At 70.8% G+C, this 225,482-nt stretch carries 216 protein-coding genes, 5 tRNA genes and 1 pseudogene (1 of these 222 cut by a window edge); 101 read left to right on the top strand and 121 right to left on the bottom strand.

Annotation, left to right across the window (positions count from 1 at the left end; all coding sequences use genetic code 11):
• On the top strand, positions 1–1,461 hold the 3' portion of the coding sequence (gene lnt / locus ITJ59_RS05730; RefSeq protein ID WP_323749413.1) for an apolipoprotein N-acyltransferase. Its footprint begins 132 nt before the window's first position; only the last 1,461 of its 1,593 coding nucleotides appear in the window; its start codon lies beyond the left edge, outside the window; the stop codon is at positions 1,459–1,461.
• A 120-nt stretch (positions 1,462–1,581) separates the two neighbouring features.
• The gene (locus ITJ59_RS05725) at positions 1,582–1,932 is read left to right on the top strand and encodes an RNA polymerase-binding protein RbpA (RefSeq protein ID WP_111084006.1); all 351 of its coding nucleotides are present in this window, start codon (positions 1,582–1,584) and stop codon (positions 1,930–1,932) included.
• A gap of 72 nt (positions 1,933–2,004) precedes the next feature.
• Here ITJ59_RS05725 and ITJ59_RS05720 read toward each other — a convergent pair whose 3' ends face one another.
• Both ITJ59_RS05720 and ITJ59_RS05715 read right to left on the bottom strand, forming a co-directional pair.
• Positions 2,005–3,234, bottom strand: a complete 1,230-nt coding sequence (locus ITJ59_RS05720; RefSeq protein ID WP_194650153.1) for an SPFH domain-containing protein — start codon at positions 3,232–3,234, stop codon at positions 2,005–2,007.
• Positions 3,231–3,704, bottom strand: a complete 474-nt coding sequence (locus ITJ59_RS05715) for an NfeD family protein (protein ID WP_323749412.1) — start codon at positions 3,702–3,704, stop codon at positions 3,231–3,233. Before ITJ59_RS05715 ends, ITJ59_RS05720 begins: the two co-directional genes overlap by 4 nt.
• Positions 3,705–3,858: 154 nt before the next feature.
• Here ITJ59_RS05715 and ITJ59_RS05710 point away from each other — a divergent pair, with 154 nt between their 5' ends.
• The 5 genes from ITJ59_RS05710 (at position 3,859) to ITJ59_RS05690 (ending at position 8,376) form a co-directional block, all read left to right on the top strand.
• Entirely contained in the window at positions 3,859–4,620 is a 762-nt protein-coding gene (locus ITJ59_RS05710; RefSeq protein ID WP_194650152.1) for an SDR family oxidoreductase, read from the top strand.
• A 10-nt stretch (positions 4,621–4,630) separates the two neighbouring features.
• Positions 4,631–5,086: an NUDIX hydrolase gene (locus ITJ59_RS05705; protein ID WP_194650151.1), complete on the top strand. Its 456-nt coding sequence runs from the start codon at positions 4,631–4,633 to the stop codon at positions 5,084–5,086.
• 257 nt (positions 5,087–5,343) lie between these two features.
• Positions 5,344–7,737, top strand: coding sequence for an ATP-binding cassette domain-containing protein (locus tag ITJ59_RS05700; protein ID WP_194650150.1), 2,394 nt, complete (start codon positions 5,344–5,346; stop codon positions 7,735–7,737).
• A gap of 120 nt (positions 7,738–7,857) precedes the next feature.
• Positions 7,858–8,124, top strand: coding sequence for a hypothetical protein (locus ITJ59_RS05695; RefSeq protein WP_194650149.1), 267 nt, complete (start codon positions 7,858–7,860; stop codon positions 8,122–8,124).
• A gap of 96 nt (positions 8,125–8,220) precedes the next feature.
• Positions 8,221–8,376 (top strand): hypothetical protein, encoded by a 156-nt coding sequence (locus tag ITJ59_RS05690; protein ID WP_185003001.1) that lies wholly within the window; start codon positions 8,221–8,223, stop codon positions 8,374–8,376.
• Positions 8,377–8,737: 361 nt separating this feature from the next.
• On the opposite strand, the gene ITJ59_RS05685 is transcribed toward ITJ59_RS05690, so the two are convergent.
• Positions 8,738–9,769 (bottom strand): alcohol dehydrogenase catalytic domain-containing protein, encoded by a 1,032-nt coding sequence (locus ITJ59_RS05685; RefSeq protein WP_194650148.1) that lies wholly within the window; start codon positions 9,767–9,769, stop codon positions 8,738–8,740.
• 120 nt (positions 9,770–9,889) lie between these two features.
• Between ITJ59_RS05685 and ITJ59_RS05680 the strand changes: the two genes are divergently transcribed.
• Positions 9,890–10,339 carry a GNAT family N-acetyltransferase gene (locus ITJ59_RS05680; protein WP_194650147.1) on the top strand — a complete coding sequence of 150 codons (450 nt, stop codon included), beginning with the start codon at positions 9,890–9,892 and terminating at the stop codon, positions 10,337–10,339.
• A gap of 144 nt (positions 10,340–10,483) precedes the next feature.
• On the opposite strand, the gene ITJ59_RS05675 is transcribed toward ITJ59_RS05680, so the two are convergent.
• The gene (locus tag ITJ59_RS05675; protein ID WP_194650146.1) at positions 10,484–11,164 is read right to left on the bottom strand and encodes an SDR family NAD(P)-dependent oxidoreductase; all 681 of its coding nucleotides are present in this window, start codon (positions 11,162–11,164) and stop codon (positions 10,484–10,486) included.
• Positions 11,165–11,266: 102 nt separating this feature from the next.
• Here ITJ59_RS05675 and ITJ59_RS05670 point away from each other — a divergent pair, with 102 nt between their 5' ends.
• Together ITJ59_RS05670 and ITJ59_RS05665 are read left to right on the top strand one after the other, a co-directional pair.
• Entirely contained in the window at positions 11,267–12,118 is an 852-nt protein-coding gene (locus ITJ59_RS05670) for a helix-turn-helix transcriptional regulator (RefSeq protein WP_194650145.1), read from the top strand.
• Between the two features lie 102 nt (positions 12,119–12,220).
• A complete protein-coding gene (locus ITJ59_RS05665) occupies positions 12,221–12,667 on the top strand; it encodes a hypothetical protein (protein ID WP_194650144.1) in 447 nt (148 codons plus the stop codon).
• A gap of 23 nt (positions 12,668–12,690) precedes the next feature.
• Here ITJ59_RS05665 and ITJ59_RS05660 read toward each other — a convergent pair whose 3' ends face one another.
• Positions 12,691–13,917: a beta-ketoacyl-[acyl-carrier-protein] synthase family protein gene (locus ITJ59_RS05660; protein WP_194650143.1), complete on the bottom strand. Its 1,227-nt coding sequence runs from the start codon at positions 13,915–13,917 to the stop codon at positions 12,691–12,693.
• Positions 13,918–13,972: 55 nt separating this feature from the next.
• Here ITJ59_RS05660 and ITJ59_RS05655 point away from each other — a divergent pair, with 55 nt between their 5' ends.
• Positions 13,973–14,581, top strand: coding sequence for a TetR/AcrR family transcriptional regulator C-terminal domain-containing protein (locus ITJ59_RS05655; RefSeq protein ID WP_194650142.1), 609 nt, complete (start codon positions 13,973–13,975; stop codon positions 14,579–14,581).
• Between the two features lie 24 nt (positions 14,582–14,605).
• Here ITJ59_RS05655 and dhaM read toward each other — a convergent pair whose 3' ends face one another.
• Genes dhaM through dhaK form a run of 3 tightly spaced genes read right to left on the bottom strand, consistent with a single transcriptional unit; the run spans position 14,606 to position 17,000 of the window.
• Positions 14,606–15,328, bottom strand: a complete 723-nt coding sequence (gene dhaM, locus ITJ59_RS05650) for a dihydroxyacetone kinase phosphoryl donor subunit DhaM (RefSeq protein ID WP_194650141.1) — start codon at positions 15,326–15,328, stop codon at positions 14,606–14,608.
• Entirely contained in the window at positions 15,325–15,966 is a 642-nt protein-coding gene (dhaL, locus tag ITJ59_RS05645; protein ID WP_194650140.1) for a dihydroxyacetone kinase subunit DhaL, read from the bottom strand. The genes dhaM and dhaL overlap by 4 nt, the downstream gene beginning before the upstream one ends.
• A gap of 32 nt (positions 15,967–15,998) precedes the next feature.
• Positions 15,999–17,000 carry a dihydroxyacetone kinase subunit DhaK gene (gene dhaK, locus ITJ59_RS05640; RefSeq protein WP_194650139.1) on the bottom strand — a complete coding sequence of 334 codons (1,002 nt, stop codon included), beginning with the start codon at positions 16,998–17,000 and terminating at the stop codon, positions 15,999–16,001.
• A 318-nt stretch (positions 17,001–17,318) separates the two neighbouring features.
• Here dhaK and ITJ59_RS05635 point away from each other — a divergent pair, with 318 nt between their 5' ends.
• Both ITJ59_RS05635 and glpK read left to right on the top strand, forming a co-directional pair.
• Positions 17,319–18,044 (top strand): MIP/aquaporin family protein, encoded by a 726-nt coding sequence (locus tag ITJ59_RS05635; protein WP_194650138.1) that lies wholly within the window; start codon positions 17,319–17,321, stop codon positions 18,042–18,044.
• A 74-nt stretch (positions 18,045–18,118) separates the two neighbouring features.
• Positions 18,119–19,630 carry a glycerol kinase GlpK gene (gene glpK, locus ITJ59_RS05630; protein ID WP_111084025.1) on the top strand — a complete coding sequence of 504 codons (1,512 nt, stop codon included), beginning with the start codon at positions 18,119–18,121 and terminating at the stop codon, positions 19,628–19,630.
• Positions 19,631–19,844: 214 nt separating this feature from the next.
• Here glpK and trpD read toward each other — a convergent pair whose 3' ends face one another.
• Positions 19,845–20,897, bottom strand: a complete 1,053-nt coding sequence (gene trpD, locus ITJ59_RS05625) for an anthranilate phosphoribosyltransferase (RefSeq protein WP_194650137.1) — start codon at positions 20,895–20,897, stop codon at positions 19,845–19,847.
• A gap of 70 nt (positions 20,898–20,967) precedes the next feature.
• Here trpD and ITJ59_RS05620 point away from each other — a divergent pair, with 70 nt between their 5' ends.
• The 5 genes from ITJ59_RS05620 to ITJ59_RS05600 all read left to right on the top strand — a co-directional run bounded on the left by ITJ59_RS05620 (position 20,968) and on the right by ITJ59_RS05600 (position 26,340).
• Complete coding sequence (locus ITJ59_RS05620; RefSeq protein WP_123312617.1) at positions 20,968–21,606, top strand: cytochrome c oxidase subunit 3; 639 nt, start codon at positions 20,968–20,970, stop codon at positions 21,604–21,606.
• A 21-nt stretch (positions 21,607–21,627) separates the two neighbouring features.
• Positions 21,628–22,437 (top strand): cytochrome c, encoded by an 810-nt coding sequence (locus ITJ59_RS05615; RefSeq protein ID WP_194650136.1) that lies wholly within the window; start codon positions 21,628–21,630, stop codon positions 22,435–22,437.
• Between the two features lie 33 nt (positions 22,438–22,470).
• The gene (locus ITJ59_RS05610) at positions 22,471–23,535 is read left to right on the top strand and encodes a ubiquinol-cytochrome c reductase iron-sulfur subunit (protein ID WP_194650135.1); all 1,065 of its coding nucleotides are present in this window, start codon (positions 22,471–22,473) and stop codon (positions 23,533–23,535) included.
• Positions 23,535–25,223: a cytochrome b gene (locus ITJ59_RS05605; RefSeq protein ID WP_194650134.1), complete on the top strand. Its 1,689-nt coding sequence runs from the start codon at positions 23,535–23,537 to the stop codon at positions 25,221–25,223. Before ITJ59_RS05610 ends, ITJ59_RS05605 begins: the two co-directional genes overlap by 1 nt.
• A gap of 157 nt (positions 25,224–25,380) precedes the next feature.
• On the top strand, positions 25,381–26,340 hold the full coding sequence (locus ITJ59_RS05600; protein WP_194650133.1) for a phosphodiesterase: 960 nt from the start codon (positions 25,381–25,383) through the stop codon (positions 26,338–26,340).
• Positions 26,341–26,612: 272 nt separating this feature from the next.
• Here the strand turns inward: ITJ59_RS05600 and ITJ59_RS05595 are convergent, their stop codons facing one another.
• From ITJ59_RS05595 to ITJ59_RS05580, 4 genes are all read right to left on the bottom strand, one after another.
• Positions 26,613–28,166 (bottom strand): stealth conserved region 3 domain-containing protein, encoded by a 1,554-nt coding sequence (locus ITJ59_RS05595; protein WP_194650132.1) that lies wholly within the window; start codon positions 28,164–28,166, stop codon positions 26,613–26,615.
• 97 nt (positions 28,167–28,263) lie between these two features.
• On the bottom strand, positions 28,264–28,710 hold the full coding sequence (locus ITJ59_RS05590) for a DUF6804 family protein (protein WP_194650131.1): 447 nt from the start codon (positions 28,708–28,710) through the stop codon (positions 28,264–28,266).
• Positions 28,710–29,294, bottom strand: a complete 585-nt coding sequence (locus ITJ59_RS05585; protein WP_194650130.1) for a GDSL-type esterase/lipase family protein — start codon at positions 29,292–29,294, stop codon at positions 28,710–28,712. Before ITJ59_RS05585 ends, ITJ59_RS05590 begins: the two co-directional genes overlap by 1 nt.
• Positions 29,291–30,823, bottom strand: coding sequence for an SDR family oxidoreductase (locus ITJ59_RS05580; RefSeq protein ID WP_194650129.1), 1,533 nt, complete (start codon positions 30,821–30,823; stop codon positions 29,291–29,293). Before ITJ59_RS05580 ends, ITJ59_RS05585 begins: the two co-directional genes overlap by 4 nt.
• Positions 30,824–30,866: 43 nt before the next feature.
• Between ITJ59_RS05580 and deoC the strand changes: the two genes are divergently transcribed.
• The 3 genes from deoC to ITJ59_RS05565 all read left to right on the top strand — a co-directional run bounded on the left by deoC (position 30,867) and on the right by ITJ59_RS05565 (position 33,374).
• A complete protein-coding gene (deoC, locus tag ITJ59_RS05575; RefSeq protein WP_194650128.1) occupies positions 30,867–31,598 on the top strand; it encodes a deoxyribose-phosphate aldolase in 732 nt (243 codons plus the stop codon).
• Positions 31,599–31,715: 117 nt separating this feature from the next.
• On the top strand, positions 31,716–32,684 hold the full coding sequence (locus ITJ59_RS05570; protein ID WP_194650127.1) for an ROK family protein: 969 nt from the start codon (positions 31,716–31,718) through the stop codon (positions 32,682–32,684).
• Positions 32,685–32,822: 138 nt separating this feature from the next.
• Positions 32,823–33,374 (top strand): hypothetical protein, encoded by a 552-nt coding sequence (locus ITJ59_RS05565; RefSeq protein ID WP_194650126.1) that lies wholly within the window; start codon positions 32,823–32,825, stop codon positions 33,372–33,374.
• A gap of 24 nt (positions 33,375–33,398) precedes the next feature.
• Here ITJ59_RS05565 and ITJ59_RS05560 read toward each other — a convergent pair whose 3' ends face one another.
• The 17 genes from ITJ59_RS05560 to ybaK all read right to left on the bottom strand — a co-directional run bounded on the left by ITJ59_RS05560 (position 33,399) and on the right by ybaK (position 51,767).
• Positions 33,399–35,723, bottom strand: coding sequence for a RelA/SpoT family protein (locus ITJ59_RS05560; RefSeq protein WP_228511075.1), 2,325 nt, complete (start codon positions 35,721–35,723; stop codon positions 33,399–33,401).
• A gap of 69 nt (positions 35,724–35,792) precedes the next feature.
• A complete protein-coding gene (locus ITJ59_RS05555) occupies positions 35,793–36,140 on the bottom strand; it encodes a rhodanese-like domain-containing protein (RefSeq protein ID WP_194650125.1) in 348 nt (115 codons plus the stop codon).
• Positions 36,140–37,147 (bottom strand): protein translocase subunit SecF, encoded by a 1,008-nt coding sequence (secF, locus tag ITJ59_RS05550; protein WP_194650124.1) that lies wholly within the window; start codon positions 37,145–37,147, stop codon positions 36,140–36,142. The genes ITJ59_RS05555 and secF overlap by 1 nt, the downstream gene beginning before the upstream one ends.
• On the bottom strand, positions 37,147–38,898 hold the full coding sequence (secD, locus tag ITJ59_RS05545; RefSeq protein WP_194650123.1) for a protein translocase subunit SecD: 1,752 nt from the start codon (positions 38,896–38,898) through the stop codon (positions 37,147–37,149). The genes secF and secD overlap by 1 nt, the downstream gene beginning before the upstream one ends.
• Positions 38,899–38,990: 92 nt before the next feature.
• Positions 38,991–39,377 (bottom strand): preprotein translocase subunit YajC, encoded by a 387-nt coding sequence (locus ITJ59_RS05540; protein WP_194650122.1) that lies wholly within the window; start codon positions 39,375–39,377, stop codon positions 38,991–38,993.
• Between the two features lie 91 nt (positions 39,378–39,468).
• Entirely contained in the window at positions 39,469–40,512 is a 1,044-nt protein-coding gene (gene ruvB / locus ITJ59_RS05535; protein ID WP_194650121.1) for a Holliday junction branch migration DNA helicase RuvB, read from the bottom strand.
• Positions 40,509–41,129 (bottom strand): Holliday junction branch migration protein RuvA, encoded by a 621-nt coding sequence (gene ruvA, locus ITJ59_RS05530; protein ID WP_194650120.1) that lies wholly within the window; start codon positions 41,127–41,129, stop codon positions 40,509–40,511. Before ruvA ends, ruvB begins: the two co-directional genes overlap by 4 nt.
• Positions 41,126–41,770: a crossover junction endodeoxyribonuclease RuvC gene (gene ruvC / locus ITJ59_RS05525; RefSeq protein ID WP_194650119.1), complete on the bottom strand. Its 645-nt coding sequence runs from the start codon at positions 41,768–41,770 to the stop codon at positions 41,126–41,128. Before ruvC ends, ruvA begins: the two co-directional genes overlap by 4 nt.
• Positions 41,771–41,772: 2 nt before the next feature.
• Positions 41,773–42,540, bottom strand: a complete 768-nt coding sequence (locus ITJ59_RS05520) for a YebC/PmpR family DNA-binding transcriptional regulator (RefSeq protein WP_111084044.1) — start codon at positions 42,538–42,540, stop codon at positions 41,773–41,775.
• A gap of 101 nt (positions 42,541–42,641) precedes the next feature.
• Positions 42,642–43,253, bottom strand: coding sequence for a pyridoxal 5'-phosphate synthase glutaminase subunit PdxT (gene pdxT, locus ITJ59_RS05515; protein WP_194650118.1), 612 nt, complete (start codon positions 43,251–43,253; stop codon positions 42,642–42,644).
• Positions 43,243–44,163 carry a pyridoxal 5'-phosphate synthase lyase subunit PdxS gene (pdxS, locus tag ITJ59_RS05510; RefSeq protein WP_194650117.1) on the bottom strand — a complete coding sequence of 307 codons (921 nt, stop codon included), beginning with the start codon at positions 44,161–44,163 and terminating at the stop codon, positions 43,243–43,245. The genes pdxT and pdxS overlap by 11 nt, the downstream gene beginning before the upstream one ends.
• A gap of 13 nt (positions 44,164–44,176) precedes the next feature.
• Positions 44,177–44,746 (bottom strand): HIT family protein, encoded by a 570-nt coding sequence (locus ITJ59_RS05505; RefSeq protein ID WP_194650116.1) that lies wholly within the window; start codon positions 44,744–44,746, stop codon positions 44,177–44,179.
• The gene (thrS, locus tag ITJ59_RS05500; protein ID WP_194650115.1) at positions 44,746–46,767 is read right to left on the bottom strand and encodes a threonine--tRNA ligase; all 2,022 of its coding nucleotides are present in this window, start codon (positions 46,765–46,767) and stop codon (positions 44,746–44,748) included. The genes ITJ59_RS05505 and thrS overlap by 1 nt, the downstream gene beginning before the upstream one ends.
• Before the next feature lie 55 nt (positions 46,768–46,822).
• Positions 46,823–47,365: an adenine phosphoribosyltransferase gene (locus ITJ59_RS05495; protein WP_123292807.1), complete on the bottom strand. Its 543-nt coding sequence runs from the start codon at positions 47,363–47,365 to the stop codon at positions 46,823–46,825.
• Between the two features lie 209 nt (positions 47,366–47,574).
• Positions 47,575–47,808 (bottom strand): hypothetical protein, encoded by a 234-nt coding sequence (locus ITJ59_RS05490; RefSeq protein WP_194650114.1) that lies wholly within the window; start codon positions 47,806–47,808, stop codon positions 47,575–47,577.
• A 770-nt stretch (positions 47,809–48,578) separates the two neighbouring features.
• Complete coding sequence (locus ITJ59_RS05485; RefSeq protein ID WP_194650113.1) at positions 48,579–51,185, bottom strand: ATP-dependent Clp protease ATP-binding subunit; 2,607 nt, start codon at positions 51,183–51,185, stop codon at positions 48,579–48,581.
• Positions 51,186–51,281: 96 nt separating this feature from the next.
• The gene (ybaK, locus tag ITJ59_RS05480; RefSeq protein ID WP_194650112.1) at positions 51,282–51,767 is read right to left on the bottom strand and encodes a Cys-tRNA(Pro) deacylase; all 486 of its coding nucleotides are present in this window, start codon (positions 51,765–51,767) and stop codon (positions 51,282–51,284) included.
• A 66-nt stretch (positions 51,768–51,833) separates the two neighbouring features.
• Between ybaK and ITJ59_RS05475 the strand changes: the two genes are divergently transcribed.
• Positions 51,834–52,139, top strand: a complete 306-nt coding sequence (locus tag ITJ59_RS05475) for a DUF6412 domain-containing protein (protein WP_194650111.1) — start codon at positions 51,834–51,836, stop codon at positions 52,137–52,139.
• Between the two features lie 63 nt (positions 52,140–52,202).
• Positions 52,203–52,946, top strand: coding sequence for a YidC/Oxa1 family membrane protein insertase (locus ITJ59_RS05470; RefSeq protein ID WP_194650110.1), 744 nt, complete (start codon positions 52,203–52,205; stop codon positions 52,944–52,946).
• 27 nt (positions 52,947–52,973) lie between these two features.
• Here ITJ59_RS05470 and ITJ59_RS05465 read toward each other — a convergent pair whose 3' ends face one another.
• Positions 52,974–53,189 carry a hypothetical protein gene (locus ITJ59_RS05465; RefSeq protein WP_194650109.1) on the bottom strand — a complete coding sequence of 72 codons (216 nt, stop codon included), beginning with the start codon at positions 53,187–53,189 and terminating at the stop codon, positions 52,974–52,976.
• 526 nt (positions 53,190–53,715) lie between these two features.
• Between ITJ59_RS05465 and ITJ59_RS05460 the strand changes: the two genes are divergently transcribed.
• Both ITJ59_RS05460 and ITJ59_RS05455 read left to right on the top strand, forming a co-directional pair.
• The gene (locus ITJ59_RS05460; RefSeq protein WP_194650108.1) at positions 53,716–54,312 is read left to right on the top strand and encodes a hypothetical protein; all 597 of its coding nucleotides are present in this window, start codon (positions 53,716–53,718) and stop codon (positions 54,310–54,312) included.
• Positions 54,313–54,564: 252 nt separating this feature from the next.
• A complete protein-coding gene (locus ITJ59_RS05455) occupies positions 54,565–55,926 on the top strand; it encodes an MFS transporter (protein WP_194650107.1) in 1,362 nt (453 codons plus the stop codon).
• 410 nt (positions 55,927–56,336) lie between these two features.
• On the opposite strand, the gene ITJ59_RS05450 is transcribed toward ITJ59_RS05455, so the two are convergent.
• Complete coding sequence (locus tag ITJ59_RS05450; RefSeq protein ID WP_194650106.1) at positions 56,337–58,409, bottom strand: carboxypeptidase regulatory-like domain-containing protein; 2,073 nt, start codon at positions 58,407–58,409, stop codon at positions 56,337–56,339.
• A 95-nt stretch (positions 58,410–58,504) separates the two neighbouring features.
• The gene (locus ITJ59_RS05445; RefSeq protein WP_194650105.1) at positions 58,505–58,969 is read right to left on the bottom strand and encodes an NUDIX domain-containing protein; all 465 of its coding nucleotides are present in this window, start codon (positions 58,967–58,969) and stop codon (positions 58,505–58,507) included.
• A gap of 161 nt (positions 58,970–59,130) precedes the next feature.
• Here ITJ59_RS05445 and ITJ59_RS05440 point away from each other — a divergent pair, with 161 nt between their 5' ends.
• Entirely contained in the window at positions 59,131–60,027 is an 897-nt protein-coding gene (locus ITJ59_RS05440) for a universal stress protein (RefSeq protein WP_194650104.1), read from the top strand.
• On the opposite strand, the gene ITJ59_RS05435 is transcribed toward ITJ59_RS05440, so the two are convergent.
• Genes ITJ59_RS05435 through ITJ59_RS05425 form a run of 3 tightly spaced genes read right to left on the bottom strand, consistent with a single transcriptional unit; the run spans position 59,975 to position 62,453 of the window.
• Positions 59,975–61,021: an SGNH/GDSL hydrolase family protein gene (locus tag ITJ59_RS05435; protein ID WP_194650103.1), complete on the bottom strand. Its 1,047-nt coding sequence runs from the start codon at positions 61,019–61,021 to the stop codon at positions 59,975–59,977. The two genes, ITJ59_RS05440 and ITJ59_RS05435, sit on opposite strands and share 53 nt — an antisense overlap.
• Before the next feature lie 32 nt (positions 61,022–61,053).
• Complete coding sequence (locus ITJ59_RS05430; protein ID WP_194650102.1) at positions 61,054–61,410, bottom strand: PRC-barrel domain-containing protein; 357 nt, start codon at positions 61,408–61,410, stop codon at positions 61,054–61,056.
• Between the two features lie 50 nt (positions 61,411–61,460).
• Positions 61,461–62,453: a glycosyltransferase family 9 protein gene (locus tag ITJ59_RS05425; RefSeq protein WP_323749411.1), complete on the bottom strand. Its 993-nt coding sequence runs from the start codon at positions 62,451–62,453 to the stop codon at positions 61,461–61,463.
• Between the two features lie 100 nt (positions 62,454–62,553).
• Between ITJ59_RS05425 and ITJ59_RS05420 the strand changes: the two genes are divergently transcribed.
• The 7 genes from ITJ59_RS05420 to ITJ59_RS05390 are packed head-to-tail and all read left to right on the top strand — an operon-like array spanning position 62,554 to position 69,323.
• Complete coding sequence (locus ITJ59_RS05420; protein ID WP_194650100.1) at positions 62,554–63,111, top strand: D-glycero-alpha-D-manno-heptose-1,7-bisphosphate 7-phosphatase; 558 nt, start codon at positions 62,554–62,556, stop codon at positions 63,109–63,111.
• Positions 63,108–64,184: a glycosyltransferase family 9 protein gene (locus ITJ59_RS05415; protein WP_194650099.1), complete on the top strand. Its 1,077-nt coding sequence runs from the start codon at positions 63,108–63,110 to the stop codon at positions 64,182–64,184. The genes ITJ59_RS05420 and ITJ59_RS05415 overlap by 4 nt, the downstream gene beginning before the upstream one ends.
• A 52-nt stretch (positions 64,185–64,236) precedes the next feature.
• Positions 64,237–65,235: a glycosyltransferase gene (locus ITJ59_RS05410; RefSeq protein WP_194650098.1), complete on the top strand. Its 999-nt coding sequence runs from the start codon at positions 64,237–64,239 to the stop codon at positions 65,233–65,235.
• Positions 65,232–66,515 (top strand): glycosyltransferase, encoded by a 1,284-nt coding sequence (locus ITJ59_RS05405; protein ID WP_194650097.1) that lies wholly within the window; start codon positions 65,232–65,234, stop codon positions 66,513–66,515. Before ITJ59_RS05410 ends, ITJ59_RS05405 begins: the two co-directional genes overlap by 4 nt.
• Positions 66,512–67,132: a D-sedoheptulose-7-phosphate isomerase gene (locus ITJ59_RS05400; RefSeq protein ID WP_194650096.1), complete on the top strand. Its 621-nt coding sequence runs from the start codon at positions 66,512–66,514 to the stop codon at positions 67,130–67,132. The genes ITJ59_RS05405 and ITJ59_RS05400 overlap by 4 nt, the downstream gene beginning before the upstream one ends.
• Positions 67,133–67,155: 23 nt before the next feature.
• Positions 67,156–68,565: a PfkB family carbohydrate kinase gene (locus ITJ59_RS05395; protein ID WP_323749410.1), complete on the top strand. Its 1,410-nt coding sequence runs from the start codon at positions 67,156–67,158 to the stop codon at positions 68,563–68,565.
• 53 nt (positions 68,566–68,618) lie between these two features.
• Positions 68,619–69,323, top strand: a complete 705-nt coding sequence (locus ITJ59_RS05390; RefSeq protein WP_194650094.1) for an SDR family oxidoreductase — start codon at positions 68,619–68,621, stop codon at positions 69,321–69,323.
• Between the two features lie 107 nt (positions 69,324–69,430).
• Here ITJ59_RS05390 and ITJ59_RS05385 read toward each other — a convergent pair whose 3' ends face one another.
• Positions 69,431–70,519 (bottom strand): glycosyltransferase family 9 protein, encoded by a 1,089-nt coding sequence (locus tag ITJ59_RS05385; protein ID WP_194650093.1) that lies wholly within the window; start codon positions 70,517–70,519, stop codon positions 69,431–69,433.
• Between the two features lie 124 nt (positions 70,520–70,643).
• Here ITJ59_RS05385 and ITJ59_RS05380 point away from each other — a divergent pair, with 124 nt between their 5' ends.
• The 5 genes from ITJ59_RS05380 to ITJ59_RS05360 all read left to right on the top strand — a co-directional run bounded on the left by ITJ59_RS05380 (position 70,644) and on the right by ITJ59_RS05360 (position 76,329).
• On the top strand, positions 70,644–72,059 hold the full coding sequence (locus ITJ59_RS05380) for an aldehyde dehydrogenase family protein (RefSeq protein ID WP_194650092.1): 1,416 nt from the start codon (positions 70,644–70,646) through the stop codon (positions 72,057–72,059).
• Positions 72,056–73,633 carry a D-glycero-beta-D-manno-heptose 1-phosphate adenylyltransferase gene (gene rfaE2, locus ITJ59_RS05375; RefSeq protein WP_194650091.1) on the top strand — a complete coding sequence of 526 codons (1,578 nt, stop codon included), beginning with the start codon at positions 72,056–72,058 and terminating at the stop codon, positions 73,631–73,633. Before ITJ59_RS05380 ends, rfaE2 begins: the two co-directional genes overlap by 4 nt.
• A 94-nt stretch (positions 73,634–73,727) precedes the next feature.
• A complete protein-coding gene (locus tag ITJ59_RS05370; protein ID WP_194650090.1) occupies positions 73,728–74,456 on the top strand; it encodes a DedA family protein in 729 nt (242 codons plus the stop codon).
• A complete protein-coding gene (locus tag ITJ59_RS05365) occupies positions 74,453–75,670 on the top strand; it encodes a sensor histidine kinase (protein WP_194650089.1) in 1,218 nt (405 codons plus the stop codon). Before ITJ59_RS05370 ends, ITJ59_RS05365 begins: the two co-directional genes overlap by 4 nt.
• Positions 75,667–76,329, top strand: coding sequence for a response regulator (locus ITJ59_RS05360; RefSeq protein WP_194650088.1), 663 nt, complete (start codon positions 75,667–75,669; stop codon positions 76,327–76,329). Before ITJ59_RS05365 ends, ITJ59_RS05360 begins: the two co-directional genes overlap by 4 nt.
• A 262-nt stretch (positions 76,330–76,591) precedes the next feature.
• Here the strand turns inward: ITJ59_RS05360 and ITJ59_RS05355 are convergent, their stop codons facing one another.
• The 8 genes from ITJ59_RS05355 to ITJ59_RS05320 all read right to left on the bottom strand — a co-directional run bounded on the left by ITJ59_RS05355 (position 76,592) and on the right by ITJ59_RS05320 (position 85,789).
• Complete coding sequence (locus tag ITJ59_RS05355; protein ID WP_194650087.1) at positions 76,592–77,092, bottom strand: Dps family protein; 501 nt, start codon at positions 77,090–77,092, stop codon at positions 76,592–76,594.
• 135 nt (positions 77,093–77,227) lie between these two features.
• Entirely contained in the window at positions 77,228–77,641 is a 414-nt protein-coding gene (locus ITJ59_RS05350) for an SIP domain-containing protein (protein ID WP_194650086.1), read from the bottom strand.
• 29 nt (positions 77,642–77,670) lie between these two features.
• On the bottom strand, positions 77,671–78,366 hold the full coding sequence (locus ITJ59_RS05345; RefSeq protein ID WP_323749409.1) for a TetR/AcrR family transcriptional regulator: 696 nt from the start codon (positions 78,364–78,366) through the stop codon (positions 77,671–77,673).
• Complete coding sequence (locus tag ITJ59_RS05340) at positions 78,363–80,420, bottom strand: CocE/NonD family hydrolase (RefSeq protein WP_194650085.1); 2,058 nt, start codon at positions 80,418–80,420, stop codon at positions 78,363–78,365. The genes ITJ59_RS05345 and ITJ59_RS05340 overlap by 4 nt, the downstream gene beginning before the upstream one ends.
• Complete coding sequence (locus ITJ59_RS05335) at positions 80,417–82,264, bottom strand: dipeptide ABC transporter ATP-binding protein (protein WP_194650084.1); 1,848 nt, start codon at positions 82,262–82,264, stop codon at positions 80,417–80,419. Before ITJ59_RS05335 ends, ITJ59_RS05340 begins: the two co-directional genes overlap by 4 nt.
• On the bottom strand, positions 82,261–83,145 hold the full coding sequence (locus ITJ59_RS05330; protein ID WP_194650083.1) for an ABC transporter permease: 885 nt from the start codon (positions 83,143–83,145) through the stop codon (positions 82,261–82,263). The genes ITJ59_RS05335 and ITJ59_RS05330 overlap by 4 nt, the downstream gene beginning before the upstream one ends.
• The gene (locus tag ITJ59_RS05325) at positions 83,142–84,191 is read right to left on the bottom strand and encodes an ABC transporter permease (protein ID WP_194650082.1); all 1,050 of its coding nucleotides are present in this window, start codon (positions 84,189–84,191) and stop codon (positions 83,142–83,144) included. Before ITJ59_RS05325 ends, ITJ59_RS05330 begins: the two co-directional genes overlap by 4 nt.
• Positions 84,188–85,789, bottom strand: coding sequence for an ABC transporter substrate-binding protein (locus tag ITJ59_RS05320; RefSeq protein ID WP_194650081.1), 1,602 nt, complete (start codon positions 85,787–85,789; stop codon positions 84,188–84,190). Before ITJ59_RS05320 ends, ITJ59_RS05325 begins: the two co-directional genes overlap by 4 nt.
• 154 nt (positions 85,790–85,943) lie before the next feature.
• Here ITJ59_RS05320 and ITJ59_RS05315 point away from each other — a divergent pair, with 154 nt between their 5' ends.
• Both ITJ59_RS05315 and ITJ59_RS05310 read left to right on the top strand, forming a co-directional pair.
• Entirely contained in the window at positions 85,944–86,537 is a 594-nt protein-coding gene (locus tag ITJ59_RS05315) for a molybdopterin-dependent oxidoreductase (protein WP_194650080.1), read from the top strand.
• Positions 86,534–87,397, top strand: coding sequence for an FAD-binding oxidoreductase (locus ITJ59_RS05310; protein WP_323749408.1), 864 nt, complete (start codon positions 86,534–86,536; stop codon positions 87,395–87,397). The genes ITJ59_RS05315 and ITJ59_RS05310 overlap by 4 nt, the downstream gene beginning before the upstream one ends.
• 331 nt (positions 87,398–87,728) lie before the next feature.
• On the opposite strand, the gene ITJ59_RS05305 is transcribed toward ITJ59_RS05310, so the two are convergent.
• Positions 87,729–87,800, bottom strand: a tRNA-Gly gene (locus ITJ59_RS05305).
• Between the two features lie 155 nt (positions 87,801–87,955).
• Between ITJ59_RS05305 and ITJ59_RS05300 the strand changes: the two genes are divergently transcribed.
• On the top strand, positions 87,956–88,162 hold the full coding sequence (locus tag ITJ59_RS05300; RefSeq protein WP_194650079.1) for a hypothetical protein: 207 nt from the start codon (positions 87,956–87,958) through the stop codon (positions 88,160–88,162).
• On the opposite strand, the gene ITJ59_RS05295 is transcribed toward ITJ59_RS05300, so the two are convergent.
• The gene (locus tag ITJ59_RS05295) at positions 88,147–89,904 is read right to left on the bottom strand and encodes a 2-isopropylmalate synthase (RefSeq protein WP_228511069.1); all 1,758 of its coding nucleotides are present in this window, start codon (positions 89,902–89,904) and stop codon (positions 88,147–88,149) included. The genes ITJ59_RS05300 and ITJ59_RS05295 overlap by 16 nt on opposite strands.
• An 87-nt stretch (positions 89,905–89,991) precedes the next feature.
• Here ITJ59_RS05295 and ITJ59_RS05290 point away from each other — a divergent pair, with 87 nt between their 5' ends.
• The gene (locus tag ITJ59_RS05290) at positions 89,992–90,660 is read left to right on the top strand and encodes a FadR/GntR family transcriptional regulator (protein WP_194650078.1); all 669 of its coding nucleotides are present in this window, start codon (positions 89,992–89,994) and stop codon (positions 90,658–90,660) included.
• Between the two features lie 34 nt (positions 90,661–90,694).
• On the opposite strand, the gene ITJ59_RS05285 is transcribed toward ITJ59_RS05290, so the two are convergent.
• From ITJ59_RS05285 to ITJ59_RS05275, 3 genes are all read right to left on the bottom strand, one after another.
• Positions 90,695–92,074, bottom strand: a complete 1,380-nt coding sequence (locus ITJ59_RS05285; RefSeq protein ID WP_194650077.1) for a hypothetical protein — start codon at positions 92,072–92,074, stop codon at positions 90,695–90,697.
• 36 nt (positions 92,075–92,110) lie between these two features.
• Positions 92,111–94,168: a GMC oxidoreductase gene (locus ITJ59_RS05280; protein ID WP_194650076.1), complete on the bottom strand. Its 2,058-nt coding sequence runs from the start codon at positions 94,166–94,168 to the stop codon at positions 92,111–92,113.
• Between the two features lie 77 nt (positions 94,169–94,245).
• Complete coding sequence (locus ITJ59_RS05275) at positions 94,246–95,118, bottom strand: oxidoreductase (RefSeq protein ID WP_323749407.1); 873 nt, start codon at positions 95,116–95,118, stop codon at positions 94,246–94,248.
• Positions 95,119–95,351: 233 nt separating this feature from the next.
• On the opposite strand from ITJ59_RS05275, the gene ITJ59_RS05270 reads away from it, so the two are divergent.
• The gene (locus ITJ59_RS05270; protein ID WP_194650075.1) at positions 95,352–96,803 is read left to right on the top strand and encodes an MFS transporter; all 1,452 of its coding nucleotides are present in this window, start codon (positions 95,352–95,354) and stop codon (positions 96,801–96,803) included.
• Here ITJ59_RS05270 and ITJ59_RS05265 read toward each other — a convergent pair.
• Together ITJ59_RS05265 and ITJ59_RS05260 are read right to left on the bottom strand one after the other, a co-directional pair.
• Positions 96,788–97,549, bottom strand: a complete 762-nt coding sequence (locus tag ITJ59_RS05265) for an SDR family NAD(P)-dependent oxidoreductase (RefSeq protein ID WP_194650074.1) — start codon at positions 97,547–97,549, stop codon at positions 96,788–96,790. The two genes, ITJ59_RS05270 and ITJ59_RS05265, sit on opposite strands and share 16 nt — an antisense overlap.
• Before the next feature lie 147 nt (positions 97,550–97,696).
• The gene (locus tag ITJ59_RS05260; RefSeq protein ID WP_194650073.1) at positions 97,697–98,161 is read right to left on the bottom strand and encodes a hypothetical protein; all 465 of its coding nucleotides are present in this window, start codon (positions 98,159–98,161) and stop codon (positions 97,697–97,699) included.
• A 487-nt stretch (positions 98,162–98,648) separates the two neighbouring features.
• Here ITJ59_RS05260 and ITJ59_RS05255 point away from each other — a divergent pair, with 487 nt between their 5' ends.
• Positions 98,649–99,272, top strand: a complete 624-nt coding sequence (locus ITJ59_RS05255) for a hypothetical protein (protein WP_194650072.1) — start codon at positions 98,649–98,651, stop codon at positions 99,270–99,272.
• Positions 99,273–99,705: 433 nt separating this feature from the next.
• On the opposite strand, the gene ITJ59_RS05250 is transcribed toward ITJ59_RS05255, so the two are convergent.
• Positions 99,706–99,921 (bottom strand): hypothetical protein, encoded by a 216-nt coding sequence (locus ITJ59_RS05250; RefSeq protein WP_194650071.1) that lies wholly within the window; start codon positions 99,919–99,921, stop codon positions 99,706–99,708.
• Between the two features lie 89 nt (positions 99,922–100,010).
• Positions 100,011–100,223 (bottom strand): hypothetical protein, encoded by a 213-nt coding sequence (locus ITJ59_RS05245; protein WP_194650070.1) that lies wholly within the window; start codon positions 100,221–100,223, stop codon positions 100,011–100,013.
• A gap of 213 nt (positions 100,224–100,436) precedes the next feature.
• On the opposite strand from ITJ59_RS05245, the gene ITJ59_RS19355 reads away from it, so the two are divergent.
• Positions 100,437–100,565, top strand: coding sequence for a hypothetical protein (locus ITJ59_RS19355; RefSeq protein ID WP_267238352.1), 129 nt, complete (start codon positions 100,437–100,439; stop codon positions 100,563–100,565).
• Positions 100,566–101,421: 856 nt separating this feature from the next.
• Here the strand turns inward: ITJ59_RS19355 and ITJ59_RS05240 are convergent.
• Positions 101,422–102,000: an NADPH-dependent FMN reductase gene (locus ITJ59_RS05240; protein WP_228511067.1), complete on the bottom strand. Its 579-nt coding sequence runs from the start codon at positions 101,998–102,000 to the stop codon at positions 101,422–101,424.
• A gap of 54 nt (positions 102,001–102,054) precedes the next feature.
• On the opposite strand from ITJ59_RS05240, the gene ITJ59_RS05235 reads away from it, so the two are divergent.
• Together ITJ59_RS05235 and ITJ59_RS05230 are read left to right on the top strand one after the other, a co-directional pair.
• Entirely contained in the window at positions 102,055–103,332 is a 1,278-nt protein-coding gene (locus ITJ59_RS05235; protein ID WP_323749406.1) for an MFS transporter, read from the top strand.
• 10 nt (positions 103,333–103,342) lie between these two features.
• A complete protein-coding gene (locus ITJ59_RS05230; protein ID WP_323749405.1) occupies positions 103,343–104,293 on the top strand; it encodes a GlxA family transcriptional regulator in 951 nt (316 codons plus the stop codon).
• Positions 104,294–104,638: 345 nt separating this feature from the next.
• On the opposite strand, the gene ITJ59_RS05225 is transcribed toward ITJ59_RS05230, so the two are convergent.
• Complete coding sequence (locus tag ITJ59_RS05225; RefSeq protein ID WP_194650067.1) at positions 104,639–104,797, bottom strand: hypothetical protein; 159 nt, start codon at positions 104,795–104,797, stop codon at positions 104,639–104,641.
• 353 nt (positions 104,798–105,150) lie between these two features.
• Between ITJ59_RS05225 and ITJ59_RS05220 the strand changes: the two genes are divergently transcribed.
• From ITJ59_RS05220 to ITJ59_RS05200, 5 genes are all read left to right on the top strand, one after another.
• Positions 105,151–106,275, top strand: coding sequence for a tyrosine-type recombinase/integrase (locus tag ITJ59_RS05220; protein WP_194650066.1), 1,125 nt, complete (start codon positions 105,151–105,153; stop codon positions 106,273–106,275).
• 556 nt (positions 106,276–106,831) lie between these two features.
• Positions 106,832–107,071 carry a helix-turn-helix domain-containing protein gene (locus ITJ59_RS19770; protein ID WP_416354854.1) on the top strand — a complete coding sequence of 80 codons (240 nt, stop codon included), beginning with the start codon at positions 106,832–106,834 and terminating at the stop codon, positions 107,069–107,071.
• Positions 107,072–107,261: 190 nt separating this feature from the next.
• On the top strand, positions 107,262–107,639 hold the full coding sequence (locus tag ITJ59_RS05210) for a hypothetical protein (protein WP_194650065.1): 378 nt from the start codon (positions 107,262–107,264) through the stop codon (positions 107,637–107,639).
• A gap of 489 nt (positions 107,640–108,128) precedes the next feature.
• Positions 108,129–108,416, top strand: coding sequence for a hypothetical protein (locus ITJ59_RS05205; protein ID WP_194650064.1), 288 nt, complete (start codon positions 108,129–108,131; stop codon positions 108,414–108,416).
• Positions 108,417–108,483: 67 nt separating this feature from the next.
• Entirely contained in the window at positions 108,484–109,188 is a 705-nt protein-coding gene (locus ITJ59_RS05200) for a hypothetical protein (protein WP_194650063.1), read from the top strand.
• A 102-nt stretch (positions 109,189–109,290) separates the two neighbouring features.
• Here the strand turns inward: ITJ59_RS05200 and ITJ59_RS05195 are convergent, their stop codons facing one another.
• From ITJ59_RS05195 to ITJ59_RS05175, 5 genes are all read right to left on the bottom strand, one after another.
• A complete protein-coding gene (locus ITJ59_RS05195) occupies positions 109,291–110,352 on the bottom strand; it encodes a TIR domain-containing protein (protein ID WP_194650062.1) in 1,062 nt (353 codons plus the stop codon).
• Positions 110,353–110,554: 202 nt separating this feature from the next.
• The gene (locus ITJ59_RS05190) at positions 110,555–111,367 is read right to left on the bottom strand and encodes a TIGR02391 family protein (RefSeq protein WP_194650061.1); all 813 of its coding nucleotides are present in this window, start codon (positions 111,365–111,367) and stop codon (positions 110,555–110,557) included.
• A gap of 203 nt (positions 111,368–111,570) precedes the next feature.
• Positions 111,571–111,642, bottom strand: a tRNA-Val gene (locus ITJ59_RS05185).
• A 48-nt stretch (positions 111,643–111,690) separates the two neighbouring features.
• A tRNA-Cys gene (locus ITJ59_RS05180) sits at positions 111,691–111,764 on the bottom strand.
• Between the two features lie 82 nt (positions 111,765–111,846).
• A tRNA-Gly gene (locus ITJ59_RS05175) sits at positions 111,847–111,918 on the bottom strand.
• 364 nt (positions 111,919–112,282) lie between these two features.
• Here ITJ59_RS05175 and ITJ59_RS05170 point away from each other — a divergent pair.
• The 5 genes from ITJ59_RS05170 to ITJ59_RS05150 all read left to right on the top strand — a co-directional run bounded on the left by ITJ59_RS05170 (position 112,283) and on the right by ITJ59_RS05150 (position 118,814).
• Positions 112,283–112,355, top strand: a tRNA-Val gene (locus tag ITJ59_RS05170).
• A gap of 100 nt (positions 112,356–112,455) precedes the next feature.
• Entirely contained in the window at positions 112,456–114,003 is a 1,548-nt protein-coding gene (locus tag ITJ59_RS05165) for a DUF3375 family protein (protein ID WP_194650060.1), read from the top strand.
• On the top strand, positions 114,000–114,788 hold the full coding sequence (locus ITJ59_RS05160) for a DUF4194 domain-containing protein (protein ID WP_194650059.1): 789 nt from the start codon (positions 114,000–114,002) through the stop codon (positions 114,786–114,788). Before ITJ59_RS05165 ends, ITJ59_RS05160 begins: the two co-directional genes overlap by 4 nt.
• A complete protein-coding gene (locus ITJ59_RS05155; protein ID WP_194650058.1) occupies positions 114,785–118,150 on the top strand; it encodes an ATP-binding protein in 3,366 nt (1,121 codons plus the stop codon). Before ITJ59_RS05160 ends, ITJ59_RS05155 begins: the two co-directional genes overlap by 4 nt.
• Before the next feature lie 364 nt (positions 118,151–118,514).
• Complete coding sequence (locus tag ITJ59_RS05150) at positions 118,515–118,814, top strand: hypothetical protein (RefSeq protein ID WP_194650057.1); 300 nt, start codon at positions 118,515–118,517, stop codon at positions 118,812–118,814.
• A 195-nt stretch (positions 118,815–119,009) separates the two neighbouring features.
• Here ITJ59_RS05150 and ITJ59_RS05145 read toward each other — a convergent pair whose 3' ends face one another.
• Entirely contained in the window at positions 119,010–120,473 is a 1,464-nt protein-coding gene (locus tag ITJ59_RS05145; protein ID WP_194650056.1) for a peptide MFS transporter, read from the bottom strand.
• Between the two features lie 215 nt (positions 120,474–120,688).
• Between ITJ59_RS05145 and ITJ59_RS05140 the strand changes: the two genes are divergently transcribed.
• Positions 120,689–122,824: an acyl-CoA dehydrogenase gene (locus tag ITJ59_RS05140; RefSeq protein WP_194650055.1), complete on the top strand. Its 2,136-nt coding sequence runs from the start codon at positions 120,689–120,691 to the stop codon at positions 122,822–122,824.
• A 3-nt stretch (positions 122,825–122,827) separates the two neighbouring features.
• Here the strand turns inward: ITJ59_RS05140 and csrA are convergent, their stop codons facing one another.
• From csrA to ITJ59_RS05075, 13 genes are all read right to left on the bottom strand, one after another.
• Positions 122,828–123,121 (bottom strand): carbon storage regulator CsrA, encoded by a 294-nt coding sequence (gene csrA / locus ITJ59_RS05135; protein ID WP_194650054.1) that lies wholly within the window; start codon positions 123,119–123,121, stop codon positions 122,828–122,830.
• Between the two features lie 4 nt (positions 123,122–123,125).
• Complete coding sequence (locus ITJ59_RS05130; protein WP_194650053.1) at positions 123,126–124,079, bottom strand: hypothetical protein; 954 nt, start codon at positions 124,077–124,079, stop codon at positions 123,126–123,128.
• Positions 124,054–126,108 carry a flagellar biosynthesis protein FlhA gene (locus ITJ59_RS05125; protein ID WP_194650052.1) on the bottom strand — a complete coding sequence of 685 codons (2,055 nt, stop codon included), beginning with the start codon at positions 126,106–126,108 and terminating at the stop codon, positions 124,054–124,056. Before ITJ59_RS05125 ends, ITJ59_RS05130 begins: the two co-directional genes overlap by 26 nt.
• Positions 126,105–127,298 (bottom strand): EscU/YscU/HrcU family type III secretion system export apparatus switch protein, encoded by a 1,194-nt coding sequence (locus tag ITJ59_RS05120; protein ID WP_194650051.1) that lies wholly within the window; start codon positions 127,296–127,298, stop codon positions 126,105–126,107. The genes ITJ59_RS05125 and ITJ59_RS05120 overlap by 4 nt, the downstream gene beginning before the upstream one ends.
• Before the next feature lie 6 nt (positions 127,299–127,304).
• On the bottom strand, positions 127,305–128,063 hold the full coding sequence (locus tag ITJ59_RS05115) for a flagellar biosynthetic protein FliR (protein ID WP_194650050.1): 759 nt from the start codon (positions 128,061–128,063) through the stop codon (positions 127,305–127,307).
• On the bottom strand, positions 128,063–128,338 hold the full coding sequence (gene fliQ / locus ITJ59_RS05110; protein ID WP_111084131.1) for a flagellar biosynthesis protein FliQ: 276 nt from the start codon (positions 128,336–128,338) through the stop codon (positions 128,063–128,065). The genes ITJ59_RS05115 and fliQ overlap by 1 nt, the downstream gene beginning before the upstream one ends.
• 9 nt (positions 128,339–128,347) lie before the next feature.
• A complete protein-coding gene (gene fliP, locus ITJ59_RS05105; RefSeq protein ID WP_194650049.1) occupies positions 128,348–129,166 on the bottom strand; it encodes a flagellar type III secretion system pore protein FliP in 819 nt (272 codons plus the stop codon).
• Positions 129,163–129,690: a FliO/MopB family protein gene (locus tag ITJ59_RS05100; RefSeq protein WP_194650048.1), complete on the bottom strand. Its 528-nt coding sequence runs from the start codon at positions 129,688–129,690 to the stop codon at positions 129,163–129,165. The genes fliP and ITJ59_RS05100 overlap by 4 nt, the downstream gene beginning before the upstream one ends.
• 7 nt (positions 129,691–129,697) lie before the next feature.
• Positions 129,698–130,402, bottom strand: coding sequence for a flagellar motor switch protein FliN (fliN, locus tag ITJ59_RS05095; RefSeq protein WP_194650047.1), 705 nt, complete (start codon positions 130,400–130,402; stop codon positions 129,698–129,700).
• Positions 130,399–131,292: a flagellar motor switch protein FliM gene (locus ITJ59_RS05090; RefSeq protein ID WP_194650046.1), complete on the bottom strand. Its 894-nt coding sequence runs from the start codon at positions 131,290–131,292 to the stop codon at positions 130,399–130,401. Before ITJ59_RS05090 ends, fliN begins: the two co-directional genes overlap by 4 nt.
• 89 nt (positions 131,293–131,381) lie before the next feature.
• A complete protein-coding gene (locus tag ITJ59_RS05085) occupies positions 131,382–132,311 on the bottom strand; it encodes an OmpA/MotB family protein (protein WP_194650045.1) in 930 nt (309 codons plus the stop codon).
• Between the two features lie 2 nt (positions 132,312–132,313).
• Entirely contained in the window at positions 132,314–133,138 is an 825-nt protein-coding gene (locus ITJ59_RS05080; protein WP_194650044.1) for a motility protein A, read from the bottom strand.
• 1 nt (position 133,139) lies between these two features.
• Positions 133,140–133,421, bottom strand: a complete 282-nt coding sequence (locus ITJ59_RS05075) for a flagellar FlbD family protein (RefSeq protein WP_194650043.1) — start codon at positions 133,419–133,421, stop codon at positions 133,140–133,142.
• Between the two features lie 127 nt (positions 133,422–133,548).
• On the opposite strand from ITJ59_RS05075, the gene ITJ59_RS05070 reads away from it, so the two are divergent.
• The 4 genes from ITJ59_RS05070 to ITJ59_RS05055 all read left to right on the top strand — a co-directional run bounded on the left by ITJ59_RS05070 (position 133,549) and on the right by ITJ59_RS05055 (position 139,343).
• On the top strand, positions 133,549–134,673 hold the full coding sequence (locus ITJ59_RS05070; protein WP_194650042.1) for a hypothetical protein: 1,125 nt from the start codon (positions 133,549–133,551) through the stop codon (positions 134,671–134,673).
• 184 nt (positions 134,674–134,857) lie between these two features.
• Positions 134,858–136,426, top strand: a complete 1,569-nt coding sequence (locus ITJ59_RS05065; protein WP_194650041.1) for a helix-turn-helix domain-containing protein — start codon at positions 134,858–134,860, stop codon at positions 136,424–136,426.
• A 147-nt stretch (positions 136,427–136,573) separates the two neighbouring features.
• Positions 136,574–137,695: a DUF475 domain-containing protein gene (locus tag ITJ59_RS05060; RefSeq protein WP_194650040.1), complete on the top strand. Its 1,122-nt coding sequence runs from the start codon at positions 136,574–136,576 to the stop codon at positions 137,693–137,695.
• A gap of 67 nt (positions 137,696–137,762) precedes the next feature.
• Complete coding sequence (locus tag ITJ59_RS05055; protein WP_323749404.1) at positions 137,763–139,343, top strand: Na+/H+ antiporter; 1,581 nt, start codon at positions 137,763–137,765, stop codon at positions 139,341–139,343.
• A 98-nt stretch (positions 139,344–139,441) separates the two neighbouring features.
• On the opposite strand, the gene ITJ59_RS05050 is transcribed toward ITJ59_RS05055, so the two are convergent.
• From ITJ59_RS05050 to ITJ59_RS05035, 4 genes are all read right to left on the bottom strand, one after another.
• A complete protein-coding gene (locus ITJ59_RS05050) occupies positions 139,442–139,984 on the bottom strand; it encodes a DoxX family protein (RefSeq protein WP_194650038.1) in 543 nt (180 codons plus the stop codon).
• A 90-nt stretch (positions 139,985–140,074) separates the two neighbouring features.
• Positions 140,075–141,064, bottom strand: coding sequence for a cation diffusion facilitator family transporter (locus ITJ59_RS05045; protein ID WP_194650037.1), 990 nt, complete (start codon positions 141,062–141,064; stop codon positions 140,075–140,077).
• Positions 141,061–141,423: an ArsR/SmtB family transcription factor gene (locus ITJ59_RS05040; RefSeq protein WP_194650036.1), complete on the bottom strand. Its 363-nt coding sequence runs from the start codon at positions 141,421–141,423 to the stop codon at positions 141,061–141,063. Before ITJ59_RS05040 ends, ITJ59_RS05045 begins: the two co-directional genes overlap by 4 nt.
• Positions 141,424–141,494: 71 nt before the next feature.
• Positions 141,495–141,932 (bottom strand): pyridoxamine 5'-phosphate oxidase family protein, encoded by a 438-nt coding sequence (locus tag ITJ59_RS05035; protein WP_194650035.1) that lies wholly within the window; start codon positions 141,930–141,932, stop codon positions 141,495–141,497.
• Between the two features lie 185 nt (positions 141,933–142,117).
• On the opposite strand from ITJ59_RS05035, the gene ITJ59_RS05030 reads away from it, so the two are divergent.
• A complete protein-coding gene (locus ITJ59_RS05030) occupies positions 142,118–142,630 on the top strand; it encodes a DUF1003 domain-containing protein (protein ID WP_323749403.1) in 513 nt (170 codons plus the stop codon).
• Positions 142,631–142,649: 19 nt separating this feature from the next.
• Here ITJ59_RS05030 and ITJ59_RS19000 read toward each other — a convergent pair.
• The 3 genes and pseudogenes from ITJ59_RS19000 to ITJ59_RS05020 form a co-directional block, all read right to left on the bottom strand.
• Positions 142,650–143,633: pseudogene (locus tag ITJ59_RS19000) on the bottom strand (lysylphosphatidylglycerol synthase transmembrane domain-containing protein); the annotation flags it as partial.
• Positions 143,630–144,055 carry a BON domain-containing protein gene (locus ITJ59_RS05025; protein WP_194650034.1) on the bottom strand — a complete coding sequence of 142 codons (426 nt, stop codon included), beginning with the start codon at positions 144,053–144,055 and terminating at the stop codon, positions 143,630–143,632. The gene ITJ59_RS05025 and the pseudogene ITJ59_RS19000, both read right to left, overlap by 4 nt.
• Before the next feature lie 44 nt (positions 144,056–144,099).
• Positions 144,100–144,924, bottom strand: coding sequence for a universal stress protein (locus ITJ59_RS05020; protein ID WP_194650033.1), 825 nt, complete (start codon positions 144,922–144,924; stop codon positions 144,100–144,102).
• A gap of 185 nt (positions 144,925–145,109) precedes the next feature.
• Between ITJ59_RS05020 and ITJ59_RS05015 the strand changes: the two genes are divergently transcribed.
• From ITJ59_RS05015 to ITJ59_RS04965, 11 genes are all read left to right on the top strand, one after another.
• Entirely contained in the window at positions 145,110–146,294 is a 1,185-nt protein-coding gene (locus ITJ59_RS05015) for an NAD(P) transhydrogenase subunit alpha (RefSeq protein WP_194650032.1), read from the top strand.
• Positions 146,291–146,596: an NAD(P) transhydrogenase subunit alpha gene (locus ITJ59_RS05010; RefSeq protein WP_194650031.1), complete on the top strand. Its 306-nt coding sequence runs from the start codon at positions 146,291–146,293 to the stop codon at positions 146,594–146,596. Before ITJ59_RS05015 ends, ITJ59_RS05010 begins: the two co-directional genes overlap by 4 nt.
• Complete coding sequence (locus tag ITJ59_RS05005) at positions 146,593–148,020, top strand: NAD(P)(+) transhydrogenase (Re/Si-specific) subunit beta (RefSeq protein WP_194650030.1); 1,428 nt, start codon at positions 146,593–146,595, stop codon at positions 148,018–148,020. Before ITJ59_RS05010 ends, ITJ59_RS05005 begins: the two co-directional genes overlap by 4 nt.
• 28 nt (positions 148,021–148,048) lie before the next feature.
• Positions 148,049–148,303 carry a hypothetical protein gene (locus tag ITJ59_RS05000; protein ID WP_194650029.1) on the top strand — a complete coding sequence of 85 codons (255 nt, stop codon included), beginning with the start codon at positions 148,049–148,051 and terminating at the stop codon, positions 148,301–148,303.
• On the top strand, positions 148,300–149,370 hold the full coding sequence (locus ITJ59_RS04995; RefSeq protein ID WP_194650028.1) for a 2,3-butanediol dehydrogenase: 1,071 nt from the start codon (positions 148,300–148,302) through the stop codon (positions 149,368–149,370). Before ITJ59_RS05000 ends, ITJ59_RS04995 begins: the two co-directional genes overlap by 4 nt.
• Before the next feature lie 82 nt (positions 149,371–149,452).
• Positions 149,453–150,133, top strand: coding sequence for a hypothetical protein (locus tag ITJ59_RS04990; protein WP_194650027.1), 681 nt, complete (start codon positions 149,453–149,455; stop codon positions 150,131–150,133).
• 76 nt (positions 150,134–150,209) lie between these two features.
• Complete coding sequence (locus tag ITJ59_RS04985) at positions 150,210–151,118, top strand: universal stress protein (RefSeq protein ID WP_194650026.1); 909 nt, start codon at positions 150,210–150,212, stop codon at positions 151,116–151,118.
• Complete coding sequence (locus ITJ59_RS04980; protein ID WP_194650025.1) at positions 151,115–152,002, top strand: universal stress protein; 888 nt, start codon at positions 151,115–151,117, stop codon at positions 152,000–152,002. Before ITJ59_RS04985 ends, ITJ59_RS04980 begins: the two co-directional genes overlap by 4 nt.
• Positions 151,999–152,844: a universal stress protein gene (locus ITJ59_RS04975; protein ID WP_194650024.1), complete on the top strand. Its 846-nt coding sequence runs from the start codon at positions 151,999–152,001 to the stop codon at positions 152,842–152,844. Before ITJ59_RS04980 ends, ITJ59_RS04975 begins: the two co-directional genes overlap by 4 nt.
• Positions 152,845–152,924: 80 nt before the next feature.
• Positions 152,925–154,526 (top strand): GAF domain-containing protein, encoded by a 1,602-nt coding sequence (locus ITJ59_RS04970; RefSeq protein WP_228511063.1) that lies wholly within the window; start codon positions 152,925–152,927, stop codon positions 154,524–154,526.
• Entirely contained in the window at positions 154,523–155,164 is a 642-nt protein-coding gene (locus ITJ59_RS04965; RefSeq protein ID WP_194650022.1) for a response regulator, read from the top strand. The genes ITJ59_RS04970 and ITJ59_RS04965 overlap by 4 nt, the downstream gene beginning before the upstream one ends.
• Positions 155,165–155,179: 15 nt before the next feature.
• Here the strand turns inward: ITJ59_RS04965 and ITJ59_RS04960 are convergent, their stop codons facing one another.
• From ITJ59_RS04960 to ITJ59_RS04880, 17 genes are all read right to left on the bottom strand, one after another.
• On the bottom strand, positions 155,180–156,355 hold the full coding sequence (locus ITJ59_RS04960; RefSeq protein ID WP_194650021.1) for a flagellar hook protein FlgE: 1,176 nt from the start codon (positions 156,353–156,355) through the stop codon (positions 155,180–155,182).
• A gap of 59 nt (positions 156,356–156,414) precedes the next feature.
• Positions 156,415–156,858: a flagellar hook assembly protein FlgD gene (locus ITJ59_RS04955; RefSeq protein ID WP_194650020.1), complete on the bottom strand. Its 444-nt coding sequence runs from the start codon at positions 156,856–156,858 to the stop codon at positions 156,415–156,417.
• A gap of 25 nt (positions 156,859–156,883) precedes the next feature.
• Positions 156,884–158,350 carry a flagellar hook-length control protein FliK gene (locus ITJ59_RS04950; protein ID WP_194650019.1) on the bottom strand — a complete coding sequence of 489 codons (1,467 nt, stop codon included), beginning with the start codon at positions 158,348–158,350 and terminating at the stop codon, positions 156,884–156,886.
• Positions 158,347–159,075 (bottom strand): C40 family peptidase, encoded by a 729-nt coding sequence (locus ITJ59_RS04945; protein ID WP_194650018.1) that lies wholly within the window; start codon positions 159,073–159,075, stop codon positions 158,347–158,349. The genes ITJ59_RS04950 and ITJ59_RS04945 overlap by 4 nt, the downstream gene beginning before the upstream one ends.
• Positions 159,072–159,503 (bottom strand): flagellar FliJ family protein, encoded by a 432-nt coding sequence (locus ITJ59_RS04940; protein ID WP_194650017.1) that lies wholly within the window; start codon positions 159,501–159,503, stop codon positions 159,072–159,074. Before ITJ59_RS04940 ends, ITJ59_RS04945 begins: the two co-directional genes overlap by 4 nt.
• Positions 159,503–160,846 (bottom strand): FliI/YscN family ATPase, encoded by a 1,344-nt coding sequence (locus tag ITJ59_RS04935; protein WP_194650016.1) that lies wholly within the window; start codon positions 160,844–160,846, stop codon positions 159,503–159,505. The genes ITJ59_RS04940 and ITJ59_RS04935 overlap by 1 nt, the downstream gene beginning before the upstream one ends.
• A complete protein-coding gene (locus tag ITJ59_RS04930) occupies positions 160,843–161,508 on the bottom strand; it encodes a hypothetical protein (protein ID WP_194650015.1) in 666 nt (221 codons plus the stop codon). Before ITJ59_RS04930 ends, ITJ59_RS04935 begins: the two co-directional genes overlap by 4 nt.
• On the bottom strand, positions 161,501–162,550 hold the full coding sequence (fliG, locus tag ITJ59_RS04925) for a flagellar motor switch protein FliG (RefSeq protein WP_194650381.1): 1,050 nt from the start codon (positions 162,548–162,550) through the stop codon (positions 161,501–161,503). Before fliG ends, ITJ59_RS04930 begins: the two co-directional genes overlap by 8 nt.
• 14 nt (positions 162,551–162,564) lie before the next feature.
• Positions 162,565–164,235, bottom strand: a complete 1,671-nt coding sequence (gene fliF, locus ITJ59_RS04920; protein ID WP_194650014.1) for a flagellar basal-body MS-ring/collar protein FliF — start codon at positions 164,233–164,235, stop codon at positions 162,565–162,567.
• On the bottom strand, positions 164,235–164,576 hold the full coding sequence (gene fliE / locus ITJ59_RS04915) for a flagellar hook-basal body complex protein FliE (RefSeq protein WP_194650013.1): 342 nt from the start codon (positions 164,574–164,576) through the stop codon (positions 164,235–164,237). The genes fliF and fliE overlap by 1 nt, the downstream gene beginning before the upstream one ends.
• Positions 164,576–164,971: a flagellar basal body rod protein FlgC gene (locus ITJ59_RS04910; protein WP_323749401.1), complete on the bottom strand. Its 396-nt coding sequence runs from the start codon at positions 164,969–164,971 to the stop codon at positions 164,576–164,578. Before ITJ59_RS04910 ends, fliE begins: the two co-directional genes overlap by 1 nt.
• Positions 164,968–165,312 (bottom strand): flagellar basal body rod protein FlgB, encoded by a 345-nt coding sequence (locus ITJ59_RS04905; protein ID WP_194650012.1) that lies wholly within the window; start codon positions 165,310–165,312, stop codon positions 164,968–164,970. Before ITJ59_RS04905 ends, ITJ59_RS04910 begins: the two co-directional genes overlap by 4 nt.
• A 538-nt stretch (positions 165,313–165,850) precedes the next feature.
• Positions 165,851–166,120 (bottom strand): hypothetical protein, encoded by a 270-nt coding sequence (locus ITJ59_RS04900; protein ID WP_194650011.1) that lies wholly within the window; start codon positions 166,118–166,120, stop codon positions 165,851–165,853.
• Positions 166,110–166,583, bottom strand: a complete 474-nt coding sequence (gene fliS / locus ITJ59_RS04895; protein WP_194650010.1) for a flagellar export chaperone FliS — start codon at positions 166,581–166,583, stop codon at positions 166,110–166,112. The genes ITJ59_RS04900 and fliS overlap by 11 nt, the downstream gene beginning before the upstream one ends.
• Positions 166,584–166,593: 10 nt before the next feature.
• Positions 166,594–167,991 carry a flagellar filament capping protein FliD gene (gene fliD, locus ITJ59_RS04890; protein ID WP_194650009.1) on the bottom strand — a complete coding sequence of 466 codons (1,398 nt, stop codon included), beginning with the start codon at positions 167,989–167,991 and terminating at the stop codon, positions 166,594–166,596.
• A 107-nt stretch (positions 167,992–168,098) separates the two neighbouring features.
• Entirely contained in the window at positions 168,099–168,938 is an 840-nt protein-coding gene (locus tag ITJ59_RS04885) for a flagellin (RefSeq protein ID WP_181437623.1), read from the bottom strand.
• Positions 168,939–169,057: 119 nt separating this feature from the next.
• Positions 169,058–169,876 (bottom strand): sigma-70 family RNA polymerase sigma factor, encoded by an 819-nt coding sequence (locus ITJ59_RS04880; RefSeq protein ID WP_194650008.1) that lies wholly within the window; start codon positions 169,874–169,876, stop codon positions 169,058–169,060.
• Between the two features lie 468 nt (positions 169,877–170,344).
• Here ITJ59_RS04880 and ITJ59_RS04875 point away from each other — a divergent pair, with 468 nt between their 5' ends.
• The 5 genes from ITJ59_RS04875 (at position 170,345) to ITJ59_RS19350 (ending at position 174,691) form a co-directional block, all read left to right on the top strand.
• Positions 170,345–170,830 carry a flagellar protein FlgN gene (locus ITJ59_RS04875; RefSeq protein ID WP_194650007.1) on the top strand — a complete coding sequence of 162 codons (486 nt, stop codon included), beginning with the start codon at positions 170,345–170,347 and terminating at the stop codon, positions 170,828–170,830.
• Between the two features lie 4 nt (positions 170,831–170,834).
• Positions 170,835–172,256 (top strand): flagellar hook-associated protein FlgK, encoded by a 1,422-nt coding sequence (gene flgK, locus ITJ59_RS04870; protein WP_194650006.1) that lies wholly within the window; start codon positions 170,835–170,837, stop codon positions 172,254–172,256.
• Positions 172,257–172,258: 2 nt separating this feature from the next.
• The gene (flgL, locus tag ITJ59_RS04865) at positions 172,259–173,140 is read left to right on the top strand and encodes a flagellar hook-associated protein FlgL (RefSeq protein ID WP_194650005.1); all 882 of its coding nucleotides are present in this window, start codon (positions 172,259–172,261) and stop codon (positions 173,138–173,140) included.
• On the top strand, positions 173,137–173,505 hold the full coding sequence (locus tag ITJ59_RS04860) for a flagellar assembly protein FliW (RefSeq protein ID WP_194650004.1): 369 nt from the start codon (positions 173,137–173,139) through the stop codon (positions 173,503–173,505). Before flgL ends, ITJ59_RS04860 begins: the two co-directional genes overlap by 4 nt.
• A 262-nt stretch (positions 173,506–173,767) precedes the next feature.
• On the top strand, positions 173,768–174,691 hold the full coding sequence (locus tag ITJ59_RS19350; protein ID WP_194650003.1) for a hypothetical protein: 924 nt from the start codon (positions 173,768–173,770) through the stop codon (positions 174,689–174,691).
• Positions 174,692–174,726: 35 nt separating this feature from the next.
• Here ITJ59_RS19350 and ITJ59_RS04850 read toward each other — a convergent pair whose 3' ends face one another.
• The gene (locus ITJ59_RS04850) at positions 174,727–175,371 is read right to left on the bottom strand and encodes a hypothetical protein (RefSeq protein WP_194650002.1); all 645 of its coding nucleotides are present in this window, start codon (positions 175,369–175,371) and stop codon (positions 174,727–174,729) included.
• A 38-nt stretch (positions 175,372–175,409) separates the two neighbouring features.
• Between ITJ59_RS04850 and ITJ59_RS04845 the strand changes: the two genes are divergently transcribed.
• Positions 175,410–176,351, top strand: a complete 942-nt coding sequence (locus ITJ59_RS04845) for a hypothetical protein (protein WP_194650001.1) — start codon at positions 175,410–175,412, stop codon at positions 176,349–176,351.
• Positions 176,352–176,369: 18 nt separating this feature from the next.
• On the opposite strand, the gene ITJ59_RS04840 is transcribed toward ITJ59_RS04845, so the two are convergent.
• Positions 176,370–177,338, bottom strand: coding sequence for a beta-ketoacyl-ACP synthase 3 (locus ITJ59_RS04840; protein ID WP_323749400.1), 969 nt, complete (start codon positions 177,336–177,338; stop codon positions 176,370–176,372).
• A gap of 154 nt (positions 177,339–177,492) precedes the next feature.
• Here ITJ59_RS04840 and ITJ59_RS04835 point away from each other — a divergent pair, with 154 nt between their 5' ends.
• Positions 177,493–178,464 carry an aldo/keto reductase gene (locus tag ITJ59_RS04835; RefSeq protein ID WP_194649999.1) on the top strand — a complete coding sequence of 324 codons (972 nt, stop codon included), beginning with the start codon at positions 177,493–177,495 and terminating at the stop codon, positions 178,462–178,464.
• A 190-nt stretch (positions 178,465–178,654) separates the two neighbouring features.
• Here ITJ59_RS04835 and ITJ59_RS04830 read toward each other — a convergent pair whose 3' ends face one another.
• From ITJ59_RS04830 to zapE, 3 genes are all read right to left on the bottom strand, one after another.
• Complete coding sequence (locus tag ITJ59_RS04830) at positions 178,655–179,305, bottom strand: tyrosine-protein phosphatase (protein ID WP_194649998.1); 651 nt, start codon at positions 179,303–179,305, stop codon at positions 178,655–178,657.
• A 149-nt stretch (positions 179,306–179,454) separates the two neighbouring features.
• A complete protein-coding gene (locus ITJ59_RS04825; RefSeq protein WP_194649997.1) occupies positions 179,455–180,729 on the bottom strand; it encodes an ammonium transporter in 1,275 nt (424 codons plus the stop codon).
• A gap of 292 nt (positions 180,730–181,021) precedes the next feature.
• On the bottom strand, positions 181,022–182,041 hold the full coding sequence (zapE, locus tag ITJ59_RS04820; RefSeq protein WP_323749399.1) for a cell division protein ZapE: 1,020 nt from the start codon (positions 182,039–182,041) through the stop codon (positions 181,022–181,024).
• 132 nt (positions 182,042–182,173) lie between these two features.
• On the opposite strand from zapE, the gene ITJ59_RS04815 reads away from it, so the two are divergent.
• From ITJ59_RS04815 to ITJ59_RS04770, 10 genes are all read left to right on the top strand, one after another.
• Positions 182,174–183,079, top strand: coding sequence for a sulfurtransferase (locus ITJ59_RS04815; RefSeq protein WP_194649996.1), 906 nt, complete (start codon positions 182,174–182,176; stop codon positions 183,077–183,079).
• Positions 183,076–183,546: a SufE family protein gene (locus tag ITJ59_RS04810; protein WP_194649995.1), complete on the top strand. Its 471-nt coding sequence runs from the start codon at positions 183,076–183,078 to the stop codon at positions 183,544–183,546. The genes ITJ59_RS04815 and ITJ59_RS04810 overlap by 4 nt, the downstream gene beginning before the upstream one ends.
• 133 nt (positions 183,547–183,679) lie before the next feature.
• Positions 183,680–189,079, top strand: a complete 5,400-nt coding sequence (locus tag ITJ59_RS04805) for a DUF6531 domain-containing protein (protein WP_194649994.1) — start codon at positions 183,680–183,682, stop codon at positions 189,077–189,079.
• A gap of 14 nt (positions 189,080–189,093) precedes the next feature.
• Positions 189,094–189,774, top strand: a complete 681-nt coding sequence (locus ITJ59_RS04800; protein ID WP_194649993.1) for a hypothetical protein — start codon at positions 189,094–189,096, stop codon at positions 189,772–189,774.
• A gap of 22 nt (positions 189,775–189,796) precedes the next feature.
• On the top strand, positions 189,797–190,162 hold the full coding sequence (locus ITJ59_RS04795; protein WP_194649992.1) for a DUF6188 family protein: 366 nt from the start codon (positions 189,797–189,799) through the stop codon (positions 190,160–190,162).
• Positions 190,159–190,680: an Imm26 family immunity protein gene (locus tag ITJ59_RS04790; RefSeq protein WP_194649991.1), complete on the top strand. Its 522-nt coding sequence runs from the start codon at positions 190,159–190,161 to the stop codon at positions 190,678–190,680. The genes ITJ59_RS04795 and ITJ59_RS04790 overlap by 4 nt, the downstream gene beginning before the upstream one ends.
• 323 nt (positions 190,681–191,003) lie before the next feature.
• The gene (locus ITJ59_RS04785; RefSeq protein WP_194649990.1) at positions 191,004–191,555 is read left to right on the top strand and encodes a DUF6188 family protein; all 552 of its coding nucleotides are present in this window, start codon (positions 191,004–191,006) and stop codon (positions 191,553–191,555) included.
• Positions 191,552–191,968 (top strand): DUF6188 family protein, encoded by a 417-nt coding sequence (locus ITJ59_RS04780; RefSeq protein ID WP_194649989.1) that lies wholly within the window; start codon positions 191,552–191,554, stop codon positions 191,966–191,968. Before ITJ59_RS04785 ends, ITJ59_RS04780 begins: the two co-directional genes overlap by 4 nt.
• Entirely contained in the window at positions 191,965–192,690 is a 726-nt protein-coding gene (locus tag ITJ59_RS04775; RefSeq protein WP_194649988.1) for a hypothetical protein, read from the top strand. Before ITJ59_RS04780 ends, ITJ59_RS04775 begins: the two co-directional genes overlap by 4 nt.
• On the top strand, positions 192,687–193,208 hold the full coding sequence (locus tag ITJ59_RS04770) for a hypothetical protein (protein ID WP_194649987.1): 522 nt from the start codon (positions 192,687–192,689) through the stop codon (positions 193,206–193,208). Before ITJ59_RS04775 ends, ITJ59_RS04770 begins: the two co-directional genes overlap by 4 nt.
• Here the strand turns inward: ITJ59_RS04770 and ITJ59_RS04765 are convergent.
• Together ITJ59_RS04765 and ITJ59_RS04760 are read right to left on the bottom strand one after the other, a co-directional pair.
• Positions 193,205–193,546 (bottom strand): ribonuclease E inhibitor RraB, encoded by a 342-nt coding sequence (locus ITJ59_RS04765; RefSeq protein ID WP_194649986.1) that lies wholly within the window; start codon positions 193,544–193,546, stop codon positions 193,205–193,207. The genes ITJ59_RS04770 and ITJ59_RS04765 overlap by 4 nt on opposite strands.
• Positions 193,547–193,633: 87 nt before the next feature.
• Complete coding sequence (locus ITJ59_RS04760; RefSeq protein ID WP_194649985.1) at positions 193,634–194,857, bottom strand: alpha/beta fold hydrolase; 1,224 nt, start codon at positions 194,855–194,857, stop codon at positions 193,634–193,636.
• Positions 194,858–194,880: 23 nt separating this feature from the next.
• Between ITJ59_RS04760 and ITJ59_RS04755 the strand changes: the two genes are divergently transcribed.
• The 5 genes from ITJ59_RS04755 to ITJ59_RS04735 all read left to right on the top strand — a co-directional run bounded on the left by ITJ59_RS04755 (position 194,881) and on the right by ITJ59_RS04735 (position 200,697).
• The gene (locus ITJ59_RS04755; RefSeq protein WP_194649984.1) at positions 194,881–195,462 is read left to right on the top strand and encodes a DUF3000 domain-containing protein; all 582 of its coding nucleotides are present in this window, start codon (positions 194,881–194,883) and stop codon (positions 195,460–195,462) included.
• Positions 195,459–196,715 (top strand): HRDC domain-containing protein, encoded by a 1,257-nt coding sequence (locus tag ITJ59_RS04750; protein WP_416354853.1) that lies wholly within the window; start codon positions 195,459–195,461, stop codon positions 196,713–196,715. The genes ITJ59_RS04755 and ITJ59_RS04750 overlap by 4 nt, the downstream gene beginning before the upstream one ends.
• A gap of 127 nt (positions 196,716–196,842) precedes the next feature.
• On the top strand, positions 196,843–198,063 hold the full coding sequence (locus ITJ59_RS04745; RefSeq protein WP_194649983.1) for a thiolase family protein: 1,221 nt from the start codon (positions 196,843–196,845) through the stop codon (positions 198,061–198,063).
• Positions 198,060–200,204 (top strand): 3-hydroxyacyl-CoA dehydrogenase NAD-binding domain-containing protein, encoded by a 2,145-nt coding sequence (locus tag ITJ59_RS04740; protein WP_194649982.1) that lies wholly within the window; start codon positions 198,060–198,062, stop codon positions 200,202–200,204. The genes ITJ59_RS04745 and ITJ59_RS04740 overlap by 4 nt, the downstream gene beginning before the upstream one ends.
• Before the next feature lie 130 nt (positions 200,205–200,334).
• Positions 200,335–200,697 carry a hypothetical protein gene (locus ITJ59_RS04735; RefSeq protein WP_194649981.1) on the top strand — a complete coding sequence of 121 codons (363 nt, stop codon included), beginning with the start codon at positions 200,335–200,337 and terminating at the stop codon, positions 200,695–200,697.
• Positions 200,698–200,704: 7 nt separating this feature from the next.
• On the opposite strand, the gene ITJ59_RS04730 is transcribed toward ITJ59_RS04735, so the two are convergent.
• The 6 genes from ITJ59_RS04730 to dut all read right to left on the bottom strand — a co-directional run bounded on the left by ITJ59_RS04730 (position 200,705) and on the right by dut (position 208,640).
• Entirely contained in the window at positions 200,705–201,412 is a 708-nt protein-coding gene (locus ITJ59_RS04730) for a hypothetical protein (protein WP_194649980.1), read from the bottom strand.
• Positions 201,413–201,574: 162 nt separating this feature from the next.
• Positions 201,575–203,506, bottom strand: a complete 1,932-nt coding sequence (gene dxs, locus ITJ59_RS04725) for a 1-deoxy-D-xylulose-5-phosphate synthase (protein WP_194649979.1) — start codon at positions 203,504–203,506, stop codon at positions 201,575–201,577.
• Positions 203,507–203,615: 109 nt separating this feature from the next.
• Complete coding sequence (locus ITJ59_RS04720; protein ID WP_194649978.1) at positions 203,616–206,432, bottom strand: aconitate hydratase; 2,817 nt, start codon at positions 206,430–206,432, stop codon at positions 203,616–203,618.
• Between the two features lie 129 nt (positions 206,433–206,561).
• On the bottom strand, positions 206,562–207,353 hold the full coding sequence (locus ITJ59_RS04715; protein ID WP_194649977.1) for a DUF3159 domain-containing protein: 792 nt from the start codon (positions 207,351–207,353) through the stop codon (positions 206,562–206,564).
• Between the two features lie 46 nt (positions 207,354–207,399).
• Positions 207,400–208,137 (bottom strand): DUF3710 domain-containing protein, encoded by a 738-nt coding sequence (locus tag ITJ59_RS04710; protein ID WP_228511060.1) that lies wholly within the window; start codon positions 208,135–208,137, stop codon positions 207,400–207,402.
• Entirely contained in the window at positions 208,134–208,640 is a 507-nt protein-coding gene (gene dut, locus ITJ59_RS04705; protein WP_194649976.1) for a dUTP diphosphatase, read from the bottom strand. Before dut ends, ITJ59_RS04710 begins: the two co-directional genes overlap by 4 nt.
• Positions 208,641–208,706: 66 nt before the next feature.
• On the opposite strand from dut, the gene ITJ59_RS04700 reads away from it, so the two are divergent.
• On the top strand, positions 208,707–209,138 hold the full coding sequence (locus ITJ59_RS04700; protein ID WP_111086383.1) for a DUF3093 domain-containing protein: 432 nt from the start codon (positions 208,707–208,709) through the stop codon (positions 209,136–209,138).
• Between the two features lie 121 nt (positions 209,139–209,259).
• On the opposite strand, the gene ITJ59_RS04695 is transcribed toward ITJ59_RS04700, so the two are convergent.
• Entirely contained in the window at positions 209,260–209,559 is a 300-nt protein-coding gene (locus ITJ59_RS04695) for a DUF4193 domain-containing protein (RefSeq protein ID WP_194649975.1), read from the bottom strand.
• A gap of 266 nt (positions 209,560–209,825) precedes the next feature.
• On the opposite strand from ITJ59_RS04695, the gene sepH reads away from it, so the two are divergent.
• Positions 209,826–210,857 carry a septation protein SepH gene (sepH, locus tag ITJ59_RS04690; protein ID WP_228511058.1) on the top strand — a complete coding sequence of 344 codons (1,032 nt, stop codon included), beginning with the start codon at positions 209,826–209,828 and terminating at the stop codon, positions 210,855–210,857.
• A 21-nt stretch (positions 210,858–210,878) separates the two neighbouring features.
• On the opposite strand, the gene ITJ59_RS04685 is transcribed toward sepH, so the two are convergent.
• Complete coding sequence (locus tag ITJ59_RS04685; protein WP_194649973.1) at positions 210,879–212,045, bottom strand: alkaline phosphatase family protein; 1,167 nt, start codon at positions 212,043–212,045, stop codon at positions 210,879–210,881.
• Between the two features lie 62 nt (positions 212,046–212,107).
• On the opposite strand from ITJ59_RS04685, the gene ITJ59_RS04680 reads away from it, so the two are divergent.
• The gene (locus ITJ59_RS04680) at positions 212,108–214,594 is read left to right on the top strand and encodes a DNA gyrase/topoisomerase IV subunit A (protein ID WP_194649972.1); all 2,487 of its coding nucleotides are present in this window, start codon (positions 212,108–212,110) and stop codon (positions 214,592–214,594) included.
• A gap of 216 nt (positions 214,595–214,810) precedes the next feature.
• Here the strand turns inward: ITJ59_RS04680 and ITJ59_RS04675 are convergent, their stop codons facing one another.
• The gene (locus ITJ59_RS04675; RefSeq protein WP_194649971.1) at positions 214,811–216,937 is read right to left on the bottom strand and encodes a DNA gyrase/topoisomerase IV subunit B; all 2,127 of its coding nucleotides are present in this window, start codon (positions 216,935–216,937) and stop codon (positions 214,811–214,813) included.
• Positions 216,938–217,105: 168 nt separating this feature from the next.
• Here ITJ59_RS04675 and ITJ59_RS04670 point away from each other — a divergent pair, with 168 nt between their 5' ends.
• Positions 217,106–217,330 (top strand): hypothetical protein, encoded by a 225-nt coding sequence (locus ITJ59_RS04670; protein ID WP_071255055.1) that lies wholly within the window; start codon positions 217,106–217,108, stop codon positions 217,328–217,330.
• Positions 217,331–217,398: 68 nt separating this feature from the next.
• On the opposite strand, the gene ITJ59_RS04665 is transcribed toward ITJ59_RS04670, so the two are convergent.
• From ITJ59_RS04665 to ITJ59_RS04640, 6 genes are all read right to left on the bottom strand, one after another.
• Positions 217,399–217,848 (bottom strand): peptidoglycan-binding domain-containing protein, encoded by a 450-nt coding sequence (locus ITJ59_RS04665; RefSeq protein WP_194649970.1) that lies wholly within the window; start codon positions 217,846–217,848, stop codon positions 217,399–217,401.
• Between the two features lie 123 nt (positions 217,849–217,971).
• Positions 217,972–218,745, bottom strand: a complete 774-nt coding sequence (locus tag ITJ59_RS04660) for a hypothetical protein (protein ID WP_194649969.1) — start codon at positions 218,743–218,745, stop codon at positions 217,972–217,974.
• Positions 218,742–220,001 carry a MurT ligase domain-containing protein gene (locus ITJ59_RS04655; protein ID WP_194649968.1) on the bottom strand — a complete coding sequence of 420 codons (1,260 nt, stop codon included), beginning with the start codon at positions 219,999–220,001 and terminating at the stop codon, positions 218,742–218,744. The genes ITJ59_RS04660 and ITJ59_RS04655 overlap by 4 nt, the downstream gene beginning before the upstream one ends.
• A 4-nt stretch (positions 220,002–220,005) precedes the next feature.
• Positions 220,006–221,256, bottom strand: a complete 1,251-nt coding sequence (locus ITJ59_RS04650; RefSeq protein ID WP_194649967.1) for an RNA polymerase sigma factor — start codon at positions 221,254–221,256, stop codon at positions 220,006–220,008.
• A 192-nt stretch (positions 221,257–221,448) separates the two neighbouring features.
• Complete coding sequence (locus ITJ59_RS04645; protein WP_194649966.1) at positions 221,449–222,768, bottom strand: MFS transporter; 1,320 nt, start codon at positions 222,766–222,768, stop codon at positions 221,449–221,451.
• A 156-nt stretch (positions 222,769–222,924) separates the two neighbouring features.
• Complete coding sequence (locus ITJ59_RS04640; RefSeq protein ID WP_194650378.1) at positions 222,925–223,854, bottom strand: proteasome assembly chaperone family protein; 930 nt, start codon at positions 223,852–223,854, stop codon at positions 222,925–222,927.
• A 75-nt stretch (positions 223,855–223,929) separates the two neighbouring features.
• Between ITJ59_RS04640 and ITJ59_RS04635 the strand changes: the two genes are divergently transcribed.
• Positions 223,930–225,408, top strand: coding sequence for a leucyl aminopeptidase (locus tag ITJ59_RS04635; protein ID WP_194649965.1), 1,479 nt, complete (start codon positions 223,930–223,932; stop codon positions 225,406–225,408).
• Positions 225,409–225,482 lie beyond the last annotated feature (74 nt).

Here is a 225,482-nt window from a genome sequence, read left to right as displayed (position 1 = left end):
GCGCTCGCGTTCCCCGCGCCGGGCTGGTGGTTCCTGGCCTACCCCGCGCTCGCCTGCATGCTGCTCGCGGCGATGGGTCAGCGCGCCCGCCGGGCCGCGTGGTTGGGCTACCTGGCCGGCGCCGCGTTCTGGATCCCGGCCATCTCGTGGGCCGGGCGCTACCTGGGCCCGGTCCCGTGGTTCGCACTCGCGTTGTTGGAGGCCGCGTTCTTCGCCCTGGGCAGCGTGGCCATCGCCCTCGCGTACCGGTGGGTGGCGCGCGTGGTGCCCTCGACCGCCGGGCGCGTGTGGGGCCTCCCGGCCGTGGTCGCCGCACTGTGGACCGGACGCGAGTGGTTCTCGGGGAGCTGGCCGTACGGCGGCTTCGCCTGGGGGCGGGTCGGCCTGTCGCAGTCGCAGGGGCCGTTCACCCACCTGGCCGCGTACGTCGGGGTGCTCGGCGTGACGTTCGTCGTTGTGTACTGCGTCGCGGTCGTCGTGTCACTCGCCCTCGTGTCACCCCGGACACCGGGCGCGACCATGCGGCTGCCGATGCGGGTGGCGACCGCCGGCCTGCTCGTCGCCGCCGTGCTGGCGGTCCCGGCGTGGCCGACCGCGACGTCGGGCACGATCCGCGTCGAGTCGGTGCAGGGCAACGGACCGGCCGGGTACTTCGACCGGGCCGCTCCGGGTGACGTCCTGGCGTCGCAGGTCGCCGCCACCGACGTCGAGGCGAAGGACGTCGACCTGGTGGTCTGGCCCGAGGCCTCGGCGGAGTTCGACCCGCGGCAGCAGCCGGTGATCGCGTCGTCACTCGACGCCGTCGTCGACTCGGTCGACGCACCACTCGTCGCCGGGGCGATCACGCAGACCCCGTCCGGGGTGCTGCACAACACCTCGTTCGTGTGGACCGCCGACGGGTGGCAGTCGTCCTACGACAAGAAGCGACCGGTGCCCTTCGGCGAGTACGTGCCGGACCGGTGGTTCTTCTCGAAGCTCGCTCCGTCGCTGATCGGCCTGCTGCAGCGCGACTACACCCCGGGGACGAAGCCGAACGTGCTGCCGGTGGCGGGGATCAAGGCCGGCATCGCGATCTGCTTCGACATCGTCGACGACGGGCTGACCCGCGACATGGTCCGCGGGGGAGCGCAGGTCATCCTCGCGCAGACGAACAACGCGGACTTCTCCGGCACCGACGAGAACCTGCAGCAGCTCGAGATCGCACGGATGCGAGCGGTCGAGACCGGTCGGTCGCTCGTGAACATCTCGACCGTCGGGGCATCGCAGGTCATCGATCCGTCAGGGCGCACGATCGACCGGGTGCCCGAGTACACGGCGACCTCGATGGTGACCGATGTCCCGCTCGGCACCTCGACGACCCCGGCGTCGCTCGCCTCGGGGTCGATCGTCCTGTTCCTGTCACTCGGTGGGCTGCTCGTGCTGCTCGCGTGCGCCCCGTGGGGGCGTCGCCGCCGCTCGTGAGCGCCACCGTTCCTGTGCGCCGGGGTCGTGCACTGGGAACGGACTGTGAATGCGCCCAACCGGGAACGGTGGCACGTGGGACAGTGTTGTGGAGGGCAGACGAGCGAGAGGAGCACACACATGGCTGATCGGAGTCTCCGCGGCATGCGGCTCGGGAGTCAGAGCCTCCAGAGCGAAGAGGGCGTCGAGCTCTCGGACCGCAAGCGTGCGGTCTACCAGACCGATTCGGGGGAGACCTTCGACATCGTCTTCTCCGCAGACGCAGACGTGCCCCAGACCTGGTCGGAGCCACGCTCGGGCCGCGAAGGCCGACTGCTCGGCGACGACGGCATCCCCGTCGAGGTCGCCGCAGAGGACGTCAAGGCTCCTCGCACCCACTGGGACATGCTGCTCGAGCGCCGTTCGCGCGAAGAGCTCGAGGAACTCCTCGAGGAGCGCCTGCAGGTCCTGCGCGCGCGGCGCGGCGCCTGACACCACCTGACACGAACGACGATGCCCGCCCCGGTTCCCCGGGGCGGGCATCGTCGTTCGTGGTGATGCGGGTCAGCGTCGTCCGGAGCCGTCGCTCGTGCGGTGCCCCGACGCTTCGTCGTTCGGGTGCTGCGCGGCGTCGCCCTGCGGGGCCGGTGCGTCGTCGACCTTCTCGGCGGTCGCGTCGTCGGCGGCTGCGAGGTGCGCGTCGACGCTCCGGTTCGACTCGGCCAGTCGTGCGTCGAGGTCGGACTCGGGGACGATGTCCGCGGCGGTGGCATCCGCACGCGGCATCGTCGTTTCGGCCGACCCGGCGGCCGCGGTGTTCGCAAGGCTCTCGTTCGCGAGCTTGGAGATGCGGGAGAGGAAGTCGCCGCCCGAGCCGGCGCCGGCGACCGGGCCGCTGCCGCTCCGTCCGCCGGAGAAGCCCTTCGCGATGCCGGACAGCGCCTCGGTGAACTCGCTCGGGATCATCCAGAGCTTGTTCGCCGTGCCCTCGGCGATCTTCGGGAGCATCTGCAGGTACTGGTACGAGAGGAGCTTGTCGTCCGGATCACCGGTGTGGATGGCCTCGAAGACCGTGGCGATCGCGGACGCTTCACCCTCGGCACGGAGCACCTGGGCCTTGGCGTCACCCTCGGCCGCGAGGATGGCGGCCTGCCGCTGCCCCTCGGCCTCGAGGATCTGGGACTGCTTGGTGCCCTCGGCCTGCAGGATCGCGGCACGACGGCTCCGCTCGGCACGCAGCTGCTGCTCCATGGCGTCCTGGATGGACACGGGCGGCTCGATGGCCTTGAGCTCGACACGGCCGACGCGGATGCCCCACTTGCCGGTCGCTTCGTCGAGCACGACGCGGAGCTGACCGTTGATGTTGTCGCGGCTGGTCAGCGCCTCTTCGAGGTTGAGGCCACCGACCACGTTGCGGAGCGTGGTGGTCGTGAGCTGCTCGACCGCACCGAGGTAGTTCGCGATCTCGTAGGTCGCCGCACGGGCGTCGGTGACCTGGAAGTAGACCACCGTGTCGATGGAGACCACGAGGTTGTCCTCGGTGATCACGGGCTGGGGCGGGAACGACACGACCTGTTCACGCATGTCGAGCAGCGGCCGCAGGCGGTCGATGAACGGCACGAGCAGGTTCAGGCCGGGCGCGAGTGTCTTGTGGTACTTGCCGAGGCGCTCCACGACGCCCGCGGTGGCCTGCGGCACGATGCGGATCGCCTTGGCCAGGACGACGATCACGAAGATGACGACGACGAGGATGAGCACGAGCAGCGCGATCGTCCCCGGGGAGATGCTGGTCACGAGGTGGCCCTTTCTGCGAGGCGCACGACCGCGGTCGACCCCTCGATCGACTCGACGACCACGGGGGTGCCGAGTGGCGGTGTGCGGTCGATGGCGCCCACGGCGAACCGTGCGCTCCAGGTCTCGCCGTTTGCCAGGCGGACCTGGCCGGGAGCAGAGGTCGTGAACGCGACCGCGACCGTGCCGGGGAGCCCGATGAGCCCGTCGACGTTGGTGCGGTGCGGGTCGGCACCCCGGCCGAGCATGAGCAGGAGGCGCGGTCGGACGAGCGACAGCAGCACCAGGGCGAACACCGCGGAGACGATGGCGGACAGCCACCACGGTGCGCCGAGCAGGGCCGCGACCAGGCCGCCGGCGGCGCCGGCCGCGAGCATGATGAAGATGAAGTCGAGGGTGAAGATCTCGACCACACCCAGCAAGAGCACGAGTCCGATCCAGACGATGCTCTGGATCCAATCGATTCCGTTCACGCGATCTCCCTCCCTTGGTCGCGAGCGGCGGATCGCTGCGTCGCGACGGCCGGTACAACTCCGTTCAACATATCAGGAGGGTCCGACGGCCACCCAGCCGATTGGTAGGCTCGGTGCGCCCGACCGGCCGGAACCAGACCTGGAGAACACGACTGTGAGCAACCCCCTCGCCCCCGGATCCCTCACCGACACGCGCGCCGTCGTCACCGGCTCGTCGCGCGGCATCGGCGCCGACACCGTCGGGTACCTGGCCGAGGCCGGGGCCAAGGTCGTCGTGAACTACCGCAACAAGGCCAAGCGCGCCGAGCAGATCGCCGAGAAGGTCGTCGCGGCCGGTGGATCCGCTCTGGCGATCGGCGCCGACCTGACCGACCACGGGTCCGTGCAGGCGCTCGTCGACACCGTCGTGGGGGAGTGGGGCGGCATCGACCTGCTCGTGCTGAACGCCTCGGGTGGCATGGAGTCGGGCCTGGGCGAGGACTACGCGCTCCGCCTGAACCGCGACGCCCAGATCGACATGCTCCAGACCGCCGTGCCGCACATGCCCGCGGGCTCCCGTGTCGTGTTCGTCACGAGCCACCAGGCGCACTTCGTCGAGACCGCCGAGACGATGGACGAGTACGTCCCCGTCGCCAAGAGCAAGCGTGCTGGTGAACTCGCCCTGCGTGAGCTGATCCCGCAGCTCGAGGCCGCCGGCATCGAGTTCGTCGTCGTCTCCGGCGACATGATCGAGGGCACGATCACCGCCACCCTGCTGAACCGCCTGAACCCCGGCGCGATCGAGGGTCGTCGGCAAGAGGTCGGCAAGCTCTACAGCGTGTCGGAGTTCGCCGCCGAGATCGCCCTGGCCGCGATCGAGCCGATCCCCGCCGACCACACCAAGCTCGTCGGCGACGTCAGCGGCTTCGTCGGCTAGCGTCGGGCGGGTGACTGCCAAGCCCGGCCTGCGCCGTACCTCCCGGATCATCCTGCTCGACCCCGAGGGTCGCGTGTTCCTGATGGACACGAACTCGCCGTCGTCGGACGGGGCCCACCGCTGGATCACGCCGGGCGGTGGGGTCGACCCGGGCGAGGACCACCGTGACGCCGCGATCCGCGAGCTGCGCGAGGAGACCGGCATCGTCATCGACGACCCGGGCGAGCCGGTGTGGTCCTGGGACTTCACCGTCGACTGGGACCTCGCCGACCACGACCGTGGCCACAGCGAGTTCTACGTCGTGCGCACGCCCGGGTTCGAACTGTCGGACGCCGAGTGGACCGACGACGAGCGGGTCGACATCCTCGCGTCGCGCTGGTGGACCGCCGACGAGCTCGACGCCACCGACGAGGACTTCGAGCCGGCCGAGCTGCCGGACCTGGTCCGCCGCTTCGCCGAGGTCTGACCGAGGGGCGCGGGTCGGGGCGCTGCGCCCCGCGCACGGTGCCGGGTCCGTCGGTCGGTGCCGGGTTGGTGGCCTGGTGCGCGCTCGTGCCGCTGCACGGTGCGCGGAAGCGCGCACGGGGTGAGAAGGCGCGCACGGTGCGGACGGGAGGCGCGGTGCGGGCTCGACCCGTGCCTCCCGTCCGGTGGTGGGTCGCGTCCACCGCACGGTGCCGGGGCGCCTTGTCGGTGTCGGTAGGCGCCGGTACGCTGATCGACATGCACACCGGTTCCGGTGACGATGACGCACCGAGCTCGAGCGTGCACGCCGCCGACGGCCACGACCGCATCCGTGTGCGCGGAGCCCGCGCCAACAACTTGCAGGGCATCGACGTCGACCTGCCGAAGCGACGATTGACGGTGTTCACCGGTGTCTCCGGTTCCGGCAAGAGCTCGCTCGTGTTCGGCACCGTCGCCGCCGAGTCGCAGCGGATGATCAACGAGACCTACAGCGCCTTCGTGCAGGGGTTCATGCCGTCGCTCGCGCGACCCGACGTCGACCTGCTCGACGGCCTGACCACCGCGATCGTCGTCGATCAGGAACGCATCGGTGCCGACCCGCGCTCGACGGTCGGCACGGCCACCGACGCGAACGCGATGCTGCGGGTGCTGTTCAGTCGTCTCGGCCAGCCGCACGTCGGCGGCCCGAACGCGTTCTCGTTCAACCTGGCGACGGTGACCGCCGGGGGAGCGATCACCGTGCAGAAGGGGAAGGACGCCAAGGCCGAGAAGGTCTCGTTCACGCGGCTCGGGGGCATGTGCGCCGACTGCGAGGGACGCGGGCTCGTCAACGACATCGACCTGACGCAGTTGTTCGACGACTCGAAGGCGCTCGGCGACGGTGCGATCACGATCCCCGGGTACGGAACGGACGGGTGGAACGTCCGCATGTACGCCGAGTCGGGGTACTTCGACAAAGACACCCCGATCCGCGACTTCACCGAGCGGCAGCGTGCGGACTTCCTCTATCGCGAGCCCACCAAGCAGAAGATCGCCGGCATCAACATGACGTACGAGGGGCTCGTCCCCCGGGTCCGCCGTTCGCTGCTGCAGAAGGACCGCGAGGCGATGCAGCCGCACATCCGTGCGTTCGTCGACCGTGCGGTGACCTTCACGACGTGCTCGGCGTGCGGTGGCACCCGGTTGAACGAGACCGCTCGGTCATCGAAGATCGACGGGAAGAGCATCGCCGACGTCTGCGCGATGCAGATCACCGACGTCGTCCCGTGGCTGCGGGCCATCGACGACCCCGGCGTCGCGCCGCTGCTCGACGGACTCCGCGACCTGCTCGAGTCGTTCGTCGAGATCGGCCTCGGCTACCTGTCGCTCGACCGCCCGACCGGCACGCTGTCCGGGGGAGAGGGGCAGCGCGTCAAGATGGTGAAGCACCTCGGCTCATCGCTGAGCGACGTCACCTACGTCTTCGACGAACCGAGCACCGGGCTGCACCCGCACGACATCGAGCGGATGAACGGGTTGCTCCTGCGGCTCCGCGACAAGGGCAACACCGTGCTGGTGGTCGAGCACAAGCCCGAGGTGATCGCGATCGCCGACCACGTCGTCGACCTCGGTCCCGGTGCCGGGACCGGTGGTGGGACGCTCTGCTACCAGGGCCCGGTCGACGGACTGCGGGGGAGCGGGACCATCACCGGCCGGCACCTGGACGACCGTGTCTCGGTGAAGCCCACCGTGCGGACGTCCGACGGGGTGATCTCGATCCGCGGCGCCTCGGCGCACAACCTGCAGGACGTCGACGTGGACGTCCCCACCGGGGTGCTCACCGTCGTCACGGGGGTCGCCGGGTCGGGCAAGAGCACGCTGATCCACGGGTCGCTCGCGCCGCGCGAGGACGTGGTGGCCATCGACCAGAGCGGGATCCGTGGTTCCCGGCGCAGCAACCCGGCCACGTACACCGGCCTGCTCGAACCCATCCGCAAGGCGTTCGCGAAGGCCAACGGGGTGAAGCCCGCGCTCTTCAGCGCCAACTCCGAAGGGGCGTGCCCCGCGTGCAACGGTGCCGGCGTCGTCTACACCGACCTCGGCATGATGGCCGGCATCGCCACCCCGTGCGTGGAGTGCGACGGCAAGCGGTTCGACCAGTCGGTGCTCGGCTACCACCTCGGCGGCAAGGACATCAGCCAGGTGCTGGGCATGTCCGTCGCCGATGCCGCGGAGTTCTTCGCCGAGGGGCCGGCGAAGCTCCCCGCGGCGCACACGATCCTGGCGCGCCTGGCGGACGTCGGTCTCGGGTACCTGACGATCGGACAGCCGCTCACCACCCTGTCCGGCGGTGAACGCCAGCGGCTGAAGCTCGCCACACACCTGGGGGAGCGCGGCGGCATCGTGGTCCTCGACGAACCGACCACGGGTCTGCACCTGGCGGACGTCGCCCAGTTGCTCGGGCTGCTCGACCGACTCGTCGACTCGGGCAAGACCGTCGTGGTGGTCGAGCACCACCAGGCCGTCATGGCGCACGCCGACTGGATCATCGACCTCGGGCCCGGCGCCGGGCACGACGGCGGTCGGATCGTCTTCGAGGGGACGCCCGCAGAACTCGTCGCATCCCCCTCGACCCTGACCGGGCAGCACCTGGCGGCCTACGTCCGATCCTGAGGCGGGGGACAGACTCGCGCTCGGAAGCTGAGCGTTCCCGGTGTGGATCGGATAACGTTTGATCGACGCTCACGATCGGCTGCCCGGCCTGGATCGGCGTCTTCATCGAAGGAGCACTCCATGTCCAACCCCGGAAACACGCCCGCGAAGTCCAACACGTTCGGTGTCGTCTCCCTGGTGCTCGGCATCGTCGGCGTCGTCGGCGGCATCTTCATCGCCCTGATCGGCGTGGTCGCCGGCATCGTCGGTCTCGTACTCGGGATCCTCGCACGCAAGCGCGGGGGGAGCCGTGGCACGGTCCTCGCCGGCATCATCCTGTCGGTCGTCGCGATCGTCATCGGCATCATCGGCTACATCCTGGTGGGCGTGCTGCGTTCGCAGATGTGACGCGCTCCGGATCGTGAGCAGAAGAGGTCGAGTCCGTCATCGGAACTCGACCTTTTCTGCTCACGCGATCGGCATCGGTGGCGTACCGTGCCGCGCATGAGCTACAGCCAGCCCGACCCAGCCGAAGAGACCACCCAGAGCGAGACGCCGGAGCAGCCCGACACCGACCAGGAGAACCTGGAGGAACAGGGCGGCGAACCGGCGGCGCTGGAGATCGACGCCGACGACGTGCCGACGAAGCCCGCCGACTGACGGTCTGCCATCGAGTGAGCAGAAAACGTCGAGTGGCAAGACTTGACCCGTCGTTTTCTGCTCTCTGGGCGTTCTGAAGTGGGCGCCGATAATGCATATTATGTCAACGCAGGTCCTGACAGGGGCTCCCCGTGCGTGAACTCGTGCTGAAGATGTCGATGTCGTTGGACGGCTTCGTCGCGGCTCCCCGCGCCGAGTCGGACTGGATGTTCCGCGGTGGCAGTCCTGACTCGTTGGCCTGGGTGCGCGACATCGTTGCGCCGACCTGTCCGACGAGCTCGACCTGGACCTCGTCAGCTGCACGGCGTTCAGCGGCGGGGCGCTCGGGCTGGTGTACCGACCAAAGCGCTGAGCACGCGGGTCAGACGACCGCCACCGTCATCCCGGCAGAGGTGGCGGGCTGATCCATCTCGAGGATGGCCTCCGGCAGATCCTCGAAGGTGATGGTACGTCCGATCGATTCCTGCGGCCGGAGCCTGCCGTCCACGACGTCAGCGAGCATCGCGGCGTACTCCCCCACGGAGATGCCGTGGCTGCCGAGCAGTTCGAGTTCGTCGGCGATGACTCGCCCCATCGGGATCGCTGGTGCGGCTTCGTCGTCGAGCAACAGGCCGACCTGCACGTGACGACCGCGCGGGCGCAGGGAAGCCACCGCGGCGACGGAGGTCGCTCGGCTCCCGAACGCATCGATCGAGACGTGTGCGCCGCCGTCCGTGATCGCGCGGACGGCGGCGACTGCCCCGTCGTCAATCGGGACTGCGCGAGCGCCGAGTGCGACTGCCCGTTCGAGTGCCGCCGGCGAGACGTCCACCGCGACCACCCGGGCTCCCGCGGCCACCGCGACGATGATCGTCGACAGCCCGACGCCGCCACACCCGAACACGACCACCCACTCCCCTGGTGCGACCCTGCCTCGGGCGCGCAGTGCGTGGTACGCCGTCCCGAACCGGCACCCGAGCGCGGCGGCCTCGGCGAACCCGACGGCGTCGGGCAGCGCGACCACGTTGACATCGGCATGCGGCACGACCACCGAGTCGGCGTACGACCCGGGCAGCGTGAACCCCGGCTGCTGCTGGCGGGTGCACACCTGGGTGGCACCGTCGAGGCACTGCGGGCACGTCCCACAGGCGAAGACGAACGGTGCGGTCACCCGGTCACCGACCGAGACCCGAGTCACGGACGCCCCGACGGACGACACGACGCCGGCGAACTCGTGCCCGGGTACGTGCGGCAGGCGGACCGAGTCGTCGTGCCCCTTCCATGCGTGCCAGTCACTGCGGCACACCCCGGTCGCGGCGACCCGGACGACGACGCCGTGGTCCGGTGCCACCGGGTCAGGCAGGTCGACGATCGAGGGGACGGATCCGAACTGGTCGTACTGGACGGCGCGCATCCCACAATCGTCCCAGATCGAGTCCGGTCTGCGTCCACAGGAGCATCCTGGTCGACGCGCTGTCCACCGAGGCCGCATTGGCCGTTGCTCGTGGGTGGCGACCACCGGTTCACTGGTGCCGTGAACGAACCGAGCCCACTGCGCTTCTCCGCCGATCCCGACGACCTCGATGTCGCCCGTGTGCACCGCTGGCTGAGCGAGGAGTCGTACTGGGCACGGGGCCGTGACCTCGCCACCCAACAGGCGATCATCGCCGGGTCCCGCAACTTCGGCGTCTACGACGAGGACACGGGTCAGCAGCTCGGGTACGCCCGGGTCATCACCGACGGGGTGACGTTCGGCTGGCTGGCCGACGTCTTCGTCGATCCGGAGGCCCGTGGCCGTGGGGTGGGCGTCGCCCTCGTGCGAGGCGTGACCGAGGCGATCGAGCCGCTCGGCCTGAAGCGGTTCGCGCTCTTCACCGCGGATGCCCACGGGCTCTACGAACGGTTCGGTTTCCGCCCGCTCCCCGACGCCGACGGCTGGATGATGCGGCCCGGCCCGGGGTTCGGCGCTGACGTGCACGACTGACGGAGCGCTGGTGTCGTGCGGCGAGTGAGCAGAAGACGTCGAGTGGGAGCACCCGACCCGACGTCCTCTGCTCACTCGACGGTGCCCCGGAACCGGAACCGGAACCGGAACCGGAACGGGAACGGAAGCGCGCCCGCGCGCACCTCAGTACTCGATGCGGCCGTCCCGGTTGTGGAACTCCCCCGTCGGCCCGTCCGTCCCGATGGTGGCGAGTGCGACGGTCGCGTCCGTGCCCTCGGTGATCGTCTGGTGCCCGCCGAACCCGTTGAACTCCGTGGCGGTGTACCCGGGGTCGCTGGCGTTGACTCGGAACTCCGGCAGGTTCTTCGCGTACTGCACGGTCATCGCGATCACGGCCGCCTTCGACGCCGCGTACGGCACGGCCGGCACGGGGTACTCGTCGTGGCCCGGTGTCGTCAGCCACCGCGTGAAGCCGACGCCCGAGGCGACGTTGACGATGACCGGTGCAGCGGACCGGCGCAGGAGCTGCAGAGCGGCCTGCGTGACCCGCACGATGCCGGTCACGTTGGTGTCGAGCACGGTGGCCATCGCGCTCGCGTCGAGGTCGTCGACCCCGAACGACGTCCCGAGGATGCCGGCGTTGTTCACGAGGACGTCGAGTTGCGGGATCGTCGCGGTGGCAGCGTCGATGCTGTCCTGGTCGGTCACGTCGAGCTGGACGACGTGGGCACCGAGGGCTCGTGCCTCGTCGCCCGTGGCGGGATCGCGCATGCCGGCGTACACGGTGTGGCCCGCGTCGATCAAGCGGCGGACGGTCTCGAGTCCGAGGCTGCGGTTGGCTCCGGTGATGAGTGTCGTTGTCATGCCCCCACTCTCCGCCCGAGCGGCTGACTCCCCCAGGCACCGTGCGACGGTGGGACCGGCAGTACCAGGACGGACGGGAGGCGCGGGGCCAGGATGGTGGGCATGAGCGAGTTCGCGAGTGTGTTGCGTTCCTGGCGGGACCGCGTCCGTCCCGAAGAGGTCGGCCTGCCGGCCGGCCCGGGCCGGCGCACGCCGGGCCTCCGCCGCGAGGAGCTCGCAGCGCTCGCGCAGGTGAGCGTCGACTACGTCGTCCGACTCGAGCAGGGCCGCGCGACGAACCCGTCGCCGCAACTGCTCGCCTCGCTCGCCACGGCGCTGCGACTCAGCGGCGAGGAACGCGACCACCTGTTCCGGGTCGCCGGTGTCGCTCCGCCGTCCCGCCAGGTCGTCCCGCGCCACATCACGCCCGGCGTGCAGCGGCTCGTCGACCGACTGGGTGACGTCCCGATCGCGGTGTTCACGGCCACGCACGACATCGTCCTGTGGAACGACCTCTGGGCCGCGCTGAACGGTGATCCCTCGCGGGCTGTCGGGATCGAGCGCAACCTGGTGTGGCGGCACTTCATGCACGCGCACGACGGCGTCGAGTGGGACGATGAGCACCAGGAGGAGTTCTCGAGCGACCTCGCGGCCGACCTCCGACAGGCGTCCGGACGCTACCCCGCCGACCGCGACCTGGCCGATCTGGTCGCACGACTGCGCCGGGAGTCCCCCGAGTTCGAACGTCGCTGGGACACCGGACGGATCGCCGAGCACCGGGCGAGCCGCAAGCAGGTGCACACCCCCGTCGGCCCGATCGAGATCGACTGCGACGTGTTGACCGTGCCCGGCGGCGACCTCCGGATCGTCGTCTACACGGCTGTCCCCGGCACCGAGGCTGCCGCCAAGCTCGACCTGCTCCGCGTCACCGGCCTGCAAGCACTCGGCGCGGACCCGTCACTCACGCCCGGGTGAACACGACGAGTCGTTCGTCGCCGCCGGGTGATTGCGCGGGAGGAGGGTTCCGCGCCACTCTTGGACCGTGCCACCGACCGCCGGTGCCGCCGAGGGGGAACCATGTCCGTGACGCCTGTCCACGAGCTGATGCCGCGGGTCACCGCCCTCAACGTTCCGGGGGCGCCGTACGTCTACGCGGTCGAGGGCACGACCATCACGGGGCGCTGGAACTTCGACGACCCGGCGCTCGCCGGATCGCTCGGTGACGGCGGTGCATCGGTGAACTTCCGCTACGTCGTCACCCTCGATCCGTCGACGGGGACGTTCCGCTGCTCAGAGCGCGACGCCGGCTACAACAACGGTGCGTTCCGTGCGTACCGCGGGTACAGCCGCAACTACAACGTGAACCTGTTGACCCTCATCGTCGCGCTGGTGCGCCGGGCCGAGCGCAAACGTCGAACCGGCAGTGCCGCGGCGCCGCACCGGTTCCGGCAAGAGGAACTCAAAGCGCCGCTCCGGGCCCTGCTGGAGCGGTCCGGCTGGCGGCGGCGTGGCCTGATCCGCTGACGGAGCTCCCGCTCGCGGCGGGCTCAGTGGCCGGCCGTCGTGAACACCAACGATGCGTTCTGTCCACCGAACCCGAATGAGTTGTTGAGCGCAGCCCGCATCGTCGCCGTCCGGGCCGTCCCCGCCACCACGTCCAGGTCGATCGCCGGGTCGAGCTGCTGCAGGTTCAGCGTCGGCGGCACGACCCCTGTCTCGAGCGCCCGAAGCGTCAGGATCGTCTCGACCGCCCCGGCCGCACCGAACATGTGCCCGATCGCGCTCTTCGGCGCGGTCACGATCGCACCGGTCCCCACGGCGCGGGCGATGGCCGCAGCTTCACCGACGTCCCCGACCGGGGTCCCGGTGGCGTGCGCGTTCACGTGGTCGATGTCCGTTCCGGTGAGCCCGGCCATCCGGATCGCGGCCGTCATGGCGCGCTCCTGTTCGCTGCCGTCCCCGAGCGGGGCGGTGATGTGGAACGCGTCCGAGGTGATGCCCCACCCGGCCAGGGTGCCGTGCGACCGCTGCGCCCGGGCCGCGGCGTGCGTCGCCCGCTCGAGGACGACGAACCCGGCGCCCTCACCGAGCACGAATCCGCGACGTGCAGCGTCGAACGGCCGCGACAGGGTGGTGGGGTCGTCGCCGTCGGGCTTCGCGAGTGCCTGCGACTGCGCGAACGAGGCCATCGTCACCGGCGTCACCGCGGCCTCGGTCCCGCCGGCGATCACGACGTCCGCTTCACCCGTGACGATCAGCCTCGCTGCCACCGCGATCGCCTCGGCACCGGATGCGCACGCTGAGACGGTCGTGTAGGCGCCCGCTCGCGCGCCGTACGCGATGCTGATCTGCGCAGCGGCCCCGTTGGCCATGAGCATCGGGACGGTCCGGGGCGACACGCGTCGTGCGCCCGAGGTCGCGAGCACGTCGTGTGCGTCGAGCAGGGTCTCCACTCCCCCGACGCCCGTGCCGACGACCACTGCGAGCCGGTCGCCCTCGACGGCCGGTGCGCCGGCGTCGGCCCAAGCCTCGGCCGCCGCGACGAGCGCGAGTTGCTGGCTGCGATCGAGCCGGTTCGCCCGGACCCGTCCGAGCGCGGACTCGGCGTCGAGTGCTGCGTCGGCGCCGACCATGATCGGCACCTGCTCCCAGAGCGGTCCGTCTCGGTGCAGTTCGTGCACGCCGGAGCGCCCGGCCACCAGGGCGTCCCACAGCGGCGCGACACCGTGGCCGAACGGAGAGACGGCGCCGTAGCCGGTGATGGAGATGTCCACGAGTGCTCCTTCTTGTACGTTGAACAAGTGGAGTTGTACCACGTACAATTCGGAGATGGCAACCACCGACGGCACCGGGACGACCCGCGGCGCAGCGACCCGGTCGAGGATCCTCGCCGCGACCGCCGGGATCCTCAGCGCGGGGGCGGCCGGTGACCCCGGCGGAGTGCGCACAGCACGCCACGCCGTCACCGTCAGCCAGATCGCCCGTGCGGCCGGCGTCTATCCGAACCAGGTCACCCACCACTTCGGCTCGAAGGACCGCCTCGTCCTCGACGCCGCCTTCGCGCTCTTCCTCCGCGACACCTCGCGCCTGCAGGCCGCCGGTCGGCGCGCCGGGTCCGCGGACGCGTTCCGCCAGGTCCTCGCGCGCACCGCGCTCGCGATGCCGTCGACGCTGCTCGTCGTGCGCGCGCTGGCCGCCGCGGGCGATGACGACGCACGACGAGCGCGTGTGCGACTCCTGCTCGCGGTCCTGTTCCGGCAGTCGGAGCGCTACCTCGAACGGATCGTCGCGGAGCACGGCTGGGCGAGCACGAGCGGCGTCGACCGTGACGCCCGCACGTTCTGGAGCGCCGTCTTCGGCGCCACGCTCCTCGCTGACGCGGGCGTCACCGGCGGCCCGTCGGACCTCGACCTGGCCGGCACGGTGTCCATCCGCTGAGCACGGGACGACGAGCTGGGACGCCTACTCGCCGAAGCCACTCCGCACCAGCTCGACCAGCGCATCCACCGCTGCCTGCGCGTCGGCGCCCGTCGCCTCGATCGAGACGGTCGCACCCTTCGGCAGCGCGAGCGCCATGATCGCCAGCAGGCTCTTCGCGTCCACGCCGTTCACGTGCACCGCTGCGTCGTACTTGGCCGCCGTCTTGACGAACTCCGCCGCGGGGCGGGCGTGCAGGCCGGTCTCGTTCACCAGTTCGACGCTCTCGGACGCGGCCACCGCGTCGACGCTGGCGGCCCCGGCACCCGGCACCGGGCCTCCCGGCTGGTCACCAGACGGACGGGAGGCACGGCTCGCGTCGTCCGCGGACCCTGCGGCGGACGCCGCAGCCGCGAGCACTGCCCCCGCGTCACCACCCGTCTGGGCCGCGACGGCCGCGGCGACCGCGCCCTCGACGAGGGGTGCCTGCGAGACGTGCACGCGGGCGCGGACGTCGTCGTCGAGGAAGTCGAGCGCCGTGTCGGTCGTCAGGTACGCCGAACCGAGGTCGCACAGGACGACGACCGCGTCGGCGTCCGAGAGTTCCTCGATGCCCGCGGTGATCGCCTCGAACGAGGTCCCGATGCCGCCGTCGTCGGTCCCGCCTGCGGCGACGAGCGGCACGTCGGCCGCCATCTGCCGGGCGAGCTCGACCGTGCCGGAGGCGATCGCCGCGCTGTGCGAGACGATCAGGATGCCGACGGTCACGCCGCGGCGCCCGTCGTCGCGTCGACTGCGGCGCGCAGGATGTACGCGGTCGACTGTGCACCCGGGTCACGGTGCCCGACGGCGCGTTCGCCGAGGTAGCTCGCGCGACCCTTGTGGGCGACGAGCGGTTCGGTGGCCGCGGCGCCCGCGGCGGCGGCGTCGGCCGCGGCGGCGAGCACCGCTGCCGGGGCGTCACCGGCTGCTGCGGCTGCCGTGGCGGCATCGACGGCGGGCGTCCAGGCGTCCACCATCGTCTTGTCGCCGACGGCGGCCTTGCCGCGGGACACGACTCCGTCGCGAGCTGCTGCGAGCACGGCGACGAGCGTGTCGGCGTCGAACTCGGCAGCGTCACCGGCCGCCTGGGCGGCCTTCAGGTACGCGGTGCCGAACAGCGGGCCGGCGGCACCACCGACGGTCGAGATGAGCTTCGTCGCGACCGCCTTCAGGACGGCACCGGGTGTGTCGAAGGAGCCGCTGTCGACGGCCTCGAGCACGGCACGGAAGCCGCGGTCGAGGTTCTCACCGTGGTCGCCGTCGCCGATCTCCCGGTCGAGCGTGACGAGCTCGGCCCGGTGTTCGTCGATCGTCGCAGCGGTGCGACGGACCCAGTCGATGGCCCATGCGGTGTCGAGCGCCAATTCGTGTTCCTTCCTGGATGGTGAGCGGTGGTTCAGCGGCCCCAGCGCAGTGCCGGGGTCTCCACCGGTGCGTCCCAGAGTGCGGTGAGTTCGTCGTCGAGCACCGTGACGGTGAGCGAGAACCCCTGCATCTCGAGGGACGTGACGTAGTCACCCACCAAACTACGCGTGACGTCGTACCCGCGGTCCGTCAGCACCTCGGCGGCGCGTCGGTACACGATGTACAGCTCGGACAGCGGAGTGCCGCCCATGCCGTTGACGAGCAGGAGCAGCGTCGACCCGGCCGGGGCGTCGAGGTCGGTGAGGATCGGTTCGAGCACGCGGTCGACGAGCTGGTCGGCAGGCGCCATCGGGATGCGCTCGCGCCCCGGCTCGCCGTGGATGCCGATGCCGAGTTCGACCTCGTCGTCGGCGAGCGTGAAGGACGGCTCACCCGCGTGGGGCACGGTGCCGGACGCCAGGGCGAGGCCCATCGACCGCGTGACGTCGTTGACGTGGCGGGCGACCGCGGCGACGGCGTCGAGGTCGTCGCCCCGTTCGGCAGCGGCGCCGGCGCACTTCTCGACGACCACGGTGCCGGCCACGCCTCGTCGACCGGCCGTGTAGAGGGAGTCCTGCACGGCGACGTCGTCGTCGACCACGACGGCCTCCACGCGGATGTCGTCCATCTCGGCGAGCTCGGCGGCGGTCTCGAAGTTCAGGACGTCGCCGGTGTAGTTCTTCACGATGTGCAGGACACCCGCGCCACCGTCGACGGCCTTGGTCGCCGCGACGATCGGGTCGGGTGTCGGACTGGTGAACACCGGGCCCGGGACGGCTGCGTCGAGCATGCCGTACCCGACGAAGCCGGCGTGCAGGGGCTCGTGTCCGCTGCCGCCTCCGCTGACGATGCCGACCTTGCCGGCGACGGGAGCGTCGGCGCGGTGGATGTGGATCGGGTCCTCGACCAGCACGACGTGCCCGGCGTGTGCCCGGGCGAAGCCCCGGACGGTCTCGTCGACCACGGCCTGCGGGTCGTTGATGAGCTTCTTCATGCGCGTGCCTCCGCGGGTAGGGGGCCGAGCAGAGGCGAACTACACACCGCCGTCGTCGACCGGATGCGGCCCAATCTACATCCGACGAGCGAGCGGCCGTCCGGGTGGACTGCACGTTCGTGCAGCTGGGCGGGGACGCGTCACCGTCGCTCGATCGCACGCAGCGCACGGCGCTTGCACGTTCGTGCACGATCACGCACTTCCCTCAGGAATTCATCGCCGCGTCGTCGGGTGCGTCACTAGGCTCGGCCTCAATCACTCAACGGGGAGTGCGGCGCAGCACCACCGGACCCCCACCTCACGCACTGGAGGTCACCGATGGACGACATCGGCGTCAAGTTCCTGTCCGAGCTCGTCGGCACGGCGATGCTCATCATCCTGGGTGGCGGTGTCGTCGCCGCCGTCTCGCTCTCGAAGTCGAAGGGCTTCGGGGCCGGCTTCCTCATGGTCACGATCGGTTGGGGCTTCGCGGTCTTCGCCGGCGTCACCGTGTCGTACAAGTCCGGCGGCCAGCTCAACCCGGCCGTCAGCCTCGCCCAGGCCATCCTCGGCAACATCACCGTCGGCGCGATGCTCCTGTTCTGGCTCGCCCAGCTCATCGGAGCCGTCATCGGTGCCGTCATCGTCTGGCTCGCCTACAAGCAGCACTTCGACGAAGAGCCGGACCCCGCCGCCAAGCTCGGCGTCTTCTCCACCGGCCCCGCGATCCGGTCGTACGGCTGGAACCTCGTGACCGAGATCATCGGCACCTTCGTGCTGGTGTTCGTCGTCATCGCCTTCACCAACGGCCAGACCCCGGCGCAGCTCGGCGCGATCCCCGTCGCCTTCCTCGTGATCGCGATCGGTGTCAGCCTCGGTGGCCCCACCGGTTACGCCATCAACCCGGCCCGTGACCTCGGCCCGCGCCTGGCGCACGCCTTCCTGCCCATCAAGGGCAAGGGCACGAGCGACTGGTCCTACGCCTGGGTGCCCGTCGTCGGGCCGCTGATCGGTGGCGCCCTCGCCGCCGGGCTGTCCTACGCCCTGCTGCCCGTCGTCAGCTGAACCAACCCCACCCCGGGGTGAGCGGCCCGCACCCGCGAGTCGCTCACCGCACCGAACACCCGTAAGGAGCACCAATGGCCGACTACATCGTCGCCATCGACCAGGGCACGACCTCCACCCGAGCGATCGTCTTCGATCACTCCGGCTCGATCATCTCGACCGGGCAGAAGGAGCACGAGCAGATCTTCCCGCGCGCCGGATGGGTCGAGCACGACCCCGCCGAGATCTGGGACAACACCCGCGAGGTGATCGGTCAGGCACTGTCGCGTGCCGACATCACGCGCCACGACGTCGCCGCCGTGGGCATCACCAACCAGCGCGAGACCGCCGTCGTCTGGGACAAGACCACCGGCAAGCCGATCTACAACGCGATCGTCTGGCAGGACACCCGCACGCAGTCGATCGTCGACAAGCTCGCCGACGGCGACACCGACCGCTACAAGGCCATCGTCGGCCTGCCGCTGGCGACGTACTTCGCCGGCACCAAGATCATGTGGATCCTCGAGAACGTCGAGGGTGCACGTGAGAAGGCCGAGGCCGGGGACCTGCTCTTCGGCACCACCGACACCTGGGTCCTCTGGAACCTGACCGGTGGCGTCGACGGCGGCGTCCACAAGACCGACGTCACGAACGCGTCCCGCACGCTCTTCATGGACCTCGAGACGCTGCAGTGGCGCGACGACATCCTCGCTGACTTCGGTGTGCCGAAGTCGATGCTCCCCGAGATCGTCAGCTCGTCCGAGGTCTACGGCCACGTCGAGTCGTCCAACCTGCTCCGCGAGGTCCCGATCGCGGGCATCCTCGGCGACCAGCAGGCCGCGACCTTCGGCCAGGCGGCGTTCGACCAGGGCGAGTCGAAGAACACCTACGGCACCGGCAACTTCCTCATCTTCAACACCGGTACCGAGATCGTCCGCTCCGAGAACGGCCTGCTCACCACCGTCGGCTACAAGCTCGGCGACCAGGAGACGCACTACGCCCTCGAGGGCTCGATCGCCGTCACGGGTTCGCTCATCCAGTGGCTCCGCGACAACCTCGGCCTGATCGGCAGCGCTCCGGAGGTCGAGGCCCTGGCCAAGACCGTCGAGGACAACGGCGGCGTGTACTTCGTGCCGGCGTTCTCGGGGCTGTTCGCGCCGTACTGGCGTCCGGACGCCCGTGGCGCCATCGTCGGTCTGACCCGCTACGTCAACAAGGGCCACATCGCGCGTGCGGCCCTCGAGGCGACGGCGCTGCAGACCCGCGAGGTCCTCGACGCCGTCAACGCCGACTCCGGCGTGGACCTGACCGAGCTCAAGGTCGACGGCGGCATGACCGCCAACAACGAGCTCATGCAGTTCCAGGCCGACATCCTCAACGTGCCGGTGGTGCGTCCGGTCGTCGCCGAGACGACGGCGCTCGGCGCGGCCTACGCAGCCGGTCTCGCGGTGGGCTTCTGGGCCAACCTCGACGAGCTCCGTGCCAACTGGCAGGAGGACAAGCGCTGGGAGCCGCAGCTCGACGCCGCGGAGCGCGAGCGCACGCTCCGCCTGTGGAAGAAGGCCGTCACGAAGACCTTCGACTGGGTCGACGAGGACGTCCAGTAGCGACGCCGGCGCACGCTGACCGCGTGCACTGAACGCACCGACGGGAGGCCCGGTGCCGGTTCCAGGAACCGGCACCGGGCCTCCCGTCGGTTGCGTCTACCGCCCTTCCACGCAACACGCCGTCGTCATCGCACCGCGCCCCGGGGCGCGCGAGACGCCTTCGAATTCGGAGGCGTCTCGACGACACGACGGCGTCTGCTCGACGCGAGGTCGGTCACTCGGGAGCGACGCCGACCCAGTCCGCGAGCTTGCGGGCGCCGGCGCCGGAGTCGATCGCCTCTGCGGCGACCGCGAGCTGCTCGCGGAAGCGCTGCAGGATCGGACGGTCGGACTCGGCCGGGTCCTGCGCGAGCCGGAAGGACACCAGGCCGGCGGCAGCGTTCAGCAGCACGATGTCGCGGACCGGGCCGGTCTCCCCCGCCAGCACGCGGTGCACGACCGCGGCGTTGTGTTCGGGGTCGCCGCCGAGCAGGTCCTCGGTGCGGGCGCGGGCGATGCCGAGGTCGCGCGGCTCCAGGTCGTGCTCGATGATGCGCCCACCGGTGACTTCCCAGATGTGGCTGTGCCCGGTGGTCGTGAGCTCGTCGAGTCCGTCGTCGCCGCGGAACACCAGGGCGGTCGCCCCGCGGGTCTGGAACACGCCCGTGATGATCGGCACGAGCTCGAGCTGGGCCACCCCGACGGCGTTGGCCTCGCACCGTGCGGGGTTGACGAGCGGCCCGAGGAAGTTGAACACCGTCGGCACGCCGATCTCGCGGCGGACCGGACCCGCGTGGGCGAAGCCCGGGTGGAACGCGTTGGCGAACGCGAAGGTCAGTCCGACACGCCGGAACGTGTCCGCGACACGCGCGGCGTCCATCGTGAGATCGAGGCCCAGTGCGGCGAGCACGTCGCTCGAACCGGACTTCGACGAGCTGGCCTTGTTGCCGTGCTTCACCACGGGGACACCGGCGGCCGCGATCACGATCGCCGCCATCGTCGAGACGTTCACGGTACCGACGACGTCGCCGCCGGTCCCCACGATGTCGAGGGCCATCGGGTCGACGTCCAGTGGAACTGCGGCGTCGAGGATCGCGTCGCGGAACCCGACGACCTCGTCGACCGTCTCGCCCTTCGCGCGGAGGGTGACGGCGAACGCGGCGATCTGGGCCTGGGTGGCGCGCCCGTGCACGATCTCCTCCATGGCCCATGTGGATTGCCTGATCGTCAGGTCCTCGCGCGCCATGAGCGCGCTGATCACTGCAGGCCAAGAGAGTGCGTCAGGCATGGCCCGATCGTACTGAATTCGAGAGACCCGCCAGTCTCCTGCGAAAACACTGTCGGGGGTTTCGGCCATAATGGAGGACGTGACTAGCACCTCTCTCTCCCGATCCGCCAGCGGTCCGGCCCTGAACAGGCCGAACGCCGTTGCCGTGGGGACGATCGTGTGGCTGGGCAGCGAGGTCATGTTCTTCGCCGGCCTGTTCGCGATCTACTTCACGCTGCGCAGCACGTCCCCCGAGCTGTGGGCGGCCGAAACCTCCAAGCTCGAGGTGCCGTTCGCCTCGGTGAACACGATCATCCTGGTGCTGTCCAGCTTCGCCTGCCAGTTCGCGGTGTTCGCGGCCGAGCGCTTCCAGGTGCACCGCACGAGCTGGAACCCGCGCCACTGGGGCATGACGGAGTGGTTCTTCGTCACCTACGCCATGGGCGCGATCTTCGTCTGCGGCCAGATCTTCGAGTACGCCAACCTCTGGCACGAGGGCGTCACGCTCTCCTCGAGTGCCTACGGCTCGGCGTTCTACATGACGACCGGGTTCCACGGTCTGCACGTCACGGGCGGCCTCATCGCCTTCCTGCTGACGCTCGGCCGTGGCTTCGCCGCGAAGAACTTCGGTCACAAGGAAGCGACCACCGCCATCGTCGTGTCGTACTACTGGCACTTCGTCGACGTCGTGTGGATCTTCCTCTTCGCCGTCATCTACCTTCTCAAGTAGGAACTGGACACCCCCCAGCACATGTTCAACAGAACCAAGTCCAAGAAGGGCCGCCGCTCTCCGATGGCGACCGTCTCGCTCATCGTCGTGGGTCTCATGACCACCGGCGGTGCGTACGCGCTGTTCAGCTCCACGGCGAACGCGGACGACAGCACGAGCACCGTCGCAGCGACGAGCCAGTCCAAGGTGAACGAGGGCCAGAAGCTCTTCGCCTCGAACTGCGCCACCTGCCACGGCCTCTCCGCCCAGGGCACCAGCGAGGGTCCGTCCCTCATCGGTGTCGGCGCCGCGTCGGTCGACTTCCAGGTCGGCACCGGCCGCATGCCGATGGCCGCTCAGGGCCCGCAGGCCGAAGAGAAGCCCGCGCAGTTCACGGACGAGCAGGTCGACGCCCTCGCCGAGTACGTCGCCTCGCTGGGCCCCGGCCCCGCGGTCCCGTCGACCGAGCTCACCAACGGTGCAGACGGCGACGCGGCAGAAGGTGCCGAGCTCTTCCGCATCAACTGCGCCATGTGCCACAACGTGGCCGGCGCCGGCGGTGCCCTGACCGAGGGCAAGTACGCACCGAACCTGTCCACGGTCTCCGGCAAGCACATCTACGAGGCGATGCAGACCGGCCCGCAGAACATGCCGGTCTTCAACGACCTGAACCTGACGCCGGATCAGAAGGCCGACATCATCACGTACCTCAAGTACGTGCAGGACAACAAGTCGCCCGGCGGGTTCGCGCTCGGCTCCCTGGGCCCGGTGGCCGAGGGTCTGTTCATCTGGATCTTCGGACTCGGCGCGGTCGTCGCGATGACCGTCTGGCTGACCGCGAAGTCCAACTGATCGTCCGTGTCGAACGACACTGAAGGGAACACCATGGCAGAGCACGACGACGAGACGCTGAACTCGTCCTCGGCTGTCGAGAAGCACGGCACGACCAGCTCCCCCGGGATCGCGGTGCTGCCCAGCGACCCGTTCGAGAACCCGGGTGAGCCGCCGCACCGCGCGCGCCGCACCGACGTCGACCCGAAGAAGCAGCGTCTGGCCGAGCGCCAGGTCGCCACGTTCTTCTACCTCTCGATCGTCGGCAGCGTCCTCTCGATCGCGGCCTACGTCGCGTTCCCGATCGACTCGAACGACTTCGGTACGGTCCGCACCGCGAACCTCTTCCTCGGCCTGTCGATCGCCCTCGCACTCATCGCGTTGGGCCTCGGCGCCGTCTACTGGTCGAAGTCGCTCGTCGTCGACCGCGAGATCACCGAGCTCCGCCACGGCACCCGCGGCACCGACGCGACCCGCGCCAAGGCGGTCGAGGCATTCCAGCTCGCCGACAAGGAGTCCGGTTTCAGCCGTCGCAAGCTGATCCGCAACTCGATGATCGGCGCCCTGGCCGCCTTCCCGCTGCCGGGCATCGTCCTGGTCCGCGACCTCGCCCCGGCGGAAGACCCGAACGAGCTCCTGCGCCACACCTTCTGGAAGCAGGGCCTGCGTCTGACGAAGGACCCGACGGGTCTGCCGATCAAGGCGTCGGACGTCACCATCGGCTCGGTCTTCCACGTCATCCCCGACGGGATGCTCGACTCCGAGCACATGCTGGAAGAGAAGGCCAAGGCCTCCGTCCTCCTCATGCGTCTCGACCCGAAGGACCTCAACCCGTCCAAGGGCCACGAGAACTGGGGCTACGACGGCATCGTCGCCTACTCCAAGATCTGCACCCACGTCGGATGCCCGGTCGCGCTCTACGAGCAGCAGACGCACCACCTGCTGTGCCCGTGCCACCAGTCCACCTTCGATGTCTCGAACAACTGCGAGGTCATCTTCGGTCCGGCCGCACGCCCCCTCCCCCAACTTCCGATCGCGATCGACGACGACGGCTACCTGGTTGCCCAGAGCGACTTCCACGAGCCGGTCGGACCGTCCTTCTGGGAGCGTGAACGCTGATGACCAGCACCCCCACCACCACCGCACCGAGCAGCACGGCGAACAAGCCGGCTCCGGAGCGCGGATCCCGCATCATCGGCGGGGTCGCCAACTACATCGACGAGCGCACCAGCATCTCGGGGCTCGTCAAGGAAGTCGGCCGGAAGATCTTCCCGGACCACTGGAGCTTCATGCTCGGCGAGGTGGCGCTGTACAGCTTCGTCGTCGTCCTGCTCTCCGGCACGTTCCTGACGTTCTTCTTCCAGGCCTCCATGGCCGAGGTCGTCTACAACGGCTCGTACGTCCCGCTCAAGGGAGTCGAGATGTCGACGGCGCTGCAGTCCACGCTGGACATCTCGTTCGACATCCGCGGTGGGCTCTTCGTCCGCCAGGTCCACCACTGGGCTGCCCTGCTGTTCGTGGCGTCGATCATGCTGCACATGGCCCGCGTGTTCTTCACCGGTGCCTTCCGCAAGCCGCGTGAGCTCAACTGGGTCTTCGGCTTCCTGCTGTGGGTCCTCGCCATGGGTGAGGGCTTCACCGGGTACTCGCTCCCCGACGACCTGCTCTCCGGAAACGGTCTGCGGATCATCGTCGGCATGATCGAGGGCGTGCCGGTGATCGGCGTCTGGATCGCCTACCTGCTCTTCGGTGGCGAGTTCCCGGGTACCGACATCGTCGGCCGCCTGTACACGCTGCACATCCTGCTGCTGCCGGCGATCCTCGTCGCGGTGCTCGGTGTCCACCTCGTGCTCGTCGTGATCAACAAGCACACGCAGTTCGCCGGACCGGGCAAGACCAACGAGAACGTCGTCGGCGTCCCGATCCTGCCGGCGTTCGCCGCCAAGGCCGGCGGGTTCTTCTTCATCGTCGCGGGCATCATCGCCCTCATCGCCTCGATGTTCACGATCAACCCGATCTGGAACTACGGGCCGTACGACCCCTCGCCGGTCTCTGCCGGTACCCAGCCCGACTGGTACATCGGCTTCGCCGACGGCGCGCTCCGACTGGTCCCGCCGCACTGGGAGGTCGTGTGGTTCGGCTACACGGTGTCGTTCAACATCCTGGCGCCGATCGCGGTCCTGGTACTGCTCATCCTCGCGATCCTGCTGTACCCGTTCATCGAGTCCTGGGTCACCGGCGACAAGCGCGAGCACCACATCCTGGACCGCCCGCGCAACGCCCCGACCCGCACGGCGATCGGTGCTGCCGGCATCACGCTGTACGCCAGCCTCTGGGCTGCGGCGTCGTCGGACATCATCGCGACCCACTTCCTGGTGTCGATCGAACACGTGATCCACGTGATCCAGGCCACGACGGTCCTCGGCCCGTTCGTCGCCTTCTGGATCACGAAGCGCGTGTGCCTCGCACTCCAGAAGAAGGACCGCGAGATCGTCCTGCACGGCTACGAGTCCGGTCGCATCGTCCGACTCCCCCACGGTGAGTACATCGAGGTGCACGAGCAGCTCGACGAGTACGAGCGTTGGAAGCTCCTGCAGTTCAACGAGTACAAGCCGCTCATGATCCGCCCGAACGCCAAGGGGCAGATCACGGTCGTGCAGAAGGCCCGTGCGAGCGTCTCCCGCTTCTTCTTCGAAGACCGGATCGAGCCGGTCTCGAAGGCCGAGCTCGAGGCAGCGCACGCCGCCCACCACGGCCCGGACCTCGAGGGCAGCCACCAGGCCCCGCAGGTCGAGAATAAGCACTAGCAGTCCAGAAAGCCCCCGTCACGAAGTGGCGGGGGCTTTCTGCCGCCCCCGACACGCCGCCCCCAGTTCACGGCTGGTTCACCGACACGTGCTGGACTCGTCCAGGACGGTGTGGCAACGTGTTGCACCACGCATCCGCCAACGGAATGAGACCCCGATGGACAGCCGGACGGCCGAACACCCCAGGCCGAACCACTTCCTCCTCCACCTCAGCGACACCCACCTCGTCTCCGGGGACGGTGACCTCTACGGCGACGTGGACTCCGCCGCACGGCTGACCGAGATCGTCGCCGACATCGAAGCCTCGGGCACTCGCCCGGAAGCGATCGTCGTCACGGGCGACGTCGCCGACAAGGGCGAGCCGGGTGCTTACGCCCGCATCCGTGAGATCGTCGAGCCGGCCGCCCGCCGCATCGGCGCGCAGGTCATCTGGGCGATGGGCAACCACGACGAACGCGGTGCCTTCCGTCAGGAGCTCTTCGGCCTGCACCCCACCGACCGCCCGGTCGACTTCGTCTACGACGTCAACGGGCTCCGAGTGATCACCCTCGACACGAGCGTTCCGGGGCACCACCACGGCGAGGTCTCCCCCGAGCAGCTCGACTGGCTCGCCGAAGTCCTGTCCGAGGCCGCTCCGCACGGCACGATCCTCGCGATGCACCACCCCCCGGTGCCGAGCGTGCAGGACCTGACCGTCCTCGTCGAGCTGCGCGACCAGCAGGCGCTGGCCGAGGTCGTCGAGGGAAGCGACGTCCTGTCGATCATCGCCGGCCACCTGCACTACTCGACGAGTGCCGTGTTCGCCGGCGTCCCCGTGTCGGTCGCCAGCGCCACGTGCTACACGCAGGACCTCACCGAGTACCAGGGCGGCACCCGTGGGCGTGACGGCGCACAGTCGTTCAACCTGGTGCACGTCTACGGCCGGAACGTCGTGCACTCGGTCGTGCCGATCGGCCACTACTCCACGGTCGGCCAGCCCGTCTCCGCCGCCGAGACCGAGGCCCGGCTGGCAGCCCACGGCGTCACCATCGCCCCGGCGGTCGAGCCGGCCCCCGTGACCTCGAGCATCCCGGTCTTCACCCTCGACTCGGTGCCCGTCTCCCCGATCCACCGGTAGGTCGCCGCAGCCAGTGCGCAGAAGACGTCGGGTCCGTCATGCGGACCCGACGTCTTCTGCGCACGCGATGCGGTGGGCGTGGGCCCACGGCGGACGGGAGGCGCGTGGCGGGGCCGGCACGGGCTTCCCGGTCTGGTGTGGGTGCGTCCAGGGCGCGTGGCTGGGCTCCGGAGCGCCCCGGCAGGGCGCTGGCTCGCCCGGAGCGCATGGCTGGGCTCCGGCGCCGGGCTCGCAGGCTCGCCCGGAGCGCCCCGGCAGGGCGCTGGTGCGCCCTAAGCGCCGGGGCGCTCCCACGGCGCGGGGAAGGGGAAGTAACGCTCGAGGAAGTCCGTCACGCGCTGCGTGCGCTCGTCGTCGCTGACCTCGGGGAAACTACCGTCGTTCAGGCAGAAGAAGTCCGCGTTCCGCTTCTTCAGCAACTCGTCGAGGGACCGCAGACCGGACTGCATCGTGGTGTCGATGTAGCGGACGTCGGTGTTCTCCTGCACGATCGCGCGACCGGTGAGCAGCGAGTAGTAGTGGTACAGCGAGTTCGTCACCGAGATGTTCTCGGCGGCACGGAACCGCGAGGCAGCCGTGGCGCGGAACTCGTCCGCGAACTCGTGCTCCATCTCCGTCATGATCGATGCCCGCAACGGCGTCGGCGCGTGCTCGAGGTGCCGCGTGGTGACCGCCCCGAAGCGCTGCTGCAACAGGCGGCGGTTCACCCGCGCGGAGTTCTCGAACCCGCTGCGCGCCGCGTTGTTCACGCCGAGCCCGATGCGCGTGGTGGCGAGGATGAACTTCGTCACCGAGCCCGGGCTGAAGAACGCCGACGGGTCGACGGTGCGCCCGAAGAACATGTCGTCGTTCGAGTAGATGAAGTGCTCGCTGATGCCCGGGATGTGGTGCAGCTGCGACTCGACGGCCTGCGAGTTGTGCGTCGGCAGGACGGACGGGTCGGCGAAGAACTCCTCGCTGCGCACGATGCGGACCTTGGGGTGGTCGGCGAGCCAGTGCGGTGCGGGTGAGTCGGTGGCGATGTAGATCTGACGGATCCACGGCGCGAACGTGTGCACCGAGCGGAGCGCGTACTTGAGCTCGTCGATCTGCCGGAACCGGGCTGCGGCGTCGTCGCCCTCGCCCAGGACGGCACCGGCCTGCGCCGCCTGGCGGGCGCGCTGGTACTCGATGGCGTTGCCGTCGACCCACGAGAAGACGATGTCGATCGGGAACCGGATGTCGGAGACGTGGTCGTCGAACATGTGCTCGACGGTGCGCCAGGTGCGGCCGTAGCGCTCGATGTCGACGAGGACGAACTCGTCGACAGGCAGGCTGCGACGCATCAGGGCGTTCTCGACGGGTGCGAGGACCTCGGTGTCGGTGAGGCGCCAGAACTCCAGCTGGACGCTCGTCTCGGCGCCGTAGCGCAGCCGGCCGAGCGGCTCGAGGCGCGGACGGAACACCCGCAGCACCGGCTCGTCGACCGGTCCGAGGCCGTCGTCCTGCACGAGCACGGCCGGTTCACCCGGGGGCTTCGCATAGAACGGTTCGTTGACCGCTGCCGCCATGACGGCGCTCTCGGCCCGCTGACGGTCGCGCTCGTCGATCGCGATGACCGGACGCTCGTCGTTGCCGCGGATGAGCAGGTGGTCGACGTCGGCCTCGGTGAGGGCGTCGTCGAGGAACAGCAGGTCCTCGATCATCGACTGCTGCGGCGTCAGGTGGCCGTTGAGCAGCGTCAGACGGCCCTTGCGGACGACGACGTCGGGCCGGTCGAGACCGCCGGAGGACGGTCGAGGGTTCAGCAGAGGACTCTCGGTCACCGGCTCGGTCTCGTCGTTCATCCATGCCCTTCGGGTCGCGCTGCCGGGTCCTGTACCCGACCCTGCGATCCTACCGTCCGCCCGCGGCCTCGGTTCTGCAGACGGTCGTCAGGGCCGGTCAGGAGGCCCGGGGCACGTCCGTCCCGCGCGGCACGTCCGTCTCGCGGGGCACCTTGACGGCGATGCCCACCACGATGAACAGGGCGGCTGCCAGGATCTGCAACGCGGCCCACACCTGGCCGGGGATCGGCACCGTGACCAGGGGGTTCCAGCAGACGGCCACGGCCGCCATCAGCGCCGCAGCCCACCAGGTCCTCCCGCGCACCGCGAACACGAGCACGATCAGCCCGAGGACGGTGACACCCCACCGGGCGAAGACGAAGCCGGACGAGTCCATGATCGCCACGCACGCGAGCAGGACGATCGCGGCGATCATCGACGGCGCGAGTGCCGGTCGGGTGAAGCCCGGGGACCCACGGGTACCGCGGGCGGCCGGCCGCACGGGAGCGGCGGGCACGCCGTGCTGCGACGACCCCACCGGGGGTCGTCCCTTGCGGGCAGCCATCAGGCGGGGGCCTCGTCGAGGTCGATGGCGGTGAAGGACCGGGACATCGGCGGGAGACCCCGCACGCGCTCGAGCGCTGGGACCAGCTCGCCGAGGTAGGCACGGTAGCCGTCATCGGTGAGGTGCAGGCCGTCGTCCGTGAAGCGGTCGTCCAGGTGGTCGCCGTCGGACAGCGCGGGCCAGGCGTCGAGGTACTGCGCGTGGCACGTGGCGACGAACTGGCGCAGGTGGCGGTTCGCCTCCTCGATCTTCGTGGAGTACTCGGCCTGGCGCGGCAGCACGGACACGAGCAGCAGACGGACGCCCGGCAGCTCGCGGCGCAGGGTCACGAGGATCGTCTCGACGTTGCGGACGACGTGCTCGGCACTGGCACGGTGGTTGCCGAAGTCGTTCGTGCCGATCAGCAGCACGATCACCTCGGGCTGTTCGGCGACGACGGCGTCGAGCCGCGCGAGCACCCCGTCGGTGGTGTCGCCACTGACGCCCTGGTTCAGCGTGTGCTCGTCGGGGAGCCAGGCGTCCCACGACCCCTGGGCCGTGATGCTGTCGCCCAGGAACAGGACGGGACTGCGTTCCTCGGTCATGCTGCCTCCTCGTTCGCCGGTTCCGGACTCCCATTCTGCTGGGTCCGGTTGCGCTGCGTCGACTCGGTGTGGTCGGACTCGCGCTCGGCGGCCGCGGTGATCCGCTCGACCATGCCGGGGAAGATGATGCCGTGGAACGGCAGGATCCCGTACCAGTACAGGCGTCCGGGCAGCCCCTGCGGGAAGTAGATCGCCCGCTGGTGGTAGTCGCTGCCGCCGTCCGGGTTCGGGGTGACGGTCATCTCCAGCCAGGCGCGTCCCGGGGACTTGAACTCGGCGCGGAGCCGCAGGTAGCGCCCGCGCTCGAGCCGCTCGACGCGCCACCAGTCGAGTGCGTCGCCCTGCTCGAGCCGCTCCTGGTCGCGGCGGCCGCGGCTCAGGCCGACGCCCCCGGCGATCTTGTCCATCCAGCCGCGGGCCACCCACGCGAGCGGGAAGGAGTACCAGCCGTTCTCGCCGCCGATCGACTCGACGACGCGCCAGACGTCCGCGGCCGACGCGCTCGAGTGGCGCTTCCGGTCGTCCACGTAGACGGTGTGGCCCGCCCAGTCCGGGTCGCTCGGCATCGGGTCAGCCGAGGCGCTCGACAGGGTGGCGCTCCGCCAGCTCGTCTGCACCTCGCCGGCACGCATCTTGTTCAGGGCGAGCCGGACGGCCCGGCGGTACGACGTGAGCCCGCCCTCTGGCTGTGGCACCACGTCGTCGATGTCGTGCTCGCGCTGGACGCACTCGAACTGCAGCGACTCGATGATCGGCGTCGCGAGCTTGCGCGGGATCGGGGTGACGACGTTGAACCAGTGTGCGGCGAGACGCGGGGTGAGCACCGGCAACACCGTGATCGGGCGCTGCCGGAGCTTCGCCTCGACCGCGTAGCCGTTGAGCATCTGCCCGTACCGCAGGACGTCCGGTCCGCCGATGTCGAAGGTGCGGTTGACGTCGGCCGGCACGTCGAGCGCCGCCACCAGGTAGTACAGGACGTCGCGGACCGCGATCGGCTGGATGCGGTTGCGCACCCACCGGGGCGCCGGCATCCACGGCAGGACGTCGGTCACGTGGCGGATCATCTCGAACGACGTGCTGCCGGACCCGATCACGACGCCGGCCTGGTAGGCCACCGTGGGGACGCCCGAGCCGAGCAGGATCTCCCCCACTTCCTTGCGGCTGCGCAGGTGCTTCGACAGGTCGCCGTCGGGGTGCAGACCGCCGAGGTACACGAAGCGGCCGACGCCGGCACGCTTCGCCTCGCGTGCCATCGTCTCGGCCGCCTGCCGTTCGGCGGACTCGAAGTCGCCGTCGGCACCCATGGCGTGCGCGAGGTAGTACACGGCCTCGACGCCGTCGACCGCGGCGCGGACCGCGTCGGCGTCCTGCAGGTCTCCTTCGGCGACGTCGACGTCGCCGCTCCACGGGACGTCCTGGAGCTTCCGTGGATTGCGCACGAACACCCGTACGGAGTGACCTGCTTCGAGGAGACGGGGGACGAGACGACCGCCGATGTACCCGGTGGCGCCGGTGACGAGGACCTGCATGCCCCGAACGCTACGCGGCACGCCTGACGGGTAGGCTTGGCGGGTGGACAACGCAGCCTTCCCCGTCACCGCCGATGCCGTCCGCGGCCTCATCGACCACGCGATCCTGAAGCCCGAGCTCACCCGCTCGGACGTCGACGCGCAGCTCGACGAAGCCGCCGCCTACCGGGTCTTCAGCGTGTGCGTCCGCCCGAGCGACGTCGCCCACGCCGCCGAGCGCCTGCAGGGCACCGGTGTCGGCGTCGGCACGGTCATCGGGTTCCCGCACGGCACCACCTCCACCGCCGTGAAGGTCGCCGAGTCGCTGCAGGCCCTGGCCGACGGTGCCTTCGAGCTCGACATGGTGCAGAACATCGGCGCTGCGAAGTCGGGCGACTGGGAGCGCGTCGAGCAGGACGTCCGCGCCGTGGTCGACGCCGCCGGGTCAACCGTCGTCAAGGTCATCCTCGAGACCGCGTTCCTGACCGACGACGAGATCGTCGCCGCCTCGCGCGCCGCGCAGTCCGCCGGTGCCGCGTTCGTGAAGACCTCGACCGGGTTCGCCGGTGGTGGCGCCACGGCCGAGCACATCGCCCTGATGCGCCGCACGGTCGGCGCCGACACGGGTGTCAAGGCCTCGGGCGGCGTGCGCGGGCTCGACACCCTGCTCGAGATGGTCGAGGCCGGAGCGAGCCGCATCGGGACGAGCGCCTCGGCCCGCATCCTCGGCGAGGTCGCGCACCGCGCGGAGACCGGCACGGCGTCGTCGCAGGGCGACGACACCAGTTCCTACTGACCCACCGCAGCACCACCTGACCCGACCGAACCACCACCGGCCAGGCCGAGGCCCACCGGGCGCGACGACGCGTCCCGGGGCCGAGCCGGGCCTCCCGACCGCCGCATCGGAGCGCGCATGTCCAGCACCGCACCACAATCCCCCGTGCCCACGTCCACCGCTCTCGCACTCGCCGTCGACCTCGGCGGCACCAAGGTCGAGGCCGCGCTCGTCACCGACGCCGGCGTCGTCCTGCCGAGCACGCGCTTCCGCAGCCCCACCGGACCGCAGCGCACGTCCGACGAGCTGCAGGCCGCCGTCGACGAGGTCGTGACGAAGGCGCTCGGCACGCTGCCGTCCGACGCGACGCTCGTCGGCGTCGGGGTCGGCTCCGCCGGCCCGGTCGACGAGGAGCACGGCCTCGTGTCCCCGCTCAACATGCCGGTGTGGCGCGGCCACCCACTGCGCGACCGCATCGCGGAGCTCGTGCCCGACGGCGTGCCGGTGACGCTGCGCATGGACGGTCTGGCGATCACGCTCGCCGAGCACTGGGTCGGTGCGGCACAGGGGTCCGACCACGTCATGGGCATGATCGTCTCGACGGGTGTCGGCGGTGGACTCATCCTGCACGGCCGGACGGTCAGCGGCCCGACCGGCAACGCCGGACACATCGGACACGTGGAGTGCGGCGGCTACGACGACCCGTGCGCCTGCGGTGGGACCGGTTGCCTGGAGGCGATCGCCAGCGGCCCGAAGACCGTCGCCTGGGCGCAGCGGCAGGGGTTCGCCGGGTCCACCGGCGAAGAGCTGTCCGCTGCGTACGCCGCCGGGGACCCGATCGCTGTCGCAGCGGTCAAGCGCAGCGGCCGCGCGCTCGGGCAGGCGATCGCCGCGGCGACGAGCCTGGTCGACCTCGAGGTCGTCGCGATCGGCGGCGGGTTCTCGCACGTCACGCCGGACCTGTTCGAGTTCGCGCGCGAAGCCGTCGCGGAGCGCGTCGAGTTCGGTTTCGTGACGAAGGTGCGCATCGTGCCGACGGCGCTCTCGCAGGACGGTCCGCTCATCGGCGCCGCCGCGCTCGTGCACCGGGCCGACGTCCTGCGCTGACGTCCTGCGCTGACGCGGGCGCGAGCCCGTCCGGTCCCGGCCGGGGCCGGTGCGTCCGGCCGCGCCGGTGTGTCCGGGCCGGGCCGGGCTGTCCACAGGGGGTGTCGGGCGGGTGCCCGAGTCCGGCAGGATGACGGGGTGCCCGGTTCCCGTCTCCTGACCACGGACGACTGGCCCGAGGCGGAGCTCCGGGCAGCCGTGCTCGCCGGCGAGCTGGTACCCGTCGGGCCGTGCTGGGCCTCCCCCGCCACACCGCAGGACCCCGCCCTCCGAGCCACCGCGGTGGCGTGGGTGCTCGGCGATGCCCGGTTGGTGGCCGCAGGACGCACCGCCGCGTGGATCTGGGGCGCGTCGTCACGGCCGCCGGACCCCGTGGACGCGAGTGTCTCGCCGCAGTTGCGGATCACCGTGCGGCCCACGGTGCGCCTGCGCGAGGTCGCGCTCCCACCCGACGACGTGGTGCGGCTGGGCGCTGCCGGAACCGCCGTGACCACGCCGGCGCGCACCGCCATCGACCTGCTCCGCGCACCCGGACCGACGAGCTCGGACCGCAGCGACGCCGTCGCTGGCCTGCTGGCGATCGGCGTGGTGACCGCCGACGAGCTCCTCGCGCGCCTTCGCGGCCTCGGGACGATCCCGATGGTGCGGCAGGCCGAGCGACGACTGCGCGGGCTGCTCGTCCCGTGCTGACGCCGTACTGTCCGTGTGGGCTCCTCAGCCCGCGCTGACGCGGTACACGTCGTACACGGCGTCGATGCGACGGACGGCGTTGAGCACCCGGTCGAGGTGGATGGTGTCGCCCATCTCGAACACGAAGCGGCTGAGGGCGAGCCGGTCGGACGACGTCGACACGGTCGCGGACAGGATGTTGACGTGGTGGTCGGTCAGCACACGGGTGACGTCGCTGAGCAGGCCCGACCGATCGAGCGCCTCGATCTGGATCTGCACCAGGAACACCGACTTCGACGACGGGGCCCACTCGACCTCGATCATGCGGTCGGGCTCGTTCATGAGCGACTTCACGTTGGTGCACGACGACTGGTGGACGGAGACGCCCTGACCCCGGGTGATGAACCCGACGATCTGGTCCCCCGGCACCGGTGTGCAGCACTTCGCGAGCTTCACGAGGATGTCCGGGGCACCGCGGACCAGCACGCCGCTGTCGCTCGTGCGCAGCTGACGGCTCGTGACCTGGCGTGGGAACGTCAGCTCCGGTTCGTCGGTCTCGGTGTCGCTCTGGACACTGCCCAGGACCTTCTCGATGACCGACTGGGTCGACACGTGGCCCTCGCCGACAGCCGCGTACAGCGCCGAGACGTCGTCGTACCGCATCGACGAGGCGACCTCGGCGATGGTGTCCTGGCTCATGATCCGCTGGAGCGGCAGGTTCTGCTTGCGCACCGCACGGGCGATGGCGTCGCGGCCCTGCTCGATGGCCTCTTCGCGGCGCTCCTTGGTGAACCACTGCTTGATCTTGTTGCGGGCCCTGGGGCTCTTGACGAACTTCAGCCAGTCCTGCGACGGACCGGAGTCGGGGTTCTTCGACGTGAAGATCTCCACGACGTCACCGCTCGACAGCGAACTCTCGAGCGGCACCAACCGGCCGTTGACCTTGGCGCCCATCGTGCGGTGCCCGACCTCGGTGTGCACGGCGTAGGCGAAGTCGACCGGGGTGGCGCCGGCAGGCAGCCCGATGACCTTGCCCTGCGGCGTGAAGACGTAGGTCTCCTTCGCGCCGATCTCGTAGCGCAGCGAGTCGAGGAACTCGCCGGGGTCGCTCGTCTCCGCTTGCCAGTCGGTGATGTGGGCGAGCCACGCCATGTCCTGGTCGTCGGTGGTCGACGAGGTCCCGACGTCCCGCCCGGCGGCGCGCTGCTTGTACTTCCAGTGCGCGGCGACGCCGAATTCGGCCCGCTGGTGCATCTCGTGCGTCCGGATCTGGATCTCGACCGGACGCCCCTGCGGCCCGAGCACGCTGGTGTGCAGCGACTGGTACAGGTTGAACTTCGGCGTCGCGATGTAGTCCTTGAAGCGGCCGGGCAGCGGAGTCCACCGCGCGTGCACCGAGCCGAGCATGGCGTAGCAGTCGCGCACCGTCGGCACGAGGACCCGGATGCCCACGAGGTCGTAGATCTCGTCGAACTCGCGACCCCGCACGATCATCTTCTGGTAGATCGAGTAGTACTGCTTCGGCCGGCCCATGACCTCGCCGCGGACCTTCGCGGCCTTCAGGTCCTTCTTGAGCGTTCCGATGACGTTCTGGACGAACTGCTCGCGCTTCGGCTGGCGCTCCTTGACCAGGCTGTCGATCTCGACGTAGAGCTTCGGGTGCAGGACCGCGAACGACAGGTCCTCGAGCTCGAGCTTGATCATCTGGATGCCGAGCCGGTGCGCCAGCGGCGCGTAGATCTCGAGGGTCTCCTTCGCCTTGCGGGTGGCGGAGGACGACTCGACGAAGCCCCACGTGCGGGCGTTGTGCAGGCGGTCGGCGAGCTTGATGACGAGGACGCGGATGTCCTTCGACATCGCGATGACCATCTTGCGGACGGTCTCGGCCTGGGCGCTGTCGCCGTACTTGACCTTGTCGAGCTTCGTCACGCCGTCGACCAGCATCGCGATCTCGTCGCCGAAGTCGACCTGCAGCTGGTCGAGCTGGTAGTCGGTGTCCTCGACGGTGTCGTGCAGCAGCGCTGCGGCGATCGTGATCGGCCCGATGCCGAGGTCGGCCAGGATCTGCGCGACCGCGACGGGGTGCGTGATGTATGGCTCACCCGACTTGCGCTTCTGCCCGTCGTGGGCACGCTCGGCGACCGAGTACGCCCGTTCGATGAGGGTGACGTCGGCCTTCGGATGGTGCGAGCGCACGGTGCGGATCAGGGTGTCGACGGCACCGGCGGGCTGCGCACGCGAGAACAGGCGGGGCAGCAGCGACCGCAGCGAACCGAGGTTGCCGGTGGTGTTCGGCCCGAGCGGACTCGTGGGCTGCTGGGCTGAGCCGGGGCGACTCGGCGCGGACGGTTCTTCACGGGTGTCCGTCATGATGCGCCTCCCAGGACTCGGTCCCAGAGCTCGATCCGAGCTCGATCCGACAACACTACGCGCGTCCGGTCAGTGCTCGTGACCCGGTTCGCCCTGGGCGTCGCGGACCACCGGGGCGCCGGACTGCTCCCAGGCGACCATGCCGCCGGTCAGGTTCACCGCGGAGACGCCGGACTGCTCGAGCGCCGCGACGACCCGGGCCGAGCGGGCGCCCGAGTGGCAGATGATGATCGCGGGCTCGTCGCCGCCGTCGATCTCCTGCCACCGGTTCACCAGCTCGGACATCGGTACGAGCGTGGCCTCGGGAGCGTGGACCTCGTCCCACTCCCCCTGCTCGCGGACGTCGAACAGCCGCGAGCCGGAGCCGAGACGACGCCGCGCCTCGGCGACGTCGACCTCGGTGATCTCGACGGGCATCAGGCGGTCGCCTTCGCGTCGGCGTCGACCTCGCGCTGGCGCTTCTCGGCGGCCGCGGTCTTCTTCGCGTCGGCCTGCTTGACCTTCGGCTCGTTCTCACGCAGGTGCGCGTACATCGGCGAGGCGATGAAGATCGTCGAGTAGGTTCCGACGATGATGCCGATGAACAGGGCGAGCGAGATGTCGCGGAGCGTCCCGGCACCGAGCACGTAGGACCCGATGAAGAGGATCGCCGCGACCGGCAGCAGCGCCACGACCGAGGTGTTGATCGAGCGGACGAGGGTCTGGTTCACCGCGAGGTTCACCGACTGCTTGAACGTGCGGATCGACTCCTGCGCGGTGTTCTCACGCACCTTGTCGAAGACCACCACGGTGTCGTAGAGCGAGTAGCCGAGGATCGTCAGGAAGCCGATCACGGCTGCCGGCGTGACCTCGAGCCCGACGATGCCGTAGACGCCCGCCGTGATGAGCAGGTCGTGCAGCAGCGCGGCCATCGCGGACAGCGACATCTTCCAAGTGCGGAAGTACAGCGTCATGAACACGGCGGCCAGGGCGAGGAAGATCACCAGACCGCGGATCGCCTGCGCCAGGACGTCGGCACCCCACGTGGCACCGATGAACGTTGCGGCGACCTGGCTCTCCGGCACGTCGTAGGCCTTCGCCAGGGCGTCCTGCACCTCGGTCGTCTGCCGGTCGGTGAGCTGGCCGGTCTGCACGCGGATGCCGTGCGTGCCGAGCTGCGAGACGCGCGGGATCTCGTCCGAGACGACGCGCTCGACGGTGTCGGTCGCGATGCTCTGGTCGGTGTTCTTGACGTCCGACAGGGTGAACTCGGAGCCACCGGTGAACTCGATGCCGAGCTGGTACCCGCCGCGCAGCCACGGCGTCGCGAGCGAGATCACGATCATGATGAGCGCGATGAGGTACCACGTCTTGCGGCGCCCGATGATGTCGTACGACCGCTTCCCCGTGTAGAGGTCGCTACCGAACTGGCTGAAGCTGGCCATCAGTCGTCCTTCCCGTCCGGCGTGGAGCCGTTGTCGCCGGAGGCCTGCTGGGCCTTCCGCTCCGCGATCGTCTGTCGGCGCTGCGCCTCACCGGCACTGCGCTGGCGCTTGCCGTCCACGACCGGGGCGCGGAACTGCGCACGGCCCTTGTAGACGGCTCCGAGCGCCGACGGATCGAGCCCGCTGAACCGGTGTCCCTCGCCGAAGAACCGGGTGCGGGAGATGAGCTGCATCATCGGGTGGGTGAACAGTGCCACCACCACGACGTCGATCAGGGTCGTCAGGAGCAGCGTGAACGCGAAGCCCTTCACGTCGGCGACCGCGAGCACGTAGAGGGTCACGGCGGCGAGGAAGTTCACCGCGTCCGAGGCGAGGATGGTGCGGAGCGCACGCTTCCACCCGGACTCGACCGCGCTCTCGAGCGCACGACCGTCACGGAGTTCGTCGCGGATGCGTTCGAAGTAGACGATGAACGAGTCCGCCGTGATGCCGATCGCCACGATCAGACCGGCCACACCCGCCAGCGACAGGCGGTAGTCGACGCGCCACGACATGATCGCGATCACCAGGTAGGTCAGCACCGCGGCGATGCCGAGGGACAGCACCGTGACGAACGCCAGGGCGCGGTACTGGATGACCGAGTAGATGATCACCAGGATCAGGCCGATCAGGCCGGCGACGAGACCACCGATGAGCTGGGCGGTGCCGAGCGTCGCGGAGATGTTCTCGTTCGACTGCACCTGGAAGTTGATCGGCAGGGCGCCGTACTTCAGCTGGTCGGCGAGGGTCTTCGACGACTCGGCCGTGAACGAGCCCGTGATCTGCGCCTTGCCGTTCGTGATCGCGGAGTTCGTGGTCGGGGCGGTGATGACCGATCCGTCCAGGACGATCGCGAACTGGTTCTGCGGCTGCTGCAGCGACACGAGACGGTTGGTGACCGTGCGGAAGTCCTTCGTGCCCTGGCCGTCGAACGTCAGGTTGACGGCCCACTGGCCCGTCGAGGTGCCCTGCGAGTCGGTGGCGAGGCCGGAGGTGGCGTTGCTGATGTTCGCACCGGAGACCTCGACCGGGCCGAGGATGTACTTCGACGCGCCGTCCTGGTCGCAGGTGACGAGGGGCTCGTCGTCCGGGGCCGCCGTGACGTCGTCCGGGGCCGCGCAGTTGTAGTTGGTGTAGAGGTCCTGCAGCGCCGGGGTGATCCAGTTGACGTCGCTGGCGTTCGTCGGCTTCGCGCTGGGTGTCGCTGCGAGCGAGGCTGGGGGCGAGTACGGCGTGGGCGAGGCGGTGGACTTGCCGTCGGCACCGACGGCCGAGTTCGTCGCCGCCTCGGTGAAGAGCACGGGGCGGAACGTCAGCTTGGCCGCAGCCTCGATCCGGTCGATGGTGGCCTTGTCCGGCCGGCCGGGGATCGACACGACGATGTTGTTCGCACCCTGCGTGTTGATCTCGGTCTCGGATACGCCGGTGGCGTTGATGCGCTGGCGGATGATCTCCACCGCCTGCTGCAGCTGCTGCGAGGTGACCGAGTCACCCTCGGTGTTCTGTGCCGCCAGGGTCAGCTGTGTGCCGCCCTGCAGGTCGAGTGCGAGTTCCGGTACCCAGCTCGCGCCCTGGTACCACTTGTCCGTGTCGTCCTTCGAGCTGCCGGCGAGGATCGACGCGGCGGTGTTCAGGCCGGCGAGGATCGCCATCAGGATCACCAACCAGGTGAGCGAGCGCAGCGCCTTCTTGACGGGTGTCGATCGTGCCACCGGTCGTCTCGTCTTTCTGTTCAGGACCATCGGCGCTCAGGCACGACGGCAGAGGGAAGCCGCCGGGTCAGACGACCCGGCGGCCGAGTGCATCAGTCGTCGGACTTGCGCTTCGAGACGTCGGTGTCCTCGACCCGCTCGCCGTAGACCGGCTCACCGTTGAGTTCGGCGACGGGCTTGGCCTCGTCCTCCGGCGTCGCGGTGGTCTCGATGTCCGACGCGCTGTCGTCGACGACGCGCGAGAGGGTCTGGCGGTGCACCGTGACGACCGTGCCCGGTGCGATCTCCACGTCGGCGGTGACCTTCTCGTCGTCGACGGAGAGGAGCGTGCCGTACAGGCCGAAGGACAGCATCACACGCGCACCCGGCACCATCTTGGTGGCGAGCTCGCCCTGCTGCTTCTTGCGCTTGCGGCTGTTGTAGAACATGAAGGCCGCGAACGCCACGACGATGACGATGAGGATGACTTCTTGACCCATGATGCAGTTGCCTTCTCTGGTTGCTCGGTTTCGGGCCGTAGCAGTCTAGGGCACGCCACTGTGCGTGGCATGTCACCCGACCGATCGGCCGCTAGTCGGTGGTCTCGGTGTCGTCGAACAGGCCCGGCAGCGGTCCGACGCCCTGCCCGGGGGTGAGCCCGAGGTGCCGCCACGCGACCGGTGTGGCGATGCGGCCGCGCGGCGTGCGCGTGACCAGACCGACCCGGACGAGGAACGGCTCGACGACCGATTCGATGGTCTCGGACTCCTCGCCGACGGAGACCGCGAGGGTGTTCAGCCCCACGGGGCCGCCGTCGAACCGGGTCAGCATGATCTCGACCACGGCGCGGTCGAGGCGGTCCAGCCCGAGTTCGTCGACGTCGTACAGGTCGAGGGCCCCCTGGACGGCCGTCATGCCGTCGGTGGTGCGGTGCACGAGTGCGTAGTCACGGACACGTCGGAGCAGTCGGTTCGCGATGCGCGGGGTGCCCCGGGACCGCCCGGCGATCTCGCGCAGGGCCGTCCGGTCGATGTCGAGCTCGAGCAGGTGGGCCGCTCGGATCAGGACCTGCTCGAGTTCGTCCTTCTCGTAGAACTCGAGGTGCGCGGTGAAGCCGAAGCGGTCGCGGAGCGGGTTCGGGAGCAGGCCGGCCCGGGTGGTGGCAGCAACGAGGGTGAACGGCGCGAGGTCGAGCGAGATGCTCGTCGCGCCGGCACCCTTGCCGACCATGACGTCGATCCGGAAGTCCTCCATCGCCAGGTAGAGCATCTCTTCTGCCGAGCGCGCCATCCGGTGGATCTCGTCGATGAACAGGACTTCGCCCGGCACCAGCGAGGACAGCACCGCGGCCAGGTCGCCCGCGTGCTGGATCGCCGGGCCGCTGGACATCCGCAGGGGCCTGCCGGTCTCGTGCGCGACGATCATCGCCAGGGTGGTCTTGCCGAGCCCGGGAGGGCCCGCCATCAGGATGTGGTCCGGCGTGCGCTCCTGCAGCCCGGCCGCCTTGAGCAGCAGGTCGAGCTGCCCGCGGACCTTGCGCTGTCCGACGAACTCGTCGAGCGACCGCGGCCGGAGCGCGCCTTCGAAGGCGAGTTCCTCTTGCGATTCGGCACCGGCGGCGGTGATCCCGCTCACCGGCCGGCACCGGCGGGCCGGAGCGCCCCGAGCGCAGCACGGAGGAGCGCCTGCGTGCCCATCGCGGCGGCACCGGGCTCGTGCGCGATGGTGTCGTCGACGGCGGTCTGGGCAGCGTCCTCACGCCAGCCCAGGCCGATCAGCGCGGAGACGACGTCCGTCGCGGCGGGGTGCGCGGCCCTGCCGGAACCGGCGGTCACCACGGCGGCCTGCTCGAACGCGGCGAGTTTGCCGGTGAGCGCGAGGATGATCAGCTTGGCGGTCTTCGGGCCGATGCCGGACACCTTGCGGAAGGCGCCGTCGTCGTCCGTCGCGACGGCGTTCGCGACCTGGGCGGGGTCCATGTGGGCCAGCACCCCCATCGCGGACTTCGGCCCGACGCCGGTGACGCTCCGCAGCAGGTCGAACACCTGCAGGGCGTCGGTGGACGCGAAACCGAAGAGCAGGTGCTCGTCCTCACGCACGATCATGGCCGTGCGCACGAACACCTCTGACCCGTGGCGCATCGTGAGCGCGTGCGCGGGGGTCACGGTGACCGCGTAGCCGACACCGCCGGCCTCGATCACCACGCCGGAACCGGCGATGTCGATGCAGGTGCCCCGGAGACTCGCGATCATGCTCCGAGCCTACGGCCGCCCACCGACGCGGCCGACGAGCCACGCGGTCGGGCCGCGGCAGCGGCCGCCCGCGCGAGTGGGCTGTCGACGTCGCCGCCCTGCGCGTCTCGCCACGCGCGCTGTGCCGGGGTGAGGTTCGTGACACGTGAGCCGCCCGCGTCAGGTGACCCGAGTCTCCAGGCATGGCACACGGCCAGTGCGAGCGCGTCGGCGGCGTCGGCCGGTTTCGGGGCCTCGTCGAGCCCGAGCACGCGCGCGATCATCGTCTGCACCTGGCGTTTGTCGGCGTTGCCGTAGCCGGTGACGGCGGCCTTGACCTCGGACGGGGTGTGCAGCCCGACGGGCAGCCCGCGTGCCGCGGCGGCGTGCAACGCCAGGCCGGCCGCCTGCGCCGTGCCCATCACCGTGCGGACGTTCGCCTGGGCGAACACACGCTCGACGGCGACCGCGTCGGGCCGGTGCTCGTCGATCTCGGCGGCGATGCCGTCGGCGATGCGGAGCAGCCGCTGCTCGAGCGGCATGTCCGCGGGGGTGCGCACGACCGTCACGTGGACGAGCCGTGCGCGCCGGTTCGCTGCGACCTCGACGACGCCGACGCCGCAGCGGGTGAGCCCGGGGTCGACCCCGAGCACGCGGAGCACGGCTACTCGCCCTCGTCCTCGTCGAGCTCGGCCTGGACGTCCGCCGGCACGTCGAAGTTCGCGTAGACGTTCTGCACGTCGTCGCTGTCCTCGAGCGCGTCGATCAGGCGGAACACCTTGCGGGCGGTCTCGGCGTCGACCGGCACCTTGAGGCCGGGGACGAACTCGGCGTCGGCCGAGTCGTAGTCGATGCCGGCGTCCTGCAGGGCCGTGCGGGCCGCGACGAGGTCGCTGGCCTCGGTGATGATCTCGAAGCCGCCGCCCTGGTCGATGACGTCCTCGACACCGGCGTCGAGCACGGCGGTCATGACGGTGTCCTCGTCGAGGCCGTCGGTCTTCGTGACCGAGATGACGCCCTTGCGCGAGAAGTTGTAGGCGACGCTGCCCGGGTCGGCCATGGTGCCGCCGTTGCGGGACATCGCCGTCCGGACCTCGGCCGCTGCACGGTTCTTGTTGTCCGTGAGGCACTCGATCAGCATCGCGACGCCGTTCGGGGCGTAGCCCTCGTACATGATCGTCGTGTACTCGATCGACTCACCGGTCAGGCCGGCACCGCGCTTGACGGCGCGGTCGATGTTGTCGTTCGGCACCGAGGTCTTCTTGGCCTTCTGGATCGCGTCGACCAGCGTCGGGTTGCCCGACAGGTCGGCGCCGCCCATCTTCGCGGCGACCTCGATGTTCTTGATGAGCTTGGCGAACGACTTGGCACGGCGGCCGTCGATGACGGCCTTCTTGTGCTTGGTCGTCGCCCACTTGGAATGCCCGGACACGGTTCTCCTTGCGTCTTGCGGAAAGTCGGGGTCAGTTTACCCAGCCGGGAGGCCCGGCGCGCCCCCGCCCCGCCGGTTCCGGCCGGGCGTGTGGTCGCGCGTCAGGCGCCGCGCACCATCGCCAGGAAGCGGCGGTGGAAGCGGTCCTCGCCGGCGACCTCGGGGTGGAACGCACTCGCGAGCACGTTGCCCTGCTGGACCGCGACGACCTGGCCGTCCGGCAGTGCGCCGAGCACCTGGACCCCGGGGCCGTGCTGTTCCACCACGGGCGCGCGGATGAACACCGCGTGCACCGGGGCATCGCCGAGCTCGGGCATCGGCACGTCGATCTCGAACGAGTCGTTCTGGCTGCCGAAGGCGTTCCGCCGCACTGTGGTGTCGAGCACGTCGAGCGTCTGCTGCCCGCTGATGCCGTCGGTGATCCGCGACGACAGCATGATCATCCCGGCACAGGTGCCGTACGTGGGCAGACCACCGCGGATCGCCGCTGCCAGGGGCTCGGCGACGCCGAACGCGCGGGACAGCTTGTCCATCACGCTCGACTCGCCACCGGGGATCACGACACCGTCGAGGGCCTCGATCTCCTCCGGCCGGCGGAGCGGCACCACGTCGGCGCCGAGCTCCGTCAGCGAGGCGATGTGCTCGCGGAAGTCGCCCTGCAGCGCCAGGACCCCGATGCGGGGCCGCGGCGTGCCCGTCGTGCTACCAGCCACGCTCGGCGAGGCGGTGGGGTGCGGGCACGTCGGCGACGTTGATGCCGACCATCGCCTCGCCCAGACCGCGCGAGACCTCGGCGATGACCTTGGGGTCGTCGTGGAAGGTCGTGGCCTTCACGATCGCGGCGGCACGCTTGGCCGGGTCGCCGGACTTGAAGATGCCGGAGCCGACGAACACGCCGTCGGCGCCGAGCTGCATCATCATCGCGGCGTCGGCCGGGGTGGCGACGCCACCGGCGGTGAAGAGCACGACGGGGAGCTTGCCGGTGTGTGCGACCTCGCGCACGATGTCGAACGGCGCCTGCAGTTCCTTCGCGGCGACGTAGAGCTCGTCTTCCTTGAGGTATCGCAATGCGGCGATCTCGCGGCTGATCGTCCGGATGTGCTTCGTGGCCTCGGACACGTCACCCGTGCCGGCCTCGCCCTTGGAGCGGATCATCGCCGCACCCTCGGTGATGCGACGGAGCGCCTCGCCGAGGTTGGTCGCACCGCAGACGAAGGGGGTGGTGAACTTCCACTTGTCGATGTGGTTCACGTAGTCGGCCGGGGACAGCACCTCGGACTCGTCGATGTAGTCGACGCCGAGCTCCTGCAGCACCTGGGCCTCGACGAAGTGGCCGATGCGGGCCTTCGCCATGACCGGGATCGACACGGCGGCGATGATCTCCTCGATCATCGACGGGTCGGACATGCGGGCGACGCCGCCCTGTGCGCGGATGTCGGCGGGGACGCGCTCGAGGGCCATGACCGCGGTCGCGCCGGCCTCTTCCGCGATGCGCGCCTGCTCGGCGTCGACGACGTCCATGATGACGCCGCCCTTGAGCATCTCGGCGAGGCCGCGCTTGACGCGGTCGGAGCCGGTGATCGAGGTGCCAGGGGTGCCGGAGGTGCTGGTGCTGTCGCTCATGATGCCGATCAGTCTAGTCCGCTGCCGGCCAGCCCTCGGCGACCAGTCGGCGGGTGTCCCCGAGCATCTGGGACATCGACTTCGTCCGCGCGATGATCGGGAAGAAGTTCGCGTCGGACTCCCACCGCGGCACGATGTGCTGGTGCAGGTGCGCGGCGACACCGGCCCCGGCGACCGCGCCCTGGTTCATCCCGATGTTGAAGCCGTCGCAGTGCGAGACGGCACGCAGGACCCGCATCGCGGTCTGGGTCAACTCGCCCATCTCACGCAGCTCGTCCGGCGTGGCCTCGTCGTACAGCGGCACGTGGCGGTACGGGCAGACCAGCAGGTGCCCGTTGTTGTACGGGAACAGGTTGAGCAGCACGTAGGCGTGCTCGCCACGGGCGACGATGAGGGCGTCCTCGTCGCTCTTGCGCGGCGCCTCGCAGAACGGGCAGTCGTCGTCGTGTCCGCGACCCTTGCCCTCGCGCCCGGCGTCGATGTACGCCATCCGGTGCGGGTTCCACAGGCGCTGGAAGGCATCCGGGACGGCCGCGCCAGTGGCGGCGTCCCGGATGACCAGCGGGTCCTGCTCGTCCGACATCAGACCTGCGCGCGCTCGCGGATCGCCGTCAGGATGCGGTCGACCGCTTCGTCCACGGGCACGGCGTTGTCCTGGCGCCCGTCACGGAAGCGGAAGCTCACCGCACCGGCCTCGCGGTCGTCGCCGCCAGCGATGAGCTGGAACGGCACCTTCGCTTTGGTGTGCGTGCGGATCTTCTTCTGCATGCGGTCGTCGGAGTGGTCGACCTCGGCACGGACGCCGTGCGAGCGGAGCTTCGCGATGACCTCGTCGAGGTAGTCGCCGTACTCAGCCGCGACGGGGATGCCGACGACCTGCACCGGCGAGAGCCAGGCGGGGAACGCCCCCGCGTAGTGCTCGGTCAGCACGCCGAAGAACCGCTCGATCGAGCCGAACAGGGCACGGTGGATCATCACCGGGCGCTGGCGGGAGCCGTCGGCCGACGTGTAGTCGATGCCGAAGCGCTCGGGCAGGTTGAAGTCGAGCTGCACGGTCGACATCTGCCACGTGCGGCCGATGGCGTCGCGGGCCTGCACCGAGATCTTCGGGCCGTAGAAGGCCGCCCCGGCGGGGTCCGGCACGAGCTCGAGCCCCGACTCTTCCGCGACCTCGCGCAGGGTGTTCGTCGCGACGTCCCAGACCTCGTCGTCACCGACGTACTTCTCCGGGTCCTTGGTGGAGAGCTCGAGGTAGAAGTCGTCGAGGCCGTAGTCGCGCAGGAGCGAGAGCACGAACTCGAGGGTCGTGGTCAGCTCCTCCTTCATCTTCTCCTGCGTGGTGAAGATGTGCGCGTCGTCCTGGGTCATGCCCCGCACGCGGGTGAGGCCGTGGATGACCCCGGACTTCTCGTTGCGGTAGACCGTTCCGAACTCGAACATCCGCAGCGGCAGGTCGCGGTACGAACGCGGCTGCGACCGGTACGCCAGGATGTGCATCGGGCAGTTCATCGGCTTGAGGTAGTAGTCGGCACCCTGACGCGTGACGTTGCCGTCCTCGTCCTTCGCCTCGTCCATGTGCATGGCCGGGAACATGCCGTCCTTGTACCAACCGAGGTGCCCGGAGGTCTCGAACAGGTCGCCCTTGGTGATGTGGGGCGTGTAGACGAACGAGTAGCCGTTCTCCTCGTGCCGACGGCGCGAGTAGTCCTCCATCTCGCGGCGGATGATGCCACCCTTCGGGTGGAAGATCGCCAGGCCGGACCCGATCTCGTCCGGGAACGAGAACAGGTCGAGTTCGGCGCCGAGCTTGCGGTGGTCGCGCTTCGCTGCTTCTTCGAGGCGCACGAGGTACGCCTTGAGCTGGTCCTTGTCGGGCCAAGCGGTGCCGTAGATGCGCTGCAGCTGCGGGTTCTTCTCGGAGCCGCGCCAGTACGCCGCGGCGACGCGCATGAGCTTCGCGGCGTTGCCGATCCAGCGGGTGTGCGGGACGTGCGGGCCTCGGCAGAGGTCCTGCCAGACGACCTCGCCCGACTTCGGGTCGACGTTCTCGTAGACCGTCAGCTCGCCGGCGCCGACCTCGACGCTCTCGCCGGAGTCGCCGTCGGTCGCCGCGCCCTTGAGCCCGATGAGCTCCTGCTTGTACGGCTCCCCCGCCATCAGCTCGCGTGCCTGCTCGTCCGAGACGACCACGCGGCGGAAGCGCTGGGCCTGCTTGACGATGCGGTCCATGCCCTTCTCGATGGCCTTGAGGTCCTCGGGGGTGAAGGGCTCGGCGACGTCGAAGTCGTAGTAGAAACCGTCGGTGACGGGCGGGCCGATGCCGAGTTTGGCCTCGGGGTTGATCTGCTGGACGGCCTGCGCGAGCACGTGCGCGGCCGAGTGGCGGAGGATGTCGAGCCCGTCCTGCTCCTGCAGGGTGACGGCCTCGGCGGTCTCGCCGGCAGCGACGTCAGCCGCGAGGTCCTTCAGGACGCCGTCGACACGGATCGCGACGACGCCGCGCTCACCGTCGAAGAGCTCGGTGCCCGTCGTGGTGGTCGTCGCGGTCCGGGGCTCGGGTGCCTGGGGAAGCTCTGCGGGCGCGGGTGCGACTGACTCGGTCACGATGATGGGACTCCTCGATCGAAATGGTGCGTCAAGACTAGTGCGAGCGTGGCGCTCAGGCGGGCACGGCGCCGAGCGTGGTGACGGGCAGCCGGGGCTCGAGCCGCTCACGCCCGTTCAGGCCGTCGAGTTCGAGCAACGCCGCGAACCCCACTGCCTGGTACCCCGCGCGTTCGAGCAGCGTGATGGTGGCCGCACCCGTGCCGCCGGTGGCCAGGACGTCGTCGACGACGAGGACCCGGGTGCCGGCGGGGAGCTGGCCCGGGCGCAGCTCGAGTTCGGCCTCGCCGTACTCGAGCGCATACTGCTCGCTGAGGACCTCACCGGGCAGTTTGCCCGCCTTGCGGACGGTGAGCACGCCCACCTGGTGCTGTGCGGCGATGCCGCCGGCGAGGGCGAAGCCGCGGGCCTCGATGCCGGCGACGGCGTCGAACCCGGCGCCGACCGCGAACGGCGCAGCGAGTGCTTCGCACACGCGGCCGAACGCCACGGCGTCGGAGAACACCGGCGTCACGTCACGGAACAGCACCCCCGGCTTCGGGAAGTCCGGGACGACGGCGGTCAGGCGTTCGACGAGTGCAGCTGCGGTTTCGGTCACCCGTCAACGGTACGGGAGGCCCGGGGTGCGTCCGACACGACGGCGCACGGTGCCGGGGTGGTCACGCCGTGCGAGGCCGTCGGTGCGGCGCACGGTGCGGGTTGCGTCGGACGGGGTGCCGACGGTGGCTCGGTGCGAGGTTGTGTCCTCGCACCGAGCCACCTGGTCGGCACCGATCGGCGCACACCGCACGGTGCAGTGTCGTGCGGTCAGCGCCACATCAGGAGCGCGGCGCCCCGGGTGAGCCAGTCGTTCTCGCGCTGCTGCCGCTCGCGGTCGAGCTGCAGCCGCGTTTCGTGGTCGATCACCGGACGGACCTGGCGGGTGCGCCGGCTCCAGATGATGAGCGACATGCCGATGCGCAGCGCGATGCGGTCGGTGAGTGAGACCCGGCGGCGCGCGGCGCGGGTATCGGGTGGGCGGGTGGCGGTCTTCGAGGACACGGTGATCCCTTTCAGGGCATGACGGAGTTGCCGCAGAACGCGGGCAGGAGGAACCCGCCCGGAACGCGGGCAGGAGAAATGAATGCGTGGGGATGCATTCCGCGGACGCCGGAGGAATGCCCGACGAGACGGCGCAGAATGTCGTCCGATCTCGAGAGCACCACACCGCCTGCTGACATTTCCGGACAGTGACCGCGACGGTCCGGCCGCGTGCATCGAGCAGGCGGGACGGACGGATCGACGGTCATCCGGACTGGTGCGACACGAGCCGATCAGGCCCAGCGCAGGGCGTCAGGTGACGGACTCGTCACCTGGCACAGATGTCGGGAAGAAGCGGGATGCTCCGGATCAGCGGACGCGGAACGGGGTGCCGACGCGCACACGGATCCCACGGAACGGAGTGGTTGCGGTGATCATCATTGTCGGCCCCCCTTTCGGTCACGAGCTGTCGGAGTCGTCCCCCTGCTGGAGTCCAGCGGTTCGCGACGAGTGAACACTATCGGCACCGCAATTCCCAGCGCAACCCCTTTCTCGGAATTGTCCGAGATTGCATTCCTGAACAGAGTCGGCACGGTGCGAGGTTCGTGGTCTCGCGGCGACCTGCTGGCTGGGCGCGGAGTTGCGGGCCCGCACGGAGCGGGCAACCTCGCACCGGGTGACGGCGCGCGCACCGTGCGCCGGACAGGACGGAGGACAGCACGGAGGACAGGACGGAGCGCACGACGAAGGCCCGGTACCGCATCGGTACCGGGCCTCCGAGGAACGCGTCCCTACAGCGCTGCGGGCTCCGCGACGACCGCCGTCAGCACGTCGTCCACGACGTCGATCCGCACGGTGTCCCCTGCGGTCACACCGCCGTCGACGACCAGGGTCGCGATGCGGTCGTCGACCTCGCGCTGGATGAGTCGGCGGAGCGGACGAGCGCCGTACTCGGGCTCGTACCCGTGCGACGCGAGCCAGTCGACCGCGGCGTCGGACACCGAGAGCACCATGTCCTGGGCGACGAGCCGCAGCGCCGTGTCCTGCAGCAGCAGCGACACGATCGACGCGATCTGCGACCGGTCGAGCTTGCGGAAGAGCACGATCTCGTCGATGCGGTTGATGAACTCCGGCCGCATGGCCTCGCGCAGCTTGCCCATCACGCGGGCGCGCAGGTCGTCTTCGCCGAAACCGTCGGTCCTGCCCACCGGCGCGAACCCGAGGGCGCCGGACCGCGAGGCCAGGAACTCCGAGCCGATGTTCGACGTCATGATGACGACGGTGTTCCGGAAGTCCACCGTGCGCCCCTGGCCGTCGGTCAGTCGCCCGTCGTCCAGTACCTGCAGCAGCAGGTTGAACACGTCGGGGTGCGCCTTCTCGACCTCGTCGAGCAGGATGACCGAGTACGGGTTCCGGCGCACGCGTTCGGTGAGCTGCCCGGCCTCGTCGTAGCCGACGTACCCGGGAGGCGCCCCGACCAGCCGCGACACCGTGTGCCGCTCGCCGAACTCGCTCATGTCGAAGCGGAGCATCGCCGACTCGTCCCCGAACAGCGAGCCCGCCAGGGCCTTCGCCAGTTCGGTCTTGCCGACGCCGGTCGGGCCGAGGAACAGGAAGCTGCCGACCGGTCGACGCTGGTCGCCCATGCCGGTGCGGCTGCGTCGGACGGCCTTCGCGATCGCCGCGACGGCGTCGTCCTGGCCGACGACGCGCTCGTGCAGTTCCTGCTCGAGCACGGCGAGCCGCGAGCGGTCGCCCTGGGTCAGGCGCGTCGCCGGGATGCCGGTGGCACGCGAGACCACGCCCGCGATGTCGCGCTCCGTGATCGAGGTGCCCACGGATTCCGGACGGGAGGCGCGGGGAGCGTCCGGTGCGTCGGCGGCGGTGATCCGGGCCTCCAGTCCGACCACCTCGTCGCGCAGGCGCGACGCCTCTTCGTAGCGCTCCTCGGCGACCGCGCGGTCCTTGTCGGCCAGCAGCTCGGCGACCTGGTCGCGCAGGGCCTCGACGTCGTCGTCACCCGAGCGGGCGAGCCGGCGGCGCGCGCCGGCCTGGTCGATGAGGTCGATGGCCTTGTCCGGCAGGTGCCGGTCGGTGACGTACCGGTGCGAGAGCTCGACGGCGGCGCGGAGCGACTCCGGCGTGTACACGACGCCGTGGTGCTCCTCGTACCGGGGCGCGAGGCCGGTCAGGATCGCGACGGCGTCCTCGACGCTCGGCTCCCCGACCGTGACGGGCTGGAAGCGACGCTCGAGTGCGGCGTCCTTCTCGATCCGGCGGTACTCGTTCAGGGTGGTCGCGCCGACCAGGTGCAGGTCGCCGCGAGCGAGCCGGGGCTTGAGGATGTTGCCGGCGTCCATCGAGCCGCCCTCACCGCCACCACCGGCGCCGACGACGGTGTGCAGCTCGTCGACGAAGACGATGAGCTCGTCGGCGTGCGCCGCGATCTCGTCCATGGCCGTCGTCAGGCGCTCCTCGAAGTCGCCGCGGTACCGGGTGCCGGCGAGCATGCCGGGCAGGTCGAGTGCGACGACCCGCTTGCCCTGCAGCAGGGACGGCACGTCGCCGTCGACGATGCGCTGGGCGAGTCCCTCGACGATGGCGGTCTTGCCGACGCCGGGCTCCCCGATCAGGACGGGGTTGTTCTTGGTGCGGCGGAGCAGGATCTCGACGGCCTGCTCGATCTCGTCGGCGCGGCCGATCACCGGGTCGATCCGGCCGTCACGAGCGCGCTCGGTCAGGTCGGTGCCGAACTGGTCGAGCGTCGGGGTGTCGCTGTCGGTGGTCTGGTCCGTGCCGGTGGCTGCGGGTGTTCCGGGCATCGGGCGCCCCTCTCGTGCTGCGGCCGCGGCCTGCTGGGCGTAGTCCTGCATGACCTGCGGGGTGACACCGGCGCTGGCGAGCAGTTGCCCGGTGACGGTCTCCTGGTCGGTGACGAGGGCGAAGAAGACGTGCTCGGGATCGGTGTAGGTGCTGCCGAAGCCGCGAGCGGCCTGCGTCGCCTCGACGAGGATGCGCTGCGCCGTGGGGGTCAGGGCCGGGCGACCGGTCTGCTCGGGCCGCGGCTCGCGCGCGACCGGCAGGCGCTGCTCGACCTCGGCCGCGAGACGCTCGGGGTCGACCCCGCCGGAGCGGACGATGGCGTCGAACGGTTCGGTGCGGACGAGCACGTGCAGGATGTGCAGCGCGTCGATCTCGTGCTGCCCCTGGGACGCCGCGTACTCGGCGGTGTGCTGGAGCAGCTCGTGGGTGCGACGGCTGAGGAGTCGCGTGATGTCCACCGGGCGGCCGAACGCACGGGGGCGCTGGGTGTCGCCGGTGTCCTGCGCTGCGAGCAGACGGGCGAGGAACTCGTCGAACGAGTCGCTGCCGCCGGTGGGGCCGAACGTTGCTGGCAAAGAGACCTCCTGGGGAACTTGAGTGCCTTCGGCTCAATGCAACGCAGGAGTACCGGGGTCATTCCCGGTGATCAGAGAAACTTGCGGCGACTCGACTCAGGTCCGCGCGATGGCCGCCGAGATCGCCTCGGTCACTCGCGCGAGGTCGGCCGGGGCCACCTCGATGTCGAACCCGCGGCGCCCGCCGGACACGAAGATGCTGTCGTACGCCAGGGCCGACTCGTCGAGCACGGTCCGGATCCGGGACTTCTGCCCGACCGGACTGATCCCGCCGACGACGTACCCGGTGCGCTTCTCGGCGAGGGCCGGATCGGCCAGCGTCGCCTTCTTGCCGCCGACGGCCGCCGCGATCGCCTTGAGGTCGAGCCGGTTCGCCACCGGCACGATCGCCACGGCCAGGGCACCGTCGACCGAGACGATCAGGGTCTTGAAGACCTGCTCCTCGCGGAGCCCGAGGGCGGCGGCGGCCTCCTCGCCGAAGTTCGTGGCGCTCTCGTGGTGGTCGTACACGTGCGGCGTGTACGACACCCCGGCTCGGTCGAGCGCGACGGTCGCTGGGGTGCTCGGCGAACCTGCGGTCATGCGCCGATCCTCTCCCGCGCTCCCGTCCTGTCCGTGGCGGCACGCGGGCGTTACGCTGAACCGACCATGACCGTCGCCCTGCTGCTCCTCCGCACCGCCGCCGCGCTGGTGCTCGGCGTGCCCGCGGTCGGTGACCCCGCGGCCGGTGTCCTGCCACTGCTGGCGGTGGCCGCGCTCGGTCTGACGGCCGTCGCCGTGGCGGTCGTCGTCGCGCAGGTCCTCGCCACGGTGCTGGCGACGGTGCTCGGGCTGCGGTCGACGGGTGTCGAACACGTTGCGGTACCGGACTTGGTCACCCGCATCGCGTGGAGCCACCCCGATGCCGACGGGCACGTCCGATCGCGTGCTCCGGGAGTCGTCGCCCCGGCCTGACCACCGACCGGTGGCCGGGCCGCACGCGACCCCTCCTGCGAACCACCACCGATCGGAACCGTCATGGACCTGTCCACCCTGCCCCTCGTCGGCCCGCTGCTGCACGGCGGCGCGGACCTCGTCGCCGCCCTCACCGCGGCGCTCTCCCCCACCACCGGCTCGTTCGCCGCGGCGATCGCCGTCGTGCTCCTCACCCTCGCCGTCCGGGCCGTGCTCGTGCCGCTGTCCGTCCTGCAGGTACGAGCGGAGCGCGACCGGCGTCGGCTCGCCCCGCAGCTCGCCGCGCTGCGGAAGCGCCACGGGAAGAACGCCGAGCAGCTGCAGCGCGCCGTCCAGCAGCTCTACACGAACGAGAAGGTCTCACCCCTGGCCGGCTGCCTGCCCGTCCTCGCGCAGGCTCCCGTGCTGTCGCTCGTCTACGCCCTGTTCACGCACGCGTCGATCGGCGGCACGATCAACGCCCTGCTCGAGGCCACCCTGGTCGGCGTCCCGCTCGGACACTCGCTGATCGTCACGCTCACGTCGCCGCTCTGGGTGCACGCCTGGGTGGTCGTGGTGCTGCTGGCCGTGCTCGCGGTCATCGTGGAGCTCAGCCGTCGCGCGAACCTGCGCTGGAACCCGGTGCCGACACCGGAGCCGGGCGCACAGGTACCCGGTGCGGCAGCGACCGCCGCGATCGGCCGGTTCGCCCCGTTCGTCACGGTCGTGTTCGCCGCGATCGCGCCGCTCGCCGCCGCGCTGTACGTCGTGACGAGCGCCGCGTGGACGGCTGGCGAGCGGGCCGTGCTGCGCCGGGTGATCCGGTAGCGGGAGCGCGCGACGTCGGGCCCGGCGTCAGCCGCCCTGGCCCTCCTGCTGCGGCCCCTGGTCGACCGGGTCGTACTCGGTGCCGCGACCCTGCTCCTCGTCGGCGGTCGGCACGTGGCGCTCGGTCCCGGTCCCGCCGGGGCTCGTCGCGACGTAGTCGGCCTCGCCGGACTGGGTGTCGTGGCTCAGCGGCTCGAGGGTCTCCGAGTCGGCGTCGTGCCGCGGTTCGGGTTCGGTGCTCATGCGTCACACCTACTCCCCTCGTTCTGGGTGCGCGCCGCCGCCCCGTCAGTGCCACGATGAAGGAGTCCACGCGACCGGCAGATCGGGAGTGCGCATGGCCCACGACGACGTGGCAGCGGAACGGGCACGGCTCGAGGCCGTCGCCTGGGGAGCGGCATCGAGCCCCGCCGACGCGGCGCGCGCCCGGATCGCACTGCAGGACCTGGCCAGCGGGCGGCGATCGGGCGGCCGGCGAGCGAGCGTGGGTGTCGCGTCCGCCTCGGGGTCGGACGAGCGGCCGGGAGGCACGCCCCCAGCCAGCGGGCAGGTCGCGTCCCCCGAGCGGTCGGCTCCACAGGTCGGCTCGTCGCCGGAACGGACAGCTCCACAGGTCGGCTCGTCGCCGGAGCGGTCGGGTCCACAGCTCGGCTCGTCGGAATCGTCGTCGCTGGAGCCCGGCCGGACCCCGGGGCCGTCGGCCCCAGGGCGCGTGGCGGCTGACGCGGAACCGGACCCGTCCCCGCGAACGGAGGCCGGATCGTGGGCGGTGACCGAAGCCCGAGGACCCGACCGTGCCGACGACGCGGGTGACGACGTCGGGGGTGAGCCGCGCCTCCCGGCCCTGCCGACGCGACGGTCCCGGTGGCGCACGCTGCTCTGGACGGAACGGCCCCGGGTGTGGATCGCGCTCGGCGCGGCAGCGGCGGTGGGGGTGGCCTTCGCGGCCGGCACCGTCGTGGGGACCACGCGCTCGGAGGTCGCCGCGGCACCGAGTGTCACGCCGACGGCGGGGACCGTGACCCTCGAGCAGCTGCTCGACGTGCCGCAGACGTACGCCGACCAGCTGCCGGGGCCGGTCGAGGCGCCGGTGAGCCTGCACTCGACGCGGCTGGTGTTCACGAACCGAGCGCTCGACGGCGGCTCGTTCGACACGCCGTGGGCGGTGTGGGCCGGGGTCGGCACGGACCGGTCGACGATCTGCCTGGTGGCGACGGCGAACCGGATCGAGTCGTCGACGGCGTGCTTCCCGCGCGAGGCAGCACTGCACGGCTCGGTGTCGATGTCGGCGCAGTCGATGAGCGGGACGCTGACGATCGCGCTGCGGGGCGGCGGGGTGCAGGGGCGGGTGACGAACGAGAACTGAGCCTTTCGATCATTGGAGCGCTCCGAGAATCTCGGCCGTCCCCTCGCGGGCTGCTGTCCATCGTGCAACACTGGATGAGCGCACTCGCCGTGGAGTCGTACCCACATCACCCACATCCACAGCGAGCGCGCCCCGCAGACCCCCCGGTCGTCGTCGTTCCCCCGAACGGCACCGTCGTTCCTCCGAACGGCACGTCGTTCCCCCGAACGACACCGTCGCGTGCTCGCCCGTGCTCCGGAGGAGGTCAGCAGCGTGTCCACCAACACCACCACCTCGGCCGTGTCGACGAACACGCGGCCGATCACCGTCACCACCCAGTCGATCGTCGGCATCGCCGTGCTCGGACTGGCCACGTTCTTCGCCATCACCACCGAGCTCATGCCCGTCGGGCTGCTCGGCACGATGAGCGCCGACCTCGGTGTGTCCGAGGCCACCATGGGCATCGTCGTCACCGTGTACGCGGGTGCCGTCGCGCTGCTGGCACTCCCGCTCACCGCGTTCACGGCGAAGCTCCCCCGCAAGGCCGTGCTCGTCTCGACACTCGTCGGCTACACCGTCTCGAACCTGATGATCGCGTTCGCGCCGTCGTTCGCCGTCGTCTGCGCCGGCCGGGTCGTCGGCGGCGTCGCACACGCGCTGTTCTTCTCCGTCGCCTCGGCGTACGCCACCCGGATCGTGCCACCGCGGCTGGCCGGCCGGGCGATCGCGTTCGTCTACTCGGGCAGCTCGCTCGGGTTCGTGCTCGGCGTGCCGATCGCCACCTGGGTCGCGCAACACATCGGCTGGCGTCCCGCGGTCTTCTCGATCGGTGTCGCCGCCGCCGTGCTCGCCGCGGTCGCGCTGCTGTTCCTGCCCGCCGTCAGCGGTGCGTCGTCGCCGCACATCGGGTCCCCGAAGGCCTGGGCGCGCACCGGGCTGCTGTCCGTCGTGATCGCCGACCTGCTGCTGTTCGCCGGACACTACGTCGTCTACACCTACGTCGGGCCGTACGCGATCGACGCCGGACTCGACGCCTCGATGGTGAGCGGTGCGCTGCTCGTGCTCGGTGGCACCGGGGTGATCGGCCTCTGGCTCGCGGGCATGTTCGTCGACCGGGCACCCCGGCAGACGCTCATCGCCGCCGTCGCCGTGATGGCCGTCGCCTTCGCCGTGATGCCGTTCGTGCACGGTTCCCTGGTCGGCACGATGGTCGTCGCCGGTGTCTGGATGGCCGCGAACGGCACCACGGGCACGCTCTTCATGGCTGCTGCGATCCGCTCCGGCGGCGTCTCCCCCGACATCGCCGGAGCGCTCATCAACGGTGCGTCGAACATCGGCATCGCGGGTGGCGCGGCCGTCGGTGGACAGGCGCTCGGGCTCGTCGGGCTGCAGTACCTGCCGTTCGCCGGAGGTGCCGTGCTGCTCGGGTCACTCGGCGTCGTCGTCCTGGCGCGTCGGGGCTTCCCGGTGCACACGGTCGGGCAGGAGCACCTGTCGACGTCGTCGATCGAGGCGATCACGTCCTCGCTCGCGGTGGTCACCACGTCGGTGCCGGTCGTCGGTCGGGCGATCCAGACCCTCACGGGTTCGGTCGCGACGGTGACGGGTTCGCACCGCACGCACCGCACCCAGTAGGCGCGCGGGGCGGGGCGCCGCGCCGCGCCGTCGTCGGACCCGGCCCCGTGCGGCCCCGAGGTTCCGAAATCTCGGCATCTCGGGGATCCCTGCGGCGGCCCGTGGAACCTCGGCGGTGGGGTGGCGGCATGTCGTGGGACCCCGGCGGCGAGGCCCGGGCGTGGCGACTGCGGCGGCGGAGTGCGGCGGGAGGTCGAGTCGACATGCCGTAGGCGTCGCGTCGAGGTTCCGCGAACTGCCGTGTGCGTGACGTTGCGGTTCCACGAACTGCCGTTCGAGACGCTGAGATGCCGTTATTTCGGAACCTCGGGGAGGGTGCGGCGGCGCGACGGGGCGGCGGCGCGCCGAGCAGCGCGGACGACGAAGGGCGGGCCCGGCATCGCGCCGGACCCGCCCTTCGTCGTGCGAGGTCAGTCCTGCAGGTGGCTCCGGCGACGGTTGCGCACCGCGCGGTAGGTCAGCAGCGCCGCACCGAGGAGCACGAGCACCCCGGCCGCGATGAGCCCCGGCTTCAGGTCCGCACCGGTGTAGGCCAGCGGCCCGCCGTTGCCCACGTGACCCGTACCCGCGGCCGGACCGTTGCCCGATCCCCCCGCGGCCGGCACGGTCGGCACCGCGGTCGGCGAGGTGCTCGGCGCACTGGGCGACGGCGACGGGGCCGGGGTCACTTCGGCCTCGACCACGAAGGCGAGCGGCGTCGCAGCACCGTCCTCGGGCGTGACGACGGTGACCGGAGTGGCCCCGTCGACGTCGACGGTGATCGTGTACTCGGTCGTCGGCTGCAGGTCGACGAGGTCGAAGGCACCGTCGTCGTCGGTCGCCACGGTCACCGGCGGACCGGCCTCCGGGTCGGTCGGCGTCGCGACGACGTCCACGCCGGCGACCGGGTCGCCGTTCGTGTCGACCACGGTGCCGGGCTGGTCGGTCGTGACGACGACGGGAGCGGCGGGGGTCTCGAACGGCAGGTCGGACGTGACGCTGCTGCCCGCGACCGCGGTGATCCCGGTGTTCGCGGTGTCACCGGTCGCTCCCGCGGCGGGGACCACCGTGCGGACCGTGTAGGTGCCCGCAACCGTGGCGAAGGTGTAGCGGCCGTCGGCGTCGGTGGTGTCCGAGCCGACCACGGCGCCGGACTCGTCGAGGAGCTCGACGACCACGCCGGCCGGGACGGGTGTCCCGTCGAGGGACACGACACCGGTCACGGTGGCGATGACAGCCGGCGGGGCGACGATCGGATCCGGTTCGACGGGGGCAGCGCCGACGTCGCCGGTCGTCACGGTGACGGGCGGCTCGTCGGCGACCGAGACCTCGACGGCGGTGTCAGCGGGCAGGTCGGACACCGTGTAGACGCCGTCGCTGTTCGTCGTGGTCTCGATCGGGTCGCCCCCGGGGACGTCGATGACGACGGGCACGTTCGCCGCGGGGTGGTCGTCCTCGTCGGTGACACTCCCGATGACGGACGTCCTGTCGTCCGGCGACGTGAACGCGAAGTCAGCCGTCCCGTCGGCGCCGCCCGGCGTGGCCGCCACAGCGAGCGACACACGCTGCGGCTGCTCCGGGCCGTCAGCACCCGCCGGCGGGGTGATCTCGACGCGGTAGTTCGCGATCACCGGCAGCTGTGGGAAGACGTACTTGCCGTCGGCGTCGGTGGTCGTCGTGTACACGGTGCCGCGCGGCGCGGTCACGGTGACGGTCGCACCCGGGATCGCCGCCCCGTCGAGGGTCGCGGTACCGCTGATCGCGGCGGTCCGGTTGGCGAACCAGGTCTGGTAGACGGGGAACCCGCTGCGCTGCTGGTACGTGATGGTCAGACTGGTCAACGAGACGGTCGGGGTGAACCAGGCCGACGCGCCAGCGGTGTCCGACGCGGCGGCGTTGCCGGTCAGGGTGCGCGTGGCCGCGTCCCACGTCGGCTTGTCCTGGCCCGTCGTGCCGTCGGGGTCAGGCGTGCAGGACCAGCCGCCGGCCGCCGGAGCAGCCGAACAGGAGTTGTAGGAACTCTCAAACCCGAGCTGCTCCCCGGTCGCGGCTCCGCCGCCGGCCACCGTCGCCGAGATCGTGGCCTGGTCGGCGTCGATGTCGCCGAGCACGAACGACCAGCTCTGCGCACCTGGCGTCGCCCCGTCGAACGTGTAGGTGGTGGTCGATGCCGAATCGCCGTTGGGACGGTCTGCCTGCGGCCGCTGGTTCATGTAGGTCTGACCGCGACTCGTGCCGTAGACCTGGCCCGACGGCGTCCCCGCGGACTGCCACGTCGACGCTCCGCTGATCACGGTCGACTGCCGCGAGTTCGAGGTGAACGTGGTCGCGGGGAACCCGGCCAACGTCATCGTGCCCGTGTAGGCCTTCGAGGCCCCGCTCAGGGTGAACGTGCCCCAGTTGCCTGCCGGCTCCGCCGAGGCGCTCGTCGCGCCGCCGATCGCCAGTCCTGCTCCGAGTGCGAGGGTGGTGAGCCCCGCCGTGACCGCGCGCCAGCGCCGCATGTGTACTCCCCTGGTGAAGACGTCGGCGTGCCCCGACGCCCGTGCAGGCTACCGAGGCGGCGCGCACCCCGTCCGCACCGACACCACATCGTGATTCAGACGAGACGGTCCAGCAGTGCGTCGAGGGCAGCCACCTGCCCGGCGACGAGGAGTTCCCGTGCCTCGGTGAGCAGCACCCAACGGGCGTCGTCGATCTCCGGCACGTCGACGAACTTCCCGGAACCGCGTGGCAGCTCGAGTCGGACGGTGTTGCTCCGCACCTCGACGACGTCGAAGTCCGGTGCGGAGGCCGCGAACACGCGCACGCGCTTGCCCGACGCCTGCCGGAACTCGCCGAGGTCCGTGACGTCGTGCGCCGACACCGGAGCCGGCTCCCCGATCTCCTCGCCGAACTCGCGCATCGCCGTCGCGAGCGGCTCCTCGCCGTCCTCGACCACCCCCTTCGGGATCGACCACGCGCGTGGCCGGCTCCGCCAGAACGGCCCGCCCATGTGCGCGACGAAGACCTCCGGCTCGGCCGGTCCGGCCCGGTGCAGCAACAGTCCGGCGCTCACCACCATGCTCCGAGACTACGCGGCGTCGGACGGGAGGCCCGCCCCGCGTCCGCGTCGCCCGTCACCACGGCGCACGGCCGGTTCCACCGCACGTGATCCGAGTACCGTGTGGCGCACGGAGCGCCAGTGGACGCCCCCGGAGCCTGCGATGGAGGAGGCCGATCGGGATGGACGAACGGTGGACGACGGTCACGCTGGCCGCCGATGCGGCGATGCCCCACGACGAGGCCCTCGGGTGGATCGTCGCCCGGGCCGGTACGGGCCTCGAACGACTGCGGATCATCGGCGCCGACCACGCGCTGGAGGGCCGGATCCCGGTCGTCGACCAGCTCGCCGAGGTGGCCCGGACCGCGCTGCCGGGGGTCGCGGTCGAGGTGCACCGGCACGCCGGGCCCTTCGCCGCCGCACTCGTCGAGGAGTCCGACGGCGGTGACCTGCTCGTCATCGGGAGCTTCCGCAGCCGGCGCGGTTCGACCGCCGGTGGTGACCCGGCGCGGGTCGCCGAACGCGCTGCCGTGCCGACCGTGGTCGTGCCGGAGGGACCGCACCCGATCGACGGTGACGTCGTGCTGGCGATCGAGGAGCCGATCGACGAGCGCGCCGTCGCCATCGCGGTCGACGAGGCCGTCCGGCGTAACCGACGACTGACCCTGCTGCGCGCGTGGGAGATGCCGGTGCTCACCCGGACCGGGTTGACGGACTTCGCCGAGGACCCGTTGCGCTGGCGCAGTCGCAACGCCGAACTGCTGGAGCGCGTGACAGCCGTCCTCTCCGCCCGCCACCCGTCGCTGCGCCTCCGCCCGCTGCTGGTCGAGGGGCATCCCGGCCACGCGATCGCGTCGCACACCCGCCGGGCGTCGCTGGTCGTGCTCGGGCGTGGCCACGTGCGCGCGCTGTCCGGCTCGCTGCTCCACGACGTGGTCCGTGAGACGGCCGCTCCGGTGTGCGTGGTGCCCCCGGCGGCGCACCCGGACTCCCGGTCGGTCACCACCACCCAGGCAGCGGACGGGATCAGTCGGCGAGGGCGCGGATCGCGTCGGCCATCTGCTCGGTCAGGTACCTGACGCCGCGTTCGTTCGGGTGCAGGGCGCCGGCTTGCAGGTCGATCTTCCGCAGGTCACCGGAGCCGGTCAGCGTCACGCCGGCCACGTAGCGCTTCGACGGGGCGCACGGCGAGTGGTCCTGCGTGCTGGCGAACACGTCGACGAACCGCACCCCGGCGGCGTCGGCGGCGGAGCGGGAGACCTCGTTGAGCTCGTCCTGCACCCCGTGCAGGTACGCGACGTCGGTGTCCGTGAAGGGGTACGTGTCCGACGGGAACGAGCCGGCGAGGGTGCCGAGGTCGAGCGCGGACCGGAAGCAGCCCTTCGCGGGCGTGTTCGTCGTGTCCGGGAAGATCGCCGGGTACCCGAGGAACACCACGACGGCGTTCGGCGCAGCCCGCTCGACGGCTGCCAGGGTGTCGGCGATGCCGAGCGCCACCCGCGACTGGATCTTCACGCCGAGTTGGTCGACGCCGTCCTGCACCAGGGCGCTCTCGCACGACGGGGCGTCGCGGCCGGAGAACACCGGACCGTCCGCGGAGATCGCGAGGCACGCCGCTGCCGTGCCGAACAGATCGGCGTCGTTGCCGCCGATCGTCAGGGTCACGAGACGGGTCCGGTCGGACAACGAGTCGATCTGGGGTGGGACGCCCTTGAACTGGTGGCCCGTGGTCACGTCGGCGCTCGTGGCGCCGGCGCAGGAGACGTCGGTCAGGGCCAGCCCGAACTGCGCCGCGAGCCGGTGCGGGTAGTCCCGAGCCGACTGGACGCACGCGTTCGTCGGCAGACCGGTGCGGTCCCCCAGGCCGTACCCGGCCGAGTACGAGTCGCCGAGCGCCACGTACTCACTGCCGGGCGGGATCGCGTCGAGCGTCTCGGCCGGGTCGGCGGTGACCGGGTAGGGCGCCGGTACCGGCCACATCGGTGCCGCGGACGCCGTGGTCGCGCCCAGAGCGCCGCCGGAACCCGCGAGCACCAGGCACGCGACGGCGACCGCCGCCAGGACGGCGCGCAAGGGGCGGCGGACGATGCGGATCAGCTGCTGCCTCAGCGACGCCCGAGGCGACGCTCGCCGCCGCTGCCGGTGCGGTACTCGAGCCCGTAGTGCTGGAAGAGCTCGGGCTCGGTGGCGGCGTCGAGCTCGCCGTCGGTCGAGATCGACGGCGCGTCCTTGACGAGCTTCTTCGGGAACGTGACGCGCAGGTGCTTCGGCGCGACCGTCGCCCCGAAGAGCGGCACGAACACGAGCTTCTGGAACCCGACCATGCCGGTGGTCAGCGCACCGAACGCGGGCTCCGACGTCGCGGTGTCGTAGTAGATGCTCTCGAGCGTGCCGACCTTGTCCTCGGCCTCGTCGACGACCGGCAGGCCGATCCAGTCACGGATGTTGGCGGCTTCGAACACGACGGGCTCCCTCCGAGCTGCCGGCAGGTCCGTGCGGCTCTCGGTCGACGTTACCGGTCGGTCGCCTGTGCGGTCACCCGGAGCACACCGAGACGGTCCACCGCGGCGAGCACGTCCGAGGCGCCGACCGCGAGGATCGCCGGGTCCGGGTCCTCGGCGAACACGTCCCCGCGGCGCACCGAGGCGTCGGTGAGCACGACGTGCGGACCCGTTGCCGGCGGCCCCCAGGCCTCGGGTGGTGCCGGACCGAACAGCACCACCGACGGCACGCCGTAGGCGGTCGCGAGGTGCGCTGCACCGGTGTCGACGGTCACGACGACGCGTGCCGCCGCGACGAGCCCCGCGAAGTCCTGCAGCCCCAGCGTGCCGGCCAGGACCGCCCCCGGCGCCGTGCCGGACGCGTCCGCGACGGCGCGCGCACGGACGACGTCGTCCGCGCCTCCCGTCAGGACCACGTCGGCACCGCGGTCCCGCAGCCCACGCACCACGTCGGCGAATCGGTCCGTCGGCCAGTGCCGCGCACCGTGGAAGGCGCCCACGTGCACGACCGCGGCATAGGCGATCACGGGAGGCGCCACCGGCCGCTCGATCGTGACGTCCGTCGCGTCGGCGGGGACGCCGTGCCAGACGAGCAGGTCGGCCCAGCGGTCGCGCTCGTGCACGTCGGAGGGCCACGCCGGACCCGCGTACCCGTGGGTCGGGTCGGCGTGCCCGATGACGCGACGGGGCTGCAGCGCGGCGATCAGGTCGGACGACTCCGGACCCGCACCGTGCAGGTTCACCGCGACGTCGACGACACCCGTGGGGACGGTGATCGGGTGGTCGAGCCCGTGCTGGGCCAGGTGGACGTCGATCGCGGGGACGAGTTCGACGACCGGTGCCAGCCACGCGGTGGTGGCCAGGGTGATCCGGTGGTCCGGGAAGCCCCGACGCAGGGCACGGAGCGCCGGGACGGCGACGAGCAGGTCACCGAGCTTGATGGCGCGGAGGACGACCAGCTCCGGACGCCCGTCGGCGTCGGGCAGGTTCTCGAGGGCGGTCACCGCCGTGACGCTAAGCGGCTCCCGCTGGCCCGGCACGGAGCACCCGCGTTCGGCGGCTGATCTGGGCCGGTGCGCGGCGACCGCCCGGTAGTCCGGGCCCATGGCCCTCGTACCGGACCGCGTGATCCGCGGCCTGCTCTTCGACCGCGACGACACCCTCGTCGTGGACGTGCCGTACAACGCGGACCCGCGCCTGGTCGTCCCCGTGCCCGGAGCCCGGCGCGCCGTCGACCGTGCGCGGTCCGCGGGCCTCCGGGTCGGCGTCGTCACGAACCAGTCGGTGATCGCGAAGGGCCTGGCGACGCGCGAACAGGTCGACGCGACGAACGCGCGGGTGGACCAGCTCGTCGGACCGTTCGACGTGTGGTGCGTCTGCCCGCACGACGACGCCGACGACTGCGCCTGCCGGAAGCCGCGGCCGGGGATGGTGCTCGACGCCGCCGACCGGCTCGGGTTGTCGCCGGAGACGCTCGTGGTGATCGGCGACGTCGGCGCCGACGTGCAGGCCGCGCGCGCCGCCGGGGCGCAGGGCGTCCTCGTGCCGACCGGGCGGACGCTCCGGCACGAGGTCGACGACGCGGACACGGTCGCGGCGAGCCTCGACGCCGCCGTCCAGCTCGTCATCGACCACGCCGGCCCCGCGACGGACCGGACATGAGCCACCCCCGGGTGCTGGTGGCACGGCTCGACTCGTTCGGCGACGTCCTCGTCACCGGCCCCGCCGTCCGGGCCGTCGCCGCTCGGGCCGCGCACGTCACGATGCTCTGCGGACCGCAGGGGGCGCCGGCGGCCGAGCTGCTGCCCGGAGTCGACCGCGTCCGGGTGTGGGCGGCGCCGTGGGTGCCGGAGACCGCACGACCGATCGACGACGCCGTCGTCGCGGAACTCCGCGCACTGGTCGCCGAGGAAGGACCCGACGAAGCGGTCGTCCTCACATCGTTCCACCAGTCGCCGCTGCCCCTTGCCCTGCTCCTGCGCCTCGCCGGTGTCGTCCGCGTGACGGGTGCGTCCGTCGACCACCCCGGTTCGCTCCTCGACGTCCGACTGCGCCCCGGCGAGGACCTGCCCGAGGACGTCACGGAGTCGCAGCGTGCCCTGCGGATCGCCGAGGCGGCCGGGTTCCGGCTGCCGCCGGGGGACGACGGGAGGCTCGTGGTGCGTCAAGACGCCGTGGCACCACCGGCCGTGGCCGGGCTGGACCGGTACGTGGTCGTCCACCCCGGCGCGAGCGTGCCGGCCCGGTCGTGGCCCGCGGTCCGCCACCGGGACCTCGTCGCCGCGTACGCCGAGCGCGGTGTCCCCGTCGTGGTCACCGGATCCGCCGGGGAGCGTGCACTCACCGCGTCGGTCGCGGGTGCCACGGGCATCGACCTCGGCGGCCGGACCACACCCGCCGAACTCGCGGCGGTGCTCGCCGGCGCCGAGGTGGTCGTGGTCGGCAACACCGGACCCGCACACCTCGCCGCCGCCGTCCGCGTGCCGATCGTCAGCCTGTTCTCCCCCGTCGTCCCCGCCGTCAAGTGGGCCCCGTCCGCACCGCTCGTCGAACTGCTCGGCGACCAGGACGCGCCCTGCCGGCTCAGCCGCGCCCGTGAGTGCCCCGTCGACGGCCACCCGTGCCTGGCCTCGGTGCGCGTCGAGGACGTCCTCGACGCGCACCGGAGACTGCTCGTCCGCGCTTCACGGATGGAACCGAGAAGTCTGCGCAGCGCCGGAGCGGGCGCTGCGTAGCGTCCGCCACTGCTTCTCCTTCCCCCGTTCCGGCTCGACCGAAAGGCTCCGCATGCGCATCCTGGTGTGGCACGTGCACGGCGGCTGGATGGACGCGTTCGTCCGCGGCCCGCACGAGTACCTGGTGCCGACGACACCGGCTCGGGACGCCTGGGGCCTCGGCCGTGGCGGTCGTGCCTGGCCGGACAGCGTCGTCGAGATCGCCCCCGCCGACGTCGCCGAGGCCGAGATCGACGTCGTCGTCCTGCAGCGCACCGAGGAACGTGACACCGCGCAGCGCCTGCTCGGCGGCCGGGACGTCCCGATGGTCTTCGTCGAGCACAATGCCCCGCGCGTCGCCGTGCCGGACAGCCGGCACCCGCTCCGAGACCACGACGACCTGGTGATCGCGCACGTGACCCACTGGAACGCCCTGATGTGGGACTGCGGCTCCACGCGGACCACCGTCGTCGAGCACGGCGTCGTCGACCCCGGGCCGCTCTACACCGGCGCACTCGACCGTCTGGGTGTCGTCATCAACGAACCCGTCCGCCGGAACCGCGTCGTCGGCACCGATCTGCTCCCCCGCTTCGCCGCCGTCGCACCCGTCGACGTGTGGGGCATCGGCACCGGACGCCTGTCGGAACTCGGCCTCGGCGACCGCGTCGTCCCCCGGGGCGACGTCCCCGCCGACCCGATGCACGCGGCGCTCGCCGAACGGCGGGCGTACGTGCACCCGAACCGGTGGACCTCGCTCGGGCTGTCGCTGCTCGAGGCGATGCACATGGCGATGCCGGTGCTGGTGCTCGCGGCGACGGACGCGAGCCGGACGGTCCCGGACGGTGCCGGCGCGATCGCGACCGACGTCGAGGAGCTGGTGCGGGCCTCCCGGATCCTGCTCGACGACCCGGACGAGGCGCGCCGACGGGGTGCCGTGGCGCGGGAGGCCGTGCTCGCACGGCACGCGCTCGGACGCTTCACCGCGGACTGGGACGACCTGCTCGACGACGCCGTCACGCGCGGCGCGCGTCGCCGCGCGGCGGGCACCCTGCTCGACGGGAGCCGACGGTGAGGATCGCGATGGTGTCCGAGCACGCGAGTCCGCTCGCGGTGCTCGGCGGGGTGGACGCCGGCGGACAGAACGTCCACGTCGCGGAGCTCTCCGGGGCGCTCGCGGACCGCGGGCACCACGTGACCGTGTACACGCGCCGCGAGGACGCCTCGCAGGCGGTCCGGGTCCGGCTGCGACCCGGCGTCGACGTCGTGCACGTCGACGCCGGCCCGGCGCGCTCCGTGCCGAAGGACGAGCTGTTCCCGTACATGGGCACGTTCGCCGCCGTCCTGGCCGCCGAGTGGTTCGTCGACCGGCCCGACGTCGTGCACGCGCACTTCTGGATGTCCGGTCACGCTGCGCTCGACGCCGTCGCCCAGGTGCAGGCCCGCAGCGGCGGGACCCGGGTGCCGGTGGTGCAGACCTTCCACGCACTCGGTGTCGTGAAGCGCCGGCACCAGGGAGCGGCGGACACGAGCCCCGCCGAGCGCGAGTGGGTCGAGCCGGCCGTCGGGCGGAGCGTCGACCAGGTCGTCGCCACCTGCTCGGACGAGGCCTTCGAGCTGAAGGCGCTCGGGGTCCCGCTGCACAACATCTCGGTGGTGCCGTGCGGGGTGGACGTGACGCGCTTCCGGCCCGACGGTGCCGCAGAGCCACGGGGACGTGCCCACCGGGTGCTCACGGTGTCGCGGTTGGTCCGGCGCAAGGGTGTCGGCACCACGATCGCCGCGCTGGCACGGCTCGTCGAGCAGGGCCGCGACGTCGAACTCGTCGTGGTCGGCGGTGCGGGCGTCGCGGGCGCCGACCTGCCCGACGACCCGGAGCACCAGCGCCTGGACGCCCTGGCCCGGTCGCTGGGTGTCCGCGACCACGTGACCTTCCGCGGACAGCTCGGGCAGCACGAGATGCCCGCCCTGTACCGCAGTGCCGACGTGGTCGTCTGCGCACCCTGGTACGAGCCGTTCGGTATCGTGCCGCTCGAGGCGATGGCCTGTGGTCGCGCGGTCGTCGCCTCGCGGGTCGGCGGCCTCATCGACACCGTCGTCGAGGACGCGACCGGTCTGCACGTCCCGCCGCGCGACGAGTCCGCCGTGGCCGCCGCCGTCGGCGCCCTGCTCGACGCCCCGGACCGCCGTGCGGCGTACGGGCTGGCCGGACGGGAGCGCGTCGAGGCGCGGTACACGTGGCAGCAGGTCGCCGCGGACAGCGAGCGTGTCTACTCCCGGCTCGGTGCCGCCCGGACCACCCACCCCGGCCGGGTCGCCCGCGCCGTCACGCCGACGGAGAGGACCGCACGATGAGCATCGACCAGCAGACCGGGATCGACGAGCAGGTCACCGCGAGTGCCCGCATCGTGCTCGCCCACGTCGCGGCATCGGTCCCCGTGATCGCGTCGCTCGTCGCGCACGGCGACCACATCGCCGCGTGGGCGGACGACGTCGCCGGCCGACTCGTCGCCGGCCGACGGCTGCTCGCCGCGGGCAACGGCGGGTCCGCGGCCGAGGCGCAGCACCTGACCTCGGAACTCACGGGACGCTTCGACGGCGACCGGCCCGCGTACTCGGCGATCGCGTTGCACGCCGAGAGCTCGGCGGTCACCGCCATCGGCAACGACTACGGCTTCGACCAGGTCTTCGCTCGGCAGGTGTCGGCGCACGCCCGCGCCGGCGACGTCGTGGTGCTGCTGTCGACGAGCGGGAAGAGCCCGAACCTGCTCCGCGCCGCCGAGTCCGCCCGCGCCGTCGGTGCACGGACCATCGCGATGACCGGTCCACGCCCCAACCCGTTGGCCGAGGCGGTGGACGACGCGATCTGCATCGACGGAGCGTCCGCGAACGTGCAGGAGGCGCAGCTCGTCCTCGTGCACGCCCTCTGCCGGGCCATGGAGCCCGCGCTGCGCCGCGGAGGTCGACGATGACGGCACGGGGGTCGACGTCTGGCGTGTCGACGTCGCGCGGGCCGACGTCGCGCGCGGTCGGACGTCGCCTCCGGATCGCGGTCGTCGGCGACACCCTGCTCGACGTCGACGTGTCGGGGACGAGTGACCGGCTCAGCCCGGACGCCCCGGTCCCCGTGCTCGACGTCACCACCGACGTCCGCCGTGCCGGGGGCGCCGGGCTCGTCGCGACCATGCTCGCGCGGGACGGTCACGAGGTCGTCCTGGTCACCGTCCTGGGCGACGACACCCGGGCGCAGGAGCTCCGCGACCTGCTCCCCGACGTCACGGTCGTCGCCGGACCGTCCGGCGCACCGACGCCCGTGAAGACCCGGGTGCGCGTGGCCGACCACGCCCTGGTCCGGATCGACGAGGGCTGCGCGACCCCGCCGGTCCCCACCGCGACGCCGGCCATGACCGCCGCGCTCGACGACGTCGACGCGGTCGTGGTCGCCGACTACGGCCGCGGGGTCGCCGCCGCGCCTGCCGTGCGGGACGCGATCGCCCGGGCCGCCGAGCACGTGCCCGTCGTCTGGGACCCGCACCCCAGGGGCGCCGTGCCCGTCGAGGGCATCACCGTCGCGACCCCCAACGCCGCCGAGGCCCGCGGCTTCACCGGACTCGAGGGGCAGGGCGTGCCGTTCGCGACCGTGGCCGCGGCGACGCTCGTCGCGCAGTGGCGGGTCGGTGCGGTCGCCGTCACGCTCGGCGACCGCGGGGCGCTCGTCGCCGACGCCCGCACGGACAGCCGCTTCGTGCCGGCCCCCTCCGTCAGCACCGGGGACCCGTGCGGCGCTGGTGACCGGCTGGCCGCGGGCGTCGCCGTCGCCCTCGCTTCGGGTGCCGACGTCGCCGAGGCGGTGTCCGCCGGTGTCGTCGCCGCGTCGGGGTACCTCGCGGCGGGCGGCGTGGCGGCGCTCCTCGCTGACGAGCCCGCTCCGGTCGCGGTCCCGGGCACCGACCGGGACGCCCTGCGCACCGTGCACGACGTCCGGAGCGCCGGCGGCACCGTCGTCGCCACGGGCGGGTGCTTCGACCTGCTGCACGCCGGGCACGCCCGCACGCTGTCCGCGGCACGGGCCCTCGGCGACTGCCTGGTGGTGTGCCTCAACTCGGACAGCTCGGTCCGGGCGCTCAAGGGACCCGACCGGCCGATCACGACCCAGGACGACCGCGTCGAACTGCTGCTCGCGCTGGACTGCGTCGACGCCGTCGTCGTGTTCGACGAGCACACCCCCGACGCGGCCCTGCGCCGATTCCGTCCCGACGTGTGGGCGAAGGGCGGCGACTACACCGCGAGCGAGCTGCCCGAGTCCGCGACGCTCGCGGAGTGGGGCGGCCACGTCGTCACGGTGCCGTTCCACCCCGGCCGCTCCACCACGCGGCTCGCAGCCGCGCTCGCGCACGTCGGCTGAGCCGGCAGGTCCCACGCTCCAGGTCCCGCTCCACGTCCTCCGGAAGGAAGTCCATGCCCGTCCCCACCACCCCCATCGGCCGTGTCCTCGTCACCGGCGGTGCCTCCGGGCTCGGTGCCGCGGTCGTCGCCGCGGTCACCGAGGCCGGCGGTACCCCGATCGTCCTCGACCTGCGGATCGCCGCCGTCGCCGACGGGATCGACGCGGTCGCGGTCGACGTCACCGACACGGCCGCCACCGAGGACGCCGTGCGTGCAGCCGCCGAGCGCCACGGCGGACTCGACGCCGTCGTGACCGCCGCCGGCATCGACACCCCGGCGCCGATCGGCGGGATCTCGTCCGGCGCCTGGGAGCGGATCGTGGCGGTCAACCTGCTCGGCACCGCTGCTGTCGTGCGTGCCGCGCTCCCCGCGCTCACGGCGTCGCACGGCCGGGTCGTCACGGTGTCGTCGTCACTCGCCCTGCGCGGGGTCGGTGACGGGACCGCGTACTCGGCATCGAAGTTCGGCGTCCGCGGGTTCTCGCAGGCCCTCGCCGCCGAGACCGGCGGCAGCGTCGGCGTCACGAACGTGATCCCGGCGGGCATGCGGACGAACTTCTTCGCCGACCGCACCGAGCAGTACAAGCCCGGTCCGGACGCGCAGCTCATCGAGCCGGAGTACGTCGCCAACGCGATCCTGTTCGCGCTGTCACAGCCCGCCGGTTGCGAGATCCGCGAGTTGTCGATCATGCCCGCGACGGAGCCGAGCTGGCCCTAGGGCCAGCGGGTGGCGGACGGGAGGCACGGTGCCGGTCGTGCGCCGCGCCTCCCGTCCGGTGGTGGACCGGACCACCCCGCCGGGGCGACTGATCCACGCACCGTCGGTCAGGTGGTGCGGAGCAGGTCGGCGACGTCCGCCAGGACGGCCTGCGGGTCGACCTCGTCGACGTACGAGGGATCGTGCGCGCAGCGCTCGGCCGTCCAACCGACCTGCGTGACGTCGACCCCGCACACCGGGCAGCGCGTCACGAAGGACAGGTGCACGCGGTGGCGTCCGCGGTCGAACGGCCCCGCGTTGACGACGTTGCCGAACCAGAACACGCCGACGGTGGGCGTGCCGACGGCGACGGCCAGGTGGCGCGGCCCGGAGTCGTCGCCGACCACGACGTCCGCGGCTGCGAGCACGGCCGGCAGCTCGCGGAGCGACAGCATGCCGGTCAGGTCGTGCACGCGTCCGACCAGACCCGCAGGCAGGACCCCGACGATCGCGTCCGCGGCGGGGGCGTCCGACGCGTCGCCGACGAGCACGACGTCGTCACCGAGGTCGAGCCGCGCTCGGGCGACCGCGGCGAACCGCTCCGGATCCCAGCGGCGGCGGGGATCCGTCGCGCCGGGGTGGATCGCGACGAGCCGACCGCCGACGCCGAGTCGGGCGCGGACGGCCAGTCGCTCGCCGTCGGTCACGCGCACCCGGGGGTCGAGCGTGACCGGAGCGGCGCCGGCGAGGGAGACGACCTCGAGCGCGCGGAGCACCTCGTGCTGGTAGTAGACGTAGCGCACCCAGCGCTCCAGGACCTCGGCGTCCGCGGTCGCGGTGCCGACGGTGTGCCGAGCGCCCAACCGGAGCAGGAACGGGTTCGAGTTCCGACCGCCGCCGTGCAGCTGCACGGCCAGGTCGTACCGGCCGTGCAGGCGCGCGGCGAAGTCCTCGGCGGTGGGTGCGTCGTCGCCGGCGTCGCGGACGCCCGGCACGACCGGGAGCTCCTCGACGGCGTGCACGGCGTCGCTCCGGCCCTCGAGCAGCGCCGCCGCCGCCGGGGTGCCCAGCAGCGTGATCCGGGCCGCCGGGTAGGCAGCGGCGAGGGCGTCGAGCGCGGGCAGGGCGAACATCAGGTCCCCGATGCCCCCACCGCGGAGCACCGCGATCTCCCGCACGCCGTCGAACCGTTCTCCGCCCACACCGATCTGCTGCACCACCCTCGTCTACCGGGCCGGAGGCGGCCCGGACCGGTGGTGGACGTGAAGCGCGGATCCGGGTCCGTGCCCAGCGCTCCCGGAGCAGGGTCTGACTCCCGCTCGCCCTGCCCGGAAGGCCCCCATGACGATCGCACCAGCAGCCGCCGACCTCGCCACGGACCTGGTGGTGACCGATCCCGTCGACGGGACGGTGGCGTCCACCGTCCCCCGCGCCTCCGAGTCGGACGTCCGCGCCGCGGTCGCCCGCGCACGGGCGGCGGCGGGCCCCTGGGCGCGCACGGCGCCGGCGGAACGCGGTGCCCTGCTGCGCGCCGCCGCCGAGCACGTCCGCACGCACGCACGGGAGCTCGCCGACCTGAACACCCGCGAGACCGGCAAGGTGCCCGCCGACGCGCTCGGCGGGGTCGAGGCCGGCGTCGGGACGCTCGTGCAGTACGCCGAGCTCGGACCGCTGCACCGGGGCGAGGCCCTGCGCGGCCGGTTCGGCACGGCCGACTGGACGGTGCCGCACCCGCGCGGTGTCGTCCTCGCCCTGACGCCCTGGAACGACCCGGTCGCGGTGGCCTGCGGTGTCCTCGGAGCCGCGATCGTCAGCGGGAACACCGTCGTGCACAAGGGCAGCGAGCGGTCGCCCGCCACCATCGCTCGCCTGAACGCCCTGCTCGCCGAGGTCCTGCCCGACGGCGTGCTCGTCGGCGTGGACGGGGACGGTGCCACCGGGGAACTGCTCCTCGTCCAGCCGGGCATCGACGTCTACGCGCACGTCGGGTCCACCGCGACCGGCGACCGGCTCTCCGCTGCCGCGGTGACCACCCGTGCCCACGTGGTCCGCGAGAACGGCGGGAACGACGCGGTCGTGGTGGACGCCGACGTCGATCCGGAGTGGGCGGCGGCGCAGGTGGCACTCGGTGCGTTCGCGAACACCGGCCAGATCTGCACGAGCGTCGAGCGCGTCTACGTGCACCGGGACGTCGCCGAGCCCTTCGTCGCCGCACTCGTGGCCGAGGCGGCGCGCCGGACGGCCTCCCCCGCCGCGACCTACGGCCCGCTCGTCGACGACCGGCTCCGCAGCACCGTGCAGTCGCACGTCGACGACGCGGTGCAGCGCGGTGCCTCGGTGCGGACCGGTGGCGTCGTCCCGGAGGGCGCCGGGTCGTTCTACCCGGCGACCGTGCTCACCGGATGCACGGACGACATGCTCGTGATGACCGAGGAGACCTTCGGTCCGGTCGCCCCGGTCCGCGTCGTGCGGGACTTCGACGAGGGGCTCCGGCTCGCCGCGGCGGACCGCTACGGCCTCGCCGCCACCGTCCTGACGAACGACACCGGTCACGCGCTCCGTGCCGCGGCGGAACTGCCGGTCGGCACCGTGAAGGTCAACGCCGTGTTCGGCGGTGCCCCGGGCGGGAGCGCCCAGCCGCGCGGTGCCTCCGGTGCCGGCTTCGGGTACGGGCCGCACCTGCTCGACGAGCTGACCACCACGACGGTCGTCCACCTCGAACCGGTTCCCGCACGCGCCGCCGGAGACCCCCGATGAGCGTCGACGTCCGCCTGGTGCGTGACCTGGTCGCGACCATCGACGACCGCGAACCGCTCGTCGTCGTGATCGGGGACTGCATCCTCGACCGGTGGACCGTCGGCACTGCCGAACGGGTCTCACGCGAGGCACCCGCGCCCGTCGTGCGCGTGACGGAGAGCATCGCGGTCCCGGGCGGTGCGGCGAACACCGCCGTCAACGCCCGTGCCCTCGGTGCCCGTGTCCGGATCGTCGGGCTCATCGGCGACGACGACGCCGGGACCGTGCTGCGCGAGCGGCTCGCGACCGCGGGTGTCGACACGTCGTTCCTGGTCGAGGTCGCCGGAGCACGGACCACCACGAAGTCCCGCGTGGTCGGGGGCGACCGGATGGTGGTCCGGGTCGACGACCTCGCCGGCACCCCGACCGCCGACCACGACGAGCGGCTGGCACGCGCCGTCGCCCGCGCGGTCCGGTGCGCCGACGCCGCGGTCGTCTGCGACTACGGGCTGGGCGTCCGAGCCGAGGACGTCGTACCGGTCCTGGACCGCGACCGACCGGGCACGATCGTCGTCGACGCGCACGACCTGGCCCGTTGGGCGGCGCTGCGCCCCGACCTCGTCACCCCGAACGCCGGAGAAGCCGCCGCGCTCCTCGGACGCGACCTCGGGACCGGCGCCGACCGGGTGCCCGCCGTCGTGGCCGCCCGCGCCGACCTGCTCGCCCGGACCGGTGCCCGCGCCGTCGTCGTCACGCTCGACCGCGACGGCACCGTGCTGCTCGACCGCGACTCCGACGAGGGCTTCCGCACGCGTGCGATCCCGGCGTCCGAGCAGCAGACCTCCGGCGCGGGCGACACGTTCTGCGCCGCGGCGACGGTCGCGCTCGCGGTCCGGGCACCGTTGCACGACGCAGTGTCCGTGGCCCAGGTCGCCGCCGACGTGGTCGTCCGCGAGGCCGGCACATCGGTGTGCAGCGCCGCGGCCCTGCTCGTGTCGGTGACCGCTCCGGCCGTCACCGTCGTCGACCACGACGAGCTCGCCGACGCCGTCGACCGGGCCCGCCGTGCCGGACGCCGGGTGGTGTTCACGAACGGGTGCTTCGACGTGGTGCACACCGGCCACACGACGTACCTGCGGCAGGCCAGGGACCTCGGTGACCTGCTCGTCGTCGCGCTGAACGACGACGACTCGGTGCGACGACTCAAGGGGCCGGAGCGGCCGTTCAACCCGGCGGAGGACCGTGCCGGGGTGCTCGCGGCGCTGGCGTGCGTCGACCTGGTCACAGTCTTCGCCACCGACACCCCGATCCCGCTCATCGAACGGCTGCGGCCCGAGGTCTACGTCAAGGGCGGCGACTACTCGCCGGAGATGCTGCGCGAGACGGCGGTCGTCCGGGCCTACGGCGGCGAGGTCGTCATGGTCGACTACGTGCCCGAGCACTCCACGACGGCCGTGGTCCGCCGGATCCGCGAAGCGGCAGCGGCTGCCGCCGAAGCGCAGTCCGCGGCGACGGCTGTCGAAGCGCGGCCGGCGGCGACGGCTGCCGACCCGGACGGCGCCGCCGACGCCGGCACGGAAGTCATACCGCGGTAGGGGGTCGCCGAGACCGGAGCGGGATGGCAGGGTCCTCGGCGCTCCGTAGCGTCGTCCTCGTCGGCGAGGTCCGTCGGCACGAAGGAGCGTCGTCGTGTTCGACCAGATCACCCCGTTCGTCGTCGAGCTGGCCGCGAGCCCGCTCGTCTACGTCGTGCTCGTCGCCCTGTGCCTCGTCGACGGGTTCTTCCCGCCGGTCCCGAGCGAGACCGCGCTCGTCGCCGTCGCGGCCATCGCAGCCACCTCGGGCCAGCCGGTCCTCGCCGGGGTCCTGGTGGCCGCCGCCGTGGGTGCGATCGCCGGCGACTCGATCGCGTACTGGATCGGTCGCCGGATCGGGCTCACCCGACTGGCACGATCGCGGCGACCGCGGATCGCCGCGGCGTTCGCGTTCGCCGAGCGACAGATGCAGCGCCGGTCGGCCAGCCTCATCCTGGTGGGCCGCTACATCCCCGTCGGCCGGGTCGCGGTGAACATGACCGCCGGCGCGACCCGGTTGCCGTACCGCCGGTTCCTCGCCATCAGCGCGGTCGCCGGCACCGCGTGGTCCGCGACCTCGGTCGGGATCGCCCTCGCGGCCTCGCAGGTGCTGCACGAGCCGCTCGTCGCCGCCCTGGTGTCGATGGTCGTCGCCGGGGGCCTCGGCATCGCGGTGGACCGGGTGATCGGTACGATCAGCCGCAGGCGCGACACCCGAGCCGCGCGTGCGGCCACCGCGGTCGTGGCCGCGACCGACGTGCCCACCGCGAGCACCACACCCGTCGCGCACACCCCGTCCGCCACGTCCCGCATCGTCCCCACCGGAGAGATCGTCCGACCGTGACCCCCGCCCTGTTCCGCCCGCGACCGACCTGGTTGCCCCTGGCGACCCGGATCGGGCTCGCGGTCGTGGTCGTGGCGCTGTTCAGCGTCGCGGCGCCGGTCACCTCGGTGTACTACGACGTCGCGGTCCCGCTCTCGCTGCTCGTGTCGGCGGTCCTCTGCACCAGCATCGGCATCGTCCCGTTCGTCCCCCGCACCGCCTCCGCCGTCCACCTCGTCGGGCTCGCCGCCCTCGGCCTGCTCACCGCCCCGGTCGGGACGAGTCCGTGGCCGATCCCGGTCACCGGCATCATCGGGCTCAGCGTCCTGCTCGTCGTCCTGGGCGTCCGCACCAGCTGGCGGCTGACCGCGGTCGTGTGGGCCGTCGCCGCCGTGCTCCCGCTCGTCCTCGTCGCCGTGACACCCGGGCGCTGGGACCAGCCCGCGGTGTGGGCGACGAGCTTCGTGGTGTCCGCCGGCGACACGCTCCTGCTCGCCGCAGCCGCCGTCGTCATCGGGCAGCGCCGCAGCATCCGCGACGAGCTCGTCGCCGCGCGCCGCGACGCCGAGCTGGAGCAGGCCCGCCGCCGCACGGTCGAGGAACGCGCCCGGATCGCCCGCGAGCTCCACGACGTCGTCGCGCACAGCATGTCCGTCGTGCACATGCAGGCCGAGTCCGCGCCGTACCGGGTCGCCGACCTGCCACCATCGGCCCGCGTCGAGTTCGCCGCGATCGCCGAGACCTCGCGCACGGCCCTGCGCGAGATGCGCCAGCTTCTCGGCACCCTGCGCGGCGACACCGCCGCCGAGCGCGCGCCGCAGCCCGACCTCGCCGACCTGCCCGCCCTCGTGCAGGCCACGCGCGCGGCCGGCATCCCCGTGGAGCTCCGGGTCGACGTGGCCGACGGTGTCGACCGGCTCGCACAGCTCACCGTCTACCGGGTCGTGCAGGAGGCGCTCGGCAACGTCGCCCGGCACGCGCCCGGCGCATCCACCGTGGTGACGGTCAGGAGGCACGACTCGCGTCTCCGGGTCGAGGTCGCCAACGCCGCGCCGCCGGCTGGCACCGTCCCGACCGCGCCACCCGACGACGGCGGCTTCGGCCTGGCGGGGATGCGCGAGCGGGTGACCGCCCTCGACGGCACGATCGACCACGGACCCGGACCGGACGGCGGCTTCACGGTCGTGGTGACCCTGCCCGTCCGCACGCCGGCGGCCGACGGAGGCACCAGATGACGCGGGTGATGGTGGTCGACGACCAGCAGATGTTCCGTATGGGACTGCGGGCGATCCTCCAGGCTCAGGACGACGTCGAGGTCGTCGGCGAGGCCGCGAACGGTGCCGAGGCCGTGGCCTTGGCGATCCGGCTGCAGCCCGACGTGATCCTGATGGACGTGCGCATGCCGGAGCTCGACGGGATCGAGGCGACGCGCCGGATCACGGCGGGGCCCACCGACCGCCCCGTCCGGGTGGTGATGCTGACGACGTTCGACATCGACGACTACGTGTTCGACGCGCTGCGGGCCGGGGCGAGCGGGTTCCTGCTCAAGGACGCCAGTGCGGACGAGCTCGTGGCCGCGGTCCGGACCGTGGCGGCCGGCGAGGCGCTGCTCGCGCCCCGTGTCACCCGGCACCTCGTCGAGGCGTTCGTCGCCGGACCGTCCACGGCGGCGCCCCGTACCGAGGTGCTCGACGTCCTGACCGACCGCGAGCGGGACGTGTTCATGCTGATGGCGCGCGGGCGGTCGAACGGCGAGATCGCGGGCGACCTGTTCATCGCCGAGCAGACCGTGAAGACCCACGTCGGGCGGGTGCTGGCGAAGCTCCAGCTCCGCGACCGGGTGCACGCCGTGGTGCTGGCGTACGAGGCGGGCCTGGTCCGCCCGACGGGCTGACGCGCCGCGCCGCTCACGTCCGACGCGCCGCTCACGTCCGTCCATTCCCGCCCGCCGCGCCGCTCACGTCCCCCGAGGTTTCGAAATCTGCACACTTCGCGCGCCGAAACGTCGGTCCGTGGAACCTCGACGACGCACCGGCGGCGTGTCGTCCAGTCGTTACCGGGTCGACGCGGGTCGCGGTGGGTAGACGCCACGGCAGACGGACGGGAGGCCCGGTACCAGCTGGTACCGGGCCTCCCGTCAGGGGGGTGGTCGCGACTCAGGCGGCGAGGTGCGCCTGCAGGAACCAGCGGTCCTTGGTCAGACCGCGCTCGATCTCGATGACGACGTCCTGGCTGTTGAGGTCGACCTCGTCGAGGCCCTCGACCGCGCGACGGACCTGCTGCAGGGCGGCGTCGATCTGGGCGATGACCTCGGTGACGGTGACGTCCGAGTTCTGGAAGCCCTGCGACAGCGGCGGCAGGGTGGTGTTGGCGGCGACGGTCGCGATGCGCGAGTCGACCGGCAGACCGAGGGCGACGATGCGCTCCGCGGCGGTGTCGGCGTAGGCCTGTGCGTGGTCGACGATGTCGTCGAGGAGCTCGTGCACGCCGACGAAGTTGCGGCCGCGAACGTGCCAGTGCGCCTGCTTGCCGTTGACGACGAGTGCCTCGAGGTCGATCACGACGGGGGCGAGGAACTGTGCCACCCCAGCGGCGAGCTCGGGCGTCGTCGAGAACGGGGACGTGGTGGTGGTCGTGGTGGTGGTGCTCGTGGTCATGTCTGAACCTCCTGCGTCGTGGTCACACCGTATCGCTGGGCCTGTCCTGACCAGTTCGGTGCTGCCGATGGTCACCACCATGCCCCCTTCTCTTGCATGCCGCAAGGAAGTAGAGGCTGCCCTTACCCGTGGCGCTCAGCCGACGAGCGTGTCGAAACCGGCCTCGCTGAGCTCGATCTGGACGGCGGACCGTGCCCGCTCGACCCAGGGGCTGTCGGTGCAGCCGATCCAGACGCTCGTGCGCGGCTCGCAGTCGATGACACACCACTCGGCGGCCCACCCGGTCAGGGCGTGTGCGAGGGCTTCACCGTGGTCGGCGAACACGAGCGGCGAGACGGCCGAGGCGCGGGCGCTCCGGACCAGCCAGGTCACGGTGACGCGGGGCGGCGCCGGCAGGATGCGGATCTGCTCGTCGAGGGCGACCTCGACGAAGACCTGGCCGTACGCGTTCTCCGGCAGGTCCTCGAGCTGGCGGCGGATCTCCGCGAGGTCCTCGACGCCGCCGGCGATGAGGATGCGTTCGCTGGGCTGTCGCCGGGTCCGTGCCATGCTGCAACGGTAAGGCAAGCCTTACCTCATCACAAGTGCTGGTGTCCGGTTCCGGCGATCTCCACAGCCGGCACACCGAGTTCGTGCGCCAGGAACGTCCACATCCACGACAGGGCGACCGTGTTCGTGAGTCCGGGGACGCCCTGCGCGATCTGGGTCGCGACGCCGTCGCTGTAGGCCGCGAGCTTGAGCGCGACGGTGTCGGGATCGATCGGCAGCGCGCCGCTCCGGAACACACCGGCGTCAGCGCCGCTCCGGAACACGCCGGCGTCGGCGCCGCGGCGGATCACCCGGACGAGGCAGGCCTCCCACACGCGGATCCGTTCGGCGTACTCAGCGGCGACCTCGGGCCGACGCGCCACCGCGGTCCAGTAGTCCGACCAGATCCGCCAGTGCTGCCGGACCTGCTCGGTGTCGCCGAACAGTGGCGCGACGAGCATCCGCAGTGCCTCGACCGGGTCGGGTTCGGCGTCGACGGCGATGACGATCGCCCCGTAGAAGCGCTCCGTCTCGAGCACCACGACCTCGTTGAGGATCTCCGCCACGCTGCCGAAGTGGTACGTCACGGTGCCGACGGAGACCCCGGCCTCGGCCGCGATGTCCCGCAGGCCGGTCGCCCCGACGCCGTTCCGCACGATGACGGCACGGGCAGCTTCGACGATCATCGCGCGACGGACCTCGGGGCGCTGCCGGACCCGGGGTGCGCCCGGTGCGGCGGCGGTCACGCCGAGGTCCGGGGGACGTCGTCGACGAAGGTCTGCTCGGTGACCAGGACCTCGGGCACGTCCGGGCCGCCGTCACGGGCCCAGGCGCGCACGGTGTTCACGACGTGGAAGGCGTCGGCGTCGGCGGAGACCTCGGACGACGTCTCGAGCCGTGCCGACCAGTCCGGCTTCTCCAGCCCGATCGCCCACCGGGACGAGGCCACGGCCGAGGTCGGGTCGTCGGACCGGATCCGGTACGTTTCGCGGGCGTCCTCGGTGAAGACGAGGCCGTCGGGGTAGACCCGTCCGCCGCCGTACCCGGGGTCGACGTCGAGGGTCCACTCCCCCGTCTCGACGTCGTGCGTGACGGTGCGCTGCGGCAGCGGTTCGGCGGGGGCGACACGCTCGATCGCCAGGGGCGCCGAGCGCTCGGGCTCCTCGAACCGCACGCCGTCGTCCGTGTCGCGCGTCCAGACCGGCAGGCACACCTCGGAAGCGGTGGGGTCGATCGTGACGGTGGCCTCGACACCGTGCGGCCACACCCAGGGCCAGTACGACGACGACACCGCGATCCGCAGGCGGTGTCCGGCGGCGAACCGGTGTCCGGTCGCGACCAGGTGCACCGGCAGCGTCGCGGGCTCGCCGGGGACGAGCGGGTCGCTCCGGTCCATGCCGTCGCGCTTCGCCGCGTTCAGCACGCCGCGGGTGACGAGGGTCGACGAGCCGTCCGGCGCGACGTCGCAGAGCCGGACCGTCAGGGTCGCGCGGGGCTGGTCGCTCGTGACCGACAGGGTGACGACCACGTTGCCGAGCAGGTCGAAGGCCTTGCCGACCGGCAGGTCGAAGCAGGCCGAACGGCCGTCCTCGGCGCGCTGGTCGGGTGGCAGGTCCGTGGCGTTGCCGAACGGGAAGAACCGGCCGGCGTCGGCGCCGGTGTGCTGCGGCGAGCGGACGACGACCGGGCCGTCCTCGCCGCCGCGCAGGGTGGCGAGCGGGAGCGCACGCCGGTGCGTCGTCGTCGAGGGCCACGCCTCGGCGCCGACCCACCGGCCCCGTCGCGAGGGGTAGTACGTCGCCGGTGCTTCGCCCTCGTTGATCCAGGCCCGGAGCGCGGGGTCGTCCTCCACGCCGGTGTCGACCCCGCGGAGCCAGCGGTCCCACCACCGCAGCGTCTCCTGCAGGAACCCGATCGACGGGCCCGGAGCGAGTTCGCGGTCCGGGTACTGGTGCGACCACGGTCCGACGATGCCCTTGACCGGGGCGTCGAGGTCGGACACGAGCCGGAGCACGGCGTCGCGGTACGGATCGGCCCAGCCGCCGACGGCGAGCACCGCGGCGCTGATGTTCCCGGAGTCCTCGGTGGCGCTGCCGTGCCGCCAGTAGTCGTCGCGCTCCTGGTGCGACAGCCACACCGGCGTCATCGGCCGGTTCGACTCCAAGCGCTCCCGCCACCGGTCGACCCAGGCGCTGCCGACGACCTCGGGTCGTGGTGGCCGCGAGTTGAACGCGAACATCGTCGCGCCCCACGCGGCCATGTCGATGCCGAGCACCGCACCGCCGACGTAGTGCACGTCGTTGTCGTACCGGTCGTCGGTCGAGCACACCGTCACGATGGCCTTGAGGGCCGCGGGTGCACGGGCTGCGAGCTGCAGGGCGTTGAAGCCGCCCCACGAGATGCCGAACATGCCGACCGCACCGGTGGACCACTCCTGCGCGGCGAGCCAGGCGATCACGGCCTCGCCGTCGCGGAGCTCCTGTTCGCTGTACTCGTCGTCGAACAGCCCGTCCGAGGAGCCGCTGCCCCGGATGTCGACCCGCACCGACGCGTAGCCGTGCTGGGCGTACCAGGGATGCCGCTCGGAGTCGCGGGGCCCGGTCCAGTCGTCGAGCCGGTACGGCAGGTACTCGAGCAGCACCGGTACGGGGCCGTCGGGCGACACTGGCGACCAGATCCGCGTGTGCAGCCGGACGCCGTCGGGCATCGGGATCCACTCGTCGCGGACGGTCACGCCGTCGGGCAGTGAGCCCGGGTCGCCGATGGCGGTGAAGGTGGCTGGAGCGGTCCCGTCGTTCATGCGTCCTCCCAGTTGCGGGTGCGGTGTCCGTCGCCGTGGTCGGTCCAGCCGTCGGCGTGCCGCCAGCGCGGCACCCCGTCGCCGACGTCGGGCAGCTCGGTGCGGCCCGGTTCGAGCGTCGCGGCGAGCAGTGTCGACGTGTAGGGGTGGTTCGGCCCGGTGAAGACCCGCTCGGTCGGCCCGATCTCGACGATCCGGCCGCCGGTCATCACGGCGACCCGGTCGGCCACGCCCCGGACGACGGCCAGGTCGTGGCTGATGAACAGGCAGCTCAGCCCGCGCGAGCGCTGCAGGTCGGCGAGGAGCGTCAGGATCCCGGCCTGCACCTGCACGTCGAGCGCGGTGGTGATCTCGTCGGCGATGACCAGGCGCGGCTCCGCGGCGAGGGCTCGGGCGATGCCGACGCGCTGCCGCTGCCCACCGGAGAGCTGCGCCGGTAGCCGCTCGGCGAACTCCGGGCCGAGGCCGACCTGGGTGAGCAGCTCGCCGACACGCTTCCGCGAGGACGTGCCCGTGAACAGCCTGAGCGGTCGCCCGATCGCCGCGCCCACGGTGCGCCGCGGGTTGAGCGAGGTGTCGGCGTTCTGGAACACGAGTTGCACCGCACGACGAAGGTCCGGGGACCGTCCGGCGATCGGCTCGCGGAGGTCGCCGCTCACGGTCCCGTCGTCGAACGAGAACGTGCCCGACTCGGCCGGCACCAGGCCGGCGAGGGCCGTCGCGAGCGTCGACTTGCCACTTCCGGACTCCCCCACGACCGCGAGCGTCTCGCGCGGCGCGATCGTGAAGGAGACGCCGTCGACGGCGGCCGGCAGGCCGCGTCCGTAGCGGATCACCAGGTCCTCGGCGGTCACCACGGGACGGACGAGCGGTTCGGGAGGAACGGTTCGGCCGGCCATGGAGGCGACCGTCGACGAGACGGTCGCCGTCTCGGGCACGTGCCCCGATCCTCCCCCCATCGGCACGGCCGTCTCGCCGCTGGCGCGTCGATCCGGAACCGGCGACGTGGGCCCAGGCCGACGCCCGTCCGGCACCGCGGCCAGCAGGGCGCGCGTGTACTCGTGCTGCGGGGCGGCGAAGAGCGCCGCCGTGGCGGCGTGCTCGACGATCTCGCCGTCGCGCATGACGGCGATCTCGTCCGCCATCGCGGACACCACGCCGAGGTCGTGGCTGACGAGCAGGACGGCCATGCCGAGCTGCCGGCCGAGGTCCGCGATCAGGTCGAGGACGGCTGCCTGGGTGACGACGTCGAGCGCAGTCGTGGGCTCGTCGAGCACCAGGACGCGCGGTCGGGCGGCGACGGCCATCGCGATGGCGATGCGCTGCTGCTGCCCGCCGGAGAGCTGGTGCGGGTACCGGCGGACGATCGCCTCCGGGTCGGGCAGCCGGACCAGGCGCACGAGCTCGCGCACCCGTTCCGGGCCGTCGGGCTCGCGGTGGGCGCGCAGGGCCTCACGGATCTGCTCGCCGACCCGCATCGACGGGGTGAGCGCCTGGCCGGCGTTCTGCGCGACGACGGAGGCGACGCCGCCGCGGAGCTCGCGGCGACCGGACGGCGACAGCGCGAAGACGTCGTCGCCGTCGACGCGGACCGAGCCACCGACGATCGTGGAGCCGGCGCGGAGGTGCGCGAGGAGCGTCCGGGCGACGGTCGACTTGCCGCTGCCGGACTCGCCGACCAGGCCGAGGGTGCGGCCGGCCGCGATCGCGAAGGACACGCCCCGGACCACGGGGACCAGGTGATTGCCGGCCGCGTACGAGATCGCGAGGTCGTCGACGCGGACGATGGCGCCCGGCGCGGTCGCGGTGTCGGCGGGGGCGGTACCGGTGTCGGTGTGCGTCATGCGCGCACTCCCTTCGTGGCGCGGTCGACGCCGAGCGACTTGCTCAGGCCGTCCGCGGCGAGGTTGAGTCCGATCACCAGGGTCGCCAGGGCGACGATCGGTGCGAGCGTGCCGAGCGGCACCACGGTCAGGGCGGTGCGGTTCTCCTGCACCATCAGGCCCCAGTCCGGCGTCGGCGGGTTGGCGCCGAAGCCCAGGAAGGACAGCGACGCGACGAGCAGGACGATCCACGAGGCACGCATGGCGTACTCGACGAGCACGACGTCGAGGACGTTCGGCAGGATCTCGCGGAACACGATCGACAGCGCACGCTCACCACGGGCCCGGGCGGCCGTGACGTAGTCCTGCGTGATCACGGTCCGGGCCGCACCGCGCACGACGCGGGTGACGGCGGGGGCGTAGACGACGGTGACGGCGAGGACGATGACCCAGAGCCCGGCGTCGAAGACGGTGACGACGACGAGCAGCGCGAGGATCGACGGCACGCTGAGCAGGGCGTCGACGACGCGCATCACGGCCTCGTCGAACCAGTTGTCGGCGTACGCGGTGATGCAGCCGAGCACGGTGCCGACCGCGACCGCGATGGTCGTGGCCAGGAAGGTGACGAGCAGGGCGTACCGGCCGCCGTTGAGCGTCCGCGACAACACGTCGCGGCCGTACTGGTCGGTGCCGAGCCAGTGCGTCCAGGTCGGTCCGGTGAGCACGTCGCCGGCGTTGGTCGCCACGGGGTCGTGCCCGGCGATGACCGGGGCGAGGACGGCGAGCGCGAGGTGCAGCGCGATGAGTCCGAGGCCGATGCTCAGCGCGGTCGAGCCGCGCAGGGGCGCGACGGCGGCGCCGAGCAGGTTCCGTCCGCGCCGGCGGGGGGCGGTGGCGGTCATGCGCTGGCCTTCCGGGTGGCGGTGCTGGTGACGGCGCGGCTGGTACGGGTCCTCGTGCGGGTCCTGGCCCGGCGCTGGCGGGTGCGCAGCTTCGGGTCGAGGGCGAGCGCGACGAGGTCGGCCGCCAGGTTGCACACGACGTAGATGACCGCGCTCAGCAGGGCGATCGCCTCGATCGTCGGCAGGTCGCGGTTGAAGACCGACTCGAGCATGAGCTTGCCCATGCCCGGGTAGTTGAAGACGTTCTCGACGACGACCACACCGCCGAGCAGCCACGCGACGTTGAGCGCGACCACGTTGAGCGTCGGCAGCAGTGCGCTCGGCACCGCGTGCTTCCACACCACGCGCCGCATCGTCAGGCCCTTGAGCTCCGCCGTGGTGACGAACTCGGACGCCATGACGTCGATGGTCGACGAGCGGGCGGTACGGACGATGTAGGCGGCCATCGCCAGCGTCAGCACGATGATCGGCAACCAAATCGTCGGCAGGAGCTCGCCGACCGTGGCGTCGCTCCCGCGCAGCACGACGGCGGGGAAGACCGGCAGCCCGATGGCGAAGAGCAGCACGAGCACGGTCGCGACCATGAACTCGGGCACGCTCATCACGACGAGGCTGACGATCGAGATCACCTTGTCGGCCGGGCGACCACGGCGGACGCCGGCGAGGACGCCGAGGGTGAGGGACACCGTGACGCCGACGAGCATCGCGGGCACGGCGATCAGCATGCTGTTCCGGAAGGCGGTGAAGAGCGTCGGCGCGACGGCTTCACCGCTGACGAGCGACGTGCCGAAGTCGCCGTGCACCGCGCCACCGAGCCACTGCAGGTAGCGCAGCCACACGTTCTGGTCGAGGCCGAGGGTCTCGCGCAGCTGCTTGACGGCGTCGGGGGTGGCGTTCTGCCCGAGCAGCTGCTGCGCGACGTCGCCGGGCAGGGCCTGCACGGCGAGGAACACGAACAGCGACGCGAGCACCACCGTGAGCACGGCGATGCCGATGCGGCGGAGGACCGGGACGAGGACGTCCAGCGGCTTGTTCGTGGTGGTCATCGGCGCAGTCCGATCCGCAGGTAGTCGAACTCGAAGCCGTACTCCGAGTAGTTCACGACGTCGCGGGACAACCCCACGAGCCGGTCGCCGAACATCGGTGTCATGTCGGCCCCGTCCTCGACCACGAGCCGTTGGGCGTCCTGGTAGAGCGTCAGCCGCTTGGCGTCGTCCATCTCGGCGCGGGCGTCGTCGAGCAGCCCGTCGAAGGTCGGGTTGGACCACGCGCTCTCGTTGTACGACGACCCGGTGCGGAAGATCTGGTTGAGCAACTGGTCGATCGGCCGGCCGGTGAACCAGTAGCTCACCATGAGCGGCTTCTGCATCCAGATCTGCGTGTAGTACGAGTCGGAACTCGCGTTGCGGATCGTCAGGCGGATGCCCGCGTCGGCGACGGCGTCGCGGTAGGCGACCGCCATCGGGGTGAACACCGACTCGTAGCTCGACGTGTAGATCGAGGTCTGGAACCCGTCGTGACCGGCCTGCTTCAGCAGCGCCTTCGCCTTGTCCGGGTCGTACTCGCGGTGGTCGTCGACGAACGCGGCGAGCTGGGGCGGCACGGGGTTGTCCCACCCGGGCGAGCCGGTGCCCTGCAGAGCGGTGTCGACGATCTGCCGCGGGTCGTAGGCGAGCTTCATCGCCTGGCGGACCCTCGGGTCGCTGAACTCGTCGCTCGTGGCGAGCATCGGGATCGTGTACCACTGCGCGTTCTTCGAACGGGCGACCGTGGCTCGGTCGGACGCAGACACCACCCGCGCGGTCGCGAAGTCCAGGTTCGTCTGCGAGATCAGGTCGATCTGCCCGGCGAGCAGGGCGTTCACCCGGGCGGTGGTGTCCTGGATCGAGTAGAAGTCGATGCCGTCGAGCGCGGGACGACCGGCGAAGTGGTCCTCGAAGGCCTCGACGCTGCCGGCACCGGCCGGGGTGAACGCGGACAGCCGGAACGGTCCGGTCCCGATGCCGGTGCGGCCGATGTCGGCGATCGCGGCGGCCGGCACGATGTAGCACTGGTACGCGGTCAGCAACGACGGGAACTCGGCGTTCGGCTTCGTCAGCGAGAAGCGCAGCGTGTAGGGGTCGGTGGCGTGCATCGAGTCGGCGTCCATCACCTCGCCGAGCACGCCGGCCTGCGGACTGCCGGTCTTCTCGTCGAGGATGTGCCGGATGCTCGCGATGGCGTCGTCCGCGGTGAAGCGGCTGCCGTCGTGGAAGGTCACGCCGCGGCGGAGCGAGAACGTCCACTCGGTGCCGTCGGCGTTCGCGGACCACTCCTCGGCGAGGTCGGGCACCGTGGTGCCCTGTTCGTCGAGCTTGACGAGCCGGTTGTAGAGCGCGCCGAGGTACTCGTACGCCGACAGCGAGCTGGCGGAGTCGAGGGTCTCGGCGGCCGAGGCTGCCGGACGGGCGATCCGCAGCCGGCCGCCGCGGCGTGCGGTGCCGGTGGCGGCGGCTTCGGGGATCGTGGGCGTGCCGGCGGTCGCGCCGGAGCTGCACCCGGTGAGCGTGAGCAGACCGAGGCCTGCGATGCCGGCAGCGCCGGTGAGGAGCGCTCGGCGGCTCGGGCCGCGGGCGTTCCGGGGGTCGGGGACGATGGGCTGCATTCGGGGTGGCCCCTCCTGTAATCGTTCCGGTGAACGATAGAGGGCGGCGAGCGATCCCCCAAGTCCTGCTCCTTGACCGTCCGAGTGTTTACGCACTCGTTACACGGGAGCCGCCGGCACGGAGCAGGATCGGACCATCCGTCCGAGGAGGACCATGGCGATGTTCACCAGGGGGTTCGGCGGCCGCCGACCCGACCGCGACGACACGCGCATCCCACCCGGACAGACGCTCGTGCACGACTGGCCGGTGCTGTCCGCCGGCGCGACCCCCGACATCGACCCGCAGTCGTGGAGCTTCTCGATCCGGACCGAGAGCGGGGTGCGCACCTGGTCGTGGGACGAGGTGCACGCGCTCGGCGACGAGGACGTCACCGTCGACATCCACTGCGTCACCCACTGGACGAAGCTCGACATGCCCTGGCGCGGCGTCCCCCTCGATCGGCTGTTCGAGGACGTCGAGACCTCGCTGGAGTACTGCATGGTGCACAGCACCGGCGGGTACACGACCAACGTGCCGCTCGACGAGTTGCTGGACGGCAAGGCGTGGATCGCGTTCGAGGCCGACGGCGAGCCGCTCGAGCCCGAACACGGCGGTCCGGCCCGGCTGCTCGTCCCGCAGCTGTACTTCTGGAAGAGCGCGAAGTGGGTCAGCGGGATCGTCATGCAGGCCGACGACGAGCCGGGCTTTTGGGAGGATGCGGGCTACCACCTGCACGGTGACCCGTGGAAGGAAGAGCGGTACTGGTGACGGTTCCCGACACGGACCGTTCCGCCGATCCGTCCGCCGATCCGTGGGCCGACTCGTCCACCGGTCCGTCCGCCGATCCATCCGCTGACCGGGAGGCCCGGATCGCCCCCGTCACCCGGCCCGCGCCCCGCAGACGGCCGGGTTGGCACCCCGCGACGGTCGCCTCGGTGGCGCGCGAGTCCCCGAACGCCCGTCGGCTCGTCCTCGAGGTCCCGACGTGGCCGGGCAACGACCCCGGCCAGCACCTCGACCTGCGCCTGACCGCCGAGGACGGCTACCAGGCGACGCGCTCGTACTCGATCGCGTCCGAGGGCGGCCAGACCGAGGTGGTGCTCGCCGTCGACCGCGTCGACGACGGCGAGGTCTCCCCGTTCCTGGTCGACGCGGTCGAGGTGGGCGACGCGCTCGAGGTGCACGGTCCCCTCGGCGGGTGGTTCGTGTGGCGCCCCGGCGAGTCCACCCGGCCGGTGCAGCTCATCGCCGGCGGCTCGGGGATCGTGCCGCTCGTCGCCATGGTCACCGCGCATGCCGACGCCGCTGATCCCGCACCGTTCCGGCTCCTCGTCGCGGTGCGGACCCCGGACGACGTCTTCTTCCGCGCCGAACTCGACCGGGCAATCGCGTCCGACGCCCCGCTCGGGGTGACGACCGTGTACAGCCGGACCGCTCCACCCGGGTCCGCCGTGCCCGCGGGACGGCTCACCCGCGACGCGCTCACCGCCGCGGTCTTCCCGCCCGAAGCCGGGGCGCTCGTCTACGTGTGCGGCTCGACCCCGTTCGTCGAGCAGGTGCTCCGCTGGCTCGGCGAGCTCGGCCACGACACCTCCGACGTCCGTGCCGAGCGCTTCGGGGGCAGCTGATGCTGCTCGTCGAGGCCGGAACGGTGTTACCCCACTAGTTGAGGGTCCGGCAGAGCGCAAGCGTCCACGGAGTGTCGTGCGGAGTTCTTGCGGCTTTCCGCACGTCCCGAACTGGGGCCCAATCCGACCGCGACGATGCTCCGGATGACTCTTCGGGACATCGCCGGGCCACCCACTCGGCGTCTCCACCCGGGGCAGCGTGGCCTCTGCGTCCGGCGGGCGCGGGTACCCGAAGCCTGCGCCCCCGGACGCATCGCGCACGCATGCCCCGGGAACGAGAGAACCCCCGGTGCTGCTCTCTCGAGCAACCCCGGGGGTCCTGTTCTTTCCGAGCGGATGACGAGATTCGAACTCGCGACCCTCACCTTGGCAAGGTGATGCGCTACCACTGCGCCACATCCGCATTCGCACGCCGTGTCGGCCGTGCGGAGTCGACTGTACCCGATCCCGGGCCCCGCGACGTGTTCCCCGACGGATCCGGGCGTGTCCGATCCCGCGGCGTGGTCCGGCACGGTCGTGCGGGGTGCGGTCCCCAGGTGGTCGGAGTTCGATCGGAGCATGAGCTACGTGCACGACAACCCGGGCGGGACCGAGGCCCACGGGGTCGACCTGATCGACGGGGACGCCCCCGCCATCCGCATCCTGGTGCACGGCGATCTGCCGACCACCGTCGAGCACGAGGGGCGGACCTGGCTCGCCACCGGAGACGCCCACGACGGCGGCGACGACCAGGCCCCACCGATCGCGATCTACCGGCCGGTCTGAGCCGAACGGATCACGCGCGCGGCCTGCAGGACCGCTTCCACGCTCGCGGTGAGCACCGATCGGTCCCGTCCTGCTGCCCAGTGCACCCCGGCCTGGTCGCGGTACTCGAGCAGGGTCAGTGCCGCACTGGCGCTGCCCGTCGTCCGTGAGGTCTGGTGCAGCGAGACGATGTCGACCACGATGCCGCACGCGGCGAGCAGGTCCACGACCGCCTCGACCGGGCCGACGTCGACGGAGGTCCCGCGGTGTTCGACTCCGTCGATCCGCAGGGTGAGCTCGGTGCGTGCGGCGTCGCCGTGCGTCGCTTCGATCGCCACCAGGTCGATGTCCGCCGGGCCGTCGGGCGTCCGTTCGTAGCTCCGCTCGAACAGCTCGACGAGCTCCGTGCCGTCGACCTCGGCCCCCGAACCGTCGACGTGCTGCTGGACACGACGCGCGAAGTCGATCTGCAGCCGGCGCGGGAGCTCGATGCCGGATGTCGTCTCGAGCAGGTGGGCGATCCCGCCCTTGCCGGACTGCGAGTTCACCCGGATGACCGCGTCGTAGTCCCTGCCGAGGTCGGCCGGGTCGATCGGCAGGTAGGGGACGCGCCATGCCGTCTCCGACTCCGGACGACCCTCGGCGGCTGCGCGGGCCCGGTGCTCGGCGAACCCCTTCCGGATGGCGTCCTGGTGCGTGCCGCTGAACGCGGTGTGCACCAGGTCGCCGACGTAGGGGTGTCGCGGGTGCAGCTCGATGCGGGTGGCGTGTTCGACCGTCCGTCGGACGTCGTCGATGTCGGAGAAGTCGATCATCGGGTCGATGCCCTGCGCGTGCAGGTTGAGGGCGAGGGTGGCGATGTCGACGTTCCCGGTCCGTTCGCCGTTGCCGAAGATGCAGCCCTCGACGCGTTGCGCCCCGGCGAGCACCGCGAGCTCGGCGCATGCGACGCCGGTCCCCCGGTCGTTGTGCGGGTGCACCGACAGGATCACCCCGTCGCGCCTCGCCAGGTTCCGGTGCATCCACTCGATCTGGTCGGCGTACACGTTCGGCGTCGCGATCTCGACGGTCGCCGGCAGGTTGATGACCACCGGACGCTCCGGTGTGGCGTCCCAGAGCTCGGTCATCGCGTCGCAGACCTCCAGGACGAAGTCCGGCTCGGTCAGGTTGAAGACCTCTGGTGAGAACTCGAACCGCACGTTCGACAGGTGCCCCGCGAACTCGAGCACGTCCCGGCCACCCGCGAGGATCATCTCGCGCAGCTCCTCGCGGTCCTTGCCGAGCACCACGTCGCGCCACGTCGGGGCGGTCGCGGTGTACATGTGGATGACGACGTCGTTGGTGATCCCGCGGATCGACTCGACCGTCCGTTCGATCAGGTCGCGCCTGGCCGGGGTGAACACCACGATCGTGACGTCGTCCGGCGCCAGGTCCGTCTCGGCGAGCAGCCGGACGAACGCACGGTCGGTCTCCGACGCCGACGGGTAGCCGACCTCGATCTCCTTGTAGCCCATCCGCACCATGAGCTCGAAGAAGCGCCGTTTGCGAGCGGGGTCCATCGGCTCCGCGAGTGCCTGGTTGCCGTCGCGCAGGTCGACGGGCACCCAGAGCGGCGCCGCGGTGAGCGACCGTGTCGGCCAGGTGCGATCGATGAGCGGGACGGCAACCCGATCGGAGACGTCGCGGTACCGGTGGGACGGCATCGGGGACGAACGCTGTCGGTTCCACGGCTGGGTCGCGACGACGGGAGTGGTGGTTGTCATGGGGCTCCTCTTGCTGCTGTCGCGACGACCGTAGCATCACTCCTCAGACAAGTGGAGGTGCTCGAGGTCGTGCGGCATGATGGGCAGATGACACCGGTGCGCCGCGAACCCCTTGCCGAACAGGCTGCCGACGCCCTGCTCGCCCGCATCCGGGACGGCGAGTGGGTGCTCGGTGCGAAGCTCCCCGGCGAGACGACGCTGGCACCGCAGCTCGGCGTCGGTCGCTCGACGGTGCGCGAGGCCATCCGGAACCTCGCCGGCCGAGGCGTGCTCGCCTCGCGGCAGGGTGCCGGGGTGTTCGTCACCGCACTCGACGTCCAGGACGGCCTCGACGACGTGGTTCGCCGCGCGGACATCACCGCCGTGGTCGAGGCCCGTATCGCGATCGAGGTCGAGGCCTCGTCCCTCGCCGCGGAACGGCGGACCCCGGCCGAACTCCGCACGATGCGGCGCGCGATCGACCGCCGACAGGAACGACGTGACTCGATCGAGCAGCACGTGGACGCGGACACGGCGCTGCACCGCGCGATCGTGGTCGCCGCGCATAATCCGCTGCTCACCGAGCTCTTCGACGGGTTCACACCGCGCAGCCGTCACGCGATGATCGAACTGCTCCGCATCGACGGCGCGTTCGGCAGCGAGGCCGACCGCGACGTGCACGACGACATCGTCGACGCCATCGCCGACCGGGATCCCGCCGCTGCGGCAGGACGGACGCGGGCGCACCTGCGCAGCCTGACGGCCCGGCTCGGCTGAACGGCTCCCGGCCCGCCTGCCGCTGCCTGCTCGGTCAGTGCCCGCGCACGTCGCCCGTCAGGATGGCGTGCTCGACCCCGGCCGACAGCTCGTCGTGCAGGGCGTCGGCGAAGAACTCCCCCGCGCCGAGGCTGACCAGGTGCGTGAGTGCACCGACCACGTCGACCAGCCCGGGGTTCCACTCGTCGTGCAGGGAGGCGCGGACGTGGCCGGACTCGTGCACGATGACGACGCCGATGTGCTCGTGGGCGTCGCCGTCCTCGAGCACCGCGTCGTAGACGACCGGTTCGGTGTCCTCGCCGAGCGCCTCGAGGTGGACCGTGCCGATCCCTGGCCACTCGGTGCGGAAGACCGGCAGGTCCGGAGCGTGCAGGTGCGGGGTCCGCTCGTCGGTGACGGACTCGATCTCCCCCGAGGCGAGGTACTCGTCGACGACCTCGTGGATCCGGTCGTGCAGCTCCGGCTCGTACTGCCACCACCGCTGGTGCACGGCGCGGAGCCAGTCCTGCGTGGCCGCGTCCGCCGACGCCGAGGTCCCGACGAGCTGCGGAGCCGTGCCCGGTGAGCCGACGACCTCGAGCTGCTCGTCGTGCGTCTCGACCGTGATGGACCCGGTGGTCTCGTCCGGGTGCACGCCGTGGACGTCCTCCGGCGCGGCGGCCCAGAGGGTCGCCGACAGCTTCGGTGGCAGGGTGAACGCCACCGCGATGGCCGGGCGGGTCATCGCCTCGTCGATCGCGTCGCCGAGGTGCACCTCGTCCGAGCGCGAACCCATGACGATGCCACCGGTCGGCGGGACCGCGGCCAGCCGTTCGAGGTCCTCGTGGTCGGCGTTCATCGAGGCGAGCACCGGGGTGTCCGCCCACTCGACGAACTCGCCGGCCGCACGGTCCTGGTCACCGAACGGCACGTTCCAGGCCGTGGGGTCCGCGAGTACCCACGACGCCGAACGTCCGGCGGGGCCACGGCGCACGGCATCGACCAGGGCGGGCACGAGCCCGGGCAACCCGCGGTACGCCGGACGCACGGTGAGCTGGTCGAGCGACAGCAGGTCCGGCTTGCCGAGCATCTGGGCGGCGTGCGTCTGCAGCGACAGGAAGGTCTCGCCGGTGGCGTCCGGCACGGCGACCGCCTCGGCGAACCCGCCGGTGACGTCGGACACCTGGTAGCCCAGGACCAGCGCTTCGAGTGACTCCGGCGACCGACTGGTGAACGCGGTGAGTTCGGCGACCGACACGGCCTCGGCTTCGTCGTCGGTGATCGGGACACGGACGTCGATCACCCACCGGTCGACGTCCTGCCCCGGGTAGGCGTCGCCGTCCTCGTCCGAGATCGTGATGTGCACGAGCCGCAGGGAACCGTCCCACGCGTCGTGGACGTGCTGGGCGATGGTGGCGTCAGGGTCGTCTGTCACGGACGCCACCGTATCGGTGGCCGGCTCAACGTGTGGTCACGGGCGCCGCGAGACCATCGCGTCGACGCTCCGCATCGCGGTCGCGATGATGGTCAGCACCGGGTTCACGCCGCCGTTCGTGACGTGGACGGACCCGTCCGCCACGCGCAGGTTGTCGTGCCCCCAGACCCGGCCGAACGGGTCGACGACCGACGTCGCCGGGTCCGTCCCCATCCGGAGCGTGCCGGCCTGGTGCTGGCCACCGCTCGTGCCCCGGACCGGGCCGTGCAGCTCCGCCACGCGCGTGGCGCCGGCCGCGCGCAACCATTCGCCGCTCCGGGCGCTGGTGTGGTCGCGAGCACGGACGTCCTCCGCGTGCACGCCCCCACTGAAGGACGCCACCGGGATGCCGTACCGGTCCGTCACCGCGGGGTCGACCCGGACGCGTGCGTGGGCAGTGGTGACCTCCTGGATCGGCCCCATGATCCGCATGCTGCGCCGGGCGAGGTCCCGCATCGCGCGCTTGCCGCCGAGCCCGGAGCGCGGGGCGAGCCCCGTGCCGACGAGGTACTGGTACGTGTTCGACGGCGTCGCGATGAACTCGTTCGCCAGGATCCCGCCGCCGACCTGCCCGGGCACGCCGTGGCGGAAGTCGGTCGTGGCGATCGACGGTCCCGGTCCGAGACCGTCGTCGACAACGTCGTCGAAGATCCCCATCGCGCCGCCGTAGACGTGCCCCTGCAGGTGCCGTCCGACCTGGTCCGCGCCGTTGCCGATGCCGTCGGGCTCGCGGTCGCTTCGGCTGTTCAGCAGGAGCCGTGCCGACTCCACCGCCCCTGCTGCCACGACGACCTCGGCGGCGTCGACCTCGGCCCGCCAGTCGCGGCCGTCGACCGTGCCGACGATCGTGACGCCGACCACACGGCCGGCACCGTCCGTGCGCAGCCGGGCGACCCGTGACTCGAGCACGATCGACGCGTTCCCGGTGGCGAACGCGCGGGTCAGCATGGTGTTCTGGCTGCCGTTCTTGGCGTCGACCGGGCAGGCGAAGCCGACGCACATGCCGCACTGTTCGCACGCGCGGCGGCCCAGGTACGGCGTCGAGTTGATCAGCAGTGGGACGTGCACCGTCGAGATGCCCAGGGCATCCGCAGCGATGGCGAGCCGGTCCCGAGCGGCGCCGGACGGCAGCGGTGGCATCGGTCGCGCGCGCGAGCGCTTGCCGGACCACGGACCGTCGACGTCGCCCCCGCTGACCCCGATCTCCCACTCGGCGCGTTCGTACCAGGGCTCGAGCTCGTCGTACTCGAACGGCCAGTCGGCGAGACTGCTGCCGTCCGGCACCCCGTACGTCGACGCCATGGTGAAGTCCCGCGGCCCGAACCGCCAGGCCTGGGCGCCGTAGACCCGCGTGCCGCCCCCGGCCGTGACGGCGTTGTTGTGCCACCCCGGTGACGAGGGCCGGAGCACCAGCAGTTCCCGACCGTCCGCCACCGTGCGCGGGTTCCCGACGTCGGACGGCCCTGATCGTGGCGCAACTCCCCACGACGACCGAGGGTTCCGGATGTGGTCGCGACTGAGTTCCGCGGTGCCGGGCCACTCCCCTGCCTCGACCACGAGTACGCGCCGCCCGGACTCGGCCAGCCCGCACGCGGCGACCCCGCCGCCTGCCCCCGACCCGATGACGATCGCGTCGTAGCGCTCGGCCAGCTGCGACGGGTGCACGACCGAGGGCACTGCGGTCGGCACCGGGACCGGCACGCTCCACCCGTCCGGCGGACCGGGTTGCCAGCTGACCATGTCCCAGGACCGCTCCCCCGTGTTGCCGCCGTTCCCCGCGTCGGCGTAGTAGCCGGCTGCGACGAGCTCGGCGAACCAGGTCCAGTCCGGATCCTGTTCGTCTCCTGCAACGTCCGCGGACGCGTCGACGACGGCACGGAGACGGTCCAGCCAGTCGGGCCGGTCGACCAGCACCCCGGCCAGGAACTCGAGCGCACCGGCCTCGGACGCCGACGGGTACTCGTCCGCCGGCACCACCCGGTCGACCAGGGAACGGAGCCGTTCGTCGTGCGTGCGGAGGAACTCCTGCGCCGCGGTGGCCGCGTGGTCCGTCATCGGTCCTGCCTCTCGAGCAGCGCCGGTGCCGCCCCACGAGCACCGTAACGGACGGGGCACGGTCGTGATCCGTGCGCTCAGCCGCCGATGCCCTCGAGGTCGAGCAGGTCGTCGTCGCTCAGGACGACGGCGGCACCGTCGATGTTCTCGCGCAGGTGGTCCCGCGACGACGTGCCCGGGATCAGCAGGATGTTCGGGGACCGGCGGAGCAGCCACGCCAGGGCGACGGACATCGGCGTGGAACCGAGGCGCGCAGCCACGGTCGAGAGCACCTCGGACTGCAACGGCGAGAAACCGCCGAGCGGGAAGAACGGCACGTAGGCGATCCCCTGGTCCGCGAGCCGGTCGATGAGCGGGTCGTCCTGCCGGTTGGCCAGGTTGTACACGTTCTGCACCGACACGATCGGCGCGATCCCCTGCGCCTCGTCCACCTGCTCCGTCGTGGCGTTGCTCACGCCGAGGTGCCGGATGACCCCCTGCCGCTGCAGGTCGACCAACGTCTCGAACGCCGGGGCGATCGGTCCCGCGACCGGACCGTTCGCATCGCCCAGCCGCAGGTTGACGAGGTCCAGCACGTCCACGCCCAGCGTCTCGAGGTTGTCGTCGACCTGTGCACGCAGTTGGTCGGGTTCCCGAGCAGTCGGCCACCCGCCTCGGGCGTCGCGCCGCGCGCCGACCTTCGTCGCGATGACGAGGTCGTCGGCGTACGGGTGCAGCGCCTCGTGCAGCAGCTCGTTGACCACACGGGGGCCGTACGTCTCGGCGGTGTCGATGTGCGTGATGCCCGCGGCGACGGCGGCTCGGAGCACGGCGATGGCTGCGTCGTGGTCCTTCGGCGGTCCGACGACCCGGGGGCCGGTGAGTTGCATCGCGCCGTAGCCGAAGCGTGCGACCGTCCGGTCGCCGAGGGTCCAGGTGCCGCCCGGCAGGCGAGGGGTGGTGGTGCTCATCGGATCTCCTTCGAGGACGTGCCCACGCCGAGGGCGCAGCGGAGCGCTGGCCTGCCAGCCTGCCCGAGCCGGCAGTCGTTCGCACGGCACCGACGCGCGTTCCGGCGCACTTGCAGCGGACGCCCCGCCGGACGTACTCTGCTGCCAGAGGGCAAAATGCCTCGTCGCTCCGGCGGCCAGGCACCCACACGCGGTCTCGGACGAGTCGCCACTTCTTCATCGAAGGAGTGCACATGTCCCACCGTTCCCCCGCCCGGCTCCGCGACGCCGGGATCGCCCTCGCCGGCCTGTCGGCCGTCTTCTTGTTCGAGATGCTCGACAACTCCGTGCTGAACGTCGCCCTCCCGACGATCGGCCGCGAACTCCACGCGTCGACGACCGCACTGCAGTGGGTCACCGGCGCCTACTCGGTCGTGTTCGGCGCGCTCATGCTCCTGTTCGGGGCCGTCGCCGACCGGTTCGGCCGACGCCGGGTGATGCTCGTCGGCCTGGTGCTGCTCGGACTCTCCGCCCTGGCCACGACCCTCGTCACCACCACCGGCGAGCTCATCGCGGTCCGCGCCGTGATGGGGCTCGCCGCGGCGATGACGACCCCGGGTTCGATGGCCCTCGCGTTCCGGCTCTTCGACACCGAGGCCCTGCGGGTCCGTGCGCTGACGGTCATCTCCACCGCGGGCCTGGTCGGGCTCGCGGTCGGGCCGACCGCGGGCGGCTTCGCCCTGGCGGTGGCGCCGTGGCAGGTGCTGCTCCTGGTGAACGTGCCGATCGCAGCCCTCGCGTTCGTCGGCATCCGTGCCGGCGTGCCGGCGGACCAGCCGGCGGACCTGCACCCGGACCGCATCGACGTGACCGGCGCGCTGTTCGGGACCACGGCCCTGGTCGGTGCACTGGGGACGCCCACCCTCTTCGCCGAGGCGGGCAGTGCCTCCTGGCCGGGGTGGACCGGCGTCGTCGTGACGGTCGTGGCGGCGGCGGCCTTCGTGCAGCGGGAGCGCACCGCGGCGCAGCCGCTGCTCGACCTGCGCCTGCTCGCCCGTCCGCTCGTCGCCAGCGGGCTCGCCTACAAGGCGGCGTCCGGACTCGCGGTGTCCGGCCTGTCGTACCTGGTGACGCTGCAGCTGCAGTTCGCCTGGGGGTGGTCGCCGGCGCTGGCCGCGATCGCGATGCTGCCGCAGGTGGTGGTACTCCTGGCCAGCGGGCGCTTCGTCGGTCCGTTCGTGCAGCGCGTCGGCCTCGGTCGCGCGGCCTGGTTGAGCGCTGCCGCCGTCGTCGCAGGACTCGCCCTGTTCACCGTCGGCGGTCGCGCCGGGTACGGCTGGGTCGCCGCGGCACTCGTCCTCGTCGCTGCGGGCATGCGGGTCGTCGGGGTCGTCGCGGGCACCAACGTGCTCCAGGGCCTGCCGTCGAACCGGACGTCGGTCGGTGCGGCGCTCGTCGACACCTCGAGCGAACTGGCGACCGCGGTCGGCATCGCGGCGACCGGCACCGTCCTGGCGCTGCTCGTGCCGGGCAGCATCGCATCGACGTCGTGGACGGCGGACCGGCTGGCGGCGTTCGAGGGCGGGATCACCGTCGCGGGCGTCGTCCTGACGGTCGTCGCCGCACTGCTCGTCGGCATCGGGATGGCCCGCGCGACGACCCGCGCGGGCACGTCGGTGGCCGAACCGGCTCAGACGGCGCTGTAGCCGCCGTCCGCCACCAGCACGGATCCGGTGATGAACGACGCCGCTTCGCTCGCCAGGAACACGACGCTCGGCGCGATCTCCTCGGGCAGGGCGAACCGCTGCTGCGGCGCGTCCTCGATCCAGTACCGCCGGAACTCCGGGGAGTCCACCGGGGCCATCTCGGTCTTCACGTACCCGGGTGCGACGGCGTTCACGCGGATCCCGTAATTCGCCCACTCGACCGCGAGCGACTTCGTCAGGTGGTGCACAGCCGCCTTCGACGCGTTGTACGCCGGCTGCCACTGCGGCCGGTTCACGATGAGGCCCGACATGCTGCCGATGTTCACGATCGAGCCGGAACCGGCATCACGCATGTGCGCGCCGACCGCCGTCGACGTCTTCCACAGTGCGCGGACGTTGAGGTCGAACACGTCGTCCCACTCGCTGTCGGGCACGTCGAAGGCGTCGCGGTGGTGGCACGTGCCGGCGTTGTTGACGAGCACGTCGAGGCGGCCGAGGGCGGCCATCGCCTCCTCGGTCATGCGTGTCACCTGCCCGCCGTCGGTGATGTCCGCCGTGATGGCGACGAATTCATGGCCGGCATCCGCGGCCTCGGCGACGACGCGGGCGTTGCGGTCCGCGGAGCGCCCGACGATGGCGACGCGGGCGCCGGCCTCGGCCAGGCCGAACGCGAACGCCCGGCCGAGTCCCTGGTTGCCGCCGGTGACGAGGGCGGTCCTGCCGGTGAGGTCGAAGGGTGAGGTCATGGTGCGGGCGCCTTCCTGAGCGGGGTCGGCGCGGTGCACCGCGTCGACGAGGTACCGCCCTGCGTACACGACCCGGCCGGGAGGTGCGGCGTGCGTCCGCCACGCACCGCACCTGCCGCGCTGGTCACGACCACCGCGTCCGGTCGCTCAGTGGGTGTCGGTCACGCCGCCGCCGACGAACGTCGAACCGACCGTGCCGTCGGTGAGGGTGCAGTTGTAGATCGCCCACGGGTCGGTGTGGCCGTCCGTGAACTGCTTGATCGGGTACACGAGCAGGTACTTGCCGTCCCTGGTGTACCCGGACGGGTCCGCGGTGAACTCCAGGACGACCCCGGCGTCGTCGGCCCCCTTGTTGCACTCGTCGTAGATGTGCTGGGCGAGCGCCGAGACCGTGGGCGTCGCGGTGGCGGTCGGGAACGGGGATGGTGCAGTCGCGGTCGGGGAGGGCGCAGTCGTCTCGGTCGGCGTCGAGCTCGTCGACGTGCTGGCTCCGACGCGGTCCGGCGTGGAGGTCGCCGGGCCAGCGGGCGACGCTGCGGCACAGCCGGTGAGGATGGCGACGAGCGCGGCGGCCGCCGCGGCGGCGACGAGGGGACGGATGTGGGTCTGCATGGTGCTGACTCCTTCGAGCGATCGGATCGGTGCTTCTCCTGAGAGATGTCTCGAACCCGCGCGATCCTGACAGCGTCCACCGATCCGGAGCAACGAAAGCCCCCTCTCGCGCGCCGTCACCGGGCATTCTTGCGGGGCAGGCGTACGGCACTGCCGCTGGTCAGGCGGCAGTGGGCAATACACCGCGGCGAGGGTGACAGGGGTCGCGTAGCGGTGAACGACCGGCTATCGGGACGGCTCTTCGCCACCGTCGTGTCGTAGCCTCGCGTCATGGCAGTCTCCCTCTTCGCCGCCGCGCGGGAGTCGATTCATCATCGGTGTCTTCGAGGCCCGGGCAGGACCATGAGGAGACTCCTGTCCAGCTCTGGGACGTGGTGGTCCCGGACACCCCTGGGCAGACTCCGATGCCGCGAGCCTGGAATTGCACGGGACCGCCTCTATCTGTTGAGATCGGCTTGATGCGCGCACAGGGTCGTACGCTCGACGCGTGAGCGATCCGCGAGAACCTCCATTCCGTGAGGAACAAACCGATTCGAGTTGGGTCGCTGCCGCGCAGCAAGCCAGGGTGCTTGTAGAACGAGGGCCCTTAGTCGTCGGTCCATCAGTGCAGGCCGTCCTGACCGGACTAGCCCTTGTCTTCTTCGGGGTCGGTACGACCCTGGCGACACTCGAGCCATCACCTTGGAAGGCAATTGTCAGCGGCGCGGGGGTCACCATCGCTCTGCTCGGGTGGTTGTGGGCCCGCCGGCACGACGGTTTGGAGCCCTTCCTCGGCAGCGGCGAGCGAACCCCTGCCTCACTCCTCGAGCGTGATCAACGGCGTGCCGTCCGCTTGCAGATGCGCGGGAAGACACCGCCCACTCCGCACTCGATGGAGCTCGTCGACCTCCTGACGCGTCGGCAGCAAGCATCGGCGAGAAACCTTTGGCCAACGCTCATCGGATTCGGAGTCGCCCTCGTTGGCGCGGACCTCACTTCGGGGGTTCTTCTGCTCGGCTTCCTGGGCGTCAGCGTCCTCATCGCGGTCATCAGCTGGATCGAACGACGGCGGTGGCAGCGAGTGCGTGCGGCAATCGCGCACGTCCCTGGCGATCACCGTGAGGACGGCTGAGACTGTTTGACGCCGACCTCCGCGACTCGAAGGGGAACCGGTACCTGGCACCGCTTCGACGGCACGAGTGGTCACCTGCGGCGGCGGGCGTTCGGAAGGGGATCCTTCATCGAGGCAGAGTCGACCGGCCACGGTCAGCTGTCGAGCGCGATGACCCACACAACCAGTAGCGCACCCGCGACGACGAGCACTCCGATCCCTGACCAGAACCACCGAGCACTGGTCCCGCGCTCTGCTCTAGCCCGGCCGATCCCATCCCTGCGGACGGCGATGACAGCAGCACGCCCGATCAGCCCAAGCCCGATCAGCATGACGGCCACGAGCCCCCACCACGTCCACCACGAAAAGTCCATTGCAAGAGCATGCCGGACGAGACGGGTTCGGTAGCGGTTAGTTGCCGCCCGAGCCGGATAGCGTCTACAGGACCGATCGGCTACCGGCCGCGCTGGTTGTCGCTTCGTCGTCGCCACTCTCCGCCGGCGGAGGCGAGCGTGAACAGCCCGACGATGGTCAGTGGCGAGATAGCCAGGAAGACCAACTTCGAGTCGACGATCAACAACAGCAATGCTGCGACGCCGAGGAGAACGACACCGGCGACAAGCAGCGCCCACAGAGGCAGACGTCGGCCCAGCCGCTCGCGGTTCATCATGATGCCGAAGCTACCCGAAGCACACCTCAACCCGCGTCCCGATGAGCGATCGCCGATCGGACACTCCCAGCGGCTCAGGATCGTTCCGTTCACTCACCGTCGGATCGGGCGGACCCGTGCAGTGCGAAGCCAATCGCACCAACGATCGCGGCCAGGAACCCCATCGCACTGATGACCAGCCCTCCGGCCATGAGCCCGACGTACCCGACGCCGGCGCCGATGAGCGCAATGACGAGTCCTGCGGCCAGAGCCCCCGCGCCGATTGAAAGGCCGAGCACACGAGGCGGCAGGCGGGACAACATGCTTGCATTCAACCCTCCACTCGCGGCGTCCGGTACCTGATCGGCCAACGGAACTCGTCGAGGCGTGAAGCCGCACATATTAGCCGAGGCCACTTTGCCTGTCGTCGCCGGAACGACGCTCGCGTCGTGAGCGATGTTGACGAATCTGACGGCCCAATCCCAAAGACATGGACAACGCGCTATCGAATCCCCATTGCAGTCGGCACCGAATTCTTGACCGCGCCGTGCTTCTGGCTGCTGTTCACCGGTGGCACGACCGCGAAGTGGATCGGTGGGGTCGGGTTGGCCGCCCTCGTCGTCTGGGTGTTCGTGTATCAAACGCTCTACCGCCGTGGCTACTGACCCATCCGCGGCGGCGTCGCGTCACAGTCCCGCTGACCGAGCGGCTATCGACACGTTGCTGGATCGTGACCGTTGAGCGCTTCCGTATCGGCCATGCTCATCTCGTGGACAAGCGTCAGATCATCGGGGCAGGGCTCGCGCTCGTCTTTGTGGCGCTCCTCGCAGCCTGCAGTGGCACCCCCGCTGATCCCGTCGAAGCCGCTCGGAAACTCGACGGAGCACCGAGCTGGGTACACGTACCGACGGGGAAGGACTGCGGGCAGGTGGAAGTTCACGGGAATGGTGAACTGCCAGGAGAGGCACTGCGATGCCTCGATCAGCTTGCACGTCACGGACGAACTGCCACCCTTGCCTGGATCCAGCGAACAACCGAAGGCGATCCCGTCCCGTTCTTCGCGCAAGTGAATGGCACCGCAGTCAAGGTCGCTTCCACGTCTGCATACGACTCCTACGGTCAGAGCGGTTGGACCGTGTCTAGCTGCGCGGAACTCCTAGCACTGCCAGCGTGTGAGTAGAGCCGGTCAACGCCGCGAACGCCCGGCGAAGGATCCGCCAGCAGGCCGGGCCGGAGATGCTTCCATCGCTTGCCTTGGTGAGCCGTCGACGCTCTCAGCAGCGCGGCGGATCCATCGGCCATGCTCGGATGCATGCAGCGGCTGTGGGCTTGAATTTCGGCTTTCCTGGGCCTGGCGCCCCTGGGCTCTCGCTCTCCTGATCGTGCTCGCGGCTTGCGGAGTCGGGCTCTTCGTGTTGCCACCAGGTGTGCCGACAAAAATCGTCGGAGCAGTGTGCGTCGTTACGGCGTTCGTGGTGTTGATCTTCTCTGAACGAACTGGTCGGTCAGGAATTGTCAGGCTCAGACCTCCCAGTCCGAAAGGTAGGTTCTGCCGCTGAGCAGGCTCGCGAGCTCAGCGTGCACCGTCATGGTCTTGCTCAGGCGGGCGGCCCGGTCCTCGCTGAGCGTGTCTGCTTCCCAGTCCCGCTCCGAGAAGTACGCCGTGTACGGGTTCACCACGCACTTGAAGTCCAACATCAGGGACTGCGTGAGCGCGCCGGTCGCCATGTAACTGTGCGGCAGACCGGCAGCGCACACGAAAGTGACCACTTTGTCGAACCAAGCCGCGCGACGGCCGTCGCCGGTCGCGCCTGTGGCCTCGATGAGCGATTTGACGGTGGACGACGGAGCCCAGTTGTAGATCGGGAACGCCAGCACCACCCCGTCAGCCTCACGGACGAGACTGTGGAGCGCGCCGAACGCATCACTGTCGAACACCCGGTCGTTGTCGAAAGCCGGCAACGCGACCGATGCGAGGTCAATGACGTCGGATCGGTGTCCAGTCGCGGTCAGGAGGGCTGCCGATTGCTCGGCGAGACGGCGACTGCAGCTGGCGGGGTCGAGGCTGCATGAAATGACGGGCAGGCGCAGGGAGACCATCAGGTCACGGTACCGAGTGGTTCGCAGCTCGAACTGGCGCGATCTGTACGGCCGGTGTCACGACGCTCGCTGGTGCCGCAGGACCGAGTCCGATTGGCTGATCGTGTGACCGACAAGGACGTCCGCGACTCTCGCAGAACGGCAACCGACAGCTTCAGCCCCAGGGGGCAGGGTCGCCTGCTGTGGCCTGTGGGAGCGTGGTTCTGGGCACTGCAGTTCGCGGTCCTGAACCCGCTCCTCGCCGTTCTTCTCGTGTCACTCTACGGAGCGACCGCGACCGAGGTCGGCTGGGTCCTCGGTCTTTACAACGTCGGTGGGTTCGTCGCCTCCCTGGTCATCCCGACCCTCGCAGATCGGAGCCGCGACTACCTTCGCCCGCTGGTGTTCTGTGCCGTCGGCGGCGTCGCTCTCGTCGCGGTCCTCAGCGCCACGACGTCGCTGCCCATCGTCGTGCTTGCACTGGTCGTCCTCGGCGGCCCGCCCGGCGTCGGGTCGACGCTGCTGTTCGCGCAGCTCCGCCACGAAGGGGCGCCACCTACGCAAGTCATCCGGACGCGCGCGATCGTGTCCTTTGCCTGGGTGATCGGCCCACCCCTGGCGACCCTCGTCGCCGGTGCGGCAGGCACCCCGGCAGCTCTGGCACTCCTCGCCGGCATCGGGCTGGTCAACGTCACCACCGCGTTCCTGCTGCTCCGCCAACGCCGCCCCGCTCCCGCTGATGACGCGGCATCTCGTCCGCGGTTGCTCGCGCAGCTGCGTGGCTGGAACCGATGGGGTGTCGTCGGTGCGTTCACGCTGCTGCAAGCGACGAACATCGCCACCGTGACGATCGCGACCCTGTTCGTGTCGCACGACCTCGGCGCTCCGATCACCTGGGCAGGTATCGTCCTCGGTGCCGCCGCACTCTTGGAGATCCCCGCGCTGCTGCTCATCGGGCGACTCCAAGAACACCGCTCGACCCGGCTCCTCCTCGCTGGTGGTTGTGCGTGCGGTGTCGCCTACTACGGCCTTGTGGCATTGGTGCAAGAGCCGTGGCAACTCCTGGCATTGCAACCCCTGAACGCCTGGTTCTTCGCCACCGTCGCCGGCCTCGGACTGACCGTGTTCCAAGACGTGTTCCCGAGCCCGGGTCTCGCCTCCGGACTGTTCACGAACACCCGCCGCGCCGGAGCCGTCCTCGCGGGCCTGCTCATCGCCGCGCTCGGCTCGTTCGCCACCCCCTACCGGGCTGTGTTCGTCGCAGCGGCAGTGATCGTGCTCCTCGTGCTCACCGCCTCCGTGGCCCTGCATGCCGCTCGAGGCGAGACGCGTGCCCGCACGGCCTCGCGCTAGGTTCGGGACCGTGACCACTGACAGCGACCACCGGGTAGCGGTGCTCGTCCTCGACGGGGCGAAAGCACTCGACGTCGGGATCGCAGCTCACGTCTTCGCCAAACGCCCGAGCATGCCCTACGAGGTCCGCGTCTGCGCCGAGCACGCGGGGACCGTCGACGGGTGGAACGGACTCGCCTACGCCGTCGGCAATAACCTCGAAACCCTCGCGTGGGCCGACACCATCCTCGTCCCCGGCTACCGGAACCCCTCCGACGTCACCACAGCGGCAGCGGTGATCGCAGCGCTCCAAGCCGCCCACGAGCGCGGTGTCCGGATCGCCGCCATCTCCACCGGCGCGTTCACCCTCGCCGCCGCCGGCCTCCTCAACGGACGACGCGCCACGACGCACTGGCACTACACACACGTCCTCCGCGAGCAGTACCCAGCGGTGGACGTCGACGAGCACGTGTTGTTCGTCGACGCCGGTGACGTACTCACCAGCGCCGGCGCCGCCAGCGGCATCGACCTCTGCCTCCACCTCATCCGCCGCGACCACGGCGTCGCACTCGCGAACCACGTCGCACGACGCCTCGTCAGCGCCCCATACCGCAGCGGCGGCCAAGCCCAGTACGTGCCCCGCAGCATCCCGGAACCCCTGGGCGACGTCTTCGCAGCCACCCGAGCCTGGGCACTCGACCACCTCCAGGACGATCTCTCCCTCGCCGCCCTTGCACGCCAAGCGAACGTGTCGGCGCGGACGTTCTCACGCCGGTTCACGGCCGACACCGGCATCACCCCGATGCAGTGGGTCCTCCGCGCCAGGATCGACCGTGCCAGAGAACTCCTCGAACGCACCGACTTCACCATGACCCAGATCGCCGAAGCGACCGGGCTGCGATCCGACGCAAACCTCCGCCGCCACTTCGGCAGCATCATCGGCACCTCCCCGACTGCGTACCGAACCACGTTCCAGGAATGAATCTCTGTCGCAGAAGCGGATCGGTCACCGGGACATGCATGCTGCAGATCCTGCGACGAGTACAGCGACGTCAGGCCCGGGTCACTTCTTGCGACCGTTGTGGTGTTCGCGCCGACGGCGCATGCTGGCCAGGCGATACCGCGGCCCTTCGGGAGGCCGTCCGCTGGCTCACCAGGTCCTTGAGCGCGCGTCCCCTGATCTCTTTTACGCCTCGTTGCACGACGGAAGCCCATGAGCACGGCGCCGCACACAACCGTCGCCACGATGCCAATGGCCGTGTCGCCGGCCAACTCGCTTCCGGAGTTTGACCAGGGCAGTCCGAGAACCCATTGCAGTGCTGGCCCGCTACGAGTAGCGCTCCGGCCGGCACGACGACGATGAGCAAGGCGCGGCGGCCGCGGCGACGACCGCGAGAACTCCGGCGATTGCGCTCGCGATTCCGAGCACGACCACCCCAGAGCGCGACCCGGTTCTGGCTTCGACGTCGAAGTCGGAGATGGTCACGCGGAGGAGGCCATCGGGCGAGAGCGACGCGCGGAGGGACAGCGCGGTTCCGATGCGGCGGGACAGCAGAACGTGCCAGATCCGTGCCGAGTGTCCTGCGTGAACGAGAGGGCGTGGTCCCGGGCAGACGAAAGCCCCCGGCCGGACCTGATGGTCCTGCCGGGGGCTCCTCGGTGGTGGGCGATACTGGGATCGAACCAGTCTTGCTGGGCGCCGTCGCTCCCCCGCCGTTACGCCGATCTGCCCTGCCAGCACTGGGATCGGAGCGCATGACCACCTACCCGCTGTTACCCTCTAGAGGACACCGTGGGACAGGAGATATCCCACGTTGTCCCACGACGAGGACGGGGACCATGGCGCGACCAAAGGCACGCAAGACGCGAGAGTCGTGGGGGCAGCTCGACCGGCTGCCCAGTGGTCGAATCCGAGCGCGGTACGTCGGACCGGACGGCGAGCGGCACGCGGCACCCACCACGTTCGACAACATGACGGACGCCCGAGGCTGGCTCGCCCAGCAGCGCTCCCGTGTGGTGACGGGCGATTGGCGCCCACCGCGTGCGGCCCTGCAAGCCCACGAGTCACTGGAGGCGTACGCGAGGTCGTGGATCTCGACCAGGACCGGACGAGACGGGGCGCCGCTCCGTGAGCGCACCAGGGTCGAGTACGAGCGGCTGCTGGCTGGGCCTCTGCAGCCGCTACTGACTGCGCCCGTCGCACAGATCACCCCGGTCATGGTGCGCACCTGGTACGCGGGGCTCACGGCCTCGGGCAAGTTGACCCAGGCCGCCCGTGCCTACGGACTACTGCGGGCCATCCTGCAGACCGCGACCGGCGACGGCATCCTGACCGCCAATCCAGCACAGGTCCGCGGCGCTCAGAACGCGACGACGGGTCGCAAGGTCGAGCCACCCACGCTGGAGGAACTTCGCACGATCGTGAAGCACATGCCCGATCACCTGCGGCTCGCCGTGCTCATCGCTGCGTGGGGCGGTCTGCGCTACGGCGAACTGACCGAACTGCGTCGATCGGACGTCACGCTGACCGACTCGACCGTGCTCGTGAGCGTGTCCCGGGCCGTCGTGCACACAGCCGGTGGTTTCAGGGTGGGTCTGCCCAAGTCGGCGGCTGGCGTCCGCGTCGTCGCACTGCCGCCCACCGCCCGCTCAGCCGTGATCGGTCACCTCAACGACCGTGTGGGGCCTGACGCGGGCGCGCTGCTGTTCCCGTCCCGCAGCGGCATGCACCTCGCGCAGTCCACGTTCGCTCGGTCCTGGTATCCGGCACGAGAGGCGGCGGGCCGTACGGACATGCCCTGGCACGCACTGCGCCACTTCGCTGGTACCCGCTACGCCCAGACCGGCGCCACGCTGCGGGAGATCCAGGCGCGGCTCGGTCACTCGACGGTGGCGGCTGCAATGCGGTACCAGGCCGTGACCGGCCGCGACGCCGAACTGGCGGCTCGGATGGCCGATGAGTGAGGACGCAGCAGTGCCGGTAGTGGAGACAACTGGAGTGTCGGTGGCAAGGGCTGCGGTGCAGTCGTGATGCTCACTGCTGCTCAGGCTCGCACGGCCGCCAAGCGCATCGTGGCGCTGCGGAGAGAACTGGCTACAGTCGCGGTCGCTCGTGCCGCTGGGGATGAGGCACAGGCGGACCTTGCGCTCGCCCGAATGGACCACCTCGTGGGCCGCAATGGCTCGCGATCAAAGGGCATGGATACGCCGTAGACCCGTTCCGGTCGTGCGCCCCGTCCTGCGACCGTATAGCCACCCAGCGACGTTCCGAAGGCGCCGCCTCAGTAGTGCACCGAACTGCACAAAGGGGCCTGTCGGAATGCGACAACAGGGGTTCAGTAATGCTCAATGGGAATGTGTAGAGCCACACTCAACAACGTACGAACAACGTGGCGCACTATCGCCGTCGATGCCCGTCTGTGGTATTGTTCTCAGCAGTTGGGAATCGGCCGGGAGCCCCCAACTAGACCGAAATCGCTGACGGCGGGTTCCTCGGACGTAGGTCGTTCATCATCGAGCAGTGCCAAGTCACGGCGCTGCTCTCCGAGCGACTTCACCGGAGGATTCCGTGAGCACACGGACGACCCCAGATCTGTCCATCGCCGACGCAGCGGCGCAGATGGGCGTGGACTACAAGACGATTCGGCGCTGGGTATCGAGTGGCCGCCTGGCCGCCTACCGGTATGGACCGCGACTGGTCCGAATCCGCCAAGCGGACCTCGACGCGCTTGGTAAGCCCCTCGGGCCGGGTGGTCGCTGATGGGGGCGCTGCTCGCGTGGGGCGCCATCCCATGGCTGTTGCTCTTGCTCTACTGGGGAGTCGGCGCCTGGCTCGCCCCACGGGGAATAGAGCGAACCAGGCCAGTCGCCGAGATCCGAAGCCGTCACCAGGGCATTCATCCGCAGCAGTTTCAGTATAGCGACCTACTGCCGGAATCGACCAGTTCGGAATGCGCACCGTGGGCGCGCGGCTAGTGGGCGAAGCGATTGTGTTCGCACAACGTGTGCCGCTCGCTCCGAACGAGTTTCGCTTGCTTGTCTACATGGCACTGACCGCGCTCGACGCCGACGCGAAGCCGCGCTACTTCGCATCGCGGGAATCGTCCGCGTTCGCTCTCGGATTCGCGATTCCCGACGAGCCAGCACCGGGTGATCCGGATGCCGTGAAGATCGAGCGGCAGCGCACCAACGCATTCCAGCGCGTCAAGGTCGCGACGACTGGGCTAGTTCGCCGAGGCGCCATTGCATCGGAACGCAGGGGCCGCGAGGGCCAGCGCGCCGAGTACTCCCTGAGGCTGCGACCTGTGGAGAACGACGATGATCGGTGAGGTGAGGGGTACGTCCGACGTACCCCTGGCAGGTAGGTCCGACGTACCCCTGACAGGTACGTCCAACGTACCGAGAGGGGTACGTACGACGTACCCCCAAGGAGCCACCGAGGAACCACTAGAGGAAAGACACCTAGGAGAAACCTCGCCCAACAGCACCACCTCACGTGGCGCTGTGGACAGATTCGCGAGGTGGAGCACCGAGATCTCCTACGCCACAGCACACGTCCGGGTGCGGGAGGCACGGGGCCGGGCATGCGACCACGAGTGCATCGACTGCGGTCGCCAGGCTGAGCAGTGGTCCTACCGCGGTGACTCGGCCCACGAACTCCAGGGGTGGAACCAGCCCAAGGCTCCGCACTCGTGGATGACCTACGGCCCACATCCAGAGGACTACGACCCTCGGTGCCGCCTGTGCCACGGAGCGTTCGACAGTGCGCGTCGGTGGGAGGCGCGAGCCGCCGCTAGTGACCGATCGGAAGTGTTCGCATGACGCGACAGGGATCACCCTGCCCAGCCGACAGCCGCGCAACATCGTCGGAGCGGCGCCCTGCGCCCGTCTCAGCGGCTTGCGTCGCCGACCTGGCTGCGGAGCACCAGGACGCGATCCTGGCCGCTCAGGCGGCCCAGGAGGCTCAGCAGCGCAAACGGTCCAGGGCACTGGCGCGCTACGAGCGGACGCTGGCCAAGGCGACGACCCGCCCGCAGATGCAGCGAGCGCTCGACCGACTGCTGGCCGATCTCGAACGCGCCGGTGGCAACCGTCCCATCGGCTGACCGCATGACTCACCAGGCCAGCACCACCAACTCACCAACGGGCATCAGCCCAGACAGGAGCACCACCATGACCGAGAACGCTGCACACACGCCCGACACCACCCCGTACGCCGACGCTCAGGTGGCACGAGACGCCGCCGCCCAGGCCGCCGTCAACATGCGCAACGACGACCTGGTGCCCGACGCACTCGACCGAGCGCGAGCCACCGCTATCCGCACGGCCGACGCCGCGCACGCCGAGGTCGCTGCTGCCGCACGCGCAGCCCGCGATGCCCTGACCGGCCCGAGCCGCGCTGACGTGCTCACCGGCCGCGCTCCGGCGACCGCCGACCAGGTGGCGGTGGCCACCATCCAGCGAGCCCAGGTGCAGACGCTGCTCGACCACGGCCGGACCATCCTCGACGTCATCGACGCGGCCGACGAGAACCGGGTGGCTGCCCTGCTGTCGATGGTCGAGACCCTGCCCGACGTCCTGAACGCCACCGAGCCCGACGCCCTGGCCGTCGAACTCCAGGACCGGCTGTTCGATCGGCTCGTGGCTCTCGGCGAAGCGGACGCCGTGGCGGCGAAGCAGCGCGAGGCCACTCTGGCGCCGCTCGCCGCCTGGGCTGCTGTGCTCACCGAAAGCGAGAACGGCGGCGAGGTGACGTCGGGGGCACGCTCGGCGCTGTTCCGCGCGGATGAGGTCGGCTACCAGCGGGTGTTCGCATCGGGCGCGGCGTATGCACTCGACTCGCGGGCAATCGCCCGCCTACGCTCCAGCCAGCTGTAGCAGACCACCGACCGTCGCGAACCGCCGTCGGAGCACGTCCGGGGGCGGTGCGACAGGTCAAGTGGCTTCGCAACAGCCTGATCCGTCGAAACACTCGATCGCCTAGTTCTGCGCTTTGCCGTAGCTGTCAAGGGCGGCGTGATACCGCGACGAAACCTCATCCGAGATGTCGAACGCTATCGTCAGCTGCAATGCGACGGTCTCGCCGCGCTCCAACGTCTCGGTCAGTACATCCATGCGCTTTTGAAGATCGATGATGAAATCCCGGACCGCCTCGACGGGCTGCGCCGCGTAGTCAGCGAGCGCGCGCAATACGGCCCGGCCCTCGCCCGTCGAGGTCGACGCGGAGCGGAGCCGGTACGCCCACGCCAGCAACTCGTCATAGATGAGCAACAGCCGTCCAGCCAGATGCTCGATGAGGTCGGCATCGCCGGGTTCGCCCCGCGCGCCCATCGCCGCGTCCTGGGCTGGACCAAGCAAGAGACTTTCGAAGGTCTCGGTGACGCCCATGATTCGGGCCATTTCCGATTGGAGGTAGTCCATCAGGGCGTCCCCGGGGATGAACTCGCCCCCCAACGCGAAGCCCATGATGTGGTCGTTGTACGCCGACCGACGCTGTTCCAGACCGGCGCTGAGCCAATAGCTGAAAGCGATGTACTCCCAACCCGGCGGACGCTCACCCAAGAGCGTCGCCGCTTCGGCTGGCGACCGTGGGACTCGACCGTTGAAGCGAAGCTCACCATCGGCGCGCGACGCCCCGACCTTCGCCTTGACGGCTTCAGCGACCCCTGCTGGTCCTTCGGCCAGGCCATCAAGGTAAGCCACGGTGCTCCGCACTCCGGGCAGTTTCGTGGAATCGAGGCGGACCGGCAGCAGGTAGGGCGTCGGACTCTCGATGGCCCTCACCAGAACGCTCCGCCGCTCGTGGCGAGTCCATGCCTTCGCCGCGTACTGGGCAGAGACGAACATGACTGCGTAGCGCGCACGTCGCTCGTACACGTCAGCGAAGAACTCCGTGAGATCTTCGCCCCACATCTCGACCTTGGCGTCCTCGTCGTAGAACACCGTCATCCCGCTCGCCTTGACCAGCTTTACGACCTCATCGACGAACTCCCGATCCTCCCCTGCGAACGTCACAGCGATGTCAAAATCATGGTCGGTCATGGTGCCCCTCGGGTCGTCGTGTTCTCAGAGTAGAGGGTCACTCAACGGCGCGGCTACGCCCATGTCTTCGCATCCAACGCGCTGTACTTCCGGGACTTGCGGGCCATCGTTTGCCTGCGCTTCGTGGCGATCCGACCGCCTAGTCTGAGACCCGAACGGCCCACAGTGATCTCACCGCTGCGGGCCGTTCGGCATGCTGGCGCTAGACCTCTTCGATCACGCAGGTCTCCAGCCACCTGGCGATGAGGCTCAGGACAGCCAGCCGTTCCGACGCCTCCACCAGCGTCCACTGCTCGGTCTCATGCGCGGCGGCATTGCGGATGGTCATCTGCACGCCAGCCGTGATGCTCCGCAGGCCCTCGTTCATGGAGCGCACGGTGCGGTCGGTTGGGTCGCCCGGCCATCGCATCCGCGGCTTGCCGATCTCGGGCGGTCGCTCGGAGAACGTCTCCTGCCACAGCGCGGTCTCCGCGATGCCGTTGCGTCCGGTGCGAGCCTTCAACTGCCCCACCAGAGCTTCGGCGGCCCCTGCCACCGCCTGCCGGTAGTGACCGTCGCGCCACATGGCCCGGGCGGCGCCCCACACCAACGGGTGCATCGCCTCGGCGCTCACCGTCGGCACCGCGTTCGCCTCTGCCTCCGCGATGTGCACTTCGAGCCGGCCAAGCATCTGTCCGCACGCCGACAGGATGTTCTCGGGCTCCAGGACGGGCTTCGGGCCGAGGATGGTTGACCATGCCGCGACTGGATCGACCACGCCCATGCCCTGCACCTCGTAGCGCGTTCCTGTGATGGCGACCGCAGCGCCAGCACGGCCAGATGCGATCTCCACGCGACGCTGCGAGGTGGCGTACTCAGCGTCGGCTACGCCTTCGCGCCTGTAGACGGCAGGCAAGATCCCGCGGGCCAGGGTGTTCGGCTCGTGCATCGTCAGGAACTCCCGCAGGGCCGCCTCGAACTCGGCAACCGCATCGACCAGGCCGCGAAGGTACGCGGGAGAGTGCTTCTTGCTCATGCCGTCAGAGTGGCACAGAGCTCCGACACCGAATCACCCGGTCGATTGCGAAAAATGCGCGTGCGCCCGTACGCGTACGCGAGGTCGCTCACTGTGGTGGGAGACCGACGCCCACACGTGCCATTCGCTGGCCGTATTCCCACATATGTCCCACGGCCGCCGTAGCCAACAAAAAAACCCCCGGTGAGACCGGGGGTTTTGTGTGGGCGATACTGGGATCGAACCAGTGACCTCTTCCGTGTCAGGGAAGCGCGCTACCGCTGCGCCAATCGCCCAGATTCCCTGTCTGAACCGGAGTTCGCACAGGATCTGGAGGGTGTTGCTGGAGGTGGGGACGGGATTCGAACCCGCGTGGACGGCTTTGCAGGCCGCTGCCTAGCCTCTCGGCCACCCCACCATCGAGGTTCACGTCTCCGTGAGTACCCGAACGGTGGGATACCCTCTGGTGAGTCGCGAGGCTTCGAGAAGCCCCACACTCGAGCGGATGACGAGATTCGAACTCGCGACCCTCACCTTGGCAAGGTGATGCGCTACCACTGCGCCACATCCGCACTTGTCTTTCCGCTGTCGCGGCGACGACGTAAACTCTATACGAACCCGGGGGCTTCCGCCAAAATCCTTCCCGTTCACCGGGCGTGTCCCCCGAGTTCATGCGGATCCGGCCGGTACGGCACCCTTCGCACGGTGCGCCTTTCGCCGGCTGGTGCGCGGTTGCGTGCTTCGTGGCCGCTTACGGCGCCGCACCGTGCGATCAAGCTCGCACCGGGGCGCCGACACGGCACTGTGCGACCACGTACGGACACGGCACCGTGCGACCGCCGCACACGCGCGACCCACGCGCCACACCCGGGCAGCGCGTCGTGTTCGATGCACCGCCGGACTTCCGCTAGTATCGATCCGCACGAACAGTGCAGGGGGCGATTGGCGCAGTTGGTAGCGCGCTTCGTTCACACCGAAGAGGTCATCAGTTCGAGTCTGGTATCGCCCACCCTTGAGACAGAGCCCGACGCAGCAGCGTCGGGCTCTTGTCATCTCACCAGGCCGCAGCACGCGGGCCACACCATCAGCACGATCGGACGAAGGGGCGCATGACCGACGTCGACCTCGAGTTCGCCCGGGTCCGAGCGGTCCTCGACCGTCCGACCCTGCGCCTCATGTCCCGCCCGACGAGCGCGACGGTCCTTGCCGTGTTCCGCACGGTGTTCGACCGCGACGTCCAGTACGTCCCCGCCGACCGCATGCACCTGCAGGTCGAGGAACACGTCGCCCGCCTGCAGGCGTCGGGCGCGCGCGTCCCCGCGAGCGAACAGCATGAACACCACGAACACCACGAACAAAGCGAGCCGGACCCCCGACCGAACGGCCGCGCCCTCTGCCGCGAGTGGGTGGCGGCCCAGTGGCTCGTCCGCTCCAACTCCCCCGACGGCGACGAGCAGTACTCCCTGACGAGCCACGCGCTCGAGGCTCTGAGCCTCGTCGACGCCCTGTCCGCCGACCGTGCCCTGATCAGCGAGAGCCGCCTGGCGATGATCGTCGACGCCGTGCACCGCTGGGCCGCCCGCGCCGAGCCGGACCCCGACGTGCAGATCCGCCGCATCGACGCCCAGATCGCCGAACTGCAGGCGGAGCGTGAACGTCTCGAGCACGGTGACGACGTCGTCACCGTCGAGGACGACCGGATGCGCGACGGGTACACGAACATCTCCGACCTGATCCGGCAGCTCCCGAGCGACTTCAAGCGCGTGGAAGAGGCCGTGGCGACGATGCACCGCTCGATCGTCGAGGACTTCCGGCAAGAGGTGCGCCCGATCGGCGAGATCCTCGACGACTACCTGGCCCGCACCGACAACCTCATGCAGGCCACGCCCGAGGGCCGTGCGTTCGAGGGCGCCTTCGAGCTCCTGCGCGACGACGCCCTGCTGCTCCGCCTGCGCGACGACATCGCGACGATCCTGTCCCACTCGTTCGCCGACGGGCTCGGAGCCGGCGAGCGGCGGGCGTTCCGGAACACGGTGACGATCCTCCGTCAGGGCATCGAGGACGTCCTCGCCCAGCGGCGTCAGCTCACCGCGACGCTGCGCGACCAGATCGTCGCCCACGACGTGGTCCGCGACCGCGAGCTCGACGCCGTGATCCGGTCGATCAACCGCGGGCTCGCCACCCTGATGGACCAGGGTGGCGCGCGCGACCGCATCCCGCTCCCGCTGCTGCCGGCATCGGCCGAGGTCGGCACCCTGCGCGAGCGCTTCTACGACCCGGACGCTGAGTCGGTGCCCCCGCCCATCGAGGAGCCCGACGACGACGTCTTCGAGGACCTCGACGTCGAGATGCTCCGGCGCCACGGCGGTCCGCTCCTGACCGAGCTGCGTGCCGCGCTCCGGTTCGCGGAGGCCGACTCGAGCGTCGACGCCTTCCACGGGTTGCCGCCCGAGCAGCGCCGCCCCGTCGAGCTCTTCGGCCTCGCCCACCTGCTCACCGGCCGCGACGACTTCGAGTCCGCCGCGCACATCGCCGAGCACCGGACGGTTCGTCCGGACGGCAGCCCGGTCACCTTCCACATGCCCACCGCTGCGCTCGCTGCCGAGCACGCGCCGGTCGGCGATCCCCACGACGACAACGCACAGGAGGCACGGTGAGCGACACGACACCGGCACCGGTCGACGAGACGTTCCCCTACGACGACCCCGCATCGGTGATGCAGGACGACGAGCGCGACGAGTCCAGCTTCGCCCTCTTCGAGGGCGACGAGGGCCGGCTCGACGAACACCAGCGACGCGCCCTGGTCGCGCTGCTCCGGCACTCGTACGTCAGCTCCCGCACGCACCCCGACGAGTGGCGTGCCGTCCTCGACGCCGAGTACCAGCTGCGGTCGCGCCTGAACGACCTGTTCCTCGAACTGCACGTCGACCGTGACCGCGAGGTCGCCTGGAAGCGCCAAGCGCGCTCGGAGAGCCAGCGCCGCACGTTCCCGACGCTGCTGCGTGACCTGCCGTACACCCGCGAGGAGACGATCGTCCTCGTCTACCTGCGGATGCGCCTGCGCGCCGACGCTCGACCGGGTCCGGACCAGGTCGTCGTCGACCGCTCCGAGATCCTCGGGCACGTCGCCGGGTTCCGGCCGGCGACCGCGACCGACCGCACGCGCGACGAGGGTCGGGTGACCAAGGCGATCGAGCGCCTGGTGACGGCTCGCATCCTCATCCGCACCTCGGACCCGGACCGCTTCCGGGTGGCGAGCGTCGTCGAGGTGTTACTCCCGCTCGAGCGCCTGCTGGAACTGGACACGTGGCTGCGGACCACCACCGCGCAGGAGGACCCGGCCACGCCGGGTGGCGAGCCGACCGACGGAGCCGACACGGGCCTCCCGGCTGACGGCGAAGCCGAGACCGACACCGACGACGACGGCGAGACGGAAGCATGACCGACACCTTCGCGATCCCCGCCCTGTTCGACACGGTCGCGCAGTGGCGCGCCGAGTCGATGCAGGTCGTGAACTGGGGCGGCTTCCACGGCCACCGCCAGGTGGAATTGTCCGGCACCGCGACCCTCATCTCCGGCGCGTCCGGAACCGGCAAGTCGACGCTGATGGACGCGTACCTGGCCGTGATGATGCCGTCCGACGTGCCGTTCAACGGTGCCTCGAACGACGCGACGACCGGGCGCGCTCGCAGCGCCGACCAGCGCAACCTGCTCACGTACCTGCGCGGCAAGGTCGACACCCGCCGCGACCCCGAGTCCGGTGCGCTGCGCGACGTGAACCTGCGCGGCGACGACCAGACCACCTGGGGCGCGGCCGCCGTGACGTTCCGGAACGACGACGAGCGGCGCTTCACGGTGCTGCGGGCGTACATCGTGCCGAAGCGCGCACGGGGCGTCGGCGACATCCAGATGACCATGGCGACGGTCGACGACACCTTCGACCTGCGCCGGCTCGAGGAGTTCGTGCCGACGCGGTTCCACCACCTCGAGCTGACCGGACGCGTGCCCGGGCTCGTGATCCGCGACACCTACCAGGAGCTCGCGTACACACTGCAGACCCGGCTCGGCATCGGCGACTCCGGTGGTGGCAACCGGGCCATGCGCCTGCTCGCCCGCATCCAGGCCGGGCAGCACCTGCCGACGGTCGACGCGCTGTACAAGTCGCTCGTGCTCGAGACCCCGGGGACCTACGAGGCCGCAGACCGTGCCCTCGCGCACTTCTCCGCGCTCGACGAGGCGTACGAGGCGATGGACACCGAGGAGCGCAAGGTCCGCATCCTCTCCCCCATCACCGAGCTGCACACCGAGATCGAGCGGTCCCGCGCCGCGGCCGAGGCCCTGGACGGCATCGCCACCGGCGCCGAGGTCTCCCCGTTCGCGCACTGGACCGCGTCGCGCAAGCGCGACCTGCTCGACGCCGAGGTCGACCGGAACGGCCGCGAACGCACGGCATCGCGTGCCGAGGTCGCCGCTGCCGAGGCACGGCACGCCGCGGTCGAGATCGAACTGCGCGACGCCGAGGCCCGGCTGCGCGACCAGGGCGGCAACGCGCTCGCCCAGCTCGAGGACCGCATCGACCGCCGGACCCGGGAGCGCGACGCCGTCGTGCGCACCCGGACGACCTTCGACGAGCGGACCGCCGTGCTGGGTGTGTCGGTGTCGACCGAGCAGGACTTCACCGTGGTCCAGCGCGCCGCGCACGAGTTCCTCGGTGCGTACACCGCTTCGCGTTCGTCGTTGGACGACCGCCGCGACGCCCTGACGCGCGAGGAGTACCCGCTGCTCGACCGGGAGCGCTCGCTGCGCCAGGAGCGACAGTCGCTCGAGCACCGCCAGGGTGCGATGCCGCTGCCGATGCACGAGGCCCGACTCGCGATGGCCCGCGCCGCCGACATCGACCCCGCCGACCTGCCGTTCGTCGCCGAGCTGCTCGACGTCCAGCCCGGCGAGGAGCGCTGGCGCACGGCGATCGAGTCCGTCCTGGCCCCGGTCGCCCGGACGCTGCTGGTCGACCAGGACCGCCTCGGTGCGTTCAGCGAGGCGATCGACGCGCTCCGACTGCCGGTCCGAGTGCAGTTCGAGGGCGTGCCGACCGGACCGCACCTGGACCTCGACGGCGACCCCGCGATGGTGTCCGGCAAGCTCGCCATCAAGCAGTCGCCCTTCAGCACCTGGGTGCGCGAGCGGATCGAGTCCGACCGCACCGACGCGCGCTGCGTGACCGACGCCTCGGAGCTCGGCGGCGGTGGGCGACGCGTCACCGAGTCCGGGCAGCTCCGCGACGGCCGTCGAGGTGCGCACGGCGACCGCCGTCAGGCCAACGTCATCGGCTTCACGAACGAGGCACGTGTCGCCGCTGTCGAGCAGGAACTCGCGTCCATCGCGCAGGACCTCGCCACGCTCGAGGCACGGCGCACCGACGTCGCGCAGGACCTCACCGCGCTCGACGTGCTCCGCGCCGCGCACCAGCACGTGGTCGACGTGACCTGGGACGCCATCGACGTCCATGGTGTCGAGACCGCACTGGCTCGTCTCGACGAGGAACGGCAGGCGCTGCTCGCCGCCGACGACGGCCTGCGGACCCTGCGCGCCTCGGTGGCCCGACTGCGGAAGTCGCTCGACGAGACCGCCGACCGTCGCTCCGCCGCCCGGCTCTCCGTGCAGCGGCTCGAGGAGCGGCACGCCGTGCTCGTCGACGGGCAGGACGCCGCCGCCGAGATCCTGTCGCGTTTCGACGACAGCCCGGAGTCGTTGCCCGACGACGAGCAGTCGCGACTGCTCGCCGAGGCGTTCGCCGAGGTCGGTGCACCGGACGGTGTGGACGGTTTCGACGATGCCACCCGACGGCTCCGACGCCGGCTGGAGGAACGGCTGTCGCAGGCGCTCGACGGCGCCGCAGCGGCCTCGGCGTCGCTGACACTCACGTTCCAGCGCTACCAGGACGCCTGGCCGGACCCGAACCTCGGCACCGGGGTCGCGTCGTACCCGGACTACCACGCCATCCTCGACCAGATCGTGGCGACCGGCCTGCACGCCCGCCGCACCGAGTGGCGTCGACGGCTGTCGCAGTGGAGCGGTGAGGACTTGGTGCCGCTCGCCGGTGCGTTCGACCGCGCCGTCGTGGAGATCGAGGAGCGCCTCGAACCGGTCAACGAGATCCTGCGGGACCTGCCGTTCGGCGCCAACCGCGACCGTCTGAAGATCCAGATCCGCCGGGTCACGCGCGAGGACGTCACCGCGTTCCGCCGCGAGCTCCGAGCCCTGTCGGCCTCGGTCGACTCCGAGCTGACCGACGACGTGCTCGAGACCCGGTTCCGCCGACTCCGACGCTTCATGGCCGTCATCCGCCCCGACCCCGACGCGGCCCGTGGCCGCACCACCCAGCGCGACGCGGTGCTCGACGTCCGGCGGCACATGGAGATCACCGCGGTCCGCTACGACACGGCCGGCAAGGACCTCGGCGTGTACTCGTCGCTCGGCGACAAGTCCGGTGGCGAGACGCAGGAACTCGTGGCGTTCATCGTCGGTGCGGCCCTGCGGTACCAGCTCGGCGACGAGACGCGTCCTCGGCCCCGGTTCGCCCCGGTGTTCCTCGACGAGGCGTTCATCAAGGCGGATTCGGAGTTCGCCGGCCGTGCGGTCACCGCGTGGCTGCGGCTCGGGTTCCAGCTCGTGGTGAGCGCGCCGCTCGACAAGGTCACGGCGCTCGAGCCCTCGATGGAGCGGCTCCTGTCGATGCGGAAGCACCCCGACACCGGTCACTCGTCCATCACCGAGATCGCCCGGGTCCCCGCTGACGCCTGACCGCGGGGCGTGGCGCCCTGCGCGCTGCGCGCCGTCCCCGAGGTTCCGAAACCTTGGCATCTCGGGCGCCCCAACGGGCATCCGTGGAACCCGGACGGCACACAGGCGGCATGTCATGGAACCTCGGCGTCGCCCGGGCCGTGCGAGCCCGGCCCCGCCGTCCGCGCCACGTCCGACGCCCGAGGTTCCAAGATCTCGGAACCTCGGGCGCCCCTGCGGGCATCCGTGGAACCCGGGCAGCACGCACGCGGCATGTCATGGAACCTCGACGGCACGCACGCGGCATGTCGTGGAACCTCGGAACCTCGGAACCTGGGAGCGGAGGACGGAGCGGGCTGATCGGCGAGCACGCTACGGTGATGGCGTGTTCGGACGCCGCTCCCCCAAGCCCCGCCCCGACGACGCCCCAGGCCTCGGCATCGGTGCGCTCGTGCAGGTCATCGACTCCGCGCAGGGCGGTGAGCAGTGGGCGGACGAGCCGATCGGGGTGATCGTGGCTCCCGGTGGCAACCAGATCGTCGGGTACCCCGGCGTCGGCGAGCCCCTGTCGTGGACCGTGGCGTTCGAGGAGCCCGTGTACACGAAGGACGGCCGCGGCCCCTTCGAGCGCGCGACCGTCCTGAGTCGTCAGTTGGTGCCGATCACGACCGGCAGCGGCGAGTAGTCAGCCGGCCAGCCGGTGAGCGGCTCAGTACTCTTCGGAGCCGCTCTTCATCATGGCGGCCACTGCCATGCAGCAGCCCACACCACCGAGGACGCCGATGCCGATGATGATGCCGGCGATGAGTTCGAGCATGGGGTGACTCCTTGGTTGCTTCGGCCGTGTGGCTTCCCCCAGGCTAGCGGATGACGCGACGGATCAGCGGATACCGCGCATGAGCCGCAAGACCGGCTTGGCCAGGACGAGCAGCGCGACGCCGACCGCCACGGCGACGAGCCCGAGGATCGTGAAGTACGGCGCCTCGTGCGCGGGGTCGTAGTACTGCGACAGCACCCCGGTGACGGCGGTTCCGAGCGACACCGACAGGAAGAACAGCGCGACCATCTGCGTCTGGAACTTCGGTGGGGCGAGCTTCGTCGCGACGGACTGCCCGACGGGCGACAGCAGGAGTTCGGCGAGCGTGAAGACGAGCAGGATGCCGACCAGGGCGAGCAGCGGCGTGCCGTTCTGCCCGGAGCCGACGAAGGGCAGGAAGAGCAGGAAGGCGACGCCCATGATGCCCGTGCCGAGCGCGAACTTCGTCGGGGTGGACGGCTGGCGGTCGCCGAGCTTGGTCCAGAGCGCCGCGAAGACCCCGGACAGCACGATGATGAAGACCGGGTTGATGGACTGCACCCACGACACCGGCATCTCCCATCCGAACAGCGACCTGTTCAGGCGCTCGTCCGAGTAGACCGTGACCACCGTGAACTGCTGCTGGTAGAGCGACCAGAACACCGCGCTGCCGATGAACAGCGGGATGAACGCGAGGACGCGCGAGCGTTCCTGGGCGGTGATGCCGCTGGTCAGGATGACGACGAAGTAGCCGATGGTGGCGACGATGACGATCGCGACGACGACGGTCGGCAGGTTGCCGACGTTCAGCAGGCCTGTCAGGACGGCGACCGCGATCACGACCAGGGCGACGACGACCGCGACCCCGATCAGCGGCAGGCGTCGGCGGTCCACCGGGTTCGTGACGTGGCGGACCGTGTCTGGGAGGTTCTTCCGACGGATGGCGTACTGCACCAGGCCGGCTGCCATGCCGACGGCGGCGAGCCCGAAGCCGAAGTGGAAGCCGAGGGAGCTCTGCAGCAGGCCGGTCAGGAGCGGCCCGAAGAACGCGCCGAGGTTCACGCCGAGGTAGTACAGCGAGAACCCGGCGTCACGGCGGGGGTCGTCGCGGGCGTAGAGTCCGCCGACGATGGTGGTGGCGGTCGCCTTGAGCCCGCCGGACCCGAGCGCGATCAGCACCAGGCCGACACCGACGCCGCCCACCCCGGGGATGAGCGCCAGGGCGATGTGGCCGAGCATGACGACGATCGCGCTGCCGAACAGCGTGCGGTCGGCGCCGAGCAGTCGGTCGGCGATCCACGCGCCGATGATCGTGAACAGGTACACGGCGCCGCCGTAGGCCCCCATGATCCCGGCGGCGACGCCCTTGTCGATCCCCAGTCCGCCCTGCGAGACCGTGTAGTACATGTAGATGAGGACGATGCCCTGCATCCCGTAGAACGAGAACCGCTCCCAGAGCTCCACCGCGAACGGTGTCGACAGTTCGAACGGCTGTCCGAAGAAGGTGCGTTGGGGCTTGGGATCGTGTCCCGTGGTGGAGCCTGACATGTCGGCCAGTCTGCCCCGCGGGCCGGTGGCGCGCCCAATCGTCGATGGGTGCTCAACAAATCCGACGGTCGCGCCACTTGGAGGGTTCCCACGGCCAGACCCCCACGGACGGACCGCCGGTTGTCCGAGCCACACCGCGTTCGTCTGGCTGTCGGCGGCGGTGTCTAGCGTGGGGAAGGCAACACCGGACACCGCAGTTCAGGAGGACTCCGACCATGGTCGACACCGCATCCGCGCAGCACACCGGCATGCCCACGGCGAAGCACGACGCCGGCGAGAAGGCGAGCAAGAACGCCAGCGAGAACCCGAGCAAGAATGCCAGCGGGAACCCGGGCAAGAACGCGAGCAAGCACACCGACCTCCGCATCGACGTGGACCTGGTCGAGACGATGCTGCTCGGCCGCTGGGCCGAGGACCGACGGATCTCCCGCCGACTCGTGCTCGACCCCGCGCTGCACAAGACCGAGGGGCTCGGCACCATCGAGCACCGCGCCCGCGCGTTCGAGCAGCTGCAGATCCTCGTCGACGCCGGAGCGATCCAGCGCCCGTACCCGCCCGAGCTCGGCGGCCAGGACAACCACGGCGGCAACCTGGCGGCGTTCGAGGAGATCACCACCGCCGACCCCTCACTGCAGATCAAGGCGGGCGTGCAGTGGGGCCTGTTCGGCTCCGCAGTGCACCACCTCGGCACCGCGCGGAACCACGAGGAGTTCCTGCCGGGCATCATCGGGTTCGACGTACCGGGGTGCTTCGCGATGACCGAGACCGGCCACGGGTCGGACGTGCAGAACATCGCGACGTCGGCGACCTACGACCAGGCGACGCAGGAGTTCGTCGTGCACACGCCGTTCCGCGGGGCGTGGAAGGACTACATCGGCAACGCTGCCCTGCACGGCAAGGCCGCCGTCGTGTTCGCGAAGCTCGTGACCCAGGGCGTCGACCACGGGGTGCACGCGTTCTACGTGCCGCTCCGCGACGACGACGGTGCGTTCCTGCCCGGTGTCGGCGGCGAGGACGACGGCGTCAAGGGCGGCCTGAACGGCATCGACAACGGCCGGCTGCACTTCGACCACGTACGGGTCCCCCGCACGAACCTGCTGAACCGGTACGGCGACGTCGCCGAGGACGGCACCTACAGCTCACCGATCGACTCCCCCGGACGCCGGTTCTTCACGATGCTCGGCACCCTGGTGCAGGGCCGCGTCTCGCTTGACGGCGCCGCGGTCGTCGCGCAGAAGATCGGGCTGCAGATCGCCCTGACCTACGCCATGCAGCGTCGGCAGTTCCCGACGTCCGGCGGGGTCGAGGGCGTCCTGCTCGACTACGGCCGGCACCAGCGCCGACTCATCCCGCGGCTGGCGACGGTGTTCGCGCAGTCGTTCGCCCATGAGCAGCTGCTCCGCACGTTCGACGACGTCTTCAGCGGGCGCGCCGACACCCCGGAGCGCCGCGAGGACCTGGAGACCCAGGCCGCCGCGTTCAAGTCACTGTCGACGTGGTCCGCGCTCGACACCCTGCAGGAGTGCCGCGAGGCCTGCGGCGGCGCGGGCTTCCTCGCCGAGAACCGTCTGACGAGCCTGCGCGCCGACCTCGACGTCTACGTGACGTTCGAGGGCGACAACACCGTCCTGCTGCAGCTCGTCGGCAAGCGGCTGCTCACCGACTTCCGGAAGCAGGCGCCGCGCGACCCGGCGTCCACCGCGAAGTTCGTCGCCGCCCAGGTGGGCGCGAAGCTGGCTGATGCCTCGGGCATCCGTCGTCTCGGGCAGACCGTCGCGGACCGGGGCTCGCTCGCCGCGAGCGTCACCGACCTGCAGGACCCCGCGACGCAGCGCGCACTGCTCGCGGGTCGGGTGGACAGCATGGTCACCGAGATCGGGCTCCGGCTGAACACCGCTGGCAAGGACCGCGCCCGCCAGGCCGTCCTGCTGAACCGGTCCCAGCACGAGCTCATCGAGGCTGCACGGGCACACGCCGAGCTCATGCAGTGGGACGCGTTCACCGAGGCGCTCGAGGCCGTTCCGGAGGGCGACACGCGTCGGGTGCTCGTCTGGCTCCGCGACCTGTTCGCGCTGGGACTGCTCGAGCAGCACCTCGACTGGCACCTGCTGCACGGGCGACTCACGGCGCAGCGTGGCCGCGCGGTGTCGGCCTACATCGACCGCCTGGTCGCCCGGCTCCGTCCGGTCGTCCCGCAGCTCATCGAGACGTTCGGTTACGAGCCCGGCCACGTCCGTGCGCCGATCGCTCTCGGTGAGGAGCAGGCCCGCCAGGACGAGGCGCGTGCGTGGTTCGCCGCCGAAGCGGCAGCCGGCCGACTGCCCGAGCAGGAGAAGAAGCCCCGCCGGTAGCGACTACTCGGTCGGGTCCGTCCGCTGGGCGGACCCACCGAGCGCCGCGGACCCACCGAGCGCCGCACGCAACCGCGCCTCGGCGTCGTCTCCGGAAGCACCGGAGGCGCCGGCGGCAGCAGCGGCCTCGGCGTTCGCCTCGGCGACCGCGCGCACGACCTCTTCGCGCTGGATCTTCACACCGCGCGGTGCGTCGATGCCGATCCGGACCCCGTCGCCCCGGGCGTCGAGGACCGTGATGACGATGTCGTCACCGACGAGGATCCGCTCGCCGACCTTCCGCGTGAGTACCAGCACCCGCTCAGCCTAGCGACACGACAGGGAGCCCCAGCAGGTCGACGGACTCCGGCGTGGCGGTCTCGCCCGCACCGATCGCGACGACGCCGGCCACCGGCAGCCGTCCGGCCACCGCGGCCACCATGGCCGCGGAGTCCTCGGGCTTCCGTCCCACGTCCACGACGACCCACACCTGGTCGGCCTCGACGCCGTCGCCGGTCGCCCGGTCGTCCCACGCGGCCACGGCGAGCACGGCGTGCCCGTCGCGGACGCCGTCGGCACGCGCGAGGATCGCGGACCGTCGGTCGGCCGCGTCCGTCGGCCGCAGCGCGTACCGCACCGCGAACAGCCCGGCAGCCGCGTCGACGTCGTTCGGCCGGCCCACCAGCAGGACCAGGTCGCCGTCGGCGGACCGCACGGACGGACGCGCAGCGCGCACCGCGGCAGGGGCGGACCGCAGCGCCGGTGCCGTGGAGCGGGCCACGCGCCGACCGGACACGGTGTCGGGAGCGGTGGCCGGGCCTCCTGGCAGGGTCTCGGTGACGGCCTGGAGGCGCGGGTCGACGTCCGCAGACGCGTCCGACTCCGGCAGCGCGCGCGTCGGGCGCGGGGCGCTCCCCGTGATCCCGTCCGCCACGAAGCCGTCGAGCACCGACGCGAACGCGTCGGCACGGGTGGCCTGGGTGCGGTCGCTGCCGGCGATGCGGGCCTCGGCCTCCTCGGCGTCGGCGAGCAGCGCCGCGATCCCGATCCGCTGGACGGGCGAGTCCGCGATCACGACGCGCGCGGTCGGGGTCTCCCCCGGTTCCGGCACCTCGACGGTGGCCTCGACGTGCGCCTTGCGGAACAGGCCGCCGATGCCGGGCGTGGTGACCCGCTCGGCGGCGACGATGCGGGCGCCCGCGCCGAACTCGGTCCGGACGGCGTCGCGGACCTCGTCGAGCGTGGCGCCGTTACGCTGCAATCGGGTCGGCGGCACGGACCACTCCCACGGTCTCGATGGTGGATCCAGCGGCGGTGGCCTCCTGGTATGACAGCACCGGGAGTCCGTTCGACTGGGCTGCGACCATGCGGTGCACGGCCGGGCGGAGCTGCGGGGCGCAGACGAGCACGGCGGACAGGCCCTGGTCCTCCACGGAGCGCACGGCGTCGCGGACGGAGCCCAGCACCTGCTCGATGCGGTGTGCGTCGAGCATGATCTGGCTGCCCTGCTCGGACGGTCGAAGGCCCTCGAGCATCGACTGCTCGAGCAGCGGGTCGATCATGATGACGCGCAGGGTGCCCTGGTCGGTGTACCGGGCTGCGAGGGCGGGACCGAGGGCGGCGCGAGCGGCCTCGACCAGGCCCTCGGGGTCGGTGGACGCCTTGGCGCGGAGGGTGAGTGCCTCGCAGATCCGGCCGAGGTCGTTGATCGGCACGCGCTCGGCGAGCAGCCCCTGCAGCACGCGCTGGAGCTCGGCCATCGACAGCATGCTGGGGACGAGTTCCTCGACGGCGGCCGGGTTGACCTGCTTGACGCCCTCGGTCAGGACCTTGACGTCCTCGCGGGTGAGCAGGCGCGCGGCGTTGTCGCCGATGACCGCCTGCAGGTGCGTGACGAGCACCGAGACCCGGTCGATCACGGTCGCGCCGGTCATCTCGGCGGCGTGCCGGAGCTCGGCGGGCACCCACTTGCCGGTCAGGCCGAACACCGGCTCGATGGTCGAGGTGCCGGGCAGGCCGTCCAGGTGGTCGCCGAGGGCCAGGACGCTGCGTGCCGGGGCGGTGCCGCGGCCGGCCTCGACGCCGGCGATCCGGATGGCGTAGGTCGACGGCGGCAGGTCGATGCTGTCGCGGGTCCGCACCGGCGGCACGACGATGCCCATGTCGACGGCGATCTTCCGGCGAAGGGCACGGACGCGGCCGAGCAGGTCGTCGGAGGCACCGGACACCATGTCGACCAGGTCGGGGGCGAGCAGGATCTCGAGGGCGTGGACGCGCATCTGCTCGATGAGGTCCTCAGGGGTGTCGCCGGACGGGGCGGCGGCTTCGAGGGCCTGCTGCTCGGCGGCGGCCGACTCGGCGTTCGCGGCGTTCCGGCCGATGCGCCACGCGGTGAACAGCAGCGTCGCACCGACGAGCAGGAAGGGCAGGATCGGCATGCCGGGGATGAACCCCATCGCGACGGCGGCGACGCCGGCGATCATCAGGGCGTTGCGCGACTGCGACAGCTGGGTGGCGGCGGACGCACCCATCTCGGACTCCGCGCCGGAGCGGGTCACGATCATGCCGGTGGAAACCGCCATCAGCAGGGCCGGGATCTGCGTGACGAGACCGTCGCCGATGGTCAGGATGCCGTACTTCGACAGGGCGTCGGTGGCGGAGAGCCCGTTCTGCAGCATGCCGATCGCGATGCCGCCGACCAGGTTGATGATGATGATCAGGATGCCGGCGATCGCGTCGCCCTTGACGAACTTCGAGGCACCGTCCATCGCGCCGTAGAAGTCGGCCTCGGCCGACACCGCGGCACGGCGGTCCTTCGCCTGCTGGTCGGTGATGAGTCCGGCGTTCAGGTCGGCGTCGATCGCCATCTGCTTGCCGGGCATGGCGTCGAGGGTGAAGCGGGCACCGACCTCGGCCACGCGCTCGGCGCCCTTCGTCACGACGACGAACTGGATCACGATGAGGATCAGGAAGATCACCGCGCCGATGATGATCGACCCGGACACGGCGACGTGGCCGAACGCCTGGATGACGTCGCCGGCGAAGCCCTCGCCGAGCACGAGCCGCGTCGACGCGACGTTCAGGCCGAGGCGGAACAGCGTCGCGACGAGCAGCAGCGACGGGAACACCGAGAAGTCGAGCGGCTTCTTCACGAACAGCGTCGTGAGCAGGATCACCAGCGCCAGCAGGATGTTGATGATGATCAGGAAGTCGAGCAGGAACGACGGCACCGGCAGGATCAGCAGCAGGATGATGCCGACGATGAACACCGGGACGACGAGCTTCGGCAGGTCCTTGCGGTTCATGCGGGGAGTCCTTCGGTCGGGGTCTCGGCGAGGCGCGGTGCGCGGAGCTTGCGGGGGCGGAGGTCACCGGTCAACGTGGCCGGGTCGATGACGCTCGCGACCTCGTCGGGCGTGGTTGGTCTCGGCGGTGCGTGGGTGCCGGCCGCTGCGCCGCGGGCCTTCAGTGCCATCACGAACGACAGCACCCGGGCCACCGGCGTGTACAGGTCGACGGGGATCTCGTGGCCGAGCTCGCACGCGGCGTGCAGCGCTCGGGTGAGCGGGACGTCGCGGACGATCGGCACGCGGCCCTCTTCCGCTCGGGCACGGATGACATCGGCGACCGGTCCGGCGCCCTTCGCGACCACCCGGGGCGCGGCCTTGCCCGGCTCGTACTTGAGCGCGACGGCGTAGTGGGTCGGGTTCGTCATGACGACGTCCGCCGTGCCCACGGACGCGATCATCCGGTTGCGGCTCATCGCGAGCTGGCGGGACCGGCGCTGCCCCTTGACGAGCGGGTCGCCGTCGCTCTTCTTGTGCTCGTCCTTGACCTCGCGCTTGGTCATCATCGTGCGCTTGCGGTTCCGGCGGATGACCACGAGCACGTCGATCGCGGCGAGCACGAGTCCTGCGACGATGGCGGCGCGGAGCAGGGTGCCCGCGCCGTCCGCGGCCGCCTCGAGCACGGCCGACAGCGGCAGCGAACCGCTCGTCATGAGCACGGGCATCAGACCCTGCACCGCGAACCAGAGCACGAGCCCGACGACCGCGGTCTTCAGCAGGGCCTTCGCGCCGTTCCAGAGCGCCTGCACACCGAACACGCGCTTCAGGCCCGCGATCGGGTCGAAGTGCGACGCCTCGGGCGCGAGCTTCCGGAGGTGCACCCCGCCCTGGGCGACGGCGGCGGCGGTGACCGCGACGAGCACCACCGCGAGCATCGGGCCGAGGGTCGCGCCGACGCTGGCCATCGCCTCGCCGAACACGTGGTTCATCGTGCCGATGGTCGGGTTCGTGATGACGGACTGCACGGCGACGAGCTGCGCGGTGCCGGCGGCTGCCGCGTTGCCGATCATCGACGGCACCATGAGCGCGACGACCGCGATGCCGATCCACGCGCCGAGGTCCTGGGACCGGCCGAGCTGGCCCTTCCGGTGGACCTCTTCCATGCGCTTCTGGGTGGCCTTCTCGGACTTCTCACCACTGTCGGACACGGGGCATCACCCCCGTCCCGTGATCGCCTGGACGGCGTCGCCGGTCAACGACGACACCACCGAGGGCAGGGCCATGAAGAGCGCCCCGGCGAACAGGACGGTGAGCCCGATCTTGATCGGGAAGCCCATCTGGAACGCGTTGAGCGCCGGGGCGACACGGGTGAGCAGGCCGAGGCCGACGTCCGCCAGGAACAGCACGACCACCAGGGGTCCGGCGATCTGCAGCGTCGCGAGGAACATCTGCGACATCGCCGCCACGAGCAGGTGCGCCAGACCGTCGACCTCGAACGTGCCGGTGAGCGGCACGGCGTCGAAGGACCGAACGAGTCCGCCGACGATGAGCTGGTACCCGCCGGAGGTGAACAGGAGCGCGAGCGCCGCCATCTGGAACAGCCGGGTGAACTGGGCCCCGTTGACCTGCGACTGCGGGTCGAACGCCTGCGCCAGGGTGAACCCGCCGAACAGGTCGATGAGCGCACCGGCGGACTGCACCGCGGCGAACACCAGGAACACCAGGAACCCGAGCGACAGCCCGACGACGAGCTGGGTGAGCAGCGCGAGCAGGAACGGCCCGGTGTCGAGCGACTCGTACCCGACGGCGACGCGCGGCGCGACGCCGATCGCCAGGCCGAGCCCGAGGATCACCTTCACCGTGCCGGGGAACGCCCGGTACGAGAACGGCGGCGCGATGACGAAGAACGCCACGAGCCGGACGCCCGCGAGCATGGTCGCCTCCAGACGGTCGGCGTCGACGCTGAGTTCCATCAGCCGCTGCCGAGGAGCTTCGGGATCATGTCGAAGGCGACGTGCGTGAACGCCACCATCTCGGAGATCATCCAGTTGCCGCAGACGACCAGGGCGATCGCGACCGCAACGGCCTTGGGCACGAACGAGAGCGTGACCTCTTGGATCTGGGTCACGGACTGGAACAGCGAGATCGCGAACCCGACGACGAGCGACGTGACGAGCACCGGAGCGGCGAGCTTGCCCGCCACCAGGAGCGCCTGGAGGACCAGGTCGATGACGGCCTGCTGGTTCATGCGTGCCCCCTAGACAACGTGGTAGCTCTCGATGAGCGACGTGATGATGAGGCCCCAGCCGTCGACCAGCACGAAGAGCAGGATCTTGAACGGCAGCGAGATCATGACCGGCGGGAGCATCATCATGCCCATCGACATGAGCGCCGCGGAGACGACGAGGTCGATCACCAGGAACGGGATGAAGATGACGAACCCGATGATGAAGGCGCTGCGGAGCTCCGAGATGATGAACGCCGGGATCACGGTCGTCATCGGCACGTCGGCCATCGACTTCGGGTTGTCGAGCCCGGCGGCGCGGGTGATCAGGGCGACGTCCTCGTCGCGGGTCTGGTGGAGCATGAAGGTCCGCAATGGCTTCGTGCCGATCTCGACGGCCTGGTTGAAGTCCAGGTGCCCGGCCAGGTAGGGCTGCAGGGCGTCGTCGTTGATGTGGCCGAGCACCGGCGCCATCACGAACAGCGACAGGAACAGCGCCAGGCCCGCGATCACCTGGTTCGGCGGGATCGACTGCAGGCCTAGGGCGTTCCGGGTCATCGCGAGGACGACGAAGATCTTCGTGAACGACGTCATCATGAGCATGAGCGCCGGGGCGACGCTGAGCAGCGTGATGCCGATGAGCGTCACGACGGCCGACGACGGGGTGCCGTCCGGACCGTTCACGCTGACGCTGAAGTCACCGGTCGCGGGAGCGGTCGGCGTCGTGGGAGCCGTCGGTTCGACGACACCGGCGGCGTGCGCGCCGGTCGCGGTGAGCATCAGGAAGCCGGCGACGACCGCCAGCCCGAGCAGGACGAGGGCCAGGACACGTGCCGAGCGGACCGCGGTCACCCGGCGCGCCGGTTCCGCAGTGCCGCGGCGGCCTGCCGCCAGGTGTCGACCGACAGGATCGAGCCCTGCAGCTGCTGCGTGGTGGGCAGCGCGGTGCGCTGCGGACGACGGTTGCGCGGGCGCATCGGCAGCGGCGTCGCCGCATCGGCCGGGAGGCTCTCGGTTGCCTCCGTCTGCAGCGCCAGTTCCTGACCGAACGCGTCGGCCGACGGGGCGGGACGCACGGGCAGCTGCACGGGTCCGGTCACGATGGTGAGCTCAGGAGCGGGCGCCTGCCCGCTCGTGAGCAGGCTGACGCCCTGCTCCGAGACCCCGAGCACCAGGCGCTCCCCCTCGACGTCGACCACGACGACGCTCGCCTTGCCGCCGAGGTTCTGGCGGCCGACGACCTCGACGGTCGCCGCGCGGCGACCGGAGGTCTTGCCCACGAAGCGCTTCCGGCTCGCGCGGTGCAGCACCCACATGAGGGCGAGCACGACGCCGAGCGACAGCGCGACGCGGAGGGTGATCAGGACGGTGTCCACGCGGGGCTCAGAGGGATTCGGCGACGTCGAGGATCCGGGTGATCCGCACGGCGTAGTCCTGGTCGACCACGACGACCTCGCCGTGCGCGATGAGTCGGCCGTTCAGCAGGACGTCGGCGGGGGCACCGGCACTGCGGTCGAGCTCGACGACGGCGCCGGGTTCCATGCCGAGCACGTCGCGGACCGACATGCGGGTGCGGCCGATCTCGACGGTCAGGGTCATCTCGACGTTGTTGATGCGGCCGAGGTTGCCGGCCGGCACGTTCGCGACGGTCGAGGCCGAGACGGTGCCGTGTTCGCGGACCCGGATGCCGAACCAGCCGCTCGGCACACCACCGGCGGACAGCTCGAACACCACGGTGTCCGGGTCGGCCAGCAGCGCGGTCGCAGAGCCACGGCTCGCCTCGCCGAGCACCCCGACGCCGAGGACGGACGCACCGGCCTCCAGGGACGGCCGCAGCACGTCGGTCACCGCCACGATGCCGTGGTCGGCGCCGCCGGCGGCGACCACGCTCTCGAGGTCGGTGAGCACCAGCGCCAGATCGGCCGACAGGCCGCCGACGAAGGACGCGACCACGGCGTCGGCCGCCGCTTCGAGCACGACGGGGGTCGCGCCTCCCGGCAACAGCACCGCACCCAGCGGGACGGCCGTCGGGAGCTGCGCCGCGACCGACTCGGCCGCAGTGGTCTGGAGGGTGGTCGTGGCGTTCATGCGTGCTGCTCCGAGCTCGTGGCGGCAGAGGTGGTGGTGACGACGATCCCGGCGAGGCGCGAGCCGTTCGCGCCGACGGCGGCGGTGCCGACGGGTTCGCCGTCGACCGCGATGGTGAGGGGGCGGTGCTGCGGGTGCGGCAGCGGCAGGACGTCGCCGACGGCGAGCCGGAGCACCTGCGTCGGCAGGACCGTCGCCGGGGCGAAGCGCAGGCTGACCCCGACGGGGACCCCCGCGAGCTGCGCGTCGAGCAGGGCCTGGGCGTCGGCTGGTGACACCTGCGCAGCGGCTTCGCCGAGCTGCGGCAGCACGGCCTCGGCGGGCAGTGCGAGCGTGCCGGGGGCGACGCGGTCGCCGACGCGGATCGAGAACGCGGCGACGATCATCAGGTCGCCCTTCTGCGCGGCCTGGGCGAACTGCGAGTTGAACTGGAACCCGCCGACCGTCACGTCACGGGCCAGCAACCCGCCGAACGAGTAGCGGAGGTCGTCGAGGGCGTCCTCGACGATCTTGCGGACCAGCGCCTGCTCGATGGGCGTGAAGGTGCGCTCCGGCGTCGGCAGCGGCTTCGAGGCGCCGAGCGCGTGCGACACCCAGGTCAGGGCGGCGTCGAGCGGGACCTGCAGCACGCCCTTCGGGGTCGTGTCCGCGATCGGGAGCAGCACCATGCCGGTGAGCGCGGGCAGTGAGGCGGCGTACTCGTCGTACGTCACCATCTGCACCTGCTCGCAGGTGACCTGGCTGACGGCGCGGACCTTCGCGGTGAGCTGCGTGCCCCACTGCCGCGCGAACGTCTCGAACGCGAGCTCGAGGACCCGGGCGTGCTCGCGGGCGAGCGTCGACGGGCGCGCGAAGTCGTACACCTCGGGCGCTGGCAGGGTCTCGGTCACGGGTGCGTCTATCGGTCGCCTGTACGGCACCCGTCAGTGCTGTACCCCGTACTGGGGAGGCGGGGTCCTGTCGTGCGGTCGATCGCCCGTCAGCCCTGTCGTGCTCCGTCCTGTGCCTTCGCGAGCGCCGGCATCAGGGCGCTGACGTCCTGGTCGGCGTTCGACAGCACCACGATGTCGACCCGTCGGTTCAGGGCGAGGTCCTGGTCCGTACCACCCTTCGCGAGCGGCCGGCTCGACCCGAAGCCGACGCTCTGCACGTGGTCGCCCGGCATCCCGCCGCGCTCGACCAGGTCGCGCAGCACCCCGGTTGCACGCGCCGCGCTGAGTTCCCAGTTGGTGGCGTACGGCGCCGTCGAGTTCCGCTGGTCCGCGTGCCCCTCGACGCTGACGTCGTGGTGGCTCGTCTTGAGCACCGGAGCGATCGCGTCCATGATCCGCCGGGCCTGGTCGGACAGGTCCGCGCTGTTCGTGCCGAAGTAGGTCTCGCTGCCGACCAGCCGGACGATCAGGCCGCGGGCGTCGACGGTGAACTGCACGTTCGCGGTCTGGCCCGCCTTCGCCAGGTTCGCCTTGATCGCGCTCTCGATCGCGGTCAGGTCGTCGAGCTCCTTCTTCGCATCGGCCAGGTCCTGCTTGCTCGCGGTCACCGGCACCACGGTCGACGCGGGGTCGACGTTGGTGTCCTTCGTGCCGGACGACGCCGTCGAGTGGTCGGCCTGCGACTTGTCGGTCGAGTACCCGGAGCCGTCCTCGACCTGGTCCTTCGTGACGACCGTGCCGCTGGCGGTGTCGACCTTCTGCGACTTCACCTCGCCGAAGCCCGTCGCGAGCGAGTTCTTCAGGGCGATGTACTTCTCCTGGTCGACCGTCGACATGGCGAACAGCACCAGGAACATGCACATCAGCACCGTGATCATGTCCATGTAGGACGCCATCCAGCGCTCGTCGGGGTGCTCGGCCTCGTCGTGGCCCTTCTTCGCACGACCGCGGCCGCGCCCTCGGGGGTTGGCGCTCATCGTCAGGCCGCCAGCTGCTGGTCGTCGGCGTCGGCATCCTGCTTGTTCTTGCTGGCCTTGCTCTTCGAGGTGTCGGTGCGCGCTGCGGGCGGCACCATCGCCTTGAGGCGTTCACCGAGCAGGCGGGGCTGGCTGCCGGCCTGGACCGCGAGCAGGCCCTCCATCAGCAGGGTCTGCCGGTCCGACTCGAGCTGCGCGAGCTTCCGGAGCTTCCCGCCGATCGGCAGCCACATGAAGTTCGCCGTCAGCAGGCCCCACAGGGTCGCGACGAACGCGCTCGCGATGAGCGGACCGAGCTCGTCGGGCTTGCCAAGGTTCGCGAGCACGTGCGTCAGGGACACGACGGTGCCGATGATGCCCACCGTCGGGGCGAACCCGCCGAGGCCCATGAAGAACGCACTCGCGCTGCGCGTCGGGGCCGCGTTCGACTCGATCTCGTCCTCGAGCAGGATCCGCAGCTCGTCGCCGTCGGTGCCGTCCGCGATGTTCTGCAGCGCTTTCTTCATGAAGGGGTCGTCGTGCTTGTCGGCCTCTTGCTCGAGGGCGAGCAGACCGTTCGAGCGCGCCGTCTCGGCCAGGCCAACGACGTCGTCGATGACCGACTGCGGCGGGGTGACCTTGCCGGTGAACGCCTTCGGCACGGCCTTGAAGCTGGCGATGGCGTCCTTCAGCGTGGTGCTCGCGATGCCGCAGCCGATGGTGGCGCCGAACACGAGCAGCATCGGTGCGGGCAGGAACAGTCCGCCGAGCTCGACGTGTTCCATCTCGACCATGCCGAACAGGGCGCCGAAGGCGAGCAGGATGCCGATGATCGTTGCGATGTCCACGTCAGCGGCCCCCGTCCTGCGTGCGGAGGGGTGCGACGGCGGCGAGCGTCGGCTGCGGGCCGGTGGCGTTCCGTGTGGTCGGCAGGTCGGTGCCGTACGCCATCCCGACGATGCGGGCACGGTAGGCGGCGATCAGGTCGATGACGTCGGCCATGGACTCGCGGACGATGTACTTCGCCCCGTCGACCATGATGAGCGTCGTGTCCGGCGTCTCGTGGATGCGCTCCACGAGGTCGGGGTTGACAGCGAATGCGCTGTCGTTGAGTCGTGTGACGACGATCATGGCCCGTCCTGGTTCTCGATCGTCCCGCCGCCGTCCGTGGGGCGGGATGCCGCCCGTCCGTGGGCTTGCACGGAGGTCTATCGGCGGGTGGGGCCGGAGCGTTAGACGCGGTCACTAGCCTGGGACGGTGATCAGTGCCTCGGACCTGCTCGTCGGACCCCGCGGGCGGCGCTTCTGCACGGAACTCCTCCTCCAGGTGCTCGACGAGGAATCCGACGTCGGCGAAGCCCTGCACCTCGCCTTCTTCTGGGCGGACTACCACGTGGAGCGCGACCGTGGTGGTTCGATCTCGTTGTTCGGTCCCGGCGCCGACCGTCCCGAGCCCCCGCCGTCGGCCGCGGAGCTCGCTCGTGCAGTGGAAGCGGCCGTCGAGGCGTCGGAGCCGCGCAGGGTCGGGCTCGCGCACGTGGCGCACGCCCTCGCTCAGACGGCTTCGTCGGCGATGTACTGGCAGGAGCCGGACGCGCGGGACGTCCTCGTCGCACAACCGGACCTCGCCCCGGTTGTCGCCCGTCTGGCGGACGTGTGGGCTTCGACGCCGGCGGTTGCGCGGCTCATCGACGCGCCGCAGAGCCAGCGGCAGTGGAGCGTCGATTTCGATGACGAGCACGGCGAGCACCCTGGAAGCGCGGACGCTCCCGACCAGGCGGCGCGGGCGCTCGTCACCTGGCGAGGAGCGCTCGAAGCCGAACTCGCGGCGGTGCGTGCGCGCGACCGCCGTCGACCGGCGGCGTCGAACGTCGGCGGGTCCTGGTGGTCCACCGCGCCGTCCGGACTCGTCGCGACGACGGCCACGCTCGGTGTACTCGGGCCGATCGGGCTCTGGGCCGTCGAGGACGACCTCGGGTGGGAGCGCGCCACCGTCGCCCCTGTCGACCCGTCGCCCGACGCGCGTGTCCTGGTGATCGACGACGCCGAGGGCTGGGGCGACCTCTGCCGGCGGTGGTCCGTCGACGTCAGTGGGACGACCCGGCGCCACGACTGGTACTGGACGACCGGCCGCGACGGTGCGTGGGTGACGCCGGACTGGTCGGGCGTGGCCGAGGAGTACGACGCCGTCCACCTCACGGTGCGAGCGTGGCTCCGCGGCGCGGGGACGGCGATCCCGGTCGGGCCGGACACGGCGAGTGTCATCGCCGGGTGGACGCCGGACACCACTGTCTGGCTCCGCGATCCGCAGCCCGTCGTCGACACCACCGAAGCCACGGCGTGGGAGTTCAACGGCGATGACCTCGGGTGGTCCACGGCCTGAACTGCCAGTGGCGGACGACGGCGACCCGGCGCACTCCGGCGACTCGATCGTGCGCGCGACACTGACCGATCCCTGAGCGTCTTCGTCCCCCGAATTCTCAGCTGTGACGTATTCGAGACCTCCAAACACGCGACGACTCTCGTTCTTCGGTCGGTTTATCTCATGAGCGTGTTACGTTGGCGCCATGACCGACACCACCACCGTCGTCCCGCCGGCATCCTCGGCGACCGCAGCACCCCTCCGCGAGGTCGGTGCCCTCATCCGGGGCGCCCGCAAGGGCCGCAGCATGACCCAGGCGCAACTCGCCGAACGGGTCGGCACCAGCCAGAGCGCGATCAACCGCATCGAACAGGGTGGGCAGAACCTGTCCCTCGAGATGCTCACCCGCATCAGCGACGCCCTCGACCAGCAGATCGTCTCGATCGGCGGCGCACCGCAGCGTGCCCACCTGCGCGTGCAGGGCGGCCGGAAGCTCAGCGGGTCCATCGCCGTCAACTCGAGCAAGAACGCCGCCGTCGCGCTGCTCTGCGCCTCGCTGCTCAACCGCGGCGTCACCCGGCTGCACAAGGTCGCCCGGATCGTCGAGGTCGACCGCATCATCGACGTGCTCCGCAGCCTCGGCGCGAGCGTCACGTGGTCCGAGGACGGCGAGACCCTCGAGATCGTCGCCCCGTCCGACCTGCGCCTCGACGCGATCGACGCCGACGCGGCCCGCCGCACCCGCAGCGTGCTGATGTTCCTCGGTCCGCTCAGCGGCCGGTACGAGTCCTTCCGGCTCCCGTACGCCGGTGGCTGCGACCTCGGCACCCGTACGGTCGAACCGCACCTCATCGCCCTGCGGCCCTTCGGCGTCGACGTCGAGGCGACCTCCGGCTGGTACGAGGTCGGCGTCGCGAACCAGGACGTCCCCACGAAGTCCGTCGTCCTCACGGAGCGCGGCGACACCGTCACCGAGAACGCGATCCTGGCCGCGGCCGCCCGCGACGGCGAGACCGTGATCCGGAACGCCAGCCCCAACTACATGGTGCAGGACCTCTGCTTCTTCCTCGAGCTGCTCGGGGTGCAGATCGAGGGCATCGGCACGACGACGCTCCGCATCACCGGCAAGAGCCGCATCGACGAGGTCGTGGACTACTGGCCGAGCGAGGACCCGGTCGAGGCGATGAGCCTGCTGACCGCTGGCATCGTCACCGACTCCACGCTGACGGTCACGCGTGCGCCGATCGAGTTCCTCGAGATCGAGCTCGCGACCCTGGCCGAGATGGGGCTGCGGTTCGACGTCACCGACGAGTACCCGGCCGCCAACGGCCGCACCCGCCTGGTCGACATCACCGTGCACCCGTCCGAGCTGCACGCTCCGATCGACAAGATCCACGCGATGCCGTTCCCCGGGCTGAACATCGACAACCTGCCGTTCTTCGTCGTCATCGCCGCCATGGCCGAGGGCACCACGCTCGTGCACGACTGGGTGTACGAGGGCCGGGCGATCCACCTGCTCGACCTGACCCGCCTCGGCGCGAGCGTCACCCTGCGCGACCCGCACCGCCTCGACGTCACCGGCCCGACGCACTTCTCCGGTGCCGAGATCAGCTGCCCGCCGGCCCTCCGCCCCGCGGTGGTCATCCTGCTGGCGATGCTCGCGGCGAAGGGCGAGAGCGTCCTGCGCAACGTGGGCATCATCGCCCGCGGCTACGAGCAGCTGCAGGAGCGTCTGAACTCGCTGGGCGCCTCCATCGAGACGTTCCACGACTGAGGCGACCGCCTGCCCGCGTGACCTGACGGCCCGTCCCCGCAAGTGGGGACGGGCCGTCACCCGTTCTGCGCGGATCGACCCGCGCCTCCAGGCTGATGCGCAGGAGCGCTCCACCACCCACCCAGGCGACGGGTACTGGATGGGGTGATGGCCACGAGATCGCTCTTGACCGTCCCCCTGTTCATCACCGCGGCCGCCGCCGCGGCGGCCTGGGTCGTCCTCGGCCCCGCCGCCGCCCTCGCGTTCGTCGCGCTCGCGTTCCTCGAGATCGCGATGGCCGCCGACTCGTCGGTGCCGATGGCGGGCATCGCCGGACGACTGCACTCCCCCGCCCGCCGGCTGTTCCTGTCGCTCGGGATCGTCGCGGGCGTGCTCGCGATGCGCCTGCTCCTGCCGCCGGCGGCGGTCGCGGTCGGTGACGCGACCGACCCGGCGAGCTCCGTGCAGGAGGCCGTCTTCGCCCCCGGATCGTTCTCGGCGCACCTCGCCGAGGTACGCCCGGGCCTCGCCGCCTTCGGCGCCGCGTTCATCTGGCTCGTGTTCGCCGAGTACCTGTTCAACACGGACCGTGCGTCGCGCAGGTCCTGGCTGGGCCGCCTGGAGGCCCGGCTCGCCGCCGTCGCGCGTCCTCGCGCCTGGTCCCTGGTCACCGCTGCGACAGGGGTCGCCGTCACGGTCGTGCTCGTCGGTCTCGACCGCGCGTGGTCGCCGGGTGCCGTGCTGCCGGCCGTGCTCGGTGGGGCCGCGGGGCTCGCCGCCTACCTCGGGTCAAAGCGTGTCGCCGCCTGGGCGCTCGACGGGGTCGGGTCGGACACCGCGTCGATCGGGGTCGGCCGCGGCGCCTGGCGGATCCACGCGTACGCGTCGACCGTGGTGTTCGAACGCGGACTCGTCGTGTTCATGCTGTTCGAGATCCTCGACGGGGTGTACAGCCTGTCCGGGTCCGGTGCACTCGGCGCGGACGGGCTCGGGGCACTCGAACAGACGGCGGTCGCGGTGGCGGCGATCGGGGTCGGGGCGGTGTTCCTGGCGCGGTTGACCTCGCGGCTGGACGAGGCCGCCGGACTGAAGCGGCTGCGGTACCTGAAGGCCGGGGCGGCGTACGTGCTCGGGGTGCTCGCGGTGCTGCTGTGGACGAGCCTGCTCGTGCCGATCCCCGGCGGCATCGTCGCGTGGTTCGGCAGCGTCGTGATCGGTCTGGCGCTCGCGACGTCGTTGCCGTGGCGTGCGTGGTGGCGGCGGCTGGCGCGGCGCCCGAACCCCGTGTGAGCACGCATCTGGAAGCTTCCACGGGCACTCCGCGTTGACTGGAGCGTCGGTCGAACGAGGAGTGCACGTGCTGGGTCCTGAACTGGTGGTCGTCCTCGGCCTCGCCATCGCGCTGACGGCGGGGATCGCGGACCGGATCCGGGTGGCCCCACCGGTGCTGCTGCTCGTCTTCGGGGCAGCCCTGGCGTTCGTCCCGCAGTTCGCGGACGTCGAGCTGCCGGCCGACGCCGTCCTGTTGCTGTTCCTGCCGGCGCTCCTGTACTGGGAGAGCCTGACGACGTCGCTCCGCGAGATCCGGAAGAACCTGCGCGGCATCGTCCTGATGGGCACTCTGCTCGTGGTCGTCACAGCCGGCGCCGTCGCCGTGCTGCTCCACCTGCTCGGCCTGCCCTGGGGTCCGGCGTGGGTGCTCGGCGCCGCCGTGGCCCCGACCGACGCCACCGCTGTCGGCGTGCTCACGAAGATGCTGCCCCGCCGGAACGTCACGGTCCTGCGTGCCGAGAGCCTGGTCAACGACGGCACGACCCTCGTCGTCTACGGCATCGCCGTCGCCGTCACGGTCGGCACCCAGGAGCTCACCTTCTGGGGCGTGTCCGGCATGCTCGTCCTGTCGTACGTGGGCGGGGTCGCCGCCGGACTCGCCGCCGCGTGGGTCGGCACGCTCGTGCTGCGCCGGGTCGACACCGTGGTGCTCGAGAACCTCGTCACGCTCCTCGTGCCGTTCGGTGCGTTCCTGGCGGCCGAGGCGATCGGTGCCTCCGGCGTGCTCGCGGTGGTGGCGGCCGGGATCGTCGTCAGCCAGGTCGGCCCGAAGCTCGACCGCGCCGAGACCCGGCAGCAGGTCCGGGCGTTCTGGTCGTTCCTGACCTTCCTGCTCAACGGCGCACTGTTCGTCCTGGTCGGCATCGAGGCGATGGTCGCGGCCCGGGCCCTCGAACCCGCCGAGCTCCTGCGCGCCGGCGGGATCGTGCTCGCCGTCGCGGTGGTGCTCGTCGTCGTGCGGTTCGCCTTCCTCAACGCCGCCGGGGGCACCGTGTGGCTCGTCACCCGGAAGACCGGTGGCGGACCGCGCGAGGGGCACCGCGACCGGCTCGTCAGCGGCTTCGCGGGGTTCCGTGGCGCGGTCTCGCTCGCGATGGCCGTCGCCGTGCCCCGTGTGCTCGAGTCCGGAGCGGACTTCCCCGACCGCGACCTCATCGTCTTCGTGACGGCAGGCGTGGTCGTCGTCACGATCGTCGGGCAGGCCCTCGTGCTGCCGGCCGTCCTGCGCCGTGCGGCCCTGCCCGAGGACGAGTCGGTCGGCGAGGAACGCCGCTTCGCCGAGCGGACCGCGATCGAGGAGGCACTCGATGCGCTCCCCCGGCTCGCCCGGTCGTCCGGCGCCGACCGCGCCACGGTCGAGCGCGTGCGGAAGGACTACGAGGCGCACCTCGACGTCATCCAGGCGCGTGAGGAGGACGACGACGAGCACCCCGCCGTGCAACGGCACGACACCGCCGTCGCCCTCGAGCTCGCCCTCGTGCAGCACAAGGCCGCGACCCTGCTGCGGCTCCGTGACGCGGACGAGATCGACGACCTCGTGCTGCGCCAGGTCCGCGCCGGCTACGACGCCGAAGAGGCACGGTTGGGCGGCATCAGCCCTGCGTGACGTCACCGACGTGCTCAGCGACACCGCGGGGTGACGGCGTGACGACCGCCGGACGGGAGGCCCGCTGCCAGCTGGCACCGGGCCTCCCGTCTATTGGTCTACGCGTCTTCGGACGCCGCCGCGTCGGACGCGAGCTCCTTCCGACGCTGCGCGACCTGGACCGCGATCGCGACCGGGATCGCCGCGAGGGCGACCGCCCGCAGCCACGGGCGATCGAACGCGTGCCGCATGGCGTGGTCGAGCGACACCGGACCGGGGCCGCCGAGCGCGAACATCGCCGCCGAGAAGCCGAGGAACGCCGGGAACTCGAAGCCGCCGTCCGCGTTGAAGAAGCCGTTCGGGGTGTGCACGCTCGATGCGACGCCCATCGTCGTCGCGGCACCCGCGCCGGCGATCGGGGTGGCGAGCCCCAGAGCCAGGGCCGCTCCTGAGCCGGCCTCGCCGAGACCGGCCAGGACGGCGCTCCGTCGGCCGGGGCGGAACCCCATCGCGTGCATGCCCTGGGCGGTGCCGTCGATGCCGCCGCCGCCGAACGCGCCGAAGAGCTTCTGGGACCCGTGCGAGACGAGCACGGCTCCGAGTGCGATGCGGAGCAGGGTCTTGGCGCTGACCGATGCGGTGCTGGTCGTGTGCGAGCTCATGCGTTCTCCCGATCGTCCGTGGTGGTGGTCCGGGCGACGGTACGCCGGCATGGCTACAGTGTGCTCGGGCGTGTCATCGATCGCGCAGCATCACGCCTGACGGGTCGGGGTCACGCTGAACGTGTCGAGGTTCCCGATCGTCTGCCGGACGTGTTCCGCGGCCTCGTCGGCGACGTGCGTGGCGGCCTGCAGATCCGTCGTCGTCACCTCGACCGTTGCCGATCCGGTCAGCCGGTGCCCGATCCACCGGAGACGGAGGTCGCGGACCCCGTGCACGCCTTCGGTGTGCTCGAGGACGTGCTCGGCACGTTCGACGAGCGCCGGGTCGATGGCGTCCTTCAGCCGCGTACCGATCGACTGCACCGTGCCCCAGAGCAGCACCAGGATCGAGATCGAGATGAGCAGGCCGATGACCGGGTCGGCGAGTGGGAAGCCGAGCATCACGCCGATCGCACCGAGGACCACCGACAGCGAGGTGAAGCCGTCGAGCCGGGCGTGCACGCCGTCGGCCACGAGTGCCGCCGAACCGATCCGCTGGCCGACCCGGATCCGGTAGATCGCGACGATCTCGTTGCCGGCGAAGCCGATCAGGCCCGCGGCGACGAGCAGCCAGGGCGCCTCGACCGGGCGAGGGTGGACGAACCGGTCGATCGCCTGCCACCCGGCCACCACGGCCGAGAGCGCCACGACGAAGACGATGAACATGCCGGCGAGGTCCTCGGCGCGGCCGTACCCGTACGTCATCCGGCGGGTCGCGACCCGCCGCCCCAGGACGAACGCGATCCAGAGTGGTACGGCGGTCAGCGCGTCCGCGAAGTTGTGGATGGTGTCCGCCAGCAGGGCGATCGAGCCGGTGAAGGCGACCAGCACGGCCTGCAGGATCGTCGTGCCGAGGAGCACGAAGAGACTGATCTTGAGCGCGCGGACACCGGCCGAGCTCGCCTCCATGGCGTCGTCGATCGAGTCGGCGGAGTCGTGCGTGTGTGGGACGACGAGATGGTGGAGGAAGCCCCGCACGCCGCCGTGCGCGTGCGGGTGGTCGTGATCGTGCTGGTGCCCGTCGTGGTCGTGGTCGGTCACGCGCCGACCTGCTCCCCGCGGTGGTGCGGTGCGGCCCCCACGACGTGCTCGGCCTGCTTCACCGCGTCGATCACCAGCCCCGACGCGTGCTCGTCGGTCAGGCGGTAGAAGACCGTCGTGCCCTCGCGACGGGTCGACACCATCCGCGCGAGCCGCAGCTTGGCGAGGTGCTGCGACACTGCCGCCGGACTCTTGTCGACGACGTCGGCCAGGTGGTTCACGGACATCTCCTCGGCGTTCCGGAGCGCCAGGATGATCTTCACCCGGGTCGCATCGGCGAGCATCGCAAAGACCTCGACCGCAAGTTCGACGTACTCCGACTCCGGATCGAGCCCGCATGGCTGCTTGTCTACGTGCATACGCAGATACTAAGCCAACCGTGCGACCATGCGACCGTGCGAGCCGGACCGCGTCGTCACGCCGGCCGCGATCAGGGCGCCTGGTCGAACAGGCGGCCCGTGATCTCGTCGGGCGTGAGACGAAGCCGCGTCCGTTTCACGGTGGGGAGCATCGACCGCAACTCCGTGCCTTCGGGCAGGTCGAGGTCGTCCGTCTCCGCCACGGTCCCCCGCACGATGACGCTCCACACGCTCCACCCGTCGTGCTCGTCGACCTCGAAGACCACCGGACGGTGCTCGGCAGCAGCGGAGCGGACGACCTCGCTCGAGGTGTCGAAGACGATCGAGTGCCCGTCCGCGACGAAGTTCACCGGGCGGATCTCGATGCGATCCGATGCGACGGTGACGATGCGGCCGGTCCGCGAGTCCTGCAGCTTCGTCCAGCACTGGTAGGGCTCGAGGGCAACGGCTGGAGATGCCGGGTCGTACATCTCGGCGGTGCTCCGTGCGACGCCGTGGCGGTTCATCATCGTGTCCTCCTGTCGGTTCGACCTTGTCGGCCGCCGTCAGTCTCCGGCCACTCGCTGTCGGCGGACAGGGCCGAAGGGCCCGTCCGTCCGGTTCCGGGACGTTCGGCTCTGGCCGAGCCGACCGCCGTCGGCTGGGATGGTGCCGGATCCGTCAGGATCCGCACCGCACCCGAGAGGCATCGCGCATGGACACCACCGAAACCCCGCGCCGGAGCGCCCGCTCCGAGCCCCGGCTGACCTGGCACCAGCGGCACCACTCGTCCCTGACCCGTGGTGAACGGGCCGCTGACGCCATGCGCAACAAGATGGGCAGTTGGGGCTTCGTCGGCGGGTTCGTCGCGTTCATGGTCGTCTGGGCCGCCGTCAACACAGCGGGCGGCCGATGGGATCCCTACCCGTTCATCCTGCTGAACCTGTTCCTCAGCATGCTCGCCGGCCTGCAGGGCGCGATCCTGCTGATCGCGGCGAAACGGCAGGACGGGATCGCTGCCGCGCTGGCTCAGCACGACTTCGACACGAACGCGGCCGCGAAGGTGGACATCGAGGCGCTGCTCGAGATCAACCACCGCCAGCTGCTCATGCTCGCCGACCTCCAGGCGATCCTGGGCCGGACGGTGCTGGAACCGGAACGCGCACCCTTCCCGCAGCCCGACGTCGTTCCGCTCGGCGCAGCACGACGCGCAGGATCGGGTAGCTGACCCCGGCTGCGAGGATCGGGAGCCAGTACTCGAGCACGCGCCACCCGACGACCGCGAGGAGTGCGGCGCCCGATGGTGTGCCGGTCAGCACGAGCGCGGAGACCATGGCGCTCTCGACGATCCCGACCCCGCCAGGGGTGATCGGGAGCATCGCCAGCAGGTTGCCGAGACCGTAGACGACGAGCAGGACCGACAGGCCGGGACTCGCTCCCACCGCCGTGCAGACGAGGCCGAACGCGGTGACGTCGAGGACCCAGTTGCCGAGGGCGAGTGCGAACGCGGTGCCAGCGGACCGCGGGTCGTCGACGAGGATCCGGACACCGAGTCCCAGCGTGTGCACGAACGCCGTCACGCGGGTCTCGGTGAACCGGTCCGACCACCGCCGCAACGGCACGGTGGCCCGGACCACCGCTCGCTCGAAGCGCCCGAGCCGTCGGAGGCAGAGCCACACGAGCACGGCCGACCCGGTGATGACGGCGATCACCACCACCGCCGCGACGACGACCCACTCGTCGGATGCGAACCGCCCGGCGGAGAGCACGAGCCCCACGCCGAACACCGAGCACAGCGCGAGCGCGACGAGGACCGCCTGGACGACCACGATCGCGGTGGTCCGGGCGAGCGGGACACCGGATCGCGAGAAGCTGCGGAGCCGCAGGGTGGCCGACACCGCAGCGCCGCCCGGGACGACGCTCCGCAATCCCAAGGCGGTGAGGTCGATCGCCACGACGACGGGCAGCGGCGGTGCATCCCGGGCGAGGAGTGCTCGGGTGAGCAGCGAGTACACCAGCAGCGAACCGGCCTCAGCCAGCAGCGCCGCGCCCAGGAGCAGCGGGGTCGCCGTCCCCAGCGATCGGACCGTCGCCAGTGCGGTCGGCACCTCCGGTGCCGCCAGCGCGGCCGCCCAGCCGAGCGCGCCCAACGTGACGACGATCCAGACCAGCCGTCGGACCGCCGGACGGGAGGCACGGGGCGGGCGTGCCCCGTGCCTCCCGTCCGTCACGGCGCGGCCCGTTCGACGACCGTCAGCCGGTTGTCGACGAAGTGGACGCCTTCCGTCCGCGCCACCGCCGCGTGACCCGCGACGCGGGTCGCGGTGTCGGGCACCACACCATGAAGGGTCGCGACGTGGTCCACGACGGTCACCGTGATCGCGCCGCCACCCGGCAGCACGTCCAGCGCCGCGGCGGCGCGGGCCGCAACCGTGCCGTCGGAGTCGTCAGCGCCGACGTGCAGGGGCCGGATCGTGATCTCGCTCCGGACAGCGCCAGGGCCAGCGACCGCTTCCGCGATCTCGAGTGCGAGGGTCCGATCGGCGTGGCACCCGGTGTCCCCGCGGAGCACGATGCGTTCCTCGTCGATCCGGAGTGATGCGACGAGGCCGGTCGCGTCGAGCGCGGCGGAGGCGCGCCATCGTTCGGTCACGGTGTCGACGGTGCGCGGGGTGAGCAGGGGTCGGCGCACGGCGGTCACGCGCTCGGGACGACGCACACGGGCGTGCGGGACCCGTGGATGAGGTTCATGCCGACCGAGCCGAACAGGGCGCCGCCGGCGGCCGTGTGGTGCTCGCGGCCGATGAACACGATGAGGGCATCGGTCGCGGCGGCGGCGATGACGTCGATCGGGTCGCCGTCGACGGCCTCCGCACGGACGTGCACGGCCGGGTAGCGGGTGTGGACCCGCTCCGTCACCGCTTCCAGCAGGTCCGCGTCCTGGGGGCGCATCTGGGCCAAGCCTGCCGTGGCGATCCGCCCGCCGGCGACCACGGCGCCGACCGGGATCGGACGCGCCGAGACGAGTCGGAGCGATCGGCCGAAGACCTCCGCGAACCGGGCGCCGACGACGGCGGCGTGCGTCTCGTCGATCGTGTCGACGCCGACCACGACGTCGCCGTCGCCGTCGAACCGGTTCCAGTCGTCCGGCACCACGACCGTCGGCACGGTGGACGCGACGGCGATGCGTTCAGGGAGCCATCCGGTTGCCATGGACCGCAGCATGCGGTCCCGGTGCGAGCCGATGACGAGCAGGTCTCCGCCGCGCGCCTCGTCGATGAGCCGCTGCACGGTCGGTCCGTCCGCGGAGATCTCCGCGACGTTGAGCCCCGGGTGTTCCCGACGCAGTGCATCGGCGGCGTCGACGAGCCGCCGCCGTGCCGAGCCCGACGCCTCGCCGAAGAACTCCGTGACGGTGACGACCTTCACCACGTCGCGATCATCGAGCGGGAGCGACTTCACCCAGTCGAAGGCAGCTCGACCGCTGCTGGTGTCGTCGAGTCCGATGGTGTAGCTGGTCATGGCGGGTTCCTCCTGCTCGCTCCGGGACGACGGCCCCGGACGGACCCGGCGTCGCTGGTCAGGACGATCGTCGACGCACGGCGTCGGCCGCGACAGGGCCGAACGGCCCGTCTGGCCGGAGGACGCGTTGCGCGCAGGGACGTTCGGCACTGTGGGGCGTTGCGGTGCGGTCTGACACTCGATCCATGACCGATCGCACCGAGGGACCACCTGTTCGACCGCATCCGATCACGATCGGCGTGCTGCGCGAGACCGCGGTCCGGGAGCAGCGTGTCGCGCTCGACCCCGAGGTGAGCGCACTGCTCGTCGCGGCGGGCTTCCAGGTCTGCATCGAGCACGATGCCGGGGTGGCCGCGTCCTGCACCGACGCCGAGTACACCGCGGCAGGGGCGACCGTGACGGCACGGGACGAGGTGCTGCAGCGCGGAGACGTCATCGCCGTCGTGCGGCCCCCGGACTCCCTGCTCGCGGCGATGCTCCGAACCGGGCAGACCCTCATCGGCCTGGTCGATCCCCTGGCACACCCGGAACTCATGCGGCAACTGGCCGACGCCCACGTGGATGTCCTGTCATTCGAGCTCCTGCCGCGAACCCTCAGCCGCGCGCAGGCGATGGACGCCGTCAGCTCACAGGCCAGCACCGCCGGCTACCGTGCAGCGATCGTCGCGGCGGCCGCGTTCGAGCGGTACTTCCCGATGATGATCACCGCCTCGGGGACGGCGCGGCCGGCGCGGGTCCTGGTCATCGGGGCCGGAGTGGCCGGACTGCAGGCGATCGGTACGGCGAAACGACTCGGCGCCGTGGTGACCGGGTACGACGTCCGGCCCGCTTCACGTGGCGAGGTCGAGTCACTCGGCGCCACCTTCCTGACGTCGTCCATCACGGCCGGCGGGGGTTCGGGCGGCTACGCGCGCCCGCTCTCCGCCGAGGAATCCGTCGCGCAACAGGCCGAACTCGCCGACCACCTCACACGCTTCGACGTCATCATCACGACCGCGAAGGTCCCCGGCCGGACGCCGCCACTCCTGGTGACCGCCGCGACCCTCGCCGCCCTCGAGCCCGGGTCGGTGTGCGTGGACCTGGCAGCGACGGCGCACCGCGGCAACGTCGCCGGGACCGTGGACGGGACGACCACCCGCACTGCCACCGGCGTCATCGTCATCGGCGCCGGGAGCCTCTCCTCCGAACTCGCGACCTCGTCGTCCCACATGTACGCACGCAACGTGCACGCTCTGCTGTCGCTCGTGTGTCCTGACGGTGTCGTCTCGATCGATCTGCGCGACGAGGTCCAGCGCGCCGTGGTGGTGTGCCGTGACGGCGCGGTCGTCAACGAGGCCGTACGGACCGCAGAGACGACGGTGATCGCATGACCGCCGACCTGTTCTCCGACCTCGCGATCTTCGTCCTGAGCCTGCTCGTCGGGTTCGAGGTGATCAGCAAGATCCCCTCGACCCTGCACACGCCGATGATGTCGGGCGCGAACGCGATCCACGGCGCGGTCGTCGCCGGCGCGTTCGTGGTCGCGGCCGCCGCGGACAGCCCGACCGGCTACGTGCTCTCGGGCATCGCCGCTGCGCTCGGGGCGGCGAACGTCGTCGGCGGGTACGTCCTGACCGACCGCATGCTGCAGATGTTCCGCCGACCCGACACGACGAACCGGTCTGGCTCGTGAACGTCGTCGGTTTCGTCGCCGGGTGCGCGTACCTCGCCGCCGCCATCCTCTTCGTGACCGGTCTGCACCGGATGCGCACACCGTCCACGGCTCGTTCTGGGAACCTGGTGTCAGCTGCCGGCATGGCGGTGACGATCGTCGCGACGGCGGTCGTCGCGATCAGCGCCGGAACCGGCGAGATCTGGGGTTGGAGCGCGCTCGCCGTCGGTCTCGCAGTGGGATCGGTGTTCGGAGCGGTCCGTGCCCGCTCGACCGAGATGACGGACGTCCCGCAGTTCGTCAGTCTCCTCAACGCGGTGGGTGGCGGCGCGGCGGCCGCAGTCGCACTGACGGACTTCCTGCGCCGGACCGGCACCGCGACCGAGCTCACGCCGACGTCGACGGTCCCGATCGCCCTCGACGTCCTGATCGGCGGGGTGACGCTGTCCGGCTCGCTGATCGCCGCGGGCAAGCTGCAGGGCATCGTGTCGGGGGCCCCGATCCGCCTGGTCGGAGCGCGGGTCGTGAACACCGTCGTGGCCGCCGGAGCCCTGATCGCTGGGGTCTTGGTCGTCCTCGTCCCGGCCACGCCGATCCCCGTGCTCGTGTTGCTCGTGGCGGCATCGGCGCTGGGGGTGCTCATGGTCTTGCCGATCGGCGGTGCCGATGCTCCCGTCGTCGTCTCGTTGTTGAACGCCTTCACCGGGCTCGCAGTGGCGTTCGCGGGCTTCGCGATCGACAACCAAGCGATGATCATCGCCGGCGCGCTCGTCGGCGCAGCCGGGACGATCCTGACCCGGCAGATGGCCGCGGCGATGAACCGATCCGTGCTGAGCATCATCGTCGGCGGCTTCGGAACCGGCGACGAGCCGACGGCAGCAGCAGCAGGTGAGGGCGCCGACGTCGCAGCAGTCCGTCAGGTCACGGCGGACGACGTCGGACTGCAGCTCGCCTACGCACGGACCGTGATGGTCGTCCCGGGCTACGGCCTCGCCGCTGCGCAGGCGCAACACGAGATCGCCGAGCTGGCCACACTCCTCACCGACCACGGGATCGCCGTGACCTACGCGATCCACCCCGTCGCCGGCCGGATGCCCGGGCACATGAACGTCCTGCTCGCCGAGGCGAACGTCCCGTACTCGCAGATGCTGCAGCTCGACCAGGCCAACGCGGCCTTCGCGACGTGCGACGTGGCACTGGTGGTCGGCGCGAACGACGTCACCAACCCCGCCGCCCGTCGCCCCGGCAACGCGGTGTCGGGCATGCCGATCCTCGACGTCGACCGCGCCAAGGCCGTCGTCGTCGTCAAGCGGTCCATGAGCCCCGGCTACTCGGGCATCCCGAACGAGCTGTTCACCGAGGCGAAGACCGGCATGTTCTTCGCCGACGCGAAACAAGGACTCTCCGCGATCACCGCCGCCGTGAAGCAGTACGTCACCGCGTGACCCCTCGAACACCGACGAAGGAAGCGACATGATGACCAGCACCATCGACCTGCCGACCACGACGACGACGACGCACGACCACTCCACCGTCTACGCGGCTCCCGGCACGAGCGCCGGCATCGTGCCGCTCAAGACCCGCTACGAGAACTTCATCGGAGGAGCCTGGCTCCCGCAGATCGGCGGCGACCACCGCGAGGACCTCGCGCCCGCGACGGGCGAACCGTTCGCGGAGTACGCCCACTCGACCGTCCCGACGCGAACCGACGAGAGAGCAAACCGATGAAGGCAGCACGTTTCCACGGACGGCACGACATCCGCATCGACGACATCGCAGAACCCGAACCCCGGCGCGGGGCGGTGACGATCGACGTCGCCTGGTGCGGCATCTGCGGTACGGACCTGCACGAGTTCCTCGACGGACCGATCTTCATCCCGCCCGTCGGGCACCCGCACCCGCTGACCCGCGAACAGGTACCCGTCACGATGGGACACGAGTTCTCCGGCACCGTCACACAGGTCGGTGACGACGTCGCTGACCTGCACGTCGGCGAGCACGTGGTCGTCGAGCCCTACTTCGTCTGCGGTCACTGCCCGCAGTGCGTCGCCGGCCGGTACAACCTGTGCACGAGCATGGGGTTCATCGGGCTCGCCGGAGGCGGCGGCGGGCTCAGCGAGCGCATCGTCGTCGATCAGCGCTGGGTGCATCCGGTCGGTGACATCCCGCTGGACCAGGCCGCGCTCATCGAACCGCTCGCCGTCGCCCACCACGCCTGGATCCGCAGCGGTGCGACGTCCGGCGACACCGCCTTCGTCGGTGGAGCCGGACCGATCGGACTCCTCCTCGCAGCCGTGCTGCACGCCGAGGGACTGACGGTCATCGTCTCCGAACCCGGTGCCGCTCGGAACGCGATGGCCACGAGCACCGGTGTCGCCGACCACGTCCTCGACCCGACCACCGACGACGTCCGTGCACGGGTTCTCGAGCTCACGGACGGCCGCGGAGCCGACGTCGGTTTCGAGTGCTCGAGCGTCCAGGTGGTCCTCGACCAGCTCGTCGACGTGGTCCGCCCGGGCGGCGTGATCGTCAACGTGTCGATCTGGAGCTCTCGCGCATCGATCGACATCCAGAAGGTCGTCCTCAAGGAGCTCGACGTGCGCGGCACCATCGCCTACCGAGACGACCACCCCGCGACCATCGACCTGGTCCGGACGGGCAAGGTCGACCTCGCACCGTTCATCACCGCGAAGATCCCGCTCGAGCGACTCGTCCCGGACGGATTCCAGGCGTTGATCGACCACCGTGAGACCGCGGTCAAGATCCTCGTCACACCGACCGGGCCGGCATCGTGACGGCCGACGTGCACCCGGGGACACCGGCGCGTCGTCGGTCAGGGTTGCGGCCTGCGGAACCGAGTCGACGGAGGGCACGAACATGACCACCAGCACAGTCAGCGCAACCGACCGGGCCGCCCGCCCGCTGGTCACCAGGGTGCCGCCCCGCACGGCGTGGGCACGGCTCGCTGTGCAGCACCGAGCGGGCCTCCTCGCACTGACGAGTGAACGAGCGGTTGACCACAGCGCACGCCTCGACCACACCGATCCCGATCGATCCCGCGTGCGCCGCGGGGCACGCGATGTCGGTCGCAGCGATCAGCTGTTCCACGACGTCGCCCGGATCACCGCCGTCGCACCGATCGTGATCACGGGCCGCGTCGGTCTGGCAGTGCATCCGACGGCGATCGGTTCGGTCGAGCTCATCGTCGACGACGGGGTTCCGGCGCCCGTGCTCGCTCTGCAGCTCGCGGCGACGATCGTCGCCGGCAACAGGGTTGCCCTCGGAGTCCCCAGGTCGGTCGGTCCGATCGTCGTGCAGTACCTCGAACGGCTCGCCGTGCTGCTGCCCGCAGGTGTCCTCTCGGTGCGGTGCGGAGAGCGACTCGTCAGCGGAGGGCACGACCGGTCGATCTGGCTCGGCGTGAGCGGCCCAGCAGTCAGTCACAACGAGCTGGAGCTGAACCTGGCCGGGTTCACCCAGTTGGTCGGCCTCCAACAGATCACACCGACACCGACAGCTCTCCACACGCAGTCGAGTCCTCGGGACCTTCGGCACTGACCGGCGCGATCCGACGGAAATACCGTGATGCGCGTCGGTGGAACTCCCTCCGGCCGGAGGGGCAAGGAGTCACAGCATGACGCGCTACAGGATCGGCATCGACGACACGGTCGCCGGCCAGAACGCTCTGGCATGGATCGACGCGAACGTCATCTCCGAACTCGACCAGGTCGAGATCGTGATGATCGGTCAGCGCCGCCGCGCGGGCCTCGCCGGCTCGCCGGCCGCACTGCTGTACGCCGCGCAAGAGCGACTGCGTCGCCGTCACCCGCGCCTCGACATCACGGTCCACGCACCCGAGCACTCCGACGGCACCGGCCCCACGGTCGAGGCGGACGTCCTCGTGATCGGCGTCCGGCAAGCATCGTCCGTCGCCCGCGCACTGTCCGGCTGGGTACCGGAACGCGTCACCGCGAACTCCGGCATCCCCGTCATCGCTGTCCCCGAGCACTGGGAAGAGCACCACGGCAGCATCGTCGTCGGCATCGACGCCGACACGTCGGACACCGCACTCGCGTTCGCGGCCGAGCATGCTCTCGCCGCAGGGTGCGAGCTGACGATCGTCCGTGCGTGGCAGGTCCCGACCGTGTCGACGCCCTACGGGTACGCCTACGTCGAAGAGGACCGCGAGATCTGGGCGCACCAAGCCGAAGAACTCGTCGGCCAGTTCGCACGCCGCGCTCTGGAGCAGTTCCCCGGCCTCCGGGTCCGGACCGCCGTCCGGGAAGGACGCGCCGGTCACGTGATCGCCGGACTGTCCGACGCGGCGTCCTTGCTCGTCGTCGGCCGCCGCCACCACACGCTGCTCGGCGGCGCACTGTTCGGGTCGGTCGGGCAGCAGCTGCTGCGCGAATCCGGCATCCCCGTGGCGACCGTCCCCCCGGACGCGACCCTGCACAGCGGCCCGCACCACGTCGTTGCAGACGCCGAGCACGATCAACCGCACACCGACTCCTCGGTCGTCGCCACCGCGGGTGCACGATGAGCGGGACCGTCGAGCGGCAGCACATCGTGGTCGGGATCGACGCGCACGCCGCGAACGACCGCGCGGTCGACTGGGTCGTCGCGGCTGCACGGTCGTACCCGTGCGACATCGAACTCATCACCGCGATGGACAGCATGGTCTCGGATCCGGTCGCAGCCGAGGAACGACTCGCACGGGTGCGACGCCGCCTCGCCGGTGGCGCGGGGTCGACGGTCCGATCGGAGCTCCGATTCGGTGATGCTGCGACGGTCCTGGTCGACGCGGCTCGTCACGCACAGCTGCTCGTCATCGGCTCCCGCCGCGACCACCCCATCCGCACGGCACTCGACGGCTGGCTGCCCGAGCGCATCCCCACACGGTCGACGGTCCCCACGGTGGTGGTCCCGTCGGACTGGTCCGGCGGAAGCGGTGACGTCGTCCACGGCGTCGACGACGACATCGCCGTCGCAGCGCTCGACGCCGCCGCCCGGACAGCGCTCCGACTCGGTCGCGGGCTGGTGCTCGTCCGCGTCTGGCGTGCACCCAGCGCCGACGACGAGGGCATGCTCGCCGCGCTCGGTGACCCCGCGCGGCACGAGGACCACGGCCGTCGGATCCTCGACGACGCGGCCCGGATCGTCTCCGGCCGGTTCCCGACGCTCCACACACGGCCGCTGCTGCTCGAAGGCGTGCCCGGCAGGGTGCTCGCATCGATCGCTGTCTCCGCGACGCTCGTCGTCATCGGGCGGAACCACCGCACCACGCTCGGGGGTGCGCTCGGCGGTTCGGTCGCGCACCGGCTGATCCAGGACAGCCGGACCCCGGTCTGCGTCGTCCCCGGAACCACCGCCGACGAACGAGCGCAGATGTCCGAAGCCGACGCCCTGGAACGGTCCGCACCATGAGCACCGAGCAGATCACCGTCGGCGTCGACGACAGCACCGGTGCGCGCGCGGCGGTCGAGTGGGTGGCACACCGAGCCCGATCGGGGCCGATGGAGGTCGAGCTCGTGCACGCCATCGAGTGGTACGAGACCGAGGCGTACTGGGCCTCGACACGGGCGAGGTTCGAGGAGATCGGGCAGCTGATCACCGCCGAGGACCCCGATGCCGTCGTCACCCTGACGCTCCGCGCTGGCTCACCGAAGCAGGTCCTCCTCGACGCGTCCGAGCGCAGCGACCTCCTCGTCATCGGTGCGCACCGCTCACGGATCATCCGCTCTGCTCTGGCGGGATCGCTCCCGGAGTCGATCGCCACCCTCGCCGCCGTCCCCGTCGTCGTGGTCCCCGATGACGCGGTCATCCGTGACGGCACCGTCGTCCTGGGCGTCGCCGCGGGAGAACCGGATGCCGCGGTGGTGTTCGCTGCAGCCGAGGCGGCACGAAACGGCGTCGCGCTCAGCCTGGTCTCGGCGTGGCAGCTGCCGGTCCCGATGGGCGCACGACCGGTCACCCTCGCCGAGGATCCCGGGCTCTTCCGCGAAGGTGCCGAACTCGACCTCACCGACGCGACGGCCATCGTGCGCGCACAGGCTCCGACCATCGTGGTCCACGCTGCCGTCGCCGAGCGTTCGGCGGCACAGGCGCTCGCGGAAGCGGCGACCGAGGCGGCGCTCGTGGTCGTCGGTCGGAAGCACCGCACGACCATCGGCGGCGCCGTGTTCGGATCGACCGCTCGTGATCTCTTCCACCGCACCCGCACACCGGTGTGCGTCGTCCCACCCACGTGGCGGCGTTCCCACCGGTGACGACGGCCGTGCTCCGGCCGAAGGTGACCGAGTCCGCATCGGGCGGGGATACCCTGCACGGCAAGGACGGGACGGACCACATGGAACGGCAACTGCACTTCCCGGACGTGGCACGGTCAGATCTCGAACGCAACGTCGCCGACCTCGTCCAGCACGCACACGCCGTCCTCCGGACACAGGGGCGACTGCGGAGCCTCCTCAGCGCGAACCGGCGCATCGTCGAGCACCTCGACCTCGCCGACACCCTGCACGCGGTCGTCGAGACCGCGGTCGAACTCGTCTCGGCGCGCTCGGGTCTGCTGACCGTCTCGAGCGCGATCGGCGGGACCGAACGCTCCGTCCACGCCGGCGAGGATCGTCCTCTGGACCTCGCCGAGGACCGAGGGCGACAGATCACGGTCCCGATCCGCGTCCGTGACACCGTCTACGGAACGTTGCGACTCGACGGGACGGCCGAGGCGGAGTTCACCGACGAAGACCAGGAACTCGCCGGTGCCCTCGCCGCGACCGCCGGCGTCGCCATCGACAACGCACAGCTCTTCGAGCACGTCCGCCTCCGCGAACAATGGACCACCACCACGTCGGAGGTGACCGCGGCCCTCCTCGCCGACGACGACGCCTCGGACGTCCTCGCCATGGTCGTCGACCGCGTCGGAGCGTTCGTCGACAGCGAGCTGGTCTCCATCGTCGAACCAGTCGGCGATTCGGAGATCGTCCGTGTCACCGCCGCCTCCGGCAGACGGGCCGACGACGTCCGCGGCCGGCAGTACAGCGCGGTCGGAACCCTCGCCGGGGACGCCATGACCACGCAGCGGGCGGTCTCCAGCGACCTCAGCGGGTCACCCACGGTCGCCGAGTGGCAGCCAGGACTCGGTCCGACGATCGCGATCCCGCTCCGCGCCTTCGGTGGCGCGCTCGGGGCGCTGATCGCATCGCGTGCCCCGGGCGGCGCACCCTTCACCGCATCAGAGCTCGACATGGCCGCTGACTTCGGTCGCCAGACGAGCGTCGTGCTCGCCGTCGCGCGCAGCCGCCACGACCGGAGCGCACTCGACCGCGCCGAGGAGCGCAGCCGGATCGCCCGTGACCTCCACGACCACGCCGTCCAACGGCTCTTCGGAACCGGACTGGCGCTGCAGTCGATCGCCCGGGCCGGCCCCGCGCCGCTCCGCGAACGACTCGAGGAACAGGTCACCAACATCGACGAGGCGATCAGCGAGATCCGCACCGCCATCTTCGCGCTCGGCGCGATCGAACGGCCCCGCGCCGACTCCGTGCGCGATCGGGTTCTCACGACCGTCGCCTCGATCGCGACCGCGCTCACGGTGCAACCGTCCGTGACGTTCAGCGGACCCGTCGACCTCGACGTCCACGGCCAGCTCGCGGACGACCTGATCGCCGTGGTCCGCGAATCCGTCACCAACATCGCCCGCCACGCGCCCGGATCTTCCAGCCAGGTCCGGATCGCGACGGCCGGCGGCACCCTCACCGTCCTCGTGTCCGACGACGGCCCCGGGCCGTTCCCCGGAGCGACCACCCGGCGGAGCGGCATCGCCAACCTCACCACCCGCGCCGACCGCCGCGGCGGGACGTGCTCCGTGACGACGAGCGACCGAGGCGGCACCGATGTCCGTTGGACCGTCCCGTTGCCGACGAGCCACGGAAGCGAGCTCGAGTCATGACGACCGTGTTCCTGCTGGACGACCACGAGATCGTGCGCCGCGGCGTCGCCGAACTCATCAACGCCGAACCCGACCTCGAGGTCGTCGGCGAGGCCGCGACCGTGGCGCAGACCTTCGGCAGGGTCGCGGCGACCCAGCCGGACGTCGTCGTCCTCGACGTCCGGCTGCCGGACGGCAGCGGGATCGACGCGTGCCGTGACATCCGTTCCGCGTTCCCGCACATCGCGTGCCTCGTGCTCACCGCCTACGACGACGAGTCCGCAGCCGAGGGCGCCGTGCTCGCCGGAGCCGCCGGCTACGTCGTGAAGGACATCCGCGGCCAGTCGCTGGTCAGCGACATCCGCCGCGCAGCTGCCGGTGAACGGCTCCTCCCGCAAGCGCTGACAGCCCGCGTCGCGGATCGCCTCGCTCGGACACTGCCCAGCACGGACCCGGATCTCTCGATGCGGGAACGTCAGGTGCTCACGCTCATCTCCGCGGGGCTCACGAACCGCCAGATCGCCGAACAGCTCGACCTCGCCGAGAAGACCGTGAAGAACTACGTCTCCGGCCTGCTCGCGAAACTCGGGATGGAACGACGAACCCAGGCCGCGGTCTACGGCGCGACCAACCGCCCGACGGGTCCGGGCGGTCGGTAGCCGAGGGCTGCGTGCCTACCGCTTCAGGTTCGTCAGCTCCTGCAGCACCTCGTCCGAGGTCGTGATGATGCGTGCATTCGCCTGGAACCCGCGCTGCGCCACGATCAGGTTCGTGAACTCCTGCGACAGGTCGACGTTCGACATCTCGAGCGTGCCGGACGCGAGCGAGCCGACGCCCGCCGAACCCGGGGTCCCGACCGATGCCTGGCCCGAGTTCGCGGTCGCCCGGTAGCCCGACGCCCCGGTCTTCTCGAGGCCTGCGGGGTTCGCGAAGGTCGCCAGGGCGATCCGTCCGAGCGCCAGCGAGGCGCCGTTCGAGAACGACCCGGTGACGGTGCCGTCCTTCGAGATCGAGTAACCCTGCAGGGAGCCGGCCTCGTGGCCGTTCTGCGACGAGATCGACGCCGTGTTGAGCGACGCGAACCCGGACAGCTGGGTCATGTCGACGGTGATGCCGCCGACGGCGAGGGTGGAGCCGGAGGCGATCGAGCCGTCGGCCTTGAAGGTGATCGTGCCGGTGGCAGAGGTCCCCTGCCCGTTCGACGCCGAGACGTTCCACCCGGTGTTCGTGCGGGTGTACGCGAGCGACATGGTGTGCTTCGTGCCGTACTGGTCGTACACGGTCGCGTCGCGGTTCAGCGTCTCGTTGACCGGGGTGTCCGACGGCAGGTTGCCGCTGACCGTCGCCGAGGTCGTCGAGGTCGCGGGTGCGGCGGCGTCGAGGGGCAGTCGGATGTCGGTCAGCTGCCCGCCGTCGTTCACGACGCCGTTGGTCGCCGAGTAGCCCTGCACGATCTTGCCGTCGGCGGTGACGAGGCGGCCGTTCGCGTCGAAGTCGAACGCGCCCGCGCGGCTGTACACGGTGTCGTTGCCAAGCCGGGTGACGAAGAAGCCGTCACCGGAGATCATCAGGTCGGTGGCCTTGCCAGTGGCCTGGGCCGAGCCCTGCGCGAAGTTCGTCGAGACACCGGCGACCTGGACGCCGAGGCCGATCTGCGCCGGGTTGGTCCCGCCGATGCCGGTCTGCGGTCCGCCGGCGCCCTGGGTCATCTGCGACAGGGTGTCCTGGAAGACGGTGGTCGACGACTTGAAGCCGACGGTGTTGACGTTGGCGATGTTGTTGCCGGTGACGTCGAGCATCTGCTGGTGCGAGCGGAGGCCGGAGATCCCGGAGTAGAGCGAGCGGAGCATGGTGCGTCCTTTCGGAGAGGCAGGAAGAGCAGGAAGAAGGAGGAGGAGAAGCAGCGCGGTCAGGAAGCCGGAGCGGTGGTGGTGATGCCGGAGATCACGTCGAGAGCGACCTCCTTCCCGTTCACGGTGACCGTGGGGACGCTCTTCGCGTAGGACACGGCCGAGGCGGTGCCGGTGACGGCGGTGCCGGTGGAGGCGTCGGTGTAGCTGACCTGCTTGCCGACGAGGTTCGCGGCGGCGATCCGCATCTGCAGCGAGAAGTTCTCGTTCCCCGTCGTGGTCTGGTTGGTGATCTGCTCCATCATCGCGAGCTGCGTCTGCTGGCTGATCATCTGGTTGGTGTCCATCGGCGACGACGGGTCCTGGTTCTGCAGCTGCGTGACGAGCAGCTTCATGAACACCTCGGAGTCCATCGTCTGGGACTTCTTCGCGGTCGTGGTCGCGGCGAGGGCCGCGGCCTGTGCAGCCTGGTCCACGCTGCCGGTGATGCCGTCGATGGGCATGGTTGCGTTCCTGTTCGTGAGCCGGTCAGGCGAGGACGTCGAGTCCCGCGGTGCGGATGGTGGAGGTGGTGGTGGCGGAGGTGGGCTGCGTGGCGGGGGTGCGTCGCGCCTCCAGGCCGGTCTCCGCACGCTGGCGGCCGTCGGCCGGACGCTGGTCGCGACCCGGCGACTCGCCCGGGTGGTTCTGCGACGACAGGTCGAGCGTCGTGCTCAGCCCGGTGCCGGACGCGTCGCGCCGCAGCTCCGGCAACACCTGGCGGACCGCGTCGCGGCCCGCTTCGGACGCCGCGAACAGCTCAACGTGCATGCCGTGCGCGGTGACGTGCGCGCGGACCGTGACCGGTCCGAGGCTGTCCGGCACGACCTGCACGGTGACGACGTGCTCGCCGGGGCCGGCCTGTGCGAGCGAGAACACCGGCCGCGCGAGTTGCTGGGTGAGCGGTGCGGCCGTGGCCGACGGAGCCGCCGCGGCGGGCGCGGTCGTCGGCGTCGTGGGCAGGACGAAGGGCGTCTCCCCACCGCGTGTGGGCAGGCCGACCGGGAGGCCCGGATCACCCGCCGTCGACGCCTGCTGCTCCGTCCCGTGGCCGGTCTGGGCACCGCGTGCGGCGGTCGCTGCGACGGAGGTGACGACGACGGGGGTGGCGCTCGCCGGGCCGGCTTCCACGGTCGGGTTGGTGGGCGCGGTCGGGTTGGCGGGTGCGATCGGTGCGGGGATCGCCGCCGCCAGCGGTGCGGCGGCTGCGGTCGGTGCGGCGGTCGTCCCGGCGGCGGTCGTGGAGGCAGCGGCAGCGGGTGCACCGGCAGCGGCAGCGGCAGCGGCAGCGGCTGTGGCTGTGGCCGGTCCGACGTCGCCCGGGGTGGACGGGACCATACCCGGCTGCGCGGTGGCGGCCCCGGGCAGCGCGGCCGCGATCGGGGCGGCATCGGCCGGGGGCGTCGCGGGCGTCGTCGCCACCGGGGTCGGCTCGACCGGCGCTGCGCCTGCAGCCGCGTCAGCGCCTGTCGGCGGCACGGGGGGCACGGGAGTCGCGGACGGTGCGGCCGTGGCACTCGCCCTCGCACTCGCCGGGGCCGCGACCGCACCGGTCACCGGGGACTCGATCGCGGCCGGGGCCGCCGTCGCGGGGTCCTCGGTGGAGCCCGCCTCGACCGGGGCCGTCGCCGGGGCCGTCGACGGCGTGGGCACGGACGTGAGCGTGGGCACCAGTCCGGCGAGCAGCAGCGCCTGCGGGTCGGCGGCCGGAGCCGTGGCGGCCGGGTCCGCGACCGGCGTGGTCGGCGTCTCGGGCGTGGTGCCGTCGTCGGTCGACGTGTCGGCACGGTCCGTGCGCGCCGTCGCCCGGTCGCCGGCACGACGATCGGTCGCGGCGGCGGCGGCGGCGGTCAGGGCGGCGTCGAACGAGCCGGCCCCGGCGGGGTCGGTCGCACGGGCCGGGGTGGCGGCCTTCGACGGCGCCGAGGACGGCTGGGTGGCGATGGTCAGGCTCATGCGGCGCTCCCGGACTGCATCATGGACAGCAGCGCGGCCGTCTGCAGGTCGGTAGCACTGCTCGTGGCCGTCGTCGCCGCGGTCGGGGCCGATGCCTGCGCCGGCACGATGCGGCGGATCGTGGCGATGTCGGCGTCCGAGTACCAGTTGTCGACGATGCGGACGTCCTTGCCGGGGCGGGGTGCGTGCAGCACCTTCCCGTCACCGACGTAGATGACGACGTGGCCCTCGCCCTTCGGGATGATCAGGTCGCCGGGCTGCGCGTCCTTCAGGGAGCCGACCTCGACGCCCATCTTCGCCTGGTCCGGCACGACCCGGGGCATGGTCACCCCGAGGTCCTTGAACACGGTCTGCACCAGGCCCGAGCAGTCCATGCCGGCGGTCGTGGTGCCACCGAACACGTACGGCACGCCGAGGTACTTCTTCGCGTCCGCGACGACGTCCGACCCGGTGGCCCCGCTGCCCGTGGCGATGGTGCCCGCACCGGCGTCGACCGAGGTCGCGGGGACGGTGCCGGTCGTCGCCGCGGCGCCGGCAGCAGCCGTCGCGGTGCCGGTGCCGGTGGTCCCGGTGGCCGTGGCCAGGGCATCGGCGAAGGCGCTCGACGATGCGGCCGACGACCCGGCGGACGACGACCCGGCGGTCGCGACTGCCGAGCCACCGCGCAGGGTGTCGATCTGGGACCGGATCTCGGAGATCCGGGAGAGCACGGCTTCGACGCTCATCGGGCACCACTTTCCGTGCGGCGTCGTGCCGCGATCTCGTCGAGGGCGTTCTGCTCGGTGCGGAGTTCCTCGGCGGTCTGATCGGCGGCGTGCTTGCCCTCGAGCTTCTCGAGTCCGACCGCGGCACGGCGTGCGGCGGTGTACTCGTCCTGTGCCCGGTCGGCGTCCGCGCGGCGGGTGCGGACCACGGCGTCGAGCTCCTCGAGCATCCCGCGGGTCGCGGCCCGTGCGGCGGCGACGGCGCTCAGGGTCGCGGCGTCCTCGATCGGCTGCGCGCCCTCGGCGTCGGCGAGGCTGCGGCGTGCGGCGATCCGGGCGTCGGCGGCCTCGCGGACGCGCTCGTTCGCGGTGGCGAGCGACGCGGCGGCGCGGTCCTGTTCGGTGTGGCGCAGGCGCAGGAGTCCGGCGAGCGGGAACCGGCGGGCCATCACGACACCCCCAGCTGCTGCACGAGGCCACCGAGGTGCTGCCAGGACGCGTCGGCGGTCGCCCGCTCGTCCATCCCCTGGCGCAGGAACGCGTCGATCACGCCCTGGTGGTCGACCGCGGCGTCGACGAGCGGGTTCGAGCCGCGCTGGTACGCGCCGACGTCGAGCAGGTCCTGGGCGGCGGCGCGCGCGGCCATCACCTTCCGCAGCGTCGTCGCGGCACCGCGCTGCGCCGGGCTCGTCACCTTCGAGGCCACACGGGACACCGAGCCGAGGGCGTCCACCGACGGGAAGTGCCCGGTGATGGCGAGCTTCCGGTCGAGCACCACGTGACCGTCCAGGATGCTCCGGGCAGCGTCGGCGATGGGTTCGTTGTGGTCGTCACCGTCGACGAGCACGGTGTACATCCCGGTGATGCTGCCGACCCGGTCGGTACCGGCACGCTCGAGCAGTCCGGCGAGCACCGAGAAGGTCGACGGCGGGTAGCCCCGGGTGGCCGGCGGCTCCCCCACGGACAGCCCGATCTCCCGCTGCGCCATCGCGACGCGGGTGAGCGAGTCCATCATGAGCACGACGTCCTGGCCGGCGTCGCGGAACGACTCGGCGATGCGGGTGGCGACGAACGCTGCACGGAGGCGCATGAGCGCGGGCTCGTCCGAGGTCGAGACGACGACGATCGAGCGGGCGAGGCCTTCGGGTCCGAGGTCGTCCTCGAGGAACTCCCGTACCTCTCGACCACGCTCCCCGACCAGCGCGATCACGTTGACCGCGGCGTCGCTCCCCCGCGCGATCATCGACAGCAGTGACGACTTGCCGACGCCGGAGCCGGCGAACAGCCCCATGCGCTGGCCGCGACCGACGGTGGTGAGCGTGTCGAGCACCCGCACGCCGAGCTGCATCGGGGTGTCGATCCGGGTGCGCGCCATGGCGCTCGGTGTCGCGTGGTCGAGCGGCACCCAGTCGACCGGCTCGCCACCGGCACCGGCGAGCGGTCCCCGGTCGTCGATCGGTCGACCGAGGCCGTCGAGCACGCGGCCGAACAGACCGGCACCGGTCGGCACCAGCACCGGGCGGCCGGTGGTGCGCGCCGGCGTCCCGGCGGTGATCCCGGTCAGGCGGCCGAGCGGCATGCAGCGGACCCCGGTCGCGTCGGTGGCGACGACCTCGACTGTGGTCGACTCGGAGCCCTCGCGGCCGACCGACACGAGTTCGCCGACGTGCGCGTCGAGCCCGGAGATCGTCAGGCCGAGGCCGACGGCACTCGTGACGACACCGACGCGCTGCGGAGCGGCCCGGCGCACGGCGTCGTCGAGGCCGCGGGGACGCAGGAGCGTGGCGGTCATGCGGCACCCCCGGAGGTGCCGGACGACTCGACACCGAGTGCGGTGCGGGCACGGTCGAGCGCCGTGGCGATGCGCGCGTCGAGCATGCCCTGGGGCAGGTCGACGACGGCGTCGCCGTCGCACAGCGCGGGGTCCGCGACCACGGGCACGGGCAGGTCGACGTCGGCGACGCGGGCGGCGTCCGCCGGGCTGAGCCGGACGGCCACCGGGACCGTGCGGTCGATGGACGCGAGGGCCCGCCGGACGGTGGTCTCGGCGCCGGACGCGATCCGGGCCTCCCGGTCGCCATCGGGACCGACCGACGGACGGGAGGCGCGGATCTCGTACCCGACGATCGCCTCGGCCAGGTCGACGGCCGCGCTGGCGACGGAGGCCTCCGCGTCGTCGAGAACGGGTGCGATCGTCGAGAGCATGGCGTTCGTCGCGGCGTCGAGCACCGCGATGCGGCGGACGGTGTCCGCCCGCAGCGACGCGGTCAGTGCGTCGTGCTCGGCCCGCAGCTGGGCGCGCAGGGCGTCCGTCTCGGCCTGTGCGGCGCGGAGCCCCGCGGTGTAGCCGGCAGCGTGCCCGCGGACGTCCGCGGCGGACGCGAGGTCGCGACCGGCGGGGACGCCGATGGCGGGGAACCCGACGCGGTGCACGGTGGTGCTGGTGTCAGTCAACGAGCTCGTCCTCCTCGGCGCGGTGCACGGTGATGACGCCCTGCGCCTCGAGCTCGCGCACGGAGCGGACCACCTCGGCGCGCGCCTCCTCGACCTGCGACACCCGGACCGGGCCCATGGCCTGCAGTTCGTCGTCGAGCAGTGAACGGTTGCGCTCGGAGACGTTCGCGCGGATCGTCTCGACGACGGCGCCGGCTGCGCCCTTCATGGCGGTCGCGAGCAGCTTCGAGTCGATGCCGCGCAGCACCTGCTGGATGTCGCGGGACTCGAGCTTGACGATGTCCTCGAACGTGAGCATGCGCGAACGGATGTCCTCGGCGAGCTCCGGGTCGCGCGCCTCGAGCCCGTCGAGCACGGCCTTCTCGGTGGCGACGTCGGAGCGGTTGATGATGTCGACCAGTGGTGCGATGCCGCCGACGACCTCGACGCTCTCGCGCGGGGACACGACGGCGCCGGCACGCTGGCGCAGGACACCGGCGACGATGCCGACGGCCTCCGGGGTCGCGCTGCCCATCGTCGCGAACGCCTGGGCGACGTCGGTGCGGACGCGCTCGTCGACGCCGGCCAGGACGGCGCTCGCCTGACCGGGTCCGAGGTGTGCGAGGACGAGGGCGATCGTCTGCGGCAGCTCGCCCTCGAGCAGGGTGATCACCTGGCCGGGCTCGGCGTCGTCGAGGAAGTCGAACGACTGGCCGGCCAGGTTCGAGGCGAGCCGGTCCATCACGCCCGCGGCGCGCTCGGCGCCGAACGACGCCTCGAGCAGCCCGAGGGCGGTCTCCTTGCCGCCGCGCTTCTGCGTGCGACCGTGCATCGTGAGGCGGTGGAACTCGCTCATGGTCCGGTCGACGACGGTGTCCTCGACGCGGCGCATCCGGACGATCTCGGCCGAGATCTCCTCGGCCTCCATCTCGGTGAACTGCTTCATGACCTCGGCCGCGCGGTCGGTGTCCATCTGCATCAGGATGAGCGCGACCTTCTGGGCGCCGGTCAGGTCGCGGGCGCTCGCGCCGGCGCCGCTGCTGCCGCCCGTGCTGCCGCCCATCGGCACCAGGCCGCTCACACGCCGGCCCGGTCGTCGAGGAGCCCGCGGAGGAGCTCGGCCGTGCGCTTCGGGTCGCGCTCGGCCAGCGCGGAGATGTCCTGGCGGCGGCGCTCGGCCGTGATCTCCTCGGTGGTCAGCACCTCGGTCGGCGGGTCGCCGGCGGGCATCGTCGACAGCACGGCGGTCGGGGCGTCGCTGGCTCCGAGGGTCGCACGGTCGGCCGCGCCGTCCACCGCGAGGGGCAGCTGGAACGTCTCGCCGGCGAAGGCGTCGAGTTCGCCGAGGTCGACGGCCTCGCGCTCCTGCTTCCGGCTGCGGCGGGCGATGACGAACATGATCGCGATGAGCGCGAGCAGGCTGCCGATGACGATGCCGGCGGTGCGGATCGAGGCCCACAGCGACTCCTGCTGGTCGGCCTTCTGCTGCGCCTCGAGGGCCTTCGCGGCCTGGTCGGCGCCGCTCGTGTCGAAGTCCATCATCGCGACCTTGACCTGGTCGCCGCGGGCCTGGTCGACACCGGCGGCGGCGGACACCAGGTCGTTGATGCTCTGCAGGTTGGCGTTCTGCACCGCAGAGGCCTTCGAGTTCAGCGCGACCGAGATGGTCTGCCGGTCGAGGGACCCCGCCGGGATCTGGGTGGTCTCGGTGGTGTGGTCGACGGCGTTGTTCTTCGTCGCGGAGTCGTTCTTGTAGCCGTCGTCGCCGGTGCCGGTCGTGGCGGTGCCGTTCGGGACGGCGATGTTGTCCGGGCCGAGGACCCCGGTCGCACCGCTCGACGCACCCGAGCCGGCGCCGTACTCCTCGGTGGTGCTCGACTCGTTGAGGGCCACCGGACCGGAGGTCGGGGTGGCGAAGCTCTCGGACGTGCGGGTGCCGGACTCCTGGTTCATCGTGCCGGACACCACGACGGTGGCGTTGCCGACGCCGAGGGTCGTGTCGAGCAGGTCCTGGATCTTCTTGCTCGTCGCGGCGTCGTAGTCGGCGGCCTGGTCGGTACCGCTGCCGGTGGCACCGGTGCCGACGGCCGACAGGGTCTGGCCCTTGGCGTCGACGACGGAGACGTCGGTGGGCTGCATGCCCTCGACCGCGGCGCTGGTCAGGTGCACGATCGCCTGCACCTGGTCGGTGCTGAGCTGCGTGCCGTTCTCGGTGGCGATGAACACCGACGCCGTCGGGTCCTTCTCCTCGGACACGAACACGGACTTCTCCGGGATCGCGAGCTGCACGGTCGCGGTCTGCACGCCGTCCATCGCGCCGATGGTCTTGGCGAGCTCGCCCTCCATCGCCCGCTTGTACGTGACGTCCTGCTGGAACTCCGAGCTCGTCACGCCCATCTTGTCGAGCAGCGAGTAGCCGCCCTCGTTCGACGACGGCAGGCCGTTCGACGCGGCCTTGAGCCGCTCCGAGTACACCTGCGCCTGCGGCACGAGGATCGTCGCCCCGCCGTCGGTGAGCTGGAACGGCACACCGTCGGTCTGCAGCTGGTCGGTGATGGAGCTCGCGTCGGCAGCGGCCAGCCCGGTGAAGAGCGGCGCGTACGAGGCCTTGCCGAGCCACGACGCCAGCGCGATCCCACCGAGCACGAGTGCCGCGATCGCCAGGATCGCGATGGTGCGCTGTGCGGCGGAGAAGCCCTTGACGTACGCCGACAGGCGCGCGAAGACGTTCTTGACGGCGACGGGCATCAGGCCTGCATCCTCATGATCTCGTTGAAGGCGTCGACGCCCTTGTTGCGGACGGCCGAGACGAGTTCGAGCGTGACCTGCGCACGGGTGGCGGCGATGGTCGCGTCGTGGATGTCGTCGAGGTTGCCGGTGACGGCTTTGAGCGCCAGGGTCTTCGAGTCGCTCTGCAGCGACTGCAGCCCGTCGACGGCGTTGCCGAGGCTCGCGGCGAAGCCGCTGCCGTCGGTCGTCGCGCCGGCAGCGCCGATCGCGCTCGTGCTGTCGCTGGACGTGCCGGACACGCTGGTCAGCGCGTTCGTCATCGCGTTGGTGGTCACACCGTTGACGGCGTCGATGGGCATCAGTTCTTCCCGATCTGCAGTGCCGCCTCGTAGGCGGTCTTCGCACGGTCGACCACGGCGGCGTTCGCCTGGTAGCCGCGCTGGGCCATGATGAGGTCCGCCATCTGCGTCCCGAGGTCGATGTCCGGCATGCGGACGTAGCCCTCGTCGTTCGCGAGCGGGTTGTCCGGGTCGTAGGTCACGCGGCCGGCGGCGCTGCCGAACGCGGCGCCCTTGACGTAGGCGCCGGACACACCGTTGCCCTCCTGCACCTCGACGTAGCGGGCCTGGAACGCCGTGTCGTCCATCGACTTCACGGTGTTCGCGTTCGCGATGTTGTCGGAGACGGCGTCGAGCCACTTCCGGTGCACGGTCATGCCGGTGCTCGCGATGCCGATCGCGTCGAAGGTCGTCACGAGTTGGTCCGCATCGCCGCGCGGACGCTGGTGAGCTCGGAGTTCATCGCCTGCGTGGCGAACTGGTACCGGAGCACGGTGTCGATGTTCGACAGCGTCTCCTCGTCGAGGTTGACGTTGTTGCCGTTCGTGTTGGTCGGCTCGAGGCTGCGGGCGATCGTCGGCGCGGTGTCGCCGCTGCCGTCGGTGATCGACTTCGCCAGGGCGTCCTCGAACTGGACCTTCTCGGCGTGGTAGTTCGGCGTGTTGATGTTCGCGATGTTGTTCGCGATCACCTTCTGGCGCATCGACAGACCGTCGAGTGCGCTCTGCAGCGCGACGCTCGTCACGGAATCGAACACGGTGGTCCCCTCGTCAGGCGTCGTCGAGGGGACGTCGCCGAAGCGGTGGTGGCCGATCCGTGGCCGAACTGGTGAGCGATCCGTGCTCGTGTGGCGCTATCGGTGCCCGTCCCCGGCCGCGTTAGGCATCGCCCCGAACGGGGGTGGCACGGCGGCGTCCGATGTGGAACGACGTCCCCGTTGTCGTACGACATCGATCACGTCGTACCGTGCTCACGCGTCACGTTGCATGCGCGGCTCGACGACACGCTCGTTGTCGTACGACTTCGACGATGACGCACCGTGCACGCGCAGACAGTTGCGTCCGGGGTCGGACGACATCCTCGATGTCGTGCGACGACCACCTCGTCGCACGTTGCCAACGCCATCCGTTCACGCTGAGGACGGTTGCGCTCGCCGGGCAACGACAGCATCGATGTCGTACGACGACCACCCCGTCGCACCTTGCGCCCGCCCGGTGTTGCACGCGCGGGCGAGCGACACGCTCGATGTCGTACGACGTCGAGCATGTCGTAGCGGGTCGAGCGGGGCGGACGGGTCAGGCGGAGGCGTCGAGGTACACCGAGCCGCGCGGCTCGCGGGTCGCGTCGACGGCGCGCAGCGCACCGAGGTGCTCGAGCGTCGCCCGTCGGTCCGACTCGAGTTCCGCGATGCGGTCGCGTTGCGCTGCGAGCAGCCGGGAGGCACGCCCCACCAACTCGCGCGGCACCGGACCCAGCCCGGCCGGCTCCGACCACCCGGTGCCGTCGTCGAGCGTCACGTCCTGCTCCAGGGAAGCGAGTGCCGCCTCCCAGGCGTCAGGCGACACCGAGGGCTCCGCCCGTCGCCTGCTCGCGGGCCGGCGTCGCCGGCAGCGACGCCGCGGCCTCGTGCCACGACTGCCGCAGCGGCTCGAGGATCCGGATGCAGTCGCGGGTGGCCTGCACGTCGCGGTGCACGTTCGCGGTGATGAGCGAGGTCGACGCGTAGTTGTAGACGGCGAGCAGACCCTCGCCCCCGTCCCACACGTCGATCCGCAGCGTCGACGACAGCTCTCCGACGATGGCCTGCGCGTGCAGGAGCTGCTCGCGGGCCGCGTCCCAGTCGGCGTTCGTCTGGGCGGCCTCGGCGCGGTGCAGGTCGAGCAGCAGCCGGTCGTAGAGCATCGTGACGAGCTGCGCCGGCGTGGCCGACAGGACGGCCTCGTTCGTGTACTGCGCGCGACGTTGGTCGGTCACGGTGCGGGGCTGTGCGGCCTGGCGGAAGGCGGCGGCCTGGAAGTCGAAGGTCATGGTGTTCCCGTCAGCTCGTCGTCGACGCCAGCTGGCTCGCGAGCCAACTGGACTGGGACTGGAGCTTGCTGAGGCTGGTCTCGAGGGCGGAGTACTGGCGCTGCAGGGTGGCGCGGCGCTGCGTCAACCGGTCGGTCCAGCTGTCGATCTGGGTGGTGAGGTCCTTCGCGACCGACTGCTGGCCGGCGATCGACGTCGTGATGGAGCCGTCGTACTTGTCGGACACCGCGGTCGCTGCGGCGCCGACGTTCGTGGCGATGCTCGACAGCATCGACTGGGTGCCGAGCGGGTCGGTGGCCAGCGCCTTCTGGAAGACGTCGGCGTCGAAGGTGAAGTTGCCCTCCTTCGTGATGACGATGCCGATCGACGACGGCGACTTGCCGTTGATCGGCGTCGACATCGTGCTCGTCAGCCGCTGCGTCGCGTCACGTGTCGTCGCGTCGCCGACCAGGATGCCCGCCGTGGTCGACGTGCTGCCGGTCGTCGCACTGGTCGTGCTCGACACCGAGGTGTTCGTCTTGTAGTAGGCGGCGACGGCGTTCAGGGCGTCGACGAGTCCGGAGGCGACGGCCTGGGCCTTCGTGGTGTCCTGGGCGACGCCGACGGTCACCGGGTCCGTGCTCGTCTTCGACACGGTGACCGACAGTCCGGGCACCAGGTCGGTGAACGTGTTCGAGGCGCTCGTGACGGTCTGTTCGGCGGCGGTGCCGGCCCACAGGGTGACGCTGGCGTCCTTCGCCTGCGTGACGACCGCGGCACCGATCTCGGTCAGGACGTTCGTGGCGGTGCCGGCGGCGACCTGGTCGGCGGTCCCCCGGTACACCTCGAACGCGCCGGCGGCACCGGTCTTCGCGGACGTGAGCTGCAGGCGGTAGCGCTTCGTGCCGTCGGGGTCGGTCCCCGCGGCGACCTTCGTGGCGGTGATGCCCGCGCCCGACTTGTTGATCGCGGACACGGTGTCGTCGAGGCTGCCGGACGCCGGGGTGACCGTCGTCTTCGTGCCGTCGGCGCCGACCAGTGTGATCGGCTCCGCCGCGGCGGACCAGGTCGTCATCGCCGCGGTGACGCCGACCTGTGCGGCGGCGGTCGAGCCGACGGTGAACGTCACCGACCCAGCGCTCGCGTTCGTACCGGTGGCCGCCGTGACGCCGGAGGACGAGCTGGTGGCGGTGAAGACGTCGAGCGAGGTCGCCTTCGCGGCGTCCTTCGCCTTCGTCGCGAGGGCCTGCACCAGGCCGTTCATCGTCTGCAGTGACGAGATGAACGAGTTGGTGCTGGTGAGCTTGTTCTTGAGCAGCGTCTGCGGGACGCCCTCGACGGTCATCAACGAGTTGATGAGGTCGGTCGTCTTGAGGCCGCTGACGAGGCCGTCGATCGCGAGGCTGCTGGCCGATGACACGGAGGACATCGAGGACTCCCTGCCGGTTCGAGGTGGAGGTCGGATGCGGAGGTCGCATGCGGTCGACGCCGCCTCCCGGGAGACCTGAACGATCCCGGAAGGCGGCGTCCGTACTGCTAGCGCAGGAGCGAGAGCACACCCTGCGTGCTCTGGTTCGCCTGTGCGAGCATCGACGTGCCGGCCTGGCTGAGGATGTTGTCGCGCGTGTACTTGACCATCTCCTCCGCCATGTCGACGTCGGTGATGCGCGAACCGGCAGCGGTGAGGTTCTCCTTGGCCACGTTCGTCACGTTGATGGCGTGGTCGAAGCGGTTCTGGACAGCACCGATGCTCGAACGTGCCGAGGACACGTACTTGATCTGCTCGTCGATCGCGGTGATGGCGGCCTGAGCGTTCGTCGCGCTGTCGAAGGTGAGCGCGCCGACCGCGGTCGACACGGACTCCACGTTGGACTTCGACAGGTCGACGTCGATCTGGCTCGCCGCGTCGCCGTTGGCGCCGACCTGGAACTTCAGGACGCCTGCGGTGCCGGCGGAGCCGTCGAGCAGGTTGATGCCGTTGAAGTTGGTCGACTGCGAGATGCGGGTGAGCTCCTTGGTGAGCTCGCCGACCTCGGTGGTGATCGCCTTGCGCGAGTCCTCGTTGTTCGAGTCGTTACCGGCCTGGACGGCCAGGTCGCGCATGCGCTGGAGGATCGAGTGGGTCTCGGTGAGGCCACCTTCAGCGGTCTGCACGACGGAGATGCCGTCCTGCGCGTTGCGGGCGGCGACCGTGAGGCCACCGACCTGGGACTTCAGCCCCTCGGAGATCGACAGACCGGCCGCGTCGTCGGCAGCACGGTTGATGCGGAGACCCGACGAGAGCTTCTCGAGGGACTTCGACAGGTCGTTCTGCGTCGAGTTGAGGTTCCGGTACGTGTTGAGTGCCGAGAGGTTGGTGTTGATGGACATACCCATGGTGGTTTCCTCCGTGAATTCTGGGTCGTACTACAGCCCGTCCGTGGGCTGACGTGGATGACTCTCGACCGGGTGCCGGGAGTCGTTAGGGAATCGGCGGAGAAGTTTCCGCCGACGGCTCAGCTCGCCACGACCGCCGTGGGCGCGGTCGCGTCGTGCACGGCACGCGCGACACCGGCCGCGGCGTTCGTGGCGACCTTGGCGAGGTAGGCACTGCGGCGTGCGGCCGTGGTGCGCGATGCGGGTTCGGCGACCGGGCCACCGTCCCCGTAGTGCGCGGCGAGACCGTCGCGGAGCAGCCGCATCGCCTCGGAGCGCTGCTGCGAGACGGCGGAGTGCGTGATGCCGAGCTCGGCCGCGACGTCGGTCACCGAGCGGTCGCCGAAGTACACGGCCTCGACGACGAACCGCATCCGCTCCGGCAGCGCCTCGACGGCGGCACGCAGGTAGCGGCGCTTCTCGGTCTCGAGCAGGTCGTCGCCGGGCAGCGGCAGGTCGGCGGCGACGAGGTCGTGCACGGTCTCGTCCAGGGGCGCGACGATGCGGGCCGCGTCGCTCATGGCGTCCGAGGCGGTCTGCCGGTCGACCCCCATCGCGTCCGCGATCTCCTGCACGCCGACGCTCCGGCCGAGTCGAGCGGACAGGGCCTCCTGCGTGGCGAGGGTCTCGCGGATCCGCTTCCGGGTCCCACGCGACGCCCAGTCGGCCGAGCGCATGTCGTCGGCGAGGGCCCCCGCGATCCGGGTCCGGGCGTAGGCGCCGAACGGCACGCCGAGGGTGGGGTCGAACGCGTCGGCAGCGGCGACGAGGGCGAGGGAGCCGACGGCAGCGAGGTCGTCGCGGTCCAGGTGCGTGGCTCGGGAACGGACGTCGGCGACGATGTAGCCGACGAGCGGGAGGTGCTCGACGATCATCGCGTTGCGTGCGGTGCGGTCCATGCTGATCCCCTGATCGACCTGACGTGACTGTCTCGACTCACCCGTCCCTGGGCACGACGAACGCCGGCCTCGGATGGCCGGTGCGTACGCCGAAGAACCGTCCGGATCCTCCGGACGGTGCACCCCGCGCCCCCGGAGAGGCGGTTCGAGGTCGCCCTCGTGGTGCGTTCCGAATGTATCGGCTGGCAAAGCCCTGAACAGGGGTTCATCCGTCCCCAGTGCGGGGGCATTCGCGGTGTTTCGCGGTCCACATTTGGGGGGACCCACCGAGTAGAACGGTCGTTCTCGCCCCCCGTACGGGGTGCGTTCCGGGAGGCCCGGGGGACATCCGCCTCGCTTGTCGCGTCCCCCGCCGCTTACGGCCACCGCCGTCGGGTCGATAGGTCTCGGTGTCCGCCGGATGGTGGACCCGCACGACCGAACGACCACGACCCGAACACCCGACGACGACCCACACGGGAGGAGCTGATGAGCGTGAACGACCTGTCTGCCGTGCTCTGGCGCGAACGCGAACTGCTCGAGCTGCTCACCTTCAAGCTCGAGGAGGAGCAGCTCCTGCTCACCGCCGGCCGTTCCCGCTGGGTGTCGCACGCCAGCCGCGAGGTCGAGCAGGTGCTCGAGCGCCTCCGCAGCACCGGCCTCGAGCGCGCCGCATCGAGCGCCGAGGTCGCGGAGGAGTGGGGCGTCGCCGCCGATGCTCCCTTGCGCGACGTCGTCGCCGCTGCGCCGAACGGTCCGTGGGGTGAGATCCTCACCGCACACCTGACCGCGATGGTCGAGCTGACCACCCAGATCGGCGCCCTGCGCGACGAGAACGACCGCTTCCTGCGCACCGCCGCCCAGGCCACTGAAGAGACCCTCGCCGGCACGGTCACGAACGCTGCGACCTACGACGCCTCGGGCACGTCAGGCTCCGGCTCCGACGGCGCGCGCCTGTTCGAGGGGACCCTGTAACCCCGTGGTCAGCACCTTCGGCTCCCTCGCCACCGCGTACTCCGGTCTCGCCGCGGCCCGTGCCGGCATCGACGTCACCGGCCAGAACATCGCGAACGCCGGCACCGCCGGGTACACACGCCAGCGCATCACGCAGAACTCGATCCCCGCCACACAGACCGGCTTCATGCGCGGGACCGCCGCCCTCGCCGGTCAGGGTGTCTCCGTCGACGGCATCGCCCGCCTGGCCTCCCTCACCCTCGACGCCGGGGTCCGCGTCGCCACGGGGTCCTCGGCGTACGCCGACGCCCGCGCCACGGCACTGTCCGCCCTCGAGACCGGGCTGCACGAGCCGGGCGGGGACGGCCTGAGCACCAAGCTCGACGCGTTCTGGTCGTCGTGGAGCGAACTCGCCAGCCACCCCGACGACCCGGGTGCCGCCAGTGCGGTCCTCGCGGCGGCCGGCACCGTCGGCACGACCCTGGCTGCCGGCTCGAAGGCCGTCGACGCCCAGTGGTCCGCGATCCGCGGCACCGTCGCCGGCCAGGTCGCCCAGCTGAACGACGCCGCGAAGCAGGTCGCCGACCTGAACGGGCGGATCCGCACCGCGCTGGCCTCCGGCGGGAACGCGAACGAGCTGCTCGACCAGCGCGACCAGCTCACCGAGCAGATCGCGACGCTCGCCGGCGGGACCACCCGCACGAACGCGGACGGCACGGTCGACGTGCTGCTCGGCGGCAACCCGCTCGTCCAGGGCACCGATGCCCGTGCAGTCACCCTCGGTGGCGGGGCACGACTCGCCGACGGCGCCGCGGTCACGCTGACCTGGACCTCCGGCAGCGCCGGCGCGGTGTCCCTGACCGGCGGATCGATCGGCGGTGCCCTGGCCGTCCTCGCCCCCGCGAACGGGAACGGCACCGGCGGCGCACTCGCCCAGGCCTCGGCCGCGTACGACGACGTCGCGACGAAGCTCGCGACCACGGTCAACGCCGTGCACGCCACCGGGACCACGCCGGCCGGCACCACCGGGACCGCCTTCTTCGCGCTCGCGGCCGGTGTGCCCGCGGCGCAGGGGCTGTCCGTCGTCCCCACGGACGGCAGCGGCCTGGCGACGCGGAACGCGGCGGGGGAACTCGACGACTCGTTCGCCGACGCGCTCTCGCGACTCGGCACGGGCACTGGTGGTGCGGACGCGGCCTGGGCGACGTTCGTGACGGGCGTGGGCACCGCCTCCCGGTCGGCCACGACGGAGTCGACGCTCACCGGACTCGCCCTGACCAACGCGCGCACCCAGCAGCAGTCGAGCGCCGGTGTCGACCTCGACGAGGAGAACGTGAACCTGCTGAGCTACCAGCACGCGTACCAGGGCGCGGCACGCGTCCTGACCGCCGTCGACGAGATGCTCGACACCATCATCAACCGCGTCGGACTCGTCGGGAGGGGCTGATCGTGATCACCCGGGTGACCACCCAGATGTCGATGACCGCAGCGTCGGCACGACTGCAGGCCGGTGCGGCGAAGGTCGCGCAGCTGACCGAGCAGGCGACCACGCTGCAGGCCATCCAGAAGCCGTCCGACGACCCGGTCGGCACCGCCTCGTCGATGCAGGTCCGCAAGGAGCAGGCGGCTGCGGCGCAGTACACGCGCAACGCGAACGACGCCGTGGCGTGGCTCGCGACGACCGACAGCGCGCTGTCGAGCGTCTACTCGGTGCTGAACAGCGTGCGCGACCTGACGGTGCAGGCGGCGAACTCCGGCACCATGAGCGACACCGACCGCGACGCCTTCATCACGCAGTTCCAGTCGCTGAAGTCCGACCTCGAGGCACGGGCGAACACCACGTACGGCACCCGCTCGGTCTTCGCCGGGGCCTCGACCGCCGCCGCCGCGTACGACCCGGCGTCGGGCTGGGCGACCTCCGGCACCGACGTCTCCCGCCGGATCGGCGACGGCACCACCGTGCGCGTCGACACCGCAGGAGCCGACGTGTTCGGCACCGGGGCGTCGTCGGTGTTCGGCGTGCTCGACTCCATCGTCAGCGACCTGCAGAACGGGGTGAACGTGAACGCGCGGATCAACGACGTCGACGGCGCGCTCGGGGCCGTCCGCGGCGCCCAGGCCGACGTCGGTGTCCGGCACGCCAGCGCGCTGGCAGCCCAGGACTCGCTGAAGACCGCGTCCGTCTCGCTCGAGAACCGCCGCGCCGGCATCGAGGACCTCGACCTCGCGAAGGCCGTCCTCGACCTGCAGGTGCAGCAGACCAACTACCAGGCAGCCCTCGCCGTCACCGCGAAGGTCCTGCAGCCGACCCTGATGGACTACCTCCGATGAGCATCTCCCTGACCTTCGCCGTCCCGCCGTTCGGCCTGTCCCCCGCGTCGGCCTTCACGCTGACGCCGGTGTCCGGTGCCGATGGTCTGTTCACCCTGGTCGGGGGTTCCTCGCGCTTGTTCGTGCTCGACGCCGCGGTGCACCTGCCGTCGTACGCGCCGGAGCTCACCGACGAGCAGGCCGCTGGGCTCGGACTGACCGACCCCGCCGACGCGATGCTGCTCGTGGTGGCGAACCCCGGCGCCGCGGGCACCACGGTCAACCTGCTCGCGCCGATCGTCGTGAACGCCCGGACCGCCGAGGGCGCGCAGCTCATCCTGGAGGACCAGGACCTGCCGCTGCGGGCGGAGCTCGCGCGGGCGTAGCGGGCGGCGGCCGGCCGGGCGGCGGCCGCACCCGTTTTGCGACGATCCACGAGTCGATCGGCTCGTGGGTCGTCGGAACATGCGCACGCAACTGTTGCGTGTGCATGAGTCGACAGAGCACGAGGTGATCAACACGTGCATCGTCGCAAGGTGCACACGAAGGGATCGCTTCCGTTCCTCCACACGCTGCGGTTCAGCTCGCCTGTCCACAGATCGTGGCCGCGGGGCTGTCGGGCCGACTCACCTCGGCCAGCCTGTGGGCATGGGCAGAGCGCACGACATCGACCTCATCCGCACGACCGGGCTCCCGGGTGCAGAACGGCGCGCCCTCGAGCGTGACGTCCGCCGTGGTGTCCTCGAGCGGATCCGACCGGGCGTGCTGGTGCGGCCCGGGGCGCTCGAACAGCTCCACTCTGGTGAACGACACCACGTGCTCGTCCGAGCATCACTCCACCGCATCCGCGCTACCGATCTCGTTTCGCACCAGTCGGCATGTGCCGTGCTCGGGCTCCCACTGGTCGGGGACGTGCCCGTGAAGGTGCACCTGTCCGATCCGACGACGACCCACACCCGCGTGACCGCCTGGTTCGTCCGGCACGGCACTGCAGCGCGACCACCGAACGCGTACATCGAGTCCGGCGGACTGCGGACCACCGGGTGGGCGCGGAGCGCGGTGGACGTCGCTGCAACCCGTCCGTTGCTCGAGTCGCTGCCCGTCGTGGACCAACTGCTCGCCGATCGGCGGACGACGCCCGAGGCGCTGGCCGCTGATCTCGAGCTGCGGGGCTCGGCGCAGACGAAGGCGGGGGTGGCGATCGGGATGGGTTCGGGGCTGTCGGGGTCGCCGGCGGAGTCGGTGTGCCGGGTGCGCTTCCGGCAGATCGGGGCGCCGGAGCCGGTGCAGCAGCACGAGTTCCGACGGTCCGACAGCGGAGCGGCGATCGTGGACTTCTGGTTCCCGGAGCAGGGCGTCGTGGTCGAGGTCGACGGCCGCGCGAAGTACGAGGACCCGGTGATGCTCGAGGGGCGGACCACGGCTGACGCGCACTGGCGGGAGAAGCGGCGCGAGGACTTCATCCGGTCGTTTCCCGAGGTCCGGTTCGTGGTCCGGCTGTCATGGACCGACCTGATGCAGCCCGACCGCGTCCGTGCAGCACTGCGCCGGGTGGGTGTGCCGTGTCGGTGAGGCGGAGGTGCCCCCGCCCGGTGGCCGGCTCGAGCTCAGTTGCTGGGAGCGTCCGGGTGGTGTGCACGCTGCCGTTCGACCACGAGCGACGTCGTGGGCGTCCCTCGTCCCACGACCGCTCCTCCGACGACCACCTCGCCGACCCCCACCCGCGCGCCGTGCACCCGCCCGACGCCCTTCACCACCCCGGCACGGCGATCGGGATCCGGCTCACCGTGGTCCCCGCCGGCACCGAGCACGGCGTCGCGAACGCTGACCGCTCCGAGGACCTGCGAGCCGGCACCGAGGACGGCTGGGCCCTCGACCACGCAGCCGCCGGACAACCGAGCGCCGTCCCCCACGCCGACATCGACACCCGTCGCCGTGATCGTGACGGTGCCCGGTCCCAACTCGACACCGGAGCCGATGGTCACCCGAGCCGCCGTGGCGACGATGACGACCGCTCCCGGACCGAGCCGCGAACCTGCCCCGACCGAGATCGAGCCGCCGGCACGGGTCTCGAGCACGGTCCCCGGGTACAGGACGACCCCACGCTCGAGTTCGACGTCGGCGCCGATCAGCACCGACGAGGGGTCCAGCACCAGGACCTCGGGCATCAGGTCGACGACGTCGGCGACCGGCAGGAACCCACCGACCCGGCGGACAGCGTCGAGCGCACTGACAGAACGGGGGATGTCCATCCAGCGAGCCTCCCACATGCCCGGCGTACGGTGAGCGTATGGCCCGCTCCCCGAAGGACCAGGCGATCGTGCCCCTGCCGAACGCCCAGGTCTCCCCCATGTCCGACGACGCCCGCACTCCACAGACACAGCAGCCCGCGGGATGGGTCAAGTGGCTCGACCGTGCGATCAGTGTGCAGCGTCCCGTCGTCGTGGCGCACGTCAACGCGATCCGTCGCCGCAAGCCGGACGCGACTCCGGCCGAGGTCATCCAGATCCTCGAGCGGCAGTACCTCACCGCGGTCACCACCGGTGGCGCTGCGGTCGGGGCGAGCGCCGTCATCCCGGGGGTGGGGATGGTGGCTGCGCTCGGCCTGAGCGGTGCGGAGACGATCGGCTTCCTCGAGACGACGGCACTGTTCGCCCAGTCGGTGACCGAGGTGCACGGCATCGCGTTGGACGACCCCGAGCGGGCGCGGACCCTGGTGATGGCCATGATCCTCGGTGCTCCGGGAACACAGCTCATCAAGCAGCTCGGCGGGCAGATCGCCGGTGGCCAGGTCCGCACGGCCTTCTGGGGCGAGATGGTGACCTCGTCACTGCCGAAGCAGATGGTGAACGGCATCGGCGGGCAGGTCCGCGACCAGTTCATCAAGCGCTTCGCGGTGCGTCAGGGCACGTCGGTGCTCGGCCGTGCCCTGCCGTTCGGGATCGGGGCGGCGGTCGGCGGTCTCGGGAACCACGCCCTCGGGCGGAAGGTCATCCAGGCGTCACGGACCGGGTTCGGGCCGCCGTCGGCGCAGTTCCCGATCGTGCTCGAACCCAAGCCGGAGAAGCGGTCCAAGGACAAGCAGCCGAAGGAGAAGCGGTCCAAGGGAAAGCAGCCGAAGGACAAGCGGTCCAAGGACAAGCAGCTGAACAAGGCCGGGCAGCAGCAAATCGGCAGGCGCCGGGCTTCGTCGAAGCACGAGGACCTCTGGTCGGAGACCCCCGAACGCTGAGCCGGGGACCGAGCCCGCTCAGAACGACCGCACGGGCGTCCGGACCACCTGCCCAGCGTGCGCGAAGCCGCCACCGAAGCCGAACAGCAGCGCCGGCACGCCCTCGGGCAGGTCGCCGCGGGCCCAGGCCTTCGACAGCCCGAGCGGCACACTGGCGGCCGAGGTGTTCCCGGACTCGACGACGTCGCGGATGACGAACTTGGACTCACCGCCCAGTGCGGTGACGAGCGGCTCGATGATCCGCAGGTTCGCCTGGTGGAACGCGAAGACCTCGATGTCGTCGAGGGTGAGCCCGGCGGCCTCGACGACCTTGCGCGCGTGCCCCTCTGCCTCGGTGATGGCCCAGCGGTAGACGGAGCGGCCCTCCTGGTTGAAGCGGCCCGGCGATCCCTCGACCCGCACCGCGTCGAGCAGGTGCGGCACGCTGCCCCACGACACCGGGCCGATCTCGGGCGTCTCGGCGGCACCGAGCACCGCGGCACCGGCCCCGTCGCCGACGAGCACGCACGTCGAGCGGTCCGTCCAGTCGGCGATCGCGGACAGGGTCTCCGAACCGATGACGAGCGCGACGTCGGTGGACCCGACGCGGATCGACTGGTCGGCGAGGGCGAGCGCGTACTCGAAGCCACTGCAGGCGGTGTTGATGTCGATGGGCGCGGGACCGTTCGTCATGCCGAGCGCAGCTGCGACCCGACCGGCGGTGTACGGCGCGCGGTCCTGGTGGGTCGTGGAGGCGACGATGACGAGTCCGACGGCCGAGGGCGCGACGCCTGCGTCGGCGAGGGCGTTGCGGCCCGCCTCGATCGCCATCGACGTGACGGTGTCGTCCGGCCCGATGATGTGCCGGGTCTGGATACCGGTGCGGGTGCGGATCCACTCGTCGTTGGTGTCGACCATGGTCGAGAGCTCGTCGTTGGTCAGGATGCGTTCGGGCTGGTGGTGACCGAACCCGAGGATCCGGCTGCCACGGAGTGCTGGGGTGTTCACCAGCGTCACGGTACTCCTCATCCGAACCAGAACATGCCCCCGACGGCATGCGGCGGCGCAGCGACGCAGCGACGCAGAACGCACCGTTGCACGATGCAGAACCGGTACTCCCAGGGCCTGGCACGGTGCCACTCGGAGCGCGTAGACCGTACCCATGGACTACACACATCTCGGACGGACAGGGCTGTCGGTTTCACGAGCAGTGCTCGGCACGATGAACTTCGGCCCGGAGACCACTGAAGACGACTCGCACGCCATCATGGACCGGGCCCACGAGCTCGGCGTCAACTTCTTCGACACCGCCAACGGCTACGGCGGCTCGGTGGGCAAGGGTGCCACCGAGGAGATCATCGGCCGCTGGTTCGCGAAGGGCGGCGGCCGTCGTGAGAAGACGGTCCTGGCGACCAAGGTCTACGGCGACATGATCGACTGGCCGAACGGCGGCAAGCTCAGCGCGTTCAACATCCGCCAGGCGCTCGACGCCAGCCTGCAGCGCCTGCAGACCGACCACATCGATCTCTACCAGTTCCACCACGTCGACCGTGCGACCCCGTGGGACGAGATCTGGCAGGCGATCGACGTCGCCGTGCAGCAGGGCAAGGTCCTGTACGTCGGGTCGTCGAACTTCGCCGGCTGGCACATCGCCCAGGCGCAAGAGGCCGCGAAGCGCCGGCACACCTTCGGCCTCGTCAGCGAGCAGTCGATCTACAACCTCGTCGTCCGCGACATCGAGCGCGAGGTCCTGCCCGCCGCCCGCGAGTACGGCCTCGGCGTCATCCCGTGGTCGCCGCTGCAGGGCGGTCTGCTCGGTGGCGTCATCGAGAAGACCGAGAACGGTTCGCGTCGCCTGTCCGGCCGCTCGGCCGAGTACGTCGAGGGGCACCGCGACCAGCTGACGGCCTACGAGTCGTTCGCGAAGGAGCTCGGGCACACGCCGGGCGAGCTGGCCCTGGCGTGGCTGCTCCACCAGCCCGGCGTGACCGCGCCGATCACCGGCCCCCGCACGATGGAGCAGTGGGAGTCCGCGGTCCGCGCCGTCGACATCCGCCTCGACCAGCGTGCGCTGGATCGGCTCGACGAGATCTTCCCGGGGCACGAGACCTCGCCGGAGGACTACGCCTGGTGAGCTGACCAATAGAGCGGCCGGGCCACGCAGGCGCATGCGACCCACGCAAGCGGGAGCGACCCACGCAAGCGCGTGCGGCCCGCAGACCGGCAACGACCGGGAGGCACGGTGCGCGTCGGACGCGCACCGTGCCTCCCGTCCGCGGTGGCGTCCACAACACGTGGCGAGCCACGGGGACGACGCACGTCCGTCAGAGCGCGGCGACCTCGGTGTCCGTCACCCCGAGCCAACGCAGGTACCCGGCGACGCTCCCCCAGCGCGCCTCGACGTGCCGGACCACGGTGGTCATCGTCTCCGGCACGCACCGCTGAGCGACCGCGGTGGCTTCGGGATCGGTGCTCGCGGCGCGTTCCGCGGCGAACCGGTCGACCAGGCCGGCGGCACTGGCGGCGTAGTCGTCGCCGACGGCCCAGATCGATGCGCCCCACAGACGGGCGAGCAGCCCGCTGACGACGCCGGTGCGGTCCTTGCCGGCCGAGCAGCAGACGAGGACATCGCCATCGGACCGGGCGATCGCGCGGAACGCAGCGGCGATCCCGGCGCGGTGTCGTTCGAGCCAGTCGACGTACTGCTCCTCGAGCTGGACGGCCCGGGCGCCGGACTCGACGGTCGACGGGTCGAACAGCGGGACGAGCCGGTAGCCGTCGGTCGTGGCGAGCGGGTGCGGGACGCGGGCGGCCTCGTCGTCGCGGCGCAGGTCGACCACGGTCGTCAGTCCCGGCGGGTAGGCGTCGGCACCGACGCGCTCGGTGTTCGCGCGGTACACGGTGCGGGGTCGGGCGTCCTGCAGGCCCGGTCCCCCGACCTCGCGCAGGTTGGTGAGGGTCGACGTCGTCGTCATACGACCACCCTGTCAGAGAACGAACGCCGAACGCCGGACGCCGGACCGCGGACCGCGGACCGCGGACCGCAGAACCGCACGACGACGGGCCCCGCGCTTGCTGTGTGCGCGGGGCCCGTCGTCGTGCGGGTGGAGCTGGTGTCTGCTGGCTAGCGGACCGAGACCGGCGAGTCGTCGGTCTGCTCGTAGAGGACGTAGCCCTCTTCACCGTGGACCGCGGTGTCGATGCCGGCGACCTCGTCCTCGGTCTTGACGCGGAAGCCGATCGTCTTCTCGATGAGGAAGCCGATGACGAACGCCAGGACGAACGAGTAGATGCCGACGGCCAGGGCCGCGACGGCCTGCTTGCCGAGCTGCTCGAACGAGCCGGAGTAGATCAGGCCGGTGTCGTTGGCGAAGAAGCCGAGGTACAGCGTGCCGAAGATGCCGCCGACCAGGTGCACGCCGACGACGTCGAGCGAGTCGTCGAAGCCCAGGCGGTACTTCCAGTCGATGGCGAAGCAGCACACGATGCCGGCGAGGAAGCCGAGCAGGATGCCCCAGCCCGGGGTGAGGTTGGCACACGCCGGGGTGATGGCGACGAGACCGGTGACGGCACCCGAGGCGGCGCCGACCGAGGTGGCCTTGCCGTCCTTGAGCTTCTCGACGAGCAGCCAGCCGAGGATCGCGGCGGCCGGGGCGGCGAGGGTGTTGACCCAGGCGATCGCGGCGATGCCGTCAGCAGCACCCTCGGAGCCGGCGTTGAAGCCGAACCAGCCGAACCACAGGATGGCGGCACCGAGCAGGACGAAGGGCGGGTTGTGCGGCTTGTGCGCACCCTTGGCGAAGCCGACGCGCTTGCCGAGGACGAGCGCCAGGGCGAGACCCGCTGCACCGGCGTTGATGTGCACCGCGGTGCCACCGGCGAAGTCGATGACGCCCCACGTGGCAGCCCAACCGGAGGTCAGGTTGAAGACCCACGAGGCGACCGGGAAGTAGACGACCGTGACCCAGATGCCCGCGAAGACCATCCACGCGCCGAACTTGGCGCGGTCGGCGATGGCGCCGGAGATGAGCGCGACCGTGATGATCGCGAACGTGGCCTGGAAGCCGACGAAGGCCATCGACGGGTACGCCGCCTGGATGTTCGAGGACTTCGCCTCTTCGAAGGCCTGGCCGAGGCCGATCTGGTTCCAGTCGATGCTGAAGAACCCGACGACACCGGAGACCGCCGTGCCGTCACCGTGGTTGGCGAAGGCGATCGCGTAGCCGTAGAGCACCCACAGGACGCTCACGAGTGCGATCGCACCGAACGACATCATCATCATGCTGATGACGGACTTGGCCTTCACCAAACCGCCGTAGAAGAAGGCCAGGCCGGGTGTCATGAACAACACCAGCGCCGCCATGACCAACACGAAGGTCGTGTTGCCCTGATCAAGCATCTGTTCACCTCTCGATTGCACGAACGGCTCTTGGACCGCCTCGGGTGACACCGAGTCTGGCGAGGTGAGGTTTCACGAGGGAACACGATGTGTTTCGCGGATGTAACGCGACGGCGCGGTTTGTAAACGTCGTGTTTCGCGCGCCCCGAAGCCCCCTGGAAAGGGGCCATCCGTCAGCGCAGTCCGTCCGGACGGTGGCCGACAGTCGTCGCACAACGCGTTTTCGACGTGAACACGGACGGCCGGGAGGCGCGTGGCGGAGCCGTCACGCGCCTCCCGGCCGGAACGGGGATCAGTCCAGGGCGCGCGTCAACGCGACCACGCGGCTCGCCGCGCGCAGGTACTTCTTGCGGTAGCCGCCCTCGAGCATCGCCTCGGGGTACACCTGGTCGAGCGGCGTGCCCGACGCCACGATCCGGACCTGGCCGTCGTACAGGCGGTCGACGAGCGCCACCCACCGCAGCGCGTCGGTCTGGTCGGTGAACGCCCGGACGTCGGTGAGTCCGACGGCGTCCACGTCCGCCACCAGGGCGACGTACTTCGACGGGTGCACCGATCCGAGGTGGGCGACCACGGCCGAGAAGTCGTCGAGCGTGACGTCTCCGGCAGGCAGGGCCGCGGCGACGTCCGACACCACGCCGGCAGACTCGTCGACCGCGCGGCGGCGGTAGTCGAGCCCGTCGATCCGCATGGTGTCGAACCGGTCGGACATCGCCTGGATCTCGCGCAGGAAGTCCTGGGCCGCGAACCGCCCCTCGCCGAGCGCTCCCGGCGGCGTGTTCGAGGTGGCGGCGAACCGGGTTCCGGTCTCGGTGAGCTCCTTGATCAGGCGGGTCATGACCATGGTGTCGCCCGGGTCGTCGAGCTCGAACTCGTCGATGCAGACCAGCGCGGTCCCCCGCAGCAGGTCGACCGTGCCCTGGAACCCGAGCGCGCCGACCAGGGCCGTGTACTCGATGAAGGTGCCGAACGTCTTCCGTCCTGATGCGGCGTGGTACGCCGCGGCGAGCAGGTGGGTCTTGCCGACGCCGAACCCGCCGTCGAGGTACACGCCCGACTTCGCTGCCGGCTCGGCCGACGGCTTGCGGCGACCGAACAACCCGCGGCGGGGTGCGTCCGCGGGCCCGGAGGCGACGAACGATGCGACGGCGTCGCGCACGTCGGCCTGCGAGGCGTAGTCGGGGTCCGGCCGGTACGAGTCGAACGAGGCGTCCGCGAACTGTGGCGGTGGGACGAGGGCCGCGGCCATCTGCTGCGGCGTCACCTGGGGGTCACGGTCGACGAGGTGCGTGAGCACGCGGTCTTCAGGCACTGGACCCCTCCGGGAAGCTTGTCGTGCGGTGTCACGTTGCGGCTGGGGCACGGCACGCCCGCGTACCGTTGCCACAGGCACCGACGACCGATCCTAGTCCGGTGCCGGATGACCACCTGGAGGTAGCCCACCATGACCGCACCGGTCGACCCGTCCGAGAAGTTCACCGCCTACGCCCACCCGGAGCGACTCGTGTCCACCGAGTGGCTGCAGGAACAGCTGGACGCCCGCACCCCCGACCTGGTCGTCGTCGAGTCCGACGAGGACGTCCTGCTCTACGAGACGGGACACATCCCCGGCGCCGTCAAGATCGACTGGCACACCGACCTCAACGACCCGGTGCAGCGCGACTACATCGACGGCGAGGCGTTCGCCGAACTGCTCGGCCGGAAGGGCATCGGCCGCGAGACCACCGTCGTGGTCTACGGCGACAAGAACAACTGGTGGGCCGCGTACGCCCTCTGGGTGTTCTCGCTGTTCGGCCACGAGGACGTCCGGCTGCTCGACGGTGGCCGCGCGAAGTGGATCGCCGAGGACCGCGCGCTGACCACCGAGGAGTCCGTCGTCACCCCGGCCGAGTACCCGATCGTGGACCGGATCGACACCGAGATCCGCGCGTACAAGGACGACGTCCTCGCACACCTCGGCAAGCCCCTCATCGACGTCCGCAGCCCCGGTGAGTACGACGGCTCCCGCACCACCGCGCCGGACTACCCGGAAGAGGGCGCCCTGCGCGGCGGTCACGTCCCCACCGCCGTGAACATCCCGTGGGCCACTGCCGCCGCACCGGACGGCACCTTCAAGTCCCGCGCGGACCTCGACGCGATCTACCGCGAGGGCGCAGGCATCGGCGACGCCGACGAGGTGATCGCGTACTGCCGCATCGGCGAGCGGTCGAGCCACACCTGGTTCGTCCTGCAGCACCTGCTCGGCTACGACAACGTCCGCAACTACGACGGCTCGTGGACCGAGTGGGGCAGCGCCGTCCGCGTCCCGATCGTGCAGGGCGCGGAGCCGGGTACGATTCCGAACCGATGACCGACAGCACCGACGTCCCACTCCCCGCCACCCTCGCCGAGATCCGCGACGACTTCCTCGCGCTGGGCCAGAAGGACCGCCTGCAGCTCCTGCTCGAGTTCTCGAACGAGCTGCCCGCGTTGCCCGAACGGCTGCAGGGGCACGAGGACGAGCTCGAACGGGTCGAGGAGTGCCAGTCCCCCGTGTTCATCACGGTGACGGTGGGCGAGGACGGCGACGCTCCCGACGTGGTCCGGATGCACGCCACCGCCCCGCGCGAGGCGCCGACCACCCGCGGCTTCGCCTCGATCCTGGCGCAGGGCCTGAGCGGTCTGACCGTGTCGCAGGCGCTCGCCGTGCCGGCGGACTACCCGCTGACGATCGGGCTGTCCGAGGCGGTCAGCCCCCTGCGCATCCGCGGCATGGTGGGCATGCTCGGACGCGTGCAGCGTCAGGTGCGGGCTGCGGTGTCGTCGACGCGACCCTGAGACGGACGGGAGGCCCGTGGCGGATCCGCCACGGGCCTCCCGTCCGTCTCCCCCTCGGCACGCATGCCGTCCTCTGGAATACCAGTGGGGTTCCGTGCCAGGATGGTGCGGTCAGCACCAGGGGGGAATGACGATGGCGAAGATCCACGGGAACGATCCGACCGGCTACTCGTACAGCGCGGCGGATGCACTGAAATCGGCTGCGACGGCGCTCGCGTCGTCGATCGGCGGACAGGCGGGGTCGCGGTCGTCATCGGTGACGACGGCGAGTGCGGAGTTCCGGGGGTACTTCTCCGAGGTCTTCGCGGACAACGCCGACATCGGTTCGCGCAGCGCGACGAAGCTCGTCGAGTCGCTGCAGAGCCTGTCGGGGTTCGTGCAGCAGCTGCGCGACGCCGCGGAGGACGAGGACGACCGGCGGAAGCAGGCGAAGGCGTGGGACGCCCGCAAGCGTGAACGCGAGGAGAACTTCCTCGTCGCCGCCGGGCACGAGGTCTCGACGTGGTTCGGCGGGGGTGACGACCCGAAGCCGCCGGAGCCCGAGCCGGAGCCACGACTGCAGGCGGACGAGGTCAGCGTCACGGGGCGGGAGTTCCCGGCGGGCGGTGGGGCCAGCGGTGGGACGTCGTCCGCCGTCCCCGCGGACCTCCGCTCCTTCGAAGCGACCACCCGGACACTCGACTCCGATCTGTCGGGTGCCGTCTCCACGTTCCGGAACGCCCTGAGCGACTACGAGGCCGAGTGCAACCCGTGCTGGGGCACCCTCAACGCCCAGTCGCTGTTGACCGCGGTGAACGACTGGCTCACGGCGAACGGGCAGGACGCCGACTGGGCGGGCACCGTCGCAGCGCAGTTCGAGGCCGCAGGTGGTGGCGCCGGGCCCGCGACGCTGTCGGACGCGGCGATCGCGGCCGCCCTGTCCTCGGCGGGGATCGACGCCGGGCGGGACGACTTCACCATCGGTCCGTTCTCGGCGATGGGGACGCCCCCGACCAACGGGTTCGCCGACGACCCGGTCAACACGGCCACCGGCAACTTCCTCGAGCCTGAGACGGACCTGTCCTTCGCGGGACAGGCCGCGTCGCTGCGGCTCACCCGCATGTACAACTCGCTCGACAGCCGTGTCGGGGTGTTCGGGATCGGATGGTCCTCGATCCTCGACATCCGGCTCGAGGTCAGCGACGAGGCCGCCTCGGTCGTGCTGGACGACGGCCGGCAGGTCGACTTCCCGCGGCAGGGGGACGGGTGGAGCCGCGGCGTCGGCGAGGACCTGTGGCTCCGGGCCGAGCAGGACTCGCTCGTCGTGCGGGACAACGCCGGCGGTCGGTGGGCGTTCACGCCGTCCGGACTGTGGCTGAGCAGCGCGCGTGGAGCGGGCACCGCCGTGACCGTGCGACGCGACGAGCAGGACCGGATCACGCGGCTCGCGCACGTGTTCGGGCGGTTCGTCGACATCGAGTACAGCGGCGACCAGGTGGCGTCCGTGACGGCGTCGGACGGGCGACGCGTCGAGTACCACTACGACGACGCCCGCCGGCTGGTCCGGGCGACCGACGCCGTCGGCAGTCGCGGGTACCGCTGGAACGCGGACGGGCTGATCGACCGGGTGACCGCGGCGACGGGGGTCGTCGAGTGCGAGAACACCTACGACGACCGCGGCCGGGTCGTCGAGCAGCGCACACCGTTCGGACGACGGGTCCGGTTCACGTACCTGCCCGGTCGGGTCACTTCGGTGTCGGACGTCGACGGGGTCAACGCGAACACCTGGATCGCCGATCGGAAGGGCCGTGTCGTCGGGATCATCGACACCGACGGGCAGCGCCAGTCGATGTCGTACGACCCGCACGGCAACCTCGTCTCGGTGACCGAGCGCGATGGTCAGGTGACCGTCCACGGGTACGACGACCGCGGGCGTCGGGTCCGGACCGTGACGCCGGAGGGCGCCGATCTGACCTTCGGGTACGACGAGCAGGACCGCATGACCACGGTGGTCACCGCGAACGGCGGGGTCGTCGAGTACGAGTACACGGGCGACGACCGGGACCCGTCGGCCGTCGTCGACCCCGTCGGCGGCCGCACGCTGCTCGACTGGCGGGACGGCGTGCTCGTCCGCACCACCGATCCGACCGGCGTCGTCGTCACGTTCCACCACGACGCGTCCGGTGAGCTCGTCGGCGTCGAGAACGCCGTCGGCGACACCGCGCGGTTGGTCCGCGACGCCGGAGGCCGGATCGTCGAGGCCGTCACACCGCTCGGCAACCAGACGCGGTACCGCTACGACGACGCCGGGCTGCTCACCGCGCGCGAGGACCCGGACGGCGGACTGTGGCGGTTCGAGCACGGCGACGGCGGCCGGGTCACGGCGTCGATCGACCCGACCGGTGCCCGCACGGAAGTCACCCATGGTCCACACGGCGAGGTCGTCTCCACCACGGACCCCCTCGGTCGCGTCGTCACGAAGGACTTCGACGCGTTCGGCAACGTGTCGACGATGACCCTGCCCGACGGTGCCGAGTGGGCGTTCGTCCACGACGCGCTCTCGCGGCTCGAAGCCGTGGTCGACCCGGCCGGCGGCACCTGGACACGGGAGTACGACGCGGTCGGAGCCCTCGGTGCCACGGTCGACCCGACCGGTGTCCGCACCGAGGTGCGCCGCTCGCGCACGGACGGCGTCTCCACGGTCCGTGACGCCTTCGACGCCGTGTCCGTGACGACCGACGAGTTCGGCCGTCCGACCCGGCTCGAGCACGCGGATTCCTCTGCTGAGCTGACGACGTACGACGCCTGCGGCCGACCGGTCGAGCTCGTCGACGCAGACGGCGGCCTCACCCGCATCGAGCGCGACCTGGCCGGACGCGTCGTCGCCGTCACCACCCCGGCGGGCCGCACCACCCGGTACGCGTACGACGCGTGCGGCCGGCCGGTCTCCGCGATCGATCCCGCCGGCGCACGCACCACGCTGACCTACGACGCCGATTCGCGTGTCGTCGCGCGTACCCTGCCGACCGGCGAGGTCGCCCGCACCGAGTACGACCGCCAGGGTCGGGTCGTCCACGCCGACGTCCCCGGGGTCGGCACCGTCCGGTACCGGTACGACCGGGTCGGTCGCGTGGTCTCGGCGCGGGACACCCGCTTCGGCCAGCGGACCTTCCGGTACGACGCCGCCGGACAGCTCGTCGCCGCGGTGAACGGTCTCGGCGGCACCACCCGCTACGAGTACGACCAGCGTGGACGACTCGTCCGCACCGTCGATCCGCTGGGCGGTGTGACCGTCCGGACGTACACGCAGCTCGACAAGGTGGCCTCGTCCACGGATCAGCTCGGGCGCACGACGACGGCGACATACGACGCCGCCGGACGACAGCTCACCCAGACCGACCCGGACGGCACCGTGCTGCGATGGGAGTACGACGCCGCCGGTCGGGAATCCGCGCAGTACGCCGGCGACCGGCTGATCGGCCGCATCGACCGCGATGCCCGCGCCCGCACGGTGACGATCACCGACGAGACCCGCCCGGACTCCCCCGCCGCCCACGTCCTCGAGTTCAGCCGGCTGGGGCAGCTCGTCCGCCGTTCCACCGGGTCGCGCCAGACCCGATGGACCCACGATGCCGACGGGCTCCGCACCTCGGTGCAGTCTCCCGACGGTTCCACGACCCGGTACGAGCACGACGCCACCGGACGGGTCGTCCGGGTCGAGCACTCCGCATTCGGCGAAGCCCGGTACGAACACGACGCGGCCGGTCGGCTGCTGCAAGCCCGTGCTGGCGACCAAATGCAGACATGGGCGTACGCGAACGGCCACGTCGTCCGGCACGCGCGCATCGACGCAGACGGCACGCACCTCAGCACGATCGAGCGCGACGCCGACGGACGCATCACCCGGGTCGACGGCGCCGGGGGAAGCGTCTCCTACGAGCACGACGATGCCGCACAGCTCGTGGCCGCCGTCCACGACGGTGGTCGCACGGACTGGGTGTACGACGCAGCAGGTCGTCTGGTCGAGGAAGGGACGGACTCCGGGGCCCGACGGTTCTCGTACGACGCTGCCGGACAGTTGACCAGGGTCGACGCTCCGGACGGGGCGCCCGAGGCGGAGTACGCGTACGACCGAGCTGGTCGTCGGGTGCAGGCGCTCCGAGCCGACGGCGTGACGACCACGTACGGCTGGACCCCGCAGGGTCACCTCACCGGGGTGGCGGAGACCACCGCGGCGGGCAGCACCACGACCGACCTGCACGTCGACGCCCTCGGTGAACTCGCCGATGTCGACGGCGTCCCGATCGACTGGGACACCGCCGCGTTCGCGCCGACGCTCCTCGCTGTCGGCGACACCCCGGTCGTCCGCGCTCCCGGTGGTCTCACCGGGGTGGGCGACGGGTGGGCAACCAGCGGTCGGCGCACCACCAGAGCAGCCGACGACGCCGATCCGTGGAAGACGCTCGCCGACCTCGACGGCTCCGGCCTGCCGGGCGGGGTCGCACTCGGCGCCGACGGTTCGCTGCAGATCGCCGGCCTGGAGTGGATGGGCGCCCGCGCCTACGACTCGTCGTCGCGCGGCTTCCTGTCCGTCGACCCGGTCACCGCTCCCGCCGGAGCAGCCTGGGCCGGCAACCCGTACTCGTTCGCCGGCAACGATCCCCTGCACGCCATCGACCCGCTCGGTCTCGCGCCCGTGACCGACGCGGAACTGGAGGCCTACGCGGCGGCCGAACAGGGTCCGCTCGCCCGGGCCGCCGCGGCCACCGGCGACTGGTTCGCCGACAACTGGGAGTACGTCGCCGGCGGCGCGATGGTCGTCGCGGGCGGGGTGCTCCTCGCCACCGGCGTCGGCGGTCCGGTCGGCATGATGCTCATCAGCGCCGGTGCCGACACCATCATCCAGAAGGCCACCACCGGCGAGGTCAACTGGGGCCAGGTGGCCGTCAGCGGGGCCTTCGGGGCCGTCGGGGGCGGCGCGGGAGCCCTGATCGGCAAGCAGCTGATCAAGAACGCAGCAGAAGGTGCGGCCGAGAACGTCGCGAACTACGCGGTGAGCGGCCAGCCGGTGACCCCCGGTGGTCTGCTCCGGAACGCTGCCGAGGGTGCGGCGACGTCAGCGGCGACCGGCGGCACCATGTCGAAGGTGCACTTGCCCTCAGCGGTGAGGGAACTCGGGGAGGAGGCAGCAACGCCACCCACCTCGATCTACAGGGGCGTGAACGAGAGCCACCACGCGTACGAAGCCGCCACTGAAGGTTCCGCGTGGCCCGGAGACATCTTGGGACACAGTGATGGCCGAGCACATGCTCTCGGAATGACCGAGGACAGCAACCTGACCAGTTGGACGACTGATCGGTCGGTGGCGGAGCGCTTCGCGTCCGATGGAAGCGGTCAGGGTGTCCTCACTCCTGGAGGACGCGGAGTGATCTTGAGTACGACCATGGAAGAACATGCGCATCGGATCGTTCCCGGTCCGAATGCCCTTGGGGAATCCGAAGTGCTGATCCGAGGCGTCGTCTCAGACGCAAACGTAGAGAGGTTCGGCCATTGACAGATGTGACCCCCATGACCTCAGCCGAGCTTCTGCTGCTGCTCACCGATGGTCGCGACCCGCTACCACGGAGTGTCCTCCGCACGGCCAGCCGTCTGGTGGAAGCAGACGCACCTGTCGATGTCGTCGCGATGCCGGCGGTTGCACTGGCGGGGATGATCGACACGACGTACGCCGAGTCGACGGACGGGCTCGCGCGAGTGGCAGACGATGTCCGTGCACTTGCGGACACCCCGGTGCGTCTTTGCCGAGCAGAAGTGGACGAGGATGTCCTGCTGGTGGTCCTCGCAGCAGCTGAGCCCATCGTGATCAGTGTGTTCGTCCATGATCGAGCCGCGCAGCGAGTGTCCATCGGACACGAGCCGCTCGAACGGCTCCTGCGCCGATCGAGGTCATCGAATCGTGCGGTTGCGCTGGATGCGCTCCGCGGTCTCTCTCCAGAAGCAACGTTCGCGTGCCATCGGCAGGACGCGGTCAGGACTGCGAGCACTTTCGAACGGAAGTACTCGGCCGCTGTGCAGAGCGGCGTCGACGTCGATGGGCTCGATGAGTTCGTTTCCGCCCTGCGAAGACAGAACGGCGAGGCAGTTCTCCTGCTGGACCTACCCGTGGCGGACGGAGGTCTCGTTGTCGGTGTTCGGGAAGACCGATCGGAGGTCCTGGCGGTCTTGAGCGTCCGCGGCCTCCAGAGTTGAGTCGGCCACGATAGGGGACGAGATGGACGAGCATCCTCGACCCAGGGCGCTGTCACTCGCCGGAGAAACAGTGGACTTCGTCGGGGTCGACTACATGGTGACATTGCGATTCTCGAACAACGCGAGCACGGCGTTCGAAGCCGCGTTCACGGTGCGGGAACCGGGTGGACCCTCTTTCGAAGTCATCCCAGACGGCGACAAGGCGTCGCTCGTTCCAGCCTTGCGTCTGCGCACCGAGACGGTGATCGAGGCCCGGATCAAGGAAGAATTCCACATCCGCAGCGAGGGTGGCCCGACGAACAAATCAAATCCGGACGGACTCCTCTCGAATCGGAGGCATCAAATGAGCGACAAACGGTACAACGCAGTAGGAGGAGATCCCTATTGAGCAGGCAGTCGACGACCAATGATGTGAAGCCCGGTGACTTCCTCGCCGTTCCCCTTGGCGATGGCCGCGCGTACATTGCGCACGTGGTGGACCAAACCACGCGCGCGCTGTACGTGGTCGTGTTCGACTGTCCGGTCAGTGCGTCTCCGACGCCTGAAGAAGTCGCGAGAGCACGGACGGCGACCCCTCTCTTCGCAACCCTGACGTTCGACGCCCGGGTTCGACCAGGAATGTGGACCATCGTTGGCAGCTCGCCCCCTGATCCGGACCATTTCCTTCCTGCTTTCACCTACGGTGCTGCCGAAACGAACGGTGTCTGGGTGACTGACTTCCACGAATCGCGTCAGCGCCCAGCCACGGAGGACGAGTCCAAGTCGATCCCACGGCGGAAGATCAGGTCACCGATGGTTCTTGAGCAAGCGGTGCGTGCACACGAAGACCTCGCGCCCTGGTTACCGGCGTTCGAAGAATTGCGCTATCGACCGACCCCGACGTCACGCCAGCTCTTCGGCCCTTGATCCGCTCTCCTGAACACGTGAGAGTACAGTTTGTGGACCCGGAGAAATCCACGGTTGAGGACGTGTACATGCAATCAGAGGCAAGATGAGGGCGGAAGACGAATCACGCCTGCGTGATCTGGTGAAAATCTGTTTCGTTCACCTGAATTCTTCGGAATCACGGGCGTTGCAGAGCCAAGCGCAAGCGATCCGAGGATTCCGACCGACCGGTCCGAGAATCTGGCAGATAGATCTGGATGATTCGCCTCGGGCAAGGTTGCCAGACGCCCCACTCCCGATTGAAGCATTTTACTTGGATGACAATTCTAGAGTATCCGGGGGAAATGATGATCTGGATGAAGAAAGGAAAGGTCGACAGTCTCGAACTCCCGTGGTTCACAGATGCGATGCCGAATGAACTCCCCCGGACGGATCAGCTCCTGTTCGAGGCACCGACGCGCACGACTTCGGACGAGTGGATGATCATGACCCATAACACGACAGAACCCAGCGGTTTCGCGACGACCGTCGAGGGCGCGGGCACGCTCGACTTCATCGGCGTCGACTTCCTTCTCGACCTGCGCTTCACCGACGGCGTAAGCGTGCAGCTCGAATCTGCGTTCACCGTCACGGACCGATCTCGGGGCAGCGTGATCGTCGATCCGGAGCGCAAGGATTCGCTGCTGCCCGTCCTGCGGCTGTTCGGCACTCAACTCGTTCGGCGATCGGTCGAGGGCTACACGCTCACGCTGGTCTTCGCTGACGGAGAGACCCTCGTCGCCGGTCCGGACGGCGAGTTCGAGTCCTGGCACGTCTCTGGGCCGAAGGGGCGCCCGGTTCGTGTCGATCCGCCGACCGGAAGCACGAGCACAGGTACGGAAGGAGATCGAGGATGAGCCGCGTTCCGCGCCAGCCCTTCGCGCTGGACATCGCCGGCGACACCGTCGACTTCATCGGCCTTGGATCAGACGTCACGATCCGCTTCTCGAGCGGTGCGTCGCTCCGGTTCGAGACCGACTTCGCGCTGACCGGCTCTGACGGGGAGCACGCGTTCCTCGATCCCGGTGACAAGCCCTCCCTGCTCACCCTCCTCGCTCTGCACACCGAGGTCGTGTCGGACGGTGCAGTCACGGGCTCGCGGATCGCAATCCGGTTCGCCTCGGGTGCGTTGCTCGAAGGTTGGTCGAACCGCCGAGGTCCGTCCTGGCACTACAGCGAACCGGGGCGCGCACGGGTCGACATCGACGCCATGACCGACGGCGAGGTCCGGTACCGACACAGCCTTTCGTCCGCGGAGATCCGACGGTGACGGGCGCGCCCCAGGACATCTCGGTCACGCACCTCCGAGCGGTCACCAACGAAACAACCCTGGAGCTGCCGGACCGTGTCGTCGAGATCCTTTCCACTGTCGGTCCGGACACTGATGTGCTCGTCTCCGACTTGTCCGCACGCTCGTTCGCAGCGGTCATCCGGCGGACCTACTCGCAGCAGTCGCCGAACCTCGTGCCGTTCATCGACCCACTCGAAGCCCTCGACGACGAGCTCGTCCTGATCTGTCAGGTCGAGCACGGCCACGAACTCGTGACGGTCGTGTTGCGCGCGACGGACCGAACGCTCGTGGCGGCCACGGCGATCGACCGATCCGTCGGACTTGTCCACATCACCGTCCAGGAGCTGTGCTCGCGCCTCCGCGCATCAGACGCCCCGGGGGCCGAACTGGCGCTCGCGGTCGCATCGCAGTGTCCGGCCGAGGAACGGCTGCGCATCTTCGAGCAGGGCGCGCTGTCGACGGCACGGACCTTCCTGACGAAGTACACGATGGCCGCGGAGAAGGGCTTCGACGTCCGCGGACTCGACGGGTTCGCAGGTGCGCTTGTGCCGCTCGGCGACGAGCAGCCGGGTTTCTGCACCGTGCAGGCTGACGCCGCGGTCGCGATCACGGCGTTCACGCCCGGCAGGACCGACGTCCTCGCTGCCATGAGCGTGGGCGGGCTCTCGCCCCAGACAGGAACGACCAAGGAGAACGGATGACCACGACAGTGCCGAGCGATTTCGAGATGGTCACGTACACGATCCCCGCTGATCACATCGTGCTGCCCGACCTGGTGCAGTTCTTCTCAGAGCTCGAAACACCAGAGCTCGAAACACCAGAGCTCCATTCACCAGAGCTCGTCTGGGTCCTCACGACCCTGTACGCCGTCACGTCCCCCGACCAGCTGGTCGAGGCGCTCCCACTCGAACGCCGCGTCAACGCGGCGGAGGAACCAGGGCTCATCCTCAGCCAGGCCGAGGCGACGGAGATCGCTGACAGCATCTGGCAGCTCATCGACGGCGAGTTCCTCGGCTACCTCCCCGGCTCGGACCTCACCGACGAGTCGAACCTGGTCGTCCGGATCGACGCGTTTGACAGCGGGGAGTGGACCGTCACGGTCCGACCGCCGCTCACGACGATGAGCGATGCCTTCGACCGGACGCACGGCCCAGCCCAGCCCGGCCGAACGGCGACTCGTCTCGAGGAGTTCGGGGCGCGCCAGCAGCAGACGCCCTAGATGCTCGCTTCGTAGCCGTCCCACTGTGCACCGGGCGTCTCGGCGGCGATGCTCGTGAAGAACTGCACCGCCTCGCCCAGTCGGGCGTCGTCGACGAGCACGTTCTGCTGATCAGCGGCGACGTACCACTCCGCAGCGGACGGCTTGACTGCGACGTTCCACCCGGCGGCGGCGATCCGCTCGGAGGCTGCCTTGGCGGACCCTTCGTCCGGGAAGTACACGAAGTGCACCCAGTCACGCGGCTGGGACAAGTCCCCGCCCCGCAGCACGATCTGCTGCAACACGGGATTCGTCGGCGTCGAGGGCACCGGCTCGGGGCGCTTGCGGAACGGCCACATGGGTCGAGTGTCGCAGACGGCACCACCGACGGACGGGAGGCGCGGTGCCAGCTGACACCGCGCCTCCCGTCCGCCCTTCGGTCGCGTCTACCGCGCGCTGGCCGCCCCGCGCCGCTGGACCACCTCGGTGAGCCACGCAAGGATCCGGGCGTCGAACCAGTCGGCGTCGTGGTTCCACAGCTTGGTGTGCCGGGCCGTGGTCTGCACCTCGAGCCGGACCAGGTCGGGTCGGGCGCGTGCCAGGTCGTGCGACGCGGACGACGGCACGAATCCGTCGTCGTCGCTGTGCAGGAGCAGGATCGGCACCGTGAGTTCGGCGGACCGGGTGACCATGTCGAGCTCGCGCAGGTCGACGGGCCGCTGCAGCCCAGCCAGCCGGTAGAGCACCGGCGTGCGGAGCAGGCGCTGTGCGACCTTGCGGACCGGGCGCGGCAGCCCCATCAACTGGCTCTGCGACTTGAGCACCGCGTGCCAGTCGACCACGGGCGACTCGAGCACCACTCCGTCGACGAGTCCGGCAAAGCGTGATCGCAGCAGGGTCTGCAGCACGACGGCGCCGCCCATCGACCAGCCCATCAGCACGACGCTCTGCGCATTCTGGGCACTGAGCCAGCGGAGGACGGAGTCGATGTCCTCCCACTCGGTGCTGCCGAGGCCGTACCGGCCGTCGACGCTCGGCGGGGCGACGCCGTCGTTGCGCCACGACGCGAGGACGACCGAGTAGCCGGCGGCGCGGAACACCGGGACGGCGCGGATGGTCTCAGCGCGGGTGACGCCGCGACCGTGCACCAGGACGGCCCAGGGGGCAGCCGGGTCGTCGGCGCGGACGACCCAGGCCGGTGCGGGGCCGTTCGGTGTCGGGATGTCGATGTCCTCGACGGGCACGTCGAGCTCGCCGGGGGTCAGGTAGAACCAGCCGCCCCAGCGACCGCGGCGGGCGGCGGTCGGGTCGCCGGCGTCGATCGCGATGATGCGGCGCGTGACCGTGGTGTCGGTGGTGCCGAGGACCTCGCCGATGCGCATGTGGCCGGTGCCGGCGCCGAACCAGAGCGAGTAGCGGCCCTGCAGCTCGGTGTCGGCGGTGCGCTCGATGGTGACCGTCATCCGGACCGGGTCGACGGCGTGGATCGGGACGCGTTCGGAGCGTTTGCGGTCCGGGGTGACGACGGCCCGGGCGACGGCGGCGACGAAGCCACCGATGACGGCCGTCCCCACCGCTGCGGCGGCCAGACCGGCGCCGAGTGCGATGAACCCGGCCGATCGTGCGGTCTCCTGGACGGCGTCCTCGGCGGGTCGCGCGGATCGGGACATGGCCCGGAGCCTAGTCTGCATGTGTGTCCGAAACCCGAGAGCCCGACGCCTTCGCGCGGCTCCGCGCGTTCGTGTCCTCCGGCAGCAGCCGCTCCGAGACCACCGTCACCGAGATCCCTTCGCCCACGCGGATCGCACCGTTCTCGATCGCCCTCGCGGCGGACGTGTCCGGCACCGCGCACGGCGTCGAGTCCGACCTCGGCACCGGACGGTTCATCGCCCTGTACGACCCCGAAGAACCCGAGGGCTGGGGCGGTGCCTTCCGGGTCGTCTCGTTCGCCCAGGCGCCGCTCGAACCGGAGATCGGCGTCGACGAGTTCGTCGCCGACGTCACGTGGAGCTGGCTCGTCGATGCGCTCGCGACGCACGGGGCCGAGTACGACCACGCCTCGGGCACGGCCACCAAGATCATCTCCCGCGGGTACGGCGACCTCGCCGCCCAGGGTGACGGCGCCCAGCTGGAACTCCGCGCGTCCTGGACGCCCCGCGGTGACGACCTCACCGCACACGTCACGGCATGGCAGGACATCGTCGCCATGCTCGCCGGTCTGCCTCCTGCCTCGGACGGCGTGACCCTGCTGGCCCCGAGGAGGCTCGCCAAGTGAACGACTCCGCCAGTTCGACCCCCGGTGCACCGGATCCCGCGTTCGAGGACTCGCACGAGGCCGTCAAGGTCATCGACTCGCGCGACGACTACCTCGAAGCGGTCGCCGCGATCGCCGCGGGGCACGGGCCCGTCGCCGTCGACGCCGAGCGCGCCAGCGGCTACCGCTACTCGCAGCGTGCCTACCTGATCCAGGTGTTCCGTCGCGGTGCCGGCGCGTTCCTGTTCGACCCGATCCCGATCGGCGACTTCTCGGAACTGCAGGCCGCCATCGTCGACGAGGAGTGGCTGTTCCACGCCGCCTCGCAGGATCTTCCCTGCCTGCACGAGGTGGGCCTCGTCCCGACCCGGATCTTCGACACCGAGCTCGGCGCACGCATCGCCGGGTTCCCCCGCGTCGGGCTCGGGGCGGTCGTCGAGCAGCTGCTCGGGATCACCCTGGCGAAGGCGCACTCGGCAGCCGACTGGTCGACCCGACCGCTGCCGCAGTCGTGGCTGGTGTACGCGTCGCTCGACGTCGAACTCCTGCCGGACCTGCGCGATGCCCTGTCCGAGAAGCTCGACGAGGCCGGCAAGTCCCGCATCGCGGAAGAGGAGTTCGACGCGGTGCTCCACCGTGCCCCGAAGCCCGTCCGGGCCGAACCGTGGCGCCGGCTCTCCGGCATGCACGCGCTCCGCGGCGCCCGCGCCCTGGCGATCGCCCGGTCGCTCTGGGTCGCCCGTGACGAGTACGCCCGTGCTGCCGACATCGCCCCGGGGCGCACGATCCCCGACGCAGCCATCGTCGCCGCTGCGGCCGCCGCACCCGCGACGCGCGCCGAGCTCGGCGGGCTGAAGGCGTTCACCGGCCGGGCCAGTCGCTCCGAACTCGACCGCTGGTGGGCCGCGGTCGAGGAAGGACGGACGACCGAGGACCTGCCGAAGCTCCGTGGAGCCGGCGAGCCCACGCTGCCCCCGCCTCGGGCCTGGGCCGACCGCAACCCCGCGGCCGACCGTCGGTACAAGGCCGCACGCGCCGCCGTGACGAAGCGTTCCGAGGAGCTCGACATCCCGCTCGAGAACCTGCTCACGCCCGAGACCCTGCGCGTCGTCTCGTGGGCACCGCCGTCGCCGCCGTCGACCGAGCTGGTCGGCGCTGCCCTGGCCGGACACGAGGCACGCCCGTGGCAGGTGGAGGAACTCGCCTCGATCATCGCCTCGGCCTTTGTCGCTGCTGCACAGCAGCCCGCCGCGACGGATGACGTCGAGTCGTAGGAACCGCCCAACCGGCATGCGGCCGCCCAGGCTGGGGGCATAGCGTCGGGAGCGTCGCCGGGCGAGGCCCGGCCGGCCGGAGCGACCAGCGTTCCGGCCCGATCGAAGAGGATCTGGGAGGCCCGGATTGCCAAAGGCATCAGACGTCGTGTTCGTGGACGGCGTACGGACACCGTTCGGACGAGCCGGCGAGAAGGGGGTGTTCTGGAAGACCCGGTCCGACGACCTCGCGGTGCACGCGATGCGCGGGCTGCTCGACCGGAACGCCTCGCTCGACGGAGCAGCGGTCGACGACGTCGCCGTCGCGGCGACCACGCAGCAGGGCGACCAGGGCCTGACCCTCGGGCGGACCGTCGGCATGCTGGCCGGCCTGCCGAAGTCGGTCCCCGGGTACGCGATCGACCGGATGTGCGCCGGTGCCATGACGAGCGTCACGACCCTCGCGGGGGCCATCGCCTTCGGTGCCGCAGACATCGCGATCGCCGGTGGCGTCGAGCACATGGGGCGCCACCCGATGGGGTTCAACTCCGATCCGAACCCCCGGTTCATCGCGGAGCGCATGGTGTCGAGCGACGCCCTGGTGATGGGGTCGACCGCCGAGCGCTTGCACGACCGCTTCCCCGCGATCACGAAGGACCGCACGGACGCCTACGCCGTCCAGTCCCAGCAGCGCTACGCAGCTGCCTGGGCCGCCGGCAAGCTCCAGCCCGACATGATCCCGGTCGAGGTCAACAAGGGCGACGGCTGGGACGTCGTCAGCACCGACGAGCCGCCTCGACCGGGCACCACCCTGGAGGCACTGGCCGCGTTGAAGACGCCGTTCCGCCCCCACGGACGGGTCACCGCCGGCAACGCCGCGGGGCTGAACGACGGCGCGACCATGAGCCTGCTCGCCTCGGCCGAGGGTGCCAAGGAGCACGGACTGCCCACGAAGATGCGGATGGTCTCGTTCGCCTTCGCCGGTGTCGAGCCCGAGGTCATGGGCGTCGGCCCGGTCCCCGCCACCGACAAGGCGCTCTCGAAGGCCGGGCTCTCGATCGACGACATCGGGCTGTTCGAGATCAACGAGGCGTTCGCGGTGCAGGTCCTCGCGTTCCTCGACAACTACGGCATCGAGCAGGACTCGCCGAACGTCAACGCGTGGGGCGGCGCGATAGCCGTCGGGCACCCGCTGGCCTCGAGCGGCGTCCGGCTGATGACCCAGCTCGCGGCTCAGTTCGCCGAGCGTCCTGACGTCCAGTACGGCATCACCACGATGTGCATCGGGCTCGGCCAGGGCGGCACCGTCATCTGGGAGAACCCCGGCTTCAGCAAGTCCGCAGCACGTTCGGCTCGGAAGGGGGCATGAGCATGACCACCGTCGACACCGACCAGCTGACCGCCATGAGCGAGGACGAGATCGTCACGCACTCGTTCGTGAAGCACGTCACGATGCCCTCCGGCGGCACCCTGGCGCTCATCACGCTCGACAACGGCAAGGACTACAAGCGCCCGAACACCCTCGGGCCGCGCACCCTGCGCGAACTCTCCGGGGTGCTCGACACCCTGAAGACCGAGGCCACCGCCGGCGCGATCCAGGGCGTCGCGATCACGGGCAAGGAGTACTGCTTCGCTGCCGGAGCCGACCTGTCGCAGGCCGCCGCTGTACCGTCCCGCGACGCCGCGCACGCCCTCGCTGCGTTGGGCCACGCGACCCTCCGGAAGTTCTCGGACCTCGGCGTCCCGTCGTTCGCGTTCGTCAACACCCTGGCGCTCGGTGGCGGACTGGAGATCGCCCTGCACTGCACCTACCGGGTGTTCTCGTCTGCTGCGCAGGGCATCGGTCTGCCCGAGGTCTTCCTCGGCATCATCCCCGGCTGGGGCGGCGCGACGCTGCTCCCCCGCCTGATCGGTCCGGAGCGCGCGCTGCGCGTCATCGTCGAGAACCCGCTCAAGAACAACCGCCTGATGGACGGGCCCGCCGCGGTCGAGCTCGGCATCGGCGACGCGCTCATCCCGTCGGTGACGTTCCTGCCGTCGGCCGTGGCGTGGGCGGACGGCGTCATCGCCGGTCGCGTGTCGGTCAAGCGACCCCACGAACCCGGCATGCTCGAGAAGGCCGCGTGGGGCACCGTCGTCAAGGTCGCCCGTGCGCAGGTCGCCTCCAAGATCGGCACGGTGCCGAAGTCGCCGTTCCGTGCGCTCGACCTCGTGGCCGCAGCGAAGTCGGGATCGCTCGACGAGCGGTTCGCCGGCGAGGACGACGCCCTTGCCGACCTGCTCTCCGGCGACCAGTTCGCCGCGTCGATGTACGCGTTCGACCTCGTCCAGAAGCGCGCGAAGAAGCCCGTCGGCGCGCCGGAGGGCGTGGAGCCGAAGAAGATCACGAAGGTCGGCGTCCTGGGTGCGGGGCTCATGGCCTCGCAGTTCGCACTGCTGTTCGCCCGCCGCCTCGGGGTCCCCGTCGTCATCACGGACGTCGACCAGTCCCGCGTCGACGCCGGTGTGGAGCGCATCCGCGGCGAGGTGGGCAAGCTGCTCGAGAAGGGCCGGATCTCCCCCGACGACGCCAACCGCATCACCGCCCTCGTCAGCGGGTCGGTGTCCTACGACGCCTTCGCCGACGCCGACTGGGTGATCGAGGCCGTCTTCGAGGAGATGGGCGTCAAGCAGGAGGTCTTGCGGAAGATCGAGCAGGTCATCTCGCCGGACGCGATCCTGGCCACGAACACGTCGTCGTTGTCGGTGTCCGAGATGGGCTCGGTGCTGTCCGACCCGTCGCGTCTGGTCGGGTTCCACTTCTTCAACCCCGTCGCCGTGATGCCGCTGCTCGAGGTCGTCCGCACCGCCGACACCTCCGACGAGACCCTCGTCACCGCTCTGGCCGTCGCGAAGACCCTCAAGAAGACGGCGATCATCACCGCCGACCAGCCGGGCTTCGTCGTGAACCGGGTGCTCGCACGGGTCCTCGGCGAGGCGATGCGCGGCGTCGAGCAGGGCACCTCGTTCGACGTCGTAGCGGCCGGTGCCGCGCCGCTCGGGCTGCCGATGTCGCCGTTCGAACTGCTCGAGCTCGTCGGTCTGCCGGTCGGCGCGCACGTGCTCGACTCGCACCACGCCGCCTGGCCGGAGCGCTTCTACCCCGGTGACGGTCTGAAGAAGATCGCCGAGTACGGGCACATCCTGACGCGTGACAAGAAGGGCAACGCGACCGGGTACGACCCCGCCGCCGTCAAGCTCGTCGCTCCGTCGAAGAAGGAAGCAGCGCCCGTCGACGCCGCCGCGATGCAGCAGCGTTTCGAGGACGCCCTGGCCGACGAGCTGCACCGCATGCTCGACGACGAGGTCGTCCAGCACGTCGAGGAGATCGACCTCGGTCTGATCCTCGGTGCGGGCTACCCGTTCCAGGCCGGTGGGATCAGTCCGTACCTCGACCGCAGCGGTGCGTCCGAGCGGGTCTTCGGCGGCACGTTCCACGACCCGCTGATCGTGGGGCCCGCTTCCCGGTAGCCGGCGCGGGTCCTCTTCGCACAACCAAAGTCACCCCGAACCGCAGATCGCCGTGGTTCGGGGTGACTTTGGTTGTGCGCTGGGATGGAGCCCCGGCCTCAGGAACGCCCGCCCGGCGTACTGTGCAGGGATGACGCAGGAGTGGTGGGCACCGAAGGCCGCCGCAGGGCCGTCCGTGGTCCTGCCGGTCCCGCTCGACGCTGTACCGGCCCTGCTCCGACGAGCAGTCGACGCGGTTCCGGGGGCTGCGGCCATGGAGATCCGAGACGACGGCGCCGTCATCGCCCGCCGGACGTCGTTCGCGCTGCGGGCCGAGAACATCGTCCTGACCTTCCAGCGCGAGTCGGCCTCGTCGTCCCGCGTCCAGATCCTCCGCGAGGGCCGCGACGGTCTGGACCACGGCCAGGTCCTCTGGGTGACGCCGATGGCGCGGGCGATCCTCGCTGCGCTGCGGTCAGCAGCTGCACCAGATCCGGCAGCGCCCCCGTCGTGAGCCGCCATCACCCGCCGACGCAGTCGCTGCTGCCGCTGAAGCACGGCGGGACCGACGGCCGCGGTGCCGGCGGCGCGGGCGGCTCGTTGTCGTACGACGTGAAGTACGCGGCGCTGTGCGTCACGACGAGCACGTAGTCCGCCCCGCTCGCTCGGACGGCGTCATCGCGTCGATCGACACCGAGACCCGGTGCGGACTGCACGACGGACGCCCCCTCCGACTGCCAGAGACCGAGTGACCCGTCCCAACCCCGGACCCGGACGACGGCGAACCGGTCCTGCCCGAGGTCGTTGCCGAGGGCAATCGACTGCTGCCCGCCGATGTCGACCAAGTACGGTGTCGATCCGTCCGGCTGGATCGCCTGTGCCACGAGGTCCTCGTCGGTCAGGCCCCCGGAGCGCAGCGCCGGACCGACGATGCGCACCGCGTCGACCGGTGTGGTCGCACCGTCGATCGTGTAGACCGCTCCGGCGTCGATCCGACACGTCGTGCCCGAAGCGGGCTGGAAGAACCCGGAGTTGCTCGCGTGGCCGCACGAGTCGGTCCAGGTGGCATCGACCCGGTGGACTGCGACGGTGCCCTCCCAGTCGACCACACGGTGCATCGTCTGTCTGGCGCCGATCCGGACATCGGCACCGAGCTCCGGCGTGACCGTGCCGTCGTTCATCGCCGCACACCCCGAAGTCAACGCCACCACGGCGAGTGCGAACCCCACCACCGTTGTCCTGAACCCCCGTCGCATGCGGCGATCCTGCCAGACGTTCCCGAGGGACATGCCCCTGCCGGCATGGATGGCCTTCCGCTGGAACCACGTTCCGGACACAGCACCGCGGAGAAACGTGGTGCAGTGTCCGGAACCTGGTTCCGCACGACCCGCCTAGCGGTCCGCAGACTCCCGCGACCGGGCGGGCTTCGCCTGCGGCAACTTCGTCCCCACGACCTGGTCGATGACGTCGCGGGCGATCGCCTGCGCGGTCAGCCCCACGTCGGCGAGGATCTGGGACCGGGTCGCGTGGTCGATGAACTCATCGGGCAACCCCAGCTCGTTCACGCCCGTGTCGACCCCGGCGGCCCGCAGGTCCTGACGGAGCCGCGTGCCGACGCCGCCGACCCGCACGCCGTCCTCGATCGTGATGACCAGGCGGTGCGTGCGCGACAGCTCGATGAGCGAGCCCGGGATCGGGACCACCCAGCGCGGGTCGACGACGGTGACGCCGATGCCCTGCGCCTCGAGCAGCGCCGCGGCTTCGAGAGCCGTCGGCACCATCGACCCGACGGCCACGAACAGCACGTCCTCGACGCCGTCCGCAGCGGCGTGCAGCACGTCCACCCCGTCGGCGAGACGACGAACCGCGGGGATGTCCGGTCCGACCTGGCCCTTCGACCACCGCAGCACGGTGGGGGCGTCGTCGACGGCGATCGCCTCGCGGAACTCCTCGCGCAGGGTCACCGCGTCACGGGGTGCCGCGATCCGGATGCCGGGCACGACCTGCAGCAGTGCGAGGTCCCACATGCCGTGGTGCGACGGCCCGTCCGGCCCGGTGATTCCGGCACGGTCGAGCACGAACGTCACGCCGGCCCGGTGCAGGGCGACGTCCATCAGCACCTGGTCGAACGCCCGGTTCAGGAACGTCGCGTAGAGCGCCACGACCGGGTGCAGGCCGCCGTACGCGAGGCCGGCGGCGGTCGTCACGGCGTGCTGCTCGGCGATGCCGACGTCGTACACGCGGTCGGGGTGCTGCTCCTGGAACAGATGCAGTCCGGTCGGCCGGAGCATCGCAGCCGTGATCGCGACGACACGGGGGTCCGAATCGCCGACAGAAGCCAGGGTCGACGCGAACACCGAGGTCCACGACGGTCCCGAGGCGGCGTCGAGCGACTCCCCCGTCTCCGGGTCGATGTGCCCGACCGCGTGGAACTGGTCGGCCTGGTCACGCAGGGCGGGCTCGAAGCCGTGCCCCTTCTCGGTGATCGCGTGCACGATCGTCGGGGCGCCGTAGGCCTTCGCCTGCCGGAGCGCCGCTTCCATCGCCCGCTGGTCGTGTCCGTTGACCGGCCCGATGTACTTGATGTCGAGGTTCGAGTACAGCGCCTCGTTGTTCGTGAAGCGCGACAGGAACCCGTGCAGCCCCCCGCGCATCCCGCGGTACACCGCTCGCCCGGGGGCACCGAACCGATCGGCCACCGCCCGGGAGGTCTCGTACAGCGCCCGGTACTCGCGGCGGGTCCGCATCGAGCTGAGGAACCGCGCCATGCCACCGATCGTCGGCGCGTAGGACCGGCCGTTGTCGTTGACGACGATGACGAGTCGACGGTCGTTGTCGTCCGAGATGTTGTTGAGCGCCTCCCACGTCATCCCGCCGGTGAGCGCGCCATCACCGACCACGGCGACGACGGTGCGGTCGGTCTGCCCGGTCTGCCCGAACGCGCGGGAGATCCCGTCGGCCCACGACAACGACGACGACGCGTGCGAGGACTCGACGATGTCGTGCTCGGACTCGCTGCGCTGCGGGTACCCCGCGATCCCGCCCCGCTCGCGCAGCTTCGAGAAGTCCTGCCGCCCGGTGACGAGCTTGTGCACGTACGACTGGTGCCCGGTGTCGAACACAAACGGATCGCTCGGCGAGTCGAAGACCCGGTGCATCGCGAGCGTCAGCTCCACGACCCCGAGGTTCGGCCCGAGGTGCCCGCCGGTCTTCGCGACCTCGGCCACCAGGAACCGTCGGATCTCGGCGGCGAGTTCGGTCATCTGCGCGTCGGAGAGACGCTTCAGGTCGCGCGGCGACGTGATGCTGCTGAGCAGGCTCACGGGCGCTCCTTTCGTGGGGCTGTCGGCCCACTCTATGCGCGTGGGGACAGAACGGACTGGAGGCGCGGTGCCAGCTGGTACCGCGCCTCCAGGCAGTATCCGGGTCGCGTCAGACGAGCGAGCGGAGCACGTACTGCAGGATGCCGCCGTTGCGGTAGTAGTCGGCCTCACCCGGGGTGTCGATGCGGACGACCGCGTCGAACTCGACCGGCTGCTTGCCGGCGGGCGAGTGCTCGCTCGGCGTCGCGGTGACGTGCACGGTCTTCGGGGTGCGGCCCTCGTTCAGTTCGGTCAGACCCGAGATCGAGACGACCTCGGTGCCGTCGAGCCCGAGGGACTCGACGGTCTCACCGGCAGGGAACTGCAGCGGGACGACGCCCATGCCGATGAGGTTCGAGCGGTGGATCCGCTCGAAGCTCTCGGTGATGACGGCACGGACCCCGAGCAGGTTGGTGCCCTTGGCCGCCCAGTCGCGCGACGAGCCGGAGCCGTACTCCTTGCCACCGAAGATGACGAGGGGGATGCCCTGCTCCTGGTAGTGCTGCGAGGCGTCGTAGATGAACGACTGCTCGCCGTCGGCGGTGGTGAAGTCGCGGGTGTACCCGCCCTCCACACCGTCGAGCAGCTGGTTGCGCAGGCGGATGTTCGCGAACGTGCCGCGGATCATCACCTCGTGGTTGCCGCGACGCGAACCGTAGGAGTTGAAGTCCTTGCGGTCGACGTCGTGCTCGGCGAGGTACTTGCCGGCTGGGCTGTCCGCCTTGATCGAACCGGCGGGCGAGATGTGGTCGGTCGTGACCGAGTCGCCGAGCTTCGCCAGCACACGGGCGCCGGAGATGTCCGAGACCGCGTCGGGCTGCATGGTCATGCCCTCGAAGTACGGGGGCTTCCGGACGTACGTCGACTCCTGGTCCCACTCGAAGGTGTCACCCGTCGGGGTCGGCAGGTTCTTCCAGCGGTCGTCGCCCTCGAACACGGAGCCGTACTCGTGGGTGAACATCTCGGTGTCGATCGACTCGTCGATGACCTGCTGGACCTCGGCCGCGTCGGGCCAGATGTCCTGCAGGTAGACGTCGTTGCCGTCCTGGTCCTGACCGAGGGCGTCCTTGTCGAAGTCGAAGTGCATCGACCCGGCGAGGGCGTACGCGATGACCAGCGGCGGGGACGCCAGGTAGTTCATCTTCACGTCGGGGTTGATGCGACCCTCGAAGTTGCGGTTGCCCGAGAGCACTGCGGTGACGGCGAGGTCGTTGTCCTGCACGGCCTGCGAGATCTCCTCGGGCAGGGGGCCCGAGTTGCCGATGCAGGTGGTGCAGCCGTAGCCGACCGTGTAGAAGCCGAGCTGCTCGAGGTAGGTCGTGAGACCGGCCTTCTCGTAGTAGTCGGTGACGACCTTGGAACCGGGCGCGAGGGTCGTCTTGACCCACGGCTTCGAGGTCAGGCCCTTGGCGGCGGCGTTCCGCGCGAGGATGCCGGCGGCCATCATCACCGACGGGTTCGACGTGTTCGTGCACGAGGTGATCGCGGCGATGGCGACGGCACCGTGGTCGATGGTGAACGGGTCGGCCCCGTCCATCGCGACCTTCGTCGGCACCGAGGCGGTCGACGGCGCACTCGACACGTGGACGTGCTCGTGGGTCGTGGTGTCCTCGTTCGACGAACCGGCGGCGATCGGGTCCGAGGCGGGGAACGAGTCCTCGACCGCGTCGTCGAGGTCGGTCTGCACGCTCGGCGAGGTGTAGTTGTTCAGGTCGACCTCGAACTGGTCCTTCGCCTTCGACAGTTCGATCCGGTCCTGCGGACGCTTCGGGCCGGAGATCGACGGCACGACGGTGGACAGGTCGAGTTCCATGTACTCGGAGTACGCCGGCTCGACCGAGGCGTCGTGCCACAGGCCCTGGGCCTTGGAGTACGCCTCGACCAGGGCGATCTGCGCCTCGTCGCGACCGGTCAGACGCAGGTAGTCGAGCGTGACGTCGTCGACCGGGAAGATGGCCGCGGTGGAACCGAACTCGGGCGACATGTTGCCGATGGTGGCGCGGTTCGCGAGCGGGACGGCGCTGACGCCCTCGCCGTAGAACTCGACGAACTTGCCGACGACACCGTGCTTGCGGAGCTCCTGCGTGATGGTGAGCACCACGTCGGTCGCGGTCACGCCGGCCGGGATCTCACCGGAGAGCTTGAAGCCGACGACCTTCGGGATGAGCATCGACACCGGCTGACCGAGCATCGCTGCCTCGGCCTCGATGCCGCCGACGCCCCAGCCGAGCACGCCGAGCCCGTTCACCATCGTGGTGTGCGAGTCGGTGCCGACGAGGGTGTCCGGGTAGGCGTAGGTCTCACCGTCGAAGTCACGCGTGTAGGTGACCTTCGCCAGGTACTCGATGTTGACCTGGTGCACGATGCCGGTGCCCGGCGGGACGACCTTGAAGTCCTCGAACGCGGTCTGGCCCCAGCGGAGGAACTGGTAGCGCTCCCCGTTCCGCTCGTACTCGAGGTCGGTGTTGCGCTGGAGTGCGTCCGTGCTGCCGAAGAGGTCGGCGATGACCGAGTGGTCGATGACCATCTCGGCCGGGGACAGCGGGTTGATCTTGCTCGGGTCGCCACCGATGTCGACCATCGCCTCGCGCATGGTGGCGAGGTCGACGATGCACGGGACGCCCGTGAAGTCCTGCATGACCACGCGGGCCGGCGAGAACTGGATCTCGGTGTCCGGCTCGGCGTCCGGCTTCCAGGCGGCGAGGGCGCGGATCTGCCCCTCGGTGACGTTCTTGCCGTCCTCGGTACGGAGGAGGTTCTCGAGCAGCACCTTCAGGCTGTACGGGAGCTTCTCGTGCCCGGGCACGGAGTCGATCCGGTGGATCGCGTAGTCGACACCCCCAACCGACAGTGTGTCCTTCGAGCCGAAGCTATTGACTGCAGCCACCGTGCCGCCTCCCTACTGATCGGTTTGCCCTCATCTTCGCGGGCCGTGGACCGTCCCACCAGCAAGGCAAACCTAATCCCGCCGACGTCAGAGCGCCGCACGAGAAAATGTCTCGATGTCGAGACAACTCTACACCGTGGCGGCGTCGTCCTTCCGCACGAACACCGTGCGGACCAGCAGCCAGGTGACCCAGAGCACTGCTGCGTACAGCGGGACGCCGAGGATCAGCTTGAGCCCGGCGAGCAGTTCGACCTGTGCGGTCAGGTAGAGCGGCACCTCGACGGCCAGGCGGAGCGCGAAGAGCCCGACCCAGATCCACGTCGCGACCGTGAGCACCCGGCGCTTGACCGGGTCGGCACGCCAGTCGACGTGCGAGCCGTCCTCGTTGGCCGGCAGCAGGAACCCGACCACCAGGCCGATGAGCGGCCAGCGGACGGCCAGCGACACCAGCAGCCCGACCAACCACACCGAGTTGATGATGATCCCCGGGATGAAGTTGCTCTCGGCGCGTCCGGTGATGAGGGCAAGACCGGCCGACACCGCGACGCCGAGGATGCCCGCGAAGGACATCGTCAGCGACTGTCGCTGCACCAGACGGAGCACGACGAACACCAGTCCGACGACGACCGGGATCACGACGCTCGGCACGAGCTCCTTCGTGATCGCGTAGACGACCAGGAACGCGAACCCGGGCAGCACCGACTCGGCGAGTCCGCGGATGCCGCCGACCGCGCCGAGCAGCGCGCGCCCGGAGGGCGCCTCGCCAGGGGCGACGCGGGCGATGCCCGCGTTCTGCACCGCGTCGCGGAACTGCGCCGAGAACGACGGCGCAGCCGACGCAGCGTCAGGGATCCCAGCGGACGCGGGCACGGCTTCGGACCCGGCCGTCTCGGGTCGGTGGGTGTCGTCGTGTTCCGGCACCGTGCCTCCAGGCAGGTCGGTCGTCAGGTCGTCAGGCGGCCGCTGGTCAGATCGCGGTCTGCGTCGACTTCGGCATGTGCAGCGGGATGAGGTCGCGCGGCGGCATCGGCGTCGTGCCGCGCACGACGACGACGCTGCGGAACAGCTCCTCGATCTCGCTGGCGTCGTCCGGCTGCTCGGCGGCCTTGCCGGCGATCACGCCGCGCAGGAACCACCGGGGGCCGTCGACGCCGACGAAGCGGGCCGGACGGACGCCAGCCGCGCCGCCGTCCCCGTCGACCGCGACCGGAACGGATGCGCGGAGCTCGGGGCCGAACGGGCCGTCGACCTCGGTCACGACACCGCCCTGGCGCTCGATCTGCTCGGCGATCTGCGCGCGGATCTCGTGCCACAGTCCGGTCGACCGCGGTGCGGCGAACGGCTGGACCTGCAGCGTGGAGTCGTCGTAGTCGAGCCCGACCGCGACGACGCGCTGCGAGCCCTCCTCGACCTCGAGGCGCAGGTGCAGCCCCTCGCGCGGAAGGACCTTCACGCCGCCCAGGTCGACGTACGGGCGGACCAGGTTCGCCTCGGTCTCGTCGTGCGGGCCGTTCTCCGCACGGTCCTCCGGCGCGGACTTGTCCGTCGGGGCGACCCCGTCGACCTCGTCGAGGTCCGCGTCGGCGTCCGTCGCGATGTCGACCTCGGGGGTCGTGTCCGCGATCTCGACCTCGTCGGCGACGGCCTCGGCCACCTCGACCTCGGTCACCTCGCCCTCGTCACGCTTGCGTCGACCGAACTTCATGCGTGCGTTCCTTCCTGAACATCATCGGCGGGACCGGTCACGGCGCCGCTCCGGTCACCGTAGCCCGACGAACCGTAGCCCGACGAGCCGAAGCCACCCTGGCCTCGGACGCTGTCGGGGAGCTCGTCGACGCGCGAGAACGTCACCCGCGGCACGGGCATGACGATCAGCTGCGCGATGCGGTCGCCCACGTGCACCTCGTACGGCTCGGACCGGTCGGTGTTGAGCAGCGAGACCTTGATCTCGCCGCGGTACCCGGAGTCGACCGTGCCCGGGCTGTTGACGATCGTGATGCCGTGCTTGGCGGCCAGGCCGCTGCGCGGGACCACGAACGCGGCGTAGCCCTCGGGGAGCGCGATCCGCAGGCCCGTGCCGGCCAGGTGTCGCTCGCCCGGCTGCAGCACGAAGGCCTCGGTCGAGACGAGATCGGCACCGGCGTCGCCGGGGTGGGCGTGTCCGGGGGTGTTCTCCCCGGTCCAGAGGACGTCGACTGGTTCGGTCACGTGTCGAGGGTAGTGCAGAGACGTGACCCGACCGTGACCTCCCCCGAGTCGTGGTCGAATGGACTCGTGACCCTGTACCGCGAACGACTCTGGGCCCCGCCCGCCCTGTACCTGGCGACGGCGCTCGTCATCCCCGCCACCCTGCTCGTGTTCCTGCCCATCAGCGTGCTCGCCGGTGTGCTCGTCGCGATCGGCATGGAGCTCGGCGTGCTCGTGCTCCTGTGGGCACTCGCACCCACCATCGAGGTCACGGACAGCGAGTTCCGCGCCGGCAAGGCGCACCTCCCCCGCGCACTCGTCGGCAGCGTCGAGGCGTTCGAGGGCGCCGAGGCGACCACGCAGCGCGGGCCGAAGCTCGACGCGCGCGCCTGGACGCTCTTCCGCGGGTACGTCCGCGGGGTCGTCAAGGTCGAGGTCCGCGACGATGCCGACCCGACCCCCTACTGGCTGGTCAGCGTCCGGCAGCCCACCAAGGTCGTCGAGGCGCTGCGGTCCTGACGGACCCTGCGGGCGGCCGGGAGGCCCGTGGCGCGTCCGCCCCGCTGCGCACGTCGAAGGCCCCGCGCACGACGAAGGCCCCGCATCCTGCAGGATGCGGGGCCTTCGGTGATCGGTGCGTCTAGAGCGAGGCACACTCCATGCAGACCGGCCCGAGTTTCGACTCGTGGTCGAGCTGGGAGCGGTGCTTCACGAGGAAGCACTCGACGCAGGTGAACTCATCGACCTGCGGGGGCAGCACCACGACGTCGAGGTCGACGTCGCTCAGGTCCTGCCCGGCGAGTTCGAAGCTGCCGGGGTTGTCCGAATCATCGTCGACGACCCCCGACATCTTGTCAGGAACGCGCTCCTTGAGGGCCTCGATCGACTCCGAATCGGAGTTGTCATCGGTCTTCCGGGGGGCGTCGTAATCGGTGGCCATGCCCATCCATTTCTCGTATCGAGAGGTCGTCGCCGGGTGATCGGCGGCGACAGTTTGCACGACGTCCCGCCAGAGTGCAAACCGAGATCTACGGCGGGTCGTCACGGCGCTGCAACCCGTGACCCGATCGGGACATTCCCGACAGCCGTTCTCGCCCGGGACGGACTCCGCGGCACGCCCGTGTGCCTCCGTCGAAACCGCCGGCGATCACTGCATACTCACGGGGTACGACGCACGACCGTACGTGACGCTGGGAAGGCTGGACCATGCAAGACGTGAGAGTCATCGGAGTCGAGGCAGGCGCGATCCTCCTGGCCACCGACGGCGGTACCGAGTTCCGGTTGCCCGTCACGTCCGCGCTGCCGGGGCAGGTCCGACAGGCCAACCCCGACTCCGGTCCGCAGAAGCGCGTCTCCCCCAAGGACGTCCAGGCACGCATCCGTGGCGGTGCCGACGCAGCCGAGGTCGCCGCCGCACTCGACGTCGACGTCGAGTACGTCCGCCGGTTCGAGGGGCCGGTGCTGGCCGAGCGTGCGTTCGTGCTCGACGCCTCGCACCGCGTCCCGGTGACCCCGGTCGACGACGAGGCCCCCGACACGTTCGGCGCGGCGATCACCGCGAAGCTCGAGGCCGGCGAGGCCACCGCGATCAGCTGGGGCTCGTGGAAGCACCCGGAGAGCGGCTGGCAGGTCCGGGTCCGCTACACGGCGGCCGAGGTCGAGCACGACGCCCAGTGGCGGTTCGACCCGAAGACCGCGACGCTCGTGCCGGACAACGGCGACGCCCACCGCCTGTCGCACACCGAGGACGAGGGCATCGCACCCCGTCTGCGTGCTGTGGAGTACGCGCAGACGGACGACGACACCCGCTTCGACTCCGGCGCCTTCCGGGTCGACGACCACGACGACGCCGTCACGAACCCCGAGGTCTCCGAGCGCGCGCCCCTCCGTGCACCGCTGCCCCGCATCGGCCAGGCCGCCGTCGAGGAACGTGCTCCGGGCAACGAGACCGCCGACCTGCTCGAGGCCCTCCGTCGTCGCCGAGGGGAGCGCGAGGCGGCGTCATTCGGCGAGCAGCGCGACGAACCCGCCCGCGGCACCTCGATCAGCGTCGTGGACATCCCGCTGCAGGGCTTCGAGGACGGACCGGACGGCGACACCGCTCCGCAGTCGGCCGACGACCGCCCGGCATCCGCACCGGAGGCCGAGGGGCGCTCGGAGCGCAAGAAGCGCAACCGCCGGTCGATGCCGAGCTGGGACGAGATCGTCTTCGGCACCCGCCCGGAGGACCCGGCCTGAGCCGACCGCTCGGACAGCTCGCTAGTGCGCGAACGCGCCGGCGAGCCGCAGCGGCACGATGGTCTCCTCGTCCGTCATCGCGCCGTGCTGGCCGATCATGCGCTTCGGCACCTCGCCGTCACGGAGTGCCCGGTCGTCGTTGAACGCCCACGACCCGCGCGCCACGACGATGACGTCGCCGATGCGCGGGACCACCTGCGGTGACACCACGCCGAACCACCCGGCGGCGATCGCCTCGTCACGGCTGGCGACGTACGCCTTCTTGCCGTAGCGCGCGCGGAACGCCCCGACCAGCCCGCGCACGTCCGTGCCCGGTGCGACCGTGAACTGCCGGCACCGAGGGTCGCCCGCCACCCCGACGACGTCCGTCAGCAGCAGTGGGTCGACGGCGATGTTCGCGTGGTCCGGCACGTCGAGCACGCCGTGGTCCGCGGTCACCAGGATCCCGACGTCCGCAGCGCCGCGGGCGTCGAGGCGGGCGAGTTCGCCGTCGAGCAGCTCGAGCGTCGCCGTCCACCGGTCGGACTGCCACCCGGACTTGTGCCCGATCGAGTCCAGCTCCGGCACGTACAGGTAGACGAGCGACCGTCCGGTGGCGGTCTCGGCCAGAGCGGCGTCGATGCGGTCCGGGATCGAGTCCGCCGCCACGTAGCGTGCGCCGCCCAGGACGTTCGCCGTCATGCCGGACGCCCGGTACCGCTCCGGTCCGACCACGACCGGGTCGACGCCGAGCTCCGCGGCCCGGGTGAAGAGCGTCGCGACGAGGAACCAGTCCGCCGGCACCTCGGTGTCCCATCCGCCCAGCAGGTTCATCACGGCCTCGGTGTCCGGGTTCCAGCCGCTGTAGCCGACCACGCCGTGGGTGCCGGGCGACCGACCGGTGGTCAGGGTGCTCAGTGCCGCTGCCGTCGTGGTCGGGAACCCGCTCCGGAGCTTCTTGGCGGTGCCGGACCCATTGGCGGCCGTGAGCCAACGGGCGTGCCCGGCGCGAGCGGACAGCGCGACGCTCCCGAGGCCGTCGACCAGGACGACGATCGCGGAACGGGCGGGGCGGAGGGTGATCCGGGCCTCCAGGCCGTTGTCACGCACCCACGTGTCGTCCGCAGCGCCGAGCGCGACGAGGCAACTCGGGAAGACGTCGGCGAGGTTGGCGGCGGCGTCGGGGGCCGTCGGTACGCTGGTTCCCATTCCACAGAGTCTTCCAGACGACCCCGGTCTTCCAGACGACCCCGGTCTTCCAGAAAGGTGCCATGGCACGCACGGACGTAGTCGGCCTGCCCGACGGTGAGCGCATCGAGGACGTCGACGTCTCCGAGGAGATGCAGGGCTCCTTCCTTGAGTACGCGTACTCCGTCATCTACTCACGGGCGCTCCCCGACGCGCGCGACGGCCTGAAGCCGGTCCAGCGGCGCATCCTGTACCAGATGGCTGAGATGGGCCTGCGGCCCGACCGCGGGCACGTCAAGAGCGCACGCGTCACCGGCGAGGTGATGGGCAAGCTGCACCCGCACGGCGACGGCGCGATCTACGACGCCCTGGTGCGGATGGCGCAGTCGTTCACGATGCGCGTGCCGCTGGTCGACGGCCACGGCAACTTCGGCTCGCTCGACGACGGTCCCGCTGCCGCCCGGTACACCGAGGCCCGACTGGCCGAGCCGTCGATGGCGATGACCGAGGGCCTGGGCGAGGACGTCGTCGACTTCGTCCCGAACTACGACAACCAGATCATGCAACCGGGCGTGCTGCCGGCGGCGTTCCCGAACCTGCTCGTCAACGGTGCATCGGGCATCGCGGTCGGCATGGCGACGAACATGGCGCCGCACAACCTGGGCGAGGTCGTCGAGGCCGCGAAGCACCTGCTGATGAACCCGCAGGCGACCCTCGAAGAGCTCATGGAGTTCGTGCCGGGGCCCGACCTGCCCTCCGGCGGCACCATCGTCGGGCTCTCCGGGGTCCGCGACGCCTACGCCACCGGACGGGGCACGTTCCGCACCCGCGCGAAGGTGAGCATCGAGAACACCACGCCTCGCAAGGTCAGTCTCGTCGTCACCGAGCTGCCGTACCTGGTCGGCCCGGAACGCATGATCGAGAAGATCAAGGACGGCGTCCAGTCCAAGAAGCTCGTCGGCATCTCCGACGTCAAGGACCTGACCGACCGCAACCACGGGCTGCGGCTCGTCATCGACATCAAGAGCGGGTTCAACCCCACCGCGGTCCTCGAGCTGCTGTACAAGCACACCCCGCTCGAGGACGGCTTCGGCATCAACAACGTCGCGCTCGTCGGCGGGTCGCCCCGCACGCTCGGGCTGCACGAGCTGCTCGACGTCTACGTGCAGCACCGGCTGTCGGTCGTCACACGGCGGTCGCAGTACCGCTTGGCGCGCAAGCAGGAGCGGTTGCACCTGGTCGAGGGGCTGCTCATCGCGATCCTCGACATCGACGAGGTCATCCAGGTCATCCGCACCTCGGACGACTCCGATGCCGCTCGCAGCCGACTGCGCGACGTCTTCGACCTCTCCGAGGTGCAGGCCGAGTACATCCTCGAGCTGCGGCTGCGTCGCCTGACGAAGTTCTCGCGCATGGAGCTCGAGGCCGAGCGCGACCAGCTGCTCACCGAGATCGCCGCGCTCGAGGAACTGCTGGCGTCGGACGAACGGCTGCGTGCCCAGGTGGCGCTCGAGCTCACCGAGGTCTCCGACAGGTTCGCCACACCGCGGCGCACCCTGCTCACCGAGGCCGACGCCCCCGTCAAGGGCGGGCGCAAGGCCGCGGTGGACCCGGAGTCGCTCCAGGTCGCCGACGCGCCCTGCCGTGTGCTGCTCTCCACCACCGGACGACTCATCCGCGTCGACATCCCGACGTCGGAGCTCAGCATCGTCCGCGTGCCGAAGCGCTCCAAGCACGACGCCGTCCGGTCCGCCGTCGTCAGCAGCGTCCGGGGCCAGGTCGGCGCACTGACCTCGACCGGGCGGGTGCTGCGGCTCTCCCCCGTGGACGTTCCGGCGGTGCCGCCCGCCGCCGTCCGACTCGATGCCGGTGTGCGGGTGACGGACTTCCTCACCCTGACGAAGGGCGAGACCGTCGTGGCGCTCGTGGACCTGTCCGGCGCCTCCGACGACTCACTCGCGATCGGCACCGTCCAGGGCATCGTCAAGCGTGTCGTGCCCGGGGCATGGCCCGACAAGCCCGAGTTCGTCGCCATCGGCCTGAAGCCCGGCGACGCGGTGGTCGGCGCCGCGCAGGCCCCCGAGTCCGACGACCTGGTGTTCATCAGCTCCAACGCCCAGCTGCTGCGGTTCCCGGCGTCCGGCGTCCGAGCACAGGGGCTGCCGGCCGGTGGTGTCGCGGGCATGGCACTGGCGACCGGCGCCGCGGTGATCTGGTTCGGGTCGGTCGCCCGGTCCGACGACGCCGTGGTCGCCACCGTCTCCACGACGTCCACCGCGCTGCCCGGCACCGACTCCGGCCGTGCCAAGGTGTCGGCGCTGTCCGAGTTCCCGGCGAAGGGCCGTGCGACCCAGGGTGTCCGGGCGCACGCGTTCCTGAAGGGCGAGGACGGCCTCACCGTGGGTTGGGCGGGCATCGCTCCCCCGCACGCCGTCGGCACGGACGGCGCGGCGCGGACCCTGCCCGACTGGCTGTCGAAGCGTGACGGGTCCGGTGCGCCGCTCGAGGCCGTCATCGGCTCGATCGGCGGCAGCGCTGCGGCGCTCGACGGCACCGCGGGCGACGCGTAGCGGTGCGCTGCAGCCCCTACCCGCGAAAGCGACAGTGTCCCGCGAACAGTTCGCGGGACTCTGTCGCGTTGGCGGCACGGACCGTGCACGGTGGCGTCACATTGTCGCTGTGGCAGCACCGAGACTCGGGCTGCGCGACCGAATTCGGAGTACGCGGCCCGAGACGAGTCGCTGAGGCCAGGACGCAGCGCGGCGCGCGGCGCGCGGCCACCGGCGCTACGCGTCGATGCGGTCGCGGTCCAGGCCCTCGCCGGCCAGGATGAATTCCTTGCGCGGGGCGACGTCGTTCCCCATGAGCAGCTCGAACACCTTCGCCGCGCTCTCCGCGTGGGTGATGTTCACCCGCCGCAGGGTCCGGTGCGCACGGTCCATCGTGGTCTCGGCCAGCTGGTCGGCGTCCATCTCACCGAGACCCTTGTAGCGCTGGATCGGCTCCTGGTACTTCTTGCCAGTCTTCTCGAGCTTCTTCAGCACGGTCTGCAGCTCCTGCTCGGAGTACGTGTAGAGCGTGTCGTTGGGCTTGCCGCGGTTCACCACGACGACCCGGTGCAGCGGCGGCACGGCCGCGAAGACCCGACCCTGCTCGATCATCGGCCGCATGTACCGGAAGAACAGGGTGAGCAGCAGGGTGCGGATGTGCGCACCGTCGACGTCGGCGTCGGACATGATGATGACCTTGCCGTAGCGGGCCTGGTCGATCTCGAACGTGCGACCGGAGCCGGCGCCGATGACCTGGATGATCGACGCGCACTCGACGTTCGACAGCATGTCCGACACGGACGCCTTCTGCACGTTGAGGATCTTGCCGCGGATCGGCAGCAGCGCCTGGTACTCGCTGTTGCGTGCGAGCTTCGCCGTGCCGAGGGCCGAGTCGCCCTCGACGATGAAGAGCTCCGTGCCCTCGGTCTCCTGCGACCGGCAGTCCGCGAGCTTCGTCGGCAGCGAGGAGTTCTCGAGCGCGTTCTTGCGGCGCTGGGTCTCCTTGTGGGCGCGGGCCGAGATCCGGGTCTTCATCTCCTGCACGACCTTCTCGAGCAGGGTCGCGGCTTGGGCCTTCTCAGTGCGCTGCGCTGACGTCAGGATCTCGGTGATGCGCTTCGACACCACCTGGTCGACGATCTTGCGGACCGCGGGCGTGCCGAGGATCTCCTTCGTCTGGCCCTCGAACTGCGGCTCGGGCAGCCGGACGGTCAGCACGGCGGTCATGCCGGCGAGCACGTCGTCCTTGTCGAGCTTGTCCTGCCCGACCTTGAGCTTGCGGGCGTTCGCCTCGACCTGCGCGCGGACGGCCTTGACCAGGCCCGACTCGAAGCCGGCCTGGTGCGTCCCGCCCTTCGGCGTCGCGATGATGTTGACGAAGCTGCGGAACGCGGTCTCGTAGCCGCTGCCCCAGCGGAGCGCCAGGTCCACTTCGCAGGACCGCTCGACCGACGTGGAGACCATGTGTCCCTTGTCGTCGAGCATCGGGACGGTCTCGGTGAAGGTGCCGGTGCCCTGCACGCGCCAGACATCGGTGACGGCGGTGTCGGTGGCGAGGTGCTCGACGAACTCCCCGATCCCGCCTTCGTACCGGAAGCGCTCGACGACCGGACCGGCCTCGACAGCCGTACCCGTCGACGCGGCACGTGCTGTTGCCGCCTCGATCGATGCCACACGCTCGTCGGTGATCGTGATGCCGAGCCCCGGTACCAGGAACGCCGTCTGTCGTGCGCGGGTGACCAGGTCGTCGGTGCTGAAGCGCGCGTCCGCCGTGAAGATCTGACGGTCTGCCCAGTAGCGGATGCGGGACCCGGTCACACCCTTCTTCACCTTGCCGACCACCCGCAGCTCGCTGCCCGAGGTGAAGGGGCTGAACGGAGCGTCCGGACCGATGCCCTTCGCGTCGTCGAACGTGCCGGGCTCGCCACGGTGGAAGGACATGGCGTAGGTCTTGCCGCCCCGGTCCACCTCGACGTCGAGACGCTCGGACAGCGCGTTCACCACGGAGGCGCCGACGCCGTGCAGCCCGCCGGACGCCGCGTACGACCCCGAGCCGAACTTGCCGCCGGCGTGCAGCTTCGTGAACACGACCTCGACCCCGGTCAACCCGGTCTTCGGTTCGACGTCGACGGGGATGCCACGGGCGGTGTCGCGGACCTCGACCGAACCGTCGGCGTGCAGCACGACCCCGATCTCGTCCCCGTGTCCGGCCAGGGCTTCGTCGACGGAGTTGTCGATGATCTCCCACAGGCAGTGCATGAGGCCCCGGGAGTCGGTCGAGCCGATGTACATCCCCGGACGCTTCCGGACCGCTTCGAGCCCCTCGAGGACGGAGAGATGGCGTGCGGAGTAGTCGGAGCTCACCTGCCGATGCTACCGAGCCGCACCGACACCCACTGCCCGGACACTCGCACTGGGGACAACCGGTCCGCGGTGAGCGAAACAGGCCTCCACAATGCATCGTTCTCAGGCATCACGTGTTGAAATGGTGCAACCACCCGGCACCACCTGCGATCCGTGAGGAGCACAGCAATGACCCAGACCGTGCAGGACCCCTCCATCGACGAAGTCAGCAACCACCAGCTGACCGCCGCCGACCGTTGCGACAGCTGCGGAGCGCAGGCCTACATCCGAGCCACCATGTCGAGCGGCGAGCTCTTCTTCTGCGCCCACCACGGCGCCGAGTTCAAGGACAAGCTCGCGGCGACGGCCATCGAGTGGCACGACGAGAGCAGCCGACTCTACGAGTCGAAGTAGCGTCACCACAGCAAGACGGGAGGCCCGGTGCCAGCTGGCACCGGGCCTCCCGTCTCTGCGTGGTGCGTCTAGAACACGCGGTTGAGCACCCAGGCCACGCCGCGGTAGCTGTTCGGACCCCACACCCCGTCGATCGGACCGCTGTAGCGGCCGTGGGCAGCCGCCCAGCGCTGCAGCGCGGCGACGTTGTCCGTGCTCTCCCAGCCTTGCGCGATCCCGCCTTGGAAGAAGCCTCCGTTGGCGAGCTGGCTCGACACCCCCTTCCACGAGTTCGGCCCCATCACACCGTCGATCGGGCCCGTGTAGCTCGACATACTCGCCAAGCACTGCAGGCGTTTGTAGAAGATGGAGCCAGGCACCCCGTCCGATTCGGTCGTGGTCGTCGGGACGGAACTGCAGGCCGGGCTGATCCGCGCCATGGCAGCCTCGGCCGGAGCACCCTGCCCGACGACTCCCGCACCGGTCAGTGACGCGACGAGCGCACCGATCATGGCGAGTCTGATGATGTTCTTCTGCATGAGACCTCCTCTGTAGGGTGTCCAATGTTTCAGATGTCGTGTTTACACGGAAGTGCTTGGCAACTGTTGCCACCGCGGACACGACGAAGGCCGGGCCCCATCGGGACCCGGCCTTCGTGAGCGTCACGCGATGCGCTTGAACGCCTTGTCGACGTAGCGGTCGACCGTCGCCCGCGCTTCGCTTGCGTACCGGTCGATGGTCGCCGTCTGCTCGGGGTCCGGCGCGTACTCGCGACCGAGCCGTGCGGCGGCGGCGGCGAGGACCCCGTCAGTCAGCTGCGGGTTGAGCGGCAGGATCGGGCCCTGCGTGTGCGTGCCGAACGACGTGCCGACGATCGCGCCCTCGACCGGGGCTCCCGCCTGGTTGCCGCCGCCGGACACGACGTCGGCGAACGGGGTGACCCCGTCCGCGAGTTCGATCGTGGTGGCGTGGTCCTCGAAGCCGGCGAGCCGCTTCGACGCTCCGGGGAGCAGCGGGTAGCGGGTCTCGAGGACGAAGTAGTTCACGCGGCGTTCGGCACCGCGGACGGCACGTGCGTCGAACACGCCGAAGCCGTCGACCGGAGCACCTTCGGTGGGCACGACCTGGTTCGTGGCGAGGTCGAACCCACCACCGACCGCGACGACCGGTACACCGTCGGTGGCGAACGAACGGAGCGGGGCACCGACGCGCGCGACGTCGGCGCCGAGGGACCGCATCGCGCTGAGCGGTCCGTTGCCGATGACGACGACGTCCGCCGCAGCGGGCAGGTCGTCGCCGGGCGCGTACTCGAGCACCTCGGTGTCGAGACCGGCAGCTGCAGCGCGGCGGACGAGGGCCGCGACGTTGCCGCGGTCCCCCGAGACCCCCATCTGCCGGGGGTAGACGTGCAGGATGGTCAGCCGGTCGGCCGTCATGCGGTCTTCTCCATGTCCGGGTGGCCGAGGGCCTTGCGGGCGATCATCATGATCTCGTAGTTGACGATGAAGTTCTTCGTCCCGCTGGTCGTCGAGCCGAGCTGTTCCATGTGCTTGATCGCAGCTTCGACGTCGGGTTCGACCCGGCCGATGCGGACACCGGCGTGCTCGAGCACGATCGCGATCTGCCAGGCCTTGTCACCGGAGACGACGTCCACGTGGTCGAGCTTCGAGAAGTCGATGTCGTAGATCCACGAGATGTCCGGCGTCCCCTCGTCGATCGCCATGAGGACCTGTTCGGGGCGATCGGGCAGTGCGTCGAGGTTGAGCTGCAGGCTCGCAGCGTTCTTGAACATCGTGAACTCGGCGGACTCGCCGGCGATCGGGAGTCGCTCGCCGCGGCCGTACGCCGGCTTCATCGTGCCGAAGGCCTTCGTGACGGCGTCGGCGCGGAACTGTGTACCGAGTGCCGCGCTGGCCGTGGCCGTGGCAGCAGCGGCGTCGACCGCGTAGTGCAGGCCACGGGCGGGCAGGCGCACCTGGATGTCGGCGCCGTCGAAACGGATCGTCGCACCGTCACCGGTGTTGACGACGACCTCTGACTCAGCGGCGTTCGGCTGGGCGTCCTGCCGGTCGAAGTCGTCGGCGTTCTGCAGACCGTTCGGTGCGGCGGCGACGACCTCGGTGCTCGCACCGAAGCGCAGCACGCGCTGGCCGGTGCGCGCCACGTAGGCGTCGAGGAACTGGTCGTCGCGGTTCGTGATGACGTTCGCAGTCGACAGTGCCGCCGTGTCGAGCATCATGTCGGCGACGCGCTCGGTCTCGAAGAACCGGTACAGCTGGTCGACCTGCACGTTGAGCATCGTCACCGTGGACGGCGACAGGATGCCGGCGAGCTCGACCGCGAAGGCCTCGTCGACCTCGAGGATCCCGATGTCCGCCTTGAGGCGACCGGTCAGCGAGACCTCGGACAGCAGCGCCGACGCGATGCCCTGGGGCAGGTTCGCACCCGACGGGTTCGTGAAGACGCGGAGCCCGTGCGCCCGGACGATGTCCGAGATCATGTGCGTCGTCGTCGACTTGCCGTTCGAGCCGAGCACGAAGACGACGCCGTTCGGGAACTGCTTCGTCACGTGCTGCAGGAAGTCCGGCACGAGCTTGAGCACGATGAAGCCGGGGTACGCGGATCCCCCGCCCCGCGCTCGCGCGAGGGCACGGAGGATCCGCCCGATCAGGATCGGGATGAAGAACCGCATCGGCCTACTCGAGGTAGTCGCGCAGCGACTGCGATCGCGACGGGTGGCGGAGCTTCGCCATCGTCTTGGACTCGATCTGACGGATGCGCTCGCGCGTCACGCCGAACGTGTCACCGATCTGGTCGAGGGTCTTCGGCTGGCCGTCACCGAGGCCGAAGCGCATGCGGATGACGCCCGCTTCACGCTCGGACAGGGAGTCGAGCAGGCTCTCGAGCTGCTTCTGCAGCATCGTGAAGCCCACCGCGTCGGCCGGCACGACCGCCTCGGTGTCCTCGATGAGGTCACCGAACTCGGAGTCGCCGTCCTCGCCCAGGGGCGTGTGCAGGGAGATCGGCTCGCGGCCGTACTTCTGCACCTCGACGACCTTCTCCGGGGTCATGTCGAGCTCGCGGGCGAGCTCTTCCGGAGTGGGTTCGCGACCGAGGTCCTGCAGCATCTGCCGCTGGACACGGGCGAGCTTGTTGATGACCTCGACCATGTGCACCGGGATGCGGATGGTGCGGGCCTGGTCGGCCATGGCCCGGGTGATCGCCTGGCGGATCCACCACGTGGCGTAGGTCGAGAACTTGAAGCCCTTGGTGTAGTCGAACTTCTCGACCGCGCGGATCAGGCCCAGGTTGCCCTCTTGGATGAGGTCCAGGAACTGCATGCCGCGGCCGGTGTAGCGCTTCGCGAGCGAGACGACGAGGCGGAGGTTCGCGCCGAGCAGGTGCGACTTCGCGCGCTGCCCGTCGCGGGCGACCCAGCGCAGTTCGCGCTCGGCCGGCTTCGTGAGCCCGGTCGAGTGCTGGAGCTTGTCCTCGGCGAACAGGCCAGCCTCGATGCGCATCGCGAGCTCGACCTCCTGCTCGGCGTTGAGCAGGGCGACCTTGCCGATCTGCTTGAGGTAGTCCTTCACCGGGTCGGCGGTCGCACCCGTGATGGTCGTCGAGTAGACCGGCGCTTCGTCGTCGTCGGTCTGCGAGATGACGAGCGCTCCGGCGGCGACCGCAGCGGCGGCGTCGGGCTTGACCGTCTTGTCGTCGGCGTCCTCGACGTCCTCGGCCGGCTCGTCGCCGGCTTCGTTCGCCTCGTCGACGGGGTCGACCTTCTTGGCCTTCGGGGCGGCCTTCTTGGCCGGGGCCTTCTTGGCGGGTGCCTTGGTGGCGCGCTTCTTCGGCGCGTCCGTTCCCTCGGCAGCCGTGGCGTCCTCTGCCACAGCACCTTCGGGCTGAGTGTCCTTCGTGGGATCGATCGTCGTGCTCCGGGCAGCCATGCGATCACCTCTCTCGTCGTGCCACGTTCGTGGGGTCGTGGCCTCCCTCGCCGCCCAGGGCCCGCGCCGCAGTCCCCCGCGTCGTCGAGTCCTACCGTTCCGGGCAGCACTAGGACCCATGTCAAGTCCCCCGTGTCGATCGGCACACCGAAGTGAGCCGTCAGGTGGGGGTCCTGCGTGGGTCCGTGATCATTATTGCACGTGCCGCTTCCGCAGGCGCGCAACGAGTGCAACCCAGAGCGGTCCGACGCGTATTCCCTCTTCCGCGTGGAGCACCCGGCGCGTCCGGTGGCGCGCGTGCAGCAGCATCCCGACGCCGAACCCGACCACCACGTACTGCACGGTGAGGGCGATCCTGAAGTTGTCCCAGGCGAACACGGTCTCGCCGGTGACCCGCGCCGTCACGTCGAGCAGCAGCCCGATCAAGTACATCATCACGAACGCGGCCAGGAACCCGCCGACGTTGACGACGCCGTTCGCGGATCCCAGGGATCCGACGGGGTTGAAGGTGCGGGCGAAGTCGAACCCGATCAGCGAGCCCGGTCCGCCGATGCCCATCGCCACGACGAGCAGGACCAGCAACCAGGTCGGCGGGTGGCCGGGCCAGAGCAGGATCGCGGTCCAGACCACGGCGAGCAGGACGACGACCCCGAGCACGAGGTTCGAGCGACGCATCGGGAACCGGGCGCACAGCAGTCCAAGCAGCGGCCCGGCCACGAAACCGACCGCGACGATGATCGTCAGGAACCCTGCGGCCTCGGCGGGCGTGTACCCGAGTCCGCGGAGCATCGGGACGCCCCAGAGCAGCGAGAACACCGTGCCCGAGGACTGCGTCACGTAGTGCGACCAGAACCCGAGCTGGGTTCCCGGGCGCCGCAGTGCGTGCCCGAAGGTCCGGAAGGCCGCGCCCCACGAGTGCGGGAGCGGGATCGTGCCGGTGCGGACGGGGACCGGGCCGTTCCGGACGAAGACGAACGCCAGGACGAGCCCGACGGCGCTCGCGGCGGCGGCGACCCCGAACGCCGGCGTCCACCCCGCTGCGTGCAGGAGCACCGCGAACGGGAACGCCGACAGGATCTGGCCGATCTGGCCGAGGTTGCCGGTCCACTGCGAGATCTGCGGCAGGATCCGGCCACTGAACCACATCGGCACCAACCGGATCACCGAGATGAAGGTCATCGCGTCGCCGGCGCCCACGAGCACGCGGCCCGCGATCGCAGGGCCGATCGTCGGTGAGAAGGCGACGACGGCCTGTCCGACGACGAGCAACACGGCGCCGATCAGGACGAGCCTGCGCGGTCCGACGCGGTCGAGCGCGACGCCCACCGGGATCTGGAGTCCGGCGTACACGGCGATCTGCACCACGGCGAGCGTCGACAGCACCGCGGCGGAGACGGCGAACCGGTCCTGCGCGTCGACGCCGGACACTCCCAGTGAGGACCGCTGCACGACGGCGAGGACGTAGGCGAGCACCGCGATGCCCCAGACCAGGTAGGCACGACGCGAGTTCACCCGACCAGGCTACCGATCCTGCGGACCGCGATACGCGACGTGTGTCGCGGACGTCCGCGCCGGGTCGGGAGCGACCGGACGACGGACGGGAGGCGCGGGGCGGGCCCGCCACGGGCCTCCCGTCCGCCCTGCACGCGCGTCCAGATCACGCGACCGCTAGTCGCCGACGTCACCCTGGGTGCGACGGTCGGCCAGGAAGCGCTCGAGCTCGGCCGCGATGGCGTCTGCCGTCGGGACCTCGCCGTCGACGCCCGTGAGGGGCGACGCGACCGGGTTGCCCTCCATGTAGGTGTCGTGACGCTCCTCGAGCACACCGACCAGGCGCTGCAGCTCGCCGTTGCCGGCGACCTGCTCCTCGACGCGGGTGAGGAACTCGCGGCCTGCCTCGCGCAGGGTGTCCGTGGGGAAGATCAGGCCGGTGGCGGCGGCGATGCCGGACAGCGCGGCGACCGCGGCGTCCGGGAACTCGGTGTCGGACAGGTAGTGCGGCACGAGCAGGACGAGCCCGGTGACCTGCGCGCCGGTCGATGCGAGCCGGTGCTCGACCAGGTGCAGGACGTTCGCCGGCGCCTGGGTCTCGGGCTTCCAGACGCTCATCTGCTCGATGAGGTCGGCGCGGGTGCCGGACACGGTCAGGCTGATCGGACGGGTGTGCGGGACGGGCATCGGGATCGACTGCACCCACGTGGTGTCGGCGACCTGGAGCTGGGCAGCCAGGCCGGTGACGGCGTCGACGAACCGGTTCCACTGGAAGTCCGGCTCGTACCCGGACAGGAAGAGGAACGGCTGGCCGATCTCGTCGCGCACCAGGTGGAGCGCCAGACGGGGCGGCTCGACGGCGGCGATGTGGTCGTGCTCGAAGGTGATGACCGGGCGGCGGGCACGCCAGTCGAGCAGGACGTCGGGGTCGAACTCGGCGACCAGCTGGGTGTCGAGGTCGTCGAGCACCGACGCCGTCACCTGGGCCACGGCCGAACCGGCGTCGGCGAAACCGGTGAGCCCGGCGACCAGGTGCAGCCCGGCCGGGACGGTCGGGGCGGCCTCGTCGAACGTGTAGAGCTCCTCGGGGTGGTTCACCGTCCCCATGCTAGGCGGGGCCACCGACACCCCTGTGCGGGACGACCACGCCGACAGCGAACAGCGCGTGGATAGGGTTGGAGCATGGTCCGACCGACGCTCTCCACCGACTCCTCCGCCCCCTCCTCGATCTCCGCCGACGTCCTCGTGGTCGGTGTCCGGCCCGGCGCCGACGGCGCACCCGCGACCATCGCGCCGCCCGCCACGACGCCGTTCACCGCACTCGACGACCTCGACCTCGCAGCGATCGGTGCGACGGGTGCGAAGGACCAACTGGTGCGCATCCCGGCCGTCGGCGTCGACGCCGCGAGCATCGCGCTGATCGGGCTCGGCTCGGGCACCGACGCCGCTGCCGTCCGCTCGGCTGCGGGCAGCGCCGTCCGCCAGCTCCCCCACGTCTCGTCCGTGGTCCTGGCACTGCCGACCGACACCGACGTGCTCGTCGAGGCAGCGCTCGAGGGCGCCGCGCTCGGCGCCTACGCCTTCACGCGGCACAAGGGCGCCGGTACGACCGGACCGACGCGCGGCGACCAGCGCGTGACCGTCCTCGCACCGTCCGCCGCGGCCGACGCCGCCGTCCGGCCCGCGATCGTGGCGGACGCCGCCTCGCTCGTCCGCGACCTCGTCAACACCGCCGCCGGCGACCTCGGGCCCGCAGACGTCGCCGACGTCGCCGTCGCGCAGGCCGACGGGCTCCCGATCTCCGTCGAGGTGCTCGACGAGCAGGCGCTCGAGGAGCAGGGCTTCGGCGGCATCGTCGGCGTCGGCCGTGGTTCGGCCCGTCCGCCGCGTCTGGTCGTCGTGCGCTACGCACCGGAGTCCGCGACGAAGCACCTCGCCCTGGTCGGCAAGGGCATCACGTTCGACACCGGCGGCCTCTCGCTCAAGCCCGCGGCGTCGATGCTCGGCATGAAGACCGACATGACCGGCGCCGCCACCGTGCTCGCCGCGACCGTCGCCGCGGCACGCCTGGGCCTCGACGTCCGCGTGACCGCCTGGCTCGCCCTCGCCGAGAACATGCCGTCCGGCACGGCGACCCGCCCGGGTGACGTCCTCACGCTGAAGAACGGCAAGACCGTCGAGGTCACGAACACCGACGCCGAGGGCCGCCTGGTGCTCGGCGACGCGATGGCCGCCGCCTCGCTCGAGGCCCCCGACGCGATCGTCGACGTCGCCACGCTCACCGGCGCGCAGGTCGTCGCGCTCGGCGACCGCACCACCGGCCTGATGGGCAGCGACGACCTCGTCGCCCGCGTCCGCGCCGTCGCCGAGGGGGCCTCGGAACCGATCTGGCCGATGCCGCTGCCCGAGGAGCTCGACGCGCGGCTCGCCAGCGAGGTCGCCGACATGGTCAACGCCACGGTCGGCAACCCGGCCGGCGGCATGCTGCTCGCGGGGAAGTTCCTGGAGCGCTTCGTCGGCGAGGGCATCCCGTGGGCACACCTCGACATCGCCGGCCCGTCGGAGCACAAGGGCGGCGGCTACGGGTGGCTCGGCAAGGGCTCGACGGGCGTGATGGTCCGGACGCTCATCGCTCTCGCAGAAGACCTCCAGTCCGAGTAGTAGGTTTGGTACCGGTGGGACGGGGCATCGACGCACCTCCCACCGGTACTGCACGGGACGGGACCGGAACCACG

The sequence above is a fragment of the Curtobacterium sp. VKM Ac-1393 genome (assembly GCF_015350995.1).
Taxonomy (GTDB): domain Bacteria; phylum Actinomycetota; class Actinomycetes; order Actinomycetales; family Microbacteriaceae; genus Curtobacterium.
This window is presented reverse-complemented; position numbering and strand designations above follow the sequence as displayed.

What these genes read in the sequence shown, in the direction of transcription:
- ITJ59_RS05325 (WP_194650082.1), bottom strand. Translation starts at nt 84,191, where the DNA reads ATGACCACCACGAACAAGCCGCTGGACGTCCTCGTCCCGGTCCTCCGC.
- ITJ59_RS05125 (WP_194650052.1), bottom strand. Translation starts at nt 126,108, where the DNA reads ATGAACCGCAAGGACCTGCCGAAGCTCGTCGTCCCGGTGTTCATCGTC.
- dhaK (WP_194650139.1), bottom strand. Translation starts at nt 17,000, where the DNA reads ATGAAGAAGCTCATCAACGACCCGCAGGCCGTGGTCGACGAGACCGTC.
- ITJ59_RS05410 (WP_194650098.1), top strand. Translation starts at nt 64,237, where the DNA reads ATGCGCATCCTGGTGTGGCACGTGCACGGCGGCTGGATGGACGCGTTC.
- ITJ59_RS05400 (WP_194650096.1), top strand. Translation starts at nt 66,512, where the DNA reads ATGAGCATCGACCAGCAGACCGGGATCGACGAGCAGGTCACCGCGAGT.
- ITJ59_RS05675 (WP_194650146.1), bottom strand. Translation starts at nt 11,164, where the DNA reads ATGACAACGACACTCATCACCGGAGCCAACCGCAGCCTCGGACTCGAG.
- ITJ59_RS19350 (WP_194650003.1), top strand. Translation starts at nt 173,768, where the DNA reads ATGGGCAGAGCGCACGACATCGACCTCATCCGCACGACCGGGCTCCCG.
- ITJ59_RS05725 (WP_111084006.1), top strand. Translation starts at nt 1,582, where the DNA reads ATGGCTGATCGGAGTCTCCGCGGCATGCGGCTCGGGAGTCAGAGCCTC.
- ITJ59_RS04660 (WP_194649969.1), bottom strand. Translation starts at nt 218,745, where the DNA reads ATGACGGCCGACCGGCTGACCATCCTGCACGTCTACCCCCGGCAGATG.
- ITJ59_RS04655 (WP_194649968.1), bottom strand. Translation starts at nt 220,001, where the DNA reads ATGCGGTTCTTCATCCCGATCCTGATCGGGCGGATCCTCCGTGCCCTC.
- ITJ59_RS05205 (WP_194650064.1), top strand. Translation starts at nt 108,129, where the DNA reads ATGACGCGACAGGGATCACCCTGCCCAGCCGACAGCCGCGCAACATCG.
- ITJ59_RS04760 (WP_194649985.1), bottom strand. Translation starts at nt 194,857, where the DNA reads ATGTCCCGATCCGCGCGACCCGCCGAGGACGCCGTCCAGGAGACCGCA.
- ITJ59_RS04980 (WP_194650025.1), top strand. Translation starts at nt 151,115, where the DNA reads ATGAGCGGGACCGTCGAGCGGCAGCACATCGTGGTCGGGATCGACGCG.
- fliS (WP_194650010.1), bottom strand. Translation starts at nt 166,583, where the DNA reads ATGACCTTCGACTTCCAGGCCGCCGCCTTCCGCCAGGCCGCACAGCCC.
- ITJ59_RS04735 (WP_194649981.1), top strand. Translation starts at nt 200,335, where the DNA reads ATGACGCAGGAGTGGTGGGCACCGAAGGCCGCCGCAGGGCCGTCCGTG.
- ITJ59_RS04860 (WP_194650004.1), top strand. Translation starts at nt 173,137, where the DNA reads ATGAGCATCTCCCTGACCTTCGCCGTCCCGCCGTTCGGCCTGTCCCCC.
- ITJ59_RS05350 (WP_194650086.1), bottom strand. Translation starts at nt 77,641, where the DNA reads ATGGCACGGACCCGGCGACAGCCCAGCGAACGCATCCTCATCGCCGGC.
- ITJ59_RS05060 (WP_194650040.1), top strand. Translation starts at nt 136,574, where the DNA reads ATGGCCACGAGATCGCTCTTGACCGTCCCCCTGTTCATCACCGCGGCC.
- ITJ59_RS05165 (WP_194650060.1), top strand. Translation starts at nt 112,456, where the DNA reads ATGACCGACGTCGACCTCGAGTTCGCCCGGGTCCGAGCGGTCCTCGAC.
- ITJ59_RS04880 (WP_194650008.1), bottom strand. Translation starts at nt 169,876, where the DNA reads ATGGACCGCACCGCACGCAACGCGATGATCGTCGAGCACCTCCCGCTC.
- ITJ59_RS05020 (WP_194650033.1), bottom strand. Translation starts at nt 144,924, where the DNA reads ATGACCAGCTACACCATCGGACTCGACGACACCAGCAGCGGTCGAGCT.
- fliD (WP_194650009.1), bottom strand. Translation starts at nt 167,991, where the DNA reads ATGTCCTCCGTGTCATCGGCCAGCAGCCTCGCGATCGACGGCCTCGTC.
- ITJ59_RS04830 (WP_194649998.1), bottom strand. Translation starts at nt 179,305, where the DNA reads ATGACGACGACGTCGACCCTCACCAACCTGCGCGAGGTCGGGGGACCG.
- ITJ59_RS05700 (WP_194650150.1), top strand. Translation starts at nt 5,344, where the DNA reads ATGCACACCGGTTCCGGTGACGATGACGCACCGAGCTCGAGCGTGCAC.
- ITJ59_RS04875 (WP_194650007.1), top strand. Translation starts at nt 170,345, where the DNA reads ATGAGCGTGAACGACCTGTCTGCCGTGCTCTGGCGCGAACGCGAACTG.
- ITJ59_RS05415 (WP_194650099.1), top strand. Translation starts at nt 63,108, where the DNA reads ATGAGCCACCCCCGGGTGCTGGTGGCACGGCTCGACTCGTTCGGCGAC.
- ITJ59_RS05240 (WP_228511067.1), bottom strand. Translation starts at nt 102,000, where the DNA reads ATGGTCTCCCTGCGCCTGCCCGTCATTTCATGCAGCCTCGACCCCGCC.
- ITJ59_RS04845 (WP_194650001.1), top strand. Translation starts at nt 175,410, where the DNA reads ATGGCCCGCTCCCCGAAGGACCAGGCGATCGTGCCCCTGCCGAACGCC.
- ITJ59_RS05690 (WP_185003001.1), top strand. Translation starts at nt 8,221, where the DNA reads ATGAGCTACAGCCAGCCCGACCCAGCCGAAGAGACCACCCAGAGCGAG.
- ITJ59_RS05040 (WP_194650036.1), bottom strand. Translation starts at nt 141,423, where the DNA reads ATGCACGTAGACAAGCAGCCATGCGGGCTCGATCCGGAGTCGGAGTAC.
- pdxS (WP_194650117.1), bottom strand. Translation starts at nt 44,163, where the DNA reads ATGAGCGACAGCACCAGCACCTCCGGCACCCCTGGCACCTCGATCACC.
- ITJ59_RS04795 (WP_194649992.1), top strand. Translation starts at nt 189,797, where the DNA reads ATGGACGAGCATCCTCGACCCAGGGCGCTGTCACTCGCCGGAGAAACA.
- ITJ59_RS04935 (WP_194650016.1), bottom strand. Translation starts at nt 160,846, where the DNA reads ATGACCGCCACGCTCCTGCGTCCCCGCGGCCTCGACGACGCCGTGCGC.
- ITJ59_RS05475 (WP_194650111.1), top strand. Translation starts at nt 51,834, where the DNA reads ATGACCGTCGCCCTGCTGCTCCTCCGCACCGCCGCCGCGCTGGTGCTC.
- ITJ59_RS04965 (WP_194650022.1), top strand. Translation starts at nt 154,523, where the DNA reads ATGACGACCGTGTTCCTGCTGGACGACCACGAGATCGTGCGCCGCGGC.
- ITJ59_RS04945 (WP_194650018.1), bottom strand. Translation starts at nt 159,075, where the DNA reads ATGAGCGTCGAAGCCGTGCTCTCCCGGATCTCCGAGATCCGGTCCCAG.
- ITJ59_RS05445 (WP_194650105.1), bottom strand. Translation starts at nt 58,969, where the DNA reads ATGGTGGTGAGCGCCGGACTGTTGCTGCACCGGGCCGGACCGGCCGAG.
- ITJ59_RS05605 (WP_194650134.1), top strand. Translation starts at nt 23,535, where the DNA reads ATGACCAGCACCCCCACCACCACCGCACCGAGCAGCACGGCGAACAAG.
- ITJ59_RS04680 (WP_194649972.1), top strand. Translation starts at nt 212,108, where the DNA reads ATGGCACGCACGGACGTAGTCGGCCTGCCCGACGGTGAGCGCATCGAG.
- ITJ59_RS05300 (WP_194650079.1), top strand. Translation starts at nt 87,956, where the DNA reads ATGAGCTACGTGCACGACAACCCGGGCGGGACCGAGGCCCACGGGGTC.
- fliN (WP_194650047.1), bottom strand. Translation starts at nt 130,402, where the DNA reads ATGAACGCCACGACCACCCTCCAGACCACTGCGGCCGAGTCGGTCGCG.
- ITJ59_RS05010 (WP_194650031.1), top strand. Translation starts at nt 146,291, where the DNA reads ATGACCGCCGACCTGTTCTCCGACCTCGCGATCTTCGTCCTGAGCCTG.
- ITJ59_RS05015 (WP_194650032.1), top strand. Translation starts at nt 145,110, where the DNA reads ATGACCGATCGCACCGAGGGACCACCTGTTCGACCGCATCCGATCACG.
- ITJ59_RS05615 (WP_194650136.1), top strand. Translation starts at nt 21,628, where the DNA reads ATGTTCAACAGAACCAAGTCCAAGAAGGGCCGCCGCTCTCCGATGGCG.
- ITJ59_RS04780 (WP_194649989.1), top strand. Translation starts at nt 191,552, where the DNA reads ATGAGCCGCGTTCCGCGCCAGCCCTTCGCGCTGGACATCGCCGGCGAC.
- rfaE2 (WP_194650091.1), top strand. Translation starts at nt 72,056, where the DNA reads ATGAGCGTCGACGTCCGCCTGGTGCGTGACCTGGTCGCGACCATCGAC.
- ITJ59_RS04885 (WP_181437623.1), bottom strand. Translation starts at nt 168,938, where the DNA reads ATGGGTATGTCCATCAACACCAACCTCTCGGCACTCAACACGTACCGG.
- ITJ59_RS05580 (WP_194650129.1), bottom strand. Translation starts at nt 30,823, where the DNA reads ATGCAGGTCCTCGTCACCGGCGCCACCGGGTACATCGGCGGTCGTCTC.
- ruvA (WP_194650120.1), bottom strand. Translation starts at nt 41,129, where the DNA reads ATGATCGCGAGTCTCCGGGGCACCTGCATCGACATCGCCGGTTCCGGC.
- ITJ59_RS04800 (WP_194649993.1), top strand. Translation starts at nt 189,094, where the DNA reads ATGACCTCAGCCGAGCTTCTGCTGCTGCTCACCGATGGTCGCGACCCG.
- ITJ59_RS05380 (WP_194650092.1), top strand. Translation starts at nt 70,644, where the DNA reads ATGACGATCGCACCAGCAGCCGCCGACCTCGCCACGGACCTGGTGGTG.
- ITJ59_RS05610 (WP_194650135.1), top strand. Translation starts at nt 22,471, where the DNA reads ATGGCAGAGCACGACGACGAGACGCTGAACTCGTCCTCGGCTGTCGAG.
- fliE (WP_194650013.1), bottom strand. Translation starts at nt 164,576, where the DNA reads ATGCCCATCGACGCCGTCAACGGTGTGACCACCAACGCGATGACGAAC.
- ITJ59_RS05540 (WP_194650122.1), bottom strand. Translation starts at nt 39,377, where the DNA reads ATGGGTCAAGAAGTCATCCTCATCGTCATCGTCGTGGCGTTCGCGGCC.
- ITJ59_RS04740 (WP_194649982.1), top strand. Translation starts at nt 198,060, where the DNA reads ATGAGCATGACCACCGTCGACACCGACCAGCTGACCGCCATGAGCGAG.
- ITJ59_RS05275 (WP_323749407.1), bottom strand. Translation starts at nt 95,118, where the DNA reads ATGAGCACCACCACCCCTCGCCTGCCGGGCGGCACCTGGACCCTCGGC.
- ITJ59_RS05210 (WP_194650065.1), top strand. Translation starts at nt 107,262, where the DNA reads ATGCGCACCGTGGGCGCGCGGCTAGTGGGCGAAGCGATTGTGTTCGCA.
- ITJ59_RS04985 (WP_194650026.1), top strand. Translation starts at nt 150,210, where the DNA reads ATGACGCGCTACAGGATCGGCATCGACGACACGGTCGCCGGCCAGAAC.
- ITJ59_RS04770 (WP_194649987.1), top strand. Translation starts at nt 192,687, where the DNA reads ATGACCACGACAGTGCCGAGCGATTTCGAGATGGTCACGTACACGATC.
- ITJ59_RS05570 (WP_194650127.1), top strand. Translation starts at nt 31,716, where the DNA reads ATGTCCAGCACCGCACCACAATCCCCCGTGCCCACGTCCACCGCTCTC.
- ITJ59_RS05200 (WP_194650063.1), top strand. Translation starts at nt 108,484, where the DNA reads ATGACCGAGAACGCTGCACACACGCCCGACACCACCCCGTACGCCGAC.
- ITJ59_RS05270 (WP_194650075.1), top strand. Translation starts at nt 95,352, where the DNA reads ATGTCCCACCGTTCCCCCGCCCGGCTCCGCGACGCCGGGATCGCCCTC.
- ITJ59_RS05245 (WP_194650070.1), bottom strand. Translation starts at nt 100,223, where the DNA reads ATGTTGTCCCGCCTGCCGCCTCGTGTGCTCGGCCTTTCAATCGGCGCG.
- ITJ59_RS05220 (WP_194650066.1), top strand. Translation starts at nt 105,151, where the DNA reads ATGGCGCGACCAAAGGCACGCAAGACGCGAGAGTCGTGGGGGCAGCTC.
- ITJ59_RS04635 (WP_194649965.1), top strand. Translation starts at nt 223,930, where the DNA reads ATGGTCCGACCGACGCTCTCCACCGACTCCTCCGCCCCCTCCTCGATC.
- ITJ59_RS05330 (WP_194650083.1), bottom strand. Translation starts at nt 83,145, where the DNA reads ATGACCGCCACCGCCCCCCGCCGGCGCGGACGGAACCTGCTCGGCGCC.
- ITJ59_RS04825 (WP_194649997.1), bottom strand. Translation starts at nt 180,729, where the DNA reads ATGCTTGATCAGGGCAACACGACCTTCGTGTTGGTCATGGCGGCGCTG.
- ITJ59_RS04990 (WP_194650027.1), top strand. Translation starts at nt 149,453, where the DNA reads ATGACCACCAGCACAGTCAGCGCAACCGACCGGGCCGCCCGCCCGCTG.
- ITJ59_RS04695 (WP_194649975.1), bottom strand. Translation starts at nt 209,559, where the DNA reads ATGGCCACCGATTACGACGCCCCCCGGAAGACCGATGACAACTCCGAT.
- ITJ59_RS05250 (WP_194650071.1), bottom strand. Translation starts at nt 99,921, where the DNA reads ATGATGAACCGCGAGCGGCTGGGCCGACGTCTGCCTCTGTGGGCGCTG.
- ITJ59_RS04975 (WP_194650024.1), top strand. Translation starts at nt 151,999, where the DNA reads ATGAGCACCGAGCAGATCACCGTCGGCGTCGACGACAGCACCGGTGCG.
- ITJ59_RS04650 (WP_194649967.1), bottom strand. Translation starts at nt 221,256, where the DNA reads ATGGCTGCCCGGAGCACGACGATCGATCCCACGAAGGACACTCAGCCC.
- ITJ59_RS04815 (WP_194649996.1), top strand. Translation starts at nt 182,174, where the DNA reads ATGACCGCACCGGTCGACCCGTCCGAGAAGTTCACCGCCTACGCCCAC.
- ITJ59_RS04835 (WP_194649999.1), top strand. Translation starts at nt 177,493, where the DNA reads ATGGACTACACACATCTCGGACGGACAGGGCTGTCGGTTTCACGAGCA.
- ITJ59_RS05050 (WP_194650038.1), bottom strand. Translation starts at nt 139,984, where the DNA reads ATGAGCTCGCACACGACCAGCACCGCATCGGTCAGCGCCAAGACCCTG.
- ITJ59_RS04710 (WP_228511060.1), bottom strand. Translation starts at nt 208,137, where the DNA reads ATGAAGTTCGGTCGACGCAAGCGTGACGAGGGCGAGGTGACCGAGGTC.
- ITJ59_RS05340 (WP_194650085.1), bottom strand. Translation starts at nt 80,420, where the DNA reads ATGAACGACGGGACCGCTCCAGCCACCTTCACCGCCATCGGCGACCCG.
- ITJ59_RS05560 (WP_228511075.1), bottom strand. Translation starts at nt 35,723, where the DNA reads ATGACGGACACCCGTGAAGAACCGTCCGCGCCGAGTCGCCCCGGCTCA.
- ITJ59_RS04955 (WP_194650020.1), bottom strand. Translation starts at nt 156,858, where the DNA reads ATGCCCATCGACGGCATCACCGGCAGCGTGGACCAGGCTGCACAGGCC.
- ITJ59_RS05140 (WP_194650055.1), top strand. Translation starts at nt 120,689, where the DNA reads ATGGTCGACACCGCATCCGCGCAGCACACCGGCATGCCCACGGCGAAG.
- ITJ59_RS05465 (WP_194650109.1), bottom strand. Translation starts at nt 53,189, where the DNA reads ATGAGCACCGAACCCGAACCGCGGCACGACGCCGACTCGGAGACCCTC.
- ITJ59_RS05695 (WP_194650149.1), top strand. Translation starts at nt 7,858, where the DNA reads ATGTCCAACCCCGGAAACACGCCCGCGAAGTCCAACACGTTCGGTGTC.
- ITJ59_RS05670 (WP_194650145.1), top strand. Translation starts at nt 11,267, where the DNA reads ATGAGCGAGTTCGCGAGTGTGTTGCGTTCCTGGCGGGACCGCGTCCGT.
- ITJ59_RS04785 (WP_194649990.1), top strand. Translation starts at nt 191,004, where the DNA reads ATGATGATCTGGATGAAGAAAGGAAAGGTCGACAGTCTCGAACTCCCG.
- ITJ59_RS05600 (WP_194650133.1), top strand. Translation starts at nt 25,381, where the DNA reads ATGGACAGCCGGACGGCCGAACACCCCAGGCCGAACCACTTCCTCCTC.
- ITJ59_RS05155 (WP_194650058.1), top strand. Translation starts at nt 114,785, where the DNA reads ATGACCGACACCTTCGCGATCCCCGCCCTGTTCGACACGGTCGCGCAG.
- ITJ59_RS05295 (WP_228511069.1), bottom strand. Translation starts at nt 89,904, where the DNA reads ATGACAACCACCACTCCCGTCGTCGCGACCCAGCCGTGGAACCGACAG.
- ITJ59_RS05315 (WP_194650080.1), top strand. Translation starts at nt 85,944, where the DNA reads ATGGCGATGTTCACCAGGGGGTTCGGCGGCCGCCGACCCGACCGCGAC.
- fliG (WP_194650381.1), bottom strand. Translation starts at nt 162,550, where the DNA reads ATGGGCGGCAGCACGGGCGGCAGCAGCGGCGCCGGCGCGAGCGCCCGC.
- ITJ59_RS05290 (WP_194650078.1), top strand. Translation starts at nt 89,992, where the DNA reads ATGACACCGGTGCGCCGCGAACCCCTTGCCGAACAGGCTGCCGACGCC.
- ITJ59_RS05505 (WP_194650116.1), bottom strand. Translation starts at nt 44,746, where the DNA reads ATGTCGGACGAGCAGGACCCGCTGGTCATCCGGGACGCCGCCACTGGC.
- ITJ59_RS04805 (WP_194649994.1), top strand. Translation starts at nt 183,680, where the DNA reads ATGGCGAAGATCCACGGGAACGATCCGACCGGCTACTCGTACAGCGCG.
- ITJ59_RS05450 (WP_194650106.1), bottom strand. Translation starts at nt 58,409, where the DNA reads ATGCGGCGCTGGCGCGCGGTCACGGCGGGGCTCACCACCCTCGCACTC.
- ITJ59_RS05360 (WP_194650088.1), top strand. Translation starts at nt 75,667, where the DNA reads ATGACGCGGGTGATGGTGGTCGACGACCAGCAGATGTTCCGTATGGGA.
- ITJ59_RS05035 (WP_194650035.1), bottom strand. Translation starts at nt 141,932, where the DNA reads ATGATGAACCGCCACGGCGTCGCACGGAGCACCGCCGAGATGTACGAC.
- ITJ59_RS04685 (WP_194649973.1), bottom strand. Translation starts at nt 212,045, where the DNA reads ATGGGAACCAGCGTACCGACGGCCCCCGACGCCGCCGCCAACCTCGCC.
- ITJ59_RS05355 (WP_194650087.1), bottom strand. Translation starts at nt 77,092, where the DNA reads ATGACCACGAGCACCACCACCACGACCACCACCACGTCCCCGTTCTCG.
- ITJ59_RS05620 (WP_123312617.1), top strand. Translation starts at nt 20,968, where the DNA reads ATGGAGGACGTGACTAGCACCTCTCTCTCCCGATCCGCCAGCGGTCCG.
- glpK (WP_111084025.1), top strand. Translation starts at nt 18,119, where the DNA reads ATGGCCGACTACATCGTCGCCATCGACCAGGGCACGACCTCCACCCGA.
- ITJ59_RS05335 (WP_194650084.1), bottom strand. Translation starts at nt 82,264, where the DNA reads ATGACGCACACCGACACCGGTACCGCCCCCGCCGACACCGCGACCGCG.
- ITJ59_RS05585 (WP_194650130.1), bottom strand. Translation starts at nt 29,294, where the DNA reads ATGACCGAGGAACGCAGTCCCGTCCTGTTCCTGGGCGACAGCATCACG.
- ITJ59_RS05065 (WP_194650041.1), top strand. Translation starts at nt 134,858, where the DNA reads ATGACCGACACCACCACCGTCGTCCCGCCGGCATCCTCGGCGACCGCA.
- ITJ59_RS04970 (WP_228511063.1), top strand. Translation starts at nt 152,925, where the DNA reads ATGGAACGGCAACTGCACTTCCCGGACGTGGCACGGTCAGATCTCGAA.
- fliF (WP_194650014.1), bottom strand. Translation starts at nt 164,235, where the DNA reads ATGCCCGTCGCCGTCAAGAACGTCTTCGCGCGCCTGTCGGCGTACGTC.
- ITJ59_RS05420 (WP_194650100.1), top strand. Translation starts at nt 62,554, where the DNA reads ATGGCCCTCGTACCGGACCGCGTGATCCGCGGCCTGCTCTTCGACCGC.
- ITJ59_RS05470 (WP_194650110.1), top strand. Translation starts at nt 52,203, where the DNA reads ATGGACCTGTCCACCCTGCCCCTCGTCGGCCCGCTGCTGCACGGCGGC.
- ITJ59_RS05595 (WP_194650132.1), bottom strand. Translation starts at nt 28,166, where the DNA reads ATGAACGACGAGACCGAGCCGGTGACCGAGAGTCCTCTGCTGAACCCT.
- trpD (WP_194650137.1), bottom strand. Translation starts at nt 20,897, where the DNA reads ATGCCTGACGCACTCTCTTGGCCTGCAGTGATCAGCGCGCTCATGGCG.
- ITJ59_RS04670 (WP_071255055.1), top strand. Translation starts at nt 217,106, where the DNA reads ATGACCCAGACCGTGCAGGACCCCTCCATCGACGAAGTCAGCAACCAC.
- ITJ59_RS05655 (WP_194650142.1), top strand. Translation starts at nt 13,973, where the DNA reads ATGGCAACCACCGACGGCACCGGGACGACCCGCGGCGCAGCGACCCGG.
- ITJ59_RS04640 (WP_194650378.1), bottom strand. Translation starts at nt 223,854, where the DNA reads ATGGGGACGGTGAACCACCCCGAGGAGCTCTACACGTTCGACGAGGCC.
- ITJ59_RS05030 (WP_323749403.1), top strand. Translation starts at nt 142,118, where the DNA reads ATGGACACCACCGAAACCCCGCGCCGGAGCGCCCGCTCCGAGCCCCGG.
- ITJ59_RS05590 (WP_194650131.1), bottom strand. Translation starts at nt 28,710, where the DNA reads ATGGCTGCCCGCAAGGGACGACCCCCGGTGGGGTCGTCGCAGCACGGC.
- ITJ59_RS05195 (WP_194650062.1), bottom strand. Translation starts at nt 110,352, where the DNA reads ATGACCGACCATGATTTTGACATCGCTGTGACGTTCGCAGGGGAGGAT.
- ITJ59_RS05635 (WP_194650138.1), top strand. Translation starts at nt 17,319, where the DNA reads ATGGACGACATCGGCGTCAAGTTCCTGTCCGAGCTCGTCGGCACGGCG.
- ITJ59_RS05665 (WP_194650144.1), top strand. Translation starts at nt 12,221, where the DNA reads ATGTCCGTGACGCCTGTCCACGAGCTGATGCCGCGGGTCACCGCCCTC.
- ITJ59_RS05115 (WP_194650050.1), bottom strand. Translation starts at nt 128,063, where the DNA reads ATGGAACTCAGCGTCGACGCCGACCGTCTGGAGGCGACCATGCTCGCG.
- ITJ59_RS05390 (WP_194650094.1), top strand. Translation starts at nt 68,619, where the DNA reads ATGCCCGTCCCCACCACCCCCATCGGCCGTGTCCTCGTCACCGGCGGT.
- secF (WP_194650124.1), bottom strand. Translation starts at nt 37,147, where the DNA reads ATGGCCAGCTTCAGCCAGTTCGGTAGCGACCTCTACACGGGGAAGCGG.
- ITJ59_RS05085 (WP_194650045.1), bottom strand. Translation starts at nt 132,311, where the DNA reads ATGAGCGCCAACCCCCGAGGGCGCGGCCGCGGTCGTGCGAAGAAGGGC.
- ITJ59_RS04665 (WP_194649970.1), bottom strand. Translation starts at nt 217,848, where the DNA reads ATGCAGAAGAACATCATCAGACTCGCCATGATCGGTGCGCTCGTCGCG.
- ITJ59_RS05000 (WP_194650029.1), top strand. Translation starts at nt 148,049, where the DNA reads ATGATGACCAGCACCATCGACCTGCCGACCACGACGACGACGACGCAC.
- fliQ (WP_111084131.1), bottom strand. Translation starts at nt 128,338, where the DNA reads ATGAACCAGCAGGCCGTCATCGACCTGGTCCTCCAGGCGCTCCTGGTG.
- ITJ59_RS05555 (WP_194650125.1), bottom strand. Translation starts at nt 36,140, where the DNA reads ATGCCCGTCGAGATCACCGAGGTCGACGTCGCCGAGGCGCGGCGTCGT.
- ITJ59_RS05075 (WP_194650043.1), bottom strand. Translation starts at nt 133,421, where the DNA reads ATGATCGTCGTCACACGACTCAACGACAGCGCATTCGCTGTCAACCCC.
- ITJ59_RS05440 (WP_194650104.1), top strand. Translation starts at nt 59,131, where the DNA reads ATGGACGAACGGTGGACGACGGTCACGCTGGCCGCCGATGCGGCGATG.
- ITJ59_RS04950 (WP_194650019.1), bottom strand. Translation starts at nt 158,350, where the DNA reads ATGAGCCTGACCATCGCCACCCAGCCGTCCTCGGCGCCGTCGAAGGCC.
- ybaK (WP_194650112.1), bottom strand. Translation starts at nt 51,767, where the DNA reads ATGACCGCAGGTTCGCCGAGCACCCCAGCGACCGTCGCGCTCGACCGA.
- ITJ59_RS04765 (WP_194649986.1), bottom strand. Translation starts at nt 193,546, where the DNA reads ATGTGGCCGTTCCGCAAGCGCCCCGAGCCGGTGCCCTCGACGCCGACG.
- ITJ59_RS05190 (WP_194650061.1), bottom strand. Translation starts at nt 111,367, where the DNA reads ATGAGCAAGAAGCACTCTCCCGCGTACCTTCGCGGCCTGGTCGATGCG.
- ITJ59_RS05685 (WP_194650148.1), bottom strand. Translation starts at nt 9,769, where the DNA reads ATGCGCGCCGTCCAGTACGACCAGTTCGGATCCGTCCCCTCGATCGTC.
- ITJ59_RS04850 (WP_194650002.1), bottom strand. Translation starts at nt 175,371, where the DNA reads ATGGACATCCCCCGTTCTGTCAGTGCGCTCGACGCTGTCCGCCGGGTC.
- sepH (WP_228511058.1), top strand. Translation starts at nt 209,826, where the DNA reads ATGCAAGACGTGAGAGTCATCGGAGTCGAGGCAGGCGCGATCCTCCTG.
- ITJ59_RS05265 (WP_194650074.1), bottom strand. Translation starts at nt 97,549, where the DNA reads ATGACCTCACCCTTCGACCTCACCGGCAGGACCGCCCTCGTCACCGGC.
- ITJ59_RS05145 (WP_194650056.1), bottom strand. Translation starts at nt 120,473, where the DNA reads ATGTCAGGCTCCACCACGGGACACGATCCCAAGCCCCAACGCACCTTC.
- ITJ59_RS04960 (WP_194650021.1), bottom strand. Translation starts at nt 156,355, where the DNA reads ATGCTCCGCTCGCTCTACTCCGGGATCTCCGGCCTCCGCTCGCACCAG.
- ITJ59_RS05320 (WP_194650081.1), bottom strand. Translation starts at nt 85,789, where the DNA reads ATGCAGCCCATCGTCCCCGACCCCCGGAACGCCCGCGGCCCGAGCCGC.
- ITJ59_RS05280 (WP_194650076.1), bottom strand. Translation starts at nt 94,168, where the DNA reads ATGACGGACCACGCGGCCACCGCGGCGCAGGAGTTCCTCCGCACGCAC.
- ITJ59_RS04940 (WP_194650017.1), bottom strand. Translation starts at nt 159,503, where the DNA reads ATGGCCCGCCGGTTCCCGCTCGCCGGACTCCTGCGCCTGCGCCACACC.
- ITJ59_RS04995 (WP_194650028.1), top strand. Translation starts at nt 148,300, where the DNA reads ATGAAGGCAGCACGTTTCCACGGACGGCACGACATCCGCATCGACGAC.
- ITJ59_RS04810 (WP_194649995.1), top strand. Translation starts at nt 183,076, where the DNA reads ATGACCGACAGCACCGACGTCCCACTCCCCGCCACCCTCGCCGAGATC.
- ITJ59_RS05260 (WP_194650073.1), bottom strand. Translation starts at nt 98,161, where the DNA reads ATGCAGACCCACATCCGTCCCCTCGTCGCCGCCGCGGCGGCCGCCGCG.